The 230,686-nt window shown below is 37.0% G+C and carries 225 protein-coding genes, 1 tRNA gene, 5 pseudogenes, 2 riboswitches and 6 other annotated features (2 of these 239 running past the window's edge); of the genes and pseudogenes, 44 read left to right on the forward strand and 187 right to left on the reverse strand.

Features of this window, described 5'->3' with window-relative positions:
- A protein-coding gene (locus JFT95_RS18900) for an IS3 family transposase (protein ID WP_157404958.1) occupies positions 1-1,177 on the forward strand; the annotation gives its coding sequence in 2 pieces (ribosomal slippage) (positions 1-276 and positions 276-1,177; 1,356 coding nt in all); it begins 178 nt to the left of the window's first position.
- A 56-nt stretch (positions 1,178-1,233) separates the two neighbouring features.
- On the opposite strand, the gene JFT95_RS18905 is transcribed toward JFT95_RS18900, so the two are convergent.
- The 6 genes from JFT95_RS18905 to JFT95_RS18930 form a co-directional block, all read right to left on the reverse strand.
- Entirely contained in the window at positions 1,234-1,722 is a 489-nt protein-coding gene (locus JFT95_RS18905; RefSeq protein WP_002015119.1) for a hypothetical protein, read from the reverse strand.
- 108 nt (positions 1,723-1,830) lie between these two features.
- Complete coding sequence (locus tag JFT95_RS18910) at positions 1,831-2,208, reverse strand: nucleoside 2-deoxyribosyltransferase (protein ID WP_088040153.1); 378 nt, start codon at positions 2,206-2,208, stop codon at positions 1,831-1,833.
- A 98-nt stretch (positions 2,209-2,306) separates the two neighbouring features.
- A complete protein-coding gene (locus tag JFT95_RS18915) occupies positions 2,307-2,549 on the reverse strand; it encodes a DUF3966 domain-containing protein (protein ID WP_085960924.1) in 243 nt (80 codons plus the stop codon).
- A 243-nt stretch (positions 2,550-2,792) separates the two neighbouring features.
- Positions 2,793-3,851 carry an undecaprenyldiphospho-muramoylpentapeptide beta-N-acetylglucosaminyltransferase gene (locus JFT95_RS18920; RefSeq protein ID WP_002067149.1) on the reverse strand — a complete coding sequence of 353 codons (1,059 nt, stop codon included), beginning with the start codon at positions 3,849-3,851 and terminating at the stop codon, positions 2,793-2,795.
- 18 nt (positions 3,852-3,869) lie between these two features.
- On the reverse strand, positions 3,870-7,268 hold the full coding sequence (gene metH / locus JFT95_RS18925; protein ID WP_201052962.1) for a methionine synthase: 3,399 nt from the start codon (positions 7,266-7,268) through the stop codon (positions 3,870-3,872).
- Entirely contained in the window at positions 7,268-9,100 is a 1,833-nt protein-coding gene (locus JFT95_RS18930; protein WP_061674786.1) for a bifunctional homocysteine S-methyltransferase/methylenetetrahydrofolate reductase, read from the reverse strand. Before JFT95_RS18930 ends, metH begins: the two co-directional genes overlap by 1 nt.
- A gap of 70 nt (positions 9,101-9,170) precedes the next feature.
- Positions 9,171-9,280: riboswitch (SAM riboswitch) on the reverse strand.
- 202 nt (positions 9,281-9,482) lie between these two features.
- Positions 9,483-9,596, forward strand: a riboswitch (SAM riboswitch).
- An 89-nt stretch (positions 9,597-9,685) separates the two neighbouring features.
- On the opposite strand from JFT95_RS18930, the gene JFT95_RS18935 reads away from it, so the two are divergent.
- The 3 genes from JFT95_RS18935 to JFT95_RS18945 all read left to right on the forward strand — a co-directional run bounded on the left by JFT95_RS18935 (position 9,686) and on the right by JFT95_RS18945 (position 12,759).
- Entirely contained in the window at positions 9,686-10,798 is a 1,113-nt protein-coding gene (locus JFT95_RS18935) for a methionine biosynthesis PLP-dependent protein (protein ID WP_002015129.1), read from the forward strand.
- Positions 10,795-11,958, forward strand: a complete 1,164-nt coding sequence (metC, locus tag JFT95_RS18940) for a cystathionine beta-lyase (RefSeq protein WP_002088638.1) — start codon at positions 10,795-10,797, stop codon at positions 11,956-11,958. The genes JFT95_RS18935 and metC overlap by 4 nt, the downstream gene beginning before the upstream one ends.
- 510 nt (positions 11,959-12,468) lie before the next feature.
- Positions 12,469-12,759 (forward strand): ArsR/SmtB family transcription factor, encoded by a 291-nt coding sequence (locus JFT95_RS18945; protein ID WP_000894375.1) that lies wholly within the window; start codon positions 12,469-12,471, stop codon positions 12,757-12,759.
- A 148-nt stretch (positions 12,760-12,907) separates the two neighbouring features.
- On the opposite strand, the gene JFT95_RS18950 is transcribed toward JFT95_RS18945, so the two are convergent.
- A complete protein-coding gene (locus tag JFT95_RS18950) occupies positions 12,908-14,020 on the reverse strand; it encodes a class I SAM-dependent methyltransferase (protein ID WP_012261713.1) in 1,113 nt (370 codons plus the stop codon).
- 9 nt (positions 14,021-14,029) lie between these two features.
- Positions 14,030-14,659 carry an MBL fold metallo-hydrolase gene (locus tag JFT95_RS18955; protein ID WP_002034035.1) on the reverse strand — a complete coding sequence of 210 codons (630 nt, stop codon included), beginning with the start codon at positions 14,657-14,659 and terminating at the stop codon, positions 14,030-14,032.
- A 170-nt stretch (positions 14,660-14,829) separates the two neighbouring features.
- Here JFT95_RS18955 and JFT95_RS18960 point away from each other — a divergent pair, with 170 nt between their 5' ends.
- On the forward strand, positions 14,830-15,000 hold the full coding sequence (locus tag JFT95_RS18960; protein WP_002034036.1) for a DUF2759 domain-containing protein: 171 nt from the start codon (positions 14,830-14,832) through the stop codon (positions 14,998-15,000).
- Between the two features lie 80 nt (positions 15,001-15,080).
- Here the strand turns inward: JFT95_RS18960 and glcK are convergent, their stop codons facing one another.
- The 14 genes from glcK to JFT95_RS19030 form a co-directional block, all read right to left on the reverse strand.
- Positions 15,081-16,064: a glucokinase gene (gene glcK / locus JFT95_RS18965; protein WP_002034037.1), complete on the reverse strand. Its 984-nt coding sequence runs from the start codon at positions 16,062-16,064 to the stop codon at positions 15,081-15,083.
- Between the two features lie 19 nt (positions 16,065-16,083).
- A complete protein-coding gene (locus JFT95_RS18970) occupies positions 16,084-16,284 on the reverse strand; it encodes a YqgQ family protein (RefSeq protein ID WP_000253699.1) in 201 nt (66 codons plus the stop codon).
- A 103-nt stretch (positions 16,285-16,387) separates the two neighbouring features.
- Positions 16,388-16,966: a 5-formyltetrahydrofolate cyclo-ligase gene (locus JFT95_RS18975; RefSeq protein WP_201052963.1), complete on the reverse strand. Its 579-nt coding sequence runs from the start codon at positions 16,964-16,966 to the stop codon at positions 16,388-16,390.
- A gap of 104 nt (positions 16,967-17,070) precedes the next feature.
- Positions 17,071-17,220 carry a 50S ribosomal protein L33 gene (gene rpmG / locus JFT95_RS18980; protein ID WP_001265616.1) on the reverse strand — a complete coding sequence of 50 codons (150 nt, stop codon included), beginning with the start codon at positions 17,218-17,220 and terminating at the stop codon, positions 17,071-17,073.
- 69 nt (positions 17,221-17,289) lie between these two features.
- A complete protein-coding gene (locus tag JFT95_RS18985; protein WP_201052964.1) occupies positions 17,290-19,644 on the reverse strand; it encodes a sugar phosphate nucleotidyltransferase in 2,355 nt (784 codons plus the stop codon).
- Between the two features lie 346 nt (positions 19,645-19,990).
- Positions 19,991-20,647: a phosphate signaling complex protein PhoU gene (gene phoU / locus JFT95_RS18990; RefSeq protein WP_002015145.1), complete on the reverse strand. Its 657-nt coding sequence runs from the start codon at positions 20,645-20,647 to the stop codon at positions 19,991-19,993.
- Positions 20,648-20,974: 327 nt separating this feature from the next.
- The gene (pstB, locus tag JFT95_RS18995; protein ID WP_002088644.1) at positions 20,975-21,790 is read right to left on the reverse strand and encodes a phosphate ABC transporter ATP-binding protein; all 816 of its coding nucleotides are present in this window, start codon (positions 21,788-21,790) and stop codon (positions 20,975-20,977) included.
- A gap of 28 nt (positions 21,791-21,818) precedes the next feature.
- Complete coding sequence (pstA, locus tag JFT95_RS19000) at positions 21,819-22,685, reverse strand: phosphate ABC transporter permease PstA (protein ID WP_002088645.1); 867 nt, start codon at positions 22,683-22,685, stop codon at positions 21,819-21,821.
- Position 22,686: 1 nt separating this feature from the next.
- Positions 22,687-23,637 (reverse strand): phosphate ABC transporter permease subunit PstC, encoded by a 951-nt coding sequence (gene pstC / locus JFT95_RS19005; protein WP_002088646.1) that lies wholly within the window; start codon positions 23,635-23,637, stop codon positions 22,687-22,689.
- A 27-nt stretch (positions 23,638-23,664) separates the two neighbouring features.
- Positions 23,665-24,582, reverse strand: a complete 918-nt coding sequence (locus JFT95_RS19010) for a PstS family phosphate ABC transporter substrate-binding protein (protein ID WP_002138359.1) — start codon at positions 24,580-24,582, stop codon at positions 23,665-23,667.
- A 522-nt stretch (positions 24,583-25,104) separates the two neighbouring features.
- Positions 25,105-27,237 carry a peptidoglycan D,D-transpeptidase FtsI family protein gene (locus tag JFT95_RS19015; protein WP_088040158.1) on the reverse strand — a complete coding sequence of 711 codons (2,133 nt, stop codon included), beginning with the start codon at positions 27,235-27,237 and terminating at the stop codon, positions 25,105-25,107.
- A 109-nt stretch (positions 27,238-27,346) separates the two neighbouring features.
- A complete protein-coding gene (locus JFT95_RS19020) occupies positions 27,347-28,624 on the reverse strand; it encodes an MFS transporter (protein ID WP_002015154.1) in 1,278 nt (425 codons plus the stop codon).
- Positions 28,625-28,746: 122 nt separating this feature from the next.
- Positions 28,747-29,358: a superoxide dismutase [Mn] gene (gene sodA, locus JFT95_RS19025; protein WP_001052029.1), complete on the reverse strand. Its 612-nt coding sequence runs from the start codon at positions 29,356-29,358 to the stop codon at positions 28,747-28,749.
- 220 nt (positions 29,359-29,578) lie between these two features.
- Positions 29,579-29,652: transfer RNA gene (locus tag JFT95_RS19030), tRNA-Ile, on the reverse strand.
- 239 nt (positions 29,653-29,891) lie between these two features.
- On the opposite strand from JFT95_RS19030, the gene yqgB reads away from it, so the two are divergent.
- The 3 genes from yqgB to ispG all read left to right on the forward strand — a co-directional run bounded on the left by yqgB (position 29,892) and on the right by ispG (position 32,371).
- The gene (yqgB, locus tag JFT95_RS19035; RefSeq protein ID WP_002034056.1) at positions 29,892-30,659 is read left to right on the forward strand and encodes a protein YqgB; all 768 of its coding nucleotides are present in this window, start codon (positions 29,892-29,894) and stop codon (positions 30,657-30,659) included.
- 65 nt (positions 30,660-30,724) lie between these two features.
- Complete coding sequence (locus tag JFT95_RS19040; protein WP_201052965.1) at positions 30,725-31,096, forward strand: hypothetical protein; 372 nt, start codon at positions 30,725-30,727, stop codon at positions 31,094-31,096.
- Positions 31,097-31,261: 165 nt separating this feature from the next.
- Positions 31,262-32,371, forward strand: coding sequence for a flavodoxin-dependent (E)-4-hydroxy-3-methylbut-2-enyl-diphosphate synthase (gene ispG / locus JFT95_RS19045; RefSeq protein WP_198285196.1), 1,110 nt, complete (start codon positions 31,262-31,264; stop codon positions 32,369-32,371).
- An 84-nt stretch (positions 32,372-32,455) separates the two neighbouring features.
- Here ispG and JFT95_RS19050 read toward each other — a convergent pair whose 3' ends face one another.
- The 4 genes from JFT95_RS19050 to JFT95_RS19065 all read right to left on the reverse strand — a co-directional run bounded on the left by JFT95_RS19050 (position 32,456) and on the right by JFT95_RS19065 (position 35,545).
- Entirely contained in the window at positions 32,456-32,869 is a 414-nt protein-coding gene (locus JFT95_RS19050) for a Fur family transcriptional regulator (RefSeq protein WP_002015164.1), read from the reverse strand.
- A 13-nt stretch (positions 32,870-32,882) separates the two neighbouring features.
- Positions 32,883-33,716: a metal ABC transporter permease gene (locus JFT95_RS19055; RefSeq protein ID WP_002015165.1), complete on the reverse strand. Its 834-nt coding sequence runs from the start codon at positions 33,714-33,716 to the stop codon at positions 32,883-32,885.
- On the reverse strand, positions 33,716-34,486 hold the full coding sequence (locus JFT95_RS19060) for a metal ABC transporter ATP-binding protein (RefSeq protein WP_002015167.1): 771 nt from the start codon (positions 34,484-34,486) through the stop codon (positions 33,716-33,718). The genes JFT95_RS19055 and JFT95_RS19060 overlap by 1 nt, the downstream gene beginning before the upstream one ends.
- Before the next feature lie 180 nt (positions 34,487-34,666).
- A complete protein-coding gene (locus JFT95_RS19065) occupies positions 34,667-35,545 on the reverse strand; it encodes a YitT family protein (RefSeq protein ID WP_002015168.1) in 879 nt (292 codons plus the stop codon).
- A gap of 151 nt (positions 35,546-35,696) precedes the next feature.
- Between JFT95_RS19065 and JFT95_RS19070 the strand changes: the two genes are divergently transcribed.
- Entirely contained in the window at positions 35,697-35,951 is a 255-nt protein-coding gene (locus tag JFT95_RS19070) for a DUF2624 domain-containing protein (RefSeq protein ID WP_002088657.1), read from the forward strand.
- Positions 35,952-35,970: 19 nt separating this feature from the next.
- On the opposite strand, the gene JFT95_RS19075 is transcribed toward JFT95_RS19070, so the two are convergent.
- Together JFT95_RS19075 and JFT95_RS19080 are read right to left on the reverse strand one after the other, a co-directional pair.
- The gene (locus JFT95_RS19075; protein WP_002088660.1) at positions 35,971-36,867 is read right to left on the reverse strand and encodes a deoxyribonuclease IV; all 897 of its coding nucleotides are present in this window, start codon (positions 36,865-36,867) and stop codon (positions 35,971-35,973) included.
- Between the two features lie 249 nt (positions 36,868-37,116).
- Entirely contained in the window at positions 37,117-38,427 is a 1,311-nt protein-coding gene (locus tag JFT95_RS19080) for a DEAD/DEAH box helicase (RefSeq protein WP_002015172.1), read from the reverse strand.
- A 179-nt stretch (positions 38,428-38,606) separates the two neighbouring features.
- Here JFT95_RS19080 and vrrA point away from each other — a divergent pair, with 179 nt between their 5' ends.
- Complete coding sequence (vrrA, locus tag JFT95_RS19085; protein ID WP_002138368.1) at positions 38,607-39,320, forward strand: VrrA/YqfQ family protein; 714 nt, start codon at positions 38,607-38,609, stop codon at positions 39,318-39,320.
- An 89-nt stretch (positions 39,321-39,409) separates the two neighbouring features.
- On the forward strand, positions 39,410-40,360 hold the full coding sequence (locus JFT95_RS19090) for a 4-hydroxy-3-methylbut-2-enyl diphosphate reductase (RefSeq protein WP_002015175.1): 951 nt from the start codon (positions 39,410-39,412) through the stop codon (positions 40,358-40,360).
- A gap of 40 nt (positions 40,361-40,400) precedes the next feature.
- Here the strand turns inward: JFT95_RS19090 and JFT95_RS19095 are convergent, their stop codons facing one another.
- The 32 genes and pseudogenes from JFT95_RS19095 to gpr all read right to left on the reverse strand — a co-directional run bounded on the left by JFT95_RS19095 (position 40,401) and on the right by gpr (position 71,631).
- Positions 40,401-41,522, reverse strand: a complete 1,122-nt coding sequence (locus JFT95_RS19095; protein WP_002190694.1) for a Nif3-like dinuclear metal center hexameric protein — start codon at positions 41,520-41,522, stop codon at positions 40,401-40,403.
- On the reverse strand, positions 41,519-42,226 hold the full coding sequence (locus JFT95_RS19100) for a tRNA (adenine(22)-N(1))-methyltransferase (protein WP_002190695.1): 708 nt from the start codon (positions 42,224-42,226) through the stop codon (positions 41,519-41,521). The genes JFT95_RS19095 and JFT95_RS19100 overlap by 4 nt, the downstream gene beginning before the upstream one ends.
- A 166-nt stretch (positions 42,227-42,392) precedes the next feature.
- Positions 42,393-42,749 carry a cytochrome c550 gene (cccA, locus tag JFT95_RS19105; protein ID WP_002015178.1) on the reverse strand — a complete coding sequence of 119 codons (357 nt, stop codon included), beginning with the start codon at positions 42,747-42,749 and terminating at the stop codon, positions 42,393-42,395.
- A 385-nt stretch (positions 42,750-43,134) separates the two neighbouring features.
- Positions 43,135-44,262 (reverse strand): RNA polymerase sigma factor RpoD, encoded by a 1,128-nt coding sequence (rpoD, locus tag JFT95_RS19110; RefSeq protein ID WP_000764062.1) that lies wholly within the window; start codon positions 44,260-44,262, stop codon positions 43,135-43,137.
- Positions 44,263-44,321: 59 nt separating this feature from the next.
- On the reverse strand, positions 44,322-46,124 hold the full coding sequence (gene dnaG, locus JFT95_RS19115) for a DNA primase (RefSeq protein ID WP_002015179.1): 1,803 nt from the start codon (positions 46,122-46,124) through the stop codon (positions 44,322-44,324).
- A gap of 81 nt (positions 46,125-46,205) precedes the next feature.
- A complete protein-coding gene (locus JFT95_RS19120) occupies positions 46,206-46,349 on the reverse strand; it encodes a hypothetical protein (RefSeq protein ID WP_201052966.1) in 144 nt (47 codons plus the stop codon).
- Positions 46,350-47,013: 664 nt separating this feature from the next.
- Positions 47,014-47,826 (reverse strand): pyruvate, water dikinase regulatory protein, encoded by an 813-nt coding sequence (locus tag JFT95_RS19125; RefSeq protein WP_002015180.1) that lies wholly within the window; start codon positions 47,824-47,826, stop codon positions 47,014-47,016.
- Between the two features lie 29 nt (positions 47,827-47,855).
- On the reverse strand, positions 47,856-48,488 hold the full coding sequence (gene ccpN, locus JFT95_RS19130; protein WP_002015181.1) for a transcriptional regulator CcpN: 633 nt from the start codon (positions 48,486-48,488) through the stop codon (positions 47,856-47,858).
- 106 nt (positions 48,489-48,594) lie between these two features.
- The gene (gene recO / locus JFT95_RS19135) at positions 48,595-49,341 is read right to left on the reverse strand and encodes a DNA repair protein RecO (RefSeq protein ID WP_201052968.1); all 747 of its coding nucleotides are present in this window, start codon (positions 49,339-49,341) and stop codon (positions 48,595-48,597) included.
- 33 nt (positions 49,342-49,374) lie between these two features.
- A complete protein-coding gene (locus JFT95_RS19140) occupies positions 49,375-49,518 on the reverse strand; it encodes a YqzL family protein (RefSeq protein ID WP_000883924.1) in 144 nt (47 codons plus the stop codon).
- Positions 49,519-49,694: 176 nt separating this feature from the next.
- Positions 49,695-50,600 carry a GTPase Era gene (gene era / locus JFT95_RS19145; RefSeq protein ID WP_002088672.1) on the reverse strand — a complete coding sequence of 302 codons (906 nt, stop codon included), beginning with the start codon at positions 50,598-50,600 and terminating at the stop codon, positions 49,695-49,697.
- Positions 50,593-50,991, reverse strand: coding sequence for a cytidine deaminase (locus JFT95_RS19150; RefSeq protein ID WP_002015184.1), 399 nt, complete (start codon positions 50,989-50,991; stop codon positions 50,593-50,595). Before JFT95_RS19150 ends, era begins: the two co-directional genes overlap by 8 nt.
- A 99-nt stretch (positions 50,992-51,090) precedes the next feature.
- Entirely contained in the window at positions 51,091-51,444 is a 354-nt protein-coding gene (locus JFT95_RS19155) for a diacylglycerol kinase family protein (protein ID WP_002143170.1), read from the reverse strand.
- Complete coding sequence (gene ybeY / locus JFT95_RS19160; RefSeq protein ID WP_002088675.1) at positions 51,441-51,911, reverse strand: rRNA maturation RNase YbeY; 471 nt, start codon at positions 51,909-51,911, stop codon at positions 51,441-51,443. The genes JFT95_RS19155 and ybeY overlap by 4 nt, the downstream gene beginning before the upstream one ends.
- Positions 51,908-54,052, reverse strand: coding sequence for an HD family phosphohydrolase (locus JFT95_RS19165; RefSeq protein ID WP_002015188.1), 2,145 nt, complete (start codon positions 54,050-54,052; stop codon positions 51,908-51,910). The genes ybeY and JFT95_RS19165 overlap by 4 nt, the downstream gene beginning before the upstream one ends.
- Positions 54,053-54,248: 196 nt before the next feature.
- Complete coding sequence (locus JFT95_RS19170) at positions 54,249-55,208, reverse strand: PhoH family protein (RefSeq protein WP_002015189.1); 960 nt, start codon at positions 55,206-55,208, stop codon at positions 54,249-54,251.
- 3 nt (positions 55,209-55,211) lie between these two features.
- A pseudogene (yqfD, locus tag JFT95_RS19175) lies at positions 55,212-56,410 on the reverse strand (sporulation protein YqfD).
- A 249-nt stretch (positions 56,411-56,659) separates the two neighbouring features.
- Positions 56,660-56,953 (reverse strand): sporulation protein YqfC, encoded by a 294-nt coding sequence (gene yqfC / locus JFT95_RS19180; protein WP_002067170.1) that lies wholly within the window; start codon positions 56,951-56,953, stop codon positions 56,660-56,662.
- A 107-nt stretch (positions 56,954-57,060) separates the two neighbouring features.
- Complete coding sequence (locus tag JFT95_RS19185) at positions 57,061-57,504, reverse strand: GatB/YqeY domain-containing protein (protein ID WP_000054578.1); 444 nt, start codon at positions 57,502-57,504, stop codon at positions 57,061-57,063.
- Positions 57,505-57,519: 15 nt separating this feature from the next.
- Positions 57,520-57,693 carry a 30S ribosomal protein S21 gene (gene rpsU / locus JFT95_RS19190; RefSeq protein ID WP_000048061.1) on the reverse strand — a complete coding sequence of 58 codons (174 nt, stop codon included), beginning with the start codon at positions 57,691-57,693 and terminating at the stop codon, positions 57,520-57,522.
- A gap of 465 nt (positions 57,694-58,158) precedes the next feature.
- Complete coding sequence (mtaB, locus tag JFT95_RS19195; protein ID WP_078177912.1) at positions 58,159-59,511, reverse strand: tRNA (N(6)-L-threonylcarbamoyladenosine(37)-C(2))-methylthiotransferase MtaB; 1,353 nt, start codon at positions 59,509-59,511, stop codon at positions 58,159-58,161.
- 6 nt (positions 59,512-59,517) lie between these two features.
- Entirely contained in the window at positions 59,518-60,267 is a 750-nt protein-coding gene (locus JFT95_RS19200; RefSeq protein WP_002015195.1) for a 16S rRNA (uracil(1498)-N(3))-methyltransferase, read from the reverse strand.
- 145 nt (positions 60,268-60,412) lie between these two features.
- Positions 60,413-61,351 (reverse strand): 50S ribosomal protein L11 methyltransferase, encoded by a 939-nt coding sequence (gene prmA, locus JFT95_RS19205; protein WP_201052970.1) that lies wholly within the window; start codon positions 61,349-61,351, stop codon positions 60,413-60,415.
- A 28-nt stretch (positions 61,352-61,379) separates the two neighbouring features.
- Entirely contained in the window at positions 61,380-62,483 is a 1,104-nt protein-coding gene (dnaJ, locus tag JFT95_RS19210; protein ID WP_002129144.1) for a chaperone protein DnaJ, read from the reverse strand.
- A 202-nt stretch (positions 62,484-62,685) separates the two neighbouring features.
- Positions 62,686-64,521, reverse strand: a complete 1,836-nt coding sequence (gene dnaK, locus JFT95_RS19215) for a chaperone protein DnaK (protein ID WP_002015198.1) — start codon at positions 64,519-64,521, stop codon at positions 62,686-62,688.
- A 26-nt stretch (positions 64,522-64,547) separates the two neighbouring features.
- Positions 64,548-65,114: a nucleotide exchange factor GrpE gene (gene grpE / locus JFT95_RS19220; RefSeq protein ID WP_098710845.1), complete on the reverse strand. Its 567-nt coding sequence runs from the start codon at positions 65,112-65,114 to the stop codon at positions 64,548-64,550.
- Positions 65,115-65,228: 114 nt separating this feature from the next.
- The gene (gene hrcA, locus JFT95_RS19225; protein ID WP_002015201.1) at positions 65,229-66,245 is read right to left on the reverse strand and encodes a heat-inducible transcriptional repressor HrcA; all 1,017 of its coding nucleotides are present in this window, start codon (positions 66,243-66,245) and stop codon (positions 65,229-65,231) included.
- Positions 66,246-66,378: 133 nt separating this feature from the next.
- Positions 66,379-67,518: a radical SAM family heme chaperone HemW gene (hemW, locus tag JFT95_RS19230; protein ID WP_002015202.1), complete on the reverse strand. Its 1,140-nt coding sequence runs from the start codon at positions 67,516-67,518 to the stop codon at positions 66,379-66,381.
- 51 nt (positions 67,519-67,569) lie between these two features.
- The gene (locus JFT95_RS19235; protein ID WP_002015203.1) at positions 67,570-67,944 is read right to left on the reverse strand and encodes a winged helix-turn-helix transcriptional regulator; all 375 of its coding nucleotides are present in this window, start codon (positions 67,942-67,944) and stop codon (positions 67,570-67,572) included.
- 189 nt (positions 67,945-68,133) lie between these two features.
- Entirely contained in the window at positions 68,134-69,957 is a 1,824-nt protein-coding gene (gene lepA, locus JFT95_RS19240; protein WP_002015204.1) for an elongation factor 4, read from the reverse strand.
- Positions 69,958-70,165: 208 nt separating this feature from the next.
- Positions 70,166-70,528 (reverse strand): DUF3679 domain-containing protein, encoded by a 363-nt coding sequence (locus tag JFT95_RS19245; protein ID WP_063607626.1) that lies wholly within the window; start codon positions 70,526-70,528, stop codon positions 70,166-70,168.
- On the reverse strand, positions 70,528-71,631 hold the full coding sequence (gene gpr / locus JFT95_RS19250) for a GPR endopeptidase (RefSeq protein WP_002088693.1): 1,104 nt from the start codon (positions 71,629-71,631) through the stop codon (positions 70,528-70,530). The genes JFT95_RS19245 and gpr overlap by 1 nt, the downstream gene beginning before the upstream one ends.
- Positions 71,632-71,811: 180 nt before the next feature.
- On the opposite strand from gpr, the gene rpsT reads away from it, so the two are divergent.
- Positions 71,812-72,069, forward strand: coding sequence for a 30S ribosomal protein S20 (gene rpsT / locus JFT95_RS19255; protein ID WP_002088694.1), 258 nt, complete (start codon positions 71,812-71,814; stop codon positions 72,067-72,069).
- Between the two features lie 84 nt (positions 72,070-72,153).
- On the opposite strand, the gene holA is transcribed toward rpsT, so the two are convergent.
- Complete coding sequence (holA, locus tag JFT95_RS19260) at positions 72,154-73,164, reverse strand: DNA polymerase III subunit delta (RefSeq protein WP_201052971.1); 1,011 nt, start codon at positions 73,162-73,164, stop codon at positions 72,154-72,156.
- Between the two features lie 348 nt (positions 73,165-73,512).
- Between holA and JFT95_RS19265 the strand changes: the two genes are divergently transcribed.
- A complete protein-coding gene (locus JFT95_RS19265) occupies positions 73,513-73,647 on the forward strand; it encodes a YqzM family protein (RefSeq protein ID WP_000997609.1) in 135 nt (44 codons plus the stop codon).
- A 31-nt stretch (positions 73,648-73,678) separates the two neighbouring features.
- Here the strand turns inward: JFT95_RS19265 and JFT95_RS19270 are convergent, their stop codons facing one another.
- From JFT95_RS19270 to JFT95_RS19280, 3 genes are all read right to left on the reverse strand, one after another.
- Positions 73,679-76,000: a DNA internalization-related competence protein ComEC/Rec2 gene (locus JFT95_RS19270; protein ID WP_201052972.1), complete on the reverse strand. Its 2,322-nt coding sequence runs from the start codon at positions 75,998-76,000 to the stop codon at positions 73,679-73,681.
- Positions 76,001-76,014: 14 nt separating this feature from the next.
- Positions 76,015-76,572, reverse strand: coding sequence for a ComE operon protein 2 (locus tag JFT95_RS19275; protein WP_201052973.1), 558 nt, complete (start codon positions 76,570-76,572; stop codon positions 76,015-76,017).
- Between the two features lie 63 nt (positions 76,573-76,635).
- Positions 76,636-77,235 carry a helix-hairpin-helix domain-containing protein gene (locus tag JFT95_RS19280; protein WP_002015211.1) on the reverse strand — a complete coding sequence of 200 codons (600 nt, stop codon included), beginning with the start codon at positions 77,233-77,235 and terminating at the stop codon, positions 76,636-76,638.
- Positions 77,236-77,312: 77 nt separating this feature from the next.
- Here JFT95_RS19280 and comER point away from each other — a divergent pair, with 77 nt between their 5' ends.
- Entirely contained in the window at positions 77,313-78,140 is an 828-nt protein-coding gene (comER, locus tag JFT95_RS19285; RefSeq protein WP_201052974.1) for a late competence protein ComER, read from the forward strand.
- Positions 78,141-78,312: 172 nt separating this feature from the next.
- On the opposite strand, the gene JFT95_RS19290 is transcribed toward comER, so the two are convergent.
- From JFT95_RS19290 to JFT95_RS19325, 8 genes are all read right to left on the reverse strand, one after another.
- Positions 78,313-79,062 (reverse strand): class I SAM-dependent DNA methyltransferase, encoded by a 750-nt coding sequence (locus JFT95_RS19290; RefSeq protein WP_002088700.1) that lies wholly within the window; start codon positions 79,060-79,062, stop codon positions 78,313-78,315.
- Entirely contained in the window at positions 79,059-79,415 is a 357-nt protein-coding gene (gene rsfS, locus JFT95_RS19295; protein WP_000653209.1) for a ribosome silencing factor, read from the reverse strand. Before rsfS ends, JFT95_RS19290 begins: the two co-directional genes overlap by 4 nt.
- Entirely contained in the window at positions 79,412-79,981 is a 570-nt protein-coding gene (gene yqeK, locus JFT95_RS19300) for a bis(5'-nucleosyl)-tetraphosphatase (symmetrical) YqeK (protein WP_002129163.1), read from the reverse strand. Before yqeK ends, rsfS begins: the two co-directional genes overlap by 4 nt.
- Entirely contained in the window at positions 79,971-80,540 is a 570-nt protein-coding gene (locus tag JFT95_RS19305) for a nicotinate-nucleotide adenylyltransferase (protein ID WP_002015218.1), read from the reverse strand. The genes yqeK and JFT95_RS19305 overlap by 11 nt, the downstream gene beginning before the upstream one ends.
- A 135-nt stretch (positions 80,541-80,675) precedes the next feature.
- On the reverse strand, positions 80,676-80,969 hold the full coding sequence (gene yhbY / locus JFT95_RS19310) for a ribosome assembly RNA-binding protein YhbY (RefSeq protein WP_002015220.1): 294 nt from the start codon (positions 80,967-80,969) through the stop codon (positions 80,676-80,678).
- 4 nt (positions 80,970-80,973) lie between these two features.
- Positions 80,974-81,807 (reverse strand): shikimate dehydrogenase, encoded by an 834-nt coding sequence (gene aroE, locus JFT95_RS19315; protein ID WP_002015222.1) that lies wholly within the window; start codon positions 81,805-81,807, stop codon positions 80,974-80,976.
- A 15-nt stretch (positions 81,808-81,822) separates the two neighbouring features.
- On the reverse strand, positions 81,823-82,929 hold the full coding sequence (gene yqeH, locus JFT95_RS19320) for a ribosome biogenesis GTPase YqeH (protein WP_002167651.1): 1,107 nt from the start codon (positions 82,927-82,929) through the stop codon (positions 81,823-81,825).
- A gap of 3 nt (positions 82,930-82,932) precedes the next feature.
- A complete protein-coding gene (locus JFT95_RS19325) occupies positions 82,933-83,445 on the reverse strand; it encodes a YqeG family HAD IIIA-type phosphatase (protein ID WP_002015225.1) in 513 nt (170 codons plus the stop codon).
- A gap of 246 nt (positions 83,446-83,691) precedes the next feature.
- Here JFT95_RS19325 and sda point away from each other — a divergent pair, with 246 nt between their 5' ends.
- On the forward strand, positions 83,692-83,847 hold the full coding sequence (gene sda / locus JFT95_RS19330; RefSeq protein WP_002015226.1) for a sporulation histidine kinase inhibitor Sda: 156 nt from the start codon (positions 83,692-83,694) through the stop codon (positions 83,845-83,847).
- Between the two features lie 152 nt (positions 83,848-83,999).
- Here the strand turns inward: sda and JFT95_RS19335 are convergent, their stop codons facing one another.
- From JFT95_RS19335 to JFT95_RS19345, 3 genes are all read right to left on the reverse strand, one after another.
- Positions 84,000-84,788: a phosphatidylserine decarboxylase gene (locus JFT95_RS19335; protein ID WP_002129166.1), complete on the reverse strand. Its 789-nt coding sequence runs from the start codon at positions 84,786-84,788 to the stop codon at positions 84,000-84,002.
- Positions 84,789-85,079: 291 nt separating this feature from the next.
- Positions 85,080-85,793 carry an RNA polymerase sporulation sigma factor SigK gene (gene sigK, locus JFT95_RS19340; RefSeq protein WP_000051382.1) on the reverse strand — a complete coding sequence of 238 codons (714 nt, stop codon included), beginning with the start codon at positions 85,791-85,793 and terminating at the stop codon, positions 85,080-85,082.
- A 183-nt stretch (positions 85,794-85,976) separates the two neighbouring features.
- Positions 85,977-87,473, reverse strand: coding sequence for a YcdB/YcdC domain-containing protein (locus tag JFT95_RS19345; RefSeq protein WP_201052975.1), 1,497 nt, complete (start codon positions 87,471-87,473; stop codon positions 85,977-85,979).
- A 304-nt stretch (positions 87,474-87,777) separates the two neighbouring features.
- On the opposite strand from JFT95_RS19345, the gene JFT95_RS19350 reads away from it, so the two are divergent.
- Positions 87,778-88,428 (forward strand): GTP pyrophosphokinase, encoded by a 651-nt coding sequence (locus tag JFT95_RS19350; protein WP_002015229.1) that lies wholly within the window; start codon positions 87,778-87,780, stop codon positions 88,426-88,428.
- Positions 88,429-88,454: 26 nt separating this feature from the next.
- On the opposite strand, the gene JFT95_RS19355 is transcribed toward JFT95_RS19350, so the two are convergent.
- Positions 88,455-88,919, reverse strand: a complete 465-nt coding sequence (locus tag JFT95_RS19355; protein ID WP_201052977.1) for a hypothetical protein — start codon at positions 88,917-88,919, stop codon at positions 88,455-88,457.
- Positions 88,920-88,973: 54 nt separating this feature from the next.
- Positions 88,974-90,359, reverse strand: coding sequence for an alkaline phosphatase (locus JFT95_RS19360; protein WP_002143184.1), 1,386 nt, complete (start codon positions 90,357-90,359; stop codon positions 88,974-88,976).
- 269 nt (positions 90,360-90,628) lie between these two features.
- On the opposite strand from JFT95_RS19360, the gene JFT95_RS19365 reads away from it, so the two are divergent.
- A complete protein-coding gene (locus tag JFT95_RS19365) occupies positions 90,629-91,468 on the forward strand; it encodes a GNAT family N-acetyltransferase (protein ID WP_201052979.1) in 840 nt (279 codons plus the stop codon).
- A 15-nt stretch (positions 91,469-91,483) separates the two neighbouring features.
- On the forward strand, positions 91,484-92,368 hold the full coding sequence (locus tag JFT95_RS19370) for an alpha/beta fold hydrolase (RefSeq protein ID WP_137076034.1): 885 nt from the start codon (positions 91,484-91,486) through the stop codon (positions 92,366-92,368).
- A 36-nt stretch (positions 92,369-92,404) separates the two neighbouring features.
- Here JFT95_RS19370 and JFT95_RS19375 read toward each other — a convergent pair whose 3' ends face one another.
- The 3 genes and pseudogenes from JFT95_RS19375 to JFT95_RS19385 form a co-directional block, all read right to left on the reverse strand.
- Positions 92,405-92,905: a DoxX family protein gene (locus tag JFT95_RS19375; RefSeq protein WP_002015237.1), complete on the reverse strand. Its 501-nt coding sequence runs from the start codon at positions 92,903-92,905 to the stop codon at positions 92,405-92,407.
- A 216-nt stretch (positions 92,906-93,121) separates the two neighbouring features.
- A pseudogene (locus JFT95_RS19380) lies at positions 93,122-93,514 on the reverse strand (hypothetical protein); the annotation flags it as partial.
- Positions 93,515-93,897, reverse strand: a pseudogene (locus JFT95_RS19385) (hypothetical protein). It abuts the pseudogene before it with no gap.
- 171 nt (positions 93,898-94,068) lie between these two features.
- Here JFT95_RS19385 and JFT95_RS19390 point away from each other — a divergent pair.
- The 4 genes and pseudogenes from JFT95_RS19390 (at position 94,069) to JFT95_RS19405 (ending at position 95,835) form a co-directional block, all read left to right on the forward strand.
- Entirely contained in the window at positions 94,069-94,407 is a 339-nt protein-coding gene (locus tag JFT95_RS19390) for a phosphoglycerate mutase (protein ID WP_201052982.1), read from the forward strand.
- A 72-nt stretch (positions 94,408-94,479) separates the two neighbouring features.
- A pseudogene (locus tag JFT95_RS19395) lies at positions 94,480-94,557 on the forward strand (DUF4023 family protein); the annotation flags it as partial.
- A gap of 83 nt (positions 94,558-94,640) precedes the next feature.
- The gene (locus tag JFT95_RS19400) at positions 94,641-94,961 is read left to right on the forward strand and encodes a helix-turn-helix domain-containing protein (RefSeq protein ID WP_016103355.1); all 321 of its coding nucleotides are present in this window, start codon (positions 94,641-94,643) and stop codon (positions 94,959-94,961) included.
- Between the two features lie 115 nt (positions 94,962-95,076).
- Positions 95,077-95,835, forward strand: a complete 759-nt coding sequence (locus JFT95_RS19405; protein WP_201052984.1) for an IS3 family transposase — start codon at positions 95,077-95,079, stop codon at positions 95,833-95,835.
- A 128-nt stretch (positions 95,836-95,963) separates the two neighbouring features.
- Here JFT95_RS19405 and JFT95_RS19410 read toward each other — a convergent pair whose 3' ends face one another.
- Entirely contained in the window at positions 95,964-97,202 is a 1,239-nt protein-coding gene (locus JFT95_RS19410) for a TolB family protein (protein ID WP_002167647.1), read from the reverse strand.
- A 229-nt stretch (positions 97,203-97,431) separates the two neighbouring features.
- Between JFT95_RS19410 and JFT95_RS19415 the strand changes: the two genes are divergently transcribed.
- The 3 genes from JFT95_RS19415 (at position 97,432) to JFT95_RS19425 (ending at position 102,969) form a co-directional block, all read left to right on the forward strand.
- The gene (locus tag JFT95_RS19415) at positions 97,432-100,179 is read left to right on the forward strand and encodes a S8 family peptidase (protein ID WP_201052986.1); all 2,748 of its coding nucleotides are present in this window, start codon (positions 97,432-97,434) and stop codon (positions 100,177-100,179) included.
- A gap of 70 nt (positions 100,180-100,249) precedes the next feature.
- Positions 100,250-100,478: a binding site (T-box leader), on the forward strand.
- 51 nt (positions 100,479-100,529) lie between these two features.
- Positions 100,530-100,757: a binding site (T-box leader), on the forward strand.
- A gap of 162 nt (positions 100,758-100,919) precedes the next feature.
- Complete coding sequence (locus tag JFT95_RS19420) at positions 100,920-102,674, forward strand: aromatic amino acid hydroxylase (protein WP_201052988.1); 1,755 nt, start codon at positions 100,920-100,922, stop codon at positions 102,672-102,674.
- Positions 102,655-102,969 (forward strand): 4a-hydroxytetrahydrobiopterin dehydratase, encoded by a 315-nt coding sequence (locus JFT95_RS19425; RefSeq protein WP_002167644.1) that lies wholly within the window; start codon positions 102,655-102,657, stop codon positions 102,967-102,969. Before JFT95_RS19420 ends, JFT95_RS19425 begins: the two co-directional genes overlap by 20 nt.
- A 16-nt stretch (positions 102,970-102,985) precedes the next feature.
- On the opposite strand, the gene JFT95_RS19430 is transcribed toward JFT95_RS19425, so the two are convergent.
- Both JFT95_RS19430 and JFT95_RS19435 read right to left on the reverse strand, forming a co-directional pair.
- Positions 102,986-103,843 carry a VOC family protein gene (locus tag JFT95_RS19430; protein WP_050000293.1) on the reverse strand — a complete coding sequence of 286 codons (858 nt, stop codon included), beginning with the start codon at positions 103,841-103,843 and terminating at the stop codon, positions 102,986-102,988.
- Positions 103,844-103,864: 21 nt separating this feature from the next.
- Positions 103,865-104,269, reverse strand: a complete 405-nt coding sequence (locus JFT95_RS19435) for a DoxX family protein (RefSeq protein WP_002015248.1) — start codon at positions 104,267-104,269, stop codon at positions 103,865-103,867.
- A gap of 156 nt (positions 104,270-104,425) precedes the next feature.
- Here JFT95_RS19435 and JFT95_RS19440 point away from each other — a divergent pair, with 156 nt between their 5' ends.
- On the forward strand, positions 104,426-104,971 hold the full coding sequence (locus JFT95_RS19440) for a helix-turn-helix domain-containing protein (protein WP_002015249.1): 546 nt from the start codon (positions 104,426-104,428) through the stop codon (positions 104,969-104,971).
- A gap of 38 nt (positions 104,972-105,009) precedes the next feature.
- On the opposite strand, the gene JFT95_RS19445 is transcribed toward JFT95_RS19440, so the two are convergent.
- The 13 genes from JFT95_RS19445 to JFT95_RS19505 form a co-directional block, all read right to left on the reverse strand.
- Positions 105,010-105,387 carry a hotdog family protein gene (locus JFT95_RS19445; protein ID WP_002129189.1) on the reverse strand — a complete coding sequence of 126 codons (378 nt, stop codon included), beginning with the start codon at positions 105,385-105,387 and terminating at the stop codon, positions 105,010-105,012.
- A 110-nt stretch (positions 105,388-105,497) separates the two neighbouring features.
- Positions 105,498-105,956, reverse strand: coding sequence for a GNAT family N-acetyltransferase (locus tag JFT95_RS19450; RefSeq protein ID WP_002129190.1), 459 nt, complete (start codon positions 105,954-105,956; stop codon positions 105,498-105,500).
- A gap of 58 nt (positions 105,957-106,014) precedes the next feature.
- Complete coding sequence (locus tag JFT95_RS19455) at positions 106,015-106,542, reverse strand: GNAT family N-acetyltransferase (protein ID WP_002129191.1); 528 nt, start codon at positions 106,540-106,542, stop codon at positions 106,015-106,017.
- 294 nt (positions 106,543-106,836) lie between these two features.
- Positions 106,837-107,232, reverse strand: a complete 396-nt coding sequence (locus tag JFT95_RS19460; protein WP_201052990.1) for an ankyrin repeat domain-containing protein — start codon at positions 107,230-107,232, stop codon at positions 106,837-106,839.
- Positions 107,199-108,017: an ABC transporter ATP-binding protein gene (locus JFT95_RS19465; protein ID WP_002129193.1), complete on the reverse strand. Its 819-nt coding sequence runs from the start codon at positions 108,015-108,017 to the stop codon at positions 107,199-107,201. Before JFT95_RS19465 ends, JFT95_RS19460 begins: the two co-directional genes overlap by 34 nt.
- Positions 108,004-109,032: a FecCD family ABC transporter permease gene (locus tag JFT95_RS19470; protein WP_002015259.1), complete on the reverse strand. Its 1,029-nt coding sequence runs from the start codon at positions 109,030-109,032 to the stop codon at positions 108,004-108,006. The genes JFT95_RS19465 and JFT95_RS19470 overlap by 14 nt, the downstream gene beginning before the upstream one ends.
- A gap of 5 nt (positions 109,033-109,037) precedes the next feature.
- Positions 109,038-109,985, reverse strand: a complete 948-nt coding sequence (locus JFT95_RS19475; RefSeq protein ID WP_201052991.1) for an ABC transporter substrate-binding protein — start codon at positions 109,983-109,985, stop codon at positions 109,038-109,040.
- A gap of 147 nt (positions 109,986-110,132) precedes the next feature.
- A complete protein-coding gene (locus JFT95_RS19480) occupies positions 110,133-110,369 on the reverse strand; it encodes a YrhC family protein (protein ID WP_002034123.1) in 237 nt (78 codons plus the stop codon).
- 126 nt (positions 110,370-110,495) lie between these two features.
- Positions 110,496-113,099 carry a bifunctional acetaldehyde-CoA/alcohol dehydrogenase gene (gene adhE, locus JFT95_RS19485; RefSeq protein WP_078422008.1) on the reverse strand — a complete coding sequence of 868 codons (2,604 nt, stop codon included), beginning with the start codon at positions 113,097-113,099 and terminating at the stop codon, positions 110,496-110,498.
- A 260-nt stretch (positions 113,100-113,359) separates the two neighbouring features.
- Positions 113,360-114,493 (reverse strand): bifunctional cystathionine gamma-lyase/homocysteine desulfhydrase, encoded by a 1,134-nt coding sequence (locus tag JFT95_RS19490; protein ID WP_201052992.1) that lies wholly within the window; start codon positions 114,491-114,493, stop codon positions 113,360-113,362.
- A gap of 3 nt (positions 114,494-114,496) precedes the next feature.
- A complete protein-coding gene (locus JFT95_RS19495) occupies positions 114,497-115,420 on the reverse strand; it encodes an O-acetylserine dependent cystathionine beta-synthase (protein WP_002067263.1) in 924 nt (307 codons plus the stop codon).
- Between the two features lie 82 nt (positions 115,421-115,502).
- Entirely contained in the window at positions 115,503-116,198 is a 696-nt protein-coding gene (gene mtnN, locus JFT95_RS19500) for a 5'-methylthioadenosine/S-adenosylhomocysteine nucleosidase (protein ID WP_201052993.1), read from the reverse strand.
- A 14-nt stretch (positions 116,199-116,212) separates the two neighbouring features.
- Complete coding sequence (locus JFT95_RS19505; RefSeq protein ID WP_002129200.1) at positions 116,213-116,851, reverse strand: class I SAM-dependent DNA methyltransferase; 639 nt, start codon at positions 116,849-116,851, stop codon at positions 116,213-116,215.
- 137 nt (positions 116,852-116,988) lie between these two features.
- Here JFT95_RS19505 and JFT95_RS19510 point away from each other — a divergent pair, with 137 nt between their 5' ends.
- Complete coding sequence (locus JFT95_RS19510) at positions 116,989-117,204, forward strand: YrzA family protein (protein WP_002015268.1); 216 nt, start codon at positions 116,989-116,991, stop codon at positions 117,202-117,204.
- A 36-nt stretch (positions 117,205-117,240) separates the two neighbouring features.
- Here the strand turns inward: JFT95_RS19510 and JFT95_RS19515 are convergent, their stop codons facing one another.
- The 12 genes from JFT95_RS19515 to alaS all read right to left on the reverse strand — a co-directional run bounded on the left by JFT95_RS19515 (position 117,241) and on the right by alaS (position 129,364).
- Entirely contained in the window at positions 117,241-117,891 is a 651-nt protein-coding gene (locus JFT95_RS19515) for a YrrS family protein (protein WP_201052994.1), read from the reverse strand.
- 116 nt (positions 117,892-118,007) lie between these two features.
- On the reverse strand, positions 118,008-119,762 hold the full coding sequence (locus tag JFT95_RS19520; protein WP_201052996.1) for a peptidoglycan D,D-transpeptidase FtsI family protein: 1,755 nt from the start codon (positions 119,760-119,762) through the stop codon (positions 118,008-118,010).
- Between the two features lie 92 nt (positions 119,763-119,854).
- Positions 119,855-120,331, reverse strand: coding sequence for a transcription elongation factor GreA (gene greA / locus JFT95_RS19525; RefSeq protein WP_078213491.1), 477 nt, complete (start codon positions 120,329-120,331; stop codon positions 119,855-119,857).
- A 276-nt stretch (positions 120,332-120,607) separates the two neighbouring features.
- The gene (gene udk, locus JFT95_RS19530; RefSeq protein WP_002015274.1) at positions 120,608-121,246 is read right to left on the reverse strand and encodes a uridine kinase; all 639 of its coding nucleotides are present in this window, start codon (positions 121,244-121,246) and stop codon (positions 120,608-120,610) included.
- Positions 121,247-121,263: 17 nt separating this feature from the next.
- Entirely contained in the window at positions 121,264-122,544 is a 1,281-nt protein-coding gene (locus tag JFT95_RS19535) for a peptidase U32 family protein (RefSeq protein ID WP_201052998.1), read from the reverse strand.
- Positions 122,545-122,562: 18 nt separating this feature from the next.
- Entirely contained in the window at positions 122,563-123,492 is a 930-nt protein-coding gene (locus JFT95_RS19540; protein WP_201053000.1) for a peptidase U32 family protein, read from the reverse strand.
- Positions 123,493-123,499: 7 nt separating this feature from the next.
- On the reverse strand, positions 123,500-124,141 hold the full coding sequence (locus JFT95_RS19545) for an O-methyltransferase (protein ID WP_002034114.1): 642 nt from the start codon (positions 124,139-124,141) through the stop codon (positions 123,500-123,502).
- Between the two features lie 215 nt (positions 124,142-124,356).
- Positions 124,357-125,427, reverse strand: a complete 1,071-nt coding sequence (gene mltG, locus JFT95_RS19550) for an endolytic transglycosylase MltG (protein WP_002015278.1) — start codon at positions 125,425-125,427, stop codon at positions 124,357-124,359.
- A gap of 241 nt (positions 125,428-125,668) precedes the next feature.
- On the reverse strand, positions 125,669-125,947 hold the full coding sequence (locus JFT95_RS19555; protein ID WP_002034112.1) for a DUF1292 domain-containing protein: 279 nt from the start codon (positions 125,945-125,947) through the stop codon (positions 125,669-125,671).
- 12 nt (positions 125,948-125,959) lie between these two features.
- Positions 125,960-126,373, reverse strand: a complete 414-nt coding sequence (gene ruvX / locus JFT95_RS19560; RefSeq protein WP_001221204.1) for a Holliday junction resolvase RuvX — start codon at positions 126,371-126,373, stop codon at positions 125,960-125,962.
- Between the two features lie 3 nt (positions 126,374-126,376).
- Positions 126,377-126,643: an IreB family regulatory phosphoprotein gene (locus tag JFT95_RS19565; RefSeq protein WP_000348591.1), complete on the reverse strand. Its 267-nt coding sequence runs from the start codon at positions 126,641-126,643 to the stop codon at positions 126,377-126,379.
- A gap of 78 nt (positions 126,644-126,721) precedes the next feature.
- Positions 126,722-129,364 (reverse strand): alanine--tRNA ligase, encoded by a 2,643-nt coding sequence (alaS, locus tag JFT95_RS19570; protein WP_201053002.1) that lies wholly within the window; start codon positions 129,362-129,364, stop codon positions 126,722-126,724.
- Positions 129,365-129,405: 41 nt separating this feature from the next.
- Positions 129,406-129,624, reverse strand: a binding site (T-box leader).
- Positions 129,625-129,861: 237 nt separating this feature from the next.
- On the opposite strand from alaS, the gene JFT95_RS19575 reads away from it, so the two are divergent.
- Complete coding sequence (locus JFT95_RS19575) at positions 129,862-130,206, forward strand: PH domain-containing protein (protein ID WP_201053004.1); 345 nt, start codon at positions 129,862-129,864, stop codon at positions 130,204-130,206.
- A gap of 38 nt (positions 130,207-130,244) precedes the next feature.
- Here JFT95_RS19575 and JFT95_RS19580 read toward each other — a convergent pair whose 3' ends face one another.
- On the reverse strand, positions 130,245-131,312 hold the full coding sequence (locus tag JFT95_RS19580; RefSeq protein WP_002129216.1) for an AI-2E family transporter: 1,068 nt from the start codon (positions 131,310-131,312) through the stop codon (positions 130,245-130,247).
- 177 nt (positions 131,313-131,489) lie between these two features.
- On the opposite strand from JFT95_RS19580, the gene JFT95_RS19585 reads away from it, so the two are divergent.
- On the forward strand, positions 131,490-131,702 hold the full coding sequence (locus JFT95_RS19585) for a hypothetical protein (protein WP_002015285.1): 213 nt from the start codon (positions 131,490-131,492) through the stop codon (positions 131,700-131,702).
- A 36-nt stretch (positions 131,703-131,738) separates the two neighbouring features.
- Here JFT95_RS19585 and JFT95_RS19590 read toward each other — a convergent pair whose 3' ends face one another.
- The 7 genes from JFT95_RS19590 to cymR all read right to left on the reverse strand — a co-directional run bounded on the left by JFT95_RS19590 (position 131,739) and on the right by cymR (position 138,145).
- Positions 131,739-131,867, reverse strand: coding sequence for a YrzQ family protein (locus JFT95_RS19590; RefSeq protein ID WP_002015286.1), 129 nt, complete (start codon positions 131,865-131,867; stop codon positions 131,739-131,741).
- A gap of 18 nt (positions 131,868-131,885) precedes the next feature.
- Positions 131,886-132,074, reverse strand: coding sequence for a hypothetical protein (locus JFT95_RS19595; RefSeq protein ID WP_002015288.1), 189 nt, complete (start codon positions 132,072-132,074; stop codon positions 131,886-131,888).
- Between the two features lie 127 nt (positions 132,075-132,201).
- On the reverse strand, positions 132,202-134,538 hold the full coding sequence (gene recD2, locus JFT95_RS19600; RefSeq protein WP_201053006.1) for an SF1B family DNA helicase RecD2: 2,337 nt from the start codon (positions 134,536-134,538) through the stop codon (positions 132,202-132,204).
- A 107-nt stretch (positions 134,539-134,645) separates the two neighbouring features.
- Entirely contained in the window at positions 134,646-135,305 is a 660-nt protein-coding gene (locus tag JFT95_RS19605) for a tetratricopeptide repeat protein (protein ID WP_002088750.1), read from the reverse strand.
- Positions 135,306-135,415: 110 nt separating this feature from the next.
- Positions 135,416-136,531, reverse strand: coding sequence for a tRNA 2-thiouridine(34) synthase MnmA (gene mnmA, locus JFT95_RS19610; protein ID WP_201053008.1), 1,116 nt, complete (start codon positions 136,529-136,531; stop codon positions 135,416-135,418).
- Between the two features lie 16 nt (positions 136,532-136,547).
- A complete protein-coding gene (locus JFT95_RS19615) occupies positions 136,548-137,693 on the reverse strand; it encodes a cysteine desulfurase family protein (RefSeq protein ID WP_201053010.1) in 1,146 nt (381 codons plus the stop codon).
- A gap of 35 nt (positions 137,694-137,728) precedes the next feature.
- Complete coding sequence (gene cymR / locus JFT95_RS19620) at positions 137,729-138,145, reverse strand: cysteine metabolism transcriptional regulator CymR (RefSeq protein WP_000704117.1); 417 nt, start codon at positions 138,143-138,145, stop codon at positions 137,729-137,731.
- Between the two features lie 393 nt (positions 138,146-138,538).
- Between cymR and JFT95_RS19625 the strand changes: the two genes are divergently transcribed.
- Positions 138,539-139,825: a replication-associated recombination protein A gene (locus JFT95_RS19625; RefSeq protein WP_002167638.1), complete on the forward strand. Its 1,287-nt coding sequence runs from the start codon at positions 138,539-138,541 to the stop codon at positions 139,823-139,825.
- Positions 139,826-139,862: 37 nt separating this feature from the next.
- Positions 139,863-140,504, forward strand: a complete 642-nt coding sequence (locus JFT95_RS19630; protein ID WP_002034101.1) for an RsfA family transcriptional regulator — start codon at positions 139,863-139,865, stop codon at positions 140,502-140,504.
- 429 nt (positions 140,505-140,933) lie between these two features.
- On the opposite strand, the gene JFT95_RS19635 is transcribed toward JFT95_RS19630, so the two are convergent.
- The 11 genes from JFT95_RS19635 to JFT95_RS19685 form a co-directional block, all read right to left on the reverse strand.
- Positions 140,934-141,701, reverse strand: coding sequence for a tRNA threonylcarbamoyladenosine dehydratase (locus tag JFT95_RS19635; RefSeq protein ID WP_000903181.1), 768 nt, complete (start codon positions 141,699-141,701; stop codon positions 140,934-140,936).
- A gap of 195 nt (positions 141,702-141,896) precedes the next feature.
- Positions 141,897-143,672, reverse strand: coding sequence for an aspartate--tRNA ligase (gene aspS / locus JFT95_RS19640; protein WP_002015297.1), 1,776 nt, complete (start codon positions 143,670-143,672; stop codon positions 141,897-141,899).
- 12 nt (positions 143,673-143,684) lie between these two features.
- Complete coding sequence (hisS, locus tag JFT95_RS19645; protein WP_012261743.1) at positions 143,685-144,956, reverse strand: histidine--tRNA ligase; 1,272 nt, start codon at positions 144,954-144,956, stop codon at positions 143,685-143,687.
- 69 nt (positions 144,957-145,025) lie between these two features.
- Positions 145,026-145,256, reverse strand: a binding site (T-box leader).
- A 54-nt stretch (positions 145,257-145,310) separates the two neighbouring features.
- Complete coding sequence (locus JFT95_RS19650; protein WP_001242605.1) at positions 145,311-145,487, reverse strand: hypothetical protein; 177 nt, start codon at positions 145,485-145,487, stop codon at positions 145,311-145,313.
- 268 nt (positions 145,488-145,755) lie between these two features.
- Complete coding sequence (locus JFT95_RS19655; protein WP_002015302.1) at positions 145,756-146,196, reverse strand: D-tyrosyl-tRNA(Tyr) deacylase; 441 nt, start codon at positions 146,194-146,196, stop codon at positions 145,756-145,758.
- Positions 146,197-146,213: 17 nt separating this feature from the next.
- Positions 146,214-148,397, reverse strand: coding sequence for a GTP diphosphokinase (relA, locus tag JFT95_RS19660; protein ID WP_002015304.1), 2,184 nt, complete (start codon positions 148,395-148,397; stop codon positions 146,214-146,216).
- A gap of 211 nt (positions 148,398-148,608) precedes the next feature.
- A complete protein-coding gene (locus JFT95_RS19665; RefSeq protein ID WP_002015305.1) occupies positions 148,609-149,121 on the reverse strand; it encodes an adenine phosphoribosyltransferase in 513 nt (170 codons plus the stop codon).
- A gap of 65 nt (positions 149,122-149,186) precedes the next feature.
- Complete coding sequence (recJ, locus tag JFT95_RS19670; protein ID WP_201053011.1) at positions 149,187-151,508, reverse strand: single-stranded-DNA-specific exonuclease RecJ; 2,322 nt, start codon at positions 151,506-151,508, stop codon at positions 149,187-149,189.
- Positions 151,509-151,609: 101 nt separating this feature from the next.
- On the reverse strand, positions 151,610-152,503 hold the full coding sequence (locus JFT95_RS19675) for a cation diffusion facilitator family transporter (protein WP_002034095.1): 894 nt from the start codon (positions 152,501-152,503) through the stop codon (positions 151,610-151,612).
- Between the two features lie 307 nt (positions 152,504-152,810).
- A complete protein-coding gene (gene secDF / locus JFT95_RS19680) occupies positions 152,811-155,075 on the reverse strand; it encodes a protein translocase subunit SecDF (protein WP_061689581.1) in 2,265 nt (754 codons plus the stop codon).
- A 282-nt stretch (positions 155,076-155,357) separates the two neighbouring features.
- Positions 155,358-155,642, reverse strand: a complete 285-nt coding sequence (locus JFT95_RS19685; protein ID WP_002143227.1) for a post-transcriptional regulator — start codon at positions 155,640-155,642, stop codon at positions 155,358-155,360.
- A gap of 186 nt (positions 155,643-155,828) precedes the next feature.
- Here JFT95_RS19685 and spoVB point away from each other — a divergent pair, with 186 nt between their 5' ends.
- On the forward strand, positions 155,829-157,388 hold the full coding sequence (gene spoVB, locus JFT95_RS19690) for a stage V sporulation protein B (RefSeq protein ID WP_201053012.1): 1,560 nt from the start codon (positions 155,829-155,831) through the stop codon (positions 157,386-157,388).
- 29 nt (positions 157,389-157,417) lie between these two features.
- Here spoVB and JFT95_RS19695 read toward each other — a convergent pair whose 3' ends face one another.
- Positions 157,418-158,074, reverse strand: a complete 657-nt coding sequence (locus JFT95_RS19695; RefSeq protein ID WP_002165042.1) for a DUF421 domain-containing protein — start codon at positions 158,072-158,074, stop codon at positions 157,418-157,420.
- A 104-nt stretch (positions 158,075-158,178) separates the two neighbouring features.
- Between JFT95_RS19695 and JFT95_RS19700 the strand changes: the two genes are divergently transcribed.
- Complete coding sequence (locus tag JFT95_RS19700; RefSeq protein ID WP_002015315.1) at positions 158,179-158,562, forward strand: TIGR04086 family membrane protein; 384 nt, start codon at positions 158,179-158,181, stop codon at positions 158,560-158,562.
- Positions 158,563-158,599: 37 nt separating this feature from the next.
- On the opposite strand, the gene yajC is transcribed toward JFT95_RS19700, so the two are convergent.
- Genes yajC through ruvA form a run of 6 tightly spaced genes read right to left on the reverse strand, consistent with a single transcriptional unit; the run spans position 158,600 to position 162,933 of the window.
- Entirely contained in the window at positions 158,600-158,860 is a 261-nt protein-coding gene (gene yajC / locus JFT95_RS19705; protein ID WP_002015317.1) for a preprotein translocase subunit YajC, read from the reverse strand.
- Between the two features lie 27 nt (positions 158,861-158,887).
- Positions 158,888-160,027, reverse strand: coding sequence for a tRNA guanosine(34) transglycosylase Tgt (tgt, locus tag JFT95_RS19710; protein WP_002015319.1), 1,140 nt, complete (start codon positions 160,025-160,027; stop codon positions 158,888-158,890).
- Positions 160,028-160,039: 12 nt separating this feature from the next.
- Positions 160,040-161,092, reverse strand: coding sequence for a tRNA preQ1(34) S-adenosylmethionine ribosyltransferase-isomerase QueA (gene queA / locus JFT95_RS19715; protein ID WP_201053013.1), 1,053 nt, complete (start codon positions 161,090-161,092; stop codon positions 160,040-160,042).
- A 19-nt stretch (positions 161,093-161,111) separates the two neighbouring features.
- Complete coding sequence (locus tag JFT95_RS19720; protein ID WP_000138161.1) at positions 161,112-161,312, reverse strand: DUF2905 domain-containing protein; 201 nt, start codon at positions 161,310-161,312, stop codon at positions 161,112-161,114.
- Entirely contained in the window at positions 161,309-162,310 is a 1,002-nt protein-coding gene (gene ruvB, locus JFT95_RS19725; RefSeq protein WP_000344470.1) for a Holliday junction branch migration DNA helicase RuvB, read from the reverse strand. Before ruvB ends, JFT95_RS19720 begins: the two co-directional genes overlap by 4 nt.
- Before the next feature lie 5 nt (positions 162,311-162,315).
- Entirely contained in the window at positions 162,316-162,933 is a 618-nt protein-coding gene (gene ruvA / locus JFT95_RS19730) for a Holliday junction DNA helicase RuvA (protein WP_002088786.1), read from the reverse strand.
- A 188-nt stretch (positions 162,934-163,121) separates the two neighbouring features.
- Here ruvA and JFT95_RS19735 point away from each other — a divergent pair, with 188 nt between their 5' ends.
- Entirely contained in the window at positions 163,122-164,066 is a 945-nt protein-coding gene (locus JFT95_RS19735; RefSeq protein ID WP_002034128.1) for an iron-hydroxamate ABC transporter substrate-binding protein, read from the forward strand.
- Between the two features lie 10 nt (positions 164,067-164,076).
- Here the strand turns inward: JFT95_RS19735 and JFT95_RS19740 are convergent, their stop codons facing one another.
- Positions 164,077-164,592, reverse strand: coding sequence for a BofC C-terminal domain-containing protein (locus JFT95_RS19740; protein ID WP_002167631.1), 516 nt, complete (start codon positions 164,590-164,592; stop codon positions 164,077-164,079).
- Between the two features lie 433 nt (positions 164,593-165,025).
- Here JFT95_RS19740 and JFT95_RS19745 point away from each other — a divergent pair, with 433 nt between their 5' ends.
- Positions 165,026-165,460: a hypothetical protein gene (locus tag JFT95_RS19745; protein ID WP_002129237.1), complete on the forward strand. Its 435-nt coding sequence runs from the start codon at positions 165,026-165,028 to the stop codon at positions 165,458-165,460.
- Between the two features lie 32 nt (positions 165,461-165,492).
- Here JFT95_RS19745 and JFT95_RS19750 read toward each other — a convergent pair whose 3' ends face one another.
- The 5 genes and pseudogenes from JFT95_RS19750 to nadB form a co-directional block, all read right to left on the reverse strand.
- Entirely contained in the window at positions 165,493-166,140 is a 648-nt protein-coding gene (locus JFT95_RS19750) for a YhcN/YlaJ family sporulation lipoprotein (RefSeq protein ID WP_002034140.1), read from the reverse strand.
- Positions 166,141-168,110: 1,970 nt separating this feature from the next.
- Positions 168,111-168,267: pseudogene (gene safA / locus JFT95_RS30135) on the reverse strand (SafA/ExsA family spore coat assembly protein); the annotation flags it as partial.
- A gap of 211 nt (positions 168,268-168,478) precedes the next feature.
- Positions 168,479-169,585, reverse strand: coding sequence for a quinolinate synthase NadA (gene nadA / locus JFT95_RS19760; protein ID WP_002088797.1), 1,107 nt, complete (start codon positions 169,583-169,585; stop codon positions 168,479-168,481).
- A gap of 30 nt (positions 169,586-169,615) precedes the next feature.
- On the reverse strand, positions 169,616-170,449 hold the full coding sequence (nadC, locus tag JFT95_RS19765) for a carboxylating nicotinate-nucleotide diphosphorylase (protein ID WP_201053015.1): 834 nt from the start codon (positions 170,447-170,449) through the stop codon (positions 169,616-169,618).
- A 19-nt stretch (positions 170,450-170,468) separates the two neighbouring features.
- Positions 170,469-171,998, reverse strand: coding sequence for an L-aspartate oxidase (gene nadB, locus JFT95_RS19770; RefSeq protein WP_201053017.1), 1,530 nt, complete (start codon positions 171,996-171,998; stop codon positions 170,469-170,471).
- 153 nt (positions 171,999-172,151) lie between these two features.
- On the opposite strand from nadB, the gene JFT95_RS19775 reads away from it, so the two are divergent.
- The 3 genes from JFT95_RS19775 (at position 172,152) to JFT95_RS19785 (ending at position 174,568) form a co-directional block, all read left to right on the forward strand.
- Positions 172,152-173,294, forward strand: coding sequence for an IscS subfamily cysteine desulfurase (locus JFT95_RS19775; RefSeq protein WP_201053019.1), 1,143 nt, complete (start codon positions 172,152-172,154; stop codon positions 173,292-173,294).
- Positions 173,294-173,836 (forward strand): transcription repressor NadR, encoded by a 543-nt coding sequence (locus tag JFT95_RS19780; protein ID WP_002034157.1) that lies wholly within the window; start codon positions 173,294-173,296, stop codon positions 173,834-173,836. The genes JFT95_RS19775 and JFT95_RS19780 overlap by 1 nt, the downstream gene beginning before the upstream one ends.
- 84 nt (positions 173,837-173,920) lie before the next feature.
- Positions 173,921-174,568 carry an MOSC domain-containing protein gene (locus JFT95_RS19785; protein ID WP_002129246.1) on the forward strand — a complete coding sequence of 216 codons (648 nt, stop codon included), beginning with the start codon at positions 173,921-173,923 and terminating at the stop codon, positions 174,566-174,568.
- A gap of 102 nt (positions 174,569-174,670) precedes the next feature.
- Here the strand turns inward: JFT95_RS19785 and pheA are convergent, their stop codons facing one another.
- The 32 genes from pheA to hemA all read right to left on the reverse strand — a co-directional run bounded on the left by pheA (position 174,671) and on the right by hemA (position 208,208).
- Entirely contained in the window at positions 174,671-175,522 is an 852-nt protein-coding gene (gene pheA, locus JFT95_RS19790; RefSeq protein ID WP_061674646.1) for a prephenate dehydratase, read from the reverse strand.
- 95 nt (positions 175,523-175,617) lie between these two features.
- A complete protein-coding gene (locus JFT95_RS19795) occupies positions 175,618-177,531 on the reverse strand; it encodes an ABC transporter permease (protein ID WP_201053021.1) in 1,914 nt (637 codons plus the stop codon).
- 49 nt (positions 177,532-177,580) lie between these two features.
- Positions 177,581-179,494, reverse strand: a complete 1,914-nt coding sequence (locus JFT95_RS19800) for an ABC transporter permease (protein ID WP_201053023.1) — start codon at positions 179,492-179,494, stop codon at positions 177,581-177,583.
- Positions 179,469-180,245: an ABC transporter ATP-binding protein gene (locus tag JFT95_RS19805; RefSeq protein WP_201053025.1), complete on the reverse strand. Its 777-nt coding sequence runs from the start codon at positions 180,243-180,245 to the stop codon at positions 179,469-179,471. Before JFT95_RS19805 ends, JFT95_RS19800 begins: the two co-directional genes overlap by 26 nt.
- A 93-nt stretch (positions 180,246-180,338) precedes the next feature.
- The gene (locus JFT95_RS19810) at positions 180,339-181,421 is read right to left on the reverse strand and encodes a HAMP domain-containing histidine kinase (RefSeq protein WP_113768832.1); all 1,083 of its coding nucleotides are present in this window, start codon (positions 181,419-181,421) and stop codon (positions 180,339-180,341) included.
- Complete coding sequence (locus tag JFT95_RS19815) at positions 181,411-182,118, reverse strand: response regulator transcription factor (protein ID WP_002034150.1); 708 nt, start codon at positions 182,116-182,118, stop codon at positions 181,411-181,413. The genes JFT95_RS19810 and JFT95_RS19815 overlap by 11 nt, the downstream gene beginning before the upstream one ends.
- A 172-nt stretch (positions 182,119-182,290) precedes the next feature.
- Positions 182,291-183,574: a GTPase ObgE gene (gene obgE / locus JFT95_RS19820; protein WP_002015378.1), complete on the reverse strand. Its 1,284-nt coding sequence runs from the start codon at positions 183,572-183,574 to the stop codon at positions 182,291-182,293.
- Positions 183,574-184,122 carry a sporulation initiation phosphotransferase B gene (locus JFT95_RS19825; RefSeq protein WP_002145594.1) on the reverse strand — a complete coding sequence of 183 codons (549 nt, stop codon included), beginning with the start codon at positions 184,120-184,122 and terminating at the stop codon, positions 183,574-183,576. The genes obgE and JFT95_RS19825 overlap by 1 nt, the downstream gene beginning before the upstream one ends.
- A 63-nt stretch (positions 184,123-184,185) precedes the next feature.
- Positions 184,186-184,476 carry a 50S ribosomal protein L27 gene (gene rpmA / locus JFT95_RS19830; RefSeq protein WP_002088814.1) on the reverse strand — a complete coding sequence of 97 codons (291 nt, stop codon included), beginning with the start codon at positions 184,474-184,476 and terminating at the stop codon, positions 184,186-184,188.
- Positions 184,477-184,479: 3 nt separating this feature from the next.
- On the reverse strand, positions 184,480-184,824 hold the full coding sequence (locus JFT95_RS19835) for a ribosomal-processing cysteine protease Prp (RefSeq protein WP_002199264.1): 345 nt from the start codon (positions 184,822-184,824) through the stop codon (positions 184,480-184,482).
- A gap of 11 nt (positions 184,825-184,835) precedes the next feature.
- Positions 184,836-185,144, reverse strand: a complete 309-nt coding sequence (rplU, locus tag JFT95_RS19840; protein WP_061674640.1) for a 50S ribosomal protein L21 — start codon at positions 185,142-185,144, stop codon at positions 184,836-184,838.
- A gap of 14 nt (positions 185,145-185,158) precedes the next feature.
- Positions 185,159-185,237 (reverse strand) — a sequence feature (ribosomal protein L21 leader region).
- Between the two features lie 77 nt (positions 185,238-185,314).
- The gene (locus JFT95_RS19845) at positions 185,315-186,724 is read right to left on the reverse strand and encodes an Rne/Rng family ribonuclease (protein ID WP_061674639.1); all 1,410 of its coding nucleotides are present in this window, start codon (positions 186,722-186,724) and stop codon (positions 185,315-185,317) included.
- A 133-nt stretch (positions 186,725-186,857) separates the two neighbouring features.
- Positions 186,858-187,718, reverse strand: coding sequence for a M50 family metallopeptidase (locus JFT95_RS19850; protein ID WP_201053027.1), 861 nt, complete (start codon positions 187,716-187,718; stop codon positions 186,858-186,860).
- Complete coding sequence (locus JFT95_RS19855) at positions 187,711-188,457, reverse strand: M23 family metallopeptidase (protein ID WP_002034147.1); 747 nt, start codon at positions 188,455-188,457, stop codon at positions 187,711-187,713. Before JFT95_RS19855 ends, JFT95_RS19850 begins: the two co-directional genes overlap by 8 nt.
- Positions 188,458-188,590: 133 nt before the next feature.
- The gene (gene minD / locus JFT95_RS19860; protein ID WP_000503308.1) at positions 188,591-189,388 is read right to left on the reverse strand and encodes a septum site-determining protein MinD; all 798 of its coding nucleotides are present in this window, start codon (positions 189,386-189,388) and stop codon (positions 188,591-188,593) included.
- A 2-nt stretch (positions 189,389-189,390) separates the two neighbouring features.
- A complete protein-coding gene (gene minC / locus JFT95_RS19865) occupies positions 189,391-190,077 on the reverse strand; it encodes a septum site-determining protein MinC (protein WP_002015372.1) in 687 nt (228 codons plus the stop codon).
- Between the two features lie 35 nt (positions 190,078-190,112).
- Positions 190,113-190,658 carry a rod shape-determining protein MreD gene (gene mreD / locus JFT95_RS19870; protein ID WP_002015371.1) on the reverse strand — a complete coding sequence of 182 codons (546 nt, stop codon included), beginning with the start codon at positions 190,656-190,658 and terminating at the stop codon, positions 190,113-190,115.
- Positions 190,659-190,672: 14 nt separating this feature from the next.
- Positions 190,673-191,524 carry a rod shape-determining protein MreC gene (mreC, locus tag JFT95_RS19875; RefSeq protein WP_002129256.1) on the reverse strand — a complete coding sequence of 284 codons (852 nt, stop codon included), beginning with the start codon at positions 191,522-191,524 and terminating at the stop codon, positions 190,673-190,675.
- A gap of 41 nt (positions 191,525-191,565) precedes the next feature.
- The gene (gene mreB / locus JFT95_RS19880) at positions 191,566-192,585 is read right to left on the reverse strand and encodes a cell shape-determining protein MreB (RefSeq protein WP_002015369.1); all 1,020 of its coding nucleotides are present in this window, start codon (positions 192,583-192,585) and stop codon (positions 191,566-191,568) included.
- Positions 192,586-192,743: 158 nt separating this feature from the next.
- Positions 192,744-193,421, reverse strand: a complete 678-nt coding sequence (gene radC / locus JFT95_RS19885; protein ID WP_002015368.1) for a DNA repair protein RadC — start codon at positions 193,419-193,421, stop codon at positions 192,744-192,746.
- 50 nt (positions 193,422-193,471) lie between these two features.
- On the reverse strand, positions 193,472-194,047 hold the full coding sequence (locus JFT95_RS19890) for a Maf family protein (protein WP_060751111.1): 576 nt from the start codon (positions 194,045-194,047) through the stop codon (positions 193,472-193,474).
- A 219-nt stretch (positions 194,048-194,266) separates the two neighbouring features.
- Positions 194,267-195,229, reverse strand: coding sequence for a stage II sporulation protein B (locus JFT95_RS19895; protein ID WP_201053028.1), 963 nt, complete (start codon positions 195,227-195,229; stop codon positions 194,267-194,269).
- A 164-nt stretch (positions 195,230-195,393) separates the two neighbouring features.
- The gene (locus tag JFT95_RS19900) at positions 195,394-196,695 is read right to left on the reverse strand and encodes a bifunctional folylpolyglutamate synthase/dihydrofolate synthase (RefSeq protein ID WP_201053030.1); all 1,302 of its coding nucleotides are present in this window, start codon (positions 196,693-196,695) and stop codon (positions 195,394-195,396) included.
- A gap of 94 nt (positions 196,696-196,789) precedes the next feature.
- Positions 196,790-199,435, reverse strand: a complete 2,646-nt coding sequence (locus JFT95_RS19905; RefSeq protein WP_002129263.1) for a valine--tRNA ligase — start codon at positions 199,433-199,435, stop codon at positions 196,790-196,792.
- Between the two features lie 38 nt (positions 199,436-199,473).
- Positions 199,474-199,705: a binding site (T-box leader), on the reverse strand.
- A 134-nt stretch (positions 199,706-199,839) separates the two neighbouring features.
- A complete protein-coding gene (gene ysxE / locus JFT95_RS19910; RefSeq protein WP_012261764.1) occupies positions 199,840-200,865 on the reverse strand; it encodes a spore coat protein YsxE in 1,026 nt (341 codons plus the stop codon).
- Between the two features lie 72 nt (positions 200,866-200,937).
- The gene (gene spoVID / locus JFT95_RS19915) at positions 200,938-201,945 is read right to left on the reverse strand and encodes a stage VI sporulation protein D (RefSeq protein WP_002015360.1); all 1,008 of its coding nucleotides are present in this window, start codon (positions 201,943-201,945) and stop codon (positions 200,938-200,940) included.
- Positions 201,946-202,024: 79 nt separating this feature from the next.
- Complete coding sequence (gene hemL / locus JFT95_RS19920; protein WP_088293440.1) at positions 202,025-203,314, reverse strand: glutamate-1-semialdehyde 2,1-aminomutase; 1,290 nt, start codon at positions 203,312-203,314, stop codon at positions 202,025-202,027.
- Positions 203,314-204,303, reverse strand: coding sequence for a porphobilinogen synthase (gene hemB / locus JFT95_RS19925; RefSeq protein WP_201053032.1), 990 nt, complete (start codon positions 204,301-204,303; stop codon positions 203,314-203,316). Before hemB ends, hemL begins: the two co-directional genes overlap by 1 nt.
- Before the next feature lie 20 nt (positions 204,304-204,323).
- Complete coding sequence (hemD, locus tag JFT95_RS19930; protein WP_201053034.1) at positions 204,324-205,076, reverse strand: uroporphyrinogen-III synthase; 753 nt, start codon at positions 205,074-205,076, stop codon at positions 204,324-204,326.
- 2 nt (positions 205,077-205,078) lie between these two features.
- Entirely contained in the window at positions 205,079-206,008 is a 930-nt protein-coding gene (hemC, locus tag JFT95_RS19935) for a hydroxymethylbilane synthase (protein ID WP_201053036.1), read from the reverse strand.
- Between the two features lie 17 nt (positions 206,009-206,025).
- Positions 206,026-206,859 carry a cytochrome c biogenesis protein gene (locus JFT95_RS19940; RefSeq protein WP_002015354.1) on the reverse strand — a complete coding sequence of 278 codons (834 nt, stop codon included), beginning with the start codon at positions 206,857-206,859 and terminating at the stop codon, positions 206,026-206,028.
- A 17-nt stretch (positions 206,860-206,876) separates the two neighbouring features.
- On the reverse strand, positions 206,877-208,208 hold the full coding sequence (gene hemA / locus JFT95_RS19945) for a glutamyl-tRNA reductase (protein WP_201053038.1): 1,332 nt from the start codon (positions 208,206-208,208) through the stop codon (positions 206,877-206,879).
- Positions 208,209-208,625: 417 nt separating this feature from the next.
- Here hemA and JFT95_RS19950 point away from each other — a divergent pair, with 417 nt between their 5' ends.
- A complete protein-coding gene (locus JFT95_RS19950) occupies positions 208,626-209,078 on the forward strand; it encodes a MarR family winged helix-turn-helix transcriptional regulator (protein ID WP_002034199.1) in 453 nt (150 codons plus the stop codon).
- 2 nt (positions 209,079-209,080) lie between these two features.
- Positions 209,081-209,497: an organic hydroperoxide resistance protein gene (locus tag JFT95_RS19955; RefSeq protein WP_002015349.1), complete on the forward strand. Its 417-nt coding sequence runs from the start codon at positions 209,081-209,083 to the stop codon at positions 209,495-209,497.
- A 34-nt stretch (positions 209,498-209,531) separates the two neighbouring features.
- Here the strand turns inward: JFT95_RS19955 and yihA are convergent, their stop codons facing one another.
- The 7 genes from yihA to JFT95_RS19990 form a co-directional block, all read right to left on the reverse strand.
- Entirely contained in the window at positions 209,532-210,128 is a 597-nt protein-coding gene (gene yihA, locus JFT95_RS19960; protein WP_002088829.1) for a ribosome biogenesis GTP-binding protein YihA/YsxC, read from the reverse strand.
- Positions 210,125-212,455 carry an endopeptidase La gene (gene lon, locus JFT95_RS19965; RefSeq protein WP_201053040.1) on the reverse strand — a complete coding sequence of 777 codons (2,331 nt, stop codon included), beginning with the start codon at positions 212,453-212,455 and terminating at the stop codon, positions 210,125-210,127. The genes yihA and lon overlap by 4 nt, the downstream gene beginning before the upstream one ends.
- Before the next feature lie 185 nt (positions 212,456-212,640).
- Complete coding sequence (gene lonB, locus JFT95_RS19970) at positions 212,641-214,311, reverse strand: ATP-dependent protease LonB (RefSeq protein WP_002015346.1); 1,671 nt, start codon at positions 214,309-214,311, stop codon at positions 212,641-212,643.
- 106 nt (positions 214,312-214,417) lie between these two features.
- Positions 214,418-215,677, reverse strand: a complete 1,260-nt coding sequence (clpX, locus tag JFT95_RS19975) for an ATP-dependent protease ATP-binding subunit ClpX (protein WP_000472285.1) — start codon at positions 215,675-215,677, stop codon at positions 214,418-214,420.
- Positions 215,678-215,941: 264 nt separating this feature from the next.
- Positions 215,942-217,219 (reverse strand): trigger factor, encoded by a 1,278-nt coding sequence (tig, locus tag JFT95_RS19980; RefSeq protein WP_201053041.1) that lies wholly within the window; start codon positions 217,217-217,219, stop codon positions 215,942-215,944.
- A gap of 310 nt (positions 217,220-217,529) precedes the next feature.
- Positions 217,530-218,528, reverse strand: a complete 999-nt coding sequence (locus tag JFT95_RS19985) for a hypothetical protein (protein ID WP_201053043.1) — start codon at positions 218,526-218,528, stop codon at positions 217,530-217,532.
- A gap of 198 nt (positions 218,529-218,726) precedes the next feature.
- Positions 218,727-218,975 carry a hypothetical protein gene (locus JFT95_RS19990; RefSeq protein WP_001983650.1) on the reverse strand — a complete coding sequence of 83 codons (249 nt, stop codon included), beginning with the start codon at positions 218,973-218,975 and terminating at the stop codon, positions 218,727-218,729.
- A 315-nt stretch (positions 218,976-219,290) separates the two neighbouring features.
- Here JFT95_RS19990 and JFT95_RS19995 point away from each other — a divergent pair, with 315 nt between their 5' ends.
- On the forward strand, positions 219,291-219,905 hold the full coding sequence (locus JFT95_RS19995; protein WP_000473869.1) for a PH domain-containing protein: 615 nt from the start codon (positions 219,291-219,293) through the stop codon (positions 219,903-219,905).
- A 372-nt stretch (positions 219,906-220,277) separates the two neighbouring features.
- Here JFT95_RS19995 and JFT95_RS20000 read toward each other — a convergent pair whose 3' ends face one another.
- The 8 genes from JFT95_RS20000 to JFT95_RS20035 all read right to left on the reverse strand — a co-directional run bounded on the left by JFT95_RS20000 (position 220,278) and on the right by JFT95_RS20035 (position 227,537).
- Positions 220,278-220,817, reverse strand: coding sequence for a CopG family transcriptional regulator (locus JFT95_RS20000; RefSeq protein ID WP_098345225.1), 540 nt, complete (start codon positions 220,815-220,817; stop codon positions 220,278-220,280).
- A 137-nt stretch (positions 220,818-220,954) separates the two neighbouring features.
- Entirely contained in the window at positions 220,955-224,341 is a 3,387-nt protein-coding gene (locus JFT95_RS20005; protein WP_201053045.1) for a phage tail tape measure protein, read from the reverse strand.
- A 189-nt stretch (positions 224,342-224,530) separates the two neighbouring features.
- Positions 224,531-224,683 (reverse strand): hypothetical protein, encoded by a 153-nt coding sequence (locus JFT95_RS20010; protein WP_201053047.1) that lies wholly within the window; start codon positions 224,681-224,683, stop codon positions 224,531-224,533.
- A gap of 56 nt (positions 224,684-224,739) precedes the next feature.
- Entirely contained in the window at positions 224,740-224,937 is a 198-nt protein-coding gene (locus JFT95_RS20015) for a hypothetical protein (protein ID WP_242487614.1), read from the reverse strand.
- A gap of 241 nt (positions 224,938-225,178) precedes the next feature.
- Positions 225,179-225,553, reverse strand: a complete 375-nt coding sequence (locus tag JFT95_RS29650; RefSeq protein ID WP_242487615.1) for a hypothetical protein — start codon at positions 225,551-225,553, stop codon at positions 225,179-225,181.
- Between the two features lies 1 nt (position 225,554).
- Positions 225,555-226,037: a hypothetical protein gene (locus JFT95_RS20025; protein ID WP_201053049.1), complete on the reverse strand. Its 483-nt coding sequence runs from the start codon at positions 226,035-226,037 to the stop codon at positions 225,555-225,557.
- Entirely contained in the window at positions 226,021-226,320 is a 300-nt protein-coding gene (locus tag JFT95_RS20030; protein WP_201053051.1) for a helix-turn-helix domain-containing protein, read from the reverse strand. Before JFT95_RS20030 ends, JFT95_RS20025 begins: the two co-directional genes overlap by 17 nt.
- Positions 226,321-226,631: 311 nt before the next feature.
- On the reverse strand, positions 226,632-227,537 hold the full coding sequence (locus JFT95_RS20035) for a hypothetical protein (RefSeq protein WP_201053053.1): 906 nt from the start codon (positions 227,535-227,537) through the stop codon (positions 226,632-226,634).
- Positions 227,538-229,086: 1,549 nt separating this feature from the next.
- Between JFT95_RS20035 and JFT95_RS20040 the strand changes: the two genes are divergently transcribed.
- The 3 genes from JFT95_RS20040 to JFT95_RS20050 all read left to right on the forward strand — a co-directional run.
- On the forward strand, positions 229,087-229,635 hold the full coding sequence (locus JFT95_RS20040; protein ID WP_098344621.1) for a tyrosine-type recombinase/integrase: 549 nt from the start codon (positions 229,087-229,089) through the stop codon (positions 229,633-229,635).
- A gap of 554 nt (positions 229,636-230,189) precedes the next feature.
- Complete coding sequence (locus JFT95_RS20045; protein ID WP_021728097.1) at positions 230,190-230,666, forward strand: hypothetical protein; 477 nt, start codon at positions 230,190-230,192, stop codon at positions 230,664-230,666.
- Positions 230,635-230,686: the start of a hypothetical protein gene (locus tag JFT95_RS20050; protein WP_021728096.1), read on the forward strand. It continues 386 nt past the right edge of the window; 52 of the gene's 438 nt are visible here — the first part of the coding sequence; its start codon is at positions 230,635-230,637; its stop codon lies beyond the right edge, outside the window. The genes JFT95_RS20045 and JFT95_RS20050 overlap by 32 nt, the downstream gene beginning before the upstream one ends.

Consider the following 230,686-nt stretch of genomic DNA (forward strand, 5'->3'; position numbering starts at 1 on the left):
CACAACAATTTAAACTAGACGTACTAAACTTTATGATTGAAAACGGTATGTCCTTATTTGAGACGGCAGCTATCTTTAACATTCCTGCCCCTTCAACGATTTCTGTTTGGAAAAAACAACTCGAAACACAAGGAATTGATGCCCTTCAATCTAAAAAAAAGGGGCGTCCATCCATGAAAAAAGAGTCAAATAAACAAGTAAAACAAGCTTTAGCTGAAGGGTCAGTCGAAGCACTTGAAGCACGTATTAAACAGCTTGAAATGGAAAATGAGTACTTAAAAAAGTTGAATGCCTTAGTTCAAAACAAGGAAAAGTCACTAAACAAGACAAAGCGCAAGTAGTCTATGAATTAAGGCATAAATATTCGGTGAAGGCACTCGTCGAGTTAGCTACTATTCCACGAAGCACGTATTATGATTTAGTAAAGAAAATGAATCGCCCAGATGTAGATGCCGATTTGAAAGCTGAGATTAAAGTGATTTATGAGGAGAATGAAGGTCGTTATGGCTACCGTCGCATTCGTGATGAGTTAGCGAATCGTGGTCAGAAAGTGAATCATAAAAAGGTGCAACGTATTATGAAAGAGCTTGGATTAAAGTGTGTTGTGCGTATGAAGAAATATAAATCCTACAAAGGGAAAGTCGGTAAAATTGCACCCAATATTTTAGAGCGTAATTTTTATGCAGATGCACCGAATCAAAAATGGGTAACAGACATCACAGAGTTTAAATTATTTGGAGAAAAACTGTATGTATCACCTGTATTAGACTTGTATAATGGTGAGATTATTACCTATACAATTGGTTCTAGACCGGCGTATTCACTTGTTTCAGAGATGTTAGAGAAAGCATTAGAACGTTTACCTGAAAACCACCAGCTACTGATGCATTCGGATCAAGGATGGCATTATCAAATGAGACAGTACGTCCGTACACTTGAATCAAGAGCTATCGTACAGAGTATGTCTCGAAAAGGAAACTGTTACGACAACGCAGTAATAGAGAATTTCTTTGGGATTATGAAGTCGGAGTTCCTCTATATAAAAGAATTTGAATGCATAGAGCATTTTAAAATAGAATTAGAAAAATATATAGATTATTATAATAAGAAACGGATTAAGGCAAAATTAAAAATGAGCCCGGTACAATACCGGACTCATTTGGATCAAGTAGCCTAATGAAATAACCGTGTCTAACTTTTAGGGGTCACTTCAAACTATCACGTTCTTTTTCATTATACGTTCATTTTCCCCTTCAGCTGTAATCCTGTAACAGATTCTAATACATCCATCGCTTCTTCAAACGTCATATCAAAAATTGTCTTCTCTTCTATATAGGGAAACTGTCTAAAGCGCTTTTCTAACATTTTCACTGCATCCGATGTGAAGTTTGCGCTATCAATTCCAAATTCTGTTTCAAGAAGCACAATCCAATCTAACACATGAAAACCTAATCCATTTACGAATGAAATAAGTTTTTCTTCTGGCTGTGGAGATAAGAATACGTTTCGCTCCAGCTCACTGAAAAGTTCTTCTCCTAAAATTCCTGCTAACTCATCATCATGTTCGCGTTCAATAATCTCTTCATAACCGTAATCATCAACAAGCTCTTCTACTTCTTCACTATCCGCAAAAAGCAATTGACTAAGAATTGCATCTTTCTTAAATTCACTGTTTTGTACAACCTCTAAAAAACTTGTTTCCCATCCATTTTCTAATTTCATATGTATAACTCCTTTATGTGCTTTACTTATAATCACTGTGCCCAAAATAGCCTAATGGTAACCTTCACTCTTTTTTTGCAAAAAATATTTCTCGCTGCATTCCCACGTCTAACATTCCACTTTATTCAATATATATGAGACAAGCCCCTCAATTTCTCCTTCGAAAATATCAACTTCTCGTAAATGGTAGAATGTCGTTTGCAACTCATTGCCCTTGTGATATATATAAATTTTCTTTTCTAAAGCAATTGCCATCCCTAATTCTGTATGACTTCCATTCCCACCCTCTAGTATGAGTAAGAAAACATCAGCTTCTCGTATCGCTTCTTGTTCTTCTTCACCAATCTTTTGCAATTGTTCTCTATTGGTTGCTCTTTCATTTTTCGTCCAATCATATGTATGATGCCATCCCACTTCTTTCAACTGGCTTGATACGAAACGAACAAGATGTTTATTTTGAAATCCTGAAGCAATATAAAATTTCATTTATATTCACTCCTTAAATATGTATGGGGAAACTCCTTTTTTAGCGTTAATGGGATTTTTTCAAAAAGAAATCCCCATCTTTAGAACTTAATTGCGTTTCAATGATGGGGTGCCTCATGATCTTCTTTTATTTTTTGTTTTTTATAACTTTCATCAGCTAACATTTCTAGTTCAGCTGTTATTTCTGATTTTTCAAGCTCTCGTTCTTGTGAAAATTTCCGTGAAATATAAACAATAACACTACCAACGTACAACACAAAGCATATAATAAGTGCAGTATTTTCATAGAGACTTAGCTCCAACACAGTCACTCCTAATCCATTCGTATTTTCACGCTTAATCAATTGGAATTTCCCTATTAACCATTTGTTACCCCGCATTAACGGGCAGTAAGACCCCCACCTCAAAATTCAACGAAAACAAAGAAGTTAGGTGTGGGATTAACTGCCCGTAAAAGCCCGATTGGTGAGGGCTAATAATCAGTGGGGATGAACCCCCCACTGATTAAAGTTTCACTTTATTGTAACATAAAAATATCAATTCTTGGAATCTTTCATCCTACTAAAAAAGACATGATTGTTTAATCATGCCTCTGAAATATGTTGAATGATAGTTTTAATCGCTTCTTTTCCATTATATTTTTTTAATGCTGTTTTATACGTCTCATTATTATGAGATAGCTCTTCTATATGCTTTATAAGTGAGTTCACCGTTACATCCTCTTCATATAATACCGATGCATACCCTTGTCTTTTAAAGGATTCAGCATTTAAAATTTGATCTCCACGGCTTGCAAATTTCGATAACGGAATTAAAACCATCGGCTTTTGCATTGTTAAAAATTCAAAAATCGCGTTGGATCCCGCACGTGAAATAACAAAATCTGTTGCTGCTAATATATCCGGCAACTCTTCATGTACATATTCAAATTGTCTATATCCTTCTTTATTTTGTAAGGATTCATCAAGATTTCCTTTTCCGCAAAGATGCACAATTTGATAATTTTTCAGAAGATCTGGAAGTGCCGATCGAACCGTTTCATTAATTTTCTTTGCGCCTAAACTTCCTCCCATAACAGTAATAACTGATTTCTTCCGGGAAAACCCTAGAAACTTTAAACCTTTTTCAAGATTTCCTCTTAGTACGTCTTCACGTACAGGCGATCCTGTATATATTACTTTTTCTTTCGGTAAATGTTTCGCTGCTTCTTCAAATGTAACAAATATTTTCGAGGCAAAACGGAGCGCAATTTTATTTGCTAGTCCAGGTGTCATATCAGATTCATGTAATAAAACTGGCACTCTATTTAGCCACCCTCCTATTACGACTGGTACGGATACGAAACCACCTTTTGAAAAAATAACATCCGGTTTTAGTTTACGAATTGTTACGTACGCATCCATAACACCCTTCATCACGAGAAAAGGATCTTTTATATTTTTCAAATCAAAATAACGACGTAGCTTCCCGCTTGCAATACTATGGTATGGGATTCCTTCTTTTTCTATAATCGTTTTCTCAATCCCTTGATGAGAACCAATATAAGAGATATCCCAGTTCTGCTTTTGTAAATGTGGAATAATTGCTAAATTAGGTGTTACATGCCCGGCCGAACCGCCACCTGTAAAGACTATTTTTTTCATACGTCTCCCCCTTCTACACTATAGTACACTAAAATACCTTGCCTCAGGGTGAGAAAATACCATAGCCGTTACAGACGCTTCTGGCTCCATCATAAATCCTTCTGTTAATGAAATACCTATTTCTTCTGGATGAATTAAGCGAAATAATTTTTCTTGATCAGCAAGTTCTGGGCATGCTGGATAACCAAATGATACGCGTATTCCTCTATATTTTGTACGGAATCTCTCTTCCATCGTCAGTTCAGGTGAATCTGGAATTCCCCAACGATCACGAATGAGCATATGTGTTTTTTCAGCAAGTCCTTCTGCTAATTCAAGTGCTAACGACTGAATCGCATGACTGCGTAAATAATCTCCCTTCGCCTTCCACTCCTCTGCAATATCTCGAACCCCTTCTCCAACGGTAACAGATAAGAAAGCGACATAATCCATCTCATCTCCAATCGGGCGTATATAATCTCCTAAAGTACGGTATGGTGCTTTCCCTTGTCTCGGAAATTCAAATTGCTCTATAATACGTGTGTGATCTTCCGGATCGTATATAATTATATTTTGTCCATCACTTTGCGCCGGGAAAAATTGATACACCGCTTTTGGGCGTAACCAAGATTGTCCTTCTTGTAATAATTCATCAATTAAATCATTTAGCTCATGTGCTCTTTTATCCCCTTCTTGCAAGAGTTTTTTTACGTTTCCTTTTAACCCAAGATGGTGTCCAATTAACATTTGTCTATTTAAAAACGGTGCAAGATGAAGGGCAGGAATATCCCGTAATACAACTCGTTTCGTCGAATCTGGCACTATAACAGTTGCTTTTGGCAACGGCTCAATAACTGCGGGAATTTCTATTTTTTTCTCCTCTTGTTTCACAATATGAAGATGGCGTTCCTTTTTATCTCGCTTCATCTTTTCACGTTCTTCTTCTTTTTGTAATTTGTTAATAATATCAAGACCTGTCATTGCATCACTTGCATAACATACGAGCCCTTTATAAGATGGAGAAATACGATTATCTGTAAATTTCCTCGTTAGTGCTGCACCACCTACAACAATTGGAATATCAATATTCGCTGCTTTTAAATCTTCAGCAGTCGTTACCATTTGTTGCGCTGATTTTACTAACAAACCAGAAAGGCCAATAATATCAGGTTTCTTTTCTTGTACTTCTTGAACAATTCGATCCGAACGAACATTAATTCCTAAATTAATAATTTCATATCCGTTATTTGATAAAATAATTTCAACAAGGTTTTTCCCAATATCATGTACGTCTCCTTTAACAGTCGCTAATAATACTTTCCCTTTTTTTGCACTCTCACTAGATTCCATATGTGGCTCTAAATAACTTACGGCAGCTTTCATACTTTCAGCACTTTGCAATACTTCAGCAACGATAAGCTCATTACCATTAAATAATCGCCCCACCTCATCCATTCCTGTCATAAGCGGCCCGTTAATAATATCCAGAGGTTTTCGTCCTTCTGTAAGCGCGAGACTTAGATCTTCTTGTAGTCCTTGCTTCGTACCTTCTACAATATAATTTGCCAGTCGTTCATCAAGTGTTAGCGTTTCTTGTATAACGACATCTTTCTTTTTGGCAACACGATAAAAGTTTGTAAATTTTTCTAACGTCTCTTTCGTCGTTTCAAATAATAATGCATCCGCAAGACGTTTTTCTTCCTCTGGAATTAACGCATAGCGTTCTAATTTTTCCGTATTAACAATCGCATAATCTAATCCTGCTTTCGTTGCATGATATAGAAAGACAGAGTTTAATACTTCACGTCCAGCTGGTGGTAAACCAAAAGATATATTACTCACACCTAGAATCGTTAAACATTCTGGTAACGCTTCTTTAATAAGACGAATTCCTTCTATAGTCGCTGCCGCTGAACCTATATATTCTTCATCACCTGTTCCTACAGGAAACACAAGCGCATCAAAAATAATATCAGATGGGCGTATACCATACTTTTTCGTTAGTAATTCATAGCTTCTTTTAGCAATCTCTATCTTTCTTTCTGCACTAACTGCCATACCATCTTCATCAATTGTCCCTACAACTATCGCAGCACCGTATTTCCGAAGAAGGGGTGTCACTTTTTCAAAACGTTCTTCTCCATCCTCTAAATTAATAGAATTGATAACACCTTTTCCTTGAATATAAGTAAGAGCTTTCGCCATAACATTTTCATCTGTTGAATCAATCATAATCGGTACTTTTAACACTTTCGTAACTTCTGCCAAGAATCTTTCCATATCTTCTATTTCATCACGATCAGGGTCTGCCATACAAATATCAATAATATGAGCATTTTTCTTCACTTGCGCTCTTGCCACTTCAGCAGCCTCTTCAAATTTCCCTTCTGCTACTAATCTTTTAAACTTACGCGATCCAATTACATTCGTCCTTTCTCCAACAAATAAAGGCCTCATAGAATCATCGTATTGCAACGCTTCTAGTCCACTAATTCCATGTCCAACCCTTTCATGATGCTCACGAGGGTTAATCGAGGCAAGCGCCGATTTCATTACACGTATATGTTCTGGTGTTGTGCCACAACAACCACCAATAATATTAATCCATCCTTCTTCAGCAAAACGTTTTACTTTTTCAGCAAGTGACGCTGGAGATTCGTGATAATGCCCATCTTCATCAGGAAGACCAGCGTTTGGATAACACGAAATATAACACTCCGATAAATCAGATAGGGAACGTATATGTTCCCTCATAAATTCTGGACCAGTAGCACAGTTTAATCCAACCGATAATGGCTTCATATGCTCTACCGATAAATAAAAGGCTTCGATCGTTTGACCCGCTAAAGTCGTTCCCATCGGTTCAATTGTTCCAGAAATCATAATAGGTACTATTTTGTTTAGTTCTTCAAACGCCGATTGAATTCCAATGTACGCAGCTTTCACATTACGCATATCTTGACTCGTTTCAACGAGTAATACATCAACTTCTCCTCTTAATAGTCCTCTCGCTTGCCTTGTATAGGCTTCAATTAACTCTTCAAAAGTCACACCACCTGTAACACTAATCGCTTTCGTCGTTGGTCCCATCGCTCCCGCAACATACACTTCTTTCCCACTTTCTTTAACCGCTTGCTTCGCCAAAAGCGCTGCCCTTTCGTTTAACTCTTCATCTAAATGAGACAATGCATAATCACTTAATACAATATTTGTTGCACCAAACGTATTCGTTTCAATAATATCTGCTCCAGCTTCAATGTAGACTTTATGAATATTTAAAATAACATCCGGTCTTGTTTTTACTAAATATTCATTACAACCTTCGTATTCTTCTCCTCCAAAGTCTTCCGCTGTTAAGTCTTCTTGCTGAATCATCGTTCCCATTGCACCATCTAATATTAAAATTTCATGTTGTAATCTCTCTTCTATTCGTTTCATCAATTAATACCTTCTTTCACTTCTTGCTTTTCTCTCACATATTTCACGAGATGTTCTGTAATTTCATATTTTAAAAACGGTGTAATAAGATAAATACCGTTAAAGTATTTCATCGCCGCATCGATCAACTCTTGTGAAATACGAATCCCTTCCTCTATGGCTGCATCTTTCGTTTCATGTCCATCCATTCTTTGTCTTATCTCTTCAGGGAGAGTAATACCCGGCACTTCAAAATGAAGAAAATCTGCGTTCCGCTTACTTACTAACGGCATAATTCCAATAAAGATAGGTTGTTCCAAATGCTTTGTCGCTTCATATACTTCTTCTATTAAAGCAACATCATATATCGGCTGCGTTAAGAAATATTCAGCACCAGCATCAATTTTTCGTTCCATTCGCTTGACCGCTGCTTTTAAATGCCTTACATGAGGATTGAATGCACCTCCAACAGAAAATCTTGTTGCCGGACCAATTGATTTCCCTAAAATAGAGCGTCCGTCGTTCATCTCTTTAATCATTTTAATGAGCTCTATCGATGACAAATCATATACAGAAGTTGCACCTGGGAAATCACCAACGCGCGCTGGATCACCAGTTAAAGCTAGCACTTCCTCCATACCTAATGCTGATAATCCAAGTAAGTGAGACTGTAGTCCAATGACGTTATGGTCTCTACACGTTAAATGCGTCAATACTGGAATATCATGCTTCGTTAATAATGCACCCATAGCCATATTCGAAACACGAGGAGATGCTAATGAATTATCTGCTAGAGTAATAGCATCCGCTCCAGCCCTTTTCAGTGCTCTTGCCCCTTCAAAAAAACGCTGCGTGTCTAACGTTTTCGGTGGATCTAATTCCACTACAACTGTCGTTTGTTTCTTTGCCTTTTCTGCTAGAGTAACATGAGCTCTCGAACGCTTCTCATGTGTATGGACCACTTTAGGCCTTTGAATCGTCTCCTTTGCTATTACAGGTGCAACATTTAGAGTAGCACGTTTCATTCCTTCAATATGTTCCGGGGTAGTACCACAACAACCACCTAATAAACGAATACCTTGTTCAATAAATTTCGGTGTCATTTCTTCAAAATACGCTGGACTTCCCTCATATACGTAACGCCCTTCCACATAATTCGGGAGACCTGCATTCGGATATGCTGATAAATAGCCATTTTGAGGAATCGATATCATTTTGAAAGCTTCCGTCATGTGAAGCGGGCCTAGTTGACAGTTCAACCCAACAACATTGGCACCGTAATCTAAAAGCTGTTTTAATATTTCATTGACATCATTCCCATTTTGAGTCGTACCTGCCTCATGTAACGCTAACTGAGCAACAATCGGAATATTCGTTTGTTTACGCAATACTTTAACCGCATGCAATAATTCAAATTCATCATAAAAAGTTTCTAATAGTAATCCATCAACCTGTTCTTCTAGTAAAGCACCTGCCTGCTCAAGTAACATAAATTCTCGCTCTATATCAGTCGTTGTAACAGCACCAATATGTTTCATACCTCCAATTGTCCCTAAAATTGCATTCCGATCTGTTACTGATGCTTTCGCAATATTCACTGCCGCTTTATTAATTTGGACAACTTGATTTTCTAGACCATACATGCGGAGTTTCGCTTCATTCGCACCATACGTATTCGTTTGAATAACATCCGCTCCAGCAGCTACATATTGTTTATGGATCGATATAATTAAGTCCGGATCAGACAAATTCAATTCTTCAAAACTACTTTGTAAACCATGCGAATGTAATAACGTTCCAACCGCACCATCACCTATTACAATTCCTTTTGATAATAAATCTAGTAATTTCACGAATCTCCCTCATTTCTATCAATATAAAAACCCCCTCTTCACTTTGAAGAGGGGGACATAATTGTTCCTCCTCTTATTATGCAAAACACACGTTTTGCAGGTTTTAGCACCGTTTCAAACATTTAGTTTGAAGGTTGCCGGGTTTCACAGGGCCTTTCCCTCCACCGCTCTCAATAAGAGTTTGTCTTTATTATTTTATTTATGTAGCTAAAAGGAAATACGTTCCCCTTTTAACAATGTTTGTTAATTTTTTATAAATTTAGCACGCACTAAAATAAAAGTCAATGACACTTGCGGAAAAATAAAAATTATTTAAAATAAAGTTGCAATTCAATTATCTTTTGTTGTAAAGTTAAAACCATAATAAAATTTCATACGAACATTCTTATCTAGAGAGGTAGAGGGACTGGCCCTTTGACGCCTCAGCAACCATTAACATTCATTCGTTAATAAGGTGCTAATTCCAGCAAATTGTGAAAGATTTGACAGATGAGAAGAAGACTCTATTCAATCCGAAAGCCTTCTTCTTAGAAGGCTTTTTTTATTTTCACTTAGTCGTTCACTTTAAAAAGGGGGAATTTTTACATGTCAACAATCGAAACAAAACTAGCACAAATCGGGAACCGTAGCGAAGCTACAACAGGAACGGTTAATCCACCTGTTTATTTCTCAACTGCTTATCGTCACGAAGGAATTGGTAAATCTACTGGATTTGACTATTCAAGAACTGGAAATCCGACTCGCGGCCTTTTAGAACAGGCAATTGCAGACTTAGAAAGCGGTGAGCAAGGGTATGCCTGTAGTTCAGGAATGGCGGCTGTTCTCCTTGTCCTTTCACTATTCCGTTCCGGAGATGAGCTTATCGTATCTGAAGACTTATACGGGGGAACATATCGTCTATTTTCCGAACATGAAGACAAGTGGAATATTCGATGTAGATACGTAGATACACAATCTATTAAACAAATTGAGCAAGCAATCACATCTCAAACGAAGGCTATTTTCATAGAAACACCGACTAATCCATTAATGCAAGTAACTGATATCGTAAGTGTAGCAAGTGTAGCGAAAAGGCACGGACTACTTCTTATTGTAGATAACACGTTCTATACGCCTTATATACAGCAACCATTAACAGAAGGTGCAAACATCGTCCTTCATAGCGCAACTAAATATTTAGGCGGTCATAACGATGTACTAAGCGGACTTGTCGTTGCGAAAGGGAAATCTCTTTGCGAGGAGCTCGCTCATTATCATAATGCCTCTGGTGCTGTCTTAAGCCCGTTTGATTCATGGCTATTAATTCGAGGCATGAAGACTTTAGCACTTCGCATGAAACAGCATGAAGAAAACGCTCATGCAATTGTTGCTTATTTAAATGATGAAGATGGTGTGACAGATGTATTTTATCCAGGAAGAGGTGGTATGATTTCATTTCGCCTTCAAGATGAAACTTGGATTAATCCTTTCTTACAATCTTTATCCTTAATTACATTTGCTGAAAGTCTTGGCGGTGTCGAAAGTTTAATGACTTATCCAGCAACGCAAACTCATGCCGATATTCCAGAAGATGTTCGAACAGCACGTGGTGTGTGTAATCGTCTTCTCCGTTTTTCAGTCGGCATCGAAAATAGCAACGACTTAATTCGAGACTTAAAGCAAGCAATTAAACTTGTAAAAGAAGGTGTAAGAATATGAGTTATTCCATAGATACGCTTTTACTGCATAATCAATACAAGCATGACTCACACACAGGAGCTGTTAACGTTCCCATCTATAACACATCAACATTCCATCAGTTTGATGTAGATGCTTTCGGAAAGTATGACTATAGTAGATCTGGAAATCCAACACGTGAAGCTCTTGAAGATATCATTGCTTTATTAGAAGGCGGGACAAAAGGATTTGCCTTTGCATCAGGCATTGCAGCCATTTCTACTGCATTTCTCCTTCTTTCACAAGGTGACCATGTTCTTATTTCAGAAGATGTATATGGAGGTACTTATCGAATTGTTACTGAAGTTCTCTCCCGTTATGGTGTTTCACATACATTTGTTGATATGACCAATGTGGAAGAAGTAAAAGAAAACATTAAACCAAATACGAAGCTCTTTTATGTAGAAACACCTTCTAACCCACTTTTAAAAGTGACAGATATTCGTGCTGTTTCTAATCTTGCAAAATCTATTGGTGCTCTTACTTTTGTTGATAATACATTTTTGACACCACTATTTCAAAAACCGCTTGATCTTGGCGCTGATGTCGTTCTTCATAGCGCTACAAAGTTTATTGCTGGTCATAGCGATGTCACCGCCGGATTAGCTGTCGTAAAAGATGAAGAACTCGCTCAAAAGCTCGGCTTTCTACAAAACGCTTTTGGTGCTATTTTAGGACCGCAAGATTGTTCTCTCGTGCTTCGCGGCATTAAAACATTGCATGTACGCCTCGAACATTCAGCTGCAGGTGCCAACAAAATCGCACATTTTTTACAAGAGCACACTAAAGTTCAAAATGTCTATTATCCTGGCTTACAAACACATCTTGGATTTGACATTCAACAATCTCAAGCTACATCAGCCGGAGCTGTCCTATCTTTCACTTTACAATCAGAAGACGCACTCCGCCAATTTTTATCAAAAGTAAAATTACCTGTCTTCGCAGTTAGTTTAGGAGCTGTCGAATCGATTCTTTCCTACCCAGCTAAAATGTCACATGCAGCATTGTCGCAAGAAGCTCGTGATGAAAGAGGTATTTCTAATTCATTACTTCGGTTATCCGTTGGCCTTGAAAATGTTGACGATTTAATATCCGATTTTGAAAATGCCCTTTCTTATGTAGAAGAACCTGTAAATGCATAAAGGGAAGAAAAGAAGCTGTGTACGAATAATAAAACTCTTCAAGAAATAAAATAGTTGTTTAAAAAGATGAACTCTAGAATAAATGACTGATGACTTGATTATTCTAAGATGTATCAGTTACATCCAAACATTTCATTATCATCATAATGAAGCTGATCATAATCAGCTTCTTTTCTTTTAACCTGTTATATATTCTATATATAACATTATAATTCCTTTGTCATATTATTTTAAAAATTTTGTATATTCATTTGAAAGAATAAGAAAATCATGATAAAATTGTGTTACGAATATATCTATATCTTTCAATTTTTGAAACGCATCAAAATTTTCACTCAAAAATGTCATTTTACAAAACTGTGCAAATTTATCTATTTTATTTACATCAGGGTCTCTTTTCTTACAATTTCTTTACTTTAGGACTTTTTTTCTGCAACAACTGTTTTCTTTTCTTTGATTTTTTGGTATGTATAGTATGGTATAACAGCTCACACGGAGGTGGAAAAGAACATGTTAGAAACCTTTCAAAAAGAAATAGAACTATATGAAAGCAATGCAGAATTATTGAAAGTGCTTGCTCATCCTGTTCGCTTATGTATTGTAAAGGGATTAATTGAACGTGGCCCAAGCAACGTTTCTACAATGTACACAGGCTTAAACATGCCACAATCTACAATTTCACAGCATTTAGCAAAGTTAAAAAGTGCTAAAATCGTTTCTAGTGAAAGAAAAGGATTGGAAATTTACTACAAAGTAGAAAACGAAACAATCATTCAACTCGTTCGCGTATTATTAGGTTAGGGACCTATAGACAGAGAAAAAGAGTGTATTCTATATTTTTCATCTCATATCTTTAATATAAATATATATCATGAGAGAAAATATATAATGCTACATAATTAAAAGTCGTATTAAAAAACAAGACACAGAAAATACTGTGTCTTGTTTTTTATATTGTTAAATATTGATTCAAAAGTAAATTCTTCATATCTTTTGTGTGTATAACAACATCGAAAGCATTACCTAATCCTCCGTTCAAAATCATAGAGCGAATAGCTCTATTTAGTTTTTGAGTTTCAGAAAAAGGGTTGGTATCTTGATGGCTAGCAAGCTGATCTAATATTCCTGCTGCTAACAAAAACTCTGATTGCTTCCTATGCCATATCGTATTAATTCCTTGTAGCTCAAAATTCATCTTCAACTCATCCCAATGAACATGCGTAGTAAGGTCCATTTCTCCTGGATATGCAAGAGGATTACGAATTAGCTTGTGCTTATAATATCCTCTTAAACTTCCTTCACGATGTGCAGGATGCATCCATTCTTCTTTTGTATATCCATAATCAACTGTAATACATATACCTTTCTGAAACCATTTCGCAATCTCTTCTATATACTCTTCCATTGCAATAGGCACTTCAAAGCGCTGTCCCTCAGCAATATGAATGTTATATTTCAATAAGTAACGACCGACTCTTTTCTCTATCGGTCTAAATACTTCTGTAAGGTTTCCCTCATCTGTATACGTGATACGTACTTCATACAAAATTCCATTTCTTTTCTCAACTATCTCAACAGGAAACGCATCAAATAATTCATTCGAAAAAATAATTCCTTCGAAAGACTCTCCCATTTCAATATAAGATGTATAATACGACACATTATCAAATAAGCAAAGCCTCTCCTGTTGTAGCCTTCTATGAAAAGGGCTCACTTCAATAATTGAATAGTTTAAATTGATAAAGGTTTCCGGAGATAATTGTTTCCATTCTTGTAAAACATCATAGGCAAACTTTCCTGTTCCCCCACCAATCTCACAAATATTTGGAAAAACTTCTCCCTTTTCAACAAGCCGAATAAAAAACTTAGCAAAAGTCTTCGCAAATACAGAAGATACATTGCTACTCGTAAAAAAATCTCCCTGTCTTCCAATTTTTTCACGTTCTCTCATATAATACCCATGTTCCTCTGCATATAATACGAGGTTCATATACGTACTATATGAAATCGAATGATCCTTTTCTTTTCCCATCCATTCTCTTAAATTGAGCTCCATCCCCATAATGACTCCTTATTGTAAAAATGGATTATTTTCTTTTTCAAATCCAATACTTGTTTCTGGACCGTGTCCACATAGCACTGCTGTTTCATCTGGTAATACAAATAGCTTCTCTTCAATACTTCCAATTAATTCAGCAAAACTTCCACCAGGTAAATCCGTTCTTCCAATACTCATTTGGAACAATACATCTCCAGAAAATACAGCATTCGCTTCTTTACTATAATAAGAGATACTTCCTGGAGAATGTCCTGGTGTCTCAAAAATTTCAAAACTAAAAGAACTGATCGTTAATGTACCCTCTTCGTCAATAATATGATCTGCTGGTTTTGCTGTAATACTGCGGTTCATCATAAAAATTTGCGAGCCATTCACAGTTGCATCACCTAACCAATTCGCTTCTTCTTTATGTACGTATACCGGAATATGAAAAGCGTCTCTCACGGCATCAACAGCACCAATATGATCGAAATGAGCATGTGTTAATAAAACCGCAAGTGGCTTTAACTGTGCTTCCTGTAAATATGTAACAAGTTTCTCTCCTTCATGACCAGGATCAAAAATAATACACTCATTTTGATCATTCGTTAAAATATAAGCATTTGTTTGTAATGGGCCTAAAGGCATTTGTATCCATTTCATATGAAAATCTCCTCCAGTTATTTAATTTACTTTTAATGATACAACATTTCTTTCTCTTAGGAAAAGAAGGCGTGTTATCTCGACAATCATTTTTAAAACATGTACAATGTAAAAGAGTAAATATTCTAAAAACTCATCCTAAGGAATGAGTAGACAGAGGAGGATATTGTATGGGCCTTGTTATTATTTTTACGCTAGTCACTCTGTTAGCTGTATTTGCTACGCTTAGAACACTTCGCGAAAAAAACTTATTCGCGGGCGGCTTCGCTATTGCAACCGTACTTGTTTTCGGATGGTTTACAATCATGACTGTTCTATATAATGGGTACCCACCAGCTTAATCCATTTACATTTTTATTCTCCAACAAGATCTTGCATAAAAAGAGGAAGGGGGCCCCTTCCTCTTTTCATTATTCACAACTTATATCATCTTCGCCTCGTATTTGTGCTTTTTTACAAGCCACGCTCCTCCAATTACACCTGCATCATTACCAAGTATTGCAATTGCTAACTTTGTGCTCTTTACAGCACGAGAGAAAGCATATTGCTCGAAATAACGTTGAATTGGCTCTAATAGTGCGTCTCCAGCTTTAGATACGCCACCACCAATTACGATTTTCTCTGGGTTCAACGTACTAGCAAGGTTCGCTACAGCTAATCCTAAATAAGAAGCTACTTTTTCCACTACTTCACCTGCTAGTTCGTCACCTTGTCCAAGTGCTTCAAATACATCTTTTGATGTAATAAGCCCTTCTTCTGCTAACATAGAACGTAAAACACTTTCTTTATCTGTCTCTTGTATTTGTTGCATAGCAACACGTACAATACCTGTTGCAGAGGCTACCGTTTCTAAACAACCCGACTTCCCGCAATTACATGGAAAAGCGTTCTCTGTAACAACTGTAATATGTCCAATCTCACCAGCAGCACCGCTTATACCATGTACAATCTCACCATTGGCGATAACACCACCACCAACACCAGTGCCAAGTGTCATACAAATTAAATCTTTTGCTCCTTCACCAGCACCTTTCCACATTTCACCAAGCGCCGCTAAGTTTGCATCATTATCAATAACAACAGGTAATCCTGTTTCTACTTCTAGCAAGTCTTTTAACGGATAGTTTTTCCATCCTAAATTAACCGCTTCATAAATCATTCCAGATGCCACATGTACAGGACCAGGAGCTCCCATACCAATACCAATTAGCTTGCTTTTTAATTCACCTAATTCTTCTAACTTTTTATCAATAGCTTTCGCTACATCAAGTGTAATATGTTTTCCTTGTTCATTTGTATTCGTAGGGATTTCCCACTTATGTAAAATTTCACCATACACATTAATAAATGCTAATTTAATCGTTGTACCACCAAGGTCAACACCAACTAACCATTTCTCTTCCATGTTACTTACCTACCTTTATCTAATTCTTATTTAGCTCTTTTTGAATTTCTTGCTTCAATAAAAATAAAGCTGTTTGATAGTCTTGTGGGTCGATTAGCTGTGATTGATTTAATTCACGCAATTCATCTTGCATTAATTGTAAATCTGCAATTCGATCACCCGTATAAATAATCGTACCAAATTTCTTTAGCAATTGCTGAATATCATAAATAGATACCATTTCATCACCCTCTATGCTCACTTACTATAAAAAATTATAATAAGAAAACGTTCACATATTTTATTATAATCACGAAGAAAAAGTCTCGTCAATTTTTATTTGTCTATACAAGCCCATTTTTAACCATTGTTCCTTTTTCTGTAATAATTTTTTCTACATTTTTATCAAATGGCTCTACTGGAATATGTTCTACCATTTGAAAACTATAAGCTAATGATAGCGCTTTCCCTTTATAATGCACGAGATAACGATCATAATAGCCACCGCCATATCCAATCCGTTCTCCTCGCTCTGTATAAGCTACGCCTGGCACGATTTGAAGATCAATTTCATCTGCATCCACTTCTTCCGTAAGCGCTGGAATTGGTTCACGTAAATTCATATACACTGTTTCTAATTGATCAAAATTACTAATTTTCCGGAAAGACATCGTTCGTGTTCCTTTATTACACTTCGGAACAACAACTTTCTTTCCTTCTTCCCAAGCTTTTTCGATAATAGGATATGTATTCACTTCATTTTCCATTGAGAGGGTGATTCCAATTGTTTTAGCTTCAACCCACTCTTTTTGCGCATACAACGAAGCTGCAATTTGCTCTGATAAAGTTGTATACCGTTCTTCTGATAAAGAATTCATGTGTTCTATTATTTGTTTACGTAAACGTAGTTTCTCTTCTCTCACACATTTTCCCCCTCACAGTGACACTTTGCTCTACGATGATAGTGTATCACTTTTAACAGAGGAACCGAATAAAAAAAGAAACAGTAGGAAAATATTCCTACTGCTTACTTTGTTTCACGGTGTAACGTAGACTTCTTGTCACGCTTGCAATACTTTTTAAGCTCGATACGCTCAGCGTTGTTACGTTTGTTTTTCTTTGAGATATAATTACGATCTCCGCATTCTGTACATGCTAGAGTAATATTCACACGCATTCTTATTTCCCTCCAGTACTAATAACTTAAATCAGACTATACTATAATACCACTTTTAAAATAAAAATTCTACACCTTTTGATATTGTCTAATTTTTTCTATAAGATTTTTCATGTTTTCCCTTGCTATTACTGGGTTTCTAGCATGCGAATACACTAAAAATTTCGGTTGTTTTGTGTCAGAAACGATATAAGACCACTCTTTTTCGGTATATTTGAACTGTACTCCTTCAAATATACCTTCTTCCTTTCTTTCCATATCAGCCAATAATTTCCTCATTACTTTCCCTTTTTCATTCCATGAACATACAACTTCATCACAAAGTAGATAGAGCGGAGGTGATTGCTCTACTATGCTGAGAAATGTTTTTCCCTGCAATGCTATTAGCTCAAATAATTTTCCAATTCGATATAAAATATCTCGCTTCCATCTCGCTTGAAACGACTTTTTTTCATCCTGCGTATAAAATAGAAGGTAACATTCTCCTAATTTCAAAGACATCGGGTAAATATTTCCTGCCGATTCAAGTAATAAATCTGGAATATCTACCTCTTCAAAATCTGTTCCCTGGTAAATATTACTATAATTATCATATAACTCGAAATAATTTCCTTGCTCTGAAAACATAAGTGCCATATTTGCTTTACTTGATTTCATTAAGGCTTTCACATGATGCTTTTGTTCGCCCGCATAAATCCATGTAACTGTGCACCCGAGCCTTTGCAAAAAAATCATAAGTAAATGTTGTAACATATCATTTCTCTTATTAATAAGAAGATGAAACTTCTGTTTTTGTATCGTTTCAATATCAATACGCTCTAACACAGCTTCTACATAATTATTTGCAGAAACGTGAACTAGCTTATTTCGCCCCAGTTCTTTCTCAGAAGCGTAATAAAACGACTCAGACATATATACTTGTTCTATCTCTTTTTGCTGCTTATACGTTAAAAACGAGCCCTCCTTGCCATACAGTTGTATAACAATCCCTCTTTCGCTTTCCACTTGAACGAAAACTCCACCTGCACATTGCAAATTATGAATGGCATACTGAAAAAGCGACTCATTCATTTCTTTACATTCCATCGTATGAATCCCGCTGCCATGAATGGCATGGAGGAATAAATTTTTAAAGGAAGTTGTTTCTATATTTTCCTGACTTCCAATCAATATACTCTCCCCTTTGGCAAAAAGAGATCCATAAGCCATTGCAACTTTCACAATAAATTGAGGAGTAATTTCAACATTACCCCTTCCTACAATTCGGCTTTTTTGTAACCATCCTGCACTCTTTTCACTCTCTTTAACACCGGCAGAACCTACTATCGAATGACTATCTATCTCCTTATATGGCCATATTTTTCCTTTTTGCTTAATTACTGTACTTTTCCCTATATGACAATGATCCGCTACAATACTTTTTTGAAAAAGTGTAACATCATCTTCGACCATTGTATGATCTCCTATTGTTGTTTCTAACAACTCACAATTTTTTCCTATATGAGAATTTGCAAAAATGATGCTTTTTTGAAGATGAGAATGACTTGAAACGATACTATTTTTCCCGATAATAGAGTACGGTTCAATTACAGCCCCTGCACCAATCATTGCTCCTTCTCCAATAAAAGAAGGGCCATGAATTTTCGTCCCTTTTCCTATCGTTACACCTTCTCCCATCCACACCATCGGTAATACTTCTGTATATGGAATAGGCACCTTCAATTTTTTCGTCAACAAATCGAATTGAGCTTGCCGATATTGATCAAATGTACCAATATCTAGCCAATAGTCTTCTGATAAATATGCAAATAAAGCATTTTTATTTGCCAATAAAGGAAACACATCATGACTGAAATCCGAAAATTCCATGGATGGTATGTAAGAAAAGATTTCTGGCTCCATTATATAAATACCTGTATTCACAATATTAGAAACTACCTCATTCCAGCTCGGCTTTTCTATATATCGTATAATTTCTTGTTCTTTATTCATTACAACTAAGCCAAATGAGAGTGGGTTTTCTACTTCTTTCACAAACATCGTTACCATTCTCTTCTTCTGTTCATGAAATGCAATTCCTTCTGATAATTGAAAGTCAGTTAGTGCATCCCCACTAATAACAACAAATGTTTCATCTAAAAAACTTTCCGCTTGCTTAATACTCCCTGCTGTTCCAAGCGGAGGAGAATCTTCAAAATAATACAAGTTAACTCCCCACTTACTACCATCACCAAAGTATTGCTTAATGGCAGTACTCATATATTGAACTGTAATTGCAATTTCACGAATACCATGCTGACGTAATAATTCAATATTATATTCAAGAACTGGTTTTTCTAACAATGGTAACATCGGTTTTGGAGTATTACATGTTAATGGTCTAAGGCGTCTCCCTTTTCCTCCAGCTAAAATAACCCCCTTCATATACTTCAGCCTCCACTTATATAATGTTCAAGAACTCCGTATATCATTTACCCCACATTAACTGCAGTAAAAGTCCGGTTTAGTATGATCTAACAATCAGCGAGAGACAGCCCCACTAATTAAAGCCTCACTTTATAAATAAATGTACCTTTTAACTCCCACAAAAAAAGAAAGCGCTTACCATTAACTTGGTAAAATAATTAATAAAACGTAACTAACATATATGTACTTATTTTTCCATTAATTATGATACATCTTATCATCATAGACTAAAGGAAACAACGAGCTTTTTTTGTCATGTTTTGACTAAAAAAAGCAGGTGATTTCTCATCACCTACTTTTCCCCCTACTCATTCAATAAATAATGCTTTCCTTTTACTACATAAAATACATTCTCGGCAATATTTGTAACATGGTCTGCTACACGCTCAATATATCTAGCAACAAAGGATAGTTGTGTAATTTGTGTAATCGCTTCTGGTTGTCCAGGGATAGATGAAATAAATTCACGAATCGCCTTCCCATAAATTTCATCAACTGAATCATCCATTTCAGCAATTTGTTTAGCAAAAGTTAAATTTTCTTGCTCATATGCTTCTAATGCTAAATTTAACATCTTATGAGCAATCTCAAACATTTCCTCAAGATTATGCAAACTAACAACCACTTCTTTTTCACCAAGACGAATTGTTGATTTCGCAATATTAACAGCATGGTCTGCAATACGTTCTAAATCTGTCGCTGTTTTAATTGAAATGAAAATTCTTCTTAAATCACTTGCTACAGGCTGCTGCTTTGTAATAAGCATAAGCGCAAGGTCATTTATTTCCTCTTCTAAATTATCCATGCGATAATCCCCATCAATGACTTCTAACGCTTTCTCTACATCCCTGTTGTGAAGACCTTCCATAGCAATCAATAAAGCTCCACTTGCTAACTCACCAAGCTCGATCACCTTTTGCTGTAACGTTTTTAAATCACATTGAAACTGTTCTCTTACCATCATTTCTTCCCCCTCAATATTATGTGCCATTTTATATAAAGTGAAACTTTAATCAGTGTGGGGGTTTTTCATCCCCCACTGATTATTAGCCCTCACCAATCGGGCGTTTATGGGCAGCCCGACTCCCACCTAACTTCTTTGCTCCATCCGAATTTTGAGGTGGGAGTTTTACTGCCCGGCAAATAGCGGGATAAATCCCCTACCCAGCCTCTTGTATGTTTATTAAGCCTTGAGAAAAGAGAAATATTACTCCCCTATTTAAAATGAGGTAAAAATGAGAAATGCCCTCTGTTAAGAGGGCATTTACTCTTAGCCTTGCTAGCGATATCAACCAAATCGTCCTGTAATGTAGTCTTCTGTACGCTTATCTGCAGGTGTTGTAAATAATTTGTTCGTATCTGTATATTCCACAACTTCTCCACTTAAAAAGAAAGCAGTTTTATCTGAAATTCGTGCTGCTTGTTGCATGTTGTGCGTTACGATAACAATACTAAAATCTTTCTTTAACTCCTGAATTAATTCTTCTACTTTTGATGTTGAAATTGGATCTAGCGCCGATGTTGGCTCATCCATTAAAATTACGTCTGGCTCAATCGCTAAGCAGCGTGCAATGCATAGACGTTGTTGCTGACCACCAGATAAACCGTATGCATTATCATGCAAACGATCTTTTAACTCATCCCAAATAGCTGCGCCGCGCAAGCTATTTTCAACAATTTCATCAAGTGTTTTTTTGTCACGAACACCATGGATTTTCGGACCATATGCTACATTTTCATAAATAGATTTTGGGAATGGATTTGGCTTTTGGAACACCATACCCACATGCGTACGTAATTCTTCAACTGGATATGATTTATCAAATATGTTTCGTTCTCTATATTCGATAACGCCCGTAGTTCGAACGATAGGCACTAACTCTACCATACGATTTAGCGTTTTTAAGTATGTTGATTTCCCACAACCACTTGGGCCGATAATCGCTGTTACTTCATTCTCATGAATACTTAAGTTGATATCTTTTAAAGCATGGTCTTCTCCGTACCATAAATTTAAATTTTTCGTATCAAATACTATTTTTTTTGGTGCTGTCTCAATCTTTTTTTCATTTTTCACCTGTACATTTACTACTGTTGCTACCATTTGAATTCTCCTTTCATCCACTTCCAACTTATTTTCGATTTCGTAACCATAAGACAAATATATTTATAAAGAGCAACAATCCTAGCAAAACAATCATCCCAGCTGCTGCTACATACTGAAATTCTTCTTGTGGTCTACTCATCCAATTAAAAATTTGAATTGGTAAAACCGTAAATCTATCAAACATACTGAACGGAACATAATTTGCAAAGGCAAGGGCCCCAATAACTAATAATGGTGCTGCCTCACCAATTGCTCTCGATACCGCTAACGTACATCCCGTTACAATCCCTGGCAAAGCGACTGGCAATACAATTTGATACATCGTTTGCCATTTCGTAGCACCTAATCCGTAAGAAGCCTCTAGTAATGAGCTCGGCACAGTTCTAATCGCTTCTTGACTAGCTACAACAACAGTTGGTAAGACGAGTAAACTCATCGTCAGTGCCGCTGCCATTATGCTCTCTCCCAAATGGAGAGCGTATACGAAAATAGTTAACCCGAGTAAACCAAACACAACGGAAGGTACCCCTGCTAATGTTTGATTATTTAATTCAATTAACTTTTTAAAAACGGACTCCTTCGCATAATGCTCTAAATAAAGAGCTGTTCCGACTCCGAATATAAAAGAGACTGGTATAACAATGCTCATAAATAGTATTGTTCCTGACAAAGCAGCGACAATCCCAGCTTCTCTCGGATTACGTGAGGCGAAGTTTGTAAAGAAATCTATTGAAAGATAACTTATACCTTTTTCAAAAATTTGAAAAAGCAATATAAAAAGTATTACTACTGAAAACAAAATTGCTATATAAAACAAACACTTGTAAATCCGATCCTTTAAAAAACGCGATGCCATATTTTCTTGTATGTTCTTATGGTTTAACATTCGCATATTATGTCAACCTCCTAAAACGGCGCATAATATATTGCGAAATGATATTCATAATAAAAGTAAACATAAATAACGTTGCGCCTACAGCATACATGCTGTAATAAGTAATCGTTCCGTGCGGAGCATCACCTAAACTCACTTGTACAATATAGGCTGTTAATGTTTGAATAGAATGAGTCGGATCTATCGATACATTAGGTGTTGATCCAGCTGCAATAACAACAATCATCGTTTCACCAATTGCCCTGGAAGCTGCTAATATAATCGCTGCCATTATGCCCGTAAAAGCCGATGGAAACACCACTTGTTTTACCATCTCGAAACGAGTTGCTCCTAGCGCTAATGAGGCTTCTTTAATTCCTTTCGCTACAGCTCTCATCGCATCTTCAGAGAGAGACGCAATCGTCGGTATCATCATAAACCCTATAACAATACCTGGACTAATAGCATTAAAAAACTGCAAATCTGGTATAACCCGTTGTAAAAGTGGTGTGACAACTGTTAACGCGAAAAAACCATATACAATTGTCGGGATGCCTGCTAGTAGCTCTAACAACGGTTTTAATATTTTCCGAGCGCCATTCGAAGCGTATTCGCTTAAAAACACGGCACACCCTAAACCGATAGGAATTGCTACGAACATGGCAATTGCTGTTACAAGGATTGTTCCACATATAAGTGGTAATATACCGAATTTGGGATCTTCAAAAAAAGGTAACCATTCCTTCTCTGTCAAAAAAGAATACAATGATATCTTTTGAAAAAACATGATTGTTTCATTTGCCAACGTAATAATAATTCCAAGTGTCGTTACAATGGACACGCTAGCAATGGCTTTTAGTATTAACGGAACAATTCGATTGATTCGCTGCGTTTTTTTTCTTCTATTTGTATTTCTCTCAATCAAATGTTGTACAGAAAATGTAATTTGACTTTTGTCATTATGAGCCAAAGATGAAAACCCCTTTCCACCCTGACATTACCTTTTTATTTCTGTTAACATTCGCAGCTGTTCATTATATTTTTCTTTTGGTAATTTTACATATCCGACCTCTTCAGCAAGGCTTCCAACATGCTTAATCATAAACTCAACATAATTTGCTACATTAATTTTATTTCTGATAGATGCATGATTCACATACGTAAATAGCGGCCTAGATAATGGCTTATACGTACCCGACTGAATGGTCTCTTTCGTTGGAAATACACCATCCACCTGTATTGCTTTTACCTTATCTCGATTGGCCATATAATAAGCATATCCTACAAAAGCAATGGCATTTTTATCATTCATTACCCCTTGCATAATAACTTGATCGTCTTCAGACAAAGAAACCGTTTTTACAAGGCGATTATTTTGTAAGACAACATTTTGGAAATAATCATAAGTACCAGAGTCTACGCCTGGCGCATAAAATTTAACTTGTTCACGAGGCCATGATGAATGAATTTGTGACCATCGTTTCAATCTTCCATTTTCACTCCATAACAGACGTAACTCGTCTATCGTCATATTGTTTACCCACGTATTTTGACGATTCACAACAATCGTTAGACCGTCATAAGCAACCTCAAATGGTGTAAATTGAATGGATTTTTTCTGCATTGCATTTTCTTCTACCGGTTTCATCAATCTCGAAGCATTGTTTATATCTACTTCTCCTTTACTGAAACGATTAAATCCTCCCCCTGTCCCAGAAATACTAATAGAAATTTTCACGTTTGGATGGGCCTTTGTATATTCCTCTGCTACTGCCTCTATAATAGGGAAAACCGTTGAGGATCCATCAACTCTCACTTCTCCCATTTCATTTGTAGCGAATGCAGTAGACATATTAAAACAAAGGAAACATGTCGATAATGTCAAAACTTTAATCGATGCGCTCATCCATTTCACGTGTTCTTCCTCCTAGAAGTAACCGGAAATAACAGGATTACAGATATAAGAATACTGCTAAACTATTAATTCGGTTTTAATTATTTGTAAAAGTTTTGTAAAGTCCCACAAAAACAACTGTATACACAAACTTTATTTTCACTTTTGTACTTTAGATGCAGGAAATTTTCTAATCATCCATAAAGCGAAACTTTAATCAGTGGGGGTTTTGTTCATTCCCCCACTGATTATTAGCCCTCACCAATCGGGCGTTTACGGGCAGCAGGGCTCCCATCTAACTTCTTTGCTCCAGCTGAATTTTGAGGTGGGAGTTTTACCGCCCTCAAACGCGGGATAAAACTGCTATCGCCTATCACACACAACAAACTTAGAGCGTATGCACTAATCTTGTTGTGTTCATCGTTTTTGAAACTACATGTTTTTTCAATATTTTATGCTTGTCCACATTTACTAAACCATATGCGTAAGGCATAAAAAAAAGCACACTATCTTTTCAGATAGTGTGCTTTTTTTACAACTTTTTTATTCATCATCTTGATTTTTATTTTTTTTCGCTTTTTCATCTTGCGGAGCTTCACCAGTTAATGCTTGTTTTTTCAAATCAAAATAAGCGTCCATTATTTCACGACTGATATATCCATTAATCCCTGTTTTATCATCATGTACCCATGGCACAACAACAGAAAATGCTACTTCTGGATCTTCGAGCGGGGCATAACCTACTAATGTTAAGTTATATGTTTCAACACGCTCACCCTTTGCATTTCTACCAATCTCTTTATCTCCGCCATATACAGTTTGAGCTGTACCTGTTTTCCCAGCGGCTTTATACGGTGCACCTGCAAAGTATTTTGTAGCTGTACCACCTGTATCGTTAAACACTTGTCTAAATCCTTCTTGAACACGTTTAATTTGTGATTCAGGCATATCAACACGATTTAATACTTTCGGTTCCATGGATTGAACAACTTTTCCAACTTCCTCTGGCTTCGCCGATGGCTGACGAATTTCCTTTACAACTTGGGGTTGCATACGATATCCACCATTTGCAATCGTCGAAATATATTGCGCTAATTGAAGCGGTGTATACGTATCATACTGCCCGATTGATAAATCTAATAAGAAACCTGGTTGATTTCCTTTACCTATTTGACCAGCTGTTTCATTTGGCAAATCAATTCCTGTTTTCACACCAAGTCCAAACTGACCAAAATAGTAACGCATAGTATCGAACGCACTTTTCGGAATATCTAACGTACCGCCTCGTACATATGGAACCCCAGCGATATTCATCGCTGTTTTAAACATATAAACGTTAGAAGACATTTTTAACGCTGTCAGGTCATTAATATACCCCATCGTTTTCCAAGATGACTTCGTAGGTGTCCCTTTTAATTTAATCGGTTCATCATACTGTACAGCTCCAGGCTGAATCGCACCAGTTTGATATCCAGTAAGTACTGTCGCGCCTTTTACAGTTGAACCCATCGGATAAGAACTTGTCATCGTTCCTAATGCAAAATCCTCTACTTTCGTTTCGCCGTCTTTATTTACTAATTGTTTCCCCGCCATAGATAAAACTTCACCATTTTTCGGGTTCATCATTACAACGAATGCACGGTCTAAAAGAGGCTCGCTCCCTTTAAATCTCATTAAGTTTTTTGTAAGAATTTCTTCTACGCGCTTTTGTAATTTCATATCAATCGTTAAATTCAGATCGTTACCTCGTTGTCCTTGTGAGACATTAATAGTTTCTAAAATATTACCGTCTTTATCTGTAACATTTCTAACTTCAGCTTTTGTGCCGTGTAAACTATCTTCGTACTGTTGCTCAAGGTAACTTTTTCCTACGCGATCGTTACGATTATAATCACGAACAAGATAGTGATCTAATCTTTCTCTCGGTAACCCTTCATCAGAAGAAGTTACACCACCAAGTACACTTCGGAACATATCGTCATACTTATATTTTCGCTCCCAATCAACATTTGTATCTACACCTGGTAATTTCGCTAAATTTTCACTAATAATCGCGTATTCTTCCGGTGTTGCATTTTTTTTAACGATTTGCGGCGTCATTGCATATCCGCTTTCCATCTTACTTTTGATCGCCAATATTTCTAAATCTTTTGCTGACAGTTGATTAATCTCTTCTTCTGTTACACGATTTCGTTGACGTTCATCTAGTTCTTTATCGTCAATTTTATTCGCTTTAAACTCTTCACGATCTTTTTTTGTGATTTTTGCTTTTGCTTCTGCTTCTTCTTTATGTAAAGCAAGCCAATAATCTTTCTTATCGCGATCTGTTAACTTATCTGTTGGGACTTCAATTAAATCTGCTAACTTTTTCGCCGTCTCTAAGCGATCTGCTGCAGTTGACCCCTTCATTTTTGTAAATGTAATTGTACGAATAGGCTCATTATCTACGACCGCTTCTCCATTACGATCAAATATTTTCCCGCGTGGTACAGGATTACTTATCGTTGAGTTTTCTTTTTTCTCAACTTCATTTTTATATTCCTCACCACGAACAATTTGTACGTATCCAAGCCTTACAATAACCGCGGAGAACATTAAAAACACGCAAAAAAACAACACGTTTAACCGAAAAGGAACGTGGGTCTTTTTCTTTTGTTGTTTCTGCTTCTTGCTCATACAAACCCCCTCTACCAACAGCTATGTAATGTGAAAGGGACACCTTCATACAGGTGCCCTCACTGCTGTCTTACATCTTTTTCTATTCTAGCATAAAACACGCGATAAGTTAACCTTCTGGTTCAGTTTGATTCTGCGTGCTTCCTTGCGCTACAACACTGGTTTTGTTCACATTCCCCTCATCATATTTGACATTTTTAACTGCAAAATAAATAAGAAAATGTCCAGCTCCTAAAATACATAGTAAGAAAGGTAAACTTTTTTCAGGCGGAAAAAATATGACAGCACATAAAAAACTTAAAATGGAACAAATTCTTCCGGCATTTAACCATAATTCCCTGACCACTATATATTCTACACGCCATTCTCTCGCCTGTTTTGCTCTACCAATTACATCGTATGTCATTGAGCCGTACGGAACGAGTAAAATCGGATATGCAACCGCAATACATGCTGCATAAATAAGTAATTTCGTATATGTAACATTAAAAATAACTAAAAATACGACCGCATATAAAATAATGCCACCAAGTAAAATTGCTTTTTTTCGCCATTCTTTCTTTAACATACGAGCAACTAAATAATAGCATACAAATGATACTGCAGAATTCACTAAACTATATTTCCCTAGTGCTAACTCGCTACCAGATGCTAAATAGACATATACCGAAATGACGAAAATAAACGTTCCCTCTCTCAAACCTTGGAAGAAATGAGCGCGCGTAATTCTTCCCCAGTTTTCATCAACTTGCCGCTCTTTCAATACTTGCACAATTTCATAGCGTCCTTCACATTCCCTCTTCGATAAAAAAAAGCTTAGAACGACTGCAACCGCAAATAGCATTAACGAGAGGAAGAAAACGACAGTATAACCACTCCATTTTTCCATACGTGAAATTGTATATCCCGCTGCTATCGGTCCAATCATTCCAGAGAACGATGTAAGAAGTCCTAGAAAACCGTTAAAAAAATCTCTTGTTTCTGGTTCTGTAATCTCAAATGTCAACAAGTTAAAAGCGAGCCAATAAAAACCATAACCAACTCCTAAAAGGGCTCCCATTAATAAAATATAGTGAGATGCACTTTTTCCCGCTACTAAAACGACGATAAAAAAAACAGCTAACGTTCCTACACCGATTCTCAATAAAATCGAGCGATCAATACGTTTCGCTAATTTCCCGCCCACAAGAAATGTTAGAGGCTGCAATACAACGCTGGCCAAATTATACAAGCCCAGATTCACATAATTTTGTGTTTGCTTCCATAAATAAATGTTTACAAACGTATTCGATAAAGAAATTGCGAGCGTGTATAAACCTCCTATAACGAGCAATAATACTAAATCCCGATTCACTTCAACATCACCGATTACATGTTTCCACTTCATACACAACTCTCCTTTACTTCATGTTCTAGTCTTCCAAAGACAAGCTCAATTATGTAAAAGGAGAACATAGAAAAAAGCTAGGAGAAAACCCCCTAGCTTTTTTCTAGCTGTATTAACTTTAATTATTTTGCTTCTTGGTAAAGTTTTTCAGCAACGTTCCAATCTACAACGTTCCAGAATGCACCGATGTAGTCAGGACGACGGTTTTGGTAATTTAAGTAGTAAGCATGCTCCCAAACATCTAAACCGATAACTGGAGTTTTACCTTCAGTTAGAGGAGAATCTTGGTTTGGAGTGCTTGTTACTTCTAACTCACCATTGTTTACTACTAACCAAGCCCAACCAGAACCGAAGCGAGTTGCGCCAGCTTTTGCGAATTCTGCTTTGAATGCATCGAAGCTACCGAATTTCGCTTCAATCGCAGTTGCAAGTTCGCCTACTGGTTGTCCCCCGCCGTTTGGAGATAGGATTGTCCAGAAGAATGTATGGTTAGCATGTCCGCCACCATTGTTACGTACTGCTGTACGGATTGCTTCAGGTACTTCGTTTAAGTTTGCAACTAATTCTTCAACGCTTTTGTCAGCTAATTCTGCATGACCTTCTAAAGCAGCGTTTAAGTTTGTAATATACGTGTTGTGATGTTTTGTATGATGGATGTTCATTGTTTCTTTATCAAAGTGAGGTTCTAAAGCATCATACGCATAAGGTAAATTTGGTAATTCGTGTTTTGCCATTGTTATATTCCTCCCGGTTTATGTATTGCCACTTAAGTGACATACAACTTCATTCTACCCTAATTGCCATAGGGTGCAAACAAATAAATCGCTTTGTCTTGCTATCATTAAAGTAGCAAAATCCCCACTTCTTTTCAATTAAAATGCTCATATATTCCGAAAAAAAGCTTCCTTCTACAAGGAAGCTTCCTGCTGACATAATAAACATATGAAATGGATATGGACCCTGTAGGACTCGAACCTACGACCGGACGGTTATGAGCCGTCTGCTCTAACCAACTGAGCTAAGGGTCCACGATTATGTATGTACCATTAAAAACAACTAAATTCCAATCAGGTATATCGTTTGAAAAATGTAAGATAAATTTACCATATACGAAAGAAAAGTGTCAATTGTATTTTTCTCTACTAAAAGAAGTAAATTAATAAGAAGGAATTTAGTCCTCTCTACTATATGTAAATATAATATATCTTGAGCTTCTCTAGATTCGTACGTTACAATGATTTTATACATACATAAAGGAAGTGAATCTATGTCCATTTTTACACAGCTAGCAAAAAGCGTATATTCGCCTAAAGATATGGCGCTTTTCCGTTTTCAAAAAATCGGTAAAACCATTTTGTATATTATGCTTCTTTGCCTAATCACTACTATTCCAAGAACTTTCTTGTACGGTAGCGTTATTCAAGATGGTGTTAACATGGTAAATAAAGTAATCGAAAAAGATTTACCTGATTTTAAAATTGAAAATGGCGAGCTAACAGCTGATATTGATCAACCTATCGAAAAAGAAGATGGAAATGCCCTTTTCGTATTTGATCCAAATTCAACAGACTTAGAAAAATATCAAAATAAAACAGGTTTATTTGTTTTAAAAGATAAAGTAGTCTCCATGGGGAATGGTCAAACACAAACATATTCCTATAATGACTTATTAGGCGCATCTCTTGAGAAAAAAGATTTACAAGATTTCATTTCGTTATTTGACAGTATTTATCCAATCTTATTATTCGTTATTGGGTTCTTACTGTACTTGTTCCAATTATTTATTACCTTTGTAGGAGTTACATTGCTTGCCTTCATCGGTTCTGCGATGAGCGGTCAACGCAAATTATCTTATAAACAAGTTTGGACATTAACTGCTTACAGCTACACAATTCCAACAATCTTCTTTATGATTATGGACTTATTCAAAATAAACGTACCTGGCGCAACATTCATTTACATTGCAGTTGTTTTAATCGTTCTATACTTAACAATTAAAGAAGTTCCAAAGCCGAAAGAAAAACAAGAACTATAAAAAAATGCCTAAATAGGCATTTTTTTTTTGGACAAGCATATATTCCTAGCAAAGGAGTGAAGGATATGAAGAGATTAGGTGTACTCTTATTCGTGCTTGTCCTCGGTTATATATTTTATTACGACATAAGAATCGGTACTTTACCGATGTTAAGTTCATACAAAAAAACATCTGCTGCCCAAACGATAAAAAAAGAAAATACAGATACAAAACAAAATAAAGAGAAAGAAACAGAAAAAGAAAAAGAAACGGATACAGCTTATAAAGCAATCGAAGTAAAAACTGGTGATACAGTTCTTTCTATTACAGAAGCGATTAATAAGAAAAAAATTCCTTCTATTGAAAAAGTAATTGATGATTTTAAGCAATTAAATAAAAATACATCTGCTACAAAAATCCAAGTTGGAAAGTCTTATAAATTCCCCTTATATCAATAAGCAATCACTTAATCCTTGTCAATTACATAAAGGCGCTGATACAATAGTAAAAGTGAAACCGAGTACTTTGGTTTCTATAGCCCTTTCTCACACATACTATCATTGATGTAAGGGACTAAAATAAGAAACTTCTTTTATAAGGAGAGCGATCAATTCGTGAATGAAATGACTCAACGCACAAAAACACGTCCAGTTAAAGTCGGTAATTTAACAATTGGCGGTAACAATGAATTAATTATACAAAGTATGACGACAACAAAAACGCATGATGTTGAGGCTACAGTTGCTGAAATTAAACGTTTAGAAGAAGCTGGCTGTCAAGTTGTTCGTGTTGCTGTTCCAGACGAACGCGCAGCAAATGCTATTGCTGATATTAAAAAACAAATCAACATTCCACTTGTTGCTGATATTCATTTTGATTACCGCCTTGCTTTAAAAGCAATCGAAGGCGGCATTGATAAAGTACGTATCAATCCAGGTAACATTGGACGTCGCCATAAAGTAGAAGCTGTTGTAAATGCAGCGAAAGAGCGTGGCATTCCAATCCGTATCGGTGTAAATGCCGGCTCATTAGAACGTCATATTTTAGAAAAGTATGGATATCCAACTGCTGATGGTATGGTCGAGAGCGCACTGCACCATATTAAAATTTTAGAGGACTTAGATTTCCACGATATTATCGTATCAATGAAAGCCTCTGATGTTAACTTAGCAATTGAAGCATACGAAAAAGCTGCTCGCGCTTTTGATTATCCATTACATTTAGGTATTACAGAATCAGGAACATTGTTTGCTGGGACTGTAAAAAGCGCCGCCGGTCTTGGAGCAATTTTAAGTAAAGGCATCGGAAATACACTTCGTATCTCTTTAAGCGCTGATCCAGTTGAAGAAGTAAAAGTTGCACGTGAACTATTAAAATCATTCGGTCTTGCATCTAATGCCGCAACACTTATTTCTTGTCCAACTTGTGGTCGTATTGAAATCGACCTAATTAGCATTGCTAATGAAGTTGAAGAATACATCTCCACACTTAAAGTTCCAATTAAGGTTGCAGTACTCGGCTGTGCCGTAAACGGTCCTGGTGAAGCTCGTGAAGCTGACATCGGTATTGCCGGTGCACGCGGAGAAGGTTTATTATTCCGTAAAGGGCAAGTCGTTCGTAAAGTACCAGAAGAAACAATGGTAGAAGAACTGAAAAAAGAAATTGATGTAATCGCTGCTGAAATGGCTGCCGAACGAGAAAAAGAAAAAGAAAAACAAGAACAAGAACAATAAAAAGAAGGTTGCCACAATTTTTGTGAGCAACCTTTTTTTACATTCAAATTAAAAACTCGTCAGTTATATAACTGACGAGCCCTCTCATTTTGCACATTTTGGGCAACGACCATATATTTCAAACTTATGCCCCGTTACCTCATAACCTTTAAAATCTTTATTCATAAAATCCATCGGGCAGGAATTAATCTCTTTCGTACCACCACAATCTAAACAAATGAAATGATGATGATGTTCCATAATGGAGCATGTAAAACGGAAATGCTTTTCACCATTTAATTCCGTTTGCTCTAAAACACCGACTTCAGCAAAAACCGTTAAATTACGATAAATCGTATCAAAACTAAGTCCTGGATAATCACCCTTCATATGCTCTAAAACATCTTTCGCAGTTAAATAACGATTATGAGCTGCGAATAATCTCAGCATCTCTTCCCTTTTCCCCGTATGTTTGTATCCCTTTTCCTTCATTAGGCGTAAAGCTTCTGTTAGATTCATACCTATCCCTACTTTATGCAGTTTTTTTCTTTTTCCATAAAATTGCACCAATTAAAATAAGAACCGCTATCATAACAATTGTACCACCTGGAGCTAAATCAAGTTGATACGAAGCAAACATTCCACCAATTACTGCAATTTCACCAAATAAAATGGAAAAGAAAATTGTTTGTTTAAATCCTTTTGCAATACGAATACTTGCTGCAACTGGTAACGTCATTAAAGATGATACGAGAAGAACACCTACAACACGCATTGATACCGCAATTACAAGAGCAACTAATATAATGAAGATAAAGTGAATCCACTTTGCACTTAAACCGGTTGATACAGCGTATTCCTCATCAAATGATAGTAAAAACAACTCTTTGTATAATAAAACAATCGTCGCAATAACAACAATTGCTACTATACCAATAATAATTAAATCCGCACTTGTTACAGCACTTACACTACCAAATAAATAACTAAATAAATCCGTATTGAATCCATTAGCAAGTGAGATGAAGATAACTCCAATCCCCATCCCTGCTGAAAGTATAATCGGGATTGCTAACTCTTGATAATGTTTATATACAGTACGTAATTTTTCAATTAGCAATGCTCCACCGATTGAAAAAAACATCCCCATATATAAAGGGTTTAAAAACCCACCGGTAAAGATTGTCTTTTCAAGTAATAAACTTGCTGCAATTCCTGATAACGTCACATGACTTAATGCATCCGCAATAAGCGACATGCGGCGAATTACAACGAACACGCCGATAAGTGGTGCGACAAGCCCTATTAAAATACCAGCGTATAAGGAATTACGTAAAAAATCATATTGTAAAAAATCCTGTATCATTATATCCTCCCGTGATGCCCATGTTCATGTTCTAAGCGATGAACATGATGTCCATATAAAATCGACATTTCTGCATCTTCTAACTCTCGGAATTTCTCTACATTCCCATGGAAATGTAAATGCTGATTCAAACATGCAACATGCGTCACCTTCTCTGTTACAGCACCCATATCGTGCGTAACAAGAATTAACGTAATTCCCAATCTTTTGTTTAAATCCTCTAGTATCTCATAAAAACTTGCCACATTTTTCACATCAATCCCAACAGTAGGCTCGTCCAAAATAAGCAATTCCGGATCACTTACAAGTGCACGAGCAATAAATACACGCTGTTGTTGTCCACCAGAAAGTTCTCCAATGTTGCGACCTCGAAACTCGCTCATACCTACATCAGCAATCGCTTTTTCTACTTTCGCATTATCGTCTTTCGTAAAAAAGCGAAAAAGCCCTTTTTTCGAAACGAGCCCCATTGAAACAACCTCGAAAACAGTTGCCGGGAAACCTGAGTTAAAGCTACTTGCCTTTTGGGATACATACCCAACTTTATTCCACTCTTTAAATTTCTTACTATCAATGCCAAACAATCTAATACTTCCTTGCTTTGGTTTTAAAACACCCAATAAGCATTTAAGTAAAGTCGATTTCCCTGAACCATTCGGTCCAACTAAACCTAAAAAAGCTCCCTTCGGAACTTGCAAATTAATATCTTCTAACACGTTGCGATCTTCATACCGAAACGTTAATCCTTCTATTTCCAATATATTATTCATAGCATCTCACCTATTTTAATTCAGAATGATTCCGATTTATCTCTATTTGAATTATAGTACAGCTTATTATAGTTGTAAACCAATCTGCCTAAAATATATTCTTTATTTCAAGAAACCTTATTATTATAACAAAAAGCAGAGAATAATTCTCTGCTTTCAAAAGATATTACAATTAACTTTTTAGTGAATTGCTGATTTAAACTTACCACCATTTGTCTCTTGTGTATTCATAATCGTAACAAATGCGTTTTCATCAATTTCATGCACAATTGATTTTAACTTCGTCACTTCCAGACGTGTTACAACTGCATAAATAACTTCTTTTTCTTTATCTGTATAGCCACCTTTAGCAACAAGTTTTGTTGTTCCACGACCAAGGCGGTGTAAAATCGCATTTGATACTTCCTCATATTGATCCGATACTATTAAAACTGCTTTCGTTTCGTCTAATCCTTGAATTACCGTATCAATTGTTTTGAATGCGATATAGTACGTCATAACAGAATACATCGCTTGTTCAACACCAAACACAAATGCTGCCCATGCAAAAATGAATAAGTTCACAAACATTACGAATTCACCAACAGAAAACGGTAATTTCTTCGTTAATAGAATTCCCATAATTTCGGTCCCGTCTAACGATCCACCATGACGAATAACAAGTCCTACACCAATCCCTAAAATAAGACCGCCGAAAACTGTTGCTAAAATCGGCTCTGTTGTAAATGGCGGGATAGCATGCAACGTTGATTCAATAAATGCTAAAGCTACAATTCCAAATGCTGAAGATAACATGAATGTTTTTCCAATTTGCTTATACCCGGAGTACATAAAAGGAATGTTGAGGATAACAACTAAAGTAGAAAAGCTTAACCACCAAATATTAGGAGTAAGATAATCTAATATAAGAGAAATACCAATAATTCCACCATCAATAATTTTATTTGGCATTAAAAACAGTTCAATCGCTACCGCCGCACACGCTGCCCCAAAGACAATCATAACTAAACGATATACAAGATGAATAACACTTTCTTTTCGATGTTGCTTTTTTTCCATAAGTCCTCCTTATACTCTTTATCTATAGTTTTGTTCTTATATTATAACATAAGCTTCTTTTCCCCATTGAAAAAATGCACCTTGATACGAATATGTACAAGCTATGCGTACATATATTTCGATAGAAGAACGTGTGAAGGAGGACAACACGATGAACCTCATTAAACAAATTGTGAACAAAAAATTAAATCATATTTCCACAAAAGAACTATTGAAATATAGTAAAGAATACGAAGTTCCAATCACAACTGCACAAGCTGATAAAATCGTTTTACTTATGAAAGGGAAAAACATTAACATTTACGATAATACCGAGCGACTAGATTTGTTAAAACAAATCGCTAAAGTAACTACTCCTGCCACTGCCCAACAAGTAAATATTTTATTTCAGCAGCTATTAAAATAAGGAGGGGAAAATCCCCTCCTTATTGTGCTTTAATTTTTTCAAGAATTCCTTCATCAAAAGTACCATTTTTCAGCATTTCGATTTCTAATTTATATGGTGGCTTCTTATCTTTTTTATCTTCACCTACATACGGCGTTTCAAGAATTTTTGGTACGTGCGTAAGTTGTGGGTGATGCACAATGTGATGCAATGCCTTATAGCCAATATGACCAAAACCAATATTTTCATGACGGTCTTTTCCAGCTCCGCGTACATTTTTGCTATCGTTAATATGAAGTACTTGTAAACGATTTATCCCAACAATTTTATCAAATTCGTTTAACACACCGTCAAAATCATTTACAAGGTCATAACCTGCATCATGCGTATGACACGTATCAAAACATACAGATAGTTTTTCATTATATTTCACACCATCAATAATTTTCGCAATTTCTTCAAAGCTACGACCGCATTCCGTTCCCTTTCCTGCCATCGTTTCTAACGCAATGTTAACCGTCTGCTCTGGCGTTAATACTTCATTAAGCCCTTTAATAATTTGTTGAATACCAGCATCCGCTCCTGCACCAACGTGCGCACCTGGGTGAAGAACGATTTGTTTCGCTACACCTAATGCCGATGTTCTTTCAATTTCCATGCGAAGGAAGTCTACACCTAATTGGAATGTTTCTGGCTTCGTCGTATTCCCAAGATTAATAATGTATGGCGCATGTACGATAATTTCTTCAATACCGTTTAGTTCCATATGTTTTCTTCCTGCTTCTATGTTCAATTCTTCAATTGGTTTTCTTCGTGTATTTTGCGGTGCACCTGTATAAATCATAAACGTCGTTGCACCGTATGAAACAGCCTCTTCACTTGCTGCTAATAACATTTTCTTACCACTCATAGAAACATGAGATCCAATCTTTAACATACAATCACCTCTTCAATATACAATAGATATAATGATAGCATAATTTGTAGAAATATGTAGCGAATTGTTTGTTCACACAAAAGGCACTACATAAATTAAACGGACTATTCAAACAATCTGAACTCTATACTTAAATTAACCCAATAAAGCGAAACTTTAGTCAACGTTTTTTCTACCCCTCACTAATTATTAGTCTACATTAATCGACTTTCTCTCAAGCAGTGAGATAAAAAAAATAAGGGAAATCCCTTATCTTTTTTTATTGCTATATTTTTTCTTCACTTTGTCACGTTCTGTTGCAAGTTTTCGTTTATAGTTTGGTTTTACTTTTTTCGGCTTCTTAACAACTTTTGTTGCCATAACATCTAGTCCATCACTTGGTTTTTTACGGCTCTTACGACGACGACGGTCACCTAAATCCGCCCATTCATCTCCGCGTAAATCTACATGTTTAAACTCGATATGACGTTGTTTTTCCAAACTATCTAACGCTTCTTCATTTGCTGGATCATAAATCGTCACTGCAATACCTGAATGACCCGCACGTGCAGTTCTTCCAACACGGTGAACGAAGAAATCTAAATCTGGTGGAAGTTCATAGTTAATAACATGGCTAATTCCTTCAATATCAATACCGCGTGCCGCCAAATCTGTTGCGACAATGTATTGGAACTCTAAATCACGAACTTGTTTCATCATTTTTCTACGATCACGTGGTGATAAATCACCGTGTATACGCCCTACTTTTAATCCACGTTCTGCTAATCCATCGGCTACTTCGTCAGCCTTCTTCTTTGTGTTTGTAAAGACAATTGCTAAATATGGTTTAAATTGAAGTAGCATATTTTTCACTAATTCAGTTTTATTACGGTGTCTTGAAGGCACAAGGTAATGATCAATATTTCCTGCTGCAACTTGCTTCGGATTAATATGAATATGTTCTGGATTCTCCATATATTTCTTCAAAAATGGTTTTAATTTTTGAGGAATTGTTGCAGAGAAAACTAACATTTGCAGATTTTTAGGCATACGTGCCGCAATTTTATCTACATCTTGAATGAATCCCATATCAAGCATTAAGTCCGCTTCATCGACAATAATAGTATCCGCTTTATAAACAAATAGCGCCTTTTCTTCTACTAAATCTTTAATACGTCCTGGCGTTCCAACTACAATATGAGGTTGTTTTTTCAACTTTTCAATTGATCGTTGTTTATCAGTTCCACCAATTAAACAGCGTGCTGTAATCATTTGATCTTCTGCACAGAACTTTGTTAGTTTCACAATTTCTTCGTAAATTTGTTGTGCTAACTCACGAGTAGGCGCTGTAATAACAAGTTGTACCTCTTCACGACTTGCATCAATTCTGTTTAACGTAGGAAGTAAGTATGCATGTGTTTTCCCAGAACCAGTTTGGGATTGTCCAATTATACTCACACCTTTTTTCACGACCGGGAAAATTTTCTTTTGAATTCCTGTTGGCTCTGTAAAGCGTAGTTCACGAACTGCATCTATTAAAAATGGTTTAAAATCATACTGTGTAAAAGTTTGTAGTGTCATAAGTTACACCTTCTTTCTAAAATTTCTACTGCGCACAAATCAGTCAAGTCTACATTATATCGAAATCTACAAGTAAAATCCATCTTTAGTTTAGGTTTTTATCTCAAAAACTAACCTTCTTTCCTTCCATTGCATATTGTATGTGTATATACCTAACTGAAGAAAGGAGGATTTCCCACATGTTTCCGAAATCCCCTATAAGACAAATGTATCCGAATCGAGGACAACAATCTTACACACCATATCCGATTCCACAACTACCACCGATGGCTCAAAAAAAGAAAGGTTTCCTTGCTAAACTCTTTAAAAAACACGATCCAACCGAACCTTTCATGCAAATGGTCCCTCCTTATCGACAAATGGAAGGGCCACCGATGATGCACCAACAACCGCCGCCCCAATATCAACAGCAACAGCCATACCAACAACAATATACACAACAATATCAGCCATACATGCAGCAATATCCAGAGCAGATGATACCACCTCAAATGTATGAATCAAATGATACACGTGGTGCTGCGTCAGCTACAACTGCAGCGGCATCTAGCAGCGGCATCGGTAGTTTTTTTTCAAATTTAATTTCGAACCCAACTAATATGATAAATAATATCGAAAAAGTATCTCAAGTCGTGCAATCTGTCGGTCCTGTTGTCGAACAGTACGGTCCCATTATGCGTAGTCTACCAAGCATTGTTAAAATCCTCACCTCTGGAAAAAGTACGGAAGAAAATCAAACTGAAGATGCAACAGAACAGGTTGAGGTAGCAACTCCACCTCCTCCACCTCCAAAAAGGAAACGAAAAAAAATAGTGCTTGAACCGGTAATAGAAAAAGAGGTTCCGAAAGAACCCGTTCAACAATCAGCAACAAAACCAAAACTATATGTGTAACAATCCTTTGTTTTCTATCCACTCCTCCTTTATAATGTAATGGACTATGCACAAAAGTATCCCTTGTTTAGAAGGAGAGGATTACTCACATGAAGATTGTTAAAATTTCCCCTCGTGGTTATTGCTATGGTGTTGTTGACGCAATGGTTATTGCACGTAACGCCGCATTAGATAAATCATTACCGAGACCCATTTATATTTTAGGTATGATTGTTCACAATAAGCATGTCACAGATGCTTTCGAAGAGGATGGCATCATTACATTAGACGGTCCAAGTCGATTAGAAATTTTAGATAAAATCGATTCTGGTACTGTTATTTTCACTGCACACGGTGTTTCTCCAGAAGTTAAACAACGTGCAAAAGAAAAAGGTTTAACGACAATTGATGCAACTTGTCCAGATGTTACAAAAACACATGACCTTATCGAAGCAAAGAAAGCTGAAGGATACCATGTCATTTATATCGGCAAAAAAAATCATCCAGAACCAGAAGGCGCAGTTGGTATCGCACCTGATATCGTTCATCTTATCGAAAAAGCTGATGATTTAAAAACACTAGAAATTCCAACGGATAAAATTTTAGTTACGAATCAAACAACAATGAGTCAATGGGATGTTCAACATTTAATGGAGGACATTCAGAAAAAATTCCCAACAGCAGAATTCCACAAGGAAATTTGTTTAGCAACTCAAGTTCGCCAAGAAGCTGTCGCTAAACAAGCTGATGTTGCAGATTTAACAATTGTTGTCGGTGATCCGAAAAGTAACAACTCAAACCGTTTAGCACAAGTATCACAAGAAATCGCTGGTACGACAGCATACCGCGTTGCAGACGTAAGTGAAATCCAATTAGAATGGCTACAAGGTGTAGAAAACGTAGCTGTTACAGCAGGTGCTTCTACTCCAACGCCAATTACAAAAGAAGTTATTGCTTTCTTAGATCAATATGACCCAATGAATCCAGCTACATGGGACAGAATTCGAAAAGTACCACTTCAAAAGATACTACCTCGTGTAAAAGTGAAAAAAGAACAATAATAAAAACCGTTGCCTACATGAGCAACGGTTTTTATTTTTCTTATACAAATGTGAATGGATCTGTATGTAACTGCGAAGCGTGAATGTGTACATTGAATTTCTTCACATCTACTTTTTCTTGCAATTGTTTTTGTACACCTTGCTTCATTACTTTTTCAACGTTATGTCCTGGATCGACTATATTTAAACCAATCATCATCGCATCGTGAGCAACATGATAATACATATCACCTGTTACATATACATCTGCTCCTTTAAATTTCGCTTGGTTTATATATTTATTACCGTCACCACCAAGTACAGCTACTTTACGCACCTTATCATCTAACTTTCCAACAACTCTTGCACCCTTTACATGTAATGATTGTTTCACATGTAAAGCAAACTGCTCAAGCGTCATTTCTTCTTGTAAATACCCTATTTTACCAAGACCTAATGTTTCACCTTTATTATCAAGCGGATATACATCATATGCCACTTCTTCATATGGATGGGCTGCCAACATCGCTTTAATAACTTTTCTTTGTAATGAAGCTGGAATAATCGTTTCGACACGTATCTCTTCCACACGTTCTAACTGCCCAGTTTCTCCGATATAAGGATTTGTACCTTCTTGAGGGATAAACGTACCTACCCCTTCGCTACCGAACGTACAGTGGCTATAATTACCGATATGACCTGCATCCGCATCTCCAAGAGCTTTGCGCACTTCTTCTGCATGGGTTACTGGAACAAATACAACAATTTTTTTCATTTCTTCTGCATATGTAGGAGCTAATACTTCTGTATTTTGTAACCCTAACGCATCAGCAAGTAAATCATTTACCCCGCCCTTAGCAATATCTACATTTGTATGTGCGGCATAAACCGCAATATCATTTTTAATACACATTTCAATAATTCTTCCGTACGCCTTATCTGTATGAATCGCTTTTAATGGATTAAAGATTAAAGGATGGTGCGCTATAATGATATTCGCTCCTAATTGGATCGCCTCGTCCACAACTTCCTCAGTTACATCTAACGCGATTAATACGTGCTGGACAGGTTTATTAAGCGCTCCAATCTGTAAGCCAATCTTATCCCCTTCCATCGCTAAATGCTTCGGATACATACCTTCAAACAAAGAAATAATTTCATGACCATTCGGAATTTTACTCATGATAAAACCTCTCCTATCATTTTCATTTTCGCTTCTACTTCTGCACGCTTCGCTTTTGTCTCTTCAGACTCTGCTGCACGTTCTAACTGTTTTAAAATATTTTGGAAGTTTTTCAATTCCCCTTCCCACTTTTCAATAAAAGCTTCACTTTTTTCTTTTATTAAAAATGGACCCATAAACAATTCAGCTTGTTTATTTTCAGAGTAAGGTACTGCTGTATCTCCTCGCTCTCCGACTAAAATCTCGTAAATCTTTCCGTCTTCTATTACAATTTTCTCACGGATAAGCTCCCATCCATTTTCAATAAACCATTCACGGATATGGTGTGCTGCAATATTCGGCTGTAAGATTAAACGTGTTACACCTTCTAATTTTTCTTTACCACTTTCTAAAATGTCACGAATTAACGCTCCACCCATACCAGCAATCGTAATAACATCTACTTCTCCTGGCACTATAACAGCTAATCCATTCCCTTTACGAACGTCTACTTTATCTTGTAAGCCACTTTCAGCTACAGTTGCTTGTGCAGAGCGAAACGGTCCATCTACAACCTCTCCTGCAACTGCTTTTGTAGCAATATTATTTATAATTGTATAACACGGTAAATACGCATGATCCGATCCAATATCAGCTACTGTAGAGCCTACCGGAATCTCCCTCACAACTTCTTCTAATCGTTTCGAAAGCTTTACTTCATTCATGTATTTCCATTACTCCTTCTCTTCTCAGTCTGTCTCCATGATAATGAATTTATAGTAGTTGTTGCAAGTCCATAACAATACTTCAATTCTCTATTACTAATCGTATTTTAGATAGTATAGAAAAACAAGCCTTTTGCAAAAAGCAAAAGACTTGTTTTTCTATACTTTATTTTTTCTTCGATAACCAATCAGCTACTTTCGTTGCTTGATCAGCTGGAATTAAATTAGCTGGCATATTTCCTTTTCCTTTTGACAGAACTTCTTTAATTTCATCTTTTGAAAGTTTCCCACCAATTTTTTGTAAATTAGGGCCTACCGCTCCTTGTAACTGATCACCATGACAGCTCGTACAGCTTTGCTTTACAATATCCTCTGGCTTTGATGCTGTTTGTGCTGGTTTCCCACCATTTTTTGCATCAGCTAACTCTTTAGATTTATTTAGCCCCTGAAATGAAAATACAAACATAACGATAATACCTAATGCTGCAATAAGAGCGAACGGAATCAACGGATTACGTTTCATATCTCTTCTCCCCCCTCTATACCGCTAAATAGTTAGATGATTCAGTCATTTATATTGTACTTGAAAACGCCCTATCAGAAAAGAGTAAACTACTACTTGTTAAAAATATTCCGTAAATTCATTTTATTGATTTTCACTATTATATCGCATATTATTTCGATAATTACTAACGTTTCTCATCATATTTTTTACTTTTCTACATATTATTTTGTATATAATAAACAAAATAAATCGAAAAATCGAAAAATGAGCATTTGCAAATCAAAAGACAATTCTGTAAAATAAATTACAAGAAATTGTAATCGTTGCCGATAGATAAATTTTAACAAAAATTAACAAAATAAAAAAGTTTACTTCACAAAAGTGAAGTAAACTTAAAGGTAGCCTATTCTAAGAAATCCTTAAGACGCTTACTACGGCTTGGATGTCTTAATTTGCGAAGTGCTTTCGCTTCAATTTGACGAATACGTTCTCTCGTTACGCCGAATACTTTCCCAACTTCTTCAAGCGTACGAGTTCGTCCATCATCTAAACCAAAACGAAGACGCAGAACATTTTCTTCACGATCTGTTAGTGTATCTAACACATCTTCTAATTGTTCTTTTAGCAATTCATACGCTGCATGGTCCGCAGGCGATGTTGCTTCTTGGTCTTCGATAAAGTCACCTAAATGGGAGTCGTCTTCTTCACCAATTGGTGTTTCAAGAGAAACTGGCTCCTGTGCAATCTTTAAGATTTCGCGTACTTTTTCTGGAGCAAGATCCATTTCTTCACCAATCTCTTCAGGAGATGGTTCGCGTCCTAAATCTTGTAATAATTGACGTTGTACACGGATTAACTTATTAATTGTTTCAACCATATGAACTGGAATACGAATTGTTCGCGCTTGGTCTGCAATCGCACGTGTAATAGCTTGGCGAATCCACCAAGTTGCATACGTACTAAATTTAAAACCTTTACGGTAGTCGAACTTTTCAACTGCCTTAATTAGACCCATATTTCCTTCTTGGATTAAGTCTAAGAAAAGCATACCACGGCCCACGTAGCGCTTTGCAATACTTACTACAAGACGTAAGTTTGCTTCCGCAAGACGGCGTTTTGCTTCTTCATCGCCTTCTTCAATACGTGTCGCAAGTCGAATTTCTTCTTCAGCAGATAGTAAGTCTACACGACCAATTTCTTTTAAGTACATACGAACAGGGTCATTGATTTTCACACCTGGCGGCACACTTAAATCATTAAGGTCAAATTCTTCTTCCGTTTTTGTAATTTGACGATTATTAGGACCTTCGTCGTTGTCATTGTCACCAACTAAGTCAATCCCTTGTTCACCTAAATATTCATAGTATTCATCCATTTGATCGGATTCAATTTCAAATCCATTCATGCGTTCTGCAATCTCTTCATATGTAAGAACGCCACGTTTTTTTCCGAGCTCAGTGAGTTGTTCTTTCACTTGCTCAAGGGTCATTTCAGTTTCAATTTGTTTAGAACGAGCTGGTTTATCAGCCATCTGTTCCCCTCCTTACGCGAGATACAAACATTCATTATACTAAAACTTTATCGAAAAAGCTATTTTCTTGCTTTTTGACTTTGTAAATATGCCACATAATATTTAGCAGCCTCTACAGGATCTGTTTTTTCCATTTGTTTTACTTTAAAGATAATTTCCATCTTTTCAAGTTTTTCTTTATGGCGTCTTAGCGCCTCCAAATGACCTTGTAACGCTTCTTCTGTGTACTCTGGATTAATAAATTCATCCGTCGAAATATCAGTAATAATATTTTTCAACTTTTCATCAGAGAGCCAACTTAAAAATGTTCCGACTGAAGGTTCATTTCCCTTTTCATAATATGCGTATAGTTCATATAAAATCCCTTTATGTTCTTCTGTATAAAAATCTTCTATATGAGGTTCCATACGCACTGTCACTTCTGCACTTTGCAACATATGGTAAATAATTTCTCTTTCTGCCCTTTCAAAACCTGTTAATTTCGGTTTCGTTTGAACAATTTGAGATGGCTTAGAAACCTGCTTTATTTGTTTTTGCTGTACCTTTTGTTCTTTGCGATATTGGTGCAATTGATTCAAAAGTGTTTCCATTGAATACGAAAATTCTTGCGATAATGATTTTAAATAGGATTCCGCCTGCATCGCATCCTGTAGCAATGATAACTCTTTTAAAACACTTTTTACATATTCTTCTTTGCCAGACTCATCTTGCAAATTTTTCCCTAAACGCAAATAATTTATTTTGAAACCAACAAAACTTATACTTGATTTCACAAGATTTTCAAAAGCGGTTGTCCCATATTGTTGCACATATTCATCAGGGTCAAGCTTATCTGGCAAGGATGTAACTTTCACTTGGCAACCAACTTGCAATAGTAATTGCCCTGCTTTCATCGTCGCTTCTCGCCCTGCTTTATCACCATCATAGCAAAGAACAACAGTTTCAACGTTACGTCGCAGAAGTTTCGCTTGTTCTTCAGTTAAAGCTGTTCCCATTGTCGCAACAGCTTCTTCCACACCACTTTTCACCGCGGCTAGTACATCGGCATAACCTTCAAAAAGGACAACCTGCCCACGTTTTCTAATAAACGGCCTTGCTTGGTGGAAATTATACAACAGCTTACTTTTGTAAAAAATCGGTGTTTCAGGACTATTCAAATATTTCGGAGTGTCATCTCCTAATGCCCTTCCACTAAACGCTATCACCTTACCTTGTAAAGTATAAATCGGAAACATAACTCTTCCGCGGAAGCGGTCATAATGACTGCCATCCTTCTCACTTCTTACAAGAAGGCCAGCCTGTTCCATACTAGATAGCGACAAACCTCTTTTTTGTAAAATTTTCGTTGCTGCATCCCAAGCTTGTGATGCATAACCAATTTCAAATTTCTCAATCATCTCTTTTGTAATACCACGTTTTAATAAATATGAAAGTGCTTCATTTCCTTCTTCTGTATTTACTAATAAATGATGATAATACTTTTTCAAAAGTTCATGAGCCTGTTGCATGATGACAGTGTCATCAGATATGTCTTCTTGTTGTTGTTGTCCTTGCCCTGATGTATATTCTGCAACTGCAATTCCATTTCTTTCGCCAAGCTTTTGAACAGCCTCTGTGAAAGCAAGTCCTTCCATTTTCATAAGAAAAGAAAATACATTTCCACCTTCTCCACATCCGAAACAATGAAAAATTTGCTTATCAGATGAAACAGAGAATGAAGGAGAATTCTCACCATGAAATGGACAAAGGCCGAAATAGTTACGCCCCTGCTTTCTAAGTTGAACATACTCACCAATCACTTCTACAATATCGGATGATGTCCGAATCTGTTCAACAACTTCTTCAGGAATTCTGTTCCCCATAACTCCATCTCCGTGTCGTATTTTGTATTCGATATAAATTAAAAGATTCCTTTATAATTCGACAATATTTTTCTAAATTTGTTAGAAAGTACTGTCGATCACATTGTGTAAACGATTTTGGACCTTTCGTATAAGTCCCCAGTCTGCGTAAATTCGCAGATACATACTACTATATAAAATTGTATACATTTGCTCATCTGTTACAAATGTATCTCTTGGAGACAATACATATACTCCTTTTTCACAAGAAGACTAGCAAGAAGCACTATAGCCTGTATGATCATGAGATCTGTAGCTTTTGCATGTTAATAAATATCACAGTCAACTTCATCTTGCTCAGAATCTACATAGACCCAATTACCTTGCTGTTTTCTTGAACGATGAGCATAGGATACGACAAACAAAATTTCGACATAAAATTTTGTTTCAACTTGCACAATTGCATTCTTCACGGGATACGCATCTGCATCAAATAATATCTTATCTGATGTTTTGCATATTTCTGTATTCTACATCCCTTCTGTGAATCCTTCCATAATGTGCGTTTTCTTGTCTAGATTTTGTCGATTTAACGTAAATACATGTCTTTTTCGAAAATCCTATCCCTAGTTTATTCTGAAAAATTAAAGTCTAAACGTAAAATATAGGTTTTTATCACAATTTTTTATTATAATATATTTTCTTCAACTACGCTACATATCCCTTTAATTTTCATCTTACACTTAAAGATAACGAAATCGTTCCTTTAGCATAATTAAAAAACAGAAGAATATAAGTATAACCATTCCGCTATATTCTATTATTAAGCCGAAAGTTCATGCTCTACTTCGCATCTTCCTCTAACGCCTTCTCACGAGCGAAAAAAGCACATTCACCTTTGGTAAATGTGCTAAAACATTTTTTGGTTTTGCACTGCATTCACAATAATATTTGCTGTTTCTTCAATTGCCTTATTTGATACATCAATCACTTGACAATTTATTTTACTAATTACTTCCTCAAAATGATCAATTTCTTCTTGAATACGATTAATATTTGCATATGTTGCTCCATCACTTAATCCAAGTGATTTCAATCGTTCTTTTCGAATATGATTTAACTTATCTGGTATAATTTTCAAACCGAAACATTTCTCTTTTGCCACTTGATATAATTCCTCAGGCGGATCCACTTCCGGTACAAGTGGTACATTAGCAACTTTCAAACGTTTGTTATGCGCTAAATATTGTGAAAGTGGTGTTTTTGATGTACGTGAAATTCCAATCAACACGATATCAGCTTTTAAAATACCACGTGCATCTCTACCATCATCATACTTAACTGCAAATTCAATCGCTTCAATTTTTTTAAAGTACTCTTCATCTAATCTTCGAACGACACCTGGCTCATACCTTGGTACTTGCCCTGTAATTTCTTCAATTTGATCGATAAGAGGTCCGATAATATCGTATGCCTCTACTCCTTCTTTTGCCGCTTCTGTCAATAAATATTGACGCATATCAGGCTTTACTAACGTAAAACAAATAAGCGCTTGATTGCTCTTGGCAATCGAGATTACTTCTTTTAATGTCCCTGTATCTTCTACATACGGTACACGCCTAATATCAGGAGCGAATGGGAACTGTCCCATTGCCGCTCTAACAACCAAATCAGCCGTTTCTCCTACAGAGTCAGATACGACATATACGATTTTATTATCCATTACATTACCTCACTTTAAACAAATTACACTTATTCGTTATTTACTAAATTTACAAACGCACGTGTAATATTTGTTTTTGTAATTCGTCCAATCACTTCTAAACCTTGTTTCGTATCCTTCACAACCGGCATCGCATCAATCTGTCTTTCTATTAATTCCATCGCAATATCATATAAAGAATCCTCCCTGCGACACATCGCAATGTTTGGCATCCTTGTCATGATAATATTAACCGGAAGAGAGGTTAAATCCTGCTTTCCTAAGCTAGCTCGTAATAAATCTTTACGAGATACAACGCCAACTAATAAAGTAGCTTGATCTACAACAAATAATGTACCAACGTCCTCTAGAAACATAGTACAGATTGCATCGTATACTGATACATTTTTATCAATTACAGCCGGTCTAGATTGATAATCTTGCACTTTAATTTTCTTAACAGCTTCAGATAATAGCTGTCCCCCGGTTTTACCCGTATAAAAATAACCTACACGTGGACGCGCTTCTAAATAACCAGCCATCGTTAAAATTGCTAAGTCTGGTCTTAGCGTTGCACGTGTTAAACCCAATTGCCCAGCAATTGACTCCCCTGTAATAGGACCGTGATCTTTTACAATCTGAATGATATGCTCTTGCCGTTTATTCAGCTCTATGATAATCACCACCTTTAATGCACAACGAAAAAAGTTATACTATCTCTTAAATATTATATACTAAATATGCTATTCGAAAAAGAAAGTATGTAAAAAGGACCGTATACGGCCCTTTTTATATTTGAAACTTATCAATTTGTTCCAAGAAACGCCTTGTTTTCAAATAAATCCCACAATATTCGTCATAATATGTATTCAATACTGTGCGCATTTGTTTTTTTGTACTATCCTTCACCGATACATTACCGAGCCGGTGTAAATCAAAGTGAAAAAAGAGACGTAATAATTTATGAACAGCCTCTCCCACCGGAATACGATACGGATCTTGCTCCGCATGACGCGAGCACAGAAAACCGCCTTCCCGGACAGAGAAGGCGACAAAATCTGTTTCTTGATGACAAATAGCACATGTATCAAAGTACGGGCGCATCCCTAATACCGGAAGCATTTTCGTTTGATAAATTAATGATAATACTTCTGGATCAACACCCTCACACATATAATGCAACGTTTGATATAACATTTCAAATAAATACGGATTATGCTTCTTATCTTCTGTTGCTTTATCGGTTAATTCAATAATAAATGATGCATAAGCAGTTAAAAATATATCCTCGCGAATTTCTTTCATAGATGAAATAATCTCGCCTTGTTGCAAAGTTCCAAGTCCAGATCCCATTTGAATAAGAAAATGACCATGTGTCATAAGTTGCGAAATAGCTGCTAACCGACTCTTCGGCTTTTTCGCCCCTCTTGCCATTGCACTTACCTTACCAAATTCCCGTGAGTATATTGTAACAATCTTATTTGTTTCTCCGTAATCTGTCGTACGGATAACAATGCCCTCAACTTTTTGAAACATGTTCGTCACCATCCAAGGTTTGAACAAAACGGGTCAAGAAATTGGAGAGTCTAGATGCGCTAACTCCTCTTCATGTTGATCCATCTCATCGTTTACGTCTTTTTCCATTTCTTTCAAAAGCAAATACGTTTCAATGCTTCCTGTTTTGGAGAAAAACTTCCAGGTAAAATCTAGCATAAGAATCCACCTTTCTCAATAAGCGTAGCCTATAAACCAATTTCTTTTGTTGTTATTAAGTTGACCCATTTTGTTCATTTTCATGTGAGAAAAATTTTTCCTAATTTATCAAGGTTCATAAAAACCAATAATCAGCGGATGAACAAAACATCCACTGATCACAACTTTACTTCATATTAATACTCGTCTTCACGGAAACCAAGGTCACGAAGCTGTGACATCTTATTACGCCAATCTTTTTGCACTTTCACCCATACTTCTAAAAATACTTTAGAACCAAGAAGTGCTTCAATGTCAAAACGAGCTCTCTTACCGACTTCTTTTAACATCTTCCCTTGCTTACCTATAATAATTCCTTTTTGTGATGCACGTTCAACAACAATCGTTGCGTTTATATAAACCGCTCCGCCCTCACGCTTTTGAATTGCATCAATAACAACCGCTACAGAATGCGGTACTTCTTCACGTGTTAAATGTAATACTTTTTCACGAATAAGCTCTGAAATAATAAATCGCTCTGGATGATCCGTTACTTGATTATCCGGGTAATATTGCGGTCCTTCTGGTAAATACTTTTTAATTGCTCCGATTAACGCTTCAACGTTATTACCGTCCAATGCAGAAATTGGCACAATCTCCGCGAACTCATATAATTTACGATATTGATCAATCAACTCCAGCAATTGCTCTGGATGAAGTTGGTCAATTTTATTAATTACCAAAAATACCGGTTGTTTCGTTTCTTGTAATTTCTCAATAATAAATTCCTCACCACGACCATATCCTTCAGTTGCATTGACCATAAACAAAACAATATCAACTTCTTTTAATGTCGTTTGAGCCATCTTCACCATGAAATCGCCTAGTTTATGTTTAGGTTTATGTATTCCTGGTGTATCAATGAAAACTACTTGTGAATCATTTTCTGTATATACACCTTGAATTTTATTACGAGTTGTTTGTGGCTTATCGCTCATAATGGCAATTTTTTGGCCAATAATACGATTTAAAAATGTAGATTTCCCAACATTCGGTCTGCCAATAATAGAGACAAAACCTGATTTATAACCTTTTCTATTCATGTAAATCCTCCGCTAAAAATGCTCCTGGTAACAATTCTCCGACTGTTGTCTCTTGAACATCACCATGTAAGTTTGATAGGTATACTTTCGTATCCTGTTTACATAATTCTATCATAACTTGTCGACATGCTCCACAAGGAGGTACTGGACGCTTTGTATCCGCTACGACTGCAATAGCTACAAACTCGTTATCCCCTTCAGAAATTGCCTTAAATAAAGCTGTTCGTTCTGCACAGTTACATAAACCATATGATGCATTTTCAACATTACATCCACGATATATTTTTCCATCCTGAGTTAGTAAAGCTGCACCTACTTGAAATTTAGAATATGGTACGTACGCTCGTTTACGCGCTTCGGTTGCTTCTTGAATTAATTGTTTGCTATTCATATTCCCGCATCCTTTCCGTTCATAGATGTGAATAGATACACTCTTTCATTAAAGGCCTTCACGGCGCTCCCAAAGCTTAATAAAAGCTTCGGAATGCAACTATACCATATACGGTAAAAAGATAATAGCACCAATTACAGCAGCTATAATTGCAAATAATAAAACTGCCCCTGCTGCAACATCCTTTGCAATTTTGGCAACCGGATGAATATCGACGGTTGCTAAGTCTACTGTTTTTTCAATAGCCGTATTCACCATCTCTAAACTCATTACAATCCCTATCACAATAAGTACGACAATCCATTCCATTGTTGTAATATGGAAATAAAAGCCGCAGCATATAACGATGACTGCGGCTAAATAATGAATTTTCATATTTCGTTCATGACGAAGACAAAAGTATATACCAGCTATAGCATATCCAAAACTATCTAAAAGTTTTCCTGTTTTCATCGTCCTAATCCAAAGGCCTCTAAAATTTCTTTTTGTCTTCCAAACATTTCTTTCTCATCTTCTTCTGTCATATGATCATAACCAAGCAAATGCAAAAAGCCATGTAGTGCTAAAAACCCAAGTTCTCGATCAAAAGAATGTCCATATTCTTCAGCTTGTTCTTTTGCTCTTGGAATAGAAATAATAAGATCTCCTAACATACGCGGCATCTCTGCACCGACAATTTCCATTTCGCCTTCTCCCATTTCTTCCATAGCAAAAGAAATAACGTCCGTAGGCTGATCCTTATCTCGGTAATCACGGTTTATTTCACGAATACGTTCATTATCTACAAATGTAACCGATAATTCTGCGCCTTCTTCTATGTTCTCCATTTGGGCTGCTTTCTCTACTAAACCTCGAATCAAACTTATATATTCGTCTTTCACTTCTTCTGTTTCATCAATAAAATCAATTAATAAACTCATTCTTTCTCCTTTTCTTCCGGCGGTTCCGGATATGTAATACGGGAATGGAAAATACCATTTAACGTTTCACATAACGTTTTTCCAACGATTTGTAGTTCCTTAAATGTCAAATCACATTCACTAAATTGACCATCTTGCAGGCGATCTTTAATAATACTTTGCACTAAATTATTAATCTGATCTGGTGTTGGATGGTTCATCGAACGTACCGCCGCTTCCACACTATCAGCAATACCAACGATCGCCGACTCTTTAGAAGTTGCTTTTGATCCTGGATAGCGGAACATTTCCTCCGTATATTTCTCTTTATCTTCTTTAATCGCATTATAATAAAAATATTTAAGTAACGTTGTACCATGATGCTGTCCAGCAATATCGATAATTTCTTGAGGTATATGGTGTTCTTCTAACATTCTCACCCCATCGGTTACATGAGCAATTATAATATCTTTGCTCGTTACAGGGTCTAATCTATCATGCGGGTTTTCAATACCCATTTGGTTTTCAATAAAAAACTGTGGTTGTACCGTTTTCCCTACATCATGATAATACGCCCCTACACGCGCTAATACTCCATTTGCTCCAACTGCTTCACAAGCAGCTTCTGAGAGATTAGCTACCATTACACTATGGTGATATGTACCTGGTGCTTCTAATAAAATTTTACGCAAAAGCGGGTGATTCGGACTTGAAAGTTCCATCAATTTCATACTCGATACAATCCCAAGACCACTTTCTAAATACGGTAAAATCCCCATAGCTAGAACAGAAGAGATAATACCCGAAACAGCAGCCATTAATAATTGCACCCCAATTTCAAGAGGCGAAAAATTCCCGTTACGTAATAATAGCAAAGCCGCTAATACGACTACATTTAATACAGAAACGAGTATACCAGCTTGTAAAATCATCGTACGACGATTTTTTTCTCTCAAGAAAATACTAACTGATAATGAACTTAATAAAACATAAATCCCCACACTATAATTCAGTGTACTCGTTACACCTTCATTAAACATAATACTTCCGCATACAGAAAAGATCATACTCGTTAAAAATACAAATCGATCACCAATCATTAATTTTACAAGTATTGTTCCCATTGCAACTGGAACAACATACGCGATTCCTGCATACTCAAGCTTTTGAAACAAACTAATGATTTTCATTAAAACAATCGTGATAGACAAAATTGTAATATACGCTAAGACATACGGCCTATCTTCTCTTTTCCGCTGTAAAAACACTTCAAACTGCTTATGCATAAAGTACAATAGCACACCAATGAGTACCGCTAACCCAACATAGGGTTGAAAACTGTTCCCTTTTTCTAACAGGCCAACTAATTTCAACTGATTGTACATATCACTTGAAATCGTTTCACCTTCTCTAACAAGGACTTGCCCTTGAAGAATATAAACAGGTGGAACTAAATCTTCTTCCGCTTTTCTCTTCTCTTTTGTTAAGGTCGGATCATAAAAATAGTTTGCAGAAATCGCATATTTCCCTAACGCCTTAATAGATTCCTTTAAACCATTATCAACATTAACACTATTCATCTCACTTACATATCGTTCCTTCGCATCCTTCAATTCATCCATTTTAACATGCTCAGTCATGATACTATTAATAGCTGTAACTGTTGCATCTTTCGCTAATACTAATTGGTTCGAATCCGCATTAATTAAGTTTAGTAAGTTTGAATCAGATAATTCTTTCGTTAAATCAGTAGGCAATTTTTTTTTCAACTTGTCCACTTTTTCAGCATCAGTAATCTTTTTTTGCTCATCCGGTCCAACCGCTTTAATCTCTTGTATCACTTCATCTACTTTAGCAAAGACGTCATTCACAATATCCACTTTATTTTGTTTATACTCACTTTTATATGTATATTGATCTTCAACTTTTGTAGCGGCTTCTTTTTTCTTTTTGTCCGTTGTAACTTTATCTTCAATTTTAATAGGAGAATGGATTGTTTTTTTCGCAATAGAATATGTTGTAACATCTAATTGCTCTGGTTTTACATTATTCATAAGTGCAAAAAACAGCACTGCCCCTAATAAAACGTAAGAAATCCAACTTAGTTTTTTCGAATGTTGTAAATTACGAAACCACTTAGAAATTTCTTGAGATCTTGACATGATTTCAATACCTTCTCCTCTCCAGAAATAAAGTGAAACTATTTATAGCTTTCATTTCTTCTAGGTAACGATACTTTTTGGACAACATTTTTATCCACTATCACCTATAGTTTATTTCCCTCGTCTTTAATGATAGTAAAAAATATGTCATTCGCCAACCTTATCATACAAAAAGAAATGATCCTGACAAATAGGATCATTCCATTTTATCATATGCCTCAATAATACGTTGCACTAATGGGTGTCTCACAACGTCCGTTTGTTCCAATGTTATGAACGAAAGACCTGATACACCAGATAAAATATTAGCAGCAATAGAAAGACCTGACTTTACCCCTTTTGGCAAGTCTACCTGTGAGGGATCCCCCGTAATAACCATTTTAGAACTAAAACCTAATCGTGTTAAAAACATTTTTATTTGAACACCAGTTGTATTTTGCGCCTCATCTAATATAACAAATGAATCATCCAGAGTACGCCCTCTCATATAAGCAAGAGGTGCAATTTCAATTACACCACGTTCCATCATACGTTGTGTATATTCTTGTCCAAGAATATCATGTAACGCATCATATAGTGGACGTAAATACGGATCTACTTTTTCTTTCAAATCACCTGGTAAAAACCCTAAGCTCTCTCCAGCTTCTACAGCAGGTCTTGTTAAAATAATTTTCTTTACATACCCTTGCTTTAAAGCTCTCACAGCCATTACTACGGCTAAGTATGTTTTTCCTGTCCCAGCAGGTCCTATCCCAAATACAATATCATTCTTTTTCATTGCATGAATATATCGTCTTTGCCCCATCGTTTTCACACGAATGGATTTACCTTTTGCCGTTTTAAAAATTTCCTCTTCATATAATTCTTCGAATTGAGCAATTTTCCCTTGTTGCCCAAGCTGAATCGCATACGCAACATCTCTTTCCGAAATTGATACACCTTTACGGATAACAACAAGTAACTGTTGTAAGATTTTTTCTACGAGCACCACAGTTTCATCTGCCCCAGATACACGAACAGATTCTCCTCTAGTCACAATCGATACACTAAGTTCTCGTTCAATTACTTTTAAATGAGCATCATTTACCCCAAAAAGAGCGATTGCTTCGTTGGGATTTTCCAATTGTTGGTTCATTTCTACTAATTGTTCTGCCATTACTCAGTCTCCTTGAATATCGGATTCAGATATTGGTTGTGGCTCTGCAATATTTTCAATCACTGTATAATGTAATGTGACCTTTAGGTGATCCGCCTCAACCTCTTTACTCAAAATGTTATCACTTACAATCATAGCATGTTCATCCAATTTTTTCTTCAGTTCTTTTTCTGCCATTTCTTTCGCTACTTTCATTGCTTGTTTTTCGGTATATTCTCGGTTCGCTTCTTCCTCTTCTCGTACAATATCTTTCTCGTATGCAATTGGTAATGTAAATCCAAATAATTTCACATCATGTTTTACACTTTCAGTACGAGAGCGCTTATACTTATCCTGTAGAAATCCCCATATTTTTATTTTAGTACTCCCAAATTTAAGGAAATGTTCATTGTATGAATTACCAGTATACACTTGAAATTGTGTCTTTAACGGAACATCCACCTCAGATTTATACCACGTTTCTCCATATACAATCCCTTTAGCCGAAACAACTGTCGGATTCTCCTCATTACCATACATCCCGGATACGAGAAGTTGCCCCTTTTCCACATGGTCATTTTTCATGACAACCGGCTTCCCAACTTCCACAAATGTTTTTGTAATAATCCCTTCTTTTTTTGCTACTAAGTTTTGTGGCTGTTGTTCACTTTCTTTTTTCGGCTCATTTTTTTCAACAATCTTAAAATGATATGTTGTCCCTCTTATTTCTAATCCCGCCCAAGTAATCGCATTAATATTGTCTGTCAAATGACGTTGAACATCTTCTACACTCGGCATTTGGAATTGTAATTTACCTTTTTTTATACCCATTTTGTCCAATTCTTTCATCAATATATATTCTGTTTCAGGTTTTGCTCCTGTAATTTCAATTTTCCACACCATATTTGACAATGCGATCATTCCGAAAAAAATATTAAAAACCCAATTAAAAATCCACTATTTTTAATTACACGCTTATTCCAAAAAGGAAAACCGTAACGTCCAATAAAATATAATTTACATTCATTTTTTCTATAAATTGGTTTTATCTTTTTCACATCTCGTAATAACATACAAAAAACTAACGTTTCATCAGCTATCTTCTTTACATCCCAAACGAGTAATTTCTTCCGCACACACTCGTTAACAAAGCGTTCCGCTCCTCTACCTTCAATTCGCACCTTTACATACCCAAGCCATTTTATAAACCATTTATTTTTCATCGACTATCTCCACTACCTTTCTAAAAGTAGATACACTACTTTTCAATTCAATTATCAAACTAGCTCGTACTAAAATTTTAATTAGCAGATTCCTTGATCCTCACTAATTATTAACCTTCACGAGCCAGTTTTTTACGTGGAACTCAATTCCCACCTATCCTCTTTGTACGAACCGAATATTGAGGCCAGAACGTTACCGCCTGTTAATACAAGGTAACGAAGAAAAACTCCACAAACGGAAGTTTCTCCTCACTCCTCTTTCTTTTCATTTTCTAAAAACGTCACTTGTTCAATAATCCCTTCAAGCAACAGTTCTTCTGGAAGGATTGTTTTAATAACAAAGGATTGACCTTTAATTAATAATTGACCATGTTTCAATAGCAATCTTACCTCTTTATCTGAAAACACTAATAATCCTCGATGATTTTCTATATAGATATGTACTTGCCCAACAAGCGTGATCCGAGGTAGATCCATTAACACATCCACTGGCAGGTCTATTTGCTTCGTTAACCAATTCTTCATTTGTTCTATTTTTTTCATCTCAAAAGACCCCCTCTCATCCCATATGTATGAAAAAAGAGCTTGTAATATCACGTCCAAACTGAAAAAAGCATAAAAAAACGTCTCATACGAAATGAGACGCTTTTTTATGCTAATAGCTGGATAACCAGCTTATTCACAAGTGATCCGTCTGTTTTACCTTTTACTTTCGGCATAACAGCAGTCATCACTTTACCCATATCTGCTTTAGATGTAGCACCAACTTCAGAAATAACTTGCTTAATTATATCCGCTAGTTCTTCTTCCGTTAATTGCTCCGGCAAATATGCGCTTAAAATCTGAATTTCACTTTGCAGTTTATCAACAAGGTCTTCACGACCAGCTTTTTTAAATTCAAGGAGGGAGTCCTTATACTGTTTTACTTCACGAGCTAAAACTGTTAATTCCTCTTCTTCAGTAAGAGTATGTTGCAGTTTAATACCTTCATTTTGTAAAGCAGCCTTAACCATACGAATAACGGTTAATTTTTCTTTTTGTTTATTCTTCATCGCTTGTTTCATATCATCGTTTAAACGACCGAGAAGACTCATAACTTACACCCTCTCTTAGAACTTACGCTTTCTTGCCGCTTCAGATTTCTTCTTACGTTTTACACTTGGCTTTTCATAAAACTCGCGCTTTCTTGCTTCAGCAAGTGTACCAGTTTTAGAAACCGATCTTTTAAAACGGCGAAGTGCATCCTCCAAAGACTCGTTTTTACGAACGACTGTTTTTGACATTCTCTTTCCCTCCCTCCGAAACATCACACTTACATACTAATTTCAGCATGCAAAAAGAAACCCTTCTTCAGCATGTCTTTTACGATTATAATACATTTTATCACTTCAGGTCAACTATTTGGCAGAATAAAAGAAGAATAGATGCCCTTACCTGTTCAAAAGCTATGTAGATAGCTATTATCCTTTTCCCCTGAAGACAACTATATTTTTTATCATTACACCTTTTTTAATACAAGAAAGCATTAAATAACTACTCATTCAACGTACCTGCCTTTTCAGTACTTAACTTCTCCCCCAAAAAAAAGAAAGCATGCAAATTATTTCCGTTTGCATGCTTTTTATCCCGCTATTTGCCAGGACAGTAAGACCCCCACCTCAAAATTCAGCGAAAGCAAAGAACTTAGGTGGGGTCAGGCTGATAATCAGCGTGAATGAACAAAATCCCCCACTGATTAAAGTTTCATTTTATGCGCTTGCTGATTCTTTTTTTACATCATCTTCAAGAACACGAACAAACTGCGCTTCGTTATATGGATAACCAGCTTTTGTAATTTTCACTTTTACTAGCTTACCAATCAATTCTTCAGATCCTTCAAACACAATTTTTAAGTAGTTATCTGTATAACCTACATATAAACCTTCACGGTCACCATCTTTAAATGTCTCTTCCGGAATGATTTCAAGTACTTCACCTTCAAATCTAGAAGCATACTCTTTCGCTAATTGATTTGATAGCTCAATTAGACGGTGAACACGATCGTTCTTCACGTCTTCAGGAACTTGATCTTCCATACGTGCTGCTGGAGTACCTGTACGTTTCGAATAAGGGAAAACGTGTAATTCAGAGAAACGATTCTCTTTAATGAAATTGTACGTTTCCATGAATTCCTCTTCTGTTTCGCCTGGGAATCCAACAATTACGTCTGATGTAATCGCAAGACCTGGTAACGCTTCTTTCAAACGATCTAAACGCTCTTGGAAAAATTCCATCGTATACTTACGGCGCATACGTTTCAATACAGTATTAGATCCTGACTGTAATGGAATATGCAAATGACGTACAACTACTTCTGATTTATCTAACACTTCAATTACTTCATCAGAAATTTGACTCGCCTCAATAGAAGAAATACGAAGGCGTTTCAATCCGCCTACTTCCGCTTCCATATCGCGCAGTAATCCAGCTAAGTTATACTCTTTTATATCTTCACCGTACCCACCTGTATGAATACCTGTTAATACGATTTCTTTATAGCCCGCATCTACTAATTGCTGCGCTTGTTTAATAACTTCTTTTCCATCACGAGAACGCATTAAACCACGCGCCCAAGGAATGATGCAAAATGTACAGAAGTTATTACAACCTTCTTGTATTTTTAAAGATGCACGTGTACGGTCCGTGAAATATGGTACATCGAGCTCTTCATATACACGTGCTTTCATAATATTGCGGACAGCATTAATTGGTTGACGCTCTTTACGGAATTCTTCGATGTATCCTAACATCTTCTCACGATCTTGCGTACCAACAACAATATCTACACCTGGAATCGCCATAATTTCCGCTGGAGATGTTTGTGCATAACATCCCGTTACACAAATTACCGCATCTGGATTTTGACGTACAGCACGTCTAATTACTTGACGGCTTTTTTTATCTCCAGTATTCGTTACTGTACATGTGTTAATAACGTATACATCAGATTTTTTTTCATATTCAGTTCTTTCATAACCACCTTGTTTAAACAATTGCCAAATCGCTTCTGTTTCATAGTGGTTTACTTTACAACCTAACGTGTGGAACGCAACAGTTGCCATTGATTATCACCCCATCAATTCAAAATGATAAGAAGCGGCACTTAACGCATAAAGCGGAGCCGTTTCTGTTCTTAAAATTCTTGGTCCTAAACTACATGGTACAAATTTATGTTCACGAAGTGCGGTTATCTCTTCCTCCGCTAAACCGCCTTCTGGTCCAAATACAATCAGCAGCTTTTGGCCTGGTTTAATTGTCGCTAAGGCTTTCGCAAAATTAGATTTCTCACCTTGTTTCGCTTCTTCCTCATACGCAACAAGGCAAACATCATACTCGCTACTCATCGATAGCAGTTGTTTAAATGATGAGGGAACGTGTACTTCTGGAATTTCACTTCTATGCGATTGTTCCGCAGCTTCTTTTACAATTTTTTTCAAACGCTCAACTTTTTTATCTGCTTTTTTCGCATCCCACTTTACAATAGATCGAGATGCTTGAAATGGTAAAAATGCAGCTGCCCCAAGCTCAGTTCCTTTTTGAAAAATTAACTCTAGCTTGTCTCCTTTCGGCAGTCCACTTGCAATCGTCACGAACACAGGAAGTTCGCTTGACGCCTCTACCCATTCTACAATAGTGGTATCCACAAATTCACTGGTAATTTCAGCAATTGAACACTCTGCTGTTTTACCATTTACACAGCAATAAATGTGGTCACCAGCTGACATACGCATCACTCTTGCGATGTGATGGACATCATCACCCATTATGCGAATACTTGTCTCATTTACATATTTCTCTTCTACAAAATAACGTTGCATATAATCACCTTAGTAGAGTTTCGTTCCTTTCGTAAGTCAACACTTACGAAAAGAACGAAACGTTATCATTTTCATATAACAAACGGCAAGTCCCTCACCCTATACGGTGAGAGACTCCCCTGTTCTTTATAGACTAAAATCTATATTACGCATTTCGTGCAATAATTGCTACCCAATCTTCCATTCGAAGTACTTCTTCAATTGAAAATCCAGCTGTTTCTAACGCTTCAGAAATTACTTTTTCTTTCGCCCCAATAATACCAGATGTAATAAATAATCCACCTGGCTTCACAACTCTCGCTGCATCTTCAGGGAATAGAAGAATAATTTCCGCTAGTAAATTTGCTACGATTAAATCAACTGGACCTTCAATACCTTCTAATAGACTATTCTGTCCAACATTGACAATGTCATCTGTTTTATTTAAGCGCACATTCATTTCTGCACTTTCAACTGCAACTGGGTCTAAATCATACGCTTGAACAGAAGCCGCACCTAATTTTGCCGCAGCAATACTAAGTACCCCCGAACCTGTCCCCACATCAATCACAGTATCACCTGGCTGAACCGTTTTTTCTAACGCACGAATACACATCGTCGTTGTTGGATGTGTCCCTGTACCAAACGCCATACCTGGATCTAATTCAATAATTTTTTCATCTGGAGAAGACGGTGTATACTCTTCCCACGTCGGCACAATTGTGAATGTATCAGAAATTTGAACTGGATGATAATACTTCTTCCAAGCAGTAGCCCAATCTTCCTCATCGACTTCATTAATTGTAATAGTTCCTTTACCAATTTCGATGTCGAAAGATGGTAGTGCATCAATAGATGATTTTACACCTGCAACCGTTTCGTTTAAAGAATCCGTTTGTGGGAAATATGCTTTTACCAAAACACCCTCACTTGGATATTCATTTGGGTTAAGTGCATAAATCTCACCGTATTGTTGCTTGCGCTCTTTCGTCAACTCCGCTGGGTCCTCAATCGCAACCCCGCTAGCGCCTGCTTCATGCAAAATATGAGAGACAGCTTCTACTGCTTCTTCTGTTGTATGAATACTAATTTCTGACCATTTCACAATTTACCAACTCCATTTTTTATTTCCATTATTCCCCTTTGAAAGCACGTTTAAGCTTTCTGAATAAGCTATCATCCTGCTCTTCTTGCCCTGCAAATTCACGCAATAAATCTTTTTGATGTGAAGTTAATTTCGTCGGCACAACAACACGAACGACTACATATTGATCTCCTTGACCATATCCACGTACGTTCGGAGCACCTTTTCCTTTTAAGCGGAATTCTGTTCCTGTTTGTGTTCCAGCTGGAATTTTCAGCTTCACTTTGCCATGAACGGTAGGAACTTCTACTTCCGCACCAAGTGCCATTTGCGCAAATGTTATTGGCATTTCGCAAATAATGTGATCCCCTTCGCGTTCAAAGAATTCATGATTTCTCACATGAACAACAACATATAAGTCACCTGCCGGTCCGCCATTTACGCCTGCTTCACCTTTTCCAGATACACGAATTTGTTGACCATTATCGATACCCGCTGGAATTTTAACATTGATTTTTTTACGTTTACGAACTTTACCAGAACCATGGCATGTCGTACATTTCTCTTTAATCATTTGACCTGTTCCTGAACAATGTCCACAAGCTTGACGGTTTACAATACGCCCAAATGGTGTATTTTGTTCTACACTTACTTGCCCTGATCCTGAACAATGTTTACATGTTTCTTTTGAAGTCCCTGGTTTTGCTCCACTACCCTTACAAGTATCACATGGATCCTCCACTGGAATCTCAACGTTTAATTCTTTACCAAAAATAGCTTCTTCAAACTCTAAAGTAACTTGATATTGTAAATCAGCACCTTGACGTGGAGCATTTGGATCACGACGTCTGCCGCCACCGCCAAAGAATGAACTAAAGATATCTTCGAAACCGAAGCCACCGCCGAAGTCTCCTCCGCCACCGAAACCTTGATTCGGACCAGCGTGACCAAATTGATCATACTGCGCACGCTTTTGATCATCGCTCAATACTTCGTATGCCTCTTGTACTTCTTTAAACTTTTCAATTGCATTTTCTTCTTTACTTACGTCTGGATGATATTTTTTAGCCAAACGACGATACGCTTTTTTAATTTCATCTTTTGAAGCGCCCTGGCTAAGTCCAAGGACCTCATAATAGTCTCGTTTATTCATAAATTTGCAACCCCCGAATCTTTCACATAAACGTAATTTTAACACCGAAAGAAAGTGCTTTGCAACAAAGTTTCCTCACTTACAGTATGCAAAATAAAAAACTTAAGATCCTCACACATTTCTTCTTATTCGTGAAAAAAGCCAAAGCCAAGGCACGCTTGACTTTGACTTTTTGTCATCTTACTTATTTTATTTCACTGTATTACTTGTCTTCTTTTACTTCTTCAAACTCAGCGTCTACTACATTATCTTTTTTCGCGCCAGCGTCTTGTGCTCCTTGTGCACCTTCTGCTTGCCCTGCAGCCGCTTGAGCTTGCTCGTATAATTTAACAGTTAATTGTTGTACGATTTCTTGAAGAGCATCTTTTTTCACACGGATTTCTTCAAGTTCGTTTTTCTCGATTGCCGCTTGTAATGCTTCTTTCGCTTCCGTTGCTTTCGCTACTTCAGCTGCATCTACTTTACCTTCTAAATCTTTTACAACTTTGTCTGTTTGGAATACAAGTTGGTCAGCTTCGTTACGAAGTTCAACTTCTTCCTTACGTTTTTGGTCAGCATCAGCATTTGATTCAGCTTCTTGTACCATACGATCTACTTCTTCATCAGAAAGACCTGAAGAAGATTGGATTGTAATAGTTTGCTCTTTGCTTGTTCCTAAGTCTTTTGCACGTACGTTAACGATACCGTTCGCATCAATATCGAATGTTACTTCGATTTGTGGAATTCCACGTGGTGCTGGCGGAAGGTCTGTTAATTGGAAACGACCTAACGTTTTGTTGTCAGCTGACATTGGACGCTCACCTTGTAGTACGTGAATGTCTACCGCTGGTTGGTTATCAGCAGCTGTTGAGAATACTTGTGACTTACTTGTCGGAATTGTAGTGTTACGCTCGATTAGTTTCGTGAACACACCGCCCATAGTTTCGATACCTAAAGAGAGTGGAGTTACGTCTAATAATAGAACGCCCTCTACATCACCAGTAAGTACGCCACCTTGAACTGCAGCACCTAATGCTACAACTTCATCTGGGTTTACACCTTTGTATGGCTCTTTACCAGTTTCACGTTTAATTGCTTCTTGTACAGCTGGGATACGAGTAGATCCACCAACAAGGATAACTTTATCTAATTCGCTTGGAGCAAAACCAGCGTCTTTTAATGCACGACGAGTTGGCTCTAATGTTCTTTCAACAAGACCAGCTGAAATTTCTTCGAATTTAGCTCTTGTTAACGTTAATTCTAAGTGTAATGGGCCAGCAGCTCCAGCACTAATGAATGGTAATGAAATTTGTGTTTGTGTTACACCAGAAAGATCTTTCTTCGCTTTTTCAGCTGCATCTTTCAGACGTTGAAGTGCCATTTTATCTTGGCTTAAATCAATGCTATTTTCTTTTTTGAATTCAGCTACTAAATGATCGATGATAACTTGGTCAAAGTCATCTCCACCAAGACGGTTGTCACCAGCAGTTGAAATAACTTCGAATGTGCCGTCTGCTAACTCAAGGATAGATACATCAAATGTACCGCCACCTAAGTCATATACTAAGATTTTTTGCTCTTCATCTTGTTTTTCTAAACCGTAAGCAAGTGCTGCGGCTGTTGGTTCGTTAATGATACGCTCAACTTCTAAACCAGCGATACGACCAGCATCTTTCGTTGCTTGACGCTCTGCATCGTTGAAGTATGCAGGTACTGTAATAACAGCTTTCGTTACTGTTTCACCTAAGTATGCTTCAGCAGAAGCTTTTAAGTTTTGTAAAATGATTGCAGAAATTTCTTGAGGTGTAAAATCTTTACCTTCAACTTCTACTTTGTAGTCTGTACCCATATGACGTTTAACAGACATGATTGTATTTGGGTTTGTAATTGCTTGACGCTTCGCAACTTCCCCAACTTGACGCTCTTCATTTTTGAAAGCTACAACAGAAGGTGTTGTACGGTTTCCTTCTGGATTTGGGATAACCTTTGGTTCTCCACCTTCCATAACAGCTACACAAGAGTTTGTTGTACCTAAGTCAATACCGATAATTTTACTCATGGCGAATCCTCCTACTTTTATGTAAATTATTGATTTACTTTTACCATTGATGGGCGAATCACACGGTCTTTTAGTTTATAACCTTTTTGGAATTCTTCAACTACCGCGTTTGATTCAAATTCACTGTCTTCCACTTGCATAATAGCTTGGTGTTCATTCGGATCAAACTGTTTACCAACAGCTTCAATCGCTTCAACACCTTCTTTAGTCAACGCTTCTAGCAATTGACGATGCACCATTTCCATACCTTGTAACAAGGATTTCGTTTGCTCGTCAGTCGCTTCCACTTGCATCGCTCTTTCAAAATTATCAAGAGCTGGCAAAATATCTGAAACTAGACTTTGTGCTCTATATTTATCAGCAGCCTGTTTATCCATTTGGACACGGCGCTTATAATTTTCAAAATCAGCTTGTAGACGTAATGTGCGACCTTCCGTTTCCGTTAGTTTCACTTGTAACTCATCTACTTTTTCTTGTAAAAGAGCAGCCTCACTTTTTTCTTCTACAGTTTTTTCACTGTTTTCTGGCGTGACAGCTTCTTCAACTTGCGCTTCTTTCACTTCTTCTACCACTTGTTCGTTACGCTCTTCCACAATTTTCACCTCCTTAAAAGGTATTAGGTATCATGCTTAGCATGATTACCTAAGCATTATATATTACACACAGCAATGAAAATTTCATCACTTGAGCGAATGTATTACTCTCATTTACTTTTTAAGTCCGTCTGTAAATTGTCTTGTAAATAACTGCAGTAAACTAATTACACGAGAGTATTGCATTCTCGTCGGACCTAAAATTGCAATTGTTCCAAGTTGCTCTTCTCCAATCGAATACGTTGCAGAAATCAGACTGCAATCCTCCATTGCCGTAGAAGAATTTTCTCTACCAATTTTCACTTGAATTCCGACTTGTTTATGACGCAAAATGTCATAAAACGCAGCCTCATTATCAATCATCGTCAGCAAAGATCTTACTTTGTGAATGTCATGGAACTCTGGTTGCGAAAGCATATTTGCTTTTCCTCCAAAGTATATCTTTTCCGATAAAGGGACTTGAAATGTACCATCTAACATTTTTATTGCACTATCGTAATTATGAACATACCCACGCAAGACTGTAACAATCTCTTTAAAGATTTTATTATGAAGTTCTGCCATAGGTATACCAGATAGCTTTTCATTTAAAATATTAACCATTTTTTCTAAATCTGATAAATCAACAGATTCCGGAACGGTAATCGTTTTACTTTGCACATGCCCTGTATCTGTTACAATAATAGCGACTGCTGTTTGACGATCAAGCGGTACAATTTGTACATTTTTAAGTTTATTTGTGCTCAATTTGGGACCAAGAACAATGGCCGTATAATTCGTAAGCTCTGATAAAATTTGAGCTGATTGTTGTGCAATTTTTTCTGCTTCAAAAATTCTTTCAGCAAATAAATCTTTAATTTGTACAATTTCATCGGTCGGTAAGTTTTGCGGCGCTAAAAGATGGTCTACATAAAATCGGTATCCTTTTTCAGAAGGAACACGCCCAGAAGAACTATGCGTTTTTTCAATAAATCCTAATTCTTCTAAATCAGCCATTTCATTTCGAATAGTAGCTGAACTAAACGTAATTTCATCTTTCTTAGCCAACGTCCTCGAACCAACTGGCTGCGCTGATCCAATAAAGTCATCAACAATTGTTTGTAAAATTAAGAGCTGACGTTCCGTAAGCATCTCATCATCACCTCTGTTAGCACTCTTTGTCTTCGAGTGCTAAATCTATTAATAACTTACCAAAATTGACATTCAATTGTCAACGGAAACGTCACGAAATAACAAAAATTTTTCACGCTTATGGCACATTTAATTAATCAATCAAAAATGACTGGAATACTTCATTCCCTAATAGTTTCCCTTTCCTCGTTAAACAAACATGTCCATCTCTGTTTTCAAGTAATCCTTGTTCTTGATTACTTTGTAACTGCTTTGCAAAAACATGGTCCATCTCCACATTAAATTTCTTTTGGAATTCTAACTTAGAAACACCTTTTGTTTTTCGAAGTCCTAAGAACAACTCTTCTTCCATTTTTTCTTTCTCTGTCACTGGATGAACATCTAAATATGGAAATCCTGTCTCATCAATTTTAGTGAAATATTGCTTGAGCGGACCTACATTTTGAATTCGTTCCCCGTTCACATAGCTATGCGCTCCAGCTCCAAATCCATAATACTCTTCATTATTCCAGTATGTGAGATTATGTCTACTTTCATTATTACCTTTTGAGAAGTTACTAATCTCATACTGGTTATAACCATGTTTCTCCATTTCATCCATTACCATTTCGTACATTTTCGCTTCATGGTCTTCACCTGGAAGTCTTAATTTCCCTTTATTCATTAAGTTATAAAATACGGTTTTCGGTTCCACAATTAAGGAATATGCCGAGAAATGTTGTACACCAAGCGTAAAGGCAATGTCTAATGTTTCCTTTACATCTTCTATCGTCTGTCCTGGCAGAGCATAAATTAAATCTACATTAATATTTGTAAAACCAACTTCCTGCGCTTCTCGAATTGCTACGAATGCATCTTCTCTCGTATGCCTGCGTCCAATCTTCTCAAGTAGCTCATCACGAAACGTTTGCACACCAAAACTAATTCGGTTTACTCCACCTTCTAGCAATACGTTCAACTTCTCTTTCGGTAAATCACCTGGATTCGCTTCAAATGTTAATTCACAATTCGGCGCAAATGGACGCAAACGACGGTTAATGATGTCGAGTAGTTTTTTTGTTTGCTCCATATTTAAAGCTGTCGGAGTTCCTCCGCCAACAAAAATCGTTTTCATACTTTCAAACGGTACTTTTTGAACCGTATTTATTATTTCTTTCTCTAAATATTGTAAGTATTGATCAACCGGTTGGCGTTCAATAAATACTTTATTAAAATCACAATAGTGACAAATATGCTGACAAAATGGAATATGAATATATGCAGCTTGTACCAAATATAACTCCTACCTTTCTAAAAAGAAAACCTCCGCACTCCGGAGGATTCTTTACTTCTCTACTGTATTACGGATTTGTTCCATTCGCATTTTTCCCCAATCATACATCATTTCAACGATCGGTAAAAGCGACATACCTAATTCCGTCATATAGTACTCAACACGCGGAGGAATTTCCGGGTATACCGTTCGATCAACAATCCCGTCCTCCATTAACTCTTTCAATTGATTTGACAAAACTTTATGAGAAATGCTCGGGAACAGACGTTGCAATTCACTAAAACGATGCGGACCTTCCACACCTAAGTGCCACAATATCACAACTTTCCACTTCCCACTAATTATAGAAAGCGTCAGTTCCTTTTCGCAATTAAAATTACCTTTTTGTATTTTCTCTCGAATATCTTTTCGAATATTTTCGGACATTAATAGTCTCCTAACTCTATATCAATCACTAAAAAGCTCTCTCACTATTGTAAATGAGAGATGCTAAGATGTCTAAAAAGTAGCATATAAAAAAGAAGCCGAACGAACGGCTTCTACTTTTATCACGATTGGTGCGGGCTAATAATTAGCGAAGAATAGAAAAATCCCCACTAATTATAGTTCACTCCATTAGTTATCATCCATTTTCAGTACAGCCATGAATGCTTCTTGCGGCACTTCTACAGAACCAACAGACTTCATACGTTTTTTACCTTCTTTTTGCTTATCAAGAAGTTTACGCTTACGAGAAATGTCACCACCGTAACATTTTGCAAGTACGTTTTTACGCATCGCCTTAATTGTAGAACGAGATACAACTTTATTTCCGATAGTCGCCTGAATTGGCACTTCAAACTGTTGTCTTGGAATTAATTTCTTTAATTTCTCTACAATTACTTTACCACGGTCATACGCTGAATCACGATGTACAATAAATGATAAAGCATCCACTTGTTCATTATTTAAAAGAATATCCATTTTCACAAGTTTAGATGGTTTATAACCAATTAACTCGTAGTCAAATGATGCATATCCTTTCGTATTTGATTTCAATTGATCGAAGAAATCATATACGATTTCTGATAACGGGATTTCATATGTCAATGTAACACGTGTTTCATCTAAATATTGCATATCAATAAACGTTCCACGTTTCCCTTGGCAAATTTCCATTACAGCTCCAACATAGTCATTCGGAACCATAATTGCAGCCTTCACAAACGGCTCTTCTACACGATCGATAGTCTGTGGATCTGGCATATTAGATGGATTATCAACAATAAAATCTTCACCGTTCGTTAAATACACTTTATAAATAACGCTTGGCGCTGTTGTAATTAAGTCAATCTTGAATTCACGTTCAATACGTTCTTGAATAATCTCCATGTGAAGAAGCCCTAAGAAACCACAACGGAAACCAAAACCTAAAGCTTGAGATGTTTCAGGCTCAAATTCAAGAGCAGAATCATTCAATTCTAGTTTTTCTAACGCATCACGTAAGTCGTTATAACGTGCAGAATCGATTGGATATAAACCACAGAATACCATTGGGTTTAATTTTCGATACCCTTTTAACGGCTCTGCAGCCGGACGTTTCGCATGTGTAATCGTATCACCAACACGTGTATCGCCTACATTTTTAATAGATGCTGCCAAGAAACCTACATCACCTACTGTTAACTCGTCACGTTGCGTCGTTTTCGGTGTAAACACACCTACTTCTGTTACTTCAAATTCTTTTCCAGTTGCCATCATACGTACTTTATCGCCAACTTTTACCGTTCCATTTACAACACGGATATATGCAATTACACCACGGTACGGATCATATAAAGAATCGAAAATCATACATTGTAACGGCTCTTCTGAATCACCTGTTGGAGCTGGTACCTTTTCAACGATTTGTTCTAAAATTTCTTCAATACCAATGCCAGCTTTCGCTGAAGCAAGTACAGCTTCCGATGCATCTAAACCAATTACATCTTCTACCTCTTGACGTACGCGTTCTGGGTCTGCACTTGGTAAGTCGATTTTATTAATAACTGGTAAGATTTCTAAATTATTATCAAGCGCTAAATATACGTTCGCTAATGTTTGCGCCTCAATCCCTTGCGCTGCATCCACTACAAGAATTGCACCTTCACAAGCCGCTAAACTACGAGATACTTCGTACGTAAAGTCGACGTGTCCTGGAGTATCGATTAAGTGAAGAATATACTCTTCACCGTCTTTCGCTTTATACGTTAGTTGTACTGCATTTAATTTAATTGTAATACCACGCTCACGCTCCAACTCCATAGAGTCAAGCAATTGCGCCTTCATTTCGCGCTGTGCCAACGCGTTTGTTTTCTCCAAAATACGGTCTGCCAACGTTGATTTCCCGTGGTCAATGTGAGCAATGATGGAGAAGTTACGAATTTTGGACTGTCTTTTTGCTCTTTCTTCTTTATTCATCTATGTTCTCAACTCCTAATAGTCTCGCCAATATACACTAGCACTGATTATATCAATAGAGCAGCAAAGATTCAATGAAAACTCGTGCTGCTTACAATACAAATCACTCTATCTATATCTTATGCGCACAAACCATAAGAGACAAACCTTTTTCAAATTAAAAGACAGCTCTCTTACAAACATAAGACAACCATCCTTCCCGCTACCCTTAACTAAAAATTCCTTTTATTGCCCCAACAACTATATCCGTTCCAAACTTTGTCATATCACGAGCAACACTTGCTATCGCCATACCGATACCTTCTACAACATTAAAACTTCTTAAGCTTTCTAACTGTTTTTGTTTTTCAATAGCCGAAAACGTCTCTCCCGAAATTTCCGATTCAGCCCCAGCGCCTTCTGTTCCTGTCATATGAGCAATTTGTTCATATGACAGCTGACGATATCCTTTCATACTTTTTAAGCCATGATTAGCAAGTCCCACTCCAGCTATCATCATAAGCAAACATAAGACTGTACCGCATATACATAACAGCGTAAATTGACTCAAGCTATTTCTGCCTCTTTCCATCAATGTGTATATGCCCCTGTATTATCCTGATCAATCTGATGATGCAGTGCTGCATTTAAACCGCTGGCTATTACATTTGCCATATCCTCAATAAACGCATCTACTTCTTTTGGAGTTACCATTAAATTATGACCAAGAGGAGATAACACTTCATAAATTAACTTTCTCTTTTCTTCTTCTTCTAACGTACCAATAGCTCCTAAAAACATATTTCGACTCTTTTCATCCGGCATATCTTCTTCTGTTAATTTTTTCTTTTCTCCAAATGTAAAACCTGCTGGCAATAAAGAGCGTGACGGTTTGTTTCCTTCTTTCAGTTCCCGGCCAAAATGTTTCAAAATAAAATCAATTGTATCACTCGTAATCGAAACAGCATCTACCACAGTTGGCACACCAATTGCGATAACAGGAATACCTAATGTTTCTTTACTTAGTTCCTTACGCTTATTCCCAACACCAGATCCTGGATGAATTCCTGTATCAGAAATTTGTATCGTACTATTTACTCGTTCAATAGAACGCGCAGCTAATGCATCAATTGCGATGACAAAGTCTGGTTTTGTCTTCTCAATAATTCCGTAAATGACATCGCTCGTTTCAATCCCTGTAATTCCCATTACCCCTGGACGAATGGCACTAACAGGTCTAAACCCTTCTTCCACACTTTCAGGCTGCAATTTAAACAAATGTCTCGTCACCAGTACGTTCTCTACAACTATCGGTCCGAGTGCATCCGGCGTTACATTCCAATTCCCAAGACCTACGATTAAACAACTCGCTTCTTTTGAAACTCCAACCTCTTCTAAGAAATAAGAAAATTCTTTTGCAAAAATACGCTCTACCTTTTGCTGAAGTTCCGTATCTTGTTGTCGTATACCTTGCACCTCAAGAGTTAAATAACTTCCAGGTTTTTTCCCCATTGACTCAGATGCAATTTCATCAATAGTTACTTTTGTAATTGTAACTCCCTCTTCTTCCCTCTCTTTTACAATAACTCCCTGTATCCCTTTTTGTTCTTCTTGGCGCTCTTGTAGCATTTGGTGCGCCTCTACAGCAAGGTCAGTTCTAACACTATATTTACTTAAATCTAATGGTTCTTTCATCGTATCTCCTCCGTAATTCATAGTAAATATCGTTAGATTTCCCCAAGTTATATTAGGTCATTCTTTCCTTTACGTGAAATTTCATTGATATACTATTGCAATTCTCTTCACCGTTTGATAAAATATCACTTGTTCTATGTAAGAATCGAGTCATTCGATTGCACCAGGGAGGTGAAAAGTATGGCAAACATCAAATCTGCTATCAAACGCGCTAAACTTAGCGAAGAGCGTCGTTCACATAACGCTTCTATCAAGTCTGACATGCGTACTGCTGTTAAAACTGTAGAAACTTTAGTTACTAATAACGATCTTGAAAATGCTAAAGAAGCTTTCAAAACTGCTTCTAAAAAACTTGACAAAGCAGCTCGTAAAGGTCTTATCCACCAAAACGCTGCAGCTCGTCAAAAATCTCGCTTAGCGAAACAAGTAAACGCGTAAGGCGTTTAAAAAACGATCCATTCGGATCGTTTTTTATATACACAAAAAAGTTCACGTACTAAGTACGTGAACTTTTTTGTGTCACTACATATGATTTAACCGCATTAAGAAAAACTCAAGCACAAGTTTCTTATCCATCTTTCCAGTCTTCATACTATAATCAGCTTCCGCCAATTCTATAATAACTTTTTTTAATTCTTCAAAAGAGAAAAACTTCGTTTGATTCATCGCCAACTTTACCCGGTACGGATGTACACCCATATGGGACGCGATTTGATTTTGTCCGTAACCACGCTGTTGCAACTCTTTCACTTGATGCAGCAAGCGGAACTGACTTACTAATAAAGCGAGCAGTTTAATCGGTTCTTCCTGCTGTGTAAATAATCCGTCTAAAATTTGCATCGCACCAGCGATATCTTTTTTCACCACTTTTTCTGTTAAAGCAAACACGTTTTGCTCAACAGATTTCGGCACAAGTTCCGTGACAAGTTTTGGCGTAATTTCTCCGCCCATACCGACGTATAACGTTAACTTGTCCATTTCCTTCGCCAACATTGTTACATTACTTCCCACAAGCTCTAACAATAAACTAACAGCTGCATTATCAATATGCACATGCACCTCATCCGCACGAGAAACAATCCACTTCTGAACATCCTGCACTTGCATCGCATTTGCTTCTATTACATCCGCTGTTTTCTTTAATAGTTTTGTAATTTTTTTTCGTTCGTCTAATTTTTCATAAGGCGCAACAAAAACAAGAATAGAAAAAGGAGATGGCTCCCCAATATATTCTTCTAAAATTTTTATATTTTGTTCTAATTTTTCTTTTTGTGCCGTTAAAAATAGTGGTGATTTTATTAATATAACTTTACGCTCTCCAAAAAAAGGAAGCGTATGCGCATCCTCAACTACATCTTCTAAATACGCTTCTTCCAAATCGTATGTCACAACATTAAACTCTCGATCTTCCTCTTCAAGCGCGTACGTTGTAATAAGCTTTATCGTTTCATTTATAAAATAAGCTTCCGTTCCATACAGTACATACAACGGAGCGAACTGTTTCTTTTTAATCTTCTTATGTATATCACTCATATTTTTTCCTACTCCCTAACTTAGCAATATATATTTATACTAATGCCCTAGCTTTTGTTTTACAAGTACAAAGGGACGGTCTTTATAACCCGCCCCTTTATTTATATAAAACGCCACGCAATAAGCCCCGGATTTCTTATTGGTGTGCGGTAATCACCTTCCCTTTATTATTTACAATAATAATCTTAGTATAAGTGCCAACTGTTAACATGATTGGAAATGAAAAATTCACGCTACTTAACTAACTAGAAAAAGTATACAAATACTCTATTTCACTTCATATGGAAATTGTAGATTTTTTTCTGACAATATTTTATACTAAAATGGAATGTTGGGGAGGGATTCTAAATGAATGATTTTGAACAAAACGTTCAAAGTAAACGCAATGACGCTATTGATTCAGGGGTAGGATTTATCGTCTCATTTGGTTTTTTCGCAACACTTTTCATTATTGCAACTGTTATTAAATTCATCGGTTCTTAAAGGCTGCTGCTTAACGGCAGTCTTCTTTTTTTCATCTTCTATGTGTTTCATCATATGTGATTTTACTTTGAAAGGTTCCTTTTTCTCCATTAAAAACATAGGAAATAGCACCTTGCTTATCCGTACGCCATATATCAATACCCATCTTCTTAAAACGCTCTATAACTTCCTTATGCGGGTGCCCATACCTATTACGCTCCCCCACAGAAATAATCGCTACAGCAGGCTGTACAAGGCTTAAAAATGGATCTGTAGACGATGTTTTACTCCCATGGTGGGCAACTTTTAAAATATTAGCCCGCAAATCAGGATATGTTGATACTATAAACTTTTCTCCTTCTTCTTCTAGATCACCCGTAAATAGCCATGTTAGTCCCCCTAGTCTGGCCCATAGTACAATCGAAGAGTCATTTTCTCCCTTTTCTTTCCCCTTTGGAGCTAATACGAAAAATTCCGCTTCATTTACCCTCCAACCTTCCCCTTCTCCTACTACACTTATCTTCATGCTCTTTTCTAACGCCTTTTTCTTCACCACTTTTTCCAATACAGCATCTTGTTCCTTTCTCCCAAATACAACTTCTTTTACAATAATAGATGACAGCAAATCCAGCGCAGCACCTATATGATCCGCATCTCCGTGCGTTACAATTAATTTATCAATCGTTTTTATACCTTCTTTTTGTAAAAAAGGAACAAGAATATCATGCCCAACAGAAAATTCATGCTTTTTCTGTTGCCACGCTTCCTTCTTGACAGGAAGGGCTCCTCCTGTATCAATAAGATAAACCTCTTTATCGTATGGAAGACGAATTAATATCGCATCTCCCTGTCCAACATCAAGAAATGTAACACTCCCACTTTCGCGAAAATATGGATATACATAATGACAAGTACTAATAAAAAGAAACACACCCACAACTATGCACAAATTTTTTTTCGTTATTACCCTTTCCCAAATCACAAATATACTAACGATACTAAAACAATATATAGCCACAAGAAATAAAGGAGTTTGACCAAAAGTAAGTCGGATGAAAGGGAAACTTTCACAGTAACTTAGAAAATCATTAGAAATGGTTAAACATAGTGAAAGTACATATGCAATTCCTTTTGCGAAAAATGGAATAACCGGCATACATATAAGAATAATGATGCTACACGGCAATACAATAATGGATAGAAAAGGAACATATATAAGATTGAGGAAAATGCTATAAGGAGAAAAATAACCAAAATGATATAACAAGATGGGGGTACTAGCGAGCTGTGAAATTATAGAAATGTAAATAGAATTTCGAACTATCCCATTACTACGCCCTAATAATATCGGCGCAGATAGTAGTAAAGAAAAACTACCTACAAATGAGAATTGAAATCCAATGTTGAAAATAAGATACGGATCGTATATAAGCATACATATAGCTGTTATACTTAAGGCGTCTAGACTAGATAAGCGAACAGAGCACATGAAAGCTACCAATAATAAAACTCCTGTTATAGAAGCCCTCACAACAGATGGCGACGCCCCAGCTATGATCATATACAGAGGAATGCAAACTATAAGGCATACTGTTGCTGTCTCTTTCGTCACACCACTTCTTAGCAAAACAAAATACATTATAACCATTAATAGTACGATATGCGATCCTGAAATTGCTAACAAATGTATAAGACCAAATTGTTGATATTGCTCTTCTACTTCAAACGTCATTTGTTGTCGATCTCCAAATAATAATGCGTTCATAAATGCACCTGATTGTTCCGGGAACATTTCTGTAACTTTCGAGATTGTTTGTTGCCTGAGAAGGAAAATCCATTGCACGAGTGACAACGATGTTTTGTGACATTCAGAAATGTATGTCACATCAAATATAAAATGTATTTTTTGCTGATATAAATAATTACGATAATCAAAAACATGAAAATTCCGGGCAGTTTGTGGTTCTTTCACCTCCCCTTTAAATGTACACGATATACCTACATGTAATTGTTGCAACTGCTTCTTTTCCGAAGCAGATTGTATTTTATAATTTAACTGCACTAAGTTTTTATTCTGATCTTCAATTTGAAAAGAGAGACGATCCCCATTAATTAGAGGTGTATTTTGCACGACCCCTCGTGTAACTTCATAGGACTCCCCTAGCGGCTTATTTAGACTCTGAACATACGCGGTGTACATAACGCCACTAAAACACGCTATTATACAAAATATGAAGGTTTTACGCGAAGTACGATATAAACAAAATAAAACATAACAAACGAAACAACAAGCAGCCAACAAATGCGATGCGGAAAAGGTAATTGCAATCCCAATTATAAACGAGATTGCAACATAGCCCCATTGCCCATTCAACTCATACTCACTCCTTATAGCATCATTTTCGCTTTAGTGAATACACGCTGTAATTCTTCCATTGATAAATTATCTTTTTCTAAAGCTGCGAATAATTCCTTTAGCTGTAAATGACGCCCTTGTTCCTCTAGCGATGTAATATCGTATTCTAGCGGAACGTGCTTTACTGTTACACTCGCTTGTTCAAATAACTCTACGGCATACGGATGATTTTTATAGTCCTGTGCATAATAAACCGCTGTAACACCACTTTGAATAATCGCCTTACAGCACTGCAAACAAGGAAAATGTGTGACATAAATTTCCGCTTCCTCTGTTTTTGCACCAAATTTCGCACATTGCAATAAAGCATTCATTTCAGCATGAATTGTACGAACGCAATGATTATCAATGACATAGCAACCATCGTCTATACAATGCACACCACCTTTAATTGAACCGTTATATCCACCAGCAATAATTCGTTTATCACGAACGATTGTCGCTCCTACCGCAAGCCTTGTACATGTACTACGTAAAGATAGTAGATGGCTTTGCGTCATAAAATATTGATCCCATGAAATTCGTTCCATATTTTTCACCTTCTTTTTTGTCTACTTGTAGTGTAGCGAAAAAAGAAAAACTTCGTCAATCTTTTATGGAATAATAATTTGATCTTTTATTTTCTCTAAAGACTTCGCACCAATCCCATCAATTTCTAATAAATCTTCTATTTTCTGAAACAGACCATGTTCTTCTCGATATTTCAAAATACTTTCCGCTTTCCGAGAACCAATGCCTGTTATTTTTTCAAGTTGCTCTTTAGAAGCTGTATTTATTTGCACTTTACCCTCGCTTTTTGAAAAAGTAGCCCCTTCTTGCACTGGCTCATTCTTGTTAGGAACATAAAGAAGCATTTGGTCTTGGACCATTTGCGCCAAATTCACTTTCTTCACATCTGCATCCGGCAACAAACCACCAGCTTTTTCAACCGCCTCCTTCACCCGGTCCCCTTCCTTCATTTCATACACACCCTCTTTAAAAACCGCCCCTTTCACATCAATTATAATTATTTTTTTCTGCTCCTTTGCATCCAATACTTTCGGTTTACTTTTTTTCTCCACATCTTTCACTTGAACTTCCGTTGTAACGAGCGATCGCTCTGTTTGCTGATTCGTTTTCCAGAAAAAAAGAAAAATCAAAGTGCCAATAATAACCACTAATCCCAACCATTTTTTCGGAAAATCCCACATCATTTTACACCTCTAATCATAAATTTATAACATCATTCATATTGTTTAGGAGAAAGCTGTTACGAAGGAGGGATGAAACATTGAACATAGGAATTATAGGGACAGGGAACATGGGGAGTATACTAATCGATGCATTTTTAGAAACCCGTGCTGTCAAACCTTCGTGCCTTACTATTATTAATCGGACGCCTGCCAAAGCATATCATATAAAAGAAAAATACCCTTCTGTTCATATAGCCAAAACAATCCAAGAGGTAATCGAACAATCCCAGCTTATTTTCATTTGCGTAAAACCGATAGATATATACCCTATTCTACAAAAATACGCTGACCATTTTTCAGACGAAGATTGCTTAGTTTCTATCACAAGCCCCATATCTCCATCACAATTAGAAACACTTATACCTTGCCACGTCGCTCGTATCATTCCAAGCATCACAAACCGCGCCTTATCCGGCGCATCACTATTTACATTTGGAAATAGCTGCTCTCTAGAATGGCAACAAAAACTACTTCGTCTATTCAAAAACATTTCTACTCCCCTTGTTATAGAAGAAGATATAACGCGCGTTTCATCTGATATAGCAAGCTGCGGCCCTGCTTTTTTTAGTTATTTATTACAATGTTTCATTAACGCTGCTGTAGATAAAACAAATATTACACATGAAGAAGCCACTACTTTAGTAAGTGAAATGGTCATTGGAATGGGGAAATTACTTGAAAAAAAAATTTTCACATTACCTACTTTACAAGAAAAGGTATGCGTTAAAGGCGGTGTTACAGGAGAAGGTATTCGTATTTTAGAAGAGCACGTTGGGGATATGTTTCATAAATTAATCGAACGGACACATGAGAAATTTGATGAAGATTTAAAATGCGTTGAGCAGCAATTCAATAAACACACATAATAAATACGCCATCGTAATCCCAAACCCTTTTTATTAATACTTATCTTTTTCATACTACATTTTCACTAAAACTAGCATTTTTACACTTTACACATATCATCTTTTTATTTTTCTAGAACTAAAACTACATCTTTTCTATAAAACAAAAGCAACCTTATCGGTTGCTTTTCTTTTATCCATTCTTCTTCGCCATAAAAAAGATGCGCTCTGTTTGTTCTGTCACTTCAATTCGTTCAAAGTCACCTGTGACGCGAAGCACTGTAAACCCAGCTTCTTCAAGCCATTTTGTTAACACTTCAACTGAATACGCACGTTGCACGTGACATTCGTCAAAACGATGATACACATCTTCTTCTGAATCTTGTACAAAGAATGTCAAATCATGTTCCACACTATCTGATTCTTCTCCAGGGAAGCAGTTCCAAATAAGTGATATTTCTTCGCCGTTCACTGTATATGTTTCATTTTGAAATACGTGATGTATTTTATATAAAGAGTGTACATCGAATAAAAACAAGCCATCCTGACGTAAATGGTGGAAAACTCTTCTAAATGTTTCTTGCACTCCATCTTCTTGCAACACATAATTTAATGAGTCACAAAAGATTGTCACACAATCAAATTCACCAGGAACATCGAGTTCTCTCATGTCTTGTTGGTAAAAAGGAATAAAATAGCCTTCTCCCCCCAATTTTTGCTGCGCGACAGTTAACATTTCTTCCGAAAGATCTACACCAATTAAGTCATAACCTTTTCGCACAAGCGGAAGTGTTACGTTACCAGTTCCACATGCTACGTCAAGGATTCTTGCCTCTTTCATAGATGCCTGTTGTAAACTTTCCTCTGTGAATTCCACCCATTTATCATAAGGGACATCATTCATCAGTTCGTCATACAGCAAAGCAAATTGTTCGTATTTCATTGATCTAGCTCATCTGCAATATCTTCACGCGGCACATCGCCCCATAGACGCTCTAAATTATAGTGATTACGCTCATCTTTATGGAATACATGAGCAACCACATCACCAAGGTCTACTAAAACCCAACGCGCTTCATCAAAGCCTTCCATACGTTGTACGTTAATTTCGAACTCATGTGCCTTCGCTTTAATTTCACGTGCAATTGCTTGTACTTGCTTGTCTGAATTTCCGTGACAAATAATAAAATAGTCTGCAATCGGTGAAATACCTTGCATATTTAGTACAACCATATCTTCTGCTCTCTTATCATCAGCTGCTTTTGCCGCTAATACTAATAACTCTTTATCTTTCATTTATTAATTTCCTCCTTGATAACTTCATTGTATGTTTGGAATGTTAATGGATAAATCGTTTGATCTTTTTCCATTAAAAATTGAATTGTTCGCTTTAAAGCAAACAGTAAAGCTTGATTTATATCTTTATATGCGAGTTTCCTCGCTTCTTCCACACCAGGAAACTTACGTCCTGGTTCAATGTAATCTGCTACATAAATAACTTTATCTAACATTGTCATTTTTTCATGACCACTTGTATGATATGTAATAGCTTGTAGAATTTCAGGATCAGTAATGCCTACTTCTTTTTCTACTAAGTATGCCCCAACAGGTGCATGCCATAACTCTTTGTTATAGTGCAGTAGATCCTTTGGCAAAGCTTCTCCCTTAATAATCTCTTCCATTTCTGGAATCGCTCTACATTTTGCATAATCGTGAAATATAGCAGCCGTCTCTGCCTTTTTCTCATCTACACCATATAATCGGGCAAGTTCAATCGCTGTTTCCATTACACCAACCGTGTGTATATAACGTTTTTCATGCATTTGTTGTTTGACAATACTAAGTGCTTCCTCACGATTCATACAACCCATTCCTCTCGATATATACCTGTACTTTTTCGGGGAGTAAATATTTGCACGTTTTCTTCGTCATATATCTCTCACGTAACAGAGAAGAAGAAACTGCAAACTCCGGAATTTCCACTTTTACGATATCATAAGGCGTATGTAATGTATAACCTGGTCTTGCAACTCCAACGAAAGTCACAAGCTTAAGTAACTTTTCAATGTTATACCACTTCGGCAAATACTCAACCATGTCTCCGCCAATAATAAAGTGAAACTGCACATCCGGATACTTCTCCGTTAATTGTACCATAGTATCGTACGTATAAGATGGGCCTTCTCTGTCTAGCTCTTCTAAACAAATTGAAAAGTATGCTTCTTCCTCAATCGCTATTTGCAGCATATTTAATCGACTTTTCACACTCGTAATGTTACGTCCTTGCTTGTGCGGTGGAACTTGATTCGGCAAAAACCATACCTCTTCCAACCCTAAAGCATGATACACTTCATTTGCAATTAACAAATGCCCATTATGAGGTGGATCAAACGTGCCACCAATAATGCCAATTTTTCTCAAAAGAAACGCTCCTTCCTTTTACATACAGCCACTCTCCCCATACAAATTCGAAGAGAGCCCACTGTTAATAAAAGTTCAATTGGTTTCGCTTTCTACATATCAAGCGTCCATTACGAAATAACTCACGTATATCTTTTATCGAGGAAGCTTAATCTGCTTATTTTCTCTTGATTCTTTGTATAAAACAATTGTGCTTCCGATTACTTGAACGATTTCAGCTCGTGCACCTTGTGCAAGCTCTTCTGCAACTTCACTACGATCAAATTCACAGTTTTGTAATACGCTCACTTTAAATAGTTCACGAACTTCTAATGCTTCTCCAATTTGTTTCACCATATTTTCATTCACGCCACCTTTTCCAACTTGAAAAATCGGTGTTAAATGATGTGCCTTTGCACGTAAAAATCTTTTTTGTTTTCCTGTTAACATATAATTAGCCTCCAAGCTCTCTCATTACTAATTGTTTCATTCTATCAATATTCGGCACACACCCTGTCCACATTTCAAACGCAAGCGCACCTTGATAAACGAACATATCGATTCCATTTTGAATTATTGCACCTTGTTCTTTCGCATCGCCTAAAATTTTCGTCTCAAATGGATTATAAATAATATCAGAAACAATCGTTCCTTGTTTCAATGAACGAATTTCCAGCGGCGTATACTCAACATGTGGATGCATACCTATCGTTGTTGTTTGGATGATAATATCATATTCCCCTTGATTTTCTGCTGCACATTCTAACGATAGAGCATGCGAATTAACATTTGCCATGCACCCAGAGATAAGGTTTTTCGCCTTATCTCTCGTACGATTAGCAATATCAATTTCTTTCACACCTACATCGGCAAGCGAGAAGTAAATAGCTCGGCTAGCACCACCTGCACCGATTAATAAAATACGTTTCTCTTGAAGTGGATCTTCACTAATTGACTGCAGGGCACGAACAAAACCAATTCCATCTGTATTATACCCAATCAATTTTCCATCTCGATGAACTACTGTATTTACCGCACCGATTTGCCTTGCTAACGGGGCAATCTCATCCAAGTACTCCATAATTGCAACTTTGTGCGGAGTCGTTACATTAAATCCTGAAATACCTAATGCTTTCAAACCTTTTACTGCTTCCCCTAGCGCTTCTTCTTCTACAAGAAACGCATGGTAATGGGCATCCATATTCAAGTGTTCAAATGCATCGTTATGCATAACGGGTGATAATGAATGTCCAATTGGATTTCCGATTACACCATATAATTGTTTCATAAATCCCTCTCCATATTAAATTAAAGATTTACGTAATGAAACACTTACTCCTTTTGGTACATGAGCAACAATTTTCGCTCCTGATTCATTTACAGTAACCCAGCCCAATCCAGAGAATACAACATCCGTTTTCGGCTCACGAATATTAAATTCATATTTCACAAACTTAGGCATATTTTCTAATTCTTCTGGTGTCGGTGGATTCAATAATTCTCCAGCGTGTTTTTCGTGCAATTCATCAGCCTTTTCAAGCTTTGTACGATGGATTGTTAAACGGTTTGAGAAATGACAAGTGAATGCACGACGGCCCCCACTTACATAATCAAATCGTGCTAATCCACCAAAGAATAATGTTTGTTCTTCATTTAATTGGAATACCATTGGCTTAACTTCTGTAGTCGGTGTAATAAGCTTTAAGCTTTGTTTCCCAACATAATGCGCCATTTGATGATGATTAATAATACCTGGTGTATCGTATAAAGATGACGTTTCGTCTAATGGGATATCAATTAAATCAAGCGTTGTTCCTGGGAAATGTGATGTTGTAATTACATTCTCAGTCTCATCACTAAACTCTTTAATCATACGATTAATAAATGTTGATTTACCAACATTCGTACATCCAACAACATAAACATCTTTACCCTCGCGGTAATGCTCAATTGCATCAGCAAGTTCAGCGATTCCTTGTCCTTTAGCTGCACTAATTAAAAAGACATCTTCTGGTTTTAAACCAAGTTGCTTTGCACTATAGCGCATCCAATGTTTTACTTTATCATGCTTAACTGACTTTGGAATTAAGTCAGCCTTATTCCCTACAAGTAATACTTTATTGTTCCCTACAAAACGATGTAAGCCCGGTAACCAGCTACCATTGAAATCGAAAATATCTACGATTTTAACCACTAGTGCGTCTGATTGTCCAATTCCGTTCAAAATACGAAGGAAATCATCATCTGTTAAAGATACATCTTGAATTTCGTTATAATGTTTCAAACGAAAACAACGTTGGCAAATTACTTGTTCTTTTTCTAAAGATGATACAGGAGCGTATCCTACTTCATTTTTATTTTCTGTTTGAATTTCTACACCGCAACCAATACATTTAATTGTTTCAGTCAAACTTTATTCCTCCCAGTTAATTAAGCCTTTTTTCTTCATGTTTCTCATAATTCTTCGTTCAATTTTCCGATTAAATCGTGTCACCAATCCGTCCGTTTGCGCTACCGGTACAACTAAAATTGTATGAAGTCCCACACGATTTCCGCCGAGCACATCCGTTAGTAACTGATCTCCAATTACTACAACTTCATCTGGCTGCAGGTGCATCTCATGTATCGCACGCTTAAATGCGCGAACAAACGGTTTGCGCGCACTATGAATAAACGGAATACCTAATGGGTCAGCGAAGTCTTTAACGCGTTGCTCGTTGTTATTTGAAACGACCGTTACTTGAATATCATTTTCTTTCATTTTCAAAAACCACTCTTCAAGCTGTGGCGTTGCGTTTGGACGATCCCATTCAATTAAAGTGTTATCTAAATCCGTAATAACTCCTTTAATTCCACGTTTTTTCAAATCTTCTGGTTGAATATGATATATATTTTTCACATATTCATTTGGTAAAAATAACTTCAATTTCTTTCACCTCTTTGAGGATTTTTCATAAAATTTTTCGACAACATTTTTCGATAGATAACCTGTGGATAAACTTGTACACACTTTCCACGTTAATTTTTCAGTCGATTTGGAATTTACTAACAATCTATCCACATTTTATCCACTGAGTTATGTGGATAACCTCTTGTTTGTGACTGTCATATTTTTTTGGTACATTAAATGCAACAACGAATCAATCCTTATATTATTAGGAGGTGACTCACCTTGAAAACAAAACATATGGAACAGTTATCTACTGATTTACTCACTGAGTCTTATTATAAAGCAAAAGAACTAAAATTAAATCCCGACTTCATTTTACTTATAAAACAAGAAATTATTAGACGCTCGTTAGAGGACAAGCTCGTCAAATCTTCTTGAGTACATATAGATTGCTGATTGACCTGTAAAAAGAGCCATCCTGCGATGGCTCTCGAATAAACAAGTACTCCCATCTAGGGGATTTCTTCATTAAGCATCTTTGTCCACATTTCTTAATTAGAGCTTCATAAGTATATTATAAAACCTTTTCTTTACTTATGAGATACTCGGGTTGCAATTTTTTCACCAAGACGCAGCTCTTGCCCACTTGTCAATTCCTGCACTGCTTTAATCATATCTTTTTCAAATAATAAAACAACTGTTGAGCCAAATGTAAAGTATGCCATCTCTTCACCTTTTTGAACAGTACTTCTTTCATGAAGGAGCTCGATACTATTAACAAACATAGCACCTACTTTTACAAGTGCCATATGTTCGCCGTCACTATTTACTTCTGTAACAGAGCGATAATTTTTTGACAATGGTTCTTTCCCATACTCCATACCCGCTGCATTTACCGGATATGATTTTCTACCGAGTACAAATCTTTCAGTCACAGAGCCAGAAAGCGGGCTATGAATGCGATGATAATGACTTGGACTCAAATAAATCACCATATATGTACCGCCTGCATATCGCTTTGCACGCTCTTCATTACCTAGCATATCCACAATTGAATAACGCTTTCCTTTTATATCGAATGTTTTTGTATCCTCAATAGGACCTTGATCAGCAAAAACACCATCAACAGGACTAACGATACTCGATGCATCAGTATCAATACTACGCTTTCCTTCTTTTAGCCTACGTGTAAATAAATCATGCAATGTTCCATATTCCTTCAAACCCTTTTCCATCTCATCTTGATTAATTTGAAAAACTTTCACATACGATGGAATAATGATAGAGCTCAAACGAGATTGTGCAAATTTACGTAATATATAAGAAGTAAAACGACCATTTGTAAGTTCGATCATAAGTCGATATAATGTCCGTCGCAAATTACGAAACCTCCTAATCAGCCTATAACTTTAGTTTCCCCTTCTTTTCTCTCTATATCATATGTAAAATTGGTTCTTATTCCCACATATAGAATGGAGCCGTCTCGTTATACACGAAGAAAAACTAAGTATAATTTTTCTTCTTAAATTGTTTAGCACCTTCTAATATTACAGATAGAACCCGCCATTTTCAACAGTGAACATGTATTTCTTCTTAGAACAGCTCGTTTTCTTTCCGTTTTCCCGAAAGAAAAGCAGCCACTTTTAAAGTGTAGCTGCTTACAATACACATTATTCTTTTGCTTTTTTCTCTTTCTCAGCCCGCACAAATTCATGGAACATTTTCATTAAAGCACGCTTTTCAATTCGCGATACGTAGCTTCTTGAAATACCGAGTGCCTTCGCAATCTCCCTCTGTGTTTTCTCTTTATCAAGCCCAAGTCCAAAACGCTTCACAATTACTTCTTTCTCTCGTTCGTCCAAAATATCGATATACTCTTTAATTTTTTCTAACTCCATACTAAGTTGAATCATATCAATTACATCTTCAGATTCTGATTTTAATATATCAATAAGCGATATTTCATTACCCTCTTTATCTTGCCCAATCGGATCATGAAGTGAAACGTCTTTTTTCGTTTTCTTCAGCACACGTAAATGCATCAAAATTTCATTTTCGATACAGCGTGCTGCATATGTTGCAAGCTTAGTTCCTTTCCCTGCTGAATAGCTTTCAATCGCTTTAATAAGCCCAATGGTACCAATTGAAATTAAATCTTCTGCATCTTCACCAGTGTTTTCGAATTTCTTAACAATATGAGCTACAAGCCGTAAATTATGTTCAATTAAAAGATTTCTCGCTTGAGCATCACCTTGCTCCATTAACTCTAAGTACTTTCTCTCATCATCTGATGATAACGGCTGCGGGAACGCATTGTTCTTCACATAAGAAACAAATACAAACACTTCTCGAACCATATATCCAATTGCGGCGAATAGACTCAAACCTTTCACCTCCGCCAAAATAGTGGTCTTTACTATGTGTATGTGGGCATGAGGTTGTTTGTGTCTGTACGATGTAAATATGGAACTCTTAACTTAATGGCATTCTTAAACCACTCAACGCTAATCATTACATTTTTCTATAAACATAGTAAAAGCCAATCGAAACGTATCGATTGGCTTTTACTAATATTCACTCCAAATTTTCTCTCCAGTATGCGCATCTATGTAACGAATTTCCCGACTACAATCGACGGATTCTTTATGATTTTCACTCCTCGTTTGTTTATACAGCAGTTTATATTTCATTTCCTCTGCATCATGATCTATACACCATTCTAATTTTATTCGAATGACCTCTTTATATATTTCTAACGCTTTTTCTTTTGTTACTTTTGGTGCTGTTTCATGTGTAAGTAACTCTTCTATTATATTGCTAGGTTTTCCCGAGTAGTGCATCACAGCACCATTTTCTGTATTAATGTTGACCATGAATTCCCTATACTCTACCGGAATTTCATTCACATATACTGAAAAGACAAATCTTTCAATCCCTTCATCTTCGTCACGTTCATCCCAAAGGCGAAGATATTGTGTAACATCTGGAATAACATGTTCTAAAAATTGAAGTGCTTTTTGTAAACATTCCTCTCTAGACAGTATTTGTTTTACTTCTTTATCGTCTGCCAGTTTTATAAAACCAATTAACTCATTGGTTGATTTATCAATCGTAATGCCAACTAAATTATTATATTTTAACATCGGTAAATGCTTTTTAAAGAATTCATTCATTAAATATGGATTCTTTTCTTCTTTCTGTTTTTGTAATTCCTCTTTCGAAACAAATTTCATCCTTATTCCATCTTCATTTTCTGTCTCAGCCACTTTTGTAAAACTTTCTTTATCCCAGTCAAATAAATCGAATATATCATCTTGTTGACTACCTTTTTTCGGTTTTTCAACAGCTACAGTTGGAGGCAATTTATAATGATCTGGGTCAAATAAATCTTTACCTGTACTTGCATCAATAAACGCATGACTAGGTTCTGGTTCATATACAAGATGATAGCCTTTTACTTCCTCACCATTTTCATATTTACATGAAGAATGTGTTAAATCCACAAATACAAGTCTCATATCTTGTCTAGCTCTCAAAGTTTCTAAAACGACGTTCTCCTCAACAATTTCAATTGGCCATAACGGTTTTTTCTCTATAGCTTTTTGTCCATTGTAATGAAAATGCACAACATTACCTGAAGGATGAATTCGCACAACACATCCTGTATTCGGCAATGGATATCCATTCACTTCCTGCATATAATTTATTTCTTTCCAACCACGCCAGTCATCCTTAACTGACACATATGTATAAAATTCTAATTCTTCTTCCACATATTTTTTTATAAATACATTTGCAATCTCTCTTGCCTTATTCTCCTCTATCACTTCTTTATCACTCGAAAAATAATTTTCATCATCTATCCTGAATTCAAATAAATTACCAGTATGCCTATTTAATGTAATTTGTATCTTTTTCTCCTCATCCTCTTTATGCCCCCACCATAATAGATGATACGGATCATCCACTCCTTCTTGATCATCTACAACAAGCCTATATTCATCTGGAATTTCAATAATATGGGCCACTTGCTCTTTTCTTTTTTTATCTTTTGGATTCATCATACCCTCTCCTTTATTACAATTTAAGGTAATTATAACAAACAAAACCAAAATTCATTAGCAAAAAGACAAAAAGCTGAAACAATTAGTTCATACGAATTTCACATGAATCTATTACTATAAGAATTGTACATAGTGAAATTACTAACAATGACGTTTATTCATATATAATTTCATTTGAAAGGGGTTGAAAAGATGAAAACTAAATATCGCTTTATGATCTCATCATTTGCTGCTTGCGCCTACATGATTTGGTGTTTAGTATAATAACAACTTCACTTGTAAATAAGAAAAGGTGTGTATAGAAATGGAATATAACCAATCAACAGTTAACTACTGGAAAGCTTTTGTATTACCTTATACATTCGCTTTAGAAGAGTTAAAAACTAAATTTGAAATTATGAACCGGGAAGCTCAATTTTTAGAAGACTACAACCCGTTTGAACATATAAAAACAAGACTTAAACAACCCGAAAGTATCATTAGGAAGCTTGAGCGTAAAAACTTATCACCAACAGTTGAAAATGCTCAAACACAATTACAAGATATTATTGGCATCCGTATTACATGTTGCTTTGTAGAAGATATTTATCATTTAAAAGAAGTTATTGAAAATCGTGGAGACATGGAAATTGTAGAAGTAAAAGATTATATTGCTAATCCAAAAGGAAATGGCTATAAAAGTTTGCATATGATTATTAAATATCCATTGTCACTAAATTCTGGTACGAAAGATGTCTTTGCAGAAATTCAATTACGTACACTTGCCATGGACTTTTGGGCAAGTTTAGAACATAAACTTTACTACAAATATGAAGGAAATATACCTGACTATTTGAAAGATGAACTACATGACGCTGCTATGAAAGCTGAAGACCTCGATAATAAGATGGCAACAATCCGTCAAGATATTGATGACATTGAAGCATGTTCAAATCAAATTTTATTACCACTATAAAAAGGTTCTCTCCTATGAGAACCTTTTTATTTCTTCTCTATCGTACGAACCTCTTCAATCTTCCACCCTTCGTCTTCTTTTCCAATTGCATACTGCCTTTTCTTTTGAAGAGTAACCCCTCCATCTACTTCTTTTTCCTCCGTTTCAACAATAACAAGCCCACCTTTAAGAGCTTTCATATTCATATGTTCCAATTCTATTTTCTTATTTCCCTTTTGAAATGCCGCTTCCTTTTGTGTTTTTAAGTCTTCAGCACTAGGCATCTTCTTTGAAAATAACTCCATATGCTCAGCAAGATTTTTTTCATTCGTCGTCCGTACAAATGCCTCAATAACATCTTGAATGGATTTCTCTTCTTCTTTCGTTATATGTACCTTTTCCTCAGTTTTCCCAGCAGATTTTTGTTCTATATTATTCTCTTGAGATTGACATCCAACTAGCAATAATACGAATACTAGAAGGAATCTTAATTCCCCTAAAAAAACGCTCATCTTTCCATCTCCTAAAAAGAAAAGTGAGGCATTTCGCCTCACTTTCATTTATAATTAGCGTCTTCCTTTATTCGGATCGCCGCCGCCAACGATGTCAAAGACACGTTTAGCTATATTTGTATTCTCTTGAACGCCAGAGAATAAGTATTTACCTGGTCCGAATGCATATACGTTCACATCTTCACCTGTATGTCCACCCGTTGTCCAACCTGTAACCGAACGCTTATTGAAGATATCTTCAATTGCATTATCAATCTTTGTTACATCTTTTGATGGAGCTATATCATTTACAGCTTTAATTTCTTCTGGTGTTAATTGTAGATCAATATACTTTTTCAATGTTTCTTCTACATTTGCACCTTTTACAATCTCACTTGCCATAAAGTCTGGCGTACGTTTCGCAGCTTTAATCGGATCTACTTTAAAATTATACTCACCATTCGCACCTAAAGATAATCCGCCAGTAGCATGATCTGCTGTTGCAACAACTAATGTGTTCTTATCTTTTTTCGCAAACTCAATTGCTGCTTTAAACGCTTTTTCGAAGTCTTCCATTTCACTCATTGCACCGACAATATCATTATCATGTCCAGCCCAATCAATTTGACTACCTTCGACCATTAAGAAGAAACCGTCTTTATTTTTGTTCAAGCGCTCAATCGCTGCATTTGTCATCTCTTCTAATGAAGGTGTTTTGTCAGTACGGTCAATCATTTTGTCTAAACCACCTGGTGCAAATAAGCCAAGAACTTGATCACTTTTATCATTTAATAATTGATTACGATCTGTTACATAACTATAACCAGACTTCTTAAATTCTTCTGTAAGATTGCGGTCTTTTCTAACAAAGTTCTTTACGCCCCCGCCAAGCATAACATCTATTTTATGCTTACCTTTAATTTTTTCATCAAAGTAATCATTTGCAATTGCGTCCATATTTTTACGACTAATATCATGTGCACCGAATGCAGCTGGTGTTGCATGCGTAATTTCAGAAGTTGCAACGAGTCCCGTTGACTTCCCTTTTTCTTTCGCTTGCTCCAATACTGTTTTCACTTCAGCTTTATCATTATCTACTGCAATAGCTGCGTTATATGTTTTTATACCTGCTGACATCGCAGTAGCTGCCGATGCAGAGTCTGTAATATTTTCATGTTCATCTTCTGGATATGTTTTTTGTGTTCCTACAAGATGCTTATCAAATTCTGTAGATTCCATCTCAAATGTTTTTGGATTATCTTTCATATAACGATGAGCTGTCATATATGAAGGCCCCATACCGTCCCCAATTAATACAATGACATTTTTAATTTTTGCATTGTTTCCGTTCTCATCTGCATTAACCTCACTAGAACGCGTAAAATTCCATGTTGCTACCGAAGTAACTGCTAACGACGCCACAACTGCAAATGGCCATGCTTTTTTCACAAACTTTTTCACTGTCTTGTCCCCCTAATTAGGTTATTCATTTCCCACTATCAAATTTAATAGAAGACTGTTAAGAGAAAATGAGTTATATGTAAATTTTTTGTTAACTTATGTAAATTTAAGTTATAATTTGTATAAGTTTGTCTTTTCATATCAAGCATACTCCCCTTTACAAAGATAAATATAAACATGTTGGATTTCTTTTAATACGAACCTATTATTTTACATTTCGTAATATTATTCTTATTTTTTCTAATTTAAATAGAAATATGGTGAACTTTATGAAAACAGTAAAACTAGACGCATCTTCCATTCCAGATTTACTCTCTCTTTGCAAATCAGTCGGGTGGTTACAGCATGAGAGTTTTATGAAAGAGCAATTCCATATGTACCTTTCCATTGGCACAATTTTTGGCTATGTACATGAGAATAAACTTATTGCAGCGGGCGGGGTCTTTTCGTTTGCCCCTGGATTTTCTTCTATCGGTATGTTAATCGTGCATCCTGATTTTCAAAGAAAAGGAATTGGCCGTATTTTGTTAAACAATAGCTTAAAAGTAACTTATCCATCGCTCCCTATTACGCTCATTGCAACAAAAGCTGGTGAATCCTTATATGAATCTTATGGATTTCAATCAATAACAACAATTCATCGTTTCGAAAAACAAGCGGCTCATATAAGTACAAATTCTTTTCCCATAAAACAAATTCAGCAAGCCGATCTTCAATCTCTCATTTTTCTTGATCAAACTGCGACTGGTGCAGATCGTTCTAAGCTTTATTTATCACTACTATCGAGAGCAACTTACTCCTTTAAAATAGAGCGGGATAATCAAATAGATGCTTTTGCTTTATGCATACAAAAAGGAAATGTACTATGTATCACTCCGCTTATTTCAAAAAAAGAAAAAGACGCTATTCAGTTATTAGAAATAATTTGCAACTCGTGGAATGGGACAATACGCATTGATGTTCCGCACTCACAATTCATTTTCCGTCAATTTCTTCAAACAGAAAATTTCCAGGAAACGCTCCTTTCACCTCTTATGATAAAGAACGGTAATCAACTTCCTGGAAATCGTAATATACTATTTGCTATGGTAGATGCAGCGTTATGTTAGAAAGGGGACACCTAATTGAAGCGATTTAGCTATTTTATGGTAGGTTGTCTTACTCTTACACTATTAGTAGGATGTAGTGCAGCAGAAAAGCCAGTAGAACAAGTAAAACAAGTTAAAAATACAATTACAGCGAAACTAACTACCGAGGAAAAAATGGTAGAGATAGATGGTCAAACGATTTACTTTAAAAAGATTGGTGATGAAAAACCACCTTTACTTATGATCCATGGATTTGGAGGATCATCCAATGGTTTTCAAAAGGTTTACTCAGATTTAGCAAAAGATCATACGATTATTTCTGTTGATGCTTTAGGATTCGGACGTTCCTCTAAACCGATGGATTTTTATTATTCTTTCCCAACTCATGCAAATTTGTATTATAAGTTAATGAAAAAATTAGGGTACGACTCATTCGCAATACTGGGACATTCTATGGGCGGAGAAATTTCTCTTAATTTAACATATTTATACCCCGAAGCGGTTACCCACCTTATTTTAACTGATGCTACAGGCGGCCCTCATACGTTCGTTAATAAACAAGGTTCACCAAAACCAAAGTTGTCGACTGATTTAAGTGCCGTTTCTTCTATTGCAGATTATGATGAGAGCAAAGTTAAATTCAAGCGTAATGATGAAGAGCATTATAATAAAATGAAATTATGGCCTAGGCGTCTTCAAATCAATGCAACTGAAATCAAGCAACCAACTTTAATTATATGGGGAAGAAATGATAGTAGCGTTTCTTGGAAAGAAGGAGAAACTTATCATCAATTCTTAAAAAACAGCACTTTCCATATTATTGAAAAAGGTTATCATGCTCCATTTCGTCAAGAGCCACAAGAATTTGTAGGGTATGTAAAAGATTTCTTCGAGAAAAATCCTATAAGTGCTGAAAAATAAACGGGTATCTCATTTTGAGATACCCGTTTTCATATATTAAGCAGCTTGCTTTTGGCGTTTTTGAATTTTTGATCCTAGTACTTTTGGAATAACTAAGCCATCAATTCCAAGTTTTCCAGCATTCATACCAGAAACAAGAACGAACATGGATAAGATAACCATTTCAGGGTTTACACCAATTGACCCACTAAACATATAGGAAAAGTTCATTACAAGACCGAAAAAGACCGCTGTTTTTGTTAAACAGCCTACAATTAAACCAATTCCGACTAAAATTTCTCCCCACGTCACAAGTGTATTAAATAAATCAACGTTTGGAATTGCAAAATCTTGTAAAAATGATGCCCACCAAGATTGAACAGCTGGTTGTGCTCCTTTAGATTTTTCAATTGCACCTTGTAAATAACCAGTTGCATCGAAGCCTTTCCCTTGTAGTTTACCGATTCCAGCCATTACCCATGTGTAACCAAGATACACTCGAATTATCGCTAATACAAAAGAAACTGCTTTGTTTTCTCTTAAAAATTGAATAATCATATCTTCCTCCTAAAGTTGTAATTAAATCAGTTACAGATAATATAATAACATTAGTTACTTACTTTTAAAACGTTAATCGTGAATAATTTGTGACATACATAAAAAACATTACATACTAACGTTTATATAGTAACTTTTATTACCTGTAAAAACTTGAACATATCATACCACAGGTGATAATCATTTTCATTGAAGAAAATGTAAAAAAACTGTGAGTTAAATGTGAAACGCATTCATTCGAATATAGAATAACTCCGTTTCATATTGTTTATATACTCGAAATGTACATGTCTCCTCATCGGTTAATCTCGCTTCTCGAACAACTTCTTCTAACGTTTTGTCATGGTTAATAAACCCGTAAAATAGGCGTATTGTAAACATAAGTGCTACATTTCCATCTACATAATCTATCAATCCAACATATGATTTTACACCACTATGTAAAAAGGATTCTACTAGTTTCAACTCCCCAAACTTATACCAACCATTTACAATATGTGTAATATGCAATTTTGCATATTACTTAATTTCCGCTACGCTAAAGTATACTCTCGGCTCATTTAAGTCGTACACACCTTCTCCTAACTCTTCCATTACAAATTTCCTCTCCTATAAGTCCATTTCATATATACCCGTTTCTTTCAAAAAATCAGCTCTAGTTAAAGCGACTTTCTGTAAATATTGCCTATACGCTGTAATTGTTCCATCGTGTGCAACGATACAAATTTTTTCTGCTTTTAACTGATAGCACCAGTGCAGAAATTCATCTACTATTTGCTGAAATTCCATCTCCGAGATGATATTGACTCCCTCATTCCATAACAATTCATTTCTACTTTTTTCTAATAAAAAATGTGGAAATAAATTTTGTATTATCTTTCGATCTAACAATTGATCGCACGGTAATGTTTTGGCGGATTCACTGCTTGTAAACTTAATGGTAAATCTTTCGTATGTTCACCTTCACCATGCCGAACAAAAATAAGTTTCATTCTCCTCTTCCTCTCACTAGGAAATAGTCTCACATATTTCTTCCCTATTTTTTTCTTTACTCCTGCTATTTCAAAAAGCAGAATGTAAAAAGTTTTTGATATCAACATTTAGGAAATATTACAATTATATATATGTAAAATACTTTTTACAAGAAGAGGAGGATTACAAATATGAAATGGATTATCGTCTTTATGGGAATGATCATATGTGGATACATAAATGGCTTTTTTAATAGTGATAAAACTGCTAATCCTTGGATTACAGATGATGAGCGTGAAACAAAAATTAAACAAAAAGCAATTATCGCAAGCTGGTCCGGTGTTTTCATATTTTGTATCATTAACCTCTTAAACAAATGGTTAAGTTTAGGAACGAGCGATACATCACCTTACTTACCATCTTCTGTCGCAACTATTTTAAAAGAAAATGTAGAGTTACAAGTTTTACTTATGTTATTCATTACGTATGGACTATTTTACTTATACTACCGAAGAAAACTAAGCGCTTAACTTTTATCTCATGATTATCCTCCTAAATGGTTATAGTAACTAGGACGCAATGAAAAAAGGAGAGATATAAAAATGAGTAACTCAAATGACTTTTTAGATACATTACATGAAAAACAAGCAAAAGATGAACAAAATAGAAAGCGCCAAGGGTGATATTATCCCCTTTAAGTAGACAGTGTAAAAAGACCATGCACATACATGGATGTTACACTATTACTTGGAGGGGATTTTTCATGACTAAAAAAGGTTCAATATTTATTACATATTCAGAAGAATTAAAGTTAGCGGCTGTTCAAAGTTATTTAAACGGAGAAGGAAGTTACAATATGATAAAGGAAAAATATCAGATTAGAAGCTCTACACAACTAAAAAATTGGGTGAAAAAATATAAAGAATTTGGTGAAATTACAGATACTCGTGGAAAAAATGGTGGAATGAAAGGTATATCAAATCCTCTAAAAGGCAAACGCGTTCATTTTAAGACGATTGAAGAGGAACGTGACTACTATAAGGCACAGGTTGAATATTTAAAAAAGCAGTATCCGAATCTGTAAATGGAGGTGCACTAAAATATACGGTGAGATATCATATCATTGAATCATTAAAGGGGAAATATCCAGTTATATGGCTTACGAAATTTGCGGGTGTACATCGTTCAAGTTACTATAAGTGGATTCATACAAAAAGTATGAAAAACATGCGACTAGAATCCGAGAAACGATTAAAAAAGTAATACAATCTATTCACGTAAGGCACAAGGAATATGGTTATCCACGTATGAAAATCGCTTTACAGGAAGAGGGATATTTTATAAATCACAAAAAAGTATATCGCTTAATGAGCGAGCTCAACATTCAATCTATTATTCGAAAGAAGCGTCGCTTCTTTAAAGGGAACTATTCCAATGTTTTTCCGAATGTTTTAAACCGTGTATTCAAAGATCGCCAACAAAATGAAGCGCTTGTTACAGATATTACTTACCTACGATTCCAAGAGGGATTTCGGTATCTTTCTGTTGTACAAGATATTTATAATAACGAAGTTGTTTCTTGGAAAATATCCAAGCGCAACGATAATGAACTTGTATTAGATACAATTGAAATGTTGGCACAAAAAAGAGATGTGCGTGGAACCATTCTCCATTCAGATCAGGGATTCCAGTACACATCTCACGCCTACAACAAACGACTTTTAGGTTTAGGTATCATTGGCAGCCACTCTCGCAAAGGAAACTGCCATGATAATGCCTGTATTGAGTCATTTTTCTCCCATTTTAAATCGGAAATGTTGTATTTGAATCATTTTAAAACAGAAGCAGATTTAATACAAGCAATTGAAGAGTATATTTATTTTTATAACTATAAACGGTTCCAAAAACGACTCAACCACCGAGCTCCGATAGAATATCGAATCTCGATGGCTGCTTAGTCTTTTTAATATTGTCTACTTGACAGGGATAAGACCAGGGAACGGAAACCCTGCGAAAAAAAAGCCAAATAAAACACATAAATAACATTGAAAAACCTACCTGGAAATTATATTTCAGGCAGGTTTTTTTACTCGTCTTTAACCGAAACGACATCTTCCCAATTCCATTTCTCATAATACCACTCTGGTACATCTATATTTTCAATCCATTTCTTTTCATGTTTTCCATCGTTATGAGCAAGCCATACATCAGCTTTCTTACGATTTGAACGGAGCCACATTAATTGGTTGCTTTTCTTACTAAAAATAGGGTTATAATCGCCTTGGCTATTGGATGGCTTTGTAATTTGATGTTGTTCATCTGTTGTACTATTTATTTCATATAAAGATGGTAGTGGCCTTTTTTCTAGAGGGACCGATAGCTCTGCTTCCTTTGCCCTTGAAACGATAATTACATTCTCGTTCTTCCATGTGAAATCCCAATCAACATAGCCTTTTGGAGTAAATGTATTTTGCTGGAGAGCCGGCAATTCTTTTATTTTTAAATGCTTATTCTCTAAAGCAACTCTCCCGCTTCCTTCAATATAGGCTAATATATTTTTTGATGGCGCCCATTTGAACCATTGTGTGTTTAATAACATTTGATCTACTGTTTCAAAACGACTGCCGTCTGATCGAATTAAGCAAAGGGTATTACTATCAGCTGACAAAGAAGCTGTTGGTACTGCCAAAAACGAAATCCATTTTTGATCTGGCGACCAATTAAATCCACTTCCAACTAATGCTAAAAAGTCATCATGCTCATTCGGTAGTGCAGATAAATGCTTCATCTTATGAGGATTCATATTTGCATCCTTTTGTATTTCATATAACTGAGCACCTGTCCATCCTGTTGGAAGCAAGTACGCTTCTGATGATACAAGAAACTTCTTACCATCAGGATACCATGCATAGTCACCTACACCATTAGCTATGTTTTCAAAATCTGCTTTCTTTTTTTCAGCATCAAATGTATTTAATGTGCGTGCAAATACAAATGCAATTATATTCTCTGTTGGTGACCATTGATAATTCGATACTTCTGATTGAGATGGTCTAACTTTCTTTCCATCTTTTAGCCGATACAGTTCAAAGTGATTTCGCTTCTTTCCTTTTGCATATGCAAGCCATTCTCCATTATGTGACCATTTCGGTCCTGTTATGTACTCTCCTTTTGTAATTTGTTTTTCTTTTTCACCGACTTTAATCCATAGATTATGATTACGAATAAAGGCAACTTTTACTCCATTGTTTTCTGCGCTAGTAATAGAACTTGAATAGAAAAAAAGGAACAAAACCACGATTCCACTTACTATAAACCTTTTCATATAGCACCCCCATTTCCCCCTTTAGCATTCCTCATATTCCGCTTACTATATGCAAATATTATCCATTCGACATAATTCCAAAAAATTCCCCAAGAAATTTTTAATTCAAAGAGGATTGGTATGAATTATGTCGAATGTATAGTTCAGCCAACATCCGTTCCTATAATTAACGATAAAAATGCAATATTTATTTTCAGAAAATTGGAACTTTTTATTAAGGGGAGTTTCAATGAAGAAAACTACATCAACACTATTAAGTATGGCGCTCGTCTTTTCGAGCTTTGGAGCATTAAGCGCCCATACTGAATCACTGCAAAAAGAGAAGCAATTTAGTCCACAGTTAAAAGCAAATATTGAACAATGGGGAGAAAACAAAATCGCGCAAAATGTTGAAACAAAAACATCAAAAGAAATTTCAGTTATTGTAGAATTGCAACAGGCTCCACTCGCTTCACAAAGTAACATTCAACATGCTCCGGACCTACAAAATAGCAATGTGCAATCATACCATGCACAACTAAAAAAAGCACAAGAGGATACAACAAAGAAAATAAAAGAAAAAGCACCGAAAGCAACCATAAAAGAAACGTATAGTACGTTATTTTCTGGATTTTCTATTTCTATCCCAGGGGATCAAATTGCCGCTCTAGCTTCTTTACCTGAAGTAAAAGCAATTTATCCGAACTTAACATATAAATTACATGAAACGTCAAAAAGCCTAGCAGATCAAGAAACACCAAACGTAGGAGGCCCTACAGTTGGTGCACCTGAAGCTTGGAATTTAAAAGATCCGACTGGCAAACCCCTTGATGGAAAAGGGATGAAAGTCGCTATTATCGATTCAGGTGTCGACTATACCCATCCTGATTTACAAGCAAATTATATCGGTGGCTATGATACAGTCGATGAAGATAATGATCCGATGGATGGAAATGTCCACGGTACCCATGTTGCTGGAATTATTGCGGGTAACGGAAAAATAAAGGGGATTGCTCCGAATGCTTCTATACTCGCTTACCGTGTCATGAATGATGGTGGTACCGGTACGACCGATGATATTATTCAAGGTATTGAGCGAGCTATTCAAGATGGTGCCGATGTTTTAAATCTATCTCTTGGTCAAGATTTGAATGTACCTGATCAACCTGTAACAATGACGTTAGAACGCGCAGCAAAACTTGGTGTTACTGCAGTCGTCTCAAATGGAAATGATGGACCAAAACCTTGGTCTGTTTACGCTCCTGGTAACGCAAGTAGTGTCATCTCTGTTGGAGCATCTACAGTTTCTATTCCATTTCCAACATTCCAAGTAGCTGGTTCCAATAAATCTTACCAAGGATTACCGTTATCAAAAGCAGACTTCCAAGTAGGAAACGATGCTCAGCTTGTCTATGTTGACTACGGTAATTCAAGCGATTACGCTAAACAAGATGTAAAAGGTAAGTTCGCCCTTGTTTTACAAGGAACTTCGAGCACATTAGTAAAAGCAGAACAAGCGAAACAAGCTGGCGCTCTTGGCGTGCTACTAATTTCTAACGAAAAAGAAATTAATATTATGCCCGAATATTTTGCACGTGAAGATGTAGCTCTTCCAGTTATGCAACTATCAAATACAAATGGCGAAGAGTTAAAAACTTTAATTACAAAACGAAAGAAAAATATAAAAATTGGACAACCAAAGCAAACAGAACTTATTGGTAACTTTAGTTCAAGAGGACCATCACAAGGTAGTTGGCTTATAAAACCTGATATAGTTGCACCTGGAGTGAAAATTACTAGTACAGTGCCGAGAGGTGGCTATGAATCTCACGACGGAACAAGTATGGCTGCGCCACAAGTAGCGGGAGCCGTTGCCCTGCTGCGTCAAATGCATCCTGATTGGACGACAGAACAATTGAAAGCAGCTCTTGCCAACACTGCAAAAACATTAAAGGATGTCAATGAAAATGCATATCCTGTCATGGCACAAGGATCTGGTTTAATTAACATTCCAAAAGCAGCCCAAACAGATGCATTAGTGAAACCTAACAATGTAAGTTTCGGTCTTATTAAACCTAATAGCGGCAAATTGAAGTTAACACAAAATATTACGTTACAAAATCTTTCTAACAAAAAGAAAAACTTTTCAACTCGCATTGAATTACTAGATACAAAAACAAAAGTCCAGACTTCTTTCTCTTCTTCTATTAGTGTGAAACCTAATAGTAACATCGAAAAGCCTTTTACTATTACTGTAGATAGCTCCTTACCACAAGGTGTATATACAGGAAATCTATATGTGAAAGAGCAAGGGAAGACTGAAGAAATGCGTATTCCATTTACGTTTAGCATTGATCCGAAAGAATACAAACGTATTGATGGTCTTGAAATCGTTAATTCTACTTTTAGTCCAAATAATGATGGAATACTAGATGACAACCTGATCAATTACTATTTAGTTACACCAGTGGAGGATGTAACATTTCACGCTAATTTAATTACGAAAGACCGTGTAACATATCAAGGCATGATACATCAAGGTAAAAACGAAACACCTGGTTATAAATCTTTCAAATGGAATGGTACGAAAACTGACGGATCTCCTCTACCTGATGGCTTATACCAAATCGAAGCTGTTGCTTCTAACTCTGGTGGAGAAACGAAACAGACAGGAGCTGTGTTTGTCGATCGTACTGCACCGAAATTATCGTCTGAAGTAGATCAAGAAAACCTCGTAATTAGAGGTAAAGTAGATGATATACTTTTGGATTGGATGGCAGAATCCGGATGGGTTGCTCCAGGACATCCCGTAACGATACAGTATGAAATTAACGGAAATGGAGCATGGGAAAGTACATACCTAAATCCTTGGGAGAAAAACTATGAAATTTATTTCGATCGTAGTCAATTACAACAAGGAAAGAATACAATTCATATTGTAGCAACCGATGCAGCTGGAAATAAATCTAATTTAAACGTCGATTTAGAAGTGAAATAATAAAATTATTGTTGACAAGCTTTTAAATATAGTTTTATAATACAAAACATAGTTTAGTTGAACGAATTATATATCGGCTTTGAAGGAATACTAGTAGCGACTTATATCCCTGTCTCAGAGAACTGATGGTTGGTGCGAATCAGTACATATACAAGCGTGAATTACAATTCTGGAGCTTCTTTCCCGTAATGCTTTTTATGCATGAAGAGAAAGACGGATCTTTCCGTTATCTTAAAGTAAGTGGTAAACAATTAATTGTTTACAAATAGGGTGGTACCGCGATTTTTATCGTCCCTATCGGATTTTCCGATAGGGGCTTTTTTGCGTCCTTCCCTTTTAAATAACTTCATATATACGCGTTGAAAGAATCGCAGTAGTATCTTGTATCCCTGTTTCAGAGAGCTAATGGTCGGTGGGAATTAGCACATATATAAGTACGAATTACAATTCTGGAGCTTCTTTTTCGTAGTGCTTTTATGCATGAAGGAAAAGACGGGATTTTTCCGTTATCATTAGTTGAGATGTAAGTATATTTTCACTTACAAATAGGGTGGTACCGCGATTTTTTCGCCCCTATCGGATTTTCCGATAGGGGCTTTTTCTATTTCTCACGCAAACAGTTGTTAAAGAATTTCGAATGTTATGATAAAATTTTATAAGCGCTTACAATTCTGAAAGGAGGTGGTACAAGCTATACAAAACTGGTATTCATTTTTATAGAGAAAAAGGAGGACGTCTAAATGACAAAGAAAAAAGAAATTCCATCACATTTAAAACCATTCGTATCCACACAGCATTATGATCAATACACACCGGTGAATCACGCTGTTTGGCGTTACATTATGAGACAAAACCATAGCTTCTTAAAAGATGTTGCTCATCCATCCTATGTTAACGGACTACAATCATCTGGTATTAATATAGATGCAATTCCAAAAGTAGAAGAAATGAATGACTGTTTAGCACCAAGCGGCTGGGGTGCCGTAACGATTGACGGACTTATTCCCGGCGTCGCATTCTTCGATTTTCAGGGGCATGGATTACTACCAATCGCAACAGATATTCGTAAAGTAGAAAATATCGAGTATACACCCGCTCCTGATATCGTTCATGAAGCTGCAGGCCACGCACCGATTTTGCTTGATTCTACATATGCAAAATATGTGAAACGCTTTGGACAAATTGGAGCGAAAGCTTTCTCCACAAAAGAAGAACATGATGCTTTTGAAGCCGTTCGTACATTAACGATCGTAAAAGAAAGCCCTACTTCTACACCTGAAGAAGTTACAGTTGCTGAAAATGCTGTAATCGAAAAACAAAACTTAGTTTCTGGTTTATCAGAAGCAGAACAAATTTCACGTTTATTCTGGTGGACAGTGGAATACGGCTTAATAGGCAATATAAATGATCCGAAAATTTACGGTGCTGGTCTCCTTTCCTCTGTCGGTGAAAGTAAGCATTGCTTAACAAACGCTGTAAAGAAAGTCCCATTCTCAATTGAAGCTTGCACCGGGACAACTTATGATGTAACAAAAATGCAACCACAGCTATTTGTTTGTGAATCATTTGAAGAATTGACTGAGGCCCTTGAGCAGTTCTCTACAACGATGGCATTTAAAACAGGTGGAACAGAAGGATTAGAAAAAGCAATCCGCTCCGAAAATCATGCTACAACTGAGCTAAGTAGTGGATTACAAATTATGGGTACATTTACAGAGACAATTAAAAATGATACTGGTGAAGTTATTTACACACGAACAAGCTCACCAACTGCATTAGCAATTCATAATAAACAACTAGCAAATCATTCTACATCTGTGCACAGCGATGGATTCGGGACACCAATCGGATTACTAGATGGAGATATTGCATTAGAAAATTGTACAGAAGAACAATTACAATCATTAGGCATTACAATTGGAAGCAGTGCAGATTTTACTTTTGCAAGTGGCATTCATGTAAAAGGAACAGTAACAGACATTGTAAAAAATGATAAAAAAATTGCTCTTATCTCCTTTATAAATTGTGCAGTTACTCATAAAGATCGCTTATTATTTGATCCTTCATGGGGAGCATTTGATATGGCTGTCGGCTCACAAATCACTTCTGTATTCCCAGGAGCGGCAGATGCGGCTGCATTTTTCCCGATGAATGAAGAAGTACAAGAAACGCCTGATCCACTTGTACTGAATAAGCTTGAACGTATGTATCAAACAGTTCGAGATATACGTAACGATAGTATTTTACACGATACTCATACTGATCGATTAATAGCTATTCAAGAAGTATTAAATAAATTTCATCCGAAAGAATGGTTGCTTCGTCTTGAAATTTTAGAATTGCTTTTAGAACATAACAAAGGACACGAAGCATCAGCAGCATTATTACAACAACTTTCTACTTTCACAACTGAAGAATCTGTAACACGTCTTATTAACAATGGTCTTGCGTTACTGCAGGTAAAGGATGTGAAAAATGATGCTACGATTAACTAATGAAGAAGTACAAGAGGAATTAACAAAGCTGGATAAATGGACAGTGAAAGATGAAAAATGGATTGAAAGAAAATATATGTTTTCCGACTACTTAAAAGGAGTCGAATTTGTCTCTGAAGCCGCCAAACTATCAGAAGAACATAATCACCACCCATTTATCCTTATCCAGTATAAAGCAGTCATTATTACTTTGTCATCATGGAATGCAAAAGGTTTAACGAAACTAGATTTTGACCTTGCAAAGCAATTTGATGAACTATTTTTACAAAATGAAAAAGCTATTATAAGAAAGTGAAAAAAGAGAAGCCTTTTTAGGCTTCTCCTTTCACTTTAAAATGTATACAATGTCCAAACGGATCCTTGGCCTGTAATATTCCATCTTTATACGTAGCAACTACGCCAATATATTTTAAACTTTCACACACTTGCTCTTTTTGTTTTTCATCTGCTAGTACAATTGTGAAATATTTCAAACCAACGGAATTTGGCATTTGTGGTGGTATACCTTCACCCTGCCATGTATTTAAACCGACATGGTGATGATAACCACCTGCTGATACGAACAACGCTCCATTACGAGCTGGAATCGTTACATCAAAACCAAGGCCATCAACATAGAAATGTTTCGCTTCTTCTAAGTCAGCTACATGTAAATGAATGTGCCCCATCACAGTACCAGCCGGGAACCCATTCCATGTACTTCCTTGCTGTAATAATCCTTCGCCGTCTAACGGGTTACTAACAAATGGTAGCTCTCCATTTTCATCATGCCAAACTTCTTTTTGGCGATCATGATAAATTTCAATCCCGTTTCCATCTGGATCAGCTAAATAAAGAGCTTCACTAAAGTAATGGTCAGCCCCACCATGTAATGGGTGTACTCTCTCAACAAAATGACGAAGAATATTTGCTAAGTCTTGTCTGTTTGGTAATAAAATTGCATAGTGATATAAACCAGTTCGACCTCTTTGCTTCGGAAGAGCGTCTTCCTTTTCTTCTATTATGAGAAGTGGCTCATTGTCCTCATTACCAAACGTAACGATTGTACTTTTTTCTTCCAGTACCTTCATACGCAATACTTCTGTATAAAACTCTAGCGATTTCTTTAAATTTGATACATATAAATGAACAACCCCAAGTGTTGTTTCGGGATGAAGTGGAAAGCCCATTTTGTTATACCCCCATTTTAATTAATTCTTCTTTAACATTTTCTCTTTTAAGAAATTATCTACAAAACCATTAGCTTTCGCAACAAATAAGTAAGCACCCATCGCTAATAATGCAAGTTCTAACTCAAATCCAGGATTTTTCCCGTCTCCTAACAAACCAGCTGACCATTTTACTTTCACAATCGCTCCAACCATAACAAGTGCAAATAATAAGCCAATATACCTTACGCCTAAACCTAGAATTAACAATAGACCTCCAACTAATTCAACTGTTGCTACACCGTATGCAAGTCCTCCTGGTAAACCAATGCTTGTAAACCACCCTGCAATATTGTCAATTCCTGATTGGAATTTTGTTAAACCGTGCATAAAGAACGTTACCCCTAACACGATACGAATAATTAAGTTACCAATATGTTGATTCATTTCTTTCTCTCCTTTATAGTTTTGTTATACAAAACTTTTATTTACATTACAAAACATACACTAATTATTTTTATTCGTCAATTCATTTTTCATGAGAAAAAATATTTTTTTTTTGCTATGATACAAATAGTTGTTTACAAAAAGGAGCATGATTTTATGAATATCGGTTCTGCGATTCGTGAAATTCGTCAACGTAGAGGAATTACGATTGCCCAAATTTGTGAAGGAACAGGTCTTTCTAAAGGCTTTATGAGTCAGGTTGAAAACAATAAAACATCACCATCTATCTCAACTTTAGAAATGATCGCTAATTTTTTAAATGTCCCCCTTCCATATTTATTGTTAGAACAAAAAGATCGTTTGAAAATTGTAAAAAAAGAAGAGCGTAAATACAGTGTGTATGGAAAAGATGAACAAAGAATTGAGCATGTTGCGGAGCAAGGTGGTCTCCGCCTATCTCTAGTAGAAATTTCTGCCGGATTCCCGAAAGAAAACTCACCAAATGCTCATGAAGGTGAAGAGTGTCATCTTGTATTACGCGGAAAACTAGAAGTTCAACATGGAGAAGATATTGCGATTGTAGAAGAAGGTGATTCTTTCTCTTGGAATGCATGCGTTCCTCATATTGTTCGCAATATAGGTGAAGAATCTGCATTATTACTTATCTCTAGTCATGCGGAAAATCGAAAACGTGTTTACTAAACGATAAAAAGAAGCCTGTTTCGTAACAGGCTTCTTTTTTATCCCCTTATAATTCCATAACTCGTCCCAACTAGTACGGTCTTTTCATGTTGATTGCGATAAACTGACTCAATTGAAACTTTTTTATATCCTTCCATTTGCTCAATATTTGTTAAAGTTAATTCACAAGTAACCGTATCCCCTGTAAAAACTGGTCTAATAAACTCACTTACTAATTCCCTCGCTATGTAATGTAACTCTTCGCCTACTTTCGTCCCAATGCTAGCAGTCAATAAACCATGGACCATTAATCGTCCATTCTCATCATATTCCATATGATGTCTACCTTTATCGCCTGTAATATTTGCAAATTCAAAAACTTCTTCCTCGGTAAATCTTCTTTCGTATTTAAATATATCCCCAACTTTTACATTCATTTTTATCCCCCGTTTAATAAACTGAATTTTCTTTTATTTTATCACAAAATGAGTCTCAGTTCAGTTTATATTATTAAAATAGCAATCCTTTTTCTTTATTACCTTATAAGTTATCGATGCCCTTCCTCTTTGGCCACTTGATACCCATAGTACGCACATGTTCCATTTCTTGATAACTCTCTTACTTCAAAATCACAACTTCTATAAAAATCAAAATTGTTAGCGGACGTATGCGCAAACCAATCGCCATGCGGAAGCTTTTGTAAACAAAGAGCTACAAGTTTCTTACCTAACCCTTTCCCCCTATACTCACACTTCACAACTAAATTTACTATGTTAGCAACCATGATTTGATCAGAAATCACTCTAACCATCGCGACCATTTCTTCTTCATCCCAAATTGTGAAAGCCCATGTTGAATTTTCAAATGCAATCGTAAACTTTTCAATTTGCCAAGAAGGGATATTATCATTACTCCAGCCAGCATCTTCAAATAATGTCTTAATCGCATATGCTGGCACTCCATTCGTTCCTTCACGAATAATTAATCCATTATGATAAATATACATGTAATCCCTCCCTTTATTTTTTATATACCATTCTCCCAAAAATGCAATTCACCTTTTTTCATCCAACCCGCTTAATGGAATAAACGAGAACTTCCATCTCATGAAATGAAGTTGTTTTCTCATAACTAAGCCCTGTTTTTCTAGCAACAAATATTGAAGCTGGGTGGTTCGGATTAATAAGTGAAATTAATTTATTCATTTGTAATGCTTGAAAACCATAGTCTCGAAAAGCCGCCGCAGCCTCTTTCGCATACCCTTTCCCCCAATATTTAGGAAGTAGCCAATAGCCAATCTCAATTTCCTCTTTTCCATCTACCTTCTGCTTGACAAGTCCTGCATGACCAATTCTTATCCCTGTTTCCTTTTCAATCATTACAAATAAACCGAGACCATTTTTATAATTTGGAAGTACCCTCTCCTCCAAACTTTTTTTACATTGCATAAATGTTTTTAACGTTCCATTTCCAATATAGCGCATTACCTTCTCATCCCCCCATAAAGAAGCATAAAATGGTAAATCATCCATTGTATATTTGCGAAATTGTAAGCGATCTGTATGGAACACTCTTTTATTCACTCCCATCATTTTGAACCTCATTACATAACAACATATTTCAAACTACGTAAGTGTTGAATAATTCATATCAAGAAAGTTACCAAAAAGAAAGAAAATTCAATCTTATAAAAGTGTATTATATCAAAAAAAAGCAGTAGACAAAAGAGTGTCTACTGCATCCATATCATAACTAGTATAAAGAAAACTACAATTGAGGGGGTGTAGGATTTTCAAATATACTAGATACTTATCCCGTTCTAACGGGCGGTAAACCTTCCAATCCTTTGAGTGGAAAGTTTACCGCACATAAGAACTTTGCGGTCATTAAGAAAGCACTGTTAAGTACTCAAATACACGCTGAGCTTTTTCTCCACCCATTCGTGCATGTTGAAGAAGAGAGATGCCATGTGGGCCAGATGCACGTAATGCTTCTGGTTGTGCTACTAAAATGGCTTGTACGACTTCAAGTTCACCCAGCATAGCTGCTGCAAAAATATCCATCCGAGCTCCCTTTTCCAGTAAATAAAGAGCAATATCTTTACGGCCTACATGGGCCGCTGCTCCTAAGGCACTTTCCCAATCTGAGCCACCCCAATTATAAGAAGCATGAAGTAAGCTCGGTGATTCGGCCGAAAGCTCCTGTACTCTTTCTAGATCTCCGTGAGCTGCCATAACAAATTCCCTTACTAACTCAGTGGTAATACGCTCGTCTGTTTGCATCTCTCTTCTCCCTTTTCACAAATTCGTTTCGGTGTAAAAAATGGCTTGTCACTCCCTTGGAATATATCAACTTCAATTCCAAATACACGCTGAAACATTTGATGACATAGTACTTCTTCTGGTACGCCATCATACTGAATCTTCCCTTGTTTTAATACGAGTAAACGATCGCTATATTGAGCCGCTTGATTAATATCATGTAAAACCATTACAATCGTCATACCAAACTCTTCGTTTAATCGTTTAACAAGTTCCATTACCTCTAACTGATGGACGATATCTAAAAAGGTTGTTGGTTCATCTAATAGTAAGACATTTGTGCGTTGTGCAAGCGTCATTGCAATCCAAGCACGTTGCCTTTCTCCTCCTGATAAGGATTGTAAAAGACGATATTCATACCCTTCAAGCTTTGTAACAGACAATGCCCAATCAACAATTTCTTCATCTTCTTTATTTAAGCGACTACTCCATGATTTATGAGGACCTCTTCCGAACTCTATTAGTTCTTTCACTGTTAAATCTAATTGATGATCGTGCATTTGTGGTAACATCGCTAATTGCTTCGCTACATCTGCACTCTTCATCGTATAAATATTTTCCCCATCTAAAATGATGTCTCCTTCGCTTTGTTTAAGTAGCCGTGCTATTAAACGAAGCAAAGTAGATTTCCCCGATCCATTCGGGCCGATTAAACTAACGATTTCTCCAGCTTTAATATGTACATTCATATTTTGCATTTGAAATCTTTCAGAATGTGCGTAAAACACTTTGTTAACGGAAATCACGTTGTTTTCCTCCTCTATGGATTAAATATAAGAAGAACGGACCACCTAAGAAGGACAATAAAATACCAACAGGCAATTCGATTGGATCGAACCAACTTCGAGCTATCGCATCCGCAAAAACAAGTAATATCCCACCGCCAAGGCATGATAATGGCAGTAAATATTTATAGTCATTTCCAACTAATAAACGTAACATATGCGGTACAACAAGACCGACAAATCCAATAAGACCAGAAACACTAACTGCTATTCCAGCTAACATTGTACTTACTACTATTAAATAAAATCGACTTCTTTCCACGTTATACCCTAATAATTTTGCCATTTCATCCCCAAGCATTAATACTCGAATATGTTTAATACCGAAGAAAGCTAATATAATAGCGAATATCGCATAGTAAATAATCATATTTAAATGTGCCCAACTAACACCACCAATACCACCAGCTAACCACGGTAAAACTGATTGTACTTTGTCGCTATGTAATAACATTAGCGCTGAAGTCGCTGCACCAATTAATGCGTTTATTGAAACACCTACTAATACAATTCGTGAAGGTGGCGCCCCCTTTTGCCATGATAGTGCGTAAATGACCATTGCTGTAATAAAAGCTCCTAAAAACGCTCCTAGTGGTAAGAATGCCATATGTTGAGGAAATAAAATCATGATTATAATTGCTACAAGACCTGCTCCTGATGAAACTCCGATAATTCCAGGATCTGCAAGAGGATTTCTCATAACCCCTTGCAATAATGCTCCTGATGCAGCTAAACACGTTCCTACTATAAAACCAACGAGCACTCTCGGTATACGAAGATCCCATACAATTCGATGAACTGTCGAACCTTCATCTTGTATACCTTCTATAATGTCTCGTAAAGAAAAAGATAAGCTCCCTGCAAAAAGGCCATAAAAAAGACCTAGAACAGTTAATACGACTAAAGTAACTGTTATTATCCACCTTTTTCTCGCAAAAGGATGTTCCTTTTCTCTTACTATTTCACTACTCTCCATACTTATCATTTCCTTACATCTTGTATACTTTTATACATAAAGTCCATCGCTTCTGTAACTTTTGTCCCAGGATTTGATCCAAATAAATCTGGTGGTAAAATAACTACACGATTTTGTTTTACTGCATCTAAATTTTTCCATGCTTCATTTTTCATCATTTCGCCTTCAAATGCTTTTTTCACACTATTGGGATCTCCATGTGTAATTAAATAAATCACATCTGGATTTGCTTCAATAATACGTTCTACACTTAGCTGTGCATATTGCGGATACTCTTTCATTTCTGGAAAACTAGCTGCGATATTTTTCCCGCCTGTTTTTTCTAAAATATCCCCTGATAGAGATGTTGGTAATGCTGCTAAATAAGTGCCTGGTGCTCCATAAACTAGCAACGCTTTAACGTCACTCTTTTTCTCATATTTCTTCATTTGATCATTAATTTTTTTGTTAAGCTCTTTTGCTTTATCTTCTTTCTTCATTACTGTTCCATACATTTCAATACCCTTTTGAATATCTTTTACAGAGTTGGCTGAAGAAATGATTACTTTTGTTCCTTGTCCTTCGACCGTTGGAATGTTCTTTTGGAATCCATTGTTAGCAACAAGTACATCCGGTTTTAAACTAGCAATTTGCTCAAAATTCGGTTGATGTGCATTCCCGATTACTTGTGCTTTCTTTAATTCCTCTGGGAGAGTTAATTTTGTATCCGGACGACCTACTATTTTTCCACCTAAAGCATGAATAATATCCATGTCTCCCATACTCAACGTAGCAAAACTTTCAGGAACTTTATTGAATGTTATCTTTCTGTCTGAGAGATCGGTAATTTCGATTTTGTCTGTTCCTTTGTCTGTTTTTGTTGCGGATGCTTTTTCGTTTTCTTTTGCACTGCAACCTATTAATAAGAAAAAAATAGATAAGATCGCTGTGAACAGCGTAATAGATTTGTTCATTCTTTCACCTCTAATTGATAATAATAATCATTAACTACTATTCTACTTTAATTGATAAGGATTATCATTGTCAATATGAAACGCATACATTTTCTACAAAAATGAAAAAACGCTACAAAAAGATTTCTTCTTTTCGTAGCGCCCTATTTAACAATTTTCTTCATATTCGCTCTCCTCTAATTGATCACGCATCGTTCTAACACGCTTAAAGAAGAAAAAAGCAAGAACTAAAAATACAATAATACTCCCCATCATAACAAAAGACTGTACCATACTTTTTATTCCACTTGGAATTAATAAACCGATCATTAAAAATGTACTTATAGCTAAAAGTACTTGTGCAAACCGGGTATAATCTGCTATTTTTTCTTGTAATTCTTTCATCTGCTTATCACTCCCATCCTCACTTTATCACATTCTATCAAGCTTAAAGACAAGTAAATAGAACCAATCTGGGAGATGTTTTCCAAAGTAAAAAAGAGCCGCTTACTCGCGGCTCTTTTTTATCTATTATACGCCTTTATATGCTTCTATATAGATTTCTTTCAGCTCTGAAATGAGCGGTAATTTTGGATTAGCTGTTGTACATTGATCTTCAAAAGCTCTTTCTGCTAATAATCCAACAACCCCTTCAAATTGATCTTTAGCAACTCCTTGTCCTGCAATACTCATATTTATATTTAAGCTTTTTCCAAGCTCAATAATTGCTTGGACGAGTGATTCCACACCTTCCGCTGTTGAGCTTGCTGGAAGCCCGAGCATTCTCGCAATATGTGCATAGCGTTCATCAGCCACAAAGTGCTCATATTTTGGGAACAATGCGTGTTTTCTTGGCTTAATAGCATTATAGCGAACTACGTGCGGCATAAGAATTGCATTCGCACGTCCATGCGGAATATGGAATTCCGGTCCAATTTTATGCGCTAAACTATGATTAATACCTAGGAAAGCATTTGCAAATGCCATCCCTGCGATTGCGGAAGCATTATGCATTTTTTCTCGTGCTTCTTCATCATTTCCATCTTTATATGCTCTCGGCAAATATTTAAATACGAGATCAATTGCTTTTAATGCTAAACCATCAGTATAGTCATTTGCCAGAACAGACACATACGCTTCAATTGCATGTGTTAATACGTCCATACCAGTATCTGCCGTCACATGAGGTGGTACTGTCATTACAAATTGCGGATCAACAATCGCTACATCTGGTGTTAATTCATAATCCGCAAGCGGGTATTTAATATTATTTTTCTTATCTGTAATAACCGCAAATGGCGTCACCTCTGATCCCGTCCCTGATGTTGTTGGAATGGCAACAAATTGTGCTTTATTTCCCAAGTTCGGATACTTACATGTACGTTTTCTTATATCTAAAAACTTCTGTTTTATTCCATAGAATGTCGTTTCTGGGTGCTCATAGAATAGCCACATCCCTTTTGCTGCATCCATAGCTGAACCGCCACCAAGCGCGATAATTACATCTGGTTTAAAGCTTTTCATCATGTCCGCACCTTTAAATACAGTTTCATCTGATGGATCTGGCTCAACTTCAAAGAAGACTTCAACTTTCACATCATTTGTATGCTTACGTAAATAGTGCGTAACTGTATCTACATAACCGTGCTCAACCATCCCTGGATCCGTTACAATAAATGCGCGGGAAATGTTAGGCATGTTTGCTAAATATGCTGTCGCATGTTTTTCAAAATAAATTTTGGGTGGTAATTTGAACCACTGCATATTCTTTTTTCTATTTGCCAACCTTTTTATATTTAATAAATGAGTCGCCGTTACGTTTTGGGAAACTGAGTTTTTCCCGTAGGAGCCACAACCAAGCGTAAGTGATGGAATAAATCCATTATATATATCACCAATTCCACCTTGTGATGAAGGTGCATTTACAATGAGACGGCAGGCTTTCATACGTAACCCAAATTGTTTTTGTACTTCTTTATTTGTAGAATGGATAACCGCTGAATGCCCTAGGCCACCAAGCTCTAACATTTCTTCGCAATATGTAAATCCTTCTTCTAATGAATTTGCTTTTACACAAGCTAACACTGGGCTCAGTTTCTCACGAGATAGTGGATACGCTGCTCCGATGCCTTTAATTTCAGCTACAAGCATTTTTGTATGTTCAGGTACAGTAATTCCTACTAATTCAGCAATATACTGTGCTGATTTCCCAACAATATCACTATTTACTGCACATGTATTTTCATTAATAACAAGCTTTTCTAATTTCTTTCTCTCTTCCTCTGTTACAAAATAACAATTATTTGCAATCATTTCTGCTTTAACATCATTATAGATTTCCTTATCTACAATGATGGCTTGTTCTGACGCACAAATCATACCGTTATCAAATGTTTTCGATAAAATCAAATCATTAACAGCACGTTTTACATGTGCCGATTTCTCTATATAACATGGTACATTACCTGGCCCTACACCTAGCGCCGGTTTACCAGTAGAATAAGCCGATTTCACCATACCAGCCCCTCCAGTTGCTAGAACGAGTGCGACACCATCATGGTTCATTAATTGTTTCGTTGCTTCCACAGAAGGTCTTTCAATCCATTGAATACAATGCTTTGGTGCACCAGCTTTCACTGCTGCATCATATACTGTTTTTGCCGCTGCAACGGAACAGTTTTGTGCAGAAGGATGAAATGCGAAAATAATTGGATTTCTCGTTTTTATCGCGATTAATGCTTTAAACATTGTTGTCGATGTTGGGTTCGTTACTGGCGTTACCCCAGCTACTACACCGACAGGTTCTGCGATTTCTATTATTTCTTCATGAGGATCTTCATGAATAATTCCTACCGTTTTATCTTTCTTTATACTATGCCAAATATATTCAGTGGCAAAAATATTTTTAATGCATTTATCTTCATATACGCCACGGCCCGTTTCTTCAACAGCCAACTTCGCAAGCGGCATATGTTGATCGACACCCGCAAGCGCCATTTCATGAACAATGTTGTCAATTTGCTCTTGTGTAAAACTTTCTAATGCTTGTAAAGCTTTTTGACCGTTATCTACTAACGTATCAATCATCTCTTTTACCTCTTGCATTTCATTTACAACTTTCTCTTTGACTACCATGTAAATTTCCTCCTATTCTGCTATCTTGGACTTTATAAGTCCCTATAGGTCATAAAAAGTCCCGATTAGCGTAAAAAAATAGAGTTACCTTCCTACATGAATCCCATTGTTTGTGAAACATTTCACAAGTTTGTTCGTGAATAACATTTCATGAATTTAATATACATGAAATCATTTCATTTGTGTATGTCTAATTTGTGAAACATTTCACAAATTAATATAATAAAAATGCACTGCTCTATATTAGCAGTGCATTTTTACTATGCTAGTGCTTGTGCCAAATCTTCAATTAAATCTTCTCCATCTTCAATACCAACAGAGATTCGAATTAATGTATCTGTAATTCCTAATTCTTTACGGCGATCTGCTGGGATTGATGCATGTGTCATTTGTGATGGAATGGAAATTAAGCTTTCTACTGCTCCTAAGCTTTCAGCAAGTGTAAAGTACTGTAACTTCTCAAGTACTCTATTTAATGTTTCTTCACTATCTACATCGAATGAGATGATTGCACCAAATCCGTTCGCCTGTTCTTTTGCTAATTCATGATTTTGATGTGATTCAAGACCTGGATAATATACTTTATTTACTTTCGGATGGTTATTTAAAAACTCAGCAATTGCGCGTGAATTTATTTCATGCTCCTCCATACGAATTCCTAATGTTTTTAAACCACGAAGTAGTAAGAAGCTGTCTTGTGGTCCAAGAATACCTCCTGTTGAGTTTTGTACGAAATGAAGGTCTTCTGCTAGTTGCGGGCTATTTACAGCTACTAGGCCTGCAACTACATCACTATGCCCACCTAAATATTTCGTTGCACTATGAAGTACAATGTCTGCTCCTAAAGAAATTGGCGACTGCCAATATGGTGTCATGAATGTGTTATCAATAATTGTTAATAAATCGTTTTCTTTAGCAAGAGCGGATATTTTCTTAATATCAGTAATTTTCAGTAATGGATTCGTTGGTGTTTCCACATAAATCGCTTTCGTATTTGGACGAATCGCTTCTACAACTTCCTCTAGGTTTGTTGTATCTACAAATGTATGCTCAATACCGAAGCGGTTTAATACTTTCGTAATAACACGGTATGTTCCGCCATAAACATCATCTGTTAAAATGACGTGATCTCCTTTTGAGAACAACATAATTGTTGCTGTAATAGCAGCCATTCCTGAACCAAATGCAAATCCAGCATGACCGTTTTCTAATACAGCAATCATTTCTTCTAAAGCTGCACGTGTTGGGTTGCCTGTACGTGAATATTCATATCCTTGATGCTTACCAACTGCTTCTTGTTTATACGTACTTGTTTGATAAATCGGTACATTTACAGATCCAGTTAAAGGTTCTCCTATGCGAATACCATGAATTAATTTTGTCTTTGCTCTCATTTTTTATTCCCATCCTTTGTATATGTCTTTACTTAAATAGCGCTCACTACTATCAGGAAAAATCGTTACAATATTCGTACCTGGTGCTGCTTTCTCTGCCTCAAGTAAGCTTGCATGAAACGCTGCTCCTGAAGAGCTTCCAACGAGAAGGCCTTCTTTTTGCGCTAACTCTTTCACTCGTAAAAATGCATGTCGATCAGAAATTGTATGAATTTCATCAAAATAAGATGTTTTTAAAAATGGCGGGATGAATTCAAGACCAATCCCTTCTGTTTCATGTGAACCAGCTTTACCGCCATTTAAAATAGATCCTTCTGGTTCTACAATAACCGTCTTAATATCAATGTTTTTCTCTTTTAAATAAGACGCAGTTCCCATAAACGTACCGCCAGTTCCTGCCCCTGCAACAAATATGTTAATTTCTCCATTCAATGCATCCCAAAGTTCAGGACCTAATGTTTTGAAATAAGCACGAGGGTTTGCTTCATTCGCAAACTGACTTGGAGAGTATGAATTCGGTATTTCATTTACTAATTCTTTTGCCTTTGCAATTGCGCCGGTCATTCCTTGCTCAGTCGGTGTATGCACGACCGTTGCACCTAGCGCTTTCATTAATTCTTGTTTTTCAATACTAAATTTCTCTGGTACACAAACAATGACGCGTAAATCATGTTCTAACGCTGCAAGTGCCAGTCCAATGCCAGTATTCCCAGCCGTCGGTTCAATAATTGTTCCGCCCTCTGCAACAAGCCCTTTTTCTAGTGCATCTTCGATTAATTCTCTTCCTAAACGATCCTTAACGCTTCCGCCTGGGTTGTAAAATTCAAGCTTCGCAAATAAACGGACTCCTTTCGGAAGTGAAAAACGAGTAATTTCCACGATTGGTGTATGACCAATCAACTCATGAACTCCACGATATACATTCATCGTGTTCTCCCCCTTATTTGCCAATAAAGAAAAGGCAACTGTATGTATTTTCTTTATATGAGACAGTTGCCTTTTTGTTACATTACTTTAACTCTTCTAGTACTTTTACGATAAAGTTTGTAGAATGAAGAGCTGCTTGATCTAAAAATTGATCAAATGAAACATTTGATTCTTTACCAGCAATATCAGAAAGTGCACGAATAATAACAAACGGAACTTCATATTGGTGGCATACTTGCGCAACAGCTGCTGCTTCCATTTCTACTGCATAAAGATCTTCAAATTTATCACGAATTGCTGCAACGCGGTTCGGATCACTCATAAATGAATCACCTGTTGCAATCATACCTTTTACGACTTGAATATTTTCTTCTGCCTGCATACATTTCTCAGCTAATGCAACTAATGCCTCATCAGCTTTAAATCCAGGTGGCATTCCTGGCACTTGACCATATTCGTAGTTAAATGCTGTTACATCTACGTCATGGTGACGAACTTCTGTTGAAATAACTACATCACCAACATTTAGAGAGTGATGGAATCCACCAGCTGAGCCAGTATTAATTATTTTTTCAGGCTTATATTTTTCTAATAAAATTGTCGTTGACATCGCTGCATTTACTTTACCAATACCAGACTTTAGCAAGATTACTTCATGCCCTGCCAATAGCCCTTTCGTAAATTCAGAACCTGCAACAGTTTCTGTTTCTGCTTGTTCTAGTTTGTCACGTAAAATACGTACTTCTTCTTCCATTGCTCCAATTACAGCAATTCTCAATCTAATCCCTCTTTCTATTGCTTAGTTGCCTCCATTACCCAAACGAAATGATTTAATCTCGTAAACGTTACGTGGAAGCCATTGTTTTCAAAAATAGATTGCATGATCGGAATACGTGTATAGTATTCTGTTTGCAAATCGTTTGCTAACTGATGAAAACCTCTTTGTTTTGCTACTTCGACAGTTTTATCATATGCATCTTGATCTGCAAATATCGTATCAGCAAACACTATTTTACCACCTTTGTTTAGCAATTGACTATACTTCGCAATTGCTACGTCTTTTTCTTCATCTATTAAATGATGAAATGCGTAAGTGCTCACAATAGTATCGATTGAATTTGGGACTTCAAATGAAAGAAAATCACCCTCTGTAATTGAAAAATCTTTTGGTAATTTCTCTTTTGCAATAGTACGCATTTCGCGTGACGGTTCTATACCGTAAACTGTGCGACCAGCAAGTAATAATTTATTTGTTAAATTGCCAGTACCAACACCAAATTCTAATACGTTGCCAAATGACTTGTTAACTACATCCTCTAAAATGTCCTCATAATGGGCGAAAACTTCTTTATATTGTATATCTTCGCCTTGTACAAATGAGTCGTACGTATGAGCCCATTCATCAAATAAACCATTAAATTCTGTTCCCATAAAAATTCCCCTTTTTCTTATCGGTTTTATCAGTATGATATTCTCTCTTTCTAAAAATGTCAATTGAAATGTACGTAGTATTTCCTTCTTTTCTTTGTTACACTATAGGTGATTATCATAGGAGAGGGGGCATCTTCGTGTCATTTACCTTTGAAATGTTAGAAGATAAAGTAGAATTTTTCGAGGCTGCAAACTTAGTTTCTCTAGAAAAAAAAATTAACGAACAAATTGATAATAATAAAGCACTTATGCTCGAAGTTCATCATATTTCTCACCAAATGATTATGGATCCTGAAAGCAAAAGACCTTATTATAGTGCGGTTGTTCATTTTAAATTAAAGAAATTACGCTAACTAAAAAAAGAGAGGCTCTTAAGAGCCTCTCTTTTTTTAGTTTAGAGTTTGAACGAGTACTGGTTTCCAGCCCTCATTTTCTACCCAATCAATATTCACATAATATTTTTTACCTGATTGTTTATCTTGTACGTTACCGTAAGCTTTATTCTTACCGTTATTTCCAATTCTATGGATAACTAATTGATTTACTGGAACGTCAATTGCAGCTGAAATCGCTTGATTCATCTCATTCCAATCTGCTGTACCTTTTTTAAACGTCATCGCAGGTGTTGCACCTTGCTCTGTACCTACTGGCTTCCAAGAAGATTTCGTATAAGCATCTGTTGCCTGTGACTGTGTTTTTTCAGCTGGTGCTTTCTCGTTAGCTTTCGCTTCTTCTTCAGCTTTTTTCTTTTCTTCCTCAGCCTTTAGCTTCTCTTCTTCTTCCTTCTTCTTAGCCTCTGTTTTCTCTTTCTCGTTCTTCTTCGTCTCTTCTTTACCTTTTGCTTTCTCAGCTTTATTTTCTTTTGTTGTTTGCTGAGCTACCTTTTTATCATTAGAAGACGCTTGCTCTTTTGTGTCAGGAACAAACAATTGATATGCTACAATAGCTACTGCTACTAATACAATAGCGATTGCAATATTTAAAACACCGTTTTGACGACGTTTTTGTTGTTTCTGTTGGAATCTAGATCCTCCTGCCATTCTTCAAACCTCCATGCAGTTTTTCATACTTGCTATTGTAACATTAAATCTAGAAAGGTTGAACATTTACAATAATATTTTCACGAAATGAAAACATTTCATAAATAATTGCAAGATTACTTTTCAATTTCTAATTGATGGATTGCCTCTACCATTTCTGCAAAAACTGGTGTGACTACATTTTCATTACTATCTGTTTCTATATCAACTACAACTAAAGCATATCTTGGGTTTTCATATGGAAAATAACCTGCAAACCAGCGATTCACCCTCTCTCCTTTTCCTGTTTGTGCCGTCCCAGATTTTCCAGCGACAGTTAGTGGCAACGAACGGAATGCGGTTCCCGTTCCTTTCTCCATCGTTACAACGCCTCTTAACAACTGTTGTAATTTTTTCATCGTTTCATAAGAAAGCTGTTTCCCATTTAATTTATGATTTTCAAATGTAAAAAAGTCGGTTCCATTTTTATACACTATTTTTTTAACGACTTTCACTTCCATCTTCTCTCCACCTCTAGCAATTGTCGCCATCATATTCGCTATAGCTAGAGGTGACACACGTACATCTTTTTGTCCGACCATCGTTTGAGCAATCACTTTTCTACTATCTTTATTTTCTTCGCTTTCCCAAATAATAGCACTCTTTTCTTCTGGCAATTGCTCAAATTCTGGTGTATGAAATACCGAACCTTTCCAACCTACCTTCTCACGTGCTCCTAAGGCCTCTAAATACGTTTCTAACACTCCCCTATCCTTTTGCATTAGTTCACCACCTAATACGGCAAACGTCCGATTACAGCTTCTAGCAAAGCTTTCCTTAAAGTTTAATGACCCCATCATAACTTGTGGAAGATTTTCACCGTATAAATCCGTATTACAGTTAAATGTACGATTAAACCGCACCAAATTCTCATCAATTCCTGCTGCTGCAACTACTGTTTTAAAAACAGACCCCGGAAAATGAGGAGTTAACATTTGATTTTCAAGTGTAGCTTTATATATCCTCCTATCATTCATCTGTAAAGAAGGCCTACTTACCATTGCTACAACTTCACTATTCTTTATGTCTAGTAATACTAACCCACCTTTTTTTATTCCGTTTTCATCTATAATCTTCTCTGCTCGTCGTTGCAATGTTTTATGTATTGTTGTTTGAATAGTAACTGGATAAAATGGATTTCCTGGTGAAGTGTATTTCGCCTGCTTCCCAAAAATCGGTTCTCCTTGTCGATCCACTTGATATAGTACTTTCGCTTCTCCATCAGTCAGTAAAAATTCATCAAATGATTGTTGCAATCCAGAAATACCAATTGGCGTTTGTTTCGAAGTTTTTTTCATTTCTCCATAACGCTTTTGAAATTCCTGTGCATTCTCTCCCACATCACCAATTAAATGATCTGCCTCTCCCATTTGCTTCAGTCGAACTTCTGCTGCTACAATACCTAAAATATTTAATTGATTTACCTTCTTCATCTGCTCGAGCGTTAATTGAAATGGGGTATTCTCCCTTCGTAATATAAATGCTTGATTCTTATTTTTCATTTGCAGTCTTATCTCTTGTCTCGACACACCAATGATATGCGCAATTTTCTCTAACATGTCATTTTTTATTTGTAAAAATGGAAAAATAATTAAGACTGGATATTTCTCTTCACCAATTTCCTTACCATTTCGATCTGTAAAATGCCCTCTTCCATTATCTACTGTAAGTGATTGTGTTCGTTGCGTAACACTTTTTTCAATCAGATTGATATTTCGGTCAGTAAATGATTCCGTATCTATAATCTGTATTTGGATTAAACGACAAAGTAATAAAAAAATCACACCCATAAAACAAATTAAAACAATTATAATTCTCCGTTTCATTTTCATAAAAAACACCTCGTCTATTGTAGTTTAGACGAGGTGTTTCACCTTTTATACAAATAAAAAATCACTCGTTTTTACACGAGTGATTTTTTACGTTATTTTACAGAGATAATCTCTACTTGCATTTCTCCACCTGGTGTTTGGATTGCTACCTTCTCACCAATTTGCTTACCTAATAAGCTTTTTGCGATTGGAGAATCGTTAGAAATTCTTCCTTCAAATGGATCGGCTTCTGCGCTACCTACGATTATGTATGCTTCTTCGTCTCCACCTGGTAACTCTTTAAATATTACTGTTTTACCTAATGTTACAACTGTAGACTCTTCACCATTGTCTTCAATGATAACCGCATTACGAATCATGTTTTCAAGTTGTGTAATACGTCCTTCGACGAATGCTTGCTCATCTTTCGCTGCATCGTACTCAGAGTTCTCAGAAAGATCTCCGAAGCTACGTGCGATCTTAATACGCTCTACAACTTCTTTACGTCTTACTGTTTTTAATTGTTCAACTTCGTTCTCTAGTTTTTGCTTACCCTCTTGCGTCATAGGGTATGTTTTTTCTGTTGCCATGTTTTCCACTCCTTTTATATACCAATCCCCCGAAAAAAAGAGGAGTTCCATATGAAAACTCCTCCGCTTATATAGCGGAGGTTTCTAGCACACGTAGCACTAGTGGAGTTGTCACATACAACCCCTTATTCTCCAATTCTTCCTTATATAAAGAAGGTATGTATGGAAAGTTGATATAAATATGCCCTCACCTATTGGTAGGTGAGGTTTCATGTTTCATTGTATTCGATAAGAAGGGAAAAAATCCCTTCCTATCGTATATCTTTTACTATGCTATTACAAATTTACTTTTTGTTCAAGAATTGTTGCAATTTTTGTAACCATAATATCAATTGCAACATGGTTTTGTCCACCTTCAGGGATAATAATATCCGCGAATTTCTTAGAAGGCTCAATAAATTGATTATGCATTGGACGTACAACGTTTACGTATTGGTCGATAACTGAATCCATTGTACGACCGCGCTCTTCAATATCGCGCTGCATGCGGCGTAAAATACGAAGGTCTGCATCTGTATCAACGAACACCTTAATATCCATTAACTCACAAAGACGTGGGTCTTCTAAAATAAGAATTCCTTCTAAAATGATTACATCTTTCGGCTCAACTGGAATAATTTTTTCTGAACGCGTATGCAATGTATAGTCATATATAGGCTTTTCCACTTGCTCATATGCAAGCAACTGCTGCAAATGGTCAATTAACAAATCATTATCAAACGCTAACGGATGATCGTAATTTGTTTTTAAACGTTCTTCCATTGGTAAATGGCTTTGATCTTTGTAATAATAATCTTGCTCCAAGATTAAAATGGAATGACCTTTAAAATGGTCAAAAATCGCTTTCGTTACACTTGTTTTTCCTGATCCTGAGCCACCAGCGATTCCAATTACAACAGGCTTATTCGTCCCCATTCGACTACCACTCTTTCTTATTGAAGTATGTTTTTGCGCATCATATTATTCACATACACTGGTTGATCCACTTTGAATTTCACGATTTGCAACGGATGTCTCGCTGCATCTAATTCGTTTCCATCCTCATCCCAAATTTTCTCCACCGTCTGCGTAAAGTTTTCTATTTCTGGCCCAAAGAACTCCACTTCATGTCCTGGTTTGAAGTGATTACGTTGCTCAAGCGTTACGATGCCCGTTTCTTCATTATAATCTAACACTAAACCAGCAAAATCATACGTTGTTTTCTTACTATGATTTCCAAACATTTGCTCTTGATGTCCTGGAACCCCTTCAAAGAATGCAGGAGCTGTATCACGATTTGCACATTTATCAAGTTCATCTAACCATTCTTGTTTAAACTCAAAGTTATCCGGATCCGCACAATACGCATCAATTACTTTACGATATACGGTTGCTACAGTCGCTACGTAATGGATAGATTTCATACGTCCTTCAACTTTTAAGCTATCAATTCCAATTTCAATCATTTTCGGAATTGATAAGATTAAATTTAAATCTTTTGGACTCATCGCAAAGTGAGCATCTTCTTCTTGGAATAGAGGAAGCTCTTTTGCATCTTTATGTTGTGATACCGTTTGAACTAAATCATAATCCCAGCGGCAAGATTGACAACAACCACCACGGTTAGAGTCACGCGCTGTCATATGGTTACTTAATGTACATCTCCCTGAATACGCGATACACATTGCACCATGGACGAATGCTTCAATTTCAACATCAACTTTTTCTTTAATTTCTTTCATTTCTTCATAGCTTGCTTCACGAGCTAATACAAGACGATGTAAACCTTCTTCTTTCCAATACTGTGCTGCTTTCCAGTTGGATAGTGATTGTTGTGTACTTAAATGCACCTCAACAGAAGGCGCCACACGTTTACATGTCTCAATAATAAGCGGATCGGCAACGATAATTCCCGTTACGCCAGCTTTTTCAATCCCTTTTAAATATTCCTCTAGCCCATCCATATTTTCATTATGTGCAAAAATATTTGTTGTTACGTATATTTTTGCTCCATATTTCTTTGCAAATCCAACGCCTTCTGCCATGTCTTCCAGCGTAAAGTTACCTGCATTAGAACGAAGACCAAATTCTTGTCCACCTAAATATACAGCATCTGCCCCATAATGGATAGCTACTTTTAATTTTTCTAAGTTACCCGCAGGGATTAACAGTTCAGGTTTTTTCACAATAACGCGTTTGCCATCGATCACTCGTGAAATTTCTTGTACAGTCATTTCCTACACCCTCCTCGTTTAGTAAACCGTTTCTTTAAAGAAGAATCCTGTATCTAACGGACGATTTACCGGTTGTATTTCTTCTATCTCTTTAAATAAATCATCTTTCACGTCATAATACGCATCACGATCTTCTACACATAAATCAATCGCCTTACGATATTTCTTCGTTACCTCAATAATGTACTCAGAAATTTTTAGGACACCATCAATTTTTAAGCTATCGACTTCAGCATCGATTAGTTCCTCTAACTCATCGATGAAACAAATATCATTCGGACTCATAATGTGAGTACCATTTTCATCTTCATAAATTGGATATTTGTTATTACGTTCCGGGTCGTATAAGAACATATTCTCTTCATACTTTTTCTTTTCGATGTCGAGATTACGCCCTTGATACTCAAAGTAGTTTCCTACTAGTGAACGCTTCGATTGGAACATGCAAGTCATACCGTGAATTTGTACTTCAAGTTCCACTTCAGCATTTTCTTTTAATTCAGCAATTTCATCTAAGCTAAGCTCACGAGCTAATACAGCGCGTTTCGCTCCTCTTTGCCCCCAATAGTTACAAGTAAACCAGTTTGTTGCTGTCGTTTCTGTATTCCAGTGAAGTTGCATATTTGGTGCAACTTCACGAACAGCCATTAATACCGCTGGATCTCCGAAAACAATCGCATCTACATTTACCTCATTTAAAAAGGCAACATAGTCCGTTAATTCTTCTACTTTATCATTGTGGAACATTGCATTCATTGCAACGTATACTTTCACACCATTTTCATGCGCAATGTTTACAGCTTGTTTCACATCTTCACGTGAAAACTCTCCTGCCAAACGTAAACCAAACTTTTGTTCACCAACCATTACTGCATCTGCCCCTGCTTTCGCAAGAGGTTCAATATCCGCCACCGCTCTAGGCGTTACTAACAATTCAGGTTTCTTCATACTTTTGTCACCCTCTCTTTTTACTTACAGCCACTCCATCGCCAATTGGGAAAATCGTTGTATCATATCCTTCATGATTCATAAGCCATTCATTGTACGTCTTAATACGACGAATCAAACCACGGGTACGTCTATTTTCAATTTTCTCTTTTGTCGTCACAAGACCATGGTACATAACGTTATCTGAAATAATAACGCCACCAGGATTTAATAACGGTTCGTATAAGTCAAAAAAGCGACGATACTGCCCTTTCGCTGCATCAATAAAAATAACATCAAATGTTCCATGTTCTTTCACTTGTTCGCCCGTTTCTAAAGCATCACCGTAAATAACAGAAATACGGTCTGTTACCGAGGAACATTCTATATATTCAAGTGCCTTTTCATATCGTTCACGATTGCGCTCTACTGTCACAATGCGAGAGTTCGGAATAGCTTGCATCATACGAATACTAGAATAACCGATTGCTGTTCCAAGTTCTAAAATACTTTCCGGTCCAATTAAACGTAAAAATTGCAGCATAAATTCCATTCCAAGTCGATCCATAATCGGCACATGGTTTTCAGTTGCATACTCTTCCATTTCAAGAATTAATTTATCTTTTGGATCAATAAATGATAATAGGTACTCGTTAACTGCATCCTCCATAATTGGTCCTCCTTATTTACATGGAGAAGTGCCTCTATGACGCGTCAACCTTTGTCTTTTCACACATAGAATGCAATAAAAATACAAGCCAGTTTCACCCTTAGCTTGTACGTCCCGTTTTGATATTAAAAACGATTCTTCTGCCAGTTTTTAACCCGATATATTTTACCACAAAAAAGAGGGATATGCGACCCTTTTCGCTATCCCTCCCCATTTCACTGTTTTTTTGTAATGTATTTTTGCTTTAATGCATTATGTTCTTCTAATGTTTTCGCATAATACACCTCACCACTTGGTGCAGCTAAGAAATAATAATAATCTGTTTGCGCAGGATCTAACGCTGCTTCCACTGAATGTTTACCAGAGTTTGCAATCGGTCCAACCGGCAACCCTTTCACAACATACGTATTGTACGGTGAGTTTACTTTCAAGTCTTCGTATAATACACGTTGTTTATGCTTTCCAAGCGCGTATAATACCGTCGGATCCGTTTGAAGCGGCATACCTTTCGCTAAACGATTATAGAAAACACTAGAGATTTTTTGGCGATCAGTAAAGCCAGTAGCCTCTTCTTCAATAAGTGAAGACAACGTGAGAAGTTGATGAACATCCCAGTTCTTCGCTTTCATTTTCGCCTCATTTTGAACAATAATTGCATTTGTTTTCTCAAGCATCGGGATTACAATTTCTTCTAATTTTGTATCCTTTTTATAGAAAGAATACGTTGCTGGATATAAGTATCCTTCTAGTGGATATTTAATGTTACTATCAAAAATTTTATCCGTTAATAGCTTCGGATACTTTTGCTGCATTTTTTGGATAAATGCTTTATCGTTTAATTGACGCACAACATCATCTTTATTCCACTTTAATTCTGCCGCAATCACTTCAGCAATTTCAGTTACTTGCGCCCCTTCTTTAATCGTCACTTTATAAAGAGCCGGACGATGTACGTTGCCAGATGACATTTGTTCAATGACATCGTTGGCGCTCATCGAAGGATTTAATAAATATGTACCTGCTTGTAAGCTTTTCGACTTAAATTTCGTATAAAAACTAAAAACTGTACTGCTTTTCACAGCACCTTTTTCTTCTAAAATCTCACCGATTTTACTTGTAGATGACCCCTTTGGAATCTCTACCTCAATCTCTTTTTTATTTCCGCTATCAACTGGCCCTAATGCAGATGAAATATACGCATAGACTGATCCACAAACTAAAAGCAGTGCGATAATCGAAATTAAAAAAATGCGTCTACGCTTCTTCTTCACTTGATTCTCTACCAAAATTCTTCCTCCTTATTCAATTGTAGACCGTATACACTTCCTCTATACAATGCCCTACAAACATAAAGCAAAACCAATCATTTCTAAATAATCGGTGACAGCTACTTATTTAAAGCCTTTTTTCATACAACCCGTCTTATTATACTATAAACAATTAAGTAGTTTCGACAAAAAATCTGTCATTTTGCATATGAATACAAAAAAGGCGAACTGTGTACACAGTTCGCCTTTTTATCCATTACTATTCTTCTTCTTGCTCATCAGCAAGAGTGTTAAACATTTCTTGTACCATTTCCCACTCTTCTTCAGATTCAATTGAAAGTAATGTTCCGCCCTCTTCTTCACTTTGCTCATATGCCATTGCATCGAAGATTTGGTCTCCATCTTCGTCTACTTCACCGATTGGAGAGAAGACTACGTAAGATTTTTTGCCGAATTTTTCAGCATCAAAAGTGAAAATAATTTCACATAAATGTTCGTTTCCTTTTTCGTCTACAATTGTAATTTGATTTTCTTCCATTTTGGTCACCTCTTATTTACTATCTAAAAATCCTTGTAAGATCACGACTGCAGCCATCTTATCGATTACCTGTTTTCGCTTCTTACGGCTCACATCAGCTGAAATGAGCAGACGTTCCGCTGCCATCGTCGACAAACGCTCGTCCCACATTACAACTTCTAATTGTAACAGATTTCGCAGGTTTTCTGCAAATTGCTGGCACGCTTCACCACGAGGGCCGATTGTACCATTCATATTTTTAGGTAAACCTACTACTATTTTGTCCACATTGTACTGTTTTACCAACTCAGAAATACGGTCAAAACCAAAGTGGCCTCGTTCTTCGTTAATCCTGATTGTTTCCAGCCCTTGTGCTGTCCAGCCCATTTCATCGCTCATTGCAACACCGACTGTTTTAGTACCAACATCTAAACCTAATATCCGCATAAACTACTCCTCACGATGATGTTTCAAGTAAGACTTCACAAGCTCTTCAATTATCTCATCACGTTCAAGCTTGCGAACGATGCTTCGTGCATCTTTATGGCGAGGTATGTATGCTGGATCTCCACTTAATAAATAACCGACGATTTGGTTAATCGGATTATAACCTTTTTCTTGAAGTGCATCATACACAGTTAAAAGTACATCATTTACATGGACACTCTGTTTTTCATCTTGAATGCTAAACTTCATTGTCTTATCAAAACCGTCCATTTCAAGCACCTCACTTGTAAGTAGTAAGTATAGGGAGAAGAACTTCTCCTCTCCCTACCATTGTACACTACTATCTCTTTATTTTGAAACAGATTTAACGTACTCTTGTACAAACGCTAAAGCTTCCTCTACTTGCGCTGGGTTTTTACCGCCTGCTTGTGCCATATCAGGACGGCCACCACCGCCGCCTCCACAACGAGAAGCTACTTCTTTCACAAGTTTACCCGCATGGTAACCTTGACTAATTAAATCTTTCGTTACGCCAGCTAAAATGTTTACCTTATCGTCATTTACAGACGCTAATACAACAACTGCAGACTCTAATTTATTTTTAAGGTCATCCATCATTGTACGTAAGTTGTTCATATCTGCAACATTTACTTTCGCCGCTAATACGTTCACGCCATCAACTGTCATTACTGAATCAGTTAAGTTTCCAGCTTCGATATTGCTTAATTTCGCAGCAAGAGATTCGTTTTCTTTTTGAAGTTGTTTTACTTCAGTAAACAAACCATCAACTCTTGTTAAAATATCTTTTGGATTTGTTTTCATTTTTCCTGCTGCTTCTTTTAATAAACCTACTTGATCGTTCATTAATTCGTATGCAGACTTACCAGTTACCGCCTCAATACGACGAGTTCCTGCACCGATACCAGACTCAGCAACGATTTTGAAAATACCGATAGACGCTGTGTTATCAACGTGACAACCACCGCAAAGCTCTAAGCTGTAACCTCCAACTTGTACAACGCGTACAACATCTCCGTATTTTTCACCGAATAATGCCATTGCACCCATTTCTTTCGCTTCTTCGATTGCTTTTTGAGAAATCTCAACATCAATACTTTCCCAAATTTTTTCGTTTACGATACGCTCAATTTTTTCTAACTCATCAGCTTGTACTTGGCCGAAGTGTGAGAAGTCAAAGCGTAAACGTTCAGAAGTTACAAGAGAACCAGCTTGGTTAACATGCATTCCAAGTACGTCTTTTAATGCTTGGTGCAGTAAGTGAGTTGCTGTATGGTTTTTCACAACGCTACTACGGTTTTTCGTATCGATAACAGCTTTTACAGCCGCATCTTTCGTTAATGTACCTTCTTCAACAACAACTTTGTGTAAGTTTTGGCCATTTGGTGCTTTTTGTACGTCTTTTACAACAACTTTTACGCCGTCAGCAAGAAGGTAACCGCGGTCTGCAATTTGTCCACCGCTCTCAGCGTAGAATGGCGTTACATCAAGCATTAATTGTCCTTCTTCACCTGCTTGTAAGCTATCTGTATACTCACCATTTTTCACAAGTGCAACAACGTTACTTTCCGTTGCAACTGTACCGTAACCAACGAATTCACTCGCTACTTTAACTTCACCAAGTACACCGCCTTGAACTTGCATAGAATCAACGTCTTGACGAGCAGCACGTGCACGCTCACGTTGTTTCTCCATTTCATTTTCAAAGCCCGCTTGATCAACTGTCATACCAGCTTCTTCTGCATATTCTTCTGTTAATTCAATTGGGAAACCGTACGTGTCGTATAGGCGGAACGCATCTACGCCAGAAATAACAGTTGTTTTTTCTTCTTTCGCTTTTGCAATTACTTCAGCTAAAATTGATTCACCATCATGAAGTGTTTCATGGAAACGCTCTTCTTCATTCTTCACAACTTTTGCGATGAAATCTTTCTTTTCAAGTACTTCTGGATAGAAGTCTTTCATTACTTCTCCAACAACCGGTACTAATTCAAACATGAATGGACGGTTGATGTTTAATTTCTTAGAATAACGAACAGCACGGCGTAATAAACGACGTAATACATAACCACGGCCTTCGTTAGATGGAAGAGCACCGTCACCAACAGCGAATGTTACTGTACGGATATGGTCAGCAATTACTTTAAACGCCATATCTTTTTCTAAATCGCCATTACGATATTTCTCACCAGAAATTGATTCTGTTGCACCAATCATCGGCATGAATAGGTCTGTATCAAAGTTCGTAGGTACATCTTGAACGATAGATGTCATACGCTCTAGACCCATCCCTGTATCGATGTTTTTCTTAGGAAGTGGCGTATATGAACCGTCTGGATTATGGTTAAATTGAGAGAATACAAGGTTCCATACTTCTAAGTAACGCTCGTTTTCTCCGCCCGGATATAATTCTGGGTCGCTAAAGTCATTACCGTAAGATTCACCGCGGTCATAGAAAATTTCTGTATTCGGTCCACTTGGTCCTTCACCGATATCCCAGAAGTTTTCTTCTAAACGGATGATGCGTTCTTTTGGAACACCCATTTTCTCATTCCAAATTGTGAATGCTTCTTCATCTTCCGGATGAATTGTAACAGATAGTAATTCTTTATCGAATCCAATCCATTTGTCGCTCGTTAGAAATTCCCAAGCCCAAGTAATTGCTTCTTCTTTGAAGTAATCACCGATTGAGAAGTTCCCTAACATTTCAAAGAATGTATGGTGACGAGCCGTTTTCCCAACGTTTTCAATATCGTTTGTACGAATTGATTTTTGTGCATTTGTAATACGTGGATTTTGCGGGATTACACGTCCATCAAAATATTTCTTTAATGTCGCTACACCACTATTAATCCATAACAGAGATGGATCTTCATGAGGAACTAGTGATGCACTTGGTTCTACTGCATGTCCTTTTTCTTGGAAAAAGTCTAAAAACATTTGACGAATTTGTGCGCCTGTTAGTTGTTTCATTGTATTTTCCTCCTTAAATATAAAAAACTCCCGCCCCTAATAAAAGGGACGAGAGTTAACTCGCGATACCACCCTAATTATGAATTGATTATTATAACAATCAATTCATCACCTCATGGTGCCGTAACGTGGCAAGACGGCAGTGATTAGCTGCTCTCAGGATTAGCTTTCTGTTACCCTTCATTTAAAGCTCCTTTCAGCCAGTGGAAGCTTCTCTCTACAAATGGACTGTAACGTACTTGTTCCGTCATTGATTTAATGTATTATATGACTAAATATAATAGAATTCTCTTAAGTTTGTCAATGTAGATAATCATTTATATTGTATCAATTGCTTATTAATCATAGTTATTCTACTATTCATTCTTAACAGCCTTTAAATATATTATGCATTTATTACTAAATAGGAATCTTCTCTCAAAAAATACTTTATGCAAATTTCTAAATATTACATTATTTGTTATAATTAAATTATTAACAATAAAGGAGCGATTACAATGACAACCTTATTGAATCAAGCTAAAGAAATGTTAGCAACTGATGAAAAAATCCTTTTTTATGCAGCATGCTCATTAAATATATTTATATATCGTTCCGTCGCAAGACCAGGACTGTTAATTTTAACGAACAAACGGCTCTTCTTTTATGGACCAGATGTAAGTAAGAACCCAATATTTGAAGAGTACTCTTTTGCAAACATTTCTAATCTAAAAGAGCAAAAGCGTCTTTTCAGCAATCAAATTATATTTATGTACGATAATGAATGGAAAAAAATAAAACATATTCAAACAAATGATGTAAGTTCTCTCGTTCAACAAATACACGAGCAACTCTCTAAATAATGATAGCCCTCTACTTTTATAAGTAGAGGGCTATCATATTACACATCTTCTTTTTTCCAAAGAGGCCTCACATGAACGACCACTGTCCGAATGACCGCTAAAATAGGAACCGATATTAGTAATCCTACAATCCCCGCAACTTCTCCCCCTACTAGTAATGCAAACATAATGATCACAGGATGCATACGAAGCGACTTACCAACGATGTAAGGCGATAAAATGTTACTTTCCAAAAATTGCAAAATAGCAATCGTAATTCCCGCCTTAATGAGTAAACTCGTTGATACCGTTGCTGCAATCATCAACGTCGGAATCGCCCCTAAAATAGGACCAAAGTACGGGATTATATCCGTTACCCCAATAATAATACCGAGTAATAACGGATATTTCATACCGATAAACCAAAAAGAAAGAACAGATACTCCCCCTAATACTAAGCAAACAAATAACTGCCCTCGAATATAACTTCCGAGTGATTTATCAATTTCTTTCGCAAGCATTTGCCCCGTACTACGCCACTTACTCGGGACTAATTTCCAAAATATATGATAAAACTCACCGTAATCTTTTAATATGTAAAATACAATGAACGGAATTAAGAAAATAATGAGTAACGAATCCAGTACACCACGAGCTGTGCTCATGACTTTATTTAAAAGCGCTTGAATCTTCGTTTCTACACCACCAAAAATTTGTTTCACCTTTTCATGAATAAATGATGGGAAATTCGCTGTTTGTTCTGTAACTCCATCCATCCAAGAATCGTACATTTTTGTAAACTGCGGAAATTGTTCATTAATTTCTTGTAACTGTTTAATAACAACTGGCGTTCCTTTATAAATTCCATAGCCAATTCCGCCAAAGAAAAGAATATAAATGAGCAAAATAGCAAGTGTGCGTGGCATTCCTTCCTTATGGATTTTTTCAATTAAAGGGTGTAATAAATAAGCAATAAAACAAGCAATAAAGAACGGTGTGATTGCCACTTTAAATACAAAAATAATCGGTGCCCATAGTGGCTTGATTTTTAAAAAGACGAGCAAACAAAGAAAAACGAGTAACAATAATCCTAAACGATATATCCAAATGATTTTAAGATTCTTCACACGAAAAACCTCCTCCATCTTTATTTTGAAAATAAATAGGTTAGGTTATGTGCAAAAGTTTTAAAATCTTTTTATACAGACCATACTGTTTTTTAAAGACATACATATATTTAACATAATAAGGACAACCACCCCTTGAAAATACAAAATGTCAAAATATAATCAGGAGGGCTCATAATGATCTTATTTATGCTTGCATTATCCGCACTTTTTATGCTTCTTGAATGGATTTGTATCGGGTTTGGTATTTGGAAAGGCTTCTTTATTCGTTCCTCACGAAAGGAAAGAGCTAAGCACTTATGGCATTATGGAATGCTTGGCGTTGGATGCTACGGTTTATCTTATCTCTTCTCTGAAATCGGACTTTTATATTTGCATACAAGCGCATAAAAAAACTCCCTTATCATAAAGGGAGTTTTTTACGCCTTATAAATAAGACTTAATCATCTTACGTGCTTTTTTCACATTGCGTTTTGAGAATACATCTTGTTTGCGAGCATATTGATACGCTGCAGCTCCAACACCTAATGCGATTAATGAATTGCGTAGATTCAAAGTAAATCCCCCTTTTCGTTATCCGATCGTTCTTTCATTATCATCAAATAAATCATCAAGAGAGCTTAATGAACCATCTTCCTCTACTTGATGTGTATGGATTTTCCCCTTTGAAACCGATAATTCGATATAACAATTCCAGCAATAAAATTGGTTGACACCTATTTTTCCGATGTCTTTCCCTTTGCAATTTGGACAACTGAACATATGGCTTTCATCTCCTTACAGTCTCCCAGATTCTATTCGCCATTATGTCCAAACTGCATTCATTTATACATTGCTAGAACCTTTCAACGTTATACGTTTGAAAGGTTCACTATATAATTTCACCTTGTTACATGAAATCATACGGTGAAATGTTTTCCACGTCCATTTCTTCACCATTAACTGTCACCATCTGCACTTCTCCTTGTGATTCTTGCAATCGGCCAGCTAAAGTCGTTTGACGCATTGCATCATCAAGGCGATTTACACCGGATTGAAACGCTGCTTCCTCCCCGCAAATAATAAGGAATTTCTTACTCCTTGTAATACCCGTGTAAATTAAATTACGACGTAACATACGGTAGTAGCTCTTTACAATTGGCATAATAACTATTGGGAATTCACTACCTTGCGATTTATGAATCGAGCAGCAATAGGCATGCGTAATTTGATTTAAATCCGGCTTTGTATATGTTACTTCAATTCCATCAAATGAAACGATAATCATATCTTGTTGCTCGACATTTTCTTTCGCATAAAATACTGAAACAATTTCTCCAATATCACCATTAAACACTTGGCTTTCCGGCTGATTGACTAATTGAAGTACTTTATCACCTCTGCGGTATACAACGTCACCGTAGGCAATTTCTTTACTCTTTTCTTTTTTCGGATTAAACACTTCTTGAAGAGCTTCATTTAACACATTAATACCTGCTGGTCCGCGATACATTGGTGCCAATACTTGTACATCTCTTGCACTAAAGCCTTTTGTCTTAGCATTTTCACAAACCTTTTTAACAACCTCAACAATTTGAGCACCTGCACAGCTGATAAATGAACGATCTTTTTTATTTTGTGCTAAATCTGGCGGGAGCGTCCCGTCTTTTATCGCATGGGCAAGCTGAATAACAGACGAACCTTCTGCCTGACGATAAATTTCTGTGAGTTTTACCGTTGGAATGGCACCTGCATTTAATAAATCTTTCAACACTTGTCCAGGTCCTACCGATGGTAATTGGTCTTCATCACCTACAACGATTACTTGGATGTTCGTCGGCAAGGATTTAAACAATTGATTTGCAAGCCAAATATCTACCATCGAAAACTCATCAATAATAAGGAGCTTCCCTTGTACAGGGTCTGTTTCATTGCGCTGAAAAGATCCTTCTGGCGTCCATCCAAGCAGACGATGAATTGTGCAAGCTGGAAGTCCTGTCGATTCACTCATGCGCTTCGCCGCTCTTCCAGTTGGGGCCGTTAATAATATTGGAAATGGATTATCATCACTATATTCATTCGGATTTAATGATACTCCGTGAAGTGACGCATACATTTCAACAATTCCTTTAATAACTGTTGTTTTCCCCGTCCCTGGTCCACCTGTTAATAACATCATCGGCTTATGAAGTGCAGTTTGAACTGCTTCTTGCTGAAGCGGCGCATACTGTACCTTTAGCTGTTCTTCAATTTCTCCTAATGTTTTTAACACTTCTGCTTCAGGGAATGCAGGGGTTTCTTCTTGATTCATAAGACGACGAATTGACTTTACAACGCCTTTCTCAGAATAGAATAAAGAAGCTAAATACACTCGCTCTTCTTCTATAATGACTTTCCCTTCGCTTTGCATCATTTCAACGCAGCCTACAATACCTTCCTCAGTCACTCTGCCTTCTTGATTATTTAAAAGTGACATCGTTTCTCTTACAAGCTGACCTTTTTCCATATACACGTGACCGAGTTGTAATGAAATATTCTCTAACGTATAAAAACACCCTGCACGTACACGGTCGTCGTGATTGCCCGTTATTCCGATTGCACGCCCTATATCATCTGCTCTTCCAAATCCAATTCCGTCCACTTCTTCAATAAGTTTATACGGATTATTACGAATCACTTCTAATGTCATCTCTTTATATTGCTGATAAATTTTAATAGAAAGTTTTGTTCCAAAACCGTAACCATTTAAAAAACTCATCACTTTCTCGAGCCCTTGATGCTCAATAATCGTCTCATATATTTCCTGCGCTTTTTGCTTGTTTACAACACCACTTAACGCATCCGGATCATCCATAATTTTAGAAATCGCATGCTCACCAAGATGGTCCACGATTTTTTCAGCTGTACGCTTTCCAATCCCTTTAAATAAATCGCTCGCTAAATATTGCACCATACCTGCTTTTGTTTGTGGCAGTTCTTTTTTAAACGTTTCAACTAAATATTGTTTTCCATACTTTGGGTGGTCTTTAAAGTGACCTGTTAATGTAAACACTTCATCTTCATGCATACGGGGAAAATGACCGTTTATCATTACTTTTTTTTCGTCGTATGTTTCATTCGTTTCAATGACTTTCATACTGACAACGGAATAGAGGTTTTCTTCGTTGTGGAAAATGGTATGAAGAACTTGCGCTTTTATAAATTTTTTTTCTTCCTCAAACAAATCCATTGCATGTTGATTTCCCATATTGCCTCTCCTTTCCGAGTTCTTTTCACTTTAATGAGCAGTACATCCCCCACCTCTTTCACAATCTTTAGATGAGGGGTAACTGCGCATTAAACTATAAGTTCACTTTATTCAGCTTCTTGCTCTAATAAACGAATACCATTACCAGCTAAAAAGTGGTCTGCTTGAATTTCAGTCGCTTTCTTAAATAAAGTAAGAGCTTTCTCGTTATTCTCCTCGAATACGTACGCAACACCTAAATTATAATACGCATCTGCATGCTCTTCATCCATTTCTAACACCTTTTCAAAATAAGGTTTTGCCTCTTGAATATGTTCTAGTCGTGCGAAGCAAAGTCCGCATTGGAACACAGCTTCTACATCGCCTTCATCTAATTCCGTCGCTCTTTGTAAAAATGGAAGTGCAAGACGATCATTTCCAAGTTGCACATGTGTGATACCTAACATAAATGTTACGTCAGCTGATTGTAATCCCACTTGCATCGCTTGTTCAAATACAGCCTTCGCCTCTGCAAATTGCTCTTGACCATAATATACGTTTCCTAAGCCATAATAAGCAGCCGCAGATTTACCATCTAATTCTAATGCACGTTTATAAAATAAAATTGCTCGCTCACTATCACCTAATACATCTAATAAATTCGCAAAGTTAATGTATCCAAGCGCATCTTTCGGATTTTCTTCGATTGCTTCTGTGAAATTTTCAGCTGCTTCTTCCCAGTTTCCTTCTTGCATATATTTAATACCTGTTTCAAGTTTGTTTGACATATCCTTCACCTCTACAACAAATTATAACAAAGAATGTATTTTCCAAGCGAACAAAAATTCGCTTTATGTAAAAGAAACCTCTAACCGCTAATCGGCAGAGGCTTCTCGTGTTATCCTAAATAATCTAATTTCTTACCACTATGATATACTTCATCAATTGTAGCGCCGCCTAAGCACTCATCTCCATCATAGAAAACAACTGCTTGGCCTGGCGTAATCGCACGAATTGGCTCATCACAAAGAATACGAACTGTATTTTCATCAACGATTTGAACCGTTACTTTATTGTCTGCTTGACGATAACGGAATTTCGCTGTACACGTAAATTCTTTTTCCTTCGCTTTATTACTTACCCAGCCTACATTCGTAGCAATAACTTCATCACCATATAGAAGTTCGTTATGGAATCCTTGATCAACATATAAAATGTTTTCTTTCAAGTTTTTTCCCACAGCAAACCACGGATCACCATTACCACCAATACCAAGGCCATGACGTTGTCCAATTGTATAATACATTAAACCATCATGTTTCCCTTTCATTTCACCAGATAATGTTTGCATCACACCTGGTTGCGCCGGTAAATAGTTACTTAAGAAATCTTTAAAGTTACGCTCACCGATGAAGCAAATACCAGTACTATCTTTCTTCGCCGCTGTCGCTAAACCAGCTTCTGTCGCCATTTCGCGAATTTGCGGTTTCTTTAATTCACCTAATGGGAACATTGTTTTTGATAGTTGCTCTTGGCTTAATTGATTTAAGAAATATGTTTGATCTTTATTGTCATCAACGCCGCGAAGCATTTTATATTCGCCGTCCATATAAGCAACGCGTGCATAATGACCTGTTGCTACATAATCAGCACCAAGTGCAATTGCATGCTCTAAAAATGCTTTAAATTTAATTTCTTTGTTACACATTACATCTGGGTTTGGTGTACGACCAGCTCGGTACTCATCTAAAAAGTACGTAAATACTTTATCCCAGTATTGTTTTTCAAAGTTTACTGCATAATACGGAATACCGATTTGGTTACACACTTCAATTACATCATTGTAATCTTCTGTTGCTGTGCAGACACCATTTGCATCTGTATCATCCCAGTTTTTCATAAAAATTCCGATTACATCATAACCCTGCTCTTTTAATAAAAGAGCTGCTACAGATGAATCGACGCCACCGGACATCCCGATGACAACGCGTGTTTCTTGAGGTAGTTTGTTCATCATGTCACCTCCCATGCTAATTTTGTGTTAATCGCTTCACGATTTTCACTGTTTCGTACGCCGCTTTTTCAATTTGCTCTTTCGTATTTCCAAGTCCGAAACTAAAGCGTACGGATGAACGTATTTGATCGGAGTCTTTTCCGAACATCGCCACTAATACATGTGATGGATCAATCGAACCAGCTGTACAAGCAGAACCACTTGATACTGCAATGCCAGCTAAGTCTAAGTTTACAAGAAACGGTTCAATGTTCATTCCTGTAAAACTTATATTAAACACATGTGGTAAGCGATATTCCAAGTCTCCGTTTACCTCGAAATGAATGTCCTCATTTTTGAAGACAGATACCATTATATCTTTAAACTCTTCATATTGGGCATTTTTTTGCTCACGAGTTTTTTCAGCTAGCGAAACTGCATGTTGAAGTCCAACAATACTAGGTACATTTTCAGTACCAGCACGACGTTTTCTTTCTTGCTCTCCGCCTATTAATAACGGTTCAAATTTCACATTGACACCAGCATATAGGAACCCTACACCTTTTGGGCCGTTAATTTTGTGAGCAGAAATCGATAATAAATCAATACCAAACTCTTTCACATCTATTTCTATTAAACCGTAAGCTTGTACAGCATCTGTGTGGAAATAAGCTTGATGCTCTTTTAACAGCTTTCCTATTTCCACAATTGGTTGTATTGTCCCTACTTCATTATTCCCGAACATAATAGATACAAGAATCGTCTCTTCCGTTAGTGCCTTTTGTATGTCAGAAACTTGAACACGCCCTGTTTCATCAACAGGTAAATACGTCACTTCAAATCCTTCACGCTCTAACAATTCACACGTATGCAAAATCGCATGATGTTCAATTTGCGTTGTAATAACGTGGTTACCTTTATGACGATTCGCACGCGCTACACCTATAAGTGCTAAATTATCAGCTTCTGTACCACCGCTCGTGAATATAATTTCATTTGGACTCGCGTGAATGCTACGTGCACACACACGTCTCGCCTCATCTACCGCATGGCGCGTTTGACGCCCATAAAAGTGAATACTAGACGGGTTTCCAAATGTTTCTGTCATATATGGAATCATCTTTTCGACCACTTCTGGGTGAGTCGGAGATGTCGCAGCATGATCTAAGTAAATGCGTTCCATTAAATCTCCTTCTTTCCAAATCGTTTCACAAGGAATTAAATGTAAAACATATAGCCCCCGTGATTTTCTTCCTCATAACGTACTAAATCTTCTAAAGTTGTACTATCTAATACTTCTTGCACTGCATCACGAACACGCATCCATAATTGGCGTTGTGCTGGTTCTTCTTCTTCTATCATTTCTACAACACTAATTGGACCCTCTAGTACACGGATTACATCTCCAGCTGTAATGTTGACTGGCTGATCAGATAATACATATCCGCCATATGCCCCGCGCGTACTCTTTACAAGACGAGCGTTACGAAGTGGTGAAATTAATTGCTCTAAGTAATGCTCAGATAGGTCATGTGCCTGTGCAATTGATTTTAATGAAATTGGGCCTTCACCAAACTTTTTTGCAAGGTCGATCATAATTGTTAAGCCGTAGCGGCCTTTCGTTGAAATCTTCATCTATTTGCACCTCATTTCAAATTTTCACTTCTATTGGTTATATCTTATTTATCCCGCTATTTGCGGGCAGTAAAACTCCCACCTCAAAATTCGGCTGGAGCAAAGAAGTTAGGTGGGGGATGAACAAAACCCCACTAATTAAAGTTTCACTTTATAAAAGAACACAATTTAAAATCCTATGAAATTATAGCATAATATAGTATTATAAGAAATTTCAACTTGTGTATCAAAATGATAACATAAAATCACATTGAAAAACTCGGAAATTATTACAATTGAAAGAAAAATAGGAATATTCATATTCATCCCCCCCACAAAACAGCATCCTATTTCAAATTTCATCAAAAAAAATGGTACGATAGAATGAGATTATACATTAAGGGAGAGGGTCAAATGAAACAACCACTCGCACATCGAATGCGCCCTACAAATATTCAAGAAATTATCGGACAACAGCATTTAGTTGGTGAAGGCAAGATTTTATGGCGTATGGTCCAAGCAAATCATTTTCAATCAATGATTTTATACGGTCCTCCAGGCACAGGAAAAACATCAATCGCTAGCGCAATTGCAGGAAGTACTGGAACCCTGTTTCGCCTCTTAAACGCTGTTACTCACAATAAAAAAGATATGGAAGTTGTCGTACAAGAAGCGAAGATGCATCGGCACCTCGTTTTAATTTTGGATGAAGTTCATAGGCTAGATAAAGCGAAGCAAGACTTTCTATTACCCCATTTAGAAAGCGGACTCCTTACTTTAATTGGTGCAACGACAAGCAATCCGTTCCATGCTATTAATTCTGCTATTCGAAGTCGTTGTCAAATCTTCGAATTACACGCATTAACAGAAGATGATATTTTAATTGGCTTAAAACGAGCGCTTGAAGATAAAGAAAAAGGGCTTGGGGAATATGATGTAACTGTTACGGATGAAGCATTACATCACTTTGCAAATGCGTCAGGCGGAGATATGCGCTCAGCTTATAATGCACTTGAACTAGCTGTTTTATCTAGCTTTACAACTGACGACAAAGCCGCGGAAATTACACTTGAAATCGCAGAAGAATGCTTACAGAAAAAGAGTTTCGTTCACGACAAAGGTGGCGATGCTCACTATGACGTTTTATCTGCTTTTCAAAAATCAGTACGCGGAAGTGATGTGAACGCCGCACTTCATTATTTAGCACGTCTTATTGAAGCTGGTGACTTACAAAGCATCGGTAGACGTCTGCTTATTATGGCATATGAAGATATCGGACTTGCTAGCCCACAAGCTGGACAACGTACACTTGCAGCGATTGAATCAGCTGAACGGGTCGGCTTCCCAGAGGCACGCATACCACTTGCAAATGCTGTTATTGAACTTTGTCTATCACCGAAATCAAACTCGGCCTATAAAGCACTCGATGCCGCACTACACGATTTACGTAATGGCCAAACAGGCGATATTCCAAGTCATTTAAAAGATAGTCATTATAAAGGAGCCGAATCGTTAGGAAGAGGCATCGGATACTTATATCCACACGATCACCCAAACGGTTGGGTACAACAACAATACTTACCTGATAAAATTAAAAACAAGCAATATTATAAACCGAAAACGACAGGAAAATTTGAACAAGTACTTTCTACTGTTTATGAAAGATTACAAAGTTCGCATAAAACGAAGAATAAAGGGTAATATAAGCGAAAACGTCACCATTACGGAGGGTTCGCTTATGAAAACACGTCAAGATGCATGGACAAAAGAAGACGATCTCCTTTTAGCAGAAACTGTTTTACGACATATTCGCAGCGGAAGTACACAAATAAAAGCATTCGATGAAGTTGGTGATACATTAAACCGAACTTCAGCAGCTTGTGGCTTTCGATGGAATGCTGAAGTAAGACCATATTATGAAGATGCGGTGCAAATCGCAAAAAAACAACGTAAAGAATTAAAGCGTTCGGAAGCTAAAATAGAAAAAGAGCAGTTCACACAAACTCGGCAGCTCGTAATCGATGCCGAGTTTTCAGAAGATATTGTCCCAAATAAACAAGATCTTACAATGCAAAATGTCATCTCATTTTTGCAAAACTTGGAGCACAATAACCCTTCACTCGCAAAGTTGCAAACTGAAAATGACGTATTACAAGATCAGCTCACTTCCCTGCAAAAAATGAATAATGAACTTGAAGCAAAATTAGCTGTTCTCACAAAAAAACAACAAGCAATCGAAGAAGATTATGCAATGCTTGTTAGAATTATGGATCGTGCTCGAAAACTTGTTTCAGTTGAAGAACAAGAAGAACAGATCGCTCCAATTTTCAAGACAGATCAAAATGGTAATTTAGATATTATTTATTCTGCAGAAAACTAAAAAGGATGTCACCTAGTCGGGGTTTCTGACTGTGTGGCATCTTTTTTCTTCGGTAAAAAGTATATTTTTAAATGAAGTTACATCGATTTACAGACAAAAATTGACAAAAATAAACCTCAAGTTCACACAAAGAAATATCAGGTAATAATTGGATATTCCTCACTTGAATGTTACTATAAAGATATATGTTTGAAAGGAGATGGTCGCTATTTCATTAATAGTCTTCAAAATAACACTCGGTATTCTCGTTCTAACATTAGGACTTTTTACCACTCAAAGTTTAAAAAAGACTTCCGCCTATAAGTCGGATAAATACGATTATTCTTTATTAGGATTACTTACATTCGAATTATTAGTATTGCAAATATCTGCAATTCTTTAAAACATAATAGAAAAAGCATATATCCTAGACGGATATATGCTTTCCTTTTATTCTTGCCCTACACGCTTCACTTCAACGTTTTTAATACGTTCACGTACAACGTGACTTGCCATAATTAGGCCTGCCACAGATGGTACGAATGCATTTGATGAAGGTGGTAATTTCGCTTTACGAATTTTTGCATTTTCGTCTGGTACGATTTCTTTACGTACTTCTTCACGAATTACGATTGGGTTTTCGTCAGAGAAGACAACTTTTACACCTTTTTTAATACCATCTTTACGAAGCTTCGTACGAATTACTTTCGCAATTGGATCTGTATGTGTTTTAGAAATGTCCGCAATACGGAAACGAGTTGGGTCCATTTTATTTGCCGCACCCATACATGAGATGATTTTGATTTTACGACGTAAACATTGTTTAATTAAATGAATTTTGAACGTAATCGTATCAGATGCATCTACTACGAAATCTAAACCGTGTTTAAAGAACTCTTCATATGTTTCATCTGTATAAAACATCTCTAGTCCAATTACTTCACACTCTGGATTAATATCTGCAATACGCTCTTTCATTAATTCTACTTTTGAACGTCCTACAGTAGATACTAACGCGTGAATTTGACGGTTTACGTTTGTAATATCTACAACATCTTTGTCAACTAATACAAGACGTCCTACGCCAGAACGTGCTAACGCTTCTGCCGAAAATGATCCTACGCCGCCAATACCTAAAATACCGACTGTACTATTTTTTAATATTTCAAGGCCCTCTTTTCCAAAGGCTAATTCATTACGTGAAAATTGATGTAACATTCAGCTCTACACTCCTATTACAAAAATGGTCTACCATGTATTCTAGCCTTTTTCCGACTATTTGTATAGAAAAAGTTATAGAATTCCTAAAAATACATATTTCAAACAAGGAAAACATAATGTAAACCGGACTTTTTAAACAACCTCTATAAAAAAAGCCTAGATGGGGTTAGTATAACCATCTAGACTCTATTCTTACTTCTCTTCTTTCAAGCTCAATTTTAAGCTTAGCTCTTCAAGCTGAGCTTCTGCAACTGGGCTTGGCGCTTCTGTTAATAAGCAGCTTGCGCTTGCTGTTTTCGGGAATGCAATTGTATCACGAAGGTTCGTACGACCTGCAAGTAACATAACAAGACGGTCTAAACCTAATGCGATTCCGCCGTGTGGTGGTGTACCGTATTCGAATGCTTCTAATAAGAATCCGAATTGTTCTTGTGCTTCTTCTTGTGAGAATCCAAGTGCTTTGAACATTTTTTCTTGTACGTCACGCTCGTAAATACGAAGTGATCCACCACCAAGCTCATAACCGTTTAATACAAGGTCATATGCTTGTGCACGTGCTTTTTCTGGTGCTGTTTCTAATAACTCAACGTCTTCACGGAATGGCATTGTGAATGGGTGGTGAGCTGCGAAGTAACGATCTGCATCTTCATCGTACTCAAGAAGTGGCCAATCAGTTACCCATAGGAAGTTAAATTTACTTTCGTCAATTAACTCGAGTTCTTTACCTAGACGTAAACGAAGTGCACCTAAGCTATCTGCAACAACACTTTTCTTATCTGCTACGAATAGTAATAAGTCACCAGCATCCGCTTCTAATGTACTCATTAACACGTTTGCCTCTTCTTCACCGAAGAATTTCGCAATCGGTCCTTTTAAGCCGTCTTCTTCAACTTTAAGCCAAGCTAGACCTTTTGCACCGTATACTTTGGCGAATTCAGTTAATGCATCGATGTCTTTACGAGAGTATTTGCTCGCTGCACCTTTTGCGTTAATCGCTTTTACTTGTCCGCCGTTTTCTACAGCACTTGTAAATACTTTAAATCCACAACCTACTGCAAATTCAGATAGGTCTTTTAGTTCCATTTCAAAGCGTGTATCCGGCTTATCAGAACCAAAGCGAGCCATTGCATCAGCATATTTCATACGAGGGAATGGTGCACTAACTTCTACACCTTTTGCATCCTTCATGACTTTCGTCATCATACGCTCCATCATTTCTAAAATTTCATCTTGTGTTAAGAATGATGCCTCGATATCAATTTGCGTGAATTCCGGTTGACGGTCCGCACGTAAATCTTCGTCACGGAAACAACGTGCTACTTGATAGTAACGCTCAAATCCACCGACCATAAGAAGCTGTTTAAATAGCTGCGGAGATTGAGGTAATGCATAAAATTCACCATCATGCACACGGCTTGGTACTAAATAGTCGCGAGCTCCTTCTGGCGTGCTCTTCGTTAAAATTGGTGTTTCAACTTCTAAGAACTCTTCTGTATCTAAGAAGTTACGAATTGTTTTCGTTACGTCATGACGCATTTTGAATGTGTTGAACATTGCAGGACGACGTAAGTCTAAGTAACGATATTTTAAACGCACATCTTCTGATGCATCTGTATCATCAGCAATAATGATTGGCGTTGTTTTCGCTGCGTTTAATACATTTACTTTCGATGCTTGTACTTCAATACGACCAGTTGCCATATTATCATTAATTGCGCCTTCACCACGTTCAACAACTGTACCTTCTACGTGCAATACGTATTCGCTACGAATCGTTTCTGCTACTTCTAACGCTTCTTTTGATGTTTCTGGATTAAATACAACTTGTACGATACCTGTACGGTCACGTAAGTCGATAAAGATTAATCCGCCTAAATCACGGCGTTTTTGTACCCAACCTTTTAATTGAACTGTTTGTCCAACCGCTTCTACTGTTACTTTTCCGCATGCATGTGTTCTTTCAGCCACTTTAAGTTCCCCCTATATTAATTTCTCTGCTACATATGAAGCAAATACATCTAACGCTACTTCTTCTTGTCCGCCTGTTGCCATATCTTTTAAGTTAATGATGCCTTTATCTAGCTCATCTTCCCCTAGTACAGCTACGTATTTCGCATTTAAACGATCTGCAGATTTAAATTGTGCTTTCATTTTGCGATCTAAATAATCTTTTTCAACTGATAATCCAGCTTTACGAAGATCGAACGCAACTTTTGCAGCACGGTCTTTCGCTTTTTCACCAAGTGCTACAACGTAACAATCAATACTATGTTCAATTGGTAACTCAATATTTTCAGCCTTCAGCGCCATAATTAAACGCTCAATACTCATCGCAAAACCGATACCTGGCATTTCCGGTCCACCGATTTCTTGTACAAGTCCGTTATAACGGCCACCGCCACTTAATGTTGTGATAGCACCGAAACCTTCTGCCTCACTCATAATTTCAAAAACAGTGTGTTGGTAGTAATCTAAACCACGTACTAAATTCGGATCTTTCTCAAATGGAACATCCATCATCGTTAGTAGTTCTTGTACTTTGTCGTAGTATACTGCTGAATCTTCGTTTAAGTATTCTGTAATAGATGGTGCCGTGCTCATTAATTCATGATTACGGTCCTTCTTACAGTCTAAAATACGGAGAGGGTTTTTTTCTAAGCGAGATTGGCAATCAGAACAGAATTCTCCGATGCGCGGCTCAAAATGAGCAATTAACGCATCACGGTGCGCTTGACGACTCGCTGCATCACCTAAGCTATTTAATACAACTTTAATATTTTTTAAGCCCATGCCGCGGTAAAACTCTACAGCAAGTGCAATTACTTCTGCATCAATTGCTGGATCGTTACTACCAATTGCTTCAATACCGAATTGTACGAATTGACGATAGCGACCTGCTTGTGGTCTTTCGTAACGGAACATTTGACCAATATAGTATAATTTCGTTGGTTGTGTTGCATCACCGAACATTTTGTTTTCAACGTAAGAACGTACAACAGGCGCAGTACCTTCTGGACGTAATGTTAAACTACGCTCTCCACGGTCTTGGAATGAATACATTTCTTTTTGTACGATATCTGTCGTATCACCAACACCACGTAAAAATAGCTCTGTATGCTCAAAAATTGGTGTACGAATTTCTTTATAATTGTAACGACGGCAAATGTCGCGCGCTTGCCCTTCGATATACTGCCATAACTCAACACTACCTGGAAGAATATCTTGCGTTCCGCGTGGGATTTGAATAGACATATTCAGTTCCTCCTCAAATTGTTTTAATCTTAATAAAAATAAAAAAACTCCCGCCCCTACTGTTTGAACAGTAGGGACGAGAGTATTATACCCGTGGTGCCACCCTAATTGAAGCACGTATGCTTCCACTTTTTTAATAACGCTTAAATTTGCGTTCATCTCTACTAAGCGTATAAGCCTTTCAAGTTGAAACCTACAGAGTGTCATTCAATCAGTCATCATGTAGAAATGTTTTCAGCCTAGGACATTTCTTCTCTTTCCATGTGTATCTCATTTACTCTCCTCTATCAACGGCTATATTCATATGTAAATATAAAATTACTATACGTTTGTTGAGTAGGATTGTCAAGTGCTCTAAGAGCGCTCAATTTGCTTCTTTAGGCGCTTTACATCTTGTAGTGAAATTCCAAACTCAGAAGCAAGCTCCATTGAAGTATTGTTTTGTTCTTTTGAAATAAAATCATGAAAATTTACGTTAAACAGTTGATTTGCACCATTTGTAACAGAATGCCCTTTTTCATTCATACGCATACGTATATCCCTCACATTCAATATAGATGTTTTACTTTTTATTGTTCCATATTGATGAAAGAGTTATACATAACCGAAACAGCTATTGATTCCAAATAAAGTGAAACTTTAATGAATAGGGGTTTTGTCCATCGCCACTCATTATTAGCCCTCACTAATCAGGCTTTTACGAGCAGTGGATCTCCCACAAATAGCGGGATAAATGAACAAAACATACAACAATGTATGAAAAAAGAGAGGACCTATAATCCTCTCTTCCCCGGCAACACTATTTACTTTCTACAATTAAGGTCACCGGACCATCATTGATTAAAGAAACGTCCATCATTGCTCCGAACTGTCCTGTCTCCACATGCAGTCCTTGTTTACGAACTTCTTCATTAAAGAAATCATATAAATGTTCTGCATAATCAGGTTTCGCAGCATCCATAAAGTTTGGACGTCTTCCTTTACGGCAATCTCCGTATAATGTAAATTGCGAAATAGATAGAACTTGTCCCTTCATATCAAGTACAGAGTGGTTCATCTTTCCGCTCTCATCTTCAAAAATACGTAGGTTTGCAATTTTTTCTGCGATATAAGTTGCATCTTTTTCTGTATCTTCATGCGTAATGCCAACTAGTAATGTTAAACCGAATGGAATTTGTCCTACAATCTCGCCATCTACTGTGACAGACGCTTCCTTTGATCGTTGTAAAACAACTCTCATCTTTTCTACACTCCCTATTAATGCATCATGCGTCGTACGGCATAAATTTCTGGAACACGTTTAATGCGCTCTACTACTTTTTTCAAGTGTTGTAAGTTTCGAATAGAAATCGACATGTTAATCGTTGCCATCTTATTACGATCACTTCTACCAGAAACAGCTGAGATATACGTCTTCGTTTCTGTAACAGCTTGTAATACTTCATTCAATAAACCACGACGATCATAGCCTGAAATTTCAATATCAACATTGTACTCAATTTCTTTTTCAGGACTACCTTCCCAATCTACTTCTAGTAAACGCTCCACCGCTTCTTCTGTATGCACATTGACGCAATCGCAACGGTGAATTGATACGCCTCGACCTTTCGTAATATACCCAACGATATCATCGCCTGGAACTGGGTTACAGCATTTTGATAAACGAATTAACAAATTATCTGCACCACTTACCTTTACACCAGAATCCCATTTTCGAATTTTCATCGGTTTACGAACTTCTTTAACTTCAACGATGTCTTCTTCTTCACGTTGTTTACGGAACTTGTCCGTTAGTCGCGTAACAATTTGCGCTGCTGTAATTCCGTTATATCCAACTGCTGCAAACATATCTTCTTCATTTGCAAAGTTAAACTTCTCAGCGACACGTTTTAAATTATCAAGCGCTAATACTTCTTTCATCTCATACTCTAAGCCACGCACTTCTTTTTCAACAAGTTCACGGCCTTTTTCAATATTTTCATCTCTACGTTGTTTCTTAAAGAATTGACGTATTTTATTTTTCGCATGAGATGTTTGAGCAAGCTTTACCCAATCTTGACTTGGACCATACGAATGTTTCGATGTTAAAATTTCAATGATGTCACCAGTTTTCAACTTATAATCAAGCGTCACCATTTTCCCATTTACTTTTGCACCAATTGTCTTGTTTCCAATTTCCGAATGGACACGATACGAAAAATCAATTGGAACAGAGCCAAGTGGTAATTCCATTACATCGCCTTTTGGTGTAAAGACGAATACCATGTCAGAGAATAAATCAATTTTTAATGACTCCATAAATTCTTCTGCATTAGAAGCTTCATTTTGCCATTCTAATATTTGACGGAACCAAGTTAGTTTCTTCTCTAATGTACCCGTTGTTTCTGCTGCTTTACCTTCTTTATACGCCCAATGTGCCGCGATTCCGAATTCTGCAATCTCATGCATTTCTTTCGTACGAATTTGCACTTCTAGCGGATCACCTTTTGGTCCAATTACAGTCGTATGAAGAGATTGATATAAATTTGCTTTCGGCATTGCAATATAATCTTTAAAACGACCTGGCATTGGTTTCCAGCACGTATGAATAATTCCAAGCACCGCATAGCAATCTTTAATACTATTCACAACGACACGTACAGCTAGTAAATCGTAAATTTCATTGAATTGTTTATTTTGCAATGCCATTTTACGATAAATACTGTAAATATGTTTTGGTCTTCCAGAAATCTCAGGTTGAATTGAAACCTCTTTTAATTTCTCGCGAATGCCAGTCATTACTTCATCTAAATATTCTTCACGCTCTGCACGTTTACGCTTCATTAAATTCACAATACGATAATATTGCTGCGGGTTTAAATAGCGAAGTGACGTATCCTCTAACTCCCATTTAATAGTACTAATTCCGAGTCTATGTGCTAAAGGTGCAAAGATTTCTAACGTTTCATTCGCAATGCGACGCTGCTTCTCTTGAGGCAAATGTTTCAATGTACGCATGTTATGAAGACGATCAGCTAGTTTAATTAAAATAACTCGAATATCTTGAGCCATTGCAATAAACATTTTGCGATGGTTTTCTGCTTGTTGCTGCTCATGGGATTTGTATTTAATCTTTCCAAGCTTTGTAACACCATCGACAAGCATAGCGATTTCTTTATTAAATTCCCGTTCAATGTCTTCTAATGTAATTTCTGTATCTTCCACTACATCATGTAAGAAACCTGCCGATACTGTAGCCGGATCCATGTGTAAATCAACTAAAATACCTGCAACTTGAATTGGGTGAATAATATATGGTTCACCCGATTTTCTATATTGTTCGCTATGTGCATCACGCGCATATTCATAGGCACGTGCCACTAGCTCAATATCTCCATCCGCTAAATATTGACTTGCTTTCTCGAGTACCTGTTCAGCTGTTAGTACTTGCTCATTTGCCATCGAATCACCTTTTATTGAAAATTGACTTTATCTTTATTGAATAGAATAAATTATATTCTATCATTATAACCCAATGATTGTGAATTGTGAAAAGGAAAAGATTTTACTGACATTTCACCATGTTTTTTTGTGCAATTATACAAAAGTACCCGCTCCTCTCCAAGAGATTCACGGGTACTTTTTTATCACCGTAGTTTCACCTATATAATGATTAGTATTTTTCTAATACTAATACATCGTAACCATCTAACATTTTACGACCATCTAAGTAAGTAAGCTCTACTAAAAATGCAATTCCTGCTACAACTCCACCAAGTTCTTCAACTAGTTTAATTGTCGCTTCGATTGTTCCACCTGTAGCTAATAAGTCATCTGTAATTAATACACGTTGGCCTGGCTTAATTGCATCTTTATGGATTGTTAAAACATCCGTTCCATATTCTTTACCGTAGTCAACTGTAATTACTTCACGTGGTAATTTTCCTAATTTACGAACTGGTGCGAAACCTACTTCTAATGCATAAGAAACTGGGCAACCAATAATAAAACCACGAGCTTCTGGTCCTACTACAACATCAATGTCTCTTTTATTTGCATACTCAACGATTGCATCTGTTGCTGCTTTATATGCTTTTCCGTCGTTCATTAAAGGTGTAATGTCTTTAAACACAATACCTTCTTTCGGATAATCTGGTACAATTGCGATATGTTGCTTGAAATCCATATTTCTGAATCCTCCTCAGATATAAAAGGTTTGTAAATACAAATCCTTTACCCTAACTGTTCTACTTATTTATGATCACGAATCGTTTCAAACCATGTATATAGTTGCTGATATGTGCTATAAACCAATTCTTTCTCTAATTGTAAGTGGTTCATTTTCTCACGATATGTGTTCGATTCAATTAAATCACGCTTTTGTTTTTTGTCTGCCATAAAAATGACACCGTCTTTTATTGTAACAAATTCTAACTCAAAAAACACCTGTGTCATGAAATTTACTGTATCTTTTGACCAACCTTTATGACGACACAGTTGTTCCCCATATTGCCTTAAAGAAAATGGTGTTTTTTGGCTTAAGAAAGAATAGTACCATTTAAAATGTTCCCTCGTTGGGACCGTACTAAATAAATGATTATTCTCTTGATAAAATAGCGTGTAAATTCGAGCTGGGAATCCAGCCTTAAATACATCACCTAATTCATCTGTTCCTTTCGGCAAATCAAGTAGCACAATGTATTGATCATCAAAATGAGCTACCTCTGATGCATACACGAGCTGTTCTTTATAGCCTTCTAAAGAAAATTTATTCAATACCTCTTCAGAAAAATACACCAATGTTATTTTTTCTTTCGGAAGTTCTGCTAAATTTGCTTCTACATTACGCATACTACGCCAGTCAAATAATTGCCATGCCTCTACAGCAATATCTTGCACCATTAATTGCGGCTTTTTAAAGTTATTCCATTCATTAATGGACACTTCTCCTACTACAGAAACCTTCGCAACTGGAGAGATTTCTTTCGCATAAGTACCAAATCCAAATCCAATCGTGTCCAGTGTTGCTTGTCCATCACGAAGAGCCATTTTTAAATGTGAACCATCAGATCCAATTGCACGGATACTTTCTAATTCGGCATCTTTCACCGCAATACGCGGTTTCGGATTTCCTACGCCAAATGGCGCTAACTTTTGCATATCCTCAATCGCGGCAAGCGTTACATCCTCTACTTTACAAAATGCATCCACTGCTGTAATCGGAATAAAATCTTCTGCTGTTAAAATTACATCAGCTTGCTCATTTAATCTGCGTCTTAATTCATCCACATCATTCATATTAAGCGTCATTCCCGCTGCCATCGGATGACCTCCGAAATGCGGTAACAATTCACGGCAATCTGAAAGGTTTGCAAACAAATCAAATCCTGCAATACTACGAGCCGATCCCTTTGCTGTTTCTTTATGAGGATCAATGCTTAATACAATCGTTGGACGATAAAAACGTTCAACTAACTTAGAAGCGACAATTCCAATTACCCCTGGATTCCAACCTTCTTTTGCAAGGACTAATACTTTATTTTCTTCTGGCGGGAAATTATTTTCGACTTCAGCGATAGCTTCTTCAGTAATTTGCTTTACAATATCTTTTCGAAGTTTGTTCAGCTCATCAATTTCTTCAGCTAGTTCTTTCGCTTCCTCTGGATCTTCTGATAATAAAAGGTGTACAGCAGGTGTTGCATCTTCCAAACGACCAACTGCATTAATACGAGGTGCGAGTGCGAACCCGATGCTTTCTTCTGTAATTTCGCTTTGCGAAACGTTAGCAACTTTAAATAATGCCTTTAAACCGATATTCCGAGTCATTCGCATATGCTTCAGTCCACGCTGTACTAACAATCTATTTTCACCATGAAGCGATACTAAATCGGCTACCGTACCGATTACTGCAATTTCCAACAAATGCTCTGGCACACGGCCCAAAAGTGCATGTGCAACTTTAAATGCAACACCAACACCCGCTAAATAATGAAACGGATAAACACCGCCTTCTAATTTCGGGTGAATAATCGCAAGTGCCTCTGGTAATTCTGGTGGTGGCTCATGATGATCTGTAATAATAAGATCTATTCCAAGTTCCTTCGCTACCTTCGCTTCATGTACCGCTGCGATACCAGTATCGACAGTAATAATTAGTGAGAACCCTGCACTGTGCGCCCAACGAAACGCTTCTTCATTTGGCCCATAGCCTTCAGTAAAACGATTTGGAATATAAAACTCTACTTCTGCACCTAATTCTTTGAGAGCAAGATATAACACAGTCGTACTACTTACTCCGTCCGCATCGTAATCGCCAAATATTAATATTTGTTCTCCATTTTCAATAGCTTTTTTCACACGTTCTACAGTCCGATCCATTCCTTCAAGTAAAAATGGATCATGAAATTCTTGATCTGTTGTATTTAAAAAGTCTACAATCTTATCTTCTGTATTTAAGCCTCTGCCAAGAAATAATGAAGTCACAAGAGGTGATAGTTGCAATTTATTTGCTAATTCACTCACTAGTTCCTCATTATATTCTTTTTCTTTCCAACGCGTCTTCGGTTGTAACACGAAATCACCCCTTAACCTATCCATTATACAAGACAGATTAAGGGGTGACAATATAATGCAAACTACGATTCGATATCTATATAATTAAATATCTGTTATGTTTAATTTGGAGAATACGGATTAATATGTACAAAAACGTTTTGTACGTTATCTTGTTTCATAAGTTTTTCTTTTACATGTTTTCCGATGCGGTGACCTTCTTCTACAGTGATATATGGATCTACAGATACTTTAATATCGACAATAACATAGTGGCCATGTTCTCTTGCATATAAAGAGCCTATTTTTTTCACACCTTCCACTTGAAAAACTGCCTCCCTAAGCGGAACAACATCTTCTTCATGCAGAACATGATCGAGCGTTGCATGAATAGCTTCTGCTCCAATACTCCATGCCATCTTAGCAACGAGAATTGAAACAAATAATCCCGCAATTGGATCGGCATATACAAGCCAATCTATACCTAACTTACCACCGATAATAGCTGCACAAATGCCGATTAAAGCTGCAATTGAAGAAAACACATCCGAACGATGTTCATATGCATTTGCAATAATTGCAGCACTATTTATCCTCTTCCCTAATCGATATTTATACTGAAACATCCCTTCTTTCACTACAATCGAAAGAATAACTGCAAAAATCGTAATTCCTTTTGGTGGTTCCAAATCTTGTGAAAAAGCTTTTATAGACGAAATTGCTATCTCTATTCCAACAATAAATAATAATACCGCAACAATAATCGCTGAAATCGATTCCGCTTTACCATGACCATACGGATGATCTTCATCAGGCGGTTGCTTTGCCGCTCGTAATCCAAAAAGTACAGCTAACGAGCCAATTACATCTGATCCAGAATGCACTGCATCCGCTAAAAGTGCCTTACTGTTTCCAATATAACCAATTACCGCTTTTACAATCGCTAATATAATATTACCAACGATTCCGACAATAGCACCAAACTCGGCCTGTTTAAAACGTTCATCTTTTTCCATAATTGAAATCCCTTCTTTTCTTAACCTATCTTTTTATCCCGCTATTTGCGGGCAGTAAGCCCCCCACCTCAAAATCCGGCAAATACAAGGAAGTTAGGTGGGAGATCAACTGCCCGTAAAAGCCCGATTGGTGAGGGCTAATAATAAGTGGGGATGAACAAAACCCCCACTTATTAAAGTTTCACTTTATTTTAACAAAATCAGCGATAACATCACCACTTTATTCCATTTCATTCTTTCAAAAGTTGCTATCTTATTGTATCCACAAACGAAAAAAGAGATGCCTCATAATGAGACATCATCTTTTTTATACTTGCGGTTCAGGTTCTTCTTTCTCAACCTTCTTCTTGTTTTTGCCCTTTTTCAAACGACGGTTTTCAAGCATTAACCAAATTTGAGAAGCAACGAAAATAGAAGAGTATGTACCTACAACTAATCCAATTAATAATGCAAGTGAGAAGTTACGCAGTGATTCACTACCGAAAATAAGTAGTGTGATTACTGGGAATAACACTGTTAACACTGTATTAATTGAACGACCAATTGTTTGACGAATACTTGAGTTTACGATTTCTTCTAAATCTTTTATGTCGCGAACTCGTTTTTTCTGTTTGTATAACTCACGGTTTCTATCAAACGTAACGATTGAGTCATTGATAGAGTAACCAATAATCGTTAATACCGCAGCGATAAACGTTAAGTCTACCTCTATCTGGAAAAGACTAAACACAACCATCATAACGAATGCATCATGTAATAATGCGATTACTGCAGATACTGCGTACGTAAGACGGAAACGAATACTTACATATAAAACGATTACTGCAGAAGCAATTAGTACTGCGATAAATGCATTTCGTGCAATCTCTTTACCGATTGTCGGCGAAACTGTACTTACATTCGGATCTGTACCGTATTTATCGTGGAAGAATGTTTTTGTTTTCGCAATTTCATCTTTCGATAGAACACCTACTGTACGAACTGCGAAACCTTTATTGTCATCTCCGGTCGGTACAATATCTTCTTCCTTCACATCGATGTTCAATTCTTTCAAATCTTTATGAACATTAGAAACAGTAGTTGCTTGTTTTGATTGCAAGTCGATACGTGTACCACTTGCAAAGTCAATACCAAGATTCATTTTGAAAATCGGTAATATAATTGCCCCAGCAATTACAACTACAATTGAGAATAAGAAAAATTTATGACCGATATTTACGAAGTTAATACGATCAAATCTCGTCGGTGGATGTACTACACCTTTTGTTAATGGAATAATATCCTTTTCCTTAACACCAAAGTAAGATAGTTTCTTATCAAAGTAACGGCTCTTTACAAGTAAACCTAGTAAGAAACGAGTACCGAATACGTTCGTAATGAAACCAACTAAAATACTTACGATTAAACTTGTTGCGAATCCTTTTACAGAGCTATTACCGTAAGCGAATAATACACCAGCTGCTGCAATTGTTGTAATGTTCGCATCTAAAATTGTCGCTAATGAACGATGGTTACCAGCACGGAATGCTGACATCATCGACTTACCAATTTTAAGCTCTTCCTTCAATCTCTCGTACGTAATGATATTCGCATCAACTGCGATACCAACCCCGAGCACTAATGCCGCAATCCCCGGTAACGTAAGAACTGCATGCATCCAGTTAAAGACAAGTAATGTAACGAAAATGTATAAACCTAACATAATAACCGCTACAAGTCCTGGTAAACGGTAGAATACAAGCATGAATAAGAAGATAATAGCAATACCGATCGCACTAGCGAAAATCGTTTGCTCTAATGCTTGTTGACCAAATTTCGCTCCAACAGATGTTGAATACATTTCTTTTAAATCAACAGGAAGTGCACCTGCATTTAATAAAGATGAAAGTTCTTTCGCACTTTCAACTGTAAAGTTTCCACCTACGATAGATACTTCAGCTTGGTTAAATACTTGGCTTACTGTTGCTGCTGATAAAAACTTCGGATTCGGTTTTGCAGATTCTGCTTTATATGAATCTTTTCCTTCTTCAAAATCAAGCCAAATTACCATTAAATTCGTTGGTGGTGGCATTTTTGAAATCTTTTCAGTTACTTCACGGAATTTCTCAGCGCTTTTTAGTGTAAGACCTACGCTCGCACGGCCTTGCTCATCAAATGTTTGCTTCGCTCCACCGCCTTTTAAATCCGCTCCGTCCATAAGCAGGTTATCATCCACATCACGGAATGTTAGTTTCGCTTGTGTTGATAACATTTCACGTGCTTTTTGCTGATCTTGTACACCAGCAAGCTGTACACGAATTCGATCTTCCCCTTCGATTTGAATGTTCGGCTCACTTACACCAAGAACATTGACACGATTTTCAAGAGCACCTACTGTACTTACAAGTGCATCACGATCGATTTTATCACCTTTTTTGGCTGGTTTTACTTCATACAGAATTTCAAAACCACCGCGAAGGTCTAGTCCTAGACTAATTCCTTTTGCTATGTCTTTTCCTGCCGCACCAATTACTCCACCAATTAATAAAACGATGAGGAAAAAGGCGGCAATTCTTGTACCACGCTTTGCCATATGTACCCTCTTTCTGCTACTAACACTTTCAATAAATCTCTTACGATTCATTTTTGCACGTGTGCATACGCCTAGTTAGTAGACTTACTTTCTATAAAATACATGTATTTCCGCTAGTTCATCACTAGCTGTGTCGGTAAGCTTTTCACAATACCTACACTATTCATTATTTATTTTTCCTCTTCACTACCTCCTTTATATATAATCTTAGACATAATTAATTCCTCTTTATCAATACCTATCATTATACTGCAAAAGGAAGAACAAACCAATTACAGTCGGTTATTTATTTTCATATTCATCAAACGACCAAAGTGGCGCTTGATATGCTTCAACAGTTAAATAATTCATATATTCATTAGTACTTACTCTTAATACATCATTTACTAATGCATACAACCTAACATCACTGTCTATCTTTTTCCACTTTTTTACCTTGAGAAACTTCCAAATATCATTATCTGTCACTCGGTCATAACCAAACATGTGAAACTCTTCTACTTTACTTTCTAAAACGACTTGTAACTGTCCGCGGTATGATTCTACCAAAGCCTCATTATCCAACATATATAACATCTCCTTCTTATTTCAGCACGAAAAGTCGCTTTTAATCCCGCTCTAATGGACAGTAATAACTTCTTTCAAGAGTACCATTCATACTTCACTCTCTTAAATGCTTGTCATTCTTGTCTCATACGTGCATATAAATTATTGTAAATCATTCCATTGATTTTGAGAAGGTAGGAGAAGAGTATGACGAGACAAAGCTTTTTAAAAGGTGCATTTATTTTAATGGTAGCTGGCTTTATTACCAAAATCCTTGGATTTATTAACCGCATTGTAATGGCACGCATTTTAGGCGAAGAAGGCGTTGGCCTTTATATGATGGCTGTCCCCACCTTCATTTTAGCAATTACATTAACACAAATTGGCCTTCCTGTTGCAATCGCAAAATTTGTAGCAGAAGCGGAAGCAGTGAACGATAAGCAAAGGGTTAAAAAAATATTAACTGTCTCGCTAGCCGTTACATCCATTATTAGTATCATTTTAACAATTGGGATTATGCTACTCACACCTATTTTAGCAAAAACATTATTAACAGATGAAAGAACTTACTATCCATTAATGGCTATTTTACCTGTCGTCCCTGTTATTGCAGTTTCTTCCGTTTTACGTGGTTATTTCCAAGGGAAACAAAACATGAAGCCGAGCGCTTACGCTCAAGTCATAGAACAAGTTGTCCGCATTACAATTATTGCTGTATGCATTCGGTTATTTTTACCTTACGGCGTAGAATATGCTGCAGCCGGTGCCATGCTATCAGCTGTTCTTGGCGAAGTTGCATCTTTATTATTTTTACTTACTTTATTCCAACGCGAAAAACATTTATCTATACGCTCTGGATTTTTCACTACTGTAAAGGAGAGCAAAAATACGTTTTATTCCCTTATGGACATTGCTTTACCAACTACAGGAAGCCGTTTAATTGGTTCCGTTTCTTATTTCTTTGAACCTATCGTCGTTATGCAAAGCTTAGCGATCGCCGGCGTTGCTGCCTCTGTCGCAACTCAGCAATACGGTATATTAAACGGATATGCGTTCCCGCTTCTATCACTGCCAGCCTTTATTACATACGCTCTTTCTACAGCACTCGTCCCATCAATTAGCGAGGCAATGGCAAAGAGACAACACAAATTAGTGGAACACCGATTACAACAAGCACTTCGAATTTCCTTAATAACCGGCGGATGGTCAGTCGTTATATTATATGTATTTGCTTCTCCAGTTTTAACTCTCATGTACGGATCAGACAACGCGGCCGCATTCATCCAGCTTCTTGCACCTTGCTTTTTATTTCATTATTTTCAAAGCCCCCTTACATCTGTGTTGCAAGCTTTAAACTTAGCACGCGCTGCTATGATGAACACATTTATTGGCGCTATCGTAAAATTAATCGTTATCTTTGCACTCGCTTCACGCCCAGAGTTCCAAATGATGGGGGTTGCCCTCGCCATCGCAGCAAATATAGTAACCGTAACATTCCTTCACTACGCCACTGTTTTAAAGAAAATTGCATTTACCATTTACGCAAAAGATTATATTTTCGGCGGAATTGCTATCGGGATTGCTGGTACCTTCGGTTTTTATCTTCATAAGTATATCGTTTTTTCTCATTCACTTGGCATACAAACATTATGGGAAATCACTTTAACAACAGTCGTTTATATCGTTCTCCTCTTCGTTTTCAAACTCATTCGAAAAGAAGAATTAAGTCGTCTCCCTATCATTCGGAAACTTTCATTTTTGAAGTAAGCAGGCTTGCCATTCAAAATGGTAGGCCTCTAATTTTCTTTCAAATCAACGAAAAACTGTCCATTTTGAAAACTACAATATAAAATCTGTTTCACATCTTTATAACCTAAGTTATTCAGTTTCTCAACGAGCCACTCATCTGTATGTTCGATCATTTGCAAATGATTGTATTGAATTTCTCCATCAATAATTAGTGGTAGTGTAAAAATTGGTGTATCATTTTTGCTCTTTTTACTTTTTTGTTTTTGAAAGACAGATAACTTTCCAGATGGTTCTAAAATAGCGTATTCTACATCACGCACATCTCCGATTCCTTGCTCACGTAGTTGCATCAATAAATCATCTATGTTATATCGCTGCTTCCGCATCTTTTTTTCATCAATTTTACCTGCATTCACAAGAATCGCAGGCTCCCCCTCTATTAAATGCCGAAAACGCTGAAACTTTAAAGAAATGACCGACAAAATAATTTGTATACACATAAGAAAAGTCATTGGAACTAATTGATGCCAAAGTGATTTATCTGTATTTTCGATTGCCACTACAGCCATTTCACCGAGCATAATGAATACAACTAAATCTAATACACTTAATTCTCCAATTTCACGTTTACCCATAAGACGAAAAATAATTAAAATGATTATATACAAAAGCATTGTTCGTCCGATTATTGATACCCATTCCATTTCTACATCCCCTTTTTTTACTTATAGGCTCCCCTACAAAAAAAGAAACTAGTCTAACTTAAACAAAATGAAAATATGCTTGTATTAAAAAGGGGGAATGCATAATGGATGGAACGAAAAAATTATCGAGCGCAATCGGCTTCGGTATTATTACCCTATTAATCCTCGCATCTATTACAAGTATGATCATGGCTCTTTTATTAAAATTTACGAATATTAATGAAGGGACATTAGTAATTATTATTTTTATAATAGCCCTTCTATCTATGCTTATGTCTGGATTTATTGCTGGTAAAAAGGCACAAGGAAAAGGATGGCTAGTAGGTTTCACAACAGGCCTTACATTCGCTATTCTCGTCTTTCTCGTTAACTATTTAGGCTTCTCTCAAACTTTATCGAACTCACAGTTACTCTACCAATTAGCATTAATGGGTGCGAGTACACTCGGAGGTATTTTCGGTGTAAATATGTCAAAACAAAATAGTTAAAAAAAGGCCCTGCACATTTCATGCAGGGCCTTCATCATTAGTTTTTCACAACTTCACGAATCGCATTGCGATCGAAAGTTAAGTGTGCACCACCAGATTTAACAACAATTTTTGTTTCATCCACTGATTCGATTGTAGCGTGTAAACCACCGATTGTTACGATAGCATCACCTTTTTTGATTTCATTTTGCATTTGTGCAACTGCTTTTTGACGCTTTTGTTGCGGGCGAATTAATAAGAAATAGAAAATCGCAAACATCGCAACAATCATAACGATATTCATCATACCTGCATTCATCTTGTGTTCCTCCTTTTAAATTATGTATTAGAAGTTTTTAGCATTCGGTTTATTAAAGCCATACTGTTCAAAGAACTCTTCGCGGAAATCGCCAAGACGGTCTTCACGAATAGCTTGTCTCACCTGCTCCATTAAGTTTAACAGAAAATGAAGGTTGTGATAAGACGTTAAACGAATTCCGAACGTTTCATCACATTTCATTAAGTGACGAATGTACGCACGAGAATAGTTTTTACATGTGTAGCAATCACAGTTCGGATCAAGCGGCCCGAAGTCTCTAGCGAATTTCGCGTTTTTCACAACTAAGCGGCCTTCACTTGTCATACATGTACCATTTCGAGCGATACGAGTTGGAAGTACACAGTCAAACATATCAACACCGCGAATCGCACCATCAATTAACGAGTCAGGAGAACCTACACCCATTAAGTAACGTGGTTTATCATCAGGAAGAAGTGGTGTTGTAAACTCAAGAACACGATTCATAATATCCTTCGGTTCCCCAACAGATAGACCGCCTATAGCATAGCCAGGGAAGTCCATTGAAACAAGATCTTTCGCACTTTGACGACGAAGTTCTTCAAACTCCCCGCCCTGCACAATACCGAATAAACCTTGATCTTGTGGACGTTCATGCGCCTTTAGGCAACGCTCTGCCCAGCGGCTTGTACGCTCTACAGACTTTTTCATGTATTCAAAAGTAGCAGGGAACGGTGGACACTCATCAAATGCCATCATGATATCTGAACCTAATGCATTTTGGATTTCCATCGCTTTTTCTGGAGATAAGAATAATTTATCGCCATTTAAGTGATTGCGGAAATGAACACCTTCCTCTTCAATGCGTCGGAAATCACTTAAGCTAAATACTTGGAATCCACCTGAATCCGTTAAGATTGCACGATCCCAGTTCATAAACTTATGCAAGCCACCTGCTTCACGAATAATTTCGTGGCCTGGACGTAGCCATAAATGATACGTATTGCTTAAAATAATGCCAGAATCCATTGCTTTTAATTCTTCTGGTGACATTGTTTTAACTGTTGCAAGTGTACCAACTGGCATAAATGTCGGTGTATCAAATGAGCCGTGTGGCGTGTGCACTCGACCTAAACGCGCACCCGTTTGTTTACAAGTTTTAATAAATTCATAACGAATTGCTGTCATAATTTACTCCTTTTATTTGTTTCTCATTTTAGCGTGAGATGCAACGAACATTGCATCACCGAAACTAAAGAAACGATATTTTTCTTTTACTGCTTCATTATAAGCATGAAGTACATTATCTCTATTTGAAAATGCACTTACAAGCATAATTAATGTTGATTTCGGCAAATGGAAGTTTGTAATTAAACCATCAATTGCTTTAAATTCATATCCTGGGTACATAAAAATATCTGTCCAGCCAGAAGCTGCGCAAAGCTTACCACTATGATCTGTTGCAATCGTTTCTAACGTACGAGTTGATGTCGTACCTACTGTAATAATACGGCCGCCAGTCTCTTTCACGCGGTTTAATAACGCCGCAGTCTCTTCAGACATATGGTAATACTCTGCGTGCATATGATGCTCTTCAATAGTATCTGCAGAAACTGGTCTAAATGTTCCAAGTCCTACATGGAGTGTAATGAATGCTAACCCGACGCCTTTTTGCTTCAATTTCTCGAGTAACTCTTCTGTAAAGTGAAGGCCAGCCGTCGGTGCTGCTGCTGAACCGATTTCCTTCGCATATACCGTTTGATAACGATCGCGATCTTCTAGCGTCTCTTTAATATATGGAGGAAGTGGCATTTCTCCAAGCTCGTCTAAAATTTCATAAAAGATGCCGTCATATGAAAACTCAAGTTGACGCCCACCTTGATCTGCTGTTCCAATGCAAGTTGCTTTTAACTTTCCTTCACCAAAAGAGATGACAGTTCCTTCTTTTACACGCTTCGCTGGCTTTATAAGCGTTTCCCACTTATCGCCTTCCTCTTGTTTCAAAAGAAGCACTTCAATGTGTGCACCTGTATCTTCTTTCACACCGTGCAAGCGAGCCGGCATCACTTTCGTTTCATTTAAAACTAAGCAATCCCCCTCTTGTAAGTAAGAAAGAATGTCTGTAAAATGTTTATGCTCAATATCTCCTGTTTCACGGTCTAACACCATCAATCTTGATGTTTCACGCTCTTCAAGCGGAATTTGTGCAATGAGTTCTTCTGGTAAATGAAAATCAAACAGATTAATATCCATAACTGTATCCACCTATTTCTTATTTGAATCGATTTATTATATACATAATGAAAGATAATGCAATACTTAACACAATACATGTAATGATAGGAAAATAAAAGGTAACGTTACCTTTTTTCACAAAAATATCGCCTGGAAGCCTTCCTATGAACTTCCAAGCTAATCCAACAACAATGAGCAAAATACCAGCTGTAATAAGCAGCTTTGGCATCTCCGTCATACTTTTGGCATCTCCATTCCGAAATGCTCATATGCGAGCGGTGTTACGATCCGGCCTCTTGGCGTTCTTTGTAAAAAGCCAATTTGTAATAAATACGGCTCATACACATCTTCAATCGTATGCGATTCTTCCCCAATCGTTGCTGAAACAGTTTCTAATCCAACTGGACCACCGCGGAACTTTTCAATAATACCAAGCAGTAATTTATGGTCGATATGATCAAGTCCTAATTTATCTACTTGTAATAGTTCTAACGCCATTTGTGTAATTTCCATCGCAATCGTTCCGTCACTGCGAACTTGTGCGAAGTCACGTACACGTCGTAATAGACGATTCGCAATACGAGGTGTACCACGGGCACGTCTTGCAATTTCTAATGCAGCTAATGAATCTATTTCAACTTCAAACACTTCTGCTGTGCGTTCTACAATCGCAGAAAGCTGATCTACTGTATAGTACTCTAATCGTGAAAGTACACCGAAACGGTCACGAAGTGGTGCTGATAATGCACCTGCACGCGTCGTTGCCCCAACTAGCGTAAATGGAGGTAAATCTAGGCGTACAGAGCGAGCTGATGGTCCTTTCCCAATAACGATATCAAGGCAAAAGTCTTCCATCGCTGGGTATAGCACTTCTTCAATAGATCTATGCAAACGATGAATTTCATCAATAAATAATACATCTCCTGGCTGAAGTGCTGTTAATACAGCTGCTAAATCTCCTGGTCTTTCAATTGCGGGACCTGACGTCGTTCGAATGTTAACACCCATTTCATTGGCAATAATATTCGCAAGCGTCGTTTTACCAAGTCCAGGTGGGCCATATAAAAGTACGTGATCTAACGTTTCTTCACGCATTTTCGCCGCTTCAATAAACACTTCTAAATTATGTTTCGCTTTATCTTGGCCAATGTACTGACGGAGCGTCTGTGGCCGTAATGAATACTCTAAATCCGCATCTTCGTATCCAGATTCCCCTGAAAGGAGACGTTCGTCCATTATACTCACCTCTTACCATTTAGTAAAAGACTAAGTGCCTTTTTAATATATTGATCCGTCGTTAGTGATTCTTTTAATAACTCTGGTACAACGCGAGAGACTTCTCGTTCTGCATAGCCAAGTGCACGCAGTGCTTCCAGTGCTTCATCAAGTTCAACTGATGAACCTTTCTTCGTATCAAAACTTTCAGTATCTGAGAACAAATCAACAAACGCATCTGGTACAACATCTGCTAGTTTTCCTTTTAAATCTAAAATCATTTGGCGCGCTGTTTTCTTTCCGACGCCTGGGAACTTCACTAAGAACTTCTCATCTTCATGTTCAATCGCTTGAACGACCTGTCCGGTTTGACCAGAAGCTAAAATTGCAAGAGCGCCTTTTGGTCCAATCCCCGATACACCTAACAATTTTGTAAATAATAAACGCTCTTCACGTGTTTTAAAACCGTAAAGTGCCATAATATCTTCTCTCACATAATGATATGTATAGACACGGATTTCTTGCTTACTTCTTTGAAATACATACGGATTTGGTGTGAAAATTTGATAACCAATTCCATTATGGTCAATTACGACATATTCCGGTCCTACATACTCCACGTAACCTGTAACATATTCAAACAAAATACGATCTCTCCCTCTCAAATCATGTATTCCATTTTAACATATTTAATGATAGAAAAGCGAGAATACCCCAACGAATGTTCTCTGTTTAAAACTTCTGTTATTTTCCATTGACAGAAAGGATAAAGCCCCTTAATATACAGAAGTCGATAATGATTATCAATACTAATTAAAGGGGTTACATCAGGATGAAACAAAAGCTATTTATTTTATTTACTATTATGCTAGTTGTTCTTTCTATCGTTGGCTGTTCTTCTCAAAAAGAAGAATCAAAAGCAAAAGAACAACCGAAAACGAAAGTTGTAAAACATGCTAAAGGGGAAGCAACAATTCCAGCTAATCCAAAGAGAATTGTTGATTTATCTGGATCAACAGAGGAATTATTAATCCTTGGACATAAACCTGTCGGTACAGCAAACACATATAAAGATAAAATCCAAAATCATTTAACTGAAAAGTTAGACGGAGTAAAAGCAGTTGGCTGGTATTGGGCACCTAAAGTTGATTTAGAGGCTGTTACTGCTTTAAAACCAGACTTAATTATTTTAAACAATCGTCAATTGAAAATTTATGATCAACTAGAAAAAGTGGCACCGACAGTTGTTCTGGAAACAAATCTAGAAGACTGGCGCGGTAAGTTTAAAGAAGTAGGTAAACTATTTGACGAAGAAAAGAAAGCAGACAAATGGATTGCAGATTACGATAAAAAAGCAGACTCTTTATCTAAAAAAATTAAAGAGAAAACAAAAGATGAGAACTTTATGTTCGTTGCAGTTACACCACAAAACTTCCGTGTATACGGTAGCTTCGGATACGGTGACATCATCTTTAACGACTTAAAGCTTCCAGCAACAAAAGGTACAGATTTAAAACAAACGATGGCACAAGTATCACTAGAAGGTCTTGTTGCATTCCAGCCTGATCAAATGTTTATTGTAAACTTCGGCGGAGAAGCTGATAAAGTGTACGAAGACTATAAAAACAGTGCGGTTTGGAAAGATAATAAAGCAGTAAAAAACAATCACGTATATGAAGTATCGAATGAAGCCTTCAATACGAAAGCATTCAATCCAATCGGAAAAGATATGCTAATTGATGAAATCGCAAAAGAGATTTTAGCTAAGAATAAATAAAAAAAGCAGCTCACCCTGAGCTGCTTTTTTTATTATTTTGCACTGCGTATTGCTTCATTTTTTCGATTGTCTTCACGAATCCTTCTTTTGACTTAATACGAATACCACGCTTTAGTTTTGCTCGCTCATAACTCTCAAGCTTTTTCATATCAATTTGAAAGAAGGAATGGATCGCGTTATCACTTTTCGGTACCCCTTTAAAAATTTGCAATATCCCTTCCTCTGAAACACCAAAATAACCGCTCGTTTTCAGTAAAGGAGAAATATCATCAACTTTCCTTTGTAATACGATTTGCACATCATCACGATCAACAAGTTGCCATTCTTTATATTGCTGCAAAAACTTTTCTAAATCCGCTACTTTTTCTGTCAGTATTTCCTCGCTTACTTCTCCATCAACATACATACGCTCTAATAAAATTGTAACTTCAGGTACTTTTTCTGTTATTTCTGCCCTCACATCGGATCCATAAGCTAAGCAAAACATCACAACGAAAGCTTGCACTGCAATTAGCATCCATTTCATTTCCGTTCACCTCTTCTAGGCAAAATCATACTTTCATTTGTAGCTTTTCCGGAAATGGGGGTTTTATCCATATAAACAATAGCATTAAATTTCTAAGGAAAATAAAAAATACAGATAAGGGTTAATCCTCATCTGCATGTATCATTTACTTTTATATAAAATGAAAGACGCCTGCAAAGCAGGCGTCTGATGCGTTTACGGCGAAAGACCAGGCGACCACATTCGCGTGTTTAGCACTTAAGCATATCTCTCGACTTACGTAAATTAGCTCATCGCTTTGCTAATATAACATTAACAAGGTAGAAGCGCAATATATTTCTAAATATATTTTTCTTCCTCTTTCAACCAATTGAAATTTATGTAAATTATAAATTGATTAATGTAATATATACATTACAATTAACACTATAAATATAAACAGGGGATGAATGCCTTGAAAAAAATTAAAGATGAACGCCTCATACTTCAAATGTTAAAAAACATACGTATTGCCTTTCTTTTTCAATCAATTGGTATAATCGGAATTTTAGGCTATATCGGATTCACAGAAGGAATGGATCAAATTACGAAATCTCCATTGTGGTTATTATTTATTCTTACAAGTATTGTACTTAGTTATTTACAGTTAAGCGTTTCTATCGATGTAGAAGAAAGCGAAAATGAAATAAAGTTAACTCCTTATTACAAAATTATTTTACGCTCTCTTATTGTAGGAATTATCATGGCTATTATTTATATCATTTTCAGTCCAGAAAGACCTCTATTTGAAGCTATTTTAACAGGTGGTATTCTCTTCATATGCTTTTTAGCGTCTTACTCCGTTAGTTATTTTATAAAAAAACGACGTTTACAAGACGACGATGAATAAAGAGGAAGGGCTATCCCTTCCTCTTTGATTTGTTATCGCATAGTACCAGTCAGACCGTAACGAATGTCTCGGAACATATTTGTTATGTCACGATTAAAATCGTTTGTAGCTGTGCCGTTACGTAAACGCGTACTCATTGCATCGACACGAGTAAACATGTCATTTCTTACAGAAACATATACGTTTCTATTTCCAACTTCATTCACAACAGCTTGACGAATTTCGTTCGCCATCGCTGTTTCATTCGTCGCTGTATTACGTGGTTTTACCGCAATCGCTACATCGTTTCCATATACAACTGTAGAAACTCGGTCTACGTTATTCATACGTTTCACACGATTCGTAATTTTCTCCGCAGTTTTACCATCATTGTTAATGTATGAATTGTTCATTGTAATATTACGAGTTGGGTGTGGATTAGCAATTTGCCCATTGTAATTTACATCACGGTAATAATTATTATATCCTGTATCGTTACGACCGTTTCTATATGTTACATAATCTGTAGAACGATCGTTACGCGCTACATTATCACGATACTGGTGTGTATCATTATAAGATGTACGCTCGTAATTGTAGTTACGTCCATCCATCGCATTATTATCTTTTGGTGTACCGCATGCAGCTAATGCACTGGTAACTAACAAAGAAGCAGCAATAACTTTTACTTTCGTATTCAATACAAAAACCCCCTCTGTTAGAATGAACTTCTCTTTCGAAAAGCTCCCCCTTATGATGAGTAACAGAGAGAGTTTTTACACTGTTAATATTTCACTAGGAATTTTCTAGCACTTAATGTAAATTCACCATATTCCTGACTATCACGAATACAAAAAAGGTGGGAATAACCCCACCTTTTTTTAAACTTCCTCTTCGTCCTCTTCTTCTGAAACTGGTTCTCCAAATACGTTTGGTGGGTCCGGCTGATAATACATCGTTCCTGGCTGTGGTGCATATGCTGGCTGAGTTGGTTGATAATATAAAGGATTAGCGTATTGTGGACCACCCGGTTGCGGACTATATAACCTACTCTCTCCTCCGCATCCACAATCTTCTTCCCCTTGTACGAGTGGTGGCATATTATTATCCATTGGCATCATATTTGGATTTGGCATAGAAGTATATTGCGGTGCCATTTGTTGATACGGCATTTGATTGTATGGATTTTGTTGCTGATACTGCGGATATGGCGGCATCATTGGCTGTTGATATGGCATCATGTTCGGCATTTGATTGTTATCCATTATCGGCATCATGTTTGGCATTTGATTGTTATCCATTATTGGCATCATGTTTGGCATTTGGTTGTTATCCATTATCGGCATCATATTTGGCATTTGGTTGTTATCCATTATCGGCATCATATTTGGCATTTGGTTGTTATCCATTATCGGCATCATGTTTGGCATTTGGTTGTTATCCATTATCGGCATCATATTTGGCATTTGGTTGTTATCCATTATCGGCATCATATTTGGCATTTGGTTGTTATCCATTATCGGCATCATATTTGGCATTTGGTTGTTATCCATTATCGGCATCATATTTGGCATTTGGTTGTTATCCATTATCGGCATCATATTTGACATTTGGTTGTTATCCATTATCGGCATCATATTTGGCATTTGGTTGTTATCCATTATCGGCATCATATTTGGCATTTGGTTGTTATCCATTATCGGCATCATATTTGGTGGTTGATTGTTATCCATTATTGGCATTATATTCGGCACTTGAATATTAGGCGGTATTACTTGCGGGATAATAACACTTTCTTTTGATACGTTTGGTGAGACTATGCTTCCTACATTTTCTTTTTTCACTTGCGGCGACACTATATTCCCTACATTCTCTTTCTTCACTTGCGGCGACACTATATTCCCTACATTCTCTTTCTTCACTTGCGGCGACACTATATTCCCTACATTTTCTTTCTTCACTTGCGGCGACACTATATTCCCTACATTCTCTTTCTTCACTTGCGGCGACACTATATTCCCTACATTCTCTTTCTTCACTTGCGGCGACACTATATTCCCTACATTCTCTTTCTTCACTTGCGGCGACACTATATTCCCTACATTCTCTTTCTTCACTTGCGGCGACACTATGTTTCCTATATTGTCTTTTTTCGTTTGCGGAGAAATGACATTGTTAGGTTTCATTTTATTAATTTGAGGAGCAATTAACTCGCTTCCCTTTTTTATTACGTCTGAAATTTTATATTCTTTTTTCGCTTTAATTGGTGGTTGCGGTGGCTGTGGTAACACATTGATAGAAAATTTAGTATTTTCTTTCGTAGTAGGTTTTAGTTTTTCTACTTTCTCTACAACAGGTGGTTTTTGAATGACAGGTGGCTTTTCAACTGGCTTCTCTTTTTGAATCGGAATTTCTTTTTGCACTTCTTTTTGTGGCTTCACTTGCACTTCCTTTTGCGGCTTCACCTGTATTTCTTTTTGCGGTTTTATCTGCATTTCTTTTTGCGTTTGTTGCATAGCTGGTTGTTGTGTAATAGGTGTTGATTGATACGTGATCTCATCTTCATCTTCTATTGCAAGTGGCGTTGGTGTTGATGCAAACTCTTTTTGCTGCACCTCTTTTACATATTGTTTCGGGGGCGCTGAACCCGATCCAGTTTGTTGTTTCACATGAACGCTATGCGATGGCACTTTAATTTTCATCCCTGGCATAATTAGGTCTGGATTGCTAAGCTGTGTATTTGTTTTTTTTAGCGTTTCAAAATCCACTCCGTACTTTTTTGCAATTTTCCAAAGGGTCTCCCCTTTTTGCACGATATGAATTTTCAAATTTTCCCCCTCCTGTATAACTTATCTATAAGTAAAAACACTTTCTAAACAACATTAACTTCTTTTACTTTTATCACTTCTTCTATTTTCAATATGATTCGAAGTGGAATAAGCATAGAAAAACCGCAATGATTTCCTCAACACAATGTATGCCTATTTCATCCTTGTTATGATTATATGTACGAAAAAAAGCAACGGAAATCCCGCTGCTTTAAACGCGCTCTAACATACGATTTAATGCAAGAACTGCCTCTTCTGTTACTTGTTTCTCTACACGAATAACGTTAATTTGTTCTCCTCTTTCTATGTTCTCAAGTGCCCATAACAGGTGAGGTAAGTCAATTCGGTTCATCGTTAAGCAAGGACACATAAACGGATTTAGCGAAATAATTTCTTTATCTGGATGTTGCTGAATAATTCGGTTCACTAAATTCATCTCTGTACCAATCGCCCACTTACTTCCCGCCGGAGCTGCTTCAATCATATCAATAATATATTTCGTTGATCCTGCATAATCAGAAGCAGCAACCACTTCATAACAACATTCAGGGTGAACAATAATATTCATATCCGGATGATTTTTTCGCACATTTTCAATATTTTTCACAGTGAAGTTTTGATGAACAGAACAATGGCCTTTCCATAAAATCACTTGAATTTCTTCTATATCTCCATCGTACTCTAATGAATCTGTATGCGGGTTCCACACTGCCATTTTTTCTAACGGAATACCTAAATCATACGCTGTATTTCTTCCTAAATGTTGGTCTGGTAAAAAGACGAGACGCTCTTTTTGTGTAAACGCCCAAGACACCATTTGTTTTGCATTAGAAGAGGTTACTGTTGCCCCTCCATTACGACCACAAAACGCTTTGATCGCAGCTGTTGAATTTACATACGTTAATGGAATCATCGTATCCCCAAATAATTTCGCGAGCTCTTTCCACGCTCTTTCTGTTTGTTCAATATCTGCCATATCTGCCATAGAACAGCCGGCACGCATATCTGGTAAGATGACAATTTGATCATCTGTCGTTAACATATCTGCCGTTTCTGCCATAAAGTGCACACCACAAAACACAATATATTTTGCCTCTTTATTATTCGCTGCAACTTGCGCGAGTTGAAGTGAGTCCCCTGCTGCATCTGAAAATTGCACCACTTCATCTTTTTGATAATGATGTCCTGGAATAAATAGTAATGCCCCCATTTTTTCTTTAATTTCACGGACACGCTCTTCCATCTCTAATGTAGACATCGTTTGATAACGCTCTGGTAACATTACTTCGATTGGCTGAACTTTCTCTAAAATACCCATTTATGATTCTCCCCCTCTAAACCACTCTCATTAGGCCTCAATATTAAAACTAATATCAAGTGCTTTCACTGAATGTGTTAACGCTCCAAGTGAAATATAATCTACCCCTGTTTTTCCGTATTTTGATAAATCTTCAATTGTAATACCACCTGAAGCCTCCGTAACGATGACACTTGGTACAATTTTTGAAAACTCACGAATCTCTTCTGGCGTACGATTATCGAACATAATAACATCTGCGCCGGCCTCTATCGCTTCTCTCACTTGCGCCTCTGTCTCTGTTTCGACTTCTACTTTCACCATATGTCCCAATCTTTCTTTCACCGATGTAACAGCTTTTGTAATCGAGCCAGCAAAAGCAATATGATTGTCTTTAATCATGACACCATCATATAAACCGAATCTGTGGTTAAATCCGCTCCCGCATACTACAGCATATTTATCAAACATACGTAGTCCTGGCATCGTTTTTCTCGTATCACAAATGCGTGTATGACTGCTATCTAAAGCAAAAACCGCCTTACGCGTCATCGTCGCTATCCCGCTCATACGCTGAATAACGTTTAATATAACGCGCTCTGCCGTTAATAATGATGCGATTGGGCCTTGCACGGTTGCAATTATTTCGCCTTTTTCTACAAGATCCCCATCTTTTTTATGAAGTTCAACTTCAATTCTCTGATCAATTAATTTAAATCCTTCTTCAATTACTAAGCACCCTGCAAATACCCCTGTATCCTTTACAAGAAACGTTCCTTTCGCAAGTGTATTATCGGGAAAGATAAGCTGAGATGTTACATCTCTTTCTCCTATATCTTCTAGAAAAAATCGATTTAATGCTTCCTTAACTTTTAACGTATTCATAAAACCCCTCTTCCCCTTATTAAACAAGTTGTAGTTTTCTTCTCACTCGGATAATCTCTTTTTTCACGCTATTTCTTTCTGGATAATCAATGCGATAATGACCACCAACACTGTCTTCTCTTTGCAAAGCTGATACTGTTATAAGCTCACAAACTGTTAACATATTAATAAGCGTTATCTCTTCATTTGTAAGTGCATCATATTGTAAGATCATATTTCGCACACCGTACCTACTAAACCATCTCTGAGCATATGATAAATTTTTCTCAGTTCGCACAATCCCAACATATTTCATCATGCATTCTTGTATTTCTTCTTTCAACGGTAAATCATTAAGAGCTATAAAACTTTTCCCTCTCTCTTCCGGCACATTTTTTCTTTCCTCTGCTGGCTTAGCTAAAATGTGTTTTCCTATTCGTCTTCCAAACACAAGACCTTCTAATAATGAATTACTCGCCAATCTATTCGCACCATGAACTCCATTACAAGCCACTTCACCGACCGCATATAAGTTTGAAATGGACGTCTCTCCGTCACAATTCGTCTTCACGCCGCCCATATGAAAATGAGCGCCCGGTACGACCGGAATAGAATTTTCTTTTAAATCAATACCATTCTTTTTACATAATGATGAGACGGTCGGAAAACGTTGTTCAAAGTTTTGAATGGTTTCGATGTTTAAGTACACTTTTTCACCTGCAAGAAGTTGTTCATGAATAGCCCTTGCCACTACATCACGCGGTGCGAGATCTTTCCCGGGATGTATATCCATCATAAAACGCTGTCCTTTTCCATTTATAAGGACAGCTCCTTCACCACGGACTGCTTCAGAAACGAGACCACAACATCGCCCGTCCACGTATAACATCGTCGGATGAAATTGTACAAATTCTAAATCAACAAGTTCTCCCCCAGCTCGATATATCATCGCAAGTCCATCGCCTGTAATTGTCTCACCATTCGATGTAAAGGCGTACAAACCACCTATTCCTCCTGATGCTAACACCGTATTATCAGCATAGTAACGCTTCAGCTTCCCTTCACTATTTCGCGTTAAAGCTCCTATGCATTTATTATTTTCTATAATGAAATCGAGCACCATTTCATGCTCAACGACAGTAACGTTCGGAACTACTTCTTGTATTAAATGCTCTAATAGATTTTTACCAGTTGCATCTCCTCCGGCATGTAAAATGCGCCGTTTTCGATGCGCCCCTTCTTTACCAAGGTGGATCCCTTTTTCATCCCCATCAAATTTCATTCCATTCGTAATAAGCTTACTTATTTCTTTCGGTCCCTCTTCAACTAAATAACGAACTGCTTCTTCGTTGTTATAATGGCAACCTGCCACTAATGTGTCTTCAAAATGCCCACTCGGATCGTCATATGTAGCAACAGCTGCTGCAATTCCTCCTTGAGCTAAATATGTATTATTATTACGTCCTGTTTTTTTTGTGATAATTATCACATTCTTTTCGTGACAAAGCTCTTTCGCAACACGAAGCGCCGCAACGCCACTTCCAATAATTAAGACATCTGCACTTGGCATAATTGTTGCCTCCCACTTTACACTTCCCAACTGTCTTGACACCTATATTTACATAGTTTTAAAATAATGACAAGAGTTTTTTTACAATTCTTATTTTCACTACCATTCTAAAAACGAAAACAAATGTCACTCTTACTGAAGAGAGGAAATTACATGATGATATATCTAGATTATGCAGCGACAACACCTATGAGCGAAGAAGCTTTAGAAACATATATAGCAGCGGCAAAAACATATTTCGGAAATGAACAAAGTTTACACGATATCGGCGGAAGTGCATCATCTTTATTACAAGTTTGTAGAGAAACATTTGCAGAAATGATTGGGGGTAAGGAACAAGGTGTATTCTTTACAAGCGGCGGTTCAGAATCTAACTACCTTGCGATTCAATCCCTTCTAAATGCTAGAAATGGAAAGCACATTATTACGACACCTATGGAACACGCATCGATTCGAAGTTATTTTCAATCCTTACAATCGCAAGGTTATACTATTATTGAGATTCCTGTTGATAAAAGTGGGATAATTCATTTAGTAGATTTAGAAGCAGCTATTACAGAAGATACTGCTCTAGCAAGTATACAGCACGGAAACTCTGAAATCGGGACCGTTCAAAACATTGCAGAGATCGGAGCACTTTTAAAAAAATATAATGTTTTATTTCATTCGGATTGTGTTCAAACGTTTGGTAAACTTCCAATAGACGTTAAAGCGATGGAGATTGATAGTCTTTCTGTTTCAGCCCATAAAATATACGGACCAAAAGGAGTTGGAGCTTGCTATATAAATCCGCAAGTTCGCTGGGAACAAGTATTTCCAGGAACTTCTCATGAAAAAGGCTTTCGCCCTGGTACAGTGAACGTTCCTGGCATCGCTGCTTTTTTAACAGCCGCAGAGCATATATTAAAGAATCAAAAGGAAGAGAGCTTTCGTTTTAAACAATTACGATCTTATTTTTTAGAGCAATTACAAACACTTCCTCTAGAAATTGAAGTGAAAGGACATTCTACTTCTTGTTTACCACATATTATTGGGGTTACAATAAAAGGAATAGAAGGTCAGTATACAATGTTAGAATGTAACCGTCATGGTATAGCCATTTCAACTGGAAGTGCTTGCCAAGTAGGTAAACAAGACCCTTCAAAAACAATGCTTGCAATTGGAAAAACGTATGAAGAGGCAAAACAATATGTCCGCTTTTCTTTCGGACATCACACAACGAAAGAACAAATTGATACAACTATTCATGCACTACACACAATTGGAAATCAATTTTATAGAGGTGTTAAATCATAATGAAACAAAATGATCAAAAAAAGATTTTAGGCGAAGAAAGACGACAACTCATCCTTGAGTGGCTTCTTGCTGCAAATGAACCGTTATCAGGGAATGAACTATCTAAAAAGACAAACGTAAGTAGGCAAGTTATCGTTCAAGACATTTCCTTACTAAAAGCACGAAATGAACCAATTATTGCGACTGCACAAGGATATTTATATTTAAAGCCACAAACAAGACAACAAGCTTTCGAACGCGTAATCGTATGCCAACATAAACCGGCAGAAGTACGTCAAGAACTTACTATGTTAGTTGACCACGGCGTTACGATTAAAGACGTAAAAGTTGAGCATCCTGTATACGGCGACTTAACAGCATCGATTATGGTAAGTAATCGCTTCGATGTAGAACAATATTTACAAAAAATCGAAAACACAAACGCTTCCTATCTTTCGCAACTAACAGATGGTATTCACTTACATACAATCGAAGCAGATTCTAAAGAGAAATTAGATGCTGCCTGTGAGGCACTAGATCGAGCTGGATTTCTCGTTTATTAATTAATGTACAGCACAGAGTTTTTCATCATTCTCTGTGCTTTTTTAGTGATATAATATTGAAATCAATTGTAAAGGAGATCAACTATGGGAATTGAACTCGTTCACTTTAGCACTGGTAAACCGAAACAAATGAAATATGGCGAAGATAAAGAAATGATAACAGGTATATGTAAAGATCCTACAGAAGAGGCCTTCCTCTCAAAAGACGGATTCCGTGGTGATGATGTAGCGGATTTAAAACACCACGGGGGACCTGATCGCGCAGTTTGTGTGTACCCACACGAGCATTACGCACTATGGGAAGAGGAATTTCAAACTACACTTCCAGCTTCCACATTTGGCGAAAACATTACCGTAACAAATATGTTAGAGCGTGATGTTTGCATCGGAGATACATATCAACTAGGCGAAGCAATCATTCAAGTAACACAAGCTCGCGTACCTTGTAGCACAATTTCAAAACGTGTCGGTATTCCTGGCATTTTACCACGCATTGTAGCAACTGGATATACTGGCTACTTATGCCGCGTTCTTCAAGAAGGTACTGTGCGTAAAGATTCTAAAATTACATTACTAGAGCGTCCATCAAACAATGTATCTGTTTTGTTCTCTAACGAAATTTATTTTCATAATAGGAAAGATAAAGATGGCATTGAGAAGGTTCTTGCTGTACAAGAACTAGCCGAGATTTGGCGTGGTCAGTTAGAGGATCGTCTTTCGAAGTTAAAATAATAAATCCCACCTTTTATAGGTGGGACTCTATTTATCTATCATACGGTATACTAGCGACCGAAATTATATCGACTTAACTACAAAATACGACAAACACTCCCCTTACAACCAATAAGAAGAATAACTCCCCAGCACAGTAACAGAAAACCCGAGTGCTTCAAGTTCCATTGTTACGCCTGGCAATAATACATCATCGTATGCTTTGTCGACGTCGATTAAGAAAAAGTAATTTCCAAGGCCTGTTTTCATCGGGCGCGATTCAATTTTGGATAAGTTTAATTTTCTCCATGCGAAAGCTGATAACACTTGATATAGTGCCCCTGCGTAATCAGCAGGTAACGTTATCATAAGCGTCGTTTTCTCTCCTCGGTTTTCTCCGTTATTTGGGAGTACTGCTTTCTTTTTCTTATGGAGAACAAGGAAACGTGTATGATTGTTTTTATGAGTATGAATATCACGCCTTACAATTGTTAATCCGTATTTTTCTGCCGCTGCTTCATTTGCAATAGCTGCAATTTTTTCTTCAGGATGTTCTTTCACATATTGTGCAGCAGCGCTTGTTGATGTCATATCGCGAACGGTTACCCCTTTTAATTCCTCATTTAAAAATTTATGGCACTGTGCAATGGCATGCGGATGAGAATGTACAGCGTATACTTCTTTCCACACTTCTTCGTACTGCGGGTGTACGAGTAAATGCTGCTGAATTGGCACTGTAATTTCTCCTACAATGGAAAGTGGCTGCTCATGTACGAGATAATCAACCGTTATATTAACTGAACCTTCTATGGCGTTCTCTAACGGTACGACCGCATAATCTACATTTTCATTTGCAGCTGCATCAATACAATCCGGAATCGTTCGATACGGTACATGCTCTGCTTCCGGAAAAAAACGACTCACCGCCATATTTGTAAATGTCGCTTCTGGTCCTAAATATCCTACTCGAATCATCGTCTTTTCCCTCTTTTTCGTTTTCTTATTGTTATACCATACTTTTTAATATTCTTCTATGAGAATTTCGAATATTAAAAAAAGACTAGCATTCGCTAGTCTAAATGTTTCTTGTATTCTCTTTGAGCGAAGAAGAAATAAATGATACATGCAGCAATGTAAAACAGAATAAACAATCCCACTTTTCTTAATGATCCGTCCATAAAAAGAGTATTATGAAACGTATATAACGCAACTGCACTATGCATACTCCCTACTATAATTGGCGCAAAAAATAGCATACACAATTGCCAACGAGAAATCTTCCACACTTCTTCCTTCGTCATTCCAAGTTTAGAGAGCGCCCCGTACTGCTTTCGATCGGATGCAATATTATGAAACCATTTAAAATATACGATGCTACATGACGTAAGGAAGAATAATATGCTAATGAATGAGCCTATAAATAGAGTAATATCACCACCTTCTTTCATATTCACATATAATTCCATATTACTTCGAAACGCATCATTTGTATCATGTTTCATATGTTTCCGTAAAGCTTCGTTTAATTCCTTCGTATTTTCGATATTTGGTAATGTATACCCTCTATATATCATTTTTTCAGAATCCGGAATTGTATTTGCTATACTGTTAAAATCTTCATCATTCATGACAAAAAACAGACCATTAATGTATGAAGGGTGATAGTTAAATTGTACCCCTTCTTTCTGACCGTTAAATGCGAATGGATACGCTTGATTCATTACTTGCAATTGAATCTCTTTTTGATTATATACATTTGGATAATTACGTTTATTATAATAAACAAGTGTAACTGTTCCTTTTTTAGGATGATACATTTTCTGTTTTTGTTTTCTTGCCTCTTGATTGTATTCACTTTCCTTTATAAGCGGTGCTATTGTTGTTTCTCCCTTATTGGACTGAAAGGATGCATACACTCCAACAAAACTCATAGATTGAAAATCATCATATCCATATTGATGTAATAAGTTTTCAACCTTGTCTTTCTCGAAAACTTCATGAGCAGAAGTGCCTTTTTCTATGTATGAAAATGAGTGTACTCCTCCGCCACGCCACATATCTTGCATGCTAGAAAAATATAAGAACACCGTACCTGTCGCCGTAACGACAAACGTTGTTGCCATAGACAACAGAAAGAAAAAGCGACTATTTTCCTTCATTCGATGTGACAATTGATTCACTATAAATAAATACGGATATGTATACATAATCCTTTTATTTCTTTTTATCACTTCTAATATTTGTGTAGCGCCATGTGTAAATGAGAAATACATCCCAAAAGAAATGAGTATAACAACCGGAAAAAAGTATAATGCTATCGTTGTCATCGTCACTTGTAGTGCTAACGCATATCCGCCCACTAAACAAGCAAAACCGAATAAACAAAGCCACTTTGATGTTTTCCTCTCCCGTTTATCTGTTCGAAATTCTTTTAATAACCGAATGATTTTTATATTCCATATACGTACAGCACTTATAAAAGATAAGAAAATAAATACGACCATATATGTAACAAACGTTACACCAATCGCTCTCATGTCAAATATGACAGGGAGTTCTTTCGGAAGATGAAGTAACATACTAAATACCATAAAAAAGAGTTTTAAAAAGATCATGCCAAGCCCGATACCGAAAATATTAGCGAAAATCCCGATCAATATTTGCTCGACCATAATCACTCCTATTACGTTAGACTTCGTCGCCCCCATTAACATATATAGTCCTAATTCTTTCTTGCGTGCCTCTATGAAAATAGAAGTAGAATACAAAATAAATATAACGAAAAAAGAAATAATTATAACATTACATACGATAAGTCCCCAGCGTACATTTTGATACCACATTGTCTCTTGCATATACGGATGTACAATTACAGACATATATGCATAAGAAGCAAATATTGCAAAACAACTACTTAAGAAAAACACTTTATAATTACGCCAATTCCCCTTTATATTTTGCAGCGCTAGTTGCCTAATGTTCATCTACCGTCCTCCTGTAACTTACTACACACGTAAAAAGCTAGAGGTTTCCCTAGCTTTTTACGTGTTTTAAATATCCTCTTTGCGCGATCATAAAGTAAATGGCAGAAGCTAAAATATATGCTCCAATTACAATCGCACCTGATTTCCATAAATCGATATAAAGCATTTTCCCTAACGTATGAAGGGCAAATCCACTATGAATTGTACCGATTAAAATTGGGATAAAGAAGATAACACCCATTTGTCGAATTGCAATTTTACGAATTTCTTTATCTGTCATACCAATTCTTTTTAATGACTTAAATTGAATACGATCTTGTTCTTTATCATTAAACCATTTAAAGTATGTCATGCTACAAGCAAAGAAGAAGAACAGTACTGCTACGAAGAAGCCGATGAACATTGTAATTGCTCCTTGCTCCTTTATCGCTTTATACGTAAGGATAGAATTGTGGAAATTCTGTTGTTGTTCTTGTGCAATTTCTTTCTTTAAGTCTAGTACAAGATTTTCTGTTCCTTTCCAATCTTCAATATAATATCCATAATATTTCGTCTTTTCTTCATCTGCTACGAGCTGTGAATATTTCACAAAATCCTCATCATTCACAATCAAATAGCCATCATCATTAAAAACAGACTTTGATACTGGATCATTTAGCTTAATAGACTGTTTTTGTCCGTTCAATTTAAATTCAAATGGCTTCGTAAGATCCGGCTTGACAATATCATTCATCATATCAACTACAACCATCGTTGCACTTCCCGGCTTATTTTGCACTTCTGGCACGTTCTGTTTACGCGCTTCTTTATTATATTCCTTTTCAGAGATAATCCCTAACGACATCTCATGTTCACCGTTAAACATCGTTACCTTTTGAGTTGCAGGAAGTTTTACATACGTTACTTTTCGCGCTTCTTCAAATCCGTGTTTTTTTATTAGTTCTTGTGCTTTCCCTTCACTGATGATGTTATGCGTATTTACCCCCTTTTCTTCATACGAAATAGCATGCGGAGCACTAGCCACTGTTTTATAACTCATATCCTCAAAGAACACGTACAGTGTACCAACTGCTGAAGAAACAACCGCCGTAATGATAGAAATTACAAATAGAAAACGAGCATTATCTTTCATTTTATAAATAAGATTGCTAAGTACGAACATGTTTGGATATGTATAAAAAGATCTTTTTCTTTTTTGCAGTGCTTTTAATACGACTGTACTACCTTGTGTAAACAGTAAATAAGTTCCGCCTATCGTCAGCCCTACAATCGGTAAAAACAGTATGATAAAATTCATAAATGTCACTTGGAAGCTAAGTACATATGCAACAATAATACATCCTATACCAACTACACATAACGATGTAAATGCAAAAGGTTCTACTTTTTGTTTTCTTGCTTCTCTTAATAAATCAATAATTTGCAAGCGCCCTACTGTCCAAACACTAAACAATGATAGGATTAAAAATAGAATAAAGTATACACCAGCTGTAATAAGAATTGCTTTACTATTCCATACGAGTGGAAGTGTTTTATCTATTTTCAATATTACGCTTAATGCTTGGAAAAATAATTTTGAACAAAGCATGCCAAGCCCAATACCTACTACAATTGCAATACTACCTAACATAAGCTGCTCTAATATAATCATTCGGCCGAGCTGAGACTTCGTTCCACCTATTAATGTTAATAAACCGAATTCTTTTTTTCTTGCTCGTAAAAACGTTGAATTCGCATATAAAATAAAGAGTGCTGAGAAGATGACTACAATATAATTCATCGATTCTAATCCTTTTGAAATCATCGTCTTCATACTAATATTACCGCTTACGACATCTGGATGATAAATGAAGGAAGCATACATGAAAAATACGACAATCGATAAACAACTACTAATAAGGAACGCTTTATAATTACGCCAATTTCCTTTTACATTGTTAAGCGCGAGCTGGCGAAAGTTCATGATATTCCCCCCCTAGCATCGCAAGTACGTCCAAAATTTCTTGGAAAAAGGCTTGTTTCGTTCTTCCTTTATGTATTTCTGAGAAGATCTCTCCATCACGTATGAAGAGGATACGTTCACAATAACTAGCCGCTACCGGATCATGCGTTACCATTGCAATGGTTACTTTCTTTTGCTCATGTAAATCTTGAAGTGCTCCCATTAATGATTTCGCTGATTTCGAATCTAAGTTTCCAGTTGGCTCATCCGCTAAAATTAATGTTGGGTCATGAATAATTGCCCTTGCAGCAGCTGCACGTTGTTGTTGTCCGCCTGACACTTCATATACTTTTTTATTTAAAATTTCTTCGATGTTTAAAAACTTTGCAATCTCAAGCACTTTCGCATCGATTTCATTTACAGATTTCTTCGCCATTACAAGTGGTAAAATGATATTTTCTTTAATCGATAACGTATCAAGTAAGTTAAAATCCTGGAAGATGAATCCTAAATGTGTACGACGAAACTCCGCTAATTTTGCAGCACGCATTTGATTAATTTCTTCACCATTTACAAGCACATGACCTGAAGTTTGCTTATCAATTGTTGCTAATAAATTTAAAAGCGTTGTTTTTCCGCTTCCTGAAGGCCCCATAATCCCTACAAACTCGCCTTCTTCAATTTTAAAATTTATATCATTTAAAGCAGTCGTCGCTACTGAACCTTTTGATTGGTACACCTTTGTTAACCCTTTTACTTCAAGAACACTCATTTCTAATCCCCCTACGTGTTTTCTTCTTACATTTACTATAAGAAAAATAAGAAAAAGAAACGAGTGATTTCCCTTACAAAACGTTTTGTTATCTTACAGTTTTGTCATTTTTCTCATTAATGTATGATATTCTTCATCTTTTGCAAATTGGAACGTAACTGTTGTTCCTTCCCCTTCAGTTGATTGTACATACACTCCATGATGTAAATTACCGCAGATTTCCTTCGTAATATATAAACCCATACCTGTCGCTTCCCTTGTTTTACGGCCGTTTATTCCCGTAAAGAACGGATCAAATATACGCTTTACATCTTGCTCAGGAATACCAATTCCATTGTCCTTAATATGTAATAACACCTTTTGATCTTTCTCTTCAATTTGAAATTGAATTTCTTTTTTCTCTGCTTCTGAAATTTTTGTATACTTAATTGCATTCACAACAATTTGGCTCATCGCGATACTAAGCCACTTTCTATCAGACGCAATCATACAAGTCTCTTCTTCAAACATCATTTTCGGAAATACAGAAGATTGAATGAACGACTTCCGATTTTCATTAATAATATCTCGAATGACCTCTATAACATTTACTACTTCTACTTTATAGTCTTTCGAAAATTGATCTAACCTTGCCATATGTAACGCTAAATCTAACCCATTTAAAATACGGTTATTTTCTTCACGAATACTTTCAATCGTTCCCCTTGCTTCACGGTGTTCCTTACCATATTTCTGTAACAATAATTCAATAACGGATACTGGTGTTTTCATTTGATGGATCCACTGGTTCATAAAAATCATTTGCTGTTGCTCTTTTGCATGCTGCTTATGAACTTCATTCATATATTGCTGCCTTAATAGCGTAAACGCTTCAACGACCAGTTCTTGCTCTGCTGTATAAGAAGTATCAATAAGTAAAGAGTCATGTAATGTATGTCCACCGGCAATATACTGTTCTATTCTCTTTAAAAACACACTTCGTTTTCGGTAATCGTAAATAAGATATACACTAAATACAACTGTCCCTAATAAAAGCCCATATAACCACGTACCCCAATCAATTGATCTCTTTTCCAAGAGACTTTGCAGCTGCAATACGAGTCCAAATAAACAAAGGCTTACAATATAAGTAATAATTAAAGAAAAGCGGTCTATGAGGTAATTTTTAACCTTCATGCCCTTCGCCCCACTCAGTAAGAAGAGCATAACCGTACCCACGCTTTGTGACAATTGCATTTTTAATGCCTAACTCCTCAAGTTTCTTCCTTACACGCTTTACATTCACGGTTAATGTATTATCATCAACAAAAGCTACTTCATCCCATAAAGCCTCTAACAGCTCTTCACGTGTCACGTATTGATTTGCTTGTTTCATTAAACATTCTAATAAATAAAACTCATTTTTTGTAAGTTCCGTTTGTTGACCTTTCCACTCTACTGTGTGCTGTGATGGGAATAATAACAATCCATTAACACCTAAGCAGTCACTTTCCGCGGCCAAAGCATACTCACCATACCCGCGGCGGAGTGCACTTTTCACCTTTGCCATTACGATATCTAAATGGAATGGCTTTGTAATGTAATCATCTCCGCCATTTTCAATCGCCATTACTTGATCCATTTCCCCTGTTCTTGCAGAAACAAAAATAATCGGCGCATTCGATACAGTGCGGATTTGGCGGCACCAGTAGAAGCCATCAAAGTATGGTAAATTAATATCAAGTAACACAAGATGAGGACTTACTTTTACAAACTCATCTTTTATATGCCGTAAATCGCTCACTCTGAAAGATTGATATCCATACCTTTCTAAATGCTCCTCTAATATCTCTGCAATTTTTTCATCATCTTCTACAATTAATATTTTATACATATTCCTTTTCTCCCCATAAAATATTCTTCTAAAATCACTCCTTTTTCTATTATAAATTGAAACTTTAATCAATGGGGATTTTTTCCTATATCGACTTATGGTTCACCTATATGAATTGGGTTTTCACTGGACTCAAATAACGAAAAAAAAAGACCGCCATATTTCGGCAGTCTTAATCGATAAATTCAAATTGATATTCAAGAATTTTCACAATATCTCCGTCTGTTGCACCACGTGCACGAAGGGCTTCATCAATACCCATTCCACGCATTTGACGAGCAAATCGGCGTACAGATTCATCACGTGAGAAGTCTGTCATCTTGAATGTTTTCTCAATGTCATAACCAGAAATAACAAATGTGCCATCACTTTCGCGTGTAATTTCAAAATTAGATTCAGATTCAAATTTGTACATTACACTTGCTTCAGATTCTTCTACATCATCGTACATTGGGAATTCTGGTGTTGTTTCTAATAAGTTCGCTACTTCAAATAGTAAGTCACGAACACCTTGTTTCGTTACAGCTGAGATTGGGAAAATTTTCACTTCGTCTCCCAATTTCTCTTTAAATGCTTGTAAGTTTTCTTCTGCATCTGGCATATCCATTTTGTTTGCAACAACAACTTGTGGACGCTCAGTTAAACGCATATTGTATTCTTTTAGTTCATTATTGATTGTGACATAATCTTCATATGGCTCACGTCCTTCTAAACCAGACATATCGATAACGTGCACAATTACACGTGTACGTTCGATATGACGTAAGAATTGGTGTCCAAGTCCAACGCCGGAGTGTGCGCCTTCAATTAGTCCAGGAAGGTCAGCCATAACGAAGCTGCGGTTATCACCAGTTTCAACAACACCAAGATTCGGAACGATTGTTGTAAAGTGATATTCTGCAATTTTCGGACGCGCTGATGATACAACAGATAATAATGTAGATTTACCTACACTTGGGAATCCAACAAGTCCAACATCTGCTAGCACTTTAAGTTCTAGCGTGACATCACGTTCTTGACCTGGTTCCCCGTTCTCAGCGATTTCTGGCGCTGGGTTCGTCGCTGTTGCGAAACGTGAGTTACCACGGCCACCTCGGCCACCTCTTGCGATTACAGCTGTTTGTTCATGCGTTACTAAATCGGCAAGAATTTCACCTGTTTTTTCATCTTTCACTATTGTTCCTGGTGGAACCTTTACGATTAAATCTTCAGATTTACGACCGTGCTGACCTTTACTCATTCCGTGCTGACCGCGATCAGCTTTGAAATGACGTTGGTAGCGGAAGTCCATTAATGTACGTAAGCCTTCTTCAACAACAAAAACAACATCTGCACCTTTACCACCGTCGCCACCTGCTGGGCCACCTTTAGGTACATACTTCTCACGACGATACGCAACCATTCCGTTACCACCGTCGCCGCCTTTTACATATATCTTGACCTGATCTACAAACATTATTTCACCACACTTTTTTCGATTAGTTGTAATATAACTGAGACTTCTTCGTCTCGTACTGTATAAGAAATGGAATACCATTTATTGTTTTGGTTCGCAAGCCACGTTTGTAGTTCTTCTACATTCGTTAGCTTTCCACGAAAATCAAAAAAGAAACGAGCATTCTCCGCGTCACATTCAATTGTGATACAAACATAATTTTCAACATATACGTCTAAACTATGCTGAAGCATTAAGAAAAACTGATTCGTCCATGTACATACAGTCTCATCTAGATGAGATAAGTTATGTAATTTCCCTAATACTTCGTACTCCAATAAGCACGGTTGCTGTTTCCAATTATATGTTAAAATCCACTCTGAAAATAAAGGCATTGATAGCCCCATCAGATTGGATTCTTGTCTCGCTTCTTGGACAAAACGATCGATGAGCCTATGAATCTCTTCCACTTTTCCAAGGGAAAGATTTCCTTTAACCATCTGCAAACGATTGAGCCAATCATGTCTTGAATGACTCAACGCATCTATAATTGTCCATTTTTCATTCATTTAGATACCCCTTAATATAGAAAAACTCTAACCTGCACTCAGGTTAGAGTTTTCCGTGAGTTCTTATGCTTCTTGAGCAACAGGATATACGCTCACTTGTTTGCGGTCACGACCAAGACGCTCAAAGCGTACTACGCCGTCAACTTTCGCGAATAAAGTGTCATCGCCACCACGACCAACGTTAACACCTGGATAAATTTTTGTACCGCGTTGACGGTAAAGAATTGAACCACCTGAAACCGTTTGACCATCTGCGCGTTTAGCACCAAGACGTTTTGACTGAGAGTCACGACCGTTCTTTGTACTACCTACACCTTTCTTAGATGCGAAAAACTGAAGATCTAATCTTAACATACGTTACACCTCCTGCACTTTTTCTATTAAACGGATATACTTTCCGTAATCAAGTTCAATCGTCTTAAGTGAAACAACCAATCCTTCTAAAAGTATTTGTGCTTTTTCTGCTGCATGAACGTCTAAATCATTAGGCAATTCATACGTCAAGAATCCGCCATCACTTCCGAGCTCAATAGTTGCCTGCACATTACAAAGTTCTTCCACTGCATTTATAGAACCAAACACAACCGCTGTAGTTCCAGCACAGACAAGATCTTGTCCATGTGGCGCATAATTGGCATGTCCAGTCATTTTAAATGATCGGATACTTCCTAGTTTCGTGCGACTTATCGTAATCTTAATCATCTTAACCAGAATTAAGCGTTGATAGCTTCAACTACTAGCTTAGTGTAAGGTTGACGATGACCTTGTTTCTTACGATTGTTCTTTTTCGCTTTGTATTTGAAAACAACGATTTTCTTAGCGCGACCTTGTTTTTCAACTTTCGCAGTAACTGTTGCACCTTCTACAACTGGGCTACCAACTTTCACGTTTTCGCCACCAACGAAAAGAACTTTGTCAAAAGTAACAGTTTCACCAGCTTCAACATCTAATTTTTCAATGTAGATTGCTTGACCAGCTTCAACTTTAATTTGTTTTCCACCTGTTTCGATAATTGCGTACATACTTGCACCTCCTCTTAATTACTAAGACTCGCCAAAAACGAGGTAGACATAAAATGTCTTTAGGGAACCTGTCTTGTGCGGTTGTAGCATATAGCAGTTTAGGTGCTATAAACTATAACATAAAAATATTACCATGACTCATTGACTATTGTCAATGAATGTTCTGCTAACTATTTTTTCCGTTCTACAATTTCTTTCTTACTTCCAAAACGGATAATAGCGTACTTTTCGATAATATCATCTTTGAAATAAATTTCAAATGGAATATTTTTTTGTAATTCTTTTTGTGAAAAATGTTTTTGTACTTTTTTTGAAGCACCAATCAATACAGCTTCATCCTCTATATTACCATAAGTAATAAGCTCTCTCTCTAGCTCATACGCAATTGTTTCATTAGATATAACGTAACCTGTCGCTTTACAAGGCGCACACTCTTCTAATAATACGTCACGTAACGAATGTTTCTTGCGCTTACGCGTCATCTCTAAAATACCTAACTCTGTAAACCCAAGCACTCTTGTATATGTGCGATCATCTTGTAAAGCTATCATTAAACGCTCTCTTACCTTCTCTTTATCTTCCCGTCTTTTCATATTAATAAAATCAATTAATATCATCCCGCCAATATCACGAAGTCTTAATTGACGAGCAATCTCATCAGCAGCCATTTCATTTGTGCGAAATACGGTATCTTGTAAATTTTGTTTTCCAGTAAATTTACCTGTATTTACATCAATTACAGTCATCGTCTCCATTTGTTCTACAATTAGATAGGCACCATTTGGTAGCCACACAATTTTTTGAAGTGCTTTCTCGATTTCACGATCTATTCCAAAATGGTTAAACATCGAAGATTTTTCATTATAAAAGGATACTCTTTCTTTCCCTACTTTTTCTTCTAATTCTTTTACTATACTTCTCGTATCTACAACTATTTTTTCAATTGTTTCAATTGGGTTCTCCTGAAATACACGATCTAAAAACGTCGCTGGTTGATGAAGTAGTAAGGGCGCCTTCCCTTGATCTTCTTTTCTTTTTAACTCTTCATATAACTGCTGCAACCCTTGCATTTCAGCTTGTATTTCATCGATCGTTCCTTTTTCAGAAGCAGAACGGAAAATGTATCCACCTGTTCCTTCTACTTCAATTCCCAGTAACTGTTGTCTTCTTTTATTATTTTTTATTTTCCGAGAAACAGCGCGCATGTCATCATAGGGCATGTAAACGACATATTTTCCGGTAAATTCTATCTTCGCCGTTAATTTTGGCCCCTTCGTATCAATTGCCTCTTTTACAACTTGTACAAGTATCGCCTGTCCTTCATGTATGCGATATGAAGATGGTACATCATCAAATGAAAGATATGCATGTTTTTCTAATCCGATATTTACAAAGGCTGCGTTCATTCCAGCAATTGTTCTTACGATACGCCCAACATAAATATGTCCGACAATCTCCTGCTCTTCATTCCGTTTCCATAAAAGCTCTACAATTTTTTGTTTCTCTTCTATCGCAACACGCTTTTCCGAACCAGTGTAGTTAATATATAACGTCTTCAAAATTCTTTCCTCACTTTTCATTTCTTTTCCTTACAATATAAAGTGAAACTTTAATCAGTGGGGGTTTTGTTCATCCTCCACTGATTATTAGTTGAACCAATCGGGCGTTTACGGGCAGTTAATGCGGGGTAAAAGGTTAGTGTCGTCGTCAACACTAACCAATTAATTCTTCAACAGATGAGGTTGTTCGTTTTTCAGCAAAATACGCATACAACAATTCATTTTCGTCCAATGTGTAATGCTCTTTATATTTTCCATGGACGATAATAGAGTGTTTATATCCTCTGCGAAATTTTGTGAAAATCGTATATAAATGATCTTCCGTTTTCACCTCAATAGGTGCTATTTTTTCAATATCTCTTTTATTCCCATAATAACGCTCTAATAAAAAACGCATAAATGCGTACCGTCTTTGTTTCCATTCTTGATATAAAGAAATCGCTAGAAAAACGAGTAATACCCACATCATAATGTTATTACTATTCCAAAGTAACTGCCATCCTAATATTACACTAAAAAAAACACATGACAATTTCATCATCTTTTCATGTGCTTGTAAATAGGGAAAACGATATGATAATACATTAAATAATACTTTTCCACCATCAAGTGGCCAAATAGGCAATAAATTAAACCCTAAAATAATGACATTATTCCATACAAAGAAATGGTACAAATCGTCAGTTACCCAGCCCGCTTTATACAAAATGTAAGCGAATGCAATCATCCATATATGCTGAATTGGCCCCGCCATAACGACAATTAATTCTTCTTTTAACGATTTGTTCCCATGTTCTTCCATCTCAACTACACCACCAAACGGCAAAAGCTGAATTTGTTTAATACGCCAATTATAATACGCTGCGGCAAAAGCATGCCCAAGTTCATGAACTAAAACGATACAAAATAGTAATAGTAACTCTTTAAAACGTGCTGTAAAAATACCAATGACAATAATAACCCAAAACAACGGATGCACAGAAATTTTCGTGAAAACATCCCTATATTTAATCAAATGAAATCACCTGAATTGGATCAATAAATTTCTCATTCTTTTTTATTGCAAAATAAAATTTGCCATTTTTATTATTTTCATCATTACTCACTATTCCAATTTTTTGTTTCTTTGAAACGTAATCATATAATTTTACTGACATATCATTTAAATTTGCATACCATGACTCCGTACCATCAGCGTGCTGAATTTGAACTGTATTTCCAAGTTCCTCTTTCTTGCCCGCAAAAACAACTATACCTTCATTTACTGACTCCACCGTTGCATTTGTAGCCGTTTGAACAAATACACCCTGGCCGTTTTTTTGAAATCCTTGCATCACCTTTCCAGAGGCAGGAATCGCATAATCCTTTTGCTGAATAGCCTCTTCTTTTTTCTCATTTGGAGAAAAGAACACGAGAGGTTTTCCAAACTGATTTTCATACCATTTCGATATAGTAGCAAATTGAAATTCTTCTTGCATAACTTTTTCGGTAACCGCTCTAGTACCATCAAAAGAAGAAGGTGCGTTCTTAAATAAAATAGCAACCGAAAGAACTAATATTGCTGATAGCAAAACTTTGAAGAGAAAAACTTCTTTTCGAAATAGAGGATGAATTTCCTTCTCCCCCTCTTCAATAAAGACCGTTTCGCTATCAAAATCTCCTCCCGCAAAATACTGCTCTTCTTCTAGCAATTCTTGCTCTGCTTTCCTTTTCGCAATCCGCTTTTTAATTTCTTCCACACGTCTATTCTTCATACTGTCTCCTTTCTTTCGTTAGCCTTATTCAAATAGAAACAGTTATATACAGTTTGTACATATGTATGAGTTATAGAAGGAAGATATTCATGCGAAGAAAAAAGAAAGCACTCCGCATTTATGCGAAGTGCTTTTAACGGATTCCAAAGAAATTTTTCATCTTTGTAAATACCGATACTTTTTCTTGTTCAAATGCTTGTAATGGTACATTCTCACCTAACAAGCGTCTTGCAATATTACGATAAGCTATTGCTGCTTTCCCACTAGGTTGCAGCGCTACAGGTTCACCTGTATTCGTAGCACGAATAACTTCATCATCATCCTCGACAACTCCAAGAAGCTCGATTGACAGTGTACGTACAATTTCATCAACGTCTAACATATCCTGTTCATGAAGCATATGACTACGCACACGGTTAATGACAAGTTTCGGTGGTTCAATATCCTCTTTCTCTAAAAGCCCGATAATACGATCCGCATCACGCATTGAGGATACTTCTGGTGTTGTTACAACGATTGCTTTATCCGCACCTGCTACTGCATTTTTAAACCCCTGCTCAATCCCCGCAGGACAATCAATTAATATGTAATCATAATCTTGACGTAATACTTGTATTAATTCATCCATTTGTTCAGGTGTTACCGCCGATTTATCGCTCGTTTGTGCTGCAGGTAATAAATAAAGATCATCAAAACGCTTATCTTTAATAAGAGCCTGAGGTAAACGACAACGCCCTTCAACGACATCAACAAGATCAAATACAATACGATTTTCTAGCCCCATTACTACGTCTAAATTGCGTAAACCGATATCTGTATCAATTAAACACACTTTTTTTCCAGATAACGCAAGGGCTGTACCAATGTTCGCAGACGTTGTAGTTTTACCTACTCCGCCTTTTCCAGATGTAATTACTATTGCCTCTCCCACAGCTATACAATTCCCCTTTCTAACTTTGTTAAATTAGGTCTAAGATGAGTGAGAAGTTGCAGGCGATCGACAACAATGTGATTATTCTCATTAATGTACGCACATTCTGCCGCCTCTGCTCCGTCTTCTTTCTCTTCCGGAGCCCGCATTGTCACATCACTAATTCGGAGTTGCATAGGGTTCATAATAGATGCAGCAATAACAGCTTCTGAATCTCCATCATACCCTGCATGTGCAATTCCTCTTAATGATCCCAAGACAAAAATATTCCCCCCAGCGATAACCGTTCCGCCTGGATTAACATCTCCAATTAATAATAAATTGCCTTTTACATGTAACACTTGTCCAGAGCGAACAATTTTGGAAATAGGGACAATTTCTGTTTCTTCTTTCCAAGCTATTGCTTCTGCTTTTGTTATAACATCACTTTCGATTGATTCTACAACAAGGTTCTTCTTATTGCGAATTAACGTACGAATCTCTTCTTGTTGTACTTCTGTTAAATAGCGATTTCCTACTTTAACACGCACTTCAATTAAAGAACGTCCGTCACTCTCATAGTAATGTGTAGAAAGCTTTTCATCCAATTCTTTTAGTAGCTCAGAGAATGAACAGCAATCATCTAAATGAAGTGTTATTCCATCTTTTGTCCCTTTTATCGTTACATTTTGTTGCTTTTTTTCTTCCACTAAAGTTCACCCCACCGATTCAATTCGACATAAAATTAGAAAATCCTTTTTTCTTTTTCTTCTATCGCTTTTGAAAGACGCACTAAATATCGTCTCAGTGGGAAACAAACTATTAATAAGAAAATTCCATTTAGCAATAAAGTAGCAAGGAGACGATCTGTGAAAAAGACAGATGCTGACATGTGAGTACGTCCTAACAAAGTTAAAAACCCATACACATAATACTCTAATGCTGCAATGCCAGCCAGTACGATAGAAGCGACAATAAATAAATTCAATTGTAATACTTTCATCACACTATAAACTAAATAAGCTAAAATCGGATAAGCAAATATATATATACCGACAAGTTCCGTGTATACGGTATCAAATAAGAAACCAAATAATAGTCCGTAGTAAATCCCTTGAACCGGACTATAGTACACTGTAATAAAACATAACACAATTATAAAGAAATGCGGTGCTGCTATACTGCCTTTCCAAAAGACGTCTGTTGGAACAACAGTAGAGAACATATTTTCAAATAAAAAAACAAAAAGGAGCAAAAGAGGAAGAGCTGCTCTTTTTAAAATCGTCATCATCTCTTCTCTCCCTCCTATTCTAACGGCGCTGTAGGCATATCACGTTTTGCAACTATAATATGCTCTACATCATTCAAATCAGCGGATGGTTTTACATAAGCCGTTTTTGTTAAACCGTATGGATCTGGCTGAACATCAACAATTTTCCCAATCGCAAGACCTTTAGGGAAAATATCACCAAGTCCAGATGTTACAACTAGTTGATCTTTTTGTACCTCTGCATCAGAGCTAATCTTTGTGAAAAGAAGTAGTTGTTTTTCTTTATCGTAACCTTCAATTAATCCAAAGATATTTTCTTGTCCTTGTACAATAGCAGAAACACGGTTTGTTCGGCTCATCGAACTTAACAACTCTACTGACGATGTAAACTGAGATACACTTTTTACGCGTCCAACTAAACCTTTCGGAGTTACAACAGCCATATCTTTTTTGATCCCTTGCTGTGCTCCTTTATCAATTCCAACTAAATCGTACCATTTATCAGGATTACGAGAAACCACACTAGCTTGTACTTCCGTATAATCACCACGGGACTTTTCTTTACCAGTTAATTCTCGTAGTTTTTTATTCTCATCGTCTAAATTTTTCACTACTGCAGATAAATCTGCGGTAGAATCTAATTTTGCTTTCAGCTTTTTATTCTCTTCATACGTGCGCTTTACATCTTCTACATTCTCGAAGAATCCGGCAACATAATTCGCTGGCTTTTGGAATACACGTTCTACAACACCGACAGTATCTTTTATAAACTGCTCTGGCCATGATAAACTGTTCCGTTCTTTCAATGAGATTCCAATCAATGCCACGAGAAGAATAATACTAACTAACAAAACAATTAATCTTTTGTTTAAGAAAAACTGTGGCACGTTCACACCCTCTTAATTTCATTGATTTTTATTTTGCAATATTATCGAGCAGCAGTTTTGAAAAGATCGATATTGTCTAATGCTTTACCCGTTCCAATTGCTACGCAATCTAATGGATCCTCTGCAACAAGAACTGGCATATTTGTTTCTTCACTAATAACTTTATCTAAGTTACGTAGTAATGCCCCGCCACCCGTTAATACGATACCACGGTCCATAATATCCGCTGCTAATTCAGGTGGAGTTTTTTCTAACGTATTTTTAACTGATTCTACAATTGCATCTACTGTATCTTTTAATGCATCTGCAATTTCTTCTGGTTGAATTAGTACTGTTTTCGGTAAACCACTTACTAAATCACGACCGCGAATTTCCATAGGCTCAATACCTTCTGGCTCGCCTGCAGAACCGATTTCTAATTTTAATGCTTCTGCTGTTCTTTCACCGATCATTAAGTTGTAGCTTTTCTTAATGTACTGAATGATTGAATCGTCCATATCATCACCAGCAACACGAACTGATTGACTTGTTACAATACCACCTAAAGAAATAATTGCAACTTCTGTTGTACCACCACCGATATCAACAACCATACTACCAGTCGGCTCCCAAACAGGTAAGTTTGCACCAATTGCTGCTGCAAATGGCTCTTCGATTGGATAAGCATCACGAGCACCAGCTTGACGAGTCGCATCGATTACTGCACGTCTTTCTACAGCTGTAATACCAGATGGTACACATACCATTACGTATGGTTTACGTGAGAAGAATCCATTTGATTTTTGAGCTTGTTGAATGTAGTATTTCATCATAATTGCTGTTGTTTCGTAATCAGCAATTACACCATCTTTCATAGGACGAAGTGCCACTACGTTTCCTGGTGTACGACCAATCATTTGTTTTGCATCGCTACCTACCGCAACGATTTGTTTCGTATCAGTTTGTAATGCTACTACTGAAGGTTCACGTAAAACTACACCTTTCCCTTTCACATATACAAGCGTATTCGCTGTTCCTAAGTCTATTCCAAGATCGCGAGTAAATCCACCAAATCCAAACATATCATTTATCTTCCCTTCTTATTTTCACGGACTCATTTTTCTTACTTTATATTTATAAAAACAGTACGTTTTTTTATATCTGCATCCTTTTTGTAGATAATTTTCTACAAAAAACTCATAAATCACATTATAAAACAAAATAAGTAAAAAGAATAGTCTTAAATATGACCTTTTTCCTTTAAACTCACGAATTTATGGTCACCTATTATGATATGATCAAGTACTTCAATTCCGATAATTCGACCACATTCTACTAATCGTTTTGTAACTTCAATATCTTCACGGCTCGGCGCCGGGTCTCCTGAGGGATGGTTATGAAGACATATAATAGAGGCTGCTGCCCGACGGAACGCTTCTTTAAAAACTTCCCTTGGGTGCACAATCGACGTATTTAAACTTCCAATAAAAATAGTTTGCCTATGTATAACTTGATTTTTCGTATTCAAATATAAACAAACAAAATGCTCCTGTTGCAAAAAACGCATCTCTTCCATCATATAACTCGCACAATCTTCTGGACTTCGAATACTATATCTATTTTGATATTCTAAACGTACCATTCTTCTACCTAATTCAAAAGCAGCCATAAGCTGCGACGCCTTTGCAATCCCAACACCATGAATGCTCATCATCTCTTCTAACGTTGCATCCTTTAACATTCGTAAGCCGTCAAAATGATGGAGAATATTATCTGATAACGTTAACACCGTTTCTTCTTTAGAACCCGTTCTGAGTAAAACTGCAAGAAGTTCTCGATTCGATAAACTTCCTGCTCCTTCTAACAATAAACGCTCCCGTGGCTGTTCTTCTCTCACAACATCACGAATACCGTTCATCTCTCCACCCCTTTTTTTACGATTTCTCCTAAAGAAAACCCCATGCAATTTTACACATGGGTTACATCGCTATCAAACTGTTTTAATTCACGGACAAGACGCGCAATTGGCAAGCCAACTACACTGTAGTAGTCCCCTTGAATATGTTGAACAAAAATAGACCCTTTACCTTGAATTCCATAGCTCCCTGCTTTATCAAGTGGTTCCTTCGATGCAACGTATACGTCTATTTCCTCTTCTGTTAATCCCCAAAATGTTACTTCTGTACGTTCATAAAAAGTTACCGTTTTTTCTTTCGATATAATTGCAACACCTGTGTATACTTCGTGTGTTTTCCCCGATAATAATCGTAACATTTCTTTCGCCTCAGCCTCATTAGACGGCTTTCCAAGAATACGCGAATCATATGTAACAATTGTATCTGCACCTAGTACAACTTGATTACTATGGTTTTCTGCCACAGCAGATGCTTTTTGCAAAGCAAGCGACATAACAATATCAGAAGGTGATGAATATGCACCAATCGTCTCTTCTACTTCACTAACAACGATTTCAAATGGCACATCTGCTAATTCAAGCAGTTCCTTCCTCCTAGGTGACCCTGAAGCTAAAATAATTTTCCTCATATTTTCTCCTTCCCTTCTCACATGAAGCAGAATAATTTAAATCAATCGTATCAAAAGAATAGTTTCCCCACAAATTCTAGAAATATCATTTTCTCTAAACAAAATAATAGTTCTTTTTAAATACGATTATATGCTGCCCATACAGAAAGCACTTTGTTCTAAATTCAAAAGAAAAGAAAGAAGTATATGTACTTCTTTCTTCGTCATTTCATTATCCTATTATTTCACTTTTTGTGAAACCATTTTTTCATACGAAAGTATACCATCAATAATAACTTGATTTAATTTAGCTACAGATTCCTTATCGCTCTTCCCTTCCTTAATCGTTTGCACCGCTATTGACGTATACGTATAAAGCTTCTTCGCATCTTCACGCTTCATACTCTTCCCTTCCTTTTCAATAGCTTTCCACTCTTTTTGAATCGCTTCTATATCTTTTGGATTACTTTTTCCACTAGTTTGTACGCTGGACACATATTTTGCTAAATGAGTATATAATGGCTGCACTTTCGCTAAAAACATTCCTACTTCTTTATCATTTTTGAGCAATGCTTTATCTGTAATATCCCAATTTTTTTTCAAAACTGAAACACCATCTTGCTTATACTGATCTATTAATTGATTAACAGCCTGTTCATCGCTCGTAATAGCAACAACTAACGCATACTTATCACCACTCGGTTTCAAAGTAGCCACGCCCCCATTACTTTTCCACTCTTCAATAGCAGCCTGTCCTTTTTCTTCAGAGGAATAAAGCCCTCCTTGAACGAAAAATAGTTTCATTGGTTCTAATGACATTCCTACCTGTGCTTTTGGTTTTTCCTCTTTCGGTGTTGGTGTTTGTTCTGCCGTTCCACCCACCTTTTGTTCCTCATTACCTGTCTGCTTCGAAGCCGTTACCTTACCTTCTCCTGTCGTCCCTTGTCCAGTTAATAAATGAATCATACCCATCCCAAATGCAGTACCGATGATTATTGCAGTTGCAACGATTGCGATTATTGTATTGCTCCACTTCTTTCGATATTTTTCCATAGATACTGATTTCGCTTTTTGAAACGGAACGACATTTTTCGGTCTCTCACTTTCTGCTATCATCCAGTCAAACTCATCCTTCTTTTTTTCCTCATACTTCGCTTCTGTTCCATTTACTTTCACCGAGATCGTTCGTGATTGCTTGTCCATACACTCACACCTCACCTCTTGTCATTGTCCGCATCATATCATATTCATTCCACAAAAAAACGAGATATTTGTCAGAGGAATTCGTCAAATAACCCTATATTATTATCTTATATGTATGCATTTGACTTCATTTGTAGAACAAAAAACTAGATAGCAAAGACTATCTAGTTTTTCTCGCGAATATATTTTCTAACTTCGGAAATGAAATACAAAGAACCTGTTATGATAAAAACATCATGTTCTCCTATCATGTCAGCCTTTGTATCAATTGCCTCTTTCCAATCTTCAAAAACTAATTTTGACTCTTGTTGTGAATACGATGCAAGCTTGTCAGCAGAAATGGCACGATCAAAGGCAAACGTCGTAAATATTATTTCATCAGCAACTTTTTCTAATTGCCCTACCATGTTATGTAACTGTTTGTCACCAAGAGCAGTAAATAAAACTATTACATTCTTCTTTTTATAATGTGCCTCTACTGTTTTTACAAGACTTTCAATACCTTCTGGATTATGAGCACCATCTATTATAATATCTGGATTACTTTGTAACTTTTCAAATCGACCAATCCAGTATGCTTCTTGTAAGCCAGCTTTCATCTCCTCTTCATTAATTAAAAATGATAAATATGTTTTTAAATACATTACTGCCATAAGCGCTAGTGCTGCATTGCCTACTTGGTGAATGCCTTTCATTGAAATCCGAACATTTTCAAACGAGGCAAATGGACAATCAAAATCAAAGTGTTCCCCATCTTTATTAGAATGTTTATGTAATGTTGTAAACTGTTTTCCAAGTTCATATAAGCTTGCATGATTTTCCTTAGCAACCTTTTGAATTACTTGCAATGCTTCTTCATTTTTCACACCAGTAATAACTGGAACACCAGACTTAATAATCCCTGCCTTTTCATATGCAATTTCTCCTAGTGTATCGCCTAAAATATGCATATGATCGTGACCGATATTCGTAATAATCGTGAGAACCGGATGAATAACATTTGTAGAATCAAATCTTCCCCCAAGCCCCGTTTCAAATAAAACAACATCACAGAAATTAACTTTACCGAAATAATAAATTGCCATTACTGTAATGATTTCAAACTCAGTCGCTTCTCCTAAGTCCGTCTCATCTAATTTTTCAACGACTGGCTTTACCATATTTACAAGTTCCGCAATCTCTTCATCTGCAATCGGTATTCCGTTTACACTAATACGTTCATTGAATGTTTCTATGTAAGGCGATGTAAACGATCCTACTTTATATTTCGCACCTTCTAACATGTAGCGCATATATGTTAAAGTTGAACCTTTTCCATTTGTGCCGGCAAGATGAACACATTTTATATGACGCTCTGGATTTCCGAGTTCTTCTAACATCCATTGCATTCTTTCTAGTCCTGGTTTTATCCCAAATTTCAATCGGGTATGAATCCAGCCTATCGCTTCTTCGTATGTATGTATCACGTTTGCTATTCCCCTTTCAAAAGACAAACTTCGTAATTCTATTATACGCAAAGAAAAGAGACTCACCAATATAGTGAGTCTCTGAAAAACATTTTTATTTTTCAAGATCAGCTAGACGTTGACGAACCGCTTCGCGTTTTTCTAGGTAATCTTGCTCTTTCGCACGCTCTCCGTCAATAACTTCTGCAGGAGCTTTCGCTACGAATCCTTGGTTTGAAAGTTTCTTCTGTACACGTTCTACTTCTTTATCGAACTTCTCAAGTTCTTTTTCAAGACGCGCTTTCTCTTCATCAAGATTGATAAGATCAGCTAACGGTAAGAATAACTCTGCACCTGATACGATTGCAGTCATCGCTTTTTCTGGCGCTTGTAAATCAATCTTAATTGTTAGTTCACTTGGGTTACAGAAACGCTCAATGTAAGAGCTGTTTTTCGTAAGCTGAGCTAGTACTACCTCGTCTTTTGCTTTAATTTGCATTTGAACTTTTTTGCTCATTGGCGTATTTACTTCCGCACGGATGTTACGAACAGAGCGAATGATATCAACTAGAAGGTGCATTTCTGCTGCCGCTTCTTTATCTTGTAAATCTTCGCGAACTGTTGGCCATGCTGCTACTGTAATAGACTCGCCTTCATGCGGTAAATGTTGCCAAATTTTCTCTGTTACGAACGGCATGAATGGATGTAATAGACGCATCGTTTGGTCTAATACGTAAGCTAAAATCGAACGAGTTGTTTTCTTAGCTGCTTCATCTTCACCGTATAGTGGAAGTTTCGCCATCTCAATGTACCAGTCACAGAAATCATCCCAAATGAAGTTGTATAATGAACGACCAGCTTCACCGAACTCATATTTATCCATGTTACGTGTTACACTTTCGATTGTTTCGTTTAAGCGAGTTAAAATCCACTTATCTGCAACTGATTTTTCACCAGTTAAATCGATTTCTTCATACTTCATGTCATCCATGTTCATTAATACGAAACGTGATGCGTTCCAAATTTTATTAATGAAGTTCCAAGTAGATTCTACTTTTTCCATGCTGAAACGTAAATCTTGACCTGGTGCACTTCCTGTTGATAAGAAGTAACGCATCGCATCTGCACCGTACTTCTCGATAACATCCATCGGATCAATACCGTTACCAAGAGATTTACTCATTTTACGTCCTTGCTCATCACGAACTAAACCGTGAATTAATACATCTTTAAATGGACGCTCTCCTGTAAACTCTAAACCTTGGAAAATCATACGAGATACCCAGAAGAAGATGATGTCATAACCAGTTACTAAAGCATCTGTTGAATAGAACTTTTTAAAGTCTGCTGCATCTTCATTCGGCCAGCCAAGTGTTGAGAATGGCCATAATGCTGAACTGAACCATGTATCAAGCACGTCATTATCTTGATTCCAGTTTTCAAGATCTGCTGGTGCTTCTGTACCTACGTATACTTCACCAGTTTCTTTATGATACCAAGCTGGAATGCGGTGTCCCCACCATAATTGACGAGAAATACACCAGTCATGAATGTTTTCCATCCAGCGTAAGTATGTGTTTTCAAAACGCTCTGGTACGAACGTTACTTTTTCTTCTTCTTTTTGTTGAAGTTCTACCGCTTTTTCTGCAAGTGGAGCCATTTTTACGAACCATTGTGTTGATAAATAAGGCTCAACAACTGCACCGCTACGCTCACTATGACCTACTGAGTGCATATGAGGCTCGATTTCTACTAATACGCCAGCTTCTTGTAAGTCTTTCACTAACTCTTTACGGCATTCGAAACGATCCATACCGTTATACTTACCAGCTTTTTCGTTCATCGTTCCATCTTCGTTCATTACTAAAATACGTGGTAAGTCATGACGGTTACCTACTTCAAAGTCATTCGGGTCATGAGCTGGTGTAATTTTCACAACGCCTGTTCCGAAGTCTTTTTCTACGTATTCATCAGCAATAATCGGAATCTCTCGGCCTACGATTGGAAGTGTAACTGTTTTTCCGATTAAATGTTTGTAGCGATCATCTTCTGGATGAACTGCTACCGCTGTATCACCAAGCATTGTTTCTGGACGAGTAGTTGCAAGGCGAATGTGACCAGAACCGTCTGTTAACGGATAGTTCATATGGTAGAATGCACCTTGAACTTCTTTATGAATTACTTCAATATCAGAAAGAGCTGTGCGTGTTGCTGGATCCCAGTTGATGATATACTCACCGCGGTAAATTAAGTCTTTTTCATATAATTGTACGAATACTTTATTAACAGCGTTAGATAAACCTTCGTCTAATGTGAAGCGTTCACGAGAATAGTCTAGTCCTAAACCAACTTTCCCCCATTGTTGACGAATGTGAGAAGCGTATTCTTCTTTCCATTCCCAAGCTTTTTCAAGGAATTTCTCACGACCAAGATCGTAACGTGAAATACCTTCTTCACGAAGTTTTCCTTCTACTTTCGCTTGCGTTGCGATACCAGCATGGTCCATTCCTGGAAGCCATAATACATCGTAACCTTGCATACGCTTTGTACGAGTTAAAATATCTTGAAGCGTCGTATCCCAAGCGTGACCTAAGTGTAACTTACCAGTTACGTTCGGAGGTGGAATTACAATTGTATATGGTTGTTTCTTCTCATCTCCTGTTGCTTCGAAATATTTGCCTTCAAGCCACCACTTGTAAAGGCCTTCTTCAACGGACATATGATCATATTTAGTTGGTAAATTATTTTCCGTGTTTGACATTATTTTCCCTCCTTAAAATAAAAAATGCCCCTCATCCAAAAAAGGACGAGGGACATCGCGGTACCACCTTTATTTACAAACAAATTCAGAATTTGCTTATACTCTTAATTTGATAACGGACAAATCCGTCTTTTCCTAATAAGAATCATTCCGTTCAGAAAAGATGCTCCAGGGCTACCTTCTAACATAACTATCTAGAGAACCTCCCAGCCAATGGTTCCCCTCTCTGAAGACGTTTCATGTTATACTCTTCCCCTTCAATGCATTTATGTGATTGTTAATTATTATATACAATAGTGTAAAAAACGAAACCTTATTCGTCAAGATAAATTTGAAACTACGGCTTTTATCTCTTTATGAAACTAATAAAAAAAGATAAGCAGGGTTCTCCCTACTTATCTTCTTTATCCGTTCCCTTGCTGGGCAGCTTGTAATTGCGAAAGGAAATATTCTGTATTACTAATGAGCCAATGCGATTGCTGCAGAATTTTTACCCCGCGAAGCTCATTTTCTTCATTACGACTCTTTCTTCTTTTCGTATACGACTGAATTTGCCGAATAAAATGCGACGGGTACGTCATATACGCAAACATAAGAAGCTGCTCCTCTTTCGTAAATGGAAAATTTTTTTGATACATTTGATACCATTCAAAGCGGTCGCTCCGCGCAATTGGATATGTGTTCAAGGACCTTGAATAAAAGCTGACGATATCCTGTACCGGTGTAGCAAACTGAGACTTTTCTAAACTAATAAAATAACCGTTTCGTTCATAATCAAATAAAAAGTGATTAAGCGATACATTTCCATGAACGAAAGTAGTACGTGTTTTTTCCTTTTCTTTCATTGCATCATGCCATTCACTTAATTGTTTCGTTGCGAACTCACGTGCTCTCATAACGTGGTGATAATACGTACAATATTGTAATTCAAATGGAGACATATACCACTTCGCTTCTGATTCTACAAGAAACTCTTCTAATATCTCACCATCATTTTCCCAACGGCCGGATATATTTGTATAATGTTTTTCTAAATCTTCTTCTGTATAAGTCTCCTCTTTCACCGTTTTTTGATGCAACGTCCCGAGCGTTTGAAACATCTTATGGTATTGATCATTATCTTCGCCATTTCCTTCCGCACGTTCTAACCAAGGCATTAAATAATAGCTATATGCCCCATCACTTAAAACATAATTCCCGTCCGTCGTGTGATAGATAGGTACATAATTCGAAAAACCTTTCTCCTTCAAATATTGAATATGGTGTAAAAAATTATTCCGCTCTAATTTTCTATCTTGTATTTTCTTTAACGCATACGGACCTTGATTCGTATAAATTTTCATTACACTTCCGTGCTCTTCCATATGCTGAGTGTCCAATCTATATTGCCTCACAATGGGTTCATAGCGATTTCGTAATTCAATATCCATACGAATAACCCTTTCTTATTCAAAACATAGCTTCTAGGAAAAGAAAAGAGGTGAGTGAAAAAACTCACTCACTTATTTCACTGTTGCTTTTGAAACAGGAATATATATAATTTGCCCTGTAGTTAAATATATATCTTCTGATTGATTTACACGATATAAGCTTTGTACAGTCGTTTCATAACGTTCTGCAACCGATTCAATTGTATCTCCTTCTTGTACGAAGTACATTCTTAACTTCGTAAATTCTTCTTCTGGTTCTTTCGTAAATAATTTCGTTAAATAAAGTGCATTTTCATCTCGCTGTGAATATGCTTCTTCCTCTGGCTCTTCCTGCTTTTTCGCTTTTTCTTTCTTGAAATTTTTCCGCCCGAACAATTCAAATTGTGGCGTCTTTTCTTGCTCCTCTTCACGCTCCACAAGTTCATGTTCTTCTAATTCCTCTTCTTCTATTTCTTGCTCTTTTCTTTCTTCTAACTGAAACGGCTCAAATGCATAATCTTCCCATCCATCTGATTCTTTATAGGCTGGTACCTCTTCGTGCGGTGCAGGTCTACTTTCATCTTCTTCAGCTGAATCAGCTTCCAACTCGGCATACACCGTCTCTTCCTCTTCATCCTCGGTTCTTTCTTCGTCACATAAACCTGTAATAGATATATCCGCTAATAGTTGTAAGCAACCATTTTCCTTTAATTCATAATCAAATTCCTCGATTGATACATATAATTCTTCAATTACTTTCACTCGATTCCTTGGAATTGATATTTCGAGCGGAAAGGAATGGACAAGCTCATTAACCCCGTCTGCCCTTGTTTCTACATAATCAATTGCCTTTGCTGGTGATAGCTCTCTTAACGAATAAGCTGAATCATCTTGCCTTGCAACGTACTCTCCCGTTAAATCTAATTGCCCCCTCACGATAACTTCATGATCGAGCTCCTCTATCTCAACGTCTGGATCTAACGAAATTGACAAAAGTTCTTCGACTTCCTGTCCCTTCTGGAACCAAACAGATTCTTTTAATGAAAATCGTAATGAATGATCTGTTGCCACTTCTTTTCCCCCTCCCAAACTATATGTCATTACAGATTTATGTTCCCTAAGGCTACTTTATGAATAAAAAAAATCGCTCCCCTAATGGAAAGCGATTTTCTCTAAGAAATTATGCTTTTAATTTTGACATTGCAATTTCGGCCGCCGCAATTGTCGCCTCAATATCTGCATCACTATGTGCTGTCGATAAGAATAAACCTTCAAATTGAGAAGGTGGTAAAAATACACCTTGTTCTACCATTTCACGATAGTAAGCTGCAAAGAATTCTAAGTTTGAAGATTTTGCTGCATCATAATTAATAACGTGCTCATCTGTAAAGAAAATACCAATCATAGAACCTGCACGATTAATGTGATGCGGGATATTATGCTTTTCAGCTGCCTTACGTAGTCCAGCCTCTAACATTTCTGCTTTACGCTCAAATTCCACATATGATTCTGGCGTTAACTGCACTAACGTTTCATAACCTGCTGTCATTGCAAGTGGATTACCCGATAATGTTCCAGCTTGGTAAATCGGTCCGCTTGGTGCAACTTGACGCATAATCTCTGCCTTCCCACCGTATGCTCCTACCGGCAAGCCACCACCGATTACTTTACCTAAACAAGTTAAGTCAGGAGTTACACCGTAGTAACCTTGTCCACAATTATAAGCAACACGGAATCCTGTCATTACTTCATCAAAAATAAGTAGTGCACCGTTTTGCTCTGTCACTTCACGAAGTCCTTCTAAAAACCCTGGTTGCGGGGGAACAACGCCCATATTCCCTGCCACTGGTTCTACAATTATACAAGCGATGTCATCACCGAATTGTTCGAAAGCATATTTTACACTTTCTAAATCGTTATACGCTACTGTAATCGTATTTTTCGCTACACCTTCTGGTACACCAGGGCTATCTGGTAAACCTAGCGTTGCTACACCCGAACCTGCTTTAATCAATAAAGAATCACCATGACCGTGATAACAACCAATGAATTTCAAAATTTTGTTACGTCCAGTGTAACCACGAGCTAAACGTAGTGCACTCATTGTCGCCTCTGTTCCAGAGTTAACCATACGCACAATCTCAATTGATGGTACACGCTCGATAACAAGCTGCGCTAATTTATTTTCAATTTCTGTTGGTGCACCAAAGCTTGTTCCTTTTTCAGCAACAGCTTTTAAAGCCTCAACAACACGATCATTCGCATGACCATGAATTAAAGGTCCCCACGATAATACGTAATCGATGTATTCATTCCCATCGATATCATATACTTTAGAGCCTTTTCCGCGCTCCATAAACAGCGGATTCATACCAACAGACTTAAAAGCACGAACAGGGCTGTTTACGCCTCCAGGCATTAAATTTTGAGCCTCTTCAAACGCCGCAATCGACTTATCAAATTTTTTCATTATTTAGCGCCTCCTTCTTGTAACCATCTTGCTGCATCTTTTGCATGATACGTAATAATCAAGTCTGCTCCTGCGCGTTTCATGCTAATTAATTTCTCAAGTACAACTTCTTTTTCATTAATCCAACCATTTTGTGCTGCTGCTTTAATCATCGAATATTCACCACTTACGTTATAAGCAACGACTGGTAAGTTAAAGTTATTTTTCACATCACGAACGATATCTAGATAAGAAAGAGCTGGCTTTACAATTAAGAAGTCGGCCCCTTCCATTACATCTGATTCTGCTTCACGGAATGCTTCCATACGGTTCGCTGGGTCCATTTGATATGTTTTACGGTCACCAAACTGCGGTGCACCGTGTGCTGCATCACGGAACGGTCCGTAAAATGCTGATGAATATTTCACAGCGTACGACATAACTGGTACGTGCGCGAAACCATTTTCATCTAATGCATGGCGAATTGCTGTTACAAATCCGTCCATCATGTTAGATGGTGCAATAATGTCTGCCCCTGCTTTCGCTTGACTTACAGCTGTTTTTGCAAGAGCTGCAAGAGACTCATCATTTAAAATAACGCCATCTTCAATAACACCGCAATGACCATGGCTTGTGAATTGACATAAACATGTATCTGCAACTACTACTAGCTCTGGGAACTCATCTTTAATTTGCTTAATTGCACGCTGTACAATTCCATGCTCACAATATGCCGATGATCCAACTTCGTCCTTTTCAGCAGGTAAACCAAATACAATAGCAGAACGAATGCCTAAATCAACGACCTCTTGCATTTCAGCTTGCAATAAATCTAAAGACATTTGATATACGCCTGGCATAGAAGGAACTTCATTACGAGTATTTTCTCCTTCTAATACAAAAATAGGGTAAATAAAATCTTCTGTATGTAAAAATGTTTCACGTACAAGCGCACGCATGCCCCCGCTTTGTCTTAAACGACGATGACGATTAAATTGTAAAGAATTCATAGATTTCTATCCCCATTCTTTTATTTTATAGATTCACAAATGCATTGTAGTAATGCTTCTACAGTGTACTCTTTTGGCACAATAACATGTGGAAAATAGAGGTTCGCCTCTTTTTCCGTAATAGGCCCTATACAAGCAATTGTACATTTTTTCATCCATTCTCTCCAGTTTGTACCCTCAAGTAAACGAACAAAACTATCAACAGTTGAAGGGCTCGTAAATGTAATAATATTTACTTCCCCTAATTTCAATGCTGTTATAAGTTCTTGTTTTTTCTCTACATTCACCTTCGTACCATATACAATTAACTCATCTAGAAAAACACCAAACTCCCTAAGTTTAACCGGGATTACATCTCTTGCTAAATTCCCTTTCGGAAATAAAATACGCTCGTTTCCACTTAATTCTTTTAGAAACTCTTCGGCAAATGTTTCTGCAACAAATGCAGTGGGAACAAACTCTACTTGATAGCCTCGCTTTTCTAACTCTAACTTTGTTTTCACGCCTACTGCAGCAATTTTAATCGGTCCGGGGAGCTTCTTTCTCAAACTATCTAGAAAAAAAGCTACACCATTTTTACTCGTGAAAATAACCCAGTCATACGAATGTAGCTGCCCTGCTATATGTTGAATTTGCCTATGAGACGTACCTTCCATACGCAAAAGCGGAATTTCCAATGGAATTCCGCTCCTTTCTTTCACTGCTACACTCATTTGTTTCGCTTGGTGCTGGGCACGTGTAATCAATACTGTTTTGCCAGCGAGAGCGTTCATATTTATTGTTGCTCCTTATTTGCAGCAAGGATGAGCTCTTTTGCTCCTTGTTTAATTAAACGGTCCGCAGCCTCTAATCCAACTTGCTTCGGATCATTACCTATTACTATCTCTTTCAATAAAACAGAACCGTCCATAGAACCGACAAGCGCTGTTAATTCGATTGCATCATTTTCTTTAAGAGTTGCATATCCAGCGATTGGAACTTGGCATCCACCTTCAAGTTTATGAAGAAATACTCGTTCAGCAGCCACTGTTCTTTCTGTTACTGCATCATTAATATGTGCTAACAACTGAAGTAAATCCGTATCATCCTCACGACATTCAATCGCTAATGCACCTTGTCCTACGGCTGGTACACATAACGTTTCATCTAAATGTTCTGTAATAACTTCTCCGTCCCAGCCCATTCTCTGTAATCCGGCTGTCGCTAAAATAATTGCATCGTAATCTTCATCTTTTAACTTACGTAAGCGTGTATCGATATTCCCGCGAATCCATTTTACTTGTAAATCTGGTCTCGCAGCTAGTAGTTGTGCACTACGTCTCAAACTACTCGTTCCTAAGAACGCGCCTTCTGCTAAGTCTTTAAACGATTCTCCGTTTTTAGAAATAAAAGCATCACGAGGGTCAACGCGCTTTGGCGTACAACCAATCGTTAATCCATCTGGAAGTACAGCGGGCATATCTTTCATACTATGTACAGCCATATCAATTTCTTTCGTAAGTAACGCATGTTCAATTTCCTTTACAAATAAACCTTTTCCGCCTACTTTTGAAAGAGTAACATCTAAAATAACATCACCTTTTGTGACGATTTCTTTCACTTCAAATTCATATGGTAAACCAAGCGCTTTTAATTGATCAATAAACCAATTAGTTTGTGTTAATGCTAGTTTACTCTTTCGTGAACCTACAATAATTTTGCGCATAATTCTCTCTCTCCTCATTATAAATACCAAAAGTGGAAATTAGATAAACTGCTTAATAGAAAAATGTTAACTAGCATTACGAGAAATGCCCCGATATTCCACTGCACAATTTTCTTACCTTGCAACACATCTGCTGCTCGTAAATATAAGCCCACGCAATATACAAATAGAACGACAAAAGACCCAATTACTTTCGTATCATACCAATGGAAATTATCCAATTTTGTATATCCCCATATGCATCCTAATATAATTGCTAATAAGAAAAACGGAACAGAAAATAAATTTAATCCGTAAGACATAGATTCAAGCTTCGGCAAATTTCCTAATCTTCTTAATCTCGCATTCCACTTTTTCTTTTTTAATAGTCGGTATTGCAATAAATACATAATAGAAAAAATAAACGATACAGTAAACGTTGCATAAGAAATGATCGCCATACCGACATGCACGTATACAAGTTCTGAAACTAATTGCTCTGCAAGTACTGGCGACATCTTCCCGAGCGGTGTAAAAATAGAAAAAGCGCTTACGCCAAATGCTACAACATTTGTAAAAAAGACTAAAAAGTCAATACGCATAAATCGATTAATGACTAATGACATCGTAATCAATAACCAAACATAAAAATAAATCCCTGATAATAAAGTTAAAATAGGATTCGTTTCTGAATCTGTAGCCCTAAGCAACATAAAAATAGACTGCAGAACCCATACAATCGAAAGTAACCAAAAAGCAAAGCGGTTCGCCTTTCGGTTACTTTGGAAATAATCTATAAAATATAAACTAATGCTACAAGCATATAAAATAATTGCAATATGATAAATAATACTGTTATTTAAAAAACTCATCCGATCATCCTTCCAAGTTATAAAGATGGAACGGATGGTGTCCACGCTCTTTTATGTTCTACTTCTTCCGTATTTCCCGCTTCTTCCACTTCTAAATCAAAAATCTTCGCAAATAAAGCTAATTTTTCGCCAGCTCCCTCTTCAACAGCTAATTCTTTAGCTACTAAAATTGGGTCTTTTAACAATTGGTTAATAATACTTTTCGTATGTTTACTAATTACTTTTTTCTCACGATCACTAAGGTTTGGTATTTTTCGCTCAAGACTTTCCATCGTATCACTTTGAATTGCTAGCGCTTTATCACGAAGAGCTGATATTAACGGTACAACACCAAGCGTACTTAACCACGTTTTAAATAAAACCATTTCTTCTTCAATCATAAATTGAATTTTCTCTGCTTCTTTTAAACGTTCAGCACGGTTTGCTTCAACTACACCTTGCAGATCGTCGATATCATATAAGAAAGAGCCTTCTAATTCATCAATCGCCGGATCAATATCACGTGGTACTGCAATATCAACCATAAATAACGGACGACCAGAGCGCATTCTCTCTACTTTTGTCATCATTTCTTTCGTAATGACATATTCTGATGCACCCGTTGAACTAATTAAAATATCCGCTTCTAATAATGCACATTGCAATTCACTTAAAGGCTTTGCATGTCCCATATATTTCTCAGCCATCACTTCCGCTTTCGTAAGCGTCCTATTCATAACCGTTACTTTACGAGCTCCACTTCCGTATAAGTTTTGCAGTGCAAGTTCACCCATCTTACCCGCACCAAGAATAAGTACATGACAATCTGTTAAATCGCCAAATATTTTCTTTCCGAGCTCAACAGCAGCATAACTAACAGACATCGCACTTTCACCAATCGTTGTTTCTGAGTGCGCACGTTTCGCTAACGTAACCACTTGCTTAAACAACTCATTAAAAATTGTACCTGTCGCTTTTACTTGTTGTGCTTCTAAAAAGCTATCTTTTATTTGACCTAAAATTTGCGTCTCTCCAACAACCATAGAATCCAAACCGCACGTTACGCGGAATAAATGATCTATTGCGCCATCTTGTTCAAAAATAGACAAGTATGGTGCGACTTCTCCTATTTCAAGCTGAAACCAATCAGCTAAAAACTTCTTAATGTAATACCGTCCCGTGTGTAATTGATCGACAACAGCGTAAATCTCAGTGCGATTACAAGTTGATACAATGACATTTTCTAGCACGCTCTTTTGGTTTTGTAATATAGTCATTGCTTGCTCTAGCTCTGCTGCCTGAAATGTGAGTTTCTCACGAAATTCTACAGGGGCTGTTCGATAATTTACACTAACAACAAGAATATGCACGCAGCATGTCCCCCTTCACCCGTTTTATCACTTTATCTACTATCATAATACAACTTTCCTCTTATGAATCTGACAATCGTGTGAACAACTGATTATTTTTTATTTATTCTCCATATGTAATAAAGGAGCTTCAGTAAGATTAATAAAGAACTTTCTACTTTATAATAATTATAAAATAACAACTCTATTTGTACGTTACCAAAAAAAGTCCTCATAATCAAGTGATGGAAACTATTCCATATTAATTATAACATCATCTTTTCTATCTTCTTTCATCATGAAGGAAAATATGTATGATTGTTCCAAAATATAGTACTCACTTTCTCGATGCAATGCATTTGACATTGTATTTCTTTTTCGTTATATTGGTTTTACAAAATTAAATTGCGCACAATTTAAAAATACAAGGAGTTGCCTATGAAAGAAAATCCTTTGCATCTAGATAACCAACTTTGTTTTTCTATTTACGCTTGTTCTAGAGAGGTTACCCGTTTTTACCGCCCCTATTTAGAAGAAATGGGCATTACGTATCCCCAGTACATTACTTTACTCGTACTCTGGGAACAAGACGGACTAACAGTAAAAGAAATTGGAGAACGTCTATTTTTAGATTCTGGTACTTTAACGCCTATGTTAAAACGTATGGAATCATTAAAACTTGTACAACGTGTTCGTTCAAAAGAAGACGAGCGAAAAGTTTGTATTGAATTAACAAAACAAGGTAAAGATTTAAAAGAAATAGCTTGTTCATTACCAACAACGATGGCTACAAATTTAGGCATTACAGAGCAAGAATATCATTCTTTATTAATCCAATTAAACACATTAATTGAAACAATGAAAAAAATTAATGACAGAAAAGGGGAATAAACATGGATAAATTATATACTGCTTCAGTAACAGCAACAGGTGGAAGAAACGGTAAGGTAGTTTCAGATGATGGCATATTAAATCTTGATGTAAAAATGCCAAAAGCACTAGGTGGCGCAGGCGGAGAAGCAACAAATCCAGAACAATTATTTGCAGCTGGTTATGCAGCTTGCTTTGATAGTGCATTACAACTTGTAATTCGTACAAAACGTATGAAGGTGGAAAGTACAGAAGTGACTGCACACGTTTCTATCGGTAAAGATACAGATGGTGGTTTCGGACTATCTGCTGTACTTGACGTACATGTTGCTGGTGTTTCTCATGCCGAAGCACAAGAACTTGTAGAAGCCGCTCACGGTGTATGTCCTTACTCTAAAGCAACAAGAGGAAATATTGAAGTTACATTAAACGTACGCTAAAAGTTTAGTAAATAAAAAAAACGCGCGACATTCGTCACGCGTTTTTTGTTTTTGTCATTTTATGAATTGCTTTCCATGCTTCTTCTTTTCCAAGTCCTGTTTCAGAAGAGAATAGAACGATTTCATCGCCAATTTCAACAGCAAGCGTTTCTTTTACAACTTTTAAATGCTTTTGCCATTTCCCTTTCGGAATTTTATCGGCTTTCGTTGCAATAATAATTGTTGGGATTTCATAATGCTTTAAGAAATCATACATCATAATGTCATCTTTTGTTGGTTGGTGACGTAAATCAACTACTAATACAGCTGCGTCTAATTGCGTACGTGTTGTAAAGTAAGTTTCAATCATTCTGCCCCATGCCGCGCGCTCTGTTTTAGATACTTTCGCATATCCATAACCTGGAACGTCAACAAAATGCATCATTTCATTGATTAAGAAAAAGTTCAGCGTTTGCGTTTTTCCTGGTTTAGAAGAAATACGTACTAACTTTTTACGATTTAAAATTTTATTAATAAAGGAAGACTTCCCGACATTAGAACGACCTGCTAAGGCAATTTCTGGTAAATCACTGTCTGGATATTGTTCCGGTTTAACGGCACTAATTACAATATCTGCTTTTGTTACTTTCATTGTTTCACTCCTACTAATGCGTGCTCCAATACTTCGTCTAAATGAGATGCAAGCACAAACGTAAGGTTTTCTTTTACGCTCTCTGGAATATCATCTAAATCTTTCTCATTTTCCGCCGGTAAAATAATTTTTGTTAATCCCGCGCGGTGAGCACTTAATGTTTTTTCTTTCAAACCACCAATCGGTAATACACGACCACGAAGTGTAATTTCACCTGTCATACCAACTTCTTTACTTACAGGAATACCTGTTAGTGCAGAAATAAGTGCCGTTGCCATCGTAATACCTGCTGACGGTCCATCTTTTGGAACTGCTCCTTCTGGAACATGAATATGAATATCGTTTTTCTCATGGAAATCCGGATCAATATGAAGCTCTTCTGCACGAGAACGAATATAGCTAAACGCGGCTTGTGCGGATTCTTTCATAACATCCCCAAGTTTCCCTGTTAAAATTAATTTCCCTTTTCCTGGCGCTACAGACACTTCAATTGCAAGTGTATCGCCGCCCGCTGCTGTGTAAGCTAAACCTGTTGCCATACCAACTTGGTCTGTTTTTTCAGCTTGACCATAACGGAATATATGCTTACCAAGTAAATCAACAATATTTTTCTCTGTTACAACAATGCGCTTGCGTTCTGCTGTAACGATAATTTTTGCTGCTTTACGGCAAACTTTTGCAATTTGACGCTCTAACGTACGAACACCAGCCTCGCGTGTATAATAACGAATAATTTCAAGAAGCGCTTCATCACGTACTTGCAAATTACCTTTTCGCAAACCGTGCTCTTTTAATTGTTTCGGCAATAAATGCTCACGAGCAATGTGCACCTTTTCAAGTTCTGTATAACCAGCAATTGAAATGATTTCCATACGGTCAAGCAATGGGCCCGGAACACTTGCAAGTGTATTAGCAGTTGCAACGAACATAACTTTCGATAAATCATATGGCTCTTCAATGTAATGATCACTGAAATTATGGTTTTGTTCTGGATCTAACACTTCAAGTAACGCCGCTGATGGGTCTCCCCTGAAATCGTTAGACATTTTATCAATCTCATCTAATAAGAAGACTGGATTAACTGTTTTCGCCTTTTTCATACCTTGAATGATACGTCCTGGCATCGCTCCTACATATGTACGACGGTGACCACGAATTTCAGATTCATCACGCACACCACCAAGAGAAACACGTACAAAATTACGGTTTAACGATGTTGCAATAGAACGTGCTAACGAAGTTTTCCCAACCCCAGGAGGTCCTACTAGACAAAGAATTGGCCCTTTTAATGAATTCGTTAACTTCTGTACAGCTAAATATTCAAGTACTCGCTCTTTCACTTTTTCAAGACCGTAATGATCTTTATTTAAAATTTCTTCCGAATGAGTGAGGTCAATCATATCCTCTGTTGCTGTTGTCCATGGGAGAGCTAATAGCCAATCAATATAATTATGAATGACACCACTCTCAGCAGAACTTACAGGTAATTTTTCATAACGATCTAATTCTTTCATTGCAGCCTTCATTGTTTCTTCAGGCATTCCCGACTGTTCAATTTTCTCACGAAGTTCTTCAACTTCCCCGCCCTTGCCTTCTTTATCACCAAGTTCAGTTTGAATCGCCTTCATTTGCTCACGTAAGAAATATTCTTTTTGCGTGCGCTCCATTGAACGTTTCACTTTTTGTCCAATTTTCTTTTCTAGGCTAAGTAACTCTTGTTCATCTTGAATAATTGAAATAAGTGTATGTAGTCGCTCTTTCACAGATACAATCTCTAAAATCTCTTGTTTCTGCTTCGTTTTAATCGGTAAGTGAGAAGCAATTAAATCAGCTAGTCTTCCCGGTTCTTCTACATCAGCCACCGTTGCAAATGTTTCATTTGAAACTTTTTTCGAAACTTTAATATATTGTTCGAAATGCTCCAGTAACGTACGCATAAGAGCCTTCTCTTCCAAATCATCTTCTACTTCTTCAGTTACTGTTCTAATAGAAACTTGCACTATATTTTCTTCTTCGATAAACTCTACTACTTCTGCTCTATGTAAACCTTCTACAAGGACACGAAGCGTACCGTTAGGCAATTTTAACATTTGCTTCACTTTCGCCACTGTACCTACACTATATATGTCATCTTCTTTCGGATCGTCGATATTCATTTCTTTTTGCATTGCTAAAAAGATGATATTTTCATCCATTGCCGCCTGCTCTAGTGCTTGTATCGATTTATCACGTCCTACATCAAGATGCAGAACCATCGTTGGATATACGAGAATGCCTCTTAATGGTAGGAGGGGCACAATTCTTTCATTCGTATTCATACTAGACATAGCACCTCCATAATAAATTAAACTCCTGTTCAACTATTTTATATTACAATACATCTAGATGCAATTGCAGAGATTCTTCGCAATTGTTAATCCCCTGTTTTTTTGTGCCTCACGAAAAGAAAAAAGACTCCGCTTAAGCATACAAACTTAAACGAAGTCTGGCAAATTTTTATTATTGTATATTCTCACATTGATTGTGCATCTGTTTCGCCCAAATCATTATGTGCATCAAGCTCACGATGCACATTTTCCTGCATAAATGTTAATTCAAATACTTCTTTTAATTTGCGAACAGGAATGATCTCAATTCCCTTTATTGTATACAAAAATGGTTGCATGTTTTCAGCCGGAATGATGACTTTCTTAGCTCCCGCTTTTTTCGCAGCTTTTATTTTTGCGTACACACCACCAATAGGCTTCACTTCTCCGTGGATACTTATCTCACCTGTCATCGCTACTTCATTATTCACATACGTACGATGCACTGCTGAATAGACACCTGTTGCCATAGCAATACCTGCTGAAGGACCATCAATCGGGATACCACCAGGAAAATTAATATGTATATCATACCCTTCTGGCAACACATCTAGAGAACGAAGTACTGTTAACACATTATCAACAGAACCTTTCGCCATACTTTTACGGCGGATTGATTTCGTTTGATTTCCAATACTTTCCTCTTCTACAATTCCAGTGACATTTACTGATCCTTTATCTTTCGCAGGTATAGCTGTTACCTCAATTTCTAATAACGCACCTGTATTCGGCCCATATACAGCAAGCCCGTTCACAAGACCGATTCTCGGAATTGGATAAATACGTTTTTCGTACTTTGGTGTAAGCTGACTAGAATGAACAACCCACTCAATATCTTCATCTTTAATGAAAGGTCGTTCTTCATTTATCGCCATACCAGCAGAAATTTGCACGAGATTAATTGCTTCTCGCCCATTTCTTGCATACATTCCAATCATTTCGATACCGTTCTCACCTACTTGCATCTCCACTTTGTCAGCTGCATTTTTCGCTACTTTTTGAATTTCTTCTGTATCTAACTCACGGAAGAACACTTCTAAACAACGCGACCTAATTGCAGGAGGAATTTCCTCTGGTGAACGTGTCGTTGCACCAACTAAGCGAAAATCTGCAGGTAAACCTTTTTGAAAAATATCATGTATATACGTTGGAATCATCGAATTTTCTTCACTATAATACGCACTTTCCAAAAACACTTTCCGATCTTCTAACACTTTTAGCATTTTATTCATTTGAATTGGATGTAATTCACCAATCTCATCAATGAACAAAATACCACCATGCGCATCTGTTACAGCCCCTTTTTTCGGTTGCGGGATACCCGCTTGTCCCATTGCACCTGCTCCTTGATAAATAGGATCATGCACTGAACCAATTAATGGATCCGCAATACCACGCTCATCAAACCTAGCTGTCGTCGCATCAAGTTCGATAAATGTTGCATTTGTACGAAATGGAGATTTCGGATTTCGTTTCGCTTCTTCTAATACAAGGCGTGCTGCCGCTGTCTTTCCGACACCTGGCGGACCGTATATGATCACATGTTGCGGATTAGGACCACAAAGAGCCGCTTTTAACGACTTAATCCCGTCTTCTTGCCCTACAATGTCTATAAAGGATGTAGGACGTACCTTTTCCGCAAGCGGCTCTGTTAAAGAAACCTCACGCATTTTACGAAGCTGCTCTAATTCTTTTTTCGATTCTCGATCAATTGAAACTTTTTGTGTTCGCTGATTTCGAAGTAAATGCCAAAAATACAATCCGACAATTACTCCAAAAACAAGTTGAACAAGTAAAAATATATTTGTCCAGCTCATAATTCATTTCCTCCCGCTATGTTTTACCTTTTAGTATTTCCTGGGAGGAATAGTGCTAAACATAAAGAAAAACAGCAATTATAAAAATTGCTGTTTCTTCTTCGCATTATGCAGATGTTTTTGTATCAAGTACAGTACCGTCTTGTAACACCAATTTCGGCGGTTCATTATCAGCTACTGTTTCTTTCGTAAGAATACACTTCTCGATATCTTTGCGAGATGGAAGTTCGAACATTACATCAAGCATCAAGCCTTCAATAATAGAACGAAGTCCACGAGCACCTGTTTTACGTTCAATTGCTTTTTTCGCAATCTCAACTAGTGCACCTTCTTCAAACTCTAACTCAACATCGTCAAGCTCCAATAATTTTTGGAATTGCTTAACAAGTGCATTTTTCGGTTTAGTTAAAATATCTACAAGAGCATCTTCATCAAGCGGCTCTAGGTTCGCAATAACTGGAAGACGACCGATAAACTCCGGAATTAAACCGAATCTTAAAAGATCCTCTGGTAAAACGTGAGATAAAACATGCTTCTCATTTACATCAGCATTTTTCTTCTCAGCACCAAATCCAATTACTTTCTCACCAAGGCGACGTTTAATAATAGGCTCGATGCCATCAAACGCTCCACCACAAATGAATAGGATGTTCGTTGTATCAATTTGAATAAACTCTTGATGCGGGTGCTTACGACCACCTTGAGGTGGAACGCTCGCTACAGTACCTTCTAAAATTTTCAGAAGTGCCTGCTGTACACCTTCACCAGATACATCACGTGTAATTGATGGATTTTCGGACTTACGTGCCACTTTATCAATCTCATCAATATAAATAATTCCTTTTTCCGCTTTTTCTACATCGTAATCAGCCGCTTGAATTAGTTTTAGTAAGATGTTTTCTACATCTTCCCCAACGTATCCAGCTTCTGTTAAAGATGTTGCGTCCGCGATTGCAAATGGAACATTTAAAATACGCGCTAATGTTTGTGCCAATAATGTTTTACCACTACCAGTTGGCCCAATAAGTGAAATATTACTCTTCGCTAATTCTACATCATCAATTTTGCTGTTAGAATTAATGCGTTTGTAATGGTTATATACCGCTACCGCTAGTGCTTTTTTCGCGTTATCTTGTCCGATGACATACTCATCTAAGATTTCACGAATTTCTACCGGTTTCGGTACATCTTTGAATTCTACTTCTTCGTCCTTCGCAAGCTCCTCTTGTACAATTTCAGTACAAAGCTCGATACACTCGTCACAAATGTAAACACCTGGACCTGCAACTAACTTTCGAACTTGCGTTTGTGTTTTACCACAGAAAGAACATTTTAATTGACCTTTTTCATCATTAAATTTAAACATATTTTCACACCCCTTACAAAGTGCTAACCTCTTGCCTTCGTATGTACACGATAAATGTATCGTATGTAAATACATATTATGTCACTACGTAGCGAGAAATACAAATAATATGACTAGTTATGTACAAATAAAAAAATTTTAAAACTTTTGAAATATGTATATTCGACTTACAAAGGCACTTTTCCTTCTTCATCGAAAAGTTTTATAAATATATTTCTATATTTATAAAACAAGGCACGATTAAAATCGCGCCTTGTTATTTTATTATGCAGCGTTGTCTACTAAGAAGTCTACAGCTTTACGCACTTTAAGATCTTCAGATAAAGCGTCTACGCTTCCAAGAGCTTGCTTGATAGCGTCTACTGGCATACCGTACATTTCAGCCATTTTTTCAACTTCTGCAGTTACTTCTTCTTCAGTAACTTCGATGTTTTCAGCTTCAATGATAGCTTCAAGAACAAGATTGATTCTTACACGTTTTTGTGCATCCTCTTTCATTTGCTCTTTTAATTTGTCAGCGTCAGTACCTGTGAATTGGTAGTAAAGCTCAAGGTTCATACCTTGTTGGCTTAAACGTTGCTCGAATTCACGAACCATACGATCTAACTCAGTGTCGATCATAGCTTCTGGAATGTCGATTTCAGCGTTAGCAGCAGCTAATTCTACTACTTCGTCACGTACTTTGTGCTCAGCTTCGTGCTTTTTGCCTTCTTCTAAGTTTGTACGAAGTTTTGTTTTTAATTCATCAAGAGTTGCAACTTCTTCGTCAGCATCTTTAGCGAACTCGTCGTTTAACTCAGGAAGTTCTTTTGTTTTGATTTCGTGAATTGTTACTTTGAATGTTGCTGGTTTACCAGCTAATTCAGCAGCATGGTACTCTTCTGGGAATGATACTTCAACTTCTTTAGAATCACCAGATTTAAGACCAATTACTTGCTCTTCGAAACCTGGGATGAAAGTACCAGAACCGATTGCAAGAGAATAGTTTTCGCCTTTTCCGCCTTCAAATGCTTCGCCATCAACGAAACCTTCGAAGTCGATTACAGCTGTATCACCATCTGCAGCAGTTCCTTCTTCTTTAACAACTAGTTCAGCTTGACGCTCTTGTAAAGCTTTTACTTCGTTCTCTACATCCTCGTCAGTTACAGTTGTTTCAACTTTTTCTACTGCTAAACCTTTGTAATCACCTAATTTAACTTCAGGTTTTACAGTAACTTTTGCAGTGAAAATTAAGTTTTGGCCTTTTTCGAATTTCTCGATGTCAATCTCAGGATGAGCAACTGGGAAGATACCAGCTTCATCGATTGCTTCACCGTATGCTTTTGGTAAGATGATATCTAAAGCATCTTGGTATAAAGATTCAATACCAAAGCGTTGTTCGAATAATGGACGAGGCATTTTTCCTTTACGGAAACCTGGTACATTAATTGTTTTTACTACTTTTTTGAATGCAGCGTCGATAGAGTTATTTACTTCTTTAGCATCAACTTCGATTGTTAAAACGCCAATGTTACCTTCTAATTTTTCCCATTTTGTAGACATTTATTCTTTCCCTCCAACTATAATAATGTATGCACATACCTCTATAGATCAAAATTTTTATTATCTCTTTCTTGAAATAACAAATGTACAAATAACCCTCTAGCAAAAAGCTTTCAGATACAATGTTCCAATCTACTAATTGTCTAAAAGACAACTACGGTATATTTTGTTCGAGACTAATATGAAACATATTAAGTAAGAGAATTATACTCCTCTTCTCTTACAAACAGGCAGATTTCTGCCTTTTGCAACCCTTACATTATAACATAGAATGTGCTCGTTTCAATAACTGAACGATTCTTTTTCATAATTATACGGGCAAATACCCTTCTCTTTCAATACGCAGTAACCATTGATAGGCAATATGAAATTCCTCAAACTCAATATTGTATGCTGTCATAAGTTCTTCTTCATCAATAGCCAATCCGAAACGCTTTCTTCCAATTCTCTCTAAGACAGCAGCCCAAATTTCTACTTTATCCATTAATAGAGGGAACGGAAAAATGCTAATTTGTAATTCTTTCCAGTATGTAACCATCGTAATAAATATATCTGGATAATTTTGCTCTAATCGGTTTGAGAATTTATGTATAATTTTATCGGATTGCTCCTCATTATGACCTGTAAATGCTGGAATCACCTTTATCGTATTTCCAAACTTCTCTACTTCTATCTCTTCTTCTATTTGATTTTCTACCATTTTATACAAAATAGAAGTTTTTAAATAAGGGTGCTGATCTTCGTCTATTAAAAATTTCTTTAAAGTAGGAAGTGCGAGATCCAGGTCTTTTAACGAAAGTTTCTGGATCACTCTTAGCTTTTGACCAAAGTTTTCTCCAAAAAGCCCATCGGTAAATTTTTCTAATTCAAAATTCGAATCCACTAGCGGTGTATCTTCTTCATTCAGCATCCCTTGTGCAAACAAAGCAAGCTGCGCCAATTTTTCCTTTTGCTCAGGAATTATATCTTTCGTTTGCAAAACTTCCTCAACAGTTTCAATGACACCTTCATAATCATTTGTTTGAACTAAAATAGTTACATACGTTTCAAGAATATCACCAAATAATACAGCTCCTGTTTCAAGTAACTGCTCACATTTTTCTTTCGCTTCTTCCATACGTTTTAATTCTAGCAAACAAATAACGGAAGCTAATTCTGTTTGTTCCGTTTCTGCATTATACTGACGTAATATTTCAAAGCAGCGCAATGCATCTTCGAATTCCCGCTCTTTCAACGCTAAAAAACCTTTATCAATATAGCGTTCTGATAGTTGCGGAAACAATACGACCGTATTTTCTTTTTTATCCATACGTCCGCCTCTTTTTCTAGATTTTAATGATCTTCAAAGTAAATATATCAAATGCGTAATGAGAACACAACATTCCAAAATTATTTATTTGAAATATAGGAATATTCTATTTTCTTAATAAAAAAACAACAAACTTCTAAATAAAATTCATTTTTCACAAACAAAAACCCTCAGCAACAGACGGCAGAGGGTTCATCATTAATGGAAAGCTTTTATAATTGTGGGGTATATAACAAGGGTAATAATTTGGAGAACAATAATTGCCATAACAATCATGCTAAAATAGAAGATTGGTTTACTTCGCTTCATTAAAAACATAATAATAAGCATCGTACAAGCAAACAAACTTAAAAAGAACAAACTCGTTGTCGAACTAAGTATACCACTCGGGACAAAGAACAATAAAACTACACTACAAGTACCTATAATTCCAAATAACCATTCCATTCATTCACTCATTCCCTTTCCCTCTCATGGCAGTTTTTTCTACGCTACTAAATGTTTTACAACATCAATTACATATGTTAACTTTTCATACGCCACAAACCCAAAAGCTACTGTTAAACCCGTTACGATTAATCCTTTCATCATCTCTTCCTCCTCATTTATCGTTGTTATCTTCATTATATAAGATTAGTAATTTGTTACCATCGAACTTCCTTACACTTACCTTACAGAGTTGTAAGATTTCAAAAATAAGTTTAAAATCATGTTAATATATTTTTGTACAATTAAGAATTTAATTTACAAGGGGGATTATATATGTTCAAAAAAATGGCTGCTGATGTTTTAGGATTAAGCGATGTAGGTTCTGTCATTACACCAAAAGATTATGATAAGGTTGATGCTGATGATTACGTGATGCATGAAGATGGGGAGAAAATTTACTTTCTTATTAAATCAAAATCGGATGAATATTGCTTTACAAACAAAGGATTAATTCACCTAGATGGTACAAGTGCCACAAGCAAAAAACGTACATTACGCCGCTTTAGCTATAGTAAATATCAAATTAAAAACGTAGCACTTGAAACTGCAGGAACGATTGATTTAGATGTAGAAATTAAATTTCAAATGGGAGATGAGCATTACTCAATTGATGTTCATAAAAAACATATTGAAGAATTAAAAGATTTATATAAGGCTCTTCTTAAAATCGAAGAAATTTCATACGACAACGACATTACATTGCAGTATGCACATAAAAGTTTAGATATGGCATCTAACGCTTTCAGCCGTATTTCAAATGCACAAGTAAATTTAGCAGAACAGTTTAAAGAGATGAACGAGATCGCCTTTAACTGGCTCGTTGATACGAAAAAGCAATATAACGTGAAAGATTACGGTTTTGTCTTTGAAAAATTTATTAATAACTAATTTAAAACAAACAAAAAACCTTGTTATCAAAAGATAACAAGGTTTTTTTAGCGTCCCAGGAGAGATTCGAACTCCCGACCCGTCAATTACCTACGATATATAAACGATTCTTTCATCGCTTGCTGAACGTTCATTTGTGCGGTCAACTGACCGTTTTTGTTAATTAATATTATACGCTATAGAGCCGTTCTACGTCAACGTCAAAAGCCCCTTTATTCTATCGATTCCCTATGGACAATTCTGATGCATTTAGATGATACTATATCCACGGAAGAAAAGATAATCACCTTAAAACCGCAATCTCGGCGTACCTTTCCGCAATTATAGCCGAAAAAAAGACGTAGATAACAAAACCCACGTCCCCTCTCGTAATTATTGTGCCTTATATTTCTCAAAAAACTCATACAGCGCAATTTCAACAATCTCATCTCGGTTTAAGCGATGCTTATCTTCAAATCCATCTAATTTCACGCATATCTTCTTGTCAAGATTAACGGTTCTACTCGCTTTCTCCCTCGCACCACTTTCTCCAATATGCGTATACAACGAATGAATCAGATTTGTCTTATTCTGCGCTAAATCCTTTTCTTTCTGTTGAGCGATTTGATTAACCGCGTTTTTAGTCGCACCCCATTCGTTAATTACCTTTCGTAGTGCATTGACTTCTTTTTTCGTAAGGGTGTTACTTGTGGCTTCCGCCTTTAAATCATTTGCATCTACTATAAACTCTCCGATATCCGCTTCCAAAGGCGGTTCGCCTGTAGACGTAAAATGCCAACCTAAACCACGGTTATATTCGTAACCAGCTGCCTTCAATGCTTTTGATAACTTCTTGTGACTTATCCCGACCTGTTTTGCTACTATCATTACCCGACTTTCTTTTAACATCTGTAATAAATCTTTTACACTCATAGTTGTTTTTCCCCCTTTTAAGCCCTCTCTTTCTATTATAATGTTTCGCAATTTGCGAAATAAATATAAATGCACATTTACATAATTAAAATTTTAAAATAAAAGAGAGAGCCGTTAAGCCCTCTCGCATATCCCGTTTACCATTGCCCCCTCGCTCTTGATTTTTGTCGTTCCATTCTAGCCATCTCTTGACTGATTTCTTTCGCCAACTTCGGTAAGTCTTGGTCGTCACGTACATTCATTTCTGCGACATTGACGTTTACAGTCATCATAGTATTTCCGACCTGTCCTCCACCTTTATTCGGCGCTACTGCGCCCATTGTCGAAGGTCGATTCGCAGTACGAATGAAGTTGAATAGATTCGCCTGTTGCGCTTGCGTAAGTACCATCTCGTTCTTCAGTAACCTCGCATCTACTTCATCGAACTTCGCACCCTTTCCGACTAGTCCACGAGGATTTCCGCCATTGTGATACTTCGGACGTGTAGACCTATTCGAAGGCGATGCACCAACCGTTCCGCCTGAATGGAAGTACTTTAACGGATTAAGATCGCCGAGCCATTCCAGCGAGATTCGCTTCGTTGCTGTTTTCACGATTTTGCCCATTAATGTCTCATGCTTCGAATCGGCGCTCGACGTATCAGCATCTATCGGCTTTGTCTTTTTCTTCTCCGCATGTGCATCGAGTACTTTGATAACGGCATCCGCCATCTTGCCATCACCGAGAATCTTCTTGACTTTCTCCGCTAGGGCTTTGCGGTCAGTATCCGCAATTGCCGAGTCAGCTTGTGACTTGTCCGCCTTGACTTTCTTCGTCTTCTCTGCCGTTGCTTGCTTATCTAGAAGGTCGATAAGTAACTTCGCTGCTGTCGTGTTACCGAAGATTTTCTTAATCTTTTCGGCGGTTGCTTTCATGTCGATATCTTTAATGCCTTTCTCAGCATCCTTCTTATCAACGCCCATTTTCTTATCCTTTTTATTCTCGATATCTTTCTCGGTTTTCTTGATACCGTCTTGCGCTTGCTTATCGTCCACTCCCATCTTTTTGTCTTTCTGCTTTTCGATTTCACCTTCGACTTCTTTGTTCTTCGACTTAGCTTCGTCAGTTTCGAGATTCACCTTCTTATCGACAGGCTCTTTCGTCTTCTCGTTCAACTTCCCAGCCTTTTCGAGTTGCTTATCGTACTCTTCGGTATTCTTCGCATGCTTCTCTCGCAACTCTCCGATAGAGTTCTTCGTCTCTTCTAACACGCCCTTATTCTTTACCGCATTATCGTACTCTTCCTGTTGTTTCTCGGTAATCTTCTGCTGATTGGCTTGCTTCTTCTCGTAAGATGCAATCGTTTTGTTATGACCTTCGAGAGCCTTATCGATTGCTTCGACTTCCTTTCCGACTTCATACGAGATTTTCGTTGCTTGCATCGCTTCAGCTACACGAGTACGTACGATGTTTTCCGCTTCTTTTCGTTTGTCTACAATCGATTGAATCTCGGTACGGTGTTGGGAGATTGCGAGTTCATTCGCATCTATCTTTTCCTTCTTCTTGCCCAAGATCGCTTCTTCATGAGACAACTCCTTCTTGAGCATGTGCGCTTTACCTTTTTGTCCTTTATCAACCGCTTCGTTGTACTTTGCTTCTAGTTCATTTACTTTCTTCTGTTGCGTTTCTACGTCTTTAACGAGATTCTTACGATTGGCGATTTTCTCGTTTCCTTCCTTGACATTTTGCGCGTAGTCCTTCAGGTCTTTTGCTTGGTTCTTGTACGACTGATTTAACTGCTGGTCTAATTCGAGTTTCTGTTTCTCTTTAAGAGCAGAAACCAACTCTTTCGCTGCGTCCGCACTTAATGCGATGGCTTCGCCGTTTTTGCTGTATGCTTGCGCCGTGGCAGGTGCTTTCGCAATCATTTCGTCGTTGACGCCTAAGAACTTTTTCAATTCCTCATGCGATACACCTGACGCTTTAGCGAGTCTATCCATTTCATCAACTAGCGCTTTTTTCTTTTCAGGATTCTCGACTCTCTCTACCTCTTTCATTACGTCACGATAGCGAAGTAACTCGTCATTACTTAGGTTGATTTTTTTCTGCATCGTCTCGAATTGATTTGCTAAGTCATCGACTGTACGTGCTTGCTCACCGATTTCCCTATATGTATCCATGCTGACCGCCTTGTACTGTTCCGCTTCGCTCTTACCGTGCATCATTGCAGATGTAAGTACACCGACAGCTAACGAAACACCCGCAATCCATGCCGTAGCTGGGTTCGTTACGATAGCCATAGCTAGTGTTTTCATTGCATTAACTACTTTCACGATTCCGACGGCAAGTAACGCAGTACCAGCGGTAACCGCACCAGCAGTCAATCCGAATCCGACTAATTGGGGGTCTAGTTTCCCTAAGATGCCGACCATACTTGTCGCACCATTGGCGAAGCTAGTGAACGCAGGAAGTAACGATTCACCAATTGCGATTGCTACGCCCTCCATTGCCGATTTAGTTTGCGTCCATGCACCGTTGAGTGTTTCTTGCTGGATTTTCGCTACTCGTTCGGCTGTTCCGCCCGACAGTTCTAGTTCGTTCTTGTATTTCTGTAACGAGCCCTGTCCTTGACTGATTAATGCAAGGAAACCTGCGGATGCTTCCGTTCCTACTAACTGGGCAGCGGTTACGGTTTTCTGCGCATCTGTCATGCCTTCCATCTTTCCGCTGATGTGTCCGATTAGTTCAGGTAATGGCTTGAATTGTCCGTTCGCATCTGTAACGGAAATACCTAATTTCTCGAAGGCTTTCGATGTTTGTCCTGTAGGATTTGCTAACGATAGTAACATCGCACGTAACGACGTACCTGCTTGCGAACCCTGAATACCTGCATCGGACATTTTTGCGATTGCTGTTGCCGTATCTTCCATTCCCCAGCCTAACGCACTCGCTACTGGTGCAACGTACTTCATACCCATTCCCAACATGTCTAAATCGGTATTTGCAGTCGTCATCGTTTTCGCTAAAATATCGACAGCTTTGTCGGTATCCTTCGCAGATAATCCGAACCCTGTCATGATATTCGATGCGATATCGGCACTCTTACCTAAGTCCATACCACCGACCGCCGCTAAGTTTAAAACGGCTGGTAATGCGTCTATACTGTCCTGCGCCTTGAATCCCGCCATAGATAGGAAGGAAAGCCCTTCCGCTGCCTGTGATGCACTGAACTGCGTCGACGCCCCTAAGTCCTTCGCCGTCTTCGTTAACTGTGCAAACTCAGTATCTGTCGCACCCGATATCGCCTTAACCTTCGCCATTGATTGTTCGAAGTTCATAGCCGACTGAACAGATGCGCCAATAGCGCCGACCATCGCTAAACCTGCGACAGCTGACGCTTTACCTAGTGATGACATACTTTTCGATGTACTTTGAGAACCTCTATCGAGTCCTTGCATATCCGCACGTGACTGCTGTACACCTGCACGGAATTGAGCGTTATCTAGGACGAGTCTTGCCCTGACTTCACCTGCACTTGCTGACATTATTCAATTCCCCCTCGTTGTTTGAATACAACAAAAAGGCGACAGGATTAACTCCCCTCGCTTCTGTTGTTCACATATATTAATAGTTCCCATTAATTGAATAGATTCGATGTCTTTCTCTTACCCTTTATTCTTTTCATTCCTTTCTCTAATTAAATAATATATATCTTGTTGTGATATGTCTCTCAATTAGTTCTTCTCGGCTGTGTATGTTCCGTCCTCTTCAAACTTAACGGTAATATCTTGACCATGCCTTTCATGTAGACCACACATTACTCTTTGAATATTTTTGTAATTAATTTGCTTACCTTTTTTAACTTCAATTTCAATAATTGTTTTCATAATTGAATCCTCCTAATATGGTTTAATAGATGAGAAGGAAGGTTTTACCTTCCCTATCATTGTTCCGAACCTACTTTCTTTAATTGAGACTGTAACGTATGTTTAACCGTTACATATGTAACCTTATCGTTAATATGCCCACTACTTGATGCAACACGGCTTGCGCTTGTCATGTCTCCTTGTGTTAATTCCACACCATTTCGTAACTTATTAAGAATATCTGCTCTCATTTCATTTAGATTCATTGAGTTCATATTATTCATCTCCTTTTAGTAATCTAGTTGGTACACGTCTCTGTACTCGTGCTAGTTCTAACTCTTTGTCAGAAGGATATATAATATCGCGCCCATCTGTTATCCTGCCTAGGGAGTAATAGCCCTTCTCCCCTCTAATTCTACGCGTTAAGTCACTAGCCCACTTGTGGTCTTCTTCATATTTATCTGCGAACTTCTCATACTCTATTAGGAATTCATAAAACTCTTTCAATGCGTTTCTTTACCGTTCAATAATCGGCGCTAATTGTGTCGCACGAACTTCAGCTCTATATTGCCACCAACTATCCGCTAACTCATCGATAGTCATGTTATCCCTTAGATTTACTGACGAATATTCCTCTGCTTTTTTTAATTCGTCTTCGGCGATCTTTAGTATCTTATTCGCCTTTTCAATGGATACTAACGCTTTCTTTTTATCAGCAACTACATCATCACCTGCAAACTCTTTTAATAAGATAGCTTCGTAATTCTCGGTCGCTTTTTTCACGGATTCTTTGGCTTCTGCTACAGCCTTTTTGTATTTCGCGTCAAACTCATTCTCCTTAGTGTTCTTCGATAGCCATCTAGTTTTCCCATTCCAATCCATTCGTTCCATTTTACTTAACATCTCCTTTAATTAATTTAGTCAATTTATTAAGTGTTTCTGCTACTTTGCTTAATACTTTAATGAAGAATTTCTCTGCTTTAGATACTTCCCTCTTTGGTATTTCTTGAGAAGGTACTAATGTATAAATACTACATAACGCGTGAATAACTTTCGGATGTTCCATTGTGCGGAATGTTTCGCTAACTTCCGATTCGTGTTTGAAGAATTGCGAGATATCTGTTTCATTGATGCACATTTTGAATATTTCTTCGGTGCAGGTAAGTAGGTCAAACGCTGGATTATGTACCTCGCAGTTCTTATGTATGTACTCTCGGAATTGTGTTGGTAAATGACGCACTTCATCGACTGGTACTACGAAATCTGCGATATGCTTGCCGTAATCATAAACGAAGGACACTAGAAACTTCTTACCATGCAATTCATGGATGTTCGTCACTAATATCGGTCGATTTACGTTAGTTGACTTCGTCATTTTGATCGCTCCCTTTCGTATTAAATTCGTACGATTCTCGAATACCCTCTTTTGCGCTATGCAGTGTAAGCGAATAGACTAAGCTATCGATTAATCTCACGTTATCAACTCCGACAAGTTGGTTAATTTTAGCGATGCTTGCTCTACTCGGTTTATACACACCCAATTCCCACCTTGAGACTTGAGCTTGAGTAACACTGAGCCTCTCAGCAAACTCACGCTGACTGATATCCAATATCATACGAATTAATTTGATTTGTTCTCCATGCATTAAATCATCCATCCTTTCTCTCGCATAAGTTATATATTATTAATGTATGAATCATACATTTTCATCTAAAAAAATAGAGATAGCGATTAGTCGCTACCTCAACAGTTAAATAAGGGTTGCGCCAGCGAGCGCAAAGTGTATACCTCTTCATTACATATCGGCGTCTGCTGACGTTTTATTTGCATACTTAACGCAAAGTTCTTTGATTTATTTACTAAAAATGAAAGAGGGCTACCTAAAACCCTCTCACATTTTATTATCGTAAACATCTCAGAACTAGAGTTCTTACTTAATTTCGATTTCTCCCGACACAGAGTACATACTCACGCCGACTTTTCCGTAAATTGGCGATATAATTCTTTAATCTCGCCTTCTAGCGGATTATTTAACACACCCCTATCACACACATATGGGCTTATCACGTACCCACGACCTTTAACGCCAGTCTTCGCACCACTTACCGATATCATTGCCCCGTCATTAATGAGTGATGATAATAGATTGCGTGTTGAGTTATATGCGATACCTAGAATCTTCGCTATATCACGAGAACTTAAAATCCCTACATGTGACGGCTCGAATTCCTGCGGATTTGTACATAATACATATGTATCCTTGTGCGCATATGGCATTAGTTTGAATATAGCGCCTGCTTGACGGTCCGACAGTTTCGACAGGAGTTGTTTCGCTTCTTCTTTATAGACTTTCGTGAAGTTGTCGAACGTTCCGTCAGTGCTTCCGCATCTTATTAAATCCTCATTAATATAGTAGAGCGTCGGGCGTTGCGAATTGTCTCGAATGACTGCGCCGATCTTTTCTAATTCTTCCAACGCCTTGAGTGTCGATTTCTTCCCACGTCCCATTAGTTTCTGCATAGCATTCGTTGTTAGTGGTCGAATACCATACCTACCTCGCCCCGTGTCGCGCATTAGTAAGCCACCGCTATTCATTTGCAGGTATAACGATAGTTTGAAAAACACGCCTAGCTGATTGAGTGTAACGTGATTGTATCGCTCGCCTTCGCTACCATTTACCATTACAAAACGGCGTGTATCTTCTTTGCGTTGCAACTTGCTTCGAATCGCATCTAGTTCGGCGGATTTGCGTATTCGTGTACCTTCCGCAATGGCTACGATTTGTTTTAAGACATCGTCGCCTTCCTTTGAGTTCGTAGTAATAGCACCCGTATGTATTTGTTCGCTGATTTCCGCTAATATATCGTTATTCATTCTATCTCTCTCCTTCTTTAGTTGATGTAAACTTGTCACTTATTTGACACCTTCCCGCTTTTATTTGTCACTTATTTGACACCTTCAAAAAGTGCCCTCAGCCCTAGAGCCATGCACAATGTAAACGGATTTCGGTGTAAAAGTACTCTGTTATCTGTGTGGATAACGAGTCAACCCTTTTGGCGCATCAAGTACAATGCCCCAGTCCTTCTAAACGGCGGACTTTGATTTTATAGAATGCGTTTAACTTCCTAAAGATCGATACGCATCAATAGTTATTGTGAGAGCCTGCGAACACTCGAAGCGAAGCGCAGATACTCTTTAATGGAAGAAAGAGAGACGGCGGGGGAAACCGTCACTAATGTTAGTTATGCGTGATTGCCTTACACTCATATAGGGGCGTCGATTTCCCAAAATAGGTTAATATCTCGGTAACTTATGCGCTAACTAAAAGCGAAATATGTAGCGATACAAAAACGATTACTCTCGCCTTATAAGACAATAAGTCCGCTAGATTGCGATAAAAGGTTAATCACGATGGTCAACTTGTCCCTACGTATCTATAAACGCAATCAGATAATAGATTTCGGTTAGGACTGTAGGGAATAACGCCCCGAGTTAAAAATGGTGTGCGCTATTTGTAGGGGCTTGCTTCAGGGGGTCGATGGGGTGGCTTGGGGGGGGCGATTTCGGCGGAATGGGATGACGTCGTAGTGAATGGCTCATTCATTTCGATGAATAAGGAATGCAACAGAAGGACTTTTTGTTACTTTCGAAAGTTCTTTGAAAACGTTGATTTAAAAGCTTTCTTCGAAGTTTCTTCGCACATTCATTTCGATAAAACTTTTATGCATTAAAAGAAACGTTGATTTAATAACGTTTTAAATGCGCAACGAGAATCGAAAAGAGTGAATGAAAGGATGAATAAAAGAAAGCGATCACTTTCGAATAACTCTTCGAAGACTTCTGAACTCTTTTCGAGAACAGATTAATAGAATCTTTTTCGATAACTCTTTCGAACACACTTAGCGCAAACACTAACGCACAGTACTTCATGATGTACGATGCAGTATAGCGATACCTGATAGTACGATATGGTGTGCGTGTTATTGGCGTGGTGTATTATGGAATAGGTCGTCATTTAGTAACGTCTAGAGCACCGCAAACGAGCCGTTAATTACTTAGAATACTTACAATACATACGCAGATAGAAACGCCTATATGAGCCTGTGTGGCACGCTCTGTGTCCGTGTGGTATGACGGGCTATATGCGTCAGAGTATTGCGATTAGGTATTGGTGGTTTGGTAGTATGATGCAGGCTATTGGTCGAATAATGTGCAGACTTGTGAAAATATAAAACATATAGCGGGGTCTTTTATATACATCACGTGCCGTGGGTTCAATGTATGAAATCATATAAAAACGTACATTCATTTCATTGATAGCATTGACGCAGATAGAATTCGGTGATATTCTGTAAATATATTTTAAAAAAACGTACATTCAAATCCGCATAAATACTGGGTTTATAGTAGGAGGATTTTATATATGAATCAATTGAAAGACGTACAACCAATCCGCGATAAACAACAACTAGAAGATATGAAGTGGGCGCTCCGTCGTCACTGTTCCGAGAGAGATTACATATTATTCCTTATCGGTATTAACACTGGACTACGTGTCGGCGACTTATTGAAGCTGAAGACTTCCGATGTCCTTCGTAAGAAATCGATACAGGTACTCGAAGGTAAGACGCAGAAGCCCCGTAAGATTAACCTCACGAATATTTATGATGAAGTACAAGCGTACGCAAAGGCAAATGATAGCGAATGGCTATTCCCTTCACGAAAAGGAGATAAAGCAATATCAACTACGCAAGCTTATCGCAGTATAACGAAGGCATCTGAATTCGCTGAAGTAGATTCCGTTGGTACTCATACGATGCGAAAAACGTTTGGCTACTGGTTCTATAAAAGCACGAAGGATGTTGCTAAACTACAAACGATATTGAACCATTCACATCCGCAAATTACATTAACTTACATCGGAATCACCGAAGAGGAAATCGAGAACGACCTAAATACATTCGTACTATAAGCGATAAGGTATCAGCTAGGCTGGTGCTTTTTCTTTTTTGCGCAGAAGTTTGATAGTTCCAGCGATCTATATTAATAGTGGAAATCTATAAAAACGTCACCCCCTGAGTTTCGGAATCCCTTCGCTCTAGACCTTTCCAGCAGATATATAAACGACATTCAATCGTTAACCTACCGTAATCCCCTCGCATATCTCCATGAAGTCTTATATACGTAAACTTTCGTAAACCTATTTACGTTCATTTACATGCGTGTGACGCTTAGAACCGCAAGGGATTCGGTTACTTTACGTTAAATAAGCGCATTGTTTACATTCTGATTCATTACGCTACATTTGACTACACTTATACGATTCATATTGCGGCTAAATCAATGGATAATCCTTCATTTCACTACAGATAAATTCATTTCAATTCATTCGGATACAAATAATCAATTTCACTTGGAAAAATCAAGCATATGCAGTTATTATAATACTAAGAAAAAATGTATAATAATCTTAAATGAGGAAAGCCAGTGAACTATTAAACTTATAATTAAAGGAGGTGAAATGAATTGAAGCAGTTCTTAACTTTTATTTTCACTATACTACCTGCGTTTGCTGGAGTTCTAGGCTTCATTAATCCTTCATGGAGCATTACTGCAAAGTTGCTCTTAACATTCATATTCTCCACTGTTTATTTACTGGGAATAATAATATATTTGCACATAAAACTAACTAAAGTTCAAAAAAGTTCAACTTCTGTAAATACTGAACTCACCCAACTAAAAAACGAAAAAAGGGATTCCGATGAATCAATTGATAAGTATAATAATTTTGTACATAAAAGAAAGTTATTTATACATCATGACTTACCCGAGTTAGGTGTATTAATCACTGAATTTGATGCGTATGTAAAAAATACATACAGAGGGCAGCAACATCAAGAAGTAAGAACTATTGCAACACAAGTAAAAAGCAAAACAAACGAGATAATAAATAAGGAAAAGAGGGATTTTGATGAACAGTTATATAACATTCAAGGTGATTAAGATTATTGATGAATATAGCC

The organism is Bacillus sp. TH17 (assembly GCF_016651125.1).
GTDB classification, from domain to species: domain Bacteria; phylum Bacillota; class Bacilli; order Bacillales; family Bacillaceae_G; genus Bacillus_A; species Bacillus_A mycoides.

Coding starts and splice junctions, on each gene's coding strand:
- JFT95_RS18905 (WP_002015119.1), bottom strand. CDS start 1,722: ATGAAATTAGAAAATGGATGGGAAACAAGTTTTTTAGAGGTTGTACAA.
- JFT95_RS18910 (WP_088040153.1), bottom strand. CDS start 2,208: ATGAAATTTTATATTGCTTCAGGATTTCAAAATAAACATCTTGTTCGT.
- JFT95_RS18920 (WP_002067149.1), bottom strand. CDS start 3,851: ATGAAAAAAATAGTCTTTACAGGTGGCGGTTCGGCCGGGCATGTAACA.
- metH (WP_201052962.1), bottom strand. CDS start 7,268: ATGAAACGAATAGAAGAGAGATTACAACATGAAATTTTAATATTAGAT.
- JFT95_RS18935 (WP_002015129.1), top strand. CDS start 9,686: ATGTCAACAATCGAAACAAAACTAGCACAAATCGGGAACCGTAGCGAA.
- metC (WP_002088638.1), top strand. CDS start 10,795: ATGAGTTATTCCATAGATACGCTTTTACTGCATAATCAATACAAGCAT.
- JFT95_RS18945 (WP_000894375.1), top strand. CDS start 12,469: ATGTTAGAAACCTTTCAAAAAGAAATAGAACTATATGAAAGCAATGCA.
- JFT95_RS18950 (WP_012261713.1), bottom strand. CDS start 14,020: ATGGGGATGGAGCTCAATTTAAGAGAATGGATGGGAAAAGAAAAGGAT.
- JFT95_RS18955 (WP_002034035.1), bottom strand. CDS start 14,659: ATGAAATGGATACAAATGCCTTTAGGCCCATTACAAACAAATGCTTAT.
- JFT95_RS18960 (WP_002034036.1), top strand. CDS start 14,830: ATGGGCCTTGTTATTATTTTTACGCTAGTCACTCTGTTAGCTGTATTT.
- glcK (WP_002034037.1), bottom strand. CDS start 16,064: ATGGAAGAGAAATGGTTAGTTGGTGTTGACCTTGGTGGTACAACGATT.
- JFT95_RS18970 (WP_000253699.1), bottom strand. CDS start 16,284: ATGGTATCTATTTATGATATTCAGCAATTGCTAAAGAAATTTGGTACG.
- rpmG (WP_001265616.1), bottom strand. CDS start 17,220: ATGCGTGTGAATATTACTCTAGCATGTACAGAATGCGGAGATCGTAAT.
- JFT95_RS18985 (WP_201052964.1), bottom strand. CDS start 19,644: ATGAAGGGGGTTATTTTAGCTGGAGGAAAAGGGAGACGCCTTAGACCA.
- phoU (WP_002015145.1), bottom strand. CDS start 20,647: ATGGTAAGAGAACAGTTTCAATGTGATTTAAAAACGTTACAGCAAAAG.
- pstB (WP_002088644.1), bottom strand. CDS start 21,790: ATGGTAGCAACAGTAGTAAATGTACAGGTGAAAAATGAAAAAAAGATT.
- pstA (WP_002088645.1), bottom strand. CDS start 22,685: ATGCGAATGTTAAACCATAAGAACATACAAGAAAATATGGCATCGCGT.
- JFT95_RS19015 (WP_088040158.1), bottom strand. CDS start 27,237: ATGAGCAAGAAGCAGAAACAACAAAAGAAAAAGACCCACGTTCCTTTT.
- JFT95_RS19020 (WP_002015154.1), bottom strand. CDS start 28,624: ATGAAGTGGAAACATGTAATCGGTGATGTTGAAGTGAATCGGGATTTA.
- sodA (WP_001052029.1), bottom strand. CDS start 29,358: ATGGCAAAACACGAATTACCAAATTTACCTTATGCGTATGATGCTTTA.
- yqgB (WP_002034056.1), top strand. CDS start 29,892: ATGTCCATTTTTACACAGCTAGCAAAAAGCGTATATTCGCCTAAAGAT.
- JFT95_RS19040 (WP_201052965.1), top strand. CDS start 30,725: ATGAAGAGATTAGGTGTACTCTTATTCGTGCTTGTCCTCGGTTATATA.
- ispG (WP_198285196.1), top strand. CDS start 31,262: ATGACTCAACGCACAAAAACACGTCCAGTTAAAGTCGGTAATTTAACA.
- JFT95_RS19050 (WP_002015164.1), bottom strand. CDS start 32,869: ATGAATCTAACAGAAGCTTTACGCCTAATGAAGGAAAAGGGATACAAA.
- JFT95_RS19055 (WP_002015165.1), bottom strand. CDS start 33,716: ATGATACAGGATTTTTTACAATATGATTTTTTACGTAATTCCTTATAC.
- JFT95_RS19060 (WP_002015167.1), bottom strand. CDS start 34,486: ATGAATAATATATTGGAAATAGAAGGATTAACGTTTCGGTATGAAGAT.
- JFT95_RS19065 (WP_002015168.1), bottom strand. CDS start 35,545: ATGGAAAAAAAGCAACATCGAAAAGAAAGTGTTATTCATCTTGTATAT.
- JFT95_RS19070 (WP_002088657.1), top strand. CDS start 35,697: ATGAACCTCATTAAACAAATTGTGAACAAAAAATTAAATCATATTTCC.
- JFT95_RS19075 (WP_002088660.1), bottom strand. CDS start 36,867: ATGTTAAAGATTGGATCTCATGTTTCTATGAGTGGTAAGAAAATGTTA.
- JFT95_RS19080 (WP_002015172.1), bottom strand. CDS start 38,427: ATGACACTACAAACTTTTACACAGTATGATTTTAAACCATTTTTAATA.
- vrrA (WP_002138368.1), top strand. CDS start 38,607: ATGTTTCCGAAATCCCCTATAAGACAAATGTATCCGAATCGAGGACAA.
- JFT95_RS19090 (WP_002015175.1), top strand. CDS start 39,410: ATGAAGATTGTTAAAATTTCCCCTCGTGGTTATTGCTATGGTGTTGTT.
- JFT95_RS19095 (WP_002190694.1), bottom strand. CDS start 41,522: ATGAGTAAAATTCCGAATGGTCATGAAATTATTTCTTTGTTTGAAGGT.
- JFT95_RS19100 (WP_002190695.1), bottom strand. CDS start 42,226: ATGAATGAAGTAAAGCTTTCGAAACGATTAGAAGAAGTTGTGAGGGAG.
- cccA (WP_002015178.1), bottom strand. CDS start 42,749: ATGAAACGTAATCCGTTGATTCCGTTCGCTCTTATTGCAGCATTAGGT.
- rpoD (WP_000764062.1), bottom strand. CDS start 44,262: ATGGCTGATAAACCAGCTCGTTCTAAACAAATTGAAACTGAAATGACC.
- dnaG (WP_002015179.1), bottom strand. CDS start 46,124: ATGGGGAACAGAATTCCTGAAGAAGTTGTTGAACAGATTCGGACATCA.
- JFT95_RS19125 (WP_002015180.1), bottom strand. CDS start 47,826: ATGGATAATAAAATCGTATATGTCGTATCTGACTCTGTAGGAGAAACG.
- recO (WP_201052968.1), bottom strand. CDS start 49,341: ATGTTTCAAAAAGTTGAGGGCATTGTTATCCGTACGACAGATTACGGA.
- JFT95_RS19140 (WP_000883924.1), bottom strand. CDS start 49,518: ATGCTAGATTTTACCTGGAAGTTTTTCTCCAAAACAGGAAGCATTGAA.
- era (WP_002088672.1), bottom strand. CDS start 50,600: ATGAATAGAAAAGGTTATAAATCAGGTTTTGTCTCTATTATTGGCAGA.
- JFT95_RS19150 (WP_002015184.1), bottom strand. CDS start 50,991: ATGAATAGCAAACAATTAATTCAAGAAGCAACCGAAGCGCGTAAACGA.
- JFT95_RS19155 (WP_002143170.1), bottom strand. CDS start 51,444: ATGAAAACAGGAAAACTTTTAGATAGTTTTGGATATGCTATAGCTGGT.
- ybeY (WP_002088675.1), bottom strand. CDS start 51,911: ATGAGTTTATTAATTGATTTTATTGATGAAACAGAAGAAGTGAAAGAC.
- JFT95_RS19165 (WP_002015188.1), bottom strand. CDS start 54,052: ATGTCAAGATCTCAAGAAATTTCTAAGTGGTTTCGTAATTTACAACAT.
- JFT95_RS19170 (WP_002015189.1), bottom strand. CDS start 55,208: ATGGCAGAACAATTAGTAGAAATGAACCAACAATTGGAAAATCCCAAC.
- yqfC (WP_002067170.1), bottom strand. CDS start 56,953: ATGAAAAAAATAGAACAAATGAAGAATTGGTTAACGAAGCAAATAGAC.
- JFT95_RS19185 (WP_000054578.1), bottom strand. CDS start 57,504: ATGAGTCTTCTCGGTCGTTTAAACGATGATATGAAACAAGCGATGAAG.
- rpsU (WP_000048061.1), bottom strand. CDS start 57,693: ATGTCAAAAACAGTCGTTCGTAAAAACGAGTCTTTGGAGGATGCACTT.
- mtaB (WP_078177912.1), bottom strand. CDS start 59,511: ATGGCAACTGTTGCGTTCCACACGTTAGGTTGTAAAGTAAACCACTAT.
- JFT95_RS19200 (WP_002015195.1), bottom strand. CDS start 60,267: ATGCAACGTTATTTTGTAGAAGAGAAATATGTAAATGAGACAAGTATT.
- dnaJ (WP_002129144.1), bottom strand. CDS start 62,483: ATGAATAAACGAGACTATTATGAGGTCCTTGGACTTAGCCAGGGCGCT.
- dnaK (WP_002015198.1), bottom strand. CDS start 64,521: ATGAGTAAAATTATCGGTATTGACTTAGGTACAACAAACTCTTGTGTA.
- hrcA (WP_002015201.1), bottom strand. CDS start 66,245: ATGCTTACGGAACGTCAGCTCTTAATTTTACAAACAATTGTTGATGAC.
- JFT95_RS19235 (WP_002015203.1), bottom strand. CDS start 67,944: ATGTCCGAAAATATTCGAAAAGATATTCGAGAGAAAATACAAAAAGGT.
- lepA (WP_002015204.1), bottom strand. CDS start 69,957: ATGAATAAAGAAGAAAGAGCAAAAAGACAGTCCAAAATTCGTAACTTC.
- JFT95_RS19245 (WP_063607626.1), bottom strand. CDS start 70,528: ATGGAAAGAGGCAGAAATAGCTTGAGTCAATTTACGCTGTTATGTATA.
- gpr (WP_002088693.1), bottom strand. CDS start 71,631: ATGAAAGAACCATTAGATTTAAGTAAATATAGTGTTAGAACTGACCTT.
- rpsT (WP_002088694.1), top strand. CDS start 71,812: ATGGCAAACATCAAATCTGCTATCAAACGCGCTAAACTTAGCGAAGAG.
- holA (WP_201052971.1), bottom strand. CDS start 73,164: ATGAGTGATATACATAAGAAGATTAAAAAGAAACAGTTCGCTCCGTTG.
- JFT95_RS19265 (WP_000997609.1), top strand. CDS start 73,513: ATGAATGATTTTGAACAAAACGTTCAAAGTAAACGCAATGACGCTATT.
- JFT95_RS19275 (WP_201052973.1), bottom strand. CDS start 76,572: ATGGAACGAATTTCATGGGATCAATATTTTATGACGCAAAGCCATCTA.
- JFT95_RS19280 (WP_002015211.1), bottom strand. CDS start 77,235: ATGATGTGGGATTTTCCGAAAAAATGGTTGGGATTAGTGGTTATTATT.
- JFT95_RS19290 (WP_002088700.1), bottom strand. CDS start 79,062: ATGAAATACGAACAATTTGCTTTGCTGTATGACGAACTGATGAATGAT.
- rsfS (WP_000653209.1), bottom strand. CDS start 79,415: ATGAAAGATAAAGAGTTATTAGTATTAGCGGCAAAAGCAGCTGATGAT.
- yqeK (WP_002129163.1), bottom strand. CDS start 79,981: ATGAATCGTGAGGAAGCACTTAGTATTGTCAAACAACAAATGCATGAA.
- yhbY (WP_002015220.1), bottom strand. CDS start 80,969: ATGTTAACAGGAAAACAAAAAAGATTTTTACGTGCAAAGGCACATCAT.
- aroE (WP_002015222.1), bottom strand. CDS start 81,807: ATGAAACAATTATATGGTGTAATCGGAAATCCAATTGGACATTCATTA.
- JFT95_RS19345 (WP_201052975.1), bottom strand. CDS start 87,473: ATGATGAATCCAAAAGATAAAAAAAGAAAAGAGCAAGTGGCCCATATT.
- JFT95_RS19350 (WP_002015229.1), top strand. CDS start 87,778: ATGGAATATAACCAATCAACAGTTAACTACTGGAAAGCTTTTGTATTA.
- JFT95_RS19355 (WP_201052977.1), bottom strand. CDS start 88,919: ATGAGCGTTTTTTTAGGGGAATTAAGATTCCTTCTAGTATTCGTATTA.
- JFT95_RS19365 (WP_201052979.1), top strand. CDS start 90,629: ATGAAAACAGTAAAACTAGACGCATCTTCCATTCCAGATTTACTCTCT.
- JFT95_RS19375 (WP_002015237.1), bottom strand. CDS start 92,905: ATGATTATTCAATTTTTAAGAGAAAACAAAGCAGTTTCTTTTGTATTA.
- JFT95_RS19390 (WP_201052982.1), top strand. CDS start 94,069: ATGAAATGGATTATCGTCTTTATGGGAATGATCATATGTGGATACATA.
- JFT95_RS19400 (WP_016103355.1), top strand. CDS start 94,641: ATGACTAAAAAAGGTTCAATATTTATTACATATTCAGAAGAATTAAAG.
- JFT95_RS19410 (WP_002167647.1), bottom strand. CDS start 97,202: ATGAAAAGGTTTATAGTAAGTGGAATCGTGGTTTTGTTCCTTTTTTTC.
- JFT95_RS19415 (WP_201052986.1), top strand. CDS start 97,432: ATGAAGAAAACTACATCAACACTATTAAGTATGGCGCTCGTCTTTTCG.
- JFT95_RS19420 (WP_201052988.1), top strand. CDS start 100,920: ATGACAAAGAAAAAAGAAATTCCATCACATTTAAAACCATTCGTATCC.
- JFT95_RS19425 (WP_002167644.1), top strand. CDS start 102,655: ATGATGCTACGATTAACTAATGAAGAAGTACAAGAGGAATTAACAAAG.
- JFT95_RS19430 (WP_050000293.1), bottom strand. CDS start 103,843: ATGGGCTTTCCACTTCATCCCGAAACAACACTTGGGGTTGTTCATTTA.
- JFT95_RS19435 (WP_002015248.1), bottom strand. CDS start 104,269: ATGAATCAACATATTGGTAACTTAATTATTCGTATCGTGTTAGGGGTA.
- JFT95_RS19440 (WP_002015249.1), top strand. CDS start 104,426: ATGAATATCGGTTCTGCGATTCGTGAAATTCGTCAACGTAGAGGAATT.
- JFT95_RS19445 (WP_002129189.1), bottom strand. CDS start 105,387: ATGAATGTAAAAGTTGGGGATATATTTAAATACGAAAGAAGATTTACC.
- JFT95_RS19450 (WP_002129190.1), bottom strand. CDS start 105,956: ATGTATATTTATCATAATGGATTAATTATTCGTGAAGGAACGAATGGA.
- JFT95_RS19455 (WP_002129191.1), bottom strand. CDS start 106,542: ATGATGGGAGTGAATAAAAGAGTGTTCCATACAGATCGCTTACAATTT.
- JFT95_RS19460 (WP_201052990.1), bottom strand. CDS start 107,232: ATGCAAACAGACGAGCGTATTACCACTGAGTTAGTAAGGGAATTTGTT.
- JFT95_RS19470 (WP_002015259.1), bottom strand. CDS start 109,032: ATGGAGAGTAGTGAAATAGTAAGAGAAAAGGAACATCCTTTTGCGAGA.
- JFT95_RS19475 (WP_201052991.1), bottom strand. CDS start 109,985: ATGAACAAATCTATTACGCTGTTCACAGCGATCTTATCTATTTTTTTC.
- JFT95_RS19480 (WP_002034123.1), bottom strand. CDS start 110,369: ATGAAAGAATTACAAGAAAAAATAGCAGATTATACCCGGTTTGCACAA.
- adhE (WP_078422008.1), bottom strand. CDS start 113,099: ATGGTAGTCAAAGAGAAAGTTGTAAATGAAATGCAAGAGGTAAAAGAG.
- JFT95_RS19490 (WP_201052992.1), bottom strand. CDS start 114,493: ATGAGAGCAAAGACAAAATTAATTCATGGTATTCGCATAGGAGAACCT.
- JFT95_RS19495 (WP_002067263.1), bottom strand. CDS start 115,420: ATGAATGTATATCGTGGAGTTCATGAGTTGATTGGTCATACACCAATC.
- JFT95_RS19505 (WP_002129200.1), bottom strand. CDS start 116,851: ATGGGAACAGAATTTAATGGTTTATTTGATGAATGGGCTCATACGTAC.
- JFT95_RS19515 (WP_201052994.1), bottom strand. CDS start 117,891: ATGGCAGGAGGATCTAGATTCCAACAGAAACAACAAAAACGTCGTCAA.
- JFT95_RS19520 (WP_201052996.1), bottom strand. CDS start 119,762: ATGAAAATGAAACGGAGAATTATAATTGTTTTAATTTGTTTTATGGGT.
- greA (WP_078213491.1), bottom strand. CDS start 120,331: ATGGCAACAGAAAAAACATACCCTATGACGCAAGAGGGTAAGCAAAAA.
- udk (WP_002015274.1), bottom strand. CDS start 121,246: ATGGGGACGAATAAGCCTGTTGTAATTGGAATCGCTGGTGGCTCAGGA.
- JFT95_RS19535 (WP_201052998.1), bottom strand. CDS start 122,544: ATGACTGTACAAGAAATTTCACGAGTGATCGATGGCAAACGCGTTATT.
- JFT95_RS19540 (WP_201053000.1), bottom strand. CDS start 123,492: ATGAAGAAACCTGAATTGTTAGTAACGCCTAGAGCGGTGGCGGATATT.
- JFT95_RS19545 (WP_002034114.1), bottom strand. CDS start 124,141: ATGGAGGATGCAGTTAACGAGTACCTATTATCATTTATTGATCCAAAA.
- JFT95_RS19555 (WP_002034112.1), bottom strand. CDS start 125,947: ATGGAAGAAAATCAAATTACAATTGTAGACGAAAAAGGAAACGAACAT.
- ruvX (WP_001221204.1), bottom strand. CDS start 126,373: ATGCGGATATTAGGTTTAGATGTTGGTACTAAAACAGTCGGTGTTGCA.
- JFT95_RS19565 (WP_000348591.1), bottom strand. CDS start 126,643: ATGGACGGTTTTGATAAGACAATGAAGTTTAGCATTCAAGATGAAAAA.
- alaS (WP_201053002.1), bottom strand. CDS start 129,364: ATGAAACAACTAACAGGCGCACAAATTCGTCAAATGTTTTTAGACTTT.
- JFT95_RS19575 (WP_201053004.1), top strand. CDS start 129,862: ATGACAACCTTATTGAATCAAGCTAAAGAAATGTTAGCAACTGATGAA.
- JFT95_RS19585 (WP_002015285.1), top strand. CDS start 131,490: ATGATCTTATTTATGCTTGCATTATCCGCACTTTTTATGCTTCTTGAA.
- JFT95_RS19595 (WP_002015288.1), bottom strand. CDS start 132,074: ATGTTCAGTTGTCCAAATTGCAAAGGGAAAGACATCGGAAAAATAGGT.
- recD2 (WP_201053006.1), bottom strand. CDS start 134,538: ATGGGAAATCAACATGCAATGGATTTGTTTGAGGAAGAAAAAAAATTT.
- JFT95_RS19605 (WP_002088750.1), bottom strand. CDS start 135,305: ATGTCAAACAAACTTGAAACAGGTATTAAATATATGCAAGAAGGAAAC.
- mnmA (WP_201053008.1), bottom strand. CDS start 136,531: ATGAACAAACTACCTCAAGAAACACGCGTTGTCATCGGGATGTCCGGT.
- JFT95_RS19615 (WP_201053010.1), bottom strand. CDS start 137,693: ATGGAACGCATTTACTTAGATCATGCTGCGACATCTCCGACTCACCCA.
- cymR (WP_000704117.1), bottom strand. CDS start 138,145: ATGAAGATTTCAACGAAAGGCCGCTACGGCTTAACAATTATGATCGAC.
- JFT95_RS19625 (WP_002167638.1), top strand. CDS start 138,539: ATGAAACAACCACTCGCACATCGAATGCGCCCTACAAATATTCAAGAA.
- JFT95_RS19630 (WP_002034101.1), top strand. CDS start 139,863: ATGAAAACACGTCAAGATGCATGGACAAAAGAAGACGATCTCCTTTTA.
- JFT95_RS19635 (WP_000903181.1), bottom strand. CDS start 141,701: ATGTTACATCAATTTTCACGTAATGAATTAGCCTTTGGAAAAGAGGGC.
- hisS (WP_012261743.1), bottom strand. CDS start 144,956: ATGTCTATTCAAATCCCACGCGGAACGCAAGATATTCTTCCAGGTAGT.
- JFT95_RS19650 (WP_001242605.1), bottom strand. CDS start 145,487: ATGCGTATGAATGAAAAAGGGCATTCTGTTACAAATGGTGCAAATCAA.
- JFT95_RS19655 (WP_002015302.1), bottom strand. CDS start 146,196: ATGAGAGTTGTTTTACAACGATCAAAGGAAGCGTCTGTCACAGTAGAT.
- relA (WP_002015304.1), bottom strand. CDS start 148,397: ATGGCAAATGAGCAAGTACTAACAGCTGAACAGGTACTCGAGAAAGCA.
- JFT95_RS19665 (WP_002015305.1), bottom strand. CDS start 149,121: ATGGATTTCAAGCAACATATCGCAATTGTACCAGATTATCCGAAAGAA.
- JFT95_RS19675 (WP_002034095.1), bottom strand. CDS start 152,503: ATGGAAAAAGATGAACGTTTTAAACAGGCCGAGTTTGGTGCTATTGTC.
- secDF (WP_061689581.1), bottom strand. CDS start 155,075: ATGGCAAAGCGTGGTACAAGAATTGCCGCCTTTTTCCTCATCGTTTTA.
- JFT95_RS19685 (WP_002143227.1), bottom strand. CDS start 155,642: ATGTTGGATAATGAGGCTTTGGTAGAATCATACCGCGGACAGTTACAA.
- spoVB (WP_201053012.1), top strand. CDS start 155,829: ATGACGAGACAAAGCTTTTTAAAAGGTGCATTTATTTTAATGGTAGCT.
- JFT95_RS19695 (WP_002165042.1), bottom strand. CDS start 158,074: ATGGAATGGGTATCAATAATCGGACGAACAATGCTTTTGTATATAATC.
- JFT95_RS19700 (WP_002015315.1), top strand. CDS start 158,179: ATGGATGGAACGAAAAAATTATCGAGCGCAATCGGCTTCGGTATTATT.
- yajC (WP_002015317.1), bottom strand. CDS start 158,860: ATGAATGCAGGTATGATGAATATCGTTATGATTGTTGCGATGTTTGCG.
- tgt (WP_002015319.1), bottom strand. CDS start 160,027: ATGACAGCAATTCGTTATGAATTTATTAAAACTTGTAAACAAACGGGT.
- queA (WP_201053013.1), bottom strand. CDS start 161,092: ATGGATATTAATCTGTTTGATTTTCATTTACCAGAAGAACTCATTGCA.
- JFT95_RS19720 (WP_000138161.1), bottom strand. CDS start 161,312: ATGACGGAGATGCCAAAGCTGCTTATTACAGCTGGTATTTTGCTCATT.
- ruvB (WP_000344470.1), bottom strand. CDS start 162,310: ATGGACGAACGTCTCCTTTCAGGGGAATCTGGATACGAAGATGCGGAT.
- JFT95_RS19735 (WP_002034128.1), top strand. CDS start 163,122: ATGAAACAAAAGCTATTTATTTTATTTACTATTATGCTAGTTGTTCTT.
- JFT95_RS19740 (WP_002167631.1), bottom strand. CDS start 164,592: ATGAAATGGATGCTAATTGCAGTGCAAGCTTTCGTTGTGATGTTTTGC.
- nadA (WP_002088797.1), bottom strand. CDS start 169,585: ATGGGTATTTTAGAGAAAGTTCAGCCAATCGAAGTAATGTTACCAGAG.
- nadC (WP_201053015.1), bottom strand. CDS start 170,449: ATGAATACGTTAAAAGTTAAGGAAGCATTAAATCGATTTTTTCTAGAA.
- nadB (WP_201053017.1), bottom strand. CDS start 171,998: ATGCCAAGTGCAGATGTCTTAATTATTGGAAGTGGCGTTGCGGCGCTT.
- JFT95_RS19775 (WP_201053019.1), top strand. CDS start 172,152: ATGATGATATATCTAGATTATGCAGCGACAACACCTATGAGCGAAGAA.
- JFT95_RS19780 (WP_002034157.1), top strand. CDS start 173,294: ATGAAACAAAATGATCAAAAAAAGATTTTAGGCGAAGAAAGACGACAA.
- JFT95_RS19785 (WP_002129246.1), top strand. CDS start 173,921: ATGGGAATTGAACTCGTTCACTTTAGCACTGGTAAACCGAAACAAATG.
- pheA (WP_061674646.1), bottom strand. CDS start 175,522: ATGATTCGAGTAGGATATTTAGGACCAGAAGCGACATTTACAAATATG.
- JFT95_RS19795 (WP_201053021.1), bottom strand. CDS start 177,531: ATGAACATTAGGCAACTAGCGCTGCAAAATATAAAGGGGAATTGGCGT.
- JFT95_RS19800 (WP_201053023.1), bottom strand. CDS start 179,494: ATGAACTTTCGCCAGCTCGCGCTTAACAATGTAAAAGGAAATTGGCGT.
- JFT95_RS19805 (WP_201053025.1), bottom strand. CDS start 180,245: ATGAGTGTTCTTGAAGTAAAAGGGTTAACAAAGGTGTACCAATCAAAA.
- JFT95_RS19810 (WP_113768832.1), bottom strand. CDS start 181,421: ATGAAGGTTAAAAATTACCTCATAGACCGCTTTTCTTTAATTATTACT.
- JFT95_RS19815 (WP_002034150.1), bottom strand. CDS start 182,118: ATGTATAAAATATTAATTGTAGAAGATGATGAAAAAATTGCAGAGATA.
- obgE (WP_002015378.1), bottom strand. CDS start 183,574: ATGTTTGTAGATCAGGTCAAGATATATGTAAAAGGCGGCGACGGTGGT.
- JFT95_RS19825 (WP_002145594.1), bottom strand. CDS start 184,122: ATGAATGAAAAATGGACAATTATAGATGCGTTGAGTCATTCAAGACAT.
- rpmA (WP_002088814.1), bottom strand. CDS start 184,476: ATGTTAAGATTAGATCTTCAGTTTTTCGCATCTAAGAAAGGTGTAGGT.
- JFT95_RS19835 (WP_002199264.1), bottom strand. CDS start 184,824: ATGATTAAGATTACGATAAGTCGCACGAAACTAGGAAGTATCCGATCA.
- rplU (WP_061674640.1), bottom strand. CDS start 185,144: ATGTACGCAATTATCGAAACAGGTGGAAAACAAATTAAAGTTGAAGCT.
- JFT95_RS19845 (WP_061674639.1), bottom strand. CDS start 186,724: ATGAAAAGTGAGGAAAGAATTTTGAAGACGTTATATATTAACTACACT.
- JFT95_RS19855 (WP_002034147.1), bottom strand. CDS start 188,457: ATGAAGAATAGACGTGTGGAAGAAATTAAAAAGCGGATTGCGAAAAGG.
- mreD (WP_002015371.1), bottom strand. CDS start 190,658: ATGATGACGATTTTAAAAAGAGCAGCTCTTCCTCTTTTGCTCCTTTTT.
- mreB (WP_002015369.1), bottom strand. CDS start 192,585: ATGTTTGGATTTGGTGGATTTACTCGCGATCTTGGAATAGACTTAGGA.
- radC (WP_002015368.1), bottom strand. CDS start 193,421: ATGAACGGTATTCGTGATGTTGTGAGAGAAGAACAGCCACGGGAGCGT.
- JFT95_RS19890 (WP_060751111.1), bottom strand. CDS start 194,047: ATGAGGAAAATTATTTTAGCTTCAGGGTCACCTAGGAGGAAGGAACTG.
- JFT95_RS19895 (WP_201053028.1), bottom strand. CDS start 195,229: ATGGACAAGCAATCACGAACGATCTCGGTGAAAGTAAATGGAACAGAA.
- JFT95_RS19905 (WP_002129263.1), bottom strand. CDS start 199,435: ATGTCAAACACGGAAAATAATTTACCAACTAAATATGATCATATGTCC.
- ysxE (WP_012261764.1), bottom strand. CDS start 200,865: ATGGATATTGAATTACGAAATCGCTATGAACCCATTGTGAGGCAATAT.
- spoVID (WP_002015360.1), bottom strand. CDS start 201,945: ATGACATATAGTTTGGGAGGGGGAAAAGAAGTGGCAACAGATCATTCA.
- hemL (WP_088293440.1), bottom strand. CDS start 203,314: ATGAAAAAATTTGATAAGTCGATTGCGGCGTTTGAAGAGGCTCAAAAT.
- hemB (WP_201053032.1), bottom strand. CDS start 204,303: ATGAATTCTTTACAATTTAATCGTCATCGTCGTTTAAGACAAAGCGGG.
- hemD (WP_201053034.1), bottom strand. CDS start 205,076: ATGAACGCTCTCGCTGGCAAAACAGTATTGATTACACGTGCCCAGCAC.
- hemC (WP_201053036.1), bottom strand. CDS start 206,008: ATGCGCAAAATTATTGTAGGTTCACGAAAGAGTAAACTAGCATTAACA.
- JFT95_RS19940 (WP_002015354.1), bottom strand. CDS start 206,859: ATGAGTTTTTTAAATAACAGTATTATTTATCATATTGCAATTATTTTA.
- JFT95_RS19950 (WP_002034199.1), top strand. CDS start 208,626: ATGAAAGAAAATCCTTTGCATCTAGATAACCAACTTTGTTTTTCTATT.
- JFT95_RS19955 (WP_002015349.1), top strand. CDS start 209,081: ATGGATAAATTATATACTGCTTCAGTAACAGCAACAGGTGGAAGAAAC.
- yihA (WP_002088829.1), bottom strand. CDS start 210,128: ATGAAAGTAACAAAAGCAGATATTGTAATTAGTGCCGTTAAACCGGAA.
- lon (WP_201053040.1), bottom strand. CDS start 212,455: ATGTCTAGTATGAATACGAATGAAAGAATTGTGCCCCTCCTACCATTA.
- lonB (WP_002015346.1), bottom strand. CDS start 214,311: ATGAGCTGGACAAATATATTTTTACTTGTTCAACTTGTTTTTGGAGTA.
- clpX (WP_000472285.1), bottom strand. CDS start 215,677: ATGTTTAAATTTAATGATGAAAAAGGTCAATTAAAATGTTCTTTCTGT.
- tig (WP_201053041.1), bottom strand. CDS start 217,219: ATGTCTACAAAATGGGAAAAATTAGAAGGTAACATTGGCGTTTTAACA.
- JFT95_RS19985 (WP_201053043.1), bottom strand. CDS start 218,528: ATGGATAAAAAAGAAAATACGGTCGTATTGTTTCCGCAACTATCAGAA.
- JFT95_RS19990 (WP_001983650.1), bottom strand. CDS start 218,975: ATGGAATGGTTATTTGGAATTATAGGTACTTGTAGTGTAGTTTTATTG.
- JFT95_RS19995 (WP_000473869.1), top strand. CDS start 219,291: ATGTTCAAAAAAATGGCTGCTGATGTTTTAGGATTAAGCGATGTAGGT.
- JFT95_RS20000 (WP_098345225.1), bottom strand. CDS start 220,817: ATGAGTGTAAAAGATTTATTACAGATGTTAAAAGAAAGTCGGGTAATG.
- JFT95_RS20005 (WP_201053045.1), bottom strand. CDS start 224,341: ATGTCAGCAAGTGCAGGTGAAGTCAGGGCAAGACTCGTCCTAGATAAC.
- JFT95_RS20010 (WP_201053047.1), bottom strand. CDS start 224,683: ATGAAAACAATTATTGAAATTGAAGTTAAAAAAGGTAAGCAAATTAAT.
- JFT95_RS20015 (WP_242487614.1), bottom strand. CDS start 224,937: ATGAACTCAATGAATCTAAATGAAATGAGAGCAGATATTCTTAATAAG.
- JFT95_RS29650 (WP_242487615.1), bottom strand. CDS start 225,553: ATGGAACGAATGGATTGGAATGGGAAAACTAGATGGCTATCGAAGAAC.
- JFT95_RS20025 (WP_201053049.1), bottom strand. CDS start 226,037: ATGACGAAGTCAACTAACGTAAATCGACCGATATTAGTGACGAACATC.
- JFT95_RS20030 (WP_201053051.1), bottom strand. CDS start 226,320: ATGGATGATTTAATGCATGGAGAACAAATCAAATTAATTCGTATGATA.
- JFT95_RS20035 (WP_201053053.1), bottom strand. CDS start 227,537: ATGAATAACGATATATTAGCGGAAATCAGCGAACAAATACATACGGGT.
- JFT95_RS20040 (WP_098344621.1), top strand. CDS start 229,087: ATGAATCAATTGAAAGACGTACAACCAATCCGCGATAAACAACAACTA.